The organism is Mycobacterium vicinigordonae (assembly GCF_013466425.1).
GTDB lineage: Bacteria > Actinomycetota > Actinomycetes > Mycobacteriales > Mycobacteriaceae > Mycobacterium > Mycobacterium vicinigordonae.
Window position 1 is genome coordinate 804686 of sequence record NZ_CP059165.1, and the last position, 230686, is coordinate 1035371.

The window sequence follows — 230686 nt, forward strand, 5'->3', positions numbered from 1 at the left end:
GCCAGGCTGGTGGCGGCTTTGACCAAGCCGGCTCGGCCGACGACGTCGTGGACGCGGAGGTGGTTGACGACGACCGGGAGTCCAAGTGACCGACGGGAATCAGCAACAGGAACCGGTAACGGTCACCGACAAGCGGCGGATCGACCCCGAGACTGGTGAAGTGCGGCACGACCTCCCCGGCGCTGGACCTGGTTCAGCGCTGGGCGGGCCGTCCGCCGGCGAATCGCCGGAAGAGGCAGGCAAGGCCGCTGAATTGCTCGGCGACCTGCAACGCGTGCAAGCCGACTTCGCCAACTACCGCAAGCGGGCGCTGCGCGACCAGCAGGTGGCGGCCGACCGGGCCAAGGCCAGCGTCGTCAGCCAATTGCTGGGCGTGCTCGACGATCTCGACCGCGCACGCAAGCACGGCGATCTGGAGTCGGGACCGATGAAATCGGTCGCGGACAAGCTGACGAACGTGCTGACCGGGCTCGGGCTGACGGCATTCGGCGTCGAGGGCGAGGATTTCGACCCCGCACTGCACGAAGCCGTGCAGCACGAAGGTGACGGTGGGCCGGGCTCCAAGCCCGTGATCGGCACCGTCATGCGGCAGGGCTACCAGCTCGGTGAGCAGGTCCTGCGGCACGCCATGGTCGGAGTGGTCGACACGGTAGCGGGCGAGGCGAACAAAACCGGTTCCCGCGACACGAGTGATAACGCCGACGACTCCGGTGACTAACACACACAATCAACGAGAGAGCTGAGGAGGTGACGCGAAATGGCCCAGCGTGAGTGGGTCGAGAAGGACTTCTACAAGGAGCTCGGCGTCTCCTCTGATGCCAGCGCCAAAGAGATCAAGACGGCCTACCGCAAGCTTGCCTCCGATCTGCACCCGGACAAGAACCCCGCCGGAGCCGACCGGTTCAAGGCGGTGTCCGAGGCGTACAGCGTCTTGTCCGATGAAGCCAAGCGCAAGGAGTACGACGAAACCCGCCGGCTGTTCGCCGGCGGTGGTTTCGGGGGTGGTCGCCGCTTCGACACGGGTGGCTTCGGTGGCTTCGCTGGTGGCGGCGACGGCGCCGAGTTCAACCTCAACGACTTGTTCGAGGCCGCAGGTCGATCCGGCGGCGCCAACATCGGCGACCTGTTCGGTGGCTTGTTCGGGCGCGGCGGCAGTCCGCGACCCAGCCGGCCCCGCCGCGGCAACGACCTGGAGACCGAGACAGAACTGGATTTCGTCGAGGCCGCCAAGGGCGTCGCGATGCCGCTGCGGCTGACCAGCCCGGCCCCGTGCACCAACTGTCATGGCAGCGGCGCACGTCCGGGCACCAGCCCCAAGGTGTGCCCCAACTGCAACGGCGCCGGCGTAATCAACCGCAACCAGGGCGCGTTCGGCTTCTCCGAACCCTGCACCGAGTGCCGCGGCAGCGGCTCGATCATCGAACATCCCTGCGAGGAGTGCAAAGGCACCGGCGTCACCACCCGCACCCGCACGATCAACGTGCGGATCCCGCCGGGTGTCGAGGACGGGCAGCGGATCAGGCTTGCCGGCCAAGGCGAAGCCGGGTTGCGGGGGGCGCCGTCGGGGGATTTGTACGTCACGGTTCATGTCCGGCCGGACAAGGTGTTCGGCCGTGACGGCGACGACCTGACCGTCACCGTGCCAGTCAGCTTCACCGAATTGGCTTTGGGCTCAACGCTTTCGGTGCCTACCTTGGACGGCAAGGTCGGTGTCCGGGTACCCAAGGGCACGGCCGATGGCCGCATCCTGCGGGTGCGTGGACGCGGGGTCCCCAAGCGCAGCGGCGGTGCCGGCGACCTGTTGGTGACCGTCAAGGTGGCCGTTCCGCCGAACGTGGAAGGCCCTGCGCAGGAGGCGCTCGAAGCCTATGCCGCGGCCGAGCGGTCCAGCGGGTTCGACCCGCGTGCAGGTTGGGCAGGTAACCGCTGATGGCTTCGAATAAAGAGGGATCGCGAACGTTTCTGATCTCGGTGGCCGCCGAGCTGGCCGGTATGCATGCGCAGACCCTGCGCACCTACGACCGGCTGGGCCTGGTCCGCCCGCAGCGCACCGCCGGTGGCGGGCGGCGGTACTCCGAGCATGACGTGGACCTGCTGCGCGAGGTGCAGCGCCTGTCGCAGGACGAAGGCGTGAATCTGGCTGGGATCAAACGGATTATCGAGCTGACCAATCACGTCGAAGCACTGCAGTCGCGGCTCAAGGAGTTGTCCGAAGAGCTGGCGACGTTGCGGGCCAGTCAGCGTCGGGAGCTTGCGGTGGTGCCGAAGAACACCGCCCTCGTCGTCTGGCAACCGCGCCGGTGAGCGGAGCCCGCGTAGCGGGCGAGCGAGCGGCGCCATGGGTGGAGGTCGGTGAGCGGAGCCCGCGTAGCGGGCGAGCGAGCGGCGCCATGGGTGGAGGTCGGTGAGCGGAGCCCGCGTAGCGGGCGAGCGAGCGGCGCCATGGGTGGAGGTCGGTGAGCGGAGCCCGCGTAGCGGGCGAGCGAGCGGCGCCATGGGTGGAGGTCGGTGAGCGGAGCCCGCGTAGCGGGTGAGCGAGCTAAATGATGTTGTTGAAGAATCCGGACAGGTCGCGGCCGAAGTTTAACCCACCGGATACGAACGCCTGGGTCATCATGTTGAGCATAGTCGTGTTGAAGAAGCCCGATATGAAGTTGCCCATGTTCGCCCAGCCGGATTCGAGCGTGCCGCTATTCTGCAAACCCGAAAGGTTCGGGCCCGCACCGTTGAACGCGCCGGAGATCTGTTTGAACGCGTTGCCAATGCCTGAGACTGCGCCGTTGGCAGAGTTGAAGAAGCCCGACGCGCCGCCCGCCCCGGAGTTGAAGAAGCCCGAAGACGGGTCGGTGCCGAAGTTGAAGAACCCGGGCGTTTGTTGCCAATCGAAGCCGAAGGTGAAGGGTCCCACTGTTCCGTTGTCGGCAAAGTTGATCGGGTACGAGATGTTGAAGCTCAACGGCGTCTCTGGGTTGATCACCGACGGATTGAGTGTAAAGGGACCCAAGGTCTCGGTACTGATGGGAATTGGGGGGGATGTCCCGGACAGCACACATCCCACGAACGGGATGTAGATGATGCAGACGGTGACTTCTAGGCTGATCGGGATCTGGAACTGCGAGATGGTGAACATGTCTTGGGTGACGGCGTTGATCGTTCCGGTGATCGGGATGTCGATGTCACCGACAATGCTGTAATCCCAGGGGATCGCCGGGATGGTGCTCTGGTACTGCAAATGTGCCAAGCCCTGGTAGTCGCCCCGCCAGAAGAACCCGTTGCTGTAGTTGCCGCCGTTGAACGCACCGGTGTTGAAATTGCCGTAGTTGGCGACGCCGGTGTTGGAGTTGCCTGAGTTGAGGTAGCCGGTGTTGTAACTGCCCGTGTTGAAGTCGCCGGAGTTGTAACTTCCAGGGTTGAAGCTGCCGGTGTTGGTGTTGCCGGAGTTGAACAATCCGGTGTTGTAGTTGCCCGCGTTGCCGATTCCGGTGTTGACCTGGCCGGTGTTGAAGAAGCCGGTGTTGACCAGGCCGGCGTTGCCGATGCCAGTGTTGAAGCTGCCGGAGTTACCGATGCCCCAGTTGCCGTCGCCGGAGTTGAAGAAGCCGACGTTGTTGGTGCCGGAGTTGAACAGTCCGATGTTGCCGCTGCCGGAGTTGAACCCGCCAAATCCGGTCTGCGCGTTGCCGACCAGTCCGATCCCGATGTTGCCGTCACCGGTGTTGCCGAAGCCGATGTTGCCATTACCGGTGTTGCCGAACCCGATGTTGAAGCTGCCGGTGTTGCCGATCCCGATGTTCTGCAGCGCCGCGGTGAGTGCCGGCCCGGAGTTGCCGAAGCCCCAGTTTCCGCTGCCGAAGTTGGCAGGGCCAAAGTTGTAGCTGCCGATGTTAGCGGCACCGAAGTTGTAGCTGCCGATGTTGCCGTTGCCGAAGTTGTAGTTGCCGATGTTGGCGTTGCCGATATTGAACGCGCCCAGGTTGGCGTTGCCGATATTCCAGAAGCCATTGTTGGCTAGACCCAAGCTGAACGTGGTCGCGTTCGGGCCGTTCTGGAACAGGCCGGCCAGGTTGGTACCGATGTTGTGGAAGCCCGACAAGTTGGCCGGTGTCGCACTGCCGGTGTTGAACAAACCAGAGATGGCGTCGCCGAGGTTGGAGAAGCCCGACTGCATCGACCCGTAGTTGAAGAACCCGGAGTTGCCGAGTGCCGCGGTCGCGTAGTTGAACAGGCCCGAGTTGCTGCCGAAGTTCTGGAAGCCCGACGACAGGCCGCTGCCGAAGTTGAAGAACCCCGACGACGGAGATGTGGTGAAATTGCCGATTCCTGGCCAGGGTTTGAGATCCAGTAGCGGGATATAGGCGGGACCGGCGCCGAACAGACCCTGAATGTGGATGTTCGTGGAGCCGTCGGGGTTACCGATGTTGAAGTTGATGGCGGGCTGATTGCCGAAACTGATGGTGATGGGTGTGTTCGATGGGGCGGACGCGCCGCCGCCGTGGATGTTGATCGGGCCGATCGGGGCCAACACCGTTCCGGCGAGGATGCCGATGTCGAGCGTTCCCCGGGCGGGGATTTGCGGAATAGTGATGGCCGGAATGCTGATGTCGGTGATGGTGCCGGTGATGGGGATGTTGATCGGCACATCGACGGTGAGCCAGCCGTTGATGCGTTCCACGACGATGGTGTAGTTGGCCGACAGCAGACCCTGGCCGTCGGCCCGCCAGAACCAGCCGTTGTTCATGCTGCCGGTCATGAACCCGCCGGTGTCGAAGTTGCCGGCGTTGGCAATTCCGGTGTTGTAGTTGCCGATGTTGTAGAAGCCCGTGTTTGTGTTGCCGGTGTTGCCGATGCCCGTGTTGAAGTTGCCGGGGTTGAATAGGCCGGTGTTGTAGTCGCCCGGGTTGGCGATGCCGGTGTTGAAGCTGCCGGTGTTGAACATGCCGGTGTTGAAGTTGCCCGCATTGCCGATGCCGGTGTTGTTGGTGCCGGTGTTGCCGATGCCCCAGTTCCCGGTGCCCGAGTTGCCGATGCCGACGTTGCCGGTACCGGAGTTGAACAGGCCGATGTTGAAGCTGCCGGAGTTCGTGCCGCCGATCCCGATCTGGTTGTCGCCGGACAGGCCAATACCTATCCCACCGTTGGCCATATTGCCGATGCCGAAATTGCCGGTGCCGGAATTGAAGAAGCCGGTGTTGCCGGTGCCGGAATTGAAGAAGCCGGTGTTTCCGGTGCCGGAATTGAAGAAGCCGGTATTGCCCGAACCGGACGACAGTGAGCCGAAACCGGTCTGGTTGTCGCCGGTGAGCCCAATGCCGATGTTGTTGTTGCCGGTATTGAACAAGCCGATGTTGTAGTTTCCGGTGTTGGCGATCCCCTGGTTGAAATTGCCGGCGTTGGAGAGGCCAAAGTTGTCGTTGCCCAGGTTGAACAGGCCCAAGTTGTTCATGCCGAAGTTGAGCGGTCCGAACCCGAATTGCCCGTTGCCGGTCAGGCCGATGCCGATGTTGTTGTTGCCGGTGTTGCCGAAACCGATGTTGCCGTCGCCGGTATTGCCAATGCCGAAGTTGTAGTTGCCGATGTTGCCGAAGCCCACGTTGTGCAGGGCGGCGGTCAGTCCGGGGCCCGCGTTGTCGAACCCGATGTTCCCGCTGCCGACGTTGCCGAAGCCGATGTTGAGGTCGCCGAGGTTGCCGAAGCCGAAGTTCTGGCTGCCGATATTGGCGCTGCCCAGGTTGAAATTTCCGATGTTCGCGTCGCCCAGGTTCAGTCGGCCGAGGTCGGCCAGGCCCGCGTTGAAGATGGTGCCGGCTTGATCGCGGAACAAGCCGGATAGGTTGGTGCCGATGTTGTTGAGGCCAGACAGGTGGGCCGGCGTGGCGAGGTCGACCGTGCTGGTGTTGTAGAAGCCGGAGACGGTGTTACCGAGGTTGGCCCAACCTGAGGTCAGCGAGCCGAGGTTTTGGAAGCCCGAGACCGAGGTGCTCGTGGCGTTCCACCAGCCGGAGACGTTGGCGCCCATGTTGCCGAACCCGGACACGCTGCCCGGGCCGCTGTTGAAGAAGCCCGACGACGGCGCGCTGGTGGTGTTCCCGAATCCGGGCGTCGCCGGAATGTCGAGGAAAACGACGTGGATCGGACCTAATGCACTGCGGATATGGATCGGGATCGAGCTTGAACCGTCGGGGTTGCCGATGTTGATGTCGATCTTCGGCAGGGTGCCGGAAATGCTCGGAATTGCGATGGGTCCGATGACGAAGTTCGTGATCCCGAGTGCGTTGATGACGATGGCCGGGAACGTGAAGCCGTTGACCAGCAGGTTGGAGAGGTCTGCGTTGATGGGAATATGGACCGGAATATTGATGTCCATGTTCAGCAGCGGGAATTCCGGGATGTCGAGCGCTAAATGCGCACCCAGCAGGCCCTGGTAATCGCCCCGCCAGAGGATGCCATTGTTGAAGCTGCCACCGTTGAAGAACCCGGTGTTGACGTTGCCGTAGTTGCCCAAGCCGGTGTTGTAGTTACCGCTGTTGAAATCACCGGTGTTGTAGCTGCCCGAGTTGTAGTTACCGGTGTTGAAGTTGCCGGTGTTGTCCATCCCGGTGTTGTAGTTGCCGGGGTTCGCGAAGCCGGTGTTGGTGGTACCGACGTTGAACAGGCCGGTGTTGTAGTCGCCCGCGTTCGCGATGCCGGTATTGCCGTTACCCGGATTCCACATGCCCCAGTTGCCGATACCGGCGTTCGCGATGCCCTGGTTGCCGATGCCCGAGTTGCCGATGCCCACGTTGCCGGTCCCGGAGTTGAAGAATCCGACATTGTTGGTGCCCGAGTTGAACAGCCCGATGTTGCCGGAGCCGGAGTTGAGGGCGCCGAACCCGACTTGGCCGTTGCCGGTGAGGCCGATGCCGATGTTGTTGTTGCCGGTATTGCCAAAGCCGATGTTGAAGCTGCCGTCGTTACCAAAGCCCCGGTTGTAGTTGCCTAGGTTGCCCAGGCCGAAGTTGTTGTTGCCCAGGTTTCCAGAGCCGACGTTGTAGCTGCCGAGGTTTCCGGAGAAGACGTTATTGTTCCCCACGTTGCCGAGGCCGAAGTTGTTGCTGCCGAGGTTGCCGAAGCCGAAGTTGTCGTTGCCGACATTGCCGTCGCCGATGTTGCCGAAACCGATGTTGGCCGCGCCGATGTTGGCGATCGGATTGTTGTTGAAGAAGCCGGCGATGTTGTTGCCGATGTTCTCGATGCCGGAAACGTTGCCGGGGTTGACCAGTCCCAGGGTGCTGGTGTTGACGAAGCCCGAGACTGTGTTGCCGAAGTTGGAAACGCCGGAGAGCAGGTCGCCGAAGTTCTTGAAGCCGGAGACACCCGTCATGCCTGACGTGAGGTTGAACAGGCCCGACACGTTGCCGCCGACGTTGAAGAAGCCCGATGAGGTGCCCGAACCGCTGTTGAAGAACCCCGACGACGGGGCGGTCGTGGTGTTCAGGAAGCCGGGCGTGGCAGGAATGTCGATGAAGGGAATTTTGATGGGCAGCAGGCTGCCGATGCCGGTGATATCGATCAGTGGCGGTCCTGGCGGCATGCTGCTGCCGCCCCCGATGTTGCCGCCGATTGCGGGAAGCCTGATCAAGATATTCGGGATGGAGAACGATTGAACGTTGATCACCCTGGCCGTGATGGAGCCGAAGAAGGTCGCGTCAACAACCAAGGACGGGATGGTGAAGCCCTGCACGGTAACGATGCCCAGGTTGGCGGTGATCGGGATGTTGAGGTAGATGGGTACGTGGAGCTTGACCGGGATAGCGGTATCGGGGATGGATTCGGTGAAGTTGAAGCCCCACAGCCCCTGATAATCGCCCCGCCAGAATATGCCGTTGTTGTAGTTGCCGGCGTTGAAGAAGCCCGTGTTGACATTGCCCGAGTTCCCGGCGCCGGTGTTGTAGTCGCCGACGTTGAACCAGCCGGTGTTGTAATTTCCCGGATTGAAGCTGAAAGTGTTGAAGTTACCGGCGTTGAAGTTGCCGGAGTTGTAGCTGCCGACGTTGCCGACGCCCGTGTTGACGTTGCCGGGGTTGAAGAAGCCGGTGTTGACGTTGCCGGCGTTGAAGAAGCCCGTGTTGGTGACGCCGGCATTGCCGATACCCCAGTTTCCGGCGCCGGAGTTGCCGATACCGACGTTGCCGGTACCTGAGTTGAACAGGCCCACATTGTTGGTTCCGGAGTTGAACAGCCCGCTGTTTCCGGTCCCGGAATTCCACCCGCCGAAGCCCTGTTGGTCGGTGCCGTCGAGACCGATGCCGACGTTGTGGTTGCCGGTGTTCGCCAGGCCCAGGCTGGTGTTGCCGGTGTTCGCGAAACCGATGTTGGAGTTGCCGGCGTTGCCGAAGCCGAAGTTGGAGTTGCCGAGGTTGCCCCAGCCGTTGTTGTGATCGCCCAGGTTGCCCAGGCCGATGTTGTGACTACCGAGGTTGCCAAAGCCGAGATTGGCCAGACCGTTGTTGGCGAAACCGATGTTGTTGTTGCCGACGTTGCCGAAACCGATGTTGTTGTCGCCGACGTTGCCGAAACCGATGTTGTTCGACCCGACGTTGCCCAGGCCTAGGTTGAACGTCGAGAAGCCCGGCGGGGGCACCTGGCTGTAGAACAGGCCCGCGAGGTTGGTGCCCACGTTCGAAATACCCGATACGTTGGCCGGTGTGGCCAGGCCCGTGTTGAACAGGCCCGAGATGCCGTCACCGAGGTTCGACATGCCCGAGAGCAACGAGCCGTAGTTCTTGTACCCAGACACACCTCCGAGAAGCGAGAAGTTCTGGATGCCGGAGATATTGGCGCCGGCGTTCAGGAGGCCCGAGACCGTTCCGGTGCCACTGTTGAAGAAGCCCGACGACGGCGCGGTGGTGGTATTAAAGATTCCCGGCGTCGCCGGGATGTTGAACAGTGTCCAGTCGGCCGGTCCGATGGAGGCTGTCGCCGGAATGAAGATGTGCGTTGAGCCGTCCAGGGCCCCGATATTGGCGTTGATTGCGGGGCCGATGACCGTGATGGGTGGGATGGTCAGAGACCTGATCACCCCCGAGGCCAGTGGGAGCGGCCCGATTGCGACGTCCAGCCCGAACGCCACATCCCTCATGGTTATTCCGCTGAACACCGTGTTGGTGAAGCCTGCGGTGATCGGGATGTTCACCGGAATGTCGACGGTGACGTGCGCTGGAATCTCAGGAATGTGGATTCGGTATCCAGCACCGAACAGGCCCTGCTGATTGCCGCGCCATAGGAAGCCGTTGTTCATGTCGCCGGTGCTGAATGCGCCGGTGTCGATGTTGCCGGTGTTAGCGAAACCCGTGTTGTAGTTGCCGCTGTTGGAACCGCCGGTGTTGTAGTTGCCCAGGTTGTCCGTGCCGGTGTTGAACGAGCCGATGTTGGCGACGCCGGTGTTGTAGTTGCCGCCGTTTGCGATACCGGTATTGAAGTTGCCGGTGTTGAAGAAACCGGTGTTGGTATTGCCGGCGTTGCCGATGCCGGTGTTGAAGCTGCCCGTATTGCCGATGCCCCAGTTGCCGTTGCCGGTGTTGCCGATGCCGACGTTGCCGGTGCCGGAGTTGCCGAAGCCGATGTTGTCGCTGCCGGAGTTGAACATGCCGGCGAAGTTGATGCCGATCTGATTGTTGCCGGTCAGGCCGATGCCGATGTTGCCGTTGCCGGTGTTGCCGAAGCCGACGTTGCCGTCGCCGGTGTTGCCGAAACCGAAGTTGTCGCTGCCGAGGTTGCCGAAGCCGATGTTGTGCAGCGCGGCGGTGAGCCCCGGGCCGGCGTTACCGAAACCGAAGTTTCCGTCGCCGACGTTACCGAAACCGAAGTTGTCGCTGCCGAGGTTGCCGAGGCCGAAGTTGCTGAAGCCTTGGTTCCCACTGCCGATGTTGAGGCCGCCGAGGTTTCCGTCGCCGATATTGAAGGCGCCGAGGTTGCCCAAGCCGAAATTGAAGGTGCTGCCGGACGCGGTGTTGAAGACTCCGGACAGATTGGCCCCGAGGTTGTCGATACCGGAGATGTTGGCCGCGGTGGCGAGGTTGAGAGTGCTGGTGTTGTAAAAGCCAGAGACGCTGTTGCCGAGGTTCGCCCAGCCCGAAACCAGCGAACCGACGTTCTGGAAGCCGGAGTTGCCGAGCGCGGTCGCGACGTTCAACATGCCCGACGTGCCTGCGCCCAGGTTCTGGAAACCGGATGATCCGCCGGTACCGCTGTTGAAAAAGCCTGAAGAAGGATTGGTGGTCGAATTCCCGAAACCGGGGGCGGCAGGGATATCCAGGAACGTGATCGTGCGACTCTCGACGGCGCCGGTGATGCTGATCGGCAATGTGATCGTCGGCCCGCCGATCGTTAGGGTGACGAGCGGAGCGGTGATGGTCGAGCCGCCGAGGATGATGGGACCGATGTAGAAGAGTCCCTGCGGGGCGATCAGCGGCACCGGTAGGAAATAGGTCTTGGGGAATACTTGCCCTTCCTGGGTCACTGGAATCACCATGCCGCCCAGCTGCCTCACCACGTTCACCGGGATGTTCATCGACATGTCTATCGGGACGTAAGGCGTGGTGTAGGAGAGGTTGATAGCGATCTGGCCCGCGTTGTTGCCCGATTCACCGAAGCCGTTGTTGAAATTGCCGCTGTTGAGGAATCCGGTGTTGACTCGGCCGGTGTTCAGGTAGCCGGTGTTGGTGTCCCCCGGGTTGACGCCGCCGGTGTTGACGTTGCCGACGTTGAAGTCGCCGGTATTGGTCCGGCCGACGTTGAAGGAACCGGTGTTGTAGAAGCCGACGTTGAAGAAGCCCGAGTTGAAGTTGCCGGCGTTGCCGATTCCGGTGTTCCAGTTGCCGGTGTTCCAAAAACCCGTGTTGCCGGTGCCGGGATTCTCCAAGCCCCAGTTGTTGATGCCGGCGTTGAGGAACCCGTGGTTGCCGGTGCCTGAGTTGCCAATGCCGACATTCCCGTCGCCCGAGTTGAACAGGCCGACGTTGTTGGTGCCGGAGTTGAACAGCCCGATATTGCCGGTGCCCGAGTTCGCAGCCCCGATTCCGAACCGGTCGTTGCCGCTGAGCCCGACGCCGATGTTGTTGTTGCCGGTGTTGGCGAGCCCGACGTTGTTGTTGCCGGTGTTGGCGATGCCCTGGTTGCTGTTGCCTGCGTTGCCGAGGCCGACGTTGTAATTACCCAGATTCGCGAAACCGTAGTTAAAGTTGCCGGAATTGCCGACACCGACGTTGTTCTGTCCAATATTTGCGTTACCGAAGTTCCCCGCGCCGACATTGCTGGCGCCGAAGTTTGAAGTACCGAGGTTGCCGAATCCGATGTTTCTGTCACCGGAATTGCCGAAGCCGATGTTGCCGCTTCCGGAGTTTCCGATTCCGATGTTGTCCTGGCCGACGTTTCCGAACCCGAGGTTGTCGGTGCCGACATTCGCCAAGCCCAGATCTAACGAGAAGTTTCGGAAGAAACCCGAAACGAAGCTGCCCTTGTTGGCAACACCGGAGGTGAATGCCGGCAGTGTGACGGCCAGACTGCTTGTGTTCAACAAACCCGAAACGGTGTTGCCGGAGTTCAAGTAGCCGGAAATGGAGGCGCCGCTGTTTCCGATGCCCGATGCACCGACGCCCAGGGCGTTCGCTGCCGTATTGAAAAAACCGGAGTTGTTGGCGCCGGTGTTGTAGACACCCGACGCGGCGCCCTGGCCTGTGTTGAAGAAACCTGACGAGGGGAGAGTGGTCGAGTTGAAGAAGCCCGCTCCGCCACCGAAGTACTGGCCGTGGTTGTCACCGCGCCACAGGATCCCGTTGTTAAAGTTGCCTGTGTTCAAGGCGCCGGTGTTGACGTTGCCCGGGTTGATAAGACCCGTGTTGTAGTTGCCGTAGTTCAGGAAGCCGGTGTTGTAATTGCCCACGTTAACGCCACCGGTGTTACTGTTGCCCGGATTCAGGAAGCCGGAGTTGTAGTTGCCCGTGTTGCCCCAGCCGGTGTTGGCGATCCCGCTGTTGAAGAAGCCGGTGTTGGCTTCGCCGGAGTTCCCGATGCCGGTGTTGAAGCTGTTGCCTGAGTTGCCGATGCCCCAGTTGCCATCACCAGAGTTGCCGATACCGACGTTATTGGTACCCGAGTTGAACAATCCGATGTTGCCGGTCCCGGAGTTGAAGCCGCCGAATCCGTTGAGGCCGCTTCCGCTGAGACCGATGCCAACGTTGCCGTTGCCGGTGTTGCCGAAGCCGATGTTGTTGTTGCCGGTGTTGCCGAAGCCAATGTTTCCGCTGCCGGTGTTTCCGAAACCGATGTTACTCACGGCGGCCGTCAGCCCCGGGCCGATGTTTCCGAAGCCGAAATTTCCGGTGCCGAAGTTGCCGAGGCCAAAGTTGAGGTCACCGACGTTGGCCGAACCGATGTTGAAGTTGCCAATGTTGGCGTTGCCGAAGTTGCCGTCACCGACATTGACCAAACCAACATTGATGGACGGTCTGGCAGCCACCGCTGCGAGCGCGTCCAGACTCGGGACGCTGGTTGGGGAAGAGACACCGAGCAGGCTCAGCAGACCCTCGGGGAACGGGACGAGCGCTGCTGCCGCCGACGCGGCGCCGGTGTAGTAATCGAACATCGCGACCACGTCCTGGGCCCACATCTGTTCGTAGCTGGCTTCGCTGGCGGCGATTGCCGGCGCGTTTTGGCCGAATATGTTCGACAGGACCAGCGACACGAACTGGGAGCGGTTGGCCGAGATGATCGCCGGGTGGACCGTGGCGGACACTGCGGCTTCGAAGGCCGCTGCCGCGACTCGAGCCTGTGCTCCGGCCTCTTCGGCCTGCGTCGCCGCCGTCGTCAACCAGCCCAGGTAGGGCGCCGCGGCGCTGGCCATGGCCGCCGCGGATGCGCCCTGCCAGGCGGAGCCCGCCAGGCCCGCGGTGACCGAGGAGAAGGAGGACGCCGCCAGGCCCAGCTCGGTGGCCAGCCCGTCCCAGGCCGCCGCCGCCCGCAACATCGGTTCCAAACCGGCGCCCAACAGCAGACGCGCCGAATTGACCTCCGGAGGAAGCATCGCGAAACTCATCAATTGTCCCTAACTGCTACCCAACGGTCGATCGGCAGATGAATATTCAACAACTGTCGGACGCAGACTCGCATTGATTCGCGGAAAAAGAGTGGGTATTTAGTGCAGAATCCGATTCTGGTGGAGCTGGTACCGGTTCAAATCCGGATGGAAAACGCCGCCACGGTCGGCTCGCCCGGACGTGCGCACCGGTATCCCGCTCTGCGCAACGCGTCCGTTGGTGCGGCCATCGGTTCGAAGCAGACCAGATCCTCACCGGGCGGCGCGAAGACCTGCGCCGCCGAATAGCCGTAGTCGAAACGCACCTCCAGTCGACGATCCCCGCCGCAGACCGCGAACACCGCCCCCTCGTCGACCTGATCGTAAGCGTCGTCAAAGGTGTTGGTGCCCAACTGCTGTGCACGTGCCGGCTGCTCGGAGGTGCGGCCAGTCGGCAGGCCGCGCTCGTCGAGCGACAGATGGCGCAGCGCCGGTGTCTCGATCACCCAGTCGGCGCGGTCGGTGCCCGGCAGTTGCAGGTACGGGTGGTAGCCGAAGCACAGCGGCACCGCCAGATCAGCTGTCGCGGTCACGGTGGTGCGCACGGTCAGCGTCCGCTCGGCCAGCCGGACGCTCACGGTGAGCAGGTGCGGGTACGGAAAGCTGGCCAGCAGACGCGGGTCGGCGCCGAAGTCCAATTCGGCGGCCAACTCGTGGGCCGATTCGGCCGTCACTCGCCAGTTCGGGTAAGCGGCCAGCACACCATGGATCGGCAGTCCGGCGGGATCGGCCCGAACACCGTTCACTCCGGGGGTCAGCGTCACGGTCGCACTCTGGGCAGTAAAAGTGTTGGCGCCCAAGCGATTTGCCCACGGATACAGAATCGGGATGCCCATCGTCTTTCCCGAAGTCAGGTAGGCGTCCAGGCCGCGGCGCTGGCCGAGGAGTTCTACCCCGGCGTCCCGCAGTGACGTGCCGATCATCCCCGCCTCCGGCACGAACTCCGCCGTCACCGAAAAGTCCTGCAGCGTGACGACGCGCACCGGGCCAGCTTAGCCTCAGCGGGACAGCGGATCGTGCTGAATACGCTCGGGTGGCGCCCCCTTGGCCACCAGAGCGGCCTTGGTGGCGCTGACCATCGCCGGACCGCCACAGATCAGGATCTGCCGATCGCCCCAGCTGCCGTATCTGGTCACGACATCGGGCAGCCTTCCCGTCTGGCGTACGTGCAGTCCGCGGGGCGGGGACACGTCGGGATAGTCGGCGGCCCAGGACGGATCGCTGTTGTACTCCGACACCGGCGACACCGACAGCCAGGGATTGTGCGCCGCGATCTGCCACAGGGTGCGCAGGTCGTAGAGCTCACACGGGTAGCGAGCGCCGAAGAACAGGTGGACCCGAGGATTCTCGGCGAAGCGGCAGAGGTCCATGATCAGCGCCCGCAGCGGCGCCAGGCCGGTGCTGCCCGCGACCATCAGCACGTCGTCGCCGTCGCGGTCGACGTGCAGGCCGCCATGCGGACTGGACAACCGCCACCGGTCACCGGGCCGCGTCTCGGTCACGACCGCGTTGCTGACCAGGCCGCCCGGTACCACCCGGACGTGGAACTCGACCCCGCCGCCGGGGTCGGCGGGAATCGCCGGGGACAGGTAGCGCCAGCGGCGCGGGCATTGCGGGACGTGCACGTTGACGTACTGTCCGGGGTGGTAATCCAGCGGACGATCCAGGCGCAGCCGAACGACCGCGAGATCCCTCGACACCCGGGTGTGCTCGACCACGGTGCCGTCCCACCAAGCAGGTGCGTCGTCGGAGTCGGCCGCGCCGCTCATCACCCCGGCGAACAGATTCAGTGACTGCTCGGCAGCCGCGGCGACGGCATCGGTCCACGCGTCGGCCAGATGGGTGCGCAACGTCGAGTGCAACGCGCGGCGCAGCGTTTCGTAGTGCGCCGGGCGCACACCGTACTTGCGGTGGTCCCGACCGAGCTGCGCCAGAAAGGCTACCGGCTGGTCGGCGCGCTGGTCGACCAGCTCGCCGTACAGCCAGTGCATCGCATGCGCGAAAGCGGTTCGCTGGCTGTGCATTTCGGGCGGAAATAAGTCACGCACCGACGTGTCGATGGCGAACCAGTGGGTGTAGAAGCGGCGCACGAGATCACTGGGCCGTCCCGGCTCCTGGGCGAAGGCGTCGCGCAGCACCTGCATTGCGTCACGATCCTCGAGGCCCACGGACGCCGATTTTAGGCGTCCGGCTCGGTCGCGCTTGTCGCGTCTTGCTGGCCGGTCCTGGGCACCGGTGCAATTTGCTCCACGGAGACGGACAACACCATCAGAGCTAGCGTCGCCGGATCGGCGGTCGGACGCGACGTCGGTGAGGCTATGCGGGTCCGCCCTTCCCACCCGCGCCGCCGACACCACCGGTGGCCCCGGATGGCCCGGACCCCATAACGCCGCCGCCGCCTTTGCCGCCGGTACCGTCGCCGCCGTCGCCGCCGTCGCCGCCCGTTCCGCCTGCGGTGTTGTAGAAAGTATTGCCTTCGCCGCCGGTACCACCCCTACCGCCGTCGCCGCCAGCACCGCTGGTGCCGCCGCCGGCACCACCCATGCCGCCGTTACCGCCGTCACCGCCATTGCTATCGGGACCGGGGAACCAGCCCTGGCCGCCGGCGCCGCCCTGCCCGCCAGCGCCATTGGAGGCGTTGCCGCCGTTGCCACCGTTGCCGCCGTTGCCGCCGGCTGACTGGCCGGGGACCGGCTGGCCACTAACGGGGTATGACGCGACACCCGCATAGCCGCCATAGCCGCCAGTGCCGCCCCGTCCGCCGGCGGTGATGCCGTCGCCGCCGTTGCCGCCGTTGCCGCCGTTGCCCCCGGCCGCGTGCGTGTAGCTCCGTCCGCCGCTGCCACCCTGGCCACCGGTACCACCGTTGCCGCCGACGACGCCGTAGCCGCCCTTCCCGCCGTCGCCGCCAGCACCCCCGGAGGCGTCGGTATTGCTGATGTTCGAGTTGATGATCGAATCGCCGCCGGACCCACCGGCGCCTCCGTTACCCCCGGCGACGGTCGCGCTGCCCAGTCCGCCAGCACCGCCGGTACCACCCTTACCGCCGGGCCCGTAGTTGCTTTCGCCGCCAGTACCGCCGGTCCCGCCGGTCCCGGCGCGTCCGGCACCGCCGGCCGCTCCCTGTTGTGTGCCGGAGCCGCCTGGTCCTGCGGTACCGGCCGCACCGCCGGTCCCGCCGGTCCCGCCGGTGCCCGGGCCCAACGTAGCTGTTGCCGCGGCACCCGTTCCGCCGGTACCGCCCGTACCGCCCGTACCGGCAGTGCCGCCGTTGCCTCCCTTAGCGCCGACGCCTCCGGCAGTACCTCCTTCGCCGCCTGTGCCGCCGGTCCCACCATTGCCGCCCAGTCCGCCCTGGCCGGCGGTGCCGCCGCCGGCCGGTGTGACGCCTTGCGCACCGGCCCCGCCGGTCCCCCCGGTGCCGCCGGTGCCGCCCTGGCCCCCTTGACCACCGTCGCCGTAGGTTGCGCCGACGCCGCCGGTACCACCCTTACCGCCCGTCCCGCCGACAAACCCATCGCCGCCGGTCGACCCGGCTGTGGCTCCGGCGGTGCCGGTGGCGCCCGTACCGCCCTGGCCGCCTTGGCCCCCGGTCCCACCGGCGCCTGCATTGCCCTGGGTGGATCCCATTCCTCCGGTACCGGTGCCGCCGCCGGTGCCGCCGGTACCGCCGATACCGGGGCCAAGCGTCGAAGTGGCGGCCGCGCCCTGGCCGCCCTGGCCGCCCGTCCCACCGGTGCCGGCGGTGCCGCCGATACCCGTCTTGCCTGCCGCGCCGAGTCCATTACCAGCGGCACCGCCGTCGCCGCCAGTTCCGCCGGTTCCGCCGTCGCCACCTTGACCACCCTGGCCGGCGGTGCCGCCGCCGGCGGGTATGACGCCTTGCGCGCCGCTGCCCCCGAAGCCGCCCATCCCGCCGGTGCCGCCCTGGCCCCCTTGGCCCCCGTCGCCGTTGGTTCCGCCGACGCCGGCAGTGCCACCGGTGCCGCCTTTGCCGCCGTGGCCGCCATCGGCTCCGGTTCCGCCAGTAGCCCCGGAATTAGGCCCACCGTACGTGCCCTGGGTGCCCTGGCCGCCCTGGCCGCCCTGACCCCCCGTACCTCCAGTGCCCGCGTTGCCCATGCTGGCGCCTGCTCCGCCGCTACCGGCATCGCCACCGGTGCCGCCCGTTCCGCCGATGCCGGCGACGGCGGTGTTGGTGCCCGTCGCGCCTTGGCCCCCGGTACCTCCCGTACCGCCGGTACCTGCTGTGCCGCCGTCACCGATGCTGCCCGCCGTGCCCACGCCGTTTCCGGCGGCGCCGCCGTCACCGCCGTCGCCGCCGTTCCCGCCGGTTCCGCCTTGACCACCCTGGCCGCTGCCGCCGCCACTGGGCGGTGTGACGCCTTGCATGCCGTTGCCACCGTGGCCGCCGGTGCCACCGGTTCCACCTTGGCCGCCCTCGCCGCCATTGCCGTTGGTTCCGCCGGCACCCGCGGCACCGCCGGCGCCGCCGTTGCCGCCGTGGCCGCCGTCGTAGCCGGTTCCGCCGGTGCCCGCAGCGGAGGCGGAGTTGATGCCGCTGGCGCCGGTGCCACCGGTGCCGCCGTCGCCGCCGGTTCCGCCGGTACCCGCCGCACCGTCGGTGCCCGCTGCTCCGGCCCCGGTGCCGGCGCTGCCGCCAGCACCTGCCGCACCGCCGTTGCCGCCCCGGCCGCCCGTGCCGCCGTTGCTATCGATGCCCGTGGTGCCGGTGCCGCCCGTGCCGCCAGTTCCGCCGTCGCCGCCGACCCCGCCGTTGCCGTTGGTGCCATGGACGCCAGCTGCGCCGCCTCGACCGCCTTGCCCTCCATTGCCGCCGGCGTAGCCGGTCGCATCGCTGCCGTCGGCCAGGGTTGCTTGCTGGCCGGCGGCTCCGTCGCCGCCTCTGCCGCCTTTGCCACCGGCTCCGCCGTCGCCGCCCTGGGTGCCGCCGTCACCACCCTGCCCGCCTTGGCCGCCGTCGGCGCCGATCCCGTTGACGCCGCCAGCGCCTTTGCCTCCGGCGCCGCCGGCCCCGCCGGTGCCGTAGTTGCCGCCGTTGCCGCCGGTGCCGCCGTTGCCGCCGGTTTGTCCGGGGGTGGTGGCATCCGCGCCGGCGCCGCCGGCGCCGCCGTTGCCGCTGATTGGAGTCGCGCCGGCCGCCCCATTTGCCCCGGTGCTGGAGCCCGCCCCACCGGCACCGCCGGCCCCACCGGTCCCGGAGTTGCCGCCATTTCCGCCGTGCCCGCCTTGGCCGGTGCCGCCGTTGGCGAAAGTACCCATGGCCCCGGCTCCACCGTCGCCGGCCACCCCGCCGGCCCCGCCGACCCCACCCTGGCCGCCGGCCCCCTGCACGCCGGACGCGCCGAATAGGCCGCCAGAACCGCCCGCCCCGCCGTGACCTCCCGTACCCCCGCTGCCGCCGTTGCCGCCGTCACCACCGGTCAGGCCGTCTGCGCCGACCGTCGCCCCGGTGACGCCGCTGCCCCCGGCGCCGCCGGTACCCCCGGTGCCGCCGATGCCGCCGGCCCCACCACTGCCGATCAGGAGCCCCCCCGCGCCGCCGGCACCACCGTTGCCGCCCAGTCCGCCGCCACCACCGATGTGGCCGGATTCACCGGCGGCCACCCCAGAAATACCGAGAGCACCCGTCGCGCCGGTACCACCCATGCCGCCGGCACCACCCGCACCGATCAGCCAGGCGCGCCCGCCGGCCCCGCCGATCCCGCCGGCGCCACCGCTCACCCCGATGCCACCGGCACCGCCTGCGCCGCCGTTGCCGAACAACCACCCACCGCTACCACCGTTGCCGCCGGCAGCTCCCGCGCCGCCGCGGCCGCCGGCGCCGCCGTTGCCGATCAGGCCGGCCGCTCCACCGGCCCCGCCGGTCAGGCCTGCGGTGGTCTGTGAATAACCGGCGCCACCGCTGCCCCAGAGCAGCCCGCCGTCGCCACCATTGGGGTTGGCGGCGGTGCCATTGGCGCCGTTGCCGATCAGTGGCCGGCCCAAGATTGCCTGGGCCGGGGCGTTGAAGATATTCGAAAGTTCCTGCAGGCATGCGGTATTCGCGGACTCAACGCGTGCGTATGCCTGTCCGGCGGCAGTCAGGGATTGAACGAATCGGTCGTGAAAGTTCGCCGCCGCCGCACTGAACAGCTGGTATTCGTTGCCGTGGCTACTGAACAAGGTCGCGATCGCCGCCGACACTTCATCGTCAGCAGCCGCCAGTAATTCGGTGGTACGCAGCGCGGCAGCTGCGTTGGCGGAATCGATCAGCGAACTCAACCGGGTGAGCTCCTGGGATGAACGAAGAACGACATCCGGCACCGCTACCAGCGACATGACGACCCCCTTGCGTGGTGGGCATCCACTACCTTCAACGAAGTGAATCTGTGACTAGAACGCGTATCACAGGGACGCCAGGCATGTGCCCGGAATCGTCTGATGCATAGAAACAGATTCCAAAAACTCTGTCCATGGAGCAAACGATCCACGTAGAGCGCAGGCGTGACGGGAACGGTACGGTGTACAAGCTCGCCCAAATTCTGTTGGTGAACGCACCACGGACACTCCAGGGCATTCCGGCCGTCGCAGCACTACGGACCCAGGCTTTGGTATTGGTGCTCGACCGCGCTGGTCGCCTCTTGTTGGCCGGGCTTGGGCGCGCTTCTGGCGGATGTCAGTGCCGCAGGCATCGGTTCCATGTGCGCCTAACGGCCCCGCGATGACGCCGCCATGAGGTACATGAGGTATCTGTCGCGCCGCAATTCTTTCGAGAATGAAATGACACCGTCAAGCGTGGCGAGAATGGATACCTAAGGCACATCCACTCGGGCCTTTTCAGAATGGCATTCCAACAATTCTTTCAGTGGAGCAAATAAAGTTCCTGTGAATTTCCCATTCGCACCCCGCTAGATAGCTGTGACGACAGGTAATGCGTCTGTGCGGCCCGCCCGGCCGCCATACGATCTGCGCGAAACGGTGCGGTTCCAGGGCCCGGCGTGCCAAGGTGTTCTCGTTAGTCTCCGAAGGGGTTAAGACATGTCATACGTGATCGCGGCACCGGAATTCGTGTCAATGGCCGCCGCCAATCTTTCCGGCATCGGCTCTGCGATCGGGGCCGCGAACGCTGCTGCCCTCGGACCCACCGCAGGTGTGTTGGCCGCCGGCGCCGACGAGGTGTCGGTGGCCATTACGGCGCTATTTGGCGCCCACGCTCAGGCATACCAGGTGCTCAGCGCCCAGGCCGAGGCGTTTCACGCCCAGTTCGTCCAACTGATGACGGCGGGTGCGGGCTCTTACGCCGCCAGTGAGGCGGCCAACGTCGCGCAAATCGTCGGCCAGGATTTGCTGGGTGCGGTGAATGCACCTAGCGAAGCGTTATTTTCACGACCGTTGATCGGTAACGGCGCCGACGGGCTAGCGGGCACAGGTGCTGCCGGCGGCGACGGCGGGTTGCTGATCGGCAACGGCGGCAACGGCGGATCGGGCGCGTCCGGTGGTCCCGGCGGTAACGGTGGTGCTGCGGGCTTGATCGGCAACGGTGGCAACGGCGGTGCCGGGGGGATCGGGGCGTCGAACGGTGGAGCCGGCGGGGCAGGCGGCACCGGTGGTTTGCTGTTCGGCTCCGGTGGTAGCGGCGGTGTCGGGGGCATATCTTCCGGAACCTTTGGTCTCGGGGGAGTCGGCGGGGCCGGTGGCAATGCGGTGCTATTCGGTAATGGCGGAAACGCTGGCTTGAACGGTCCCAACGGGCCCGGTGACATGGGCGCGGCCGCCGGCCGGGCCGGACTACTGATCGGCGACGGCGGCGCCGGTGGCAACGGACAGTCCGGCGCCAACGGTGGCTTTTTATACGGCAATGGTGGTGCCGGGGGCCCCGGCACGCTCGCCGGCGGAGGGCATGGGGGCAATGGTGGATTGATCGGCAACGGTGGTGCCGGTGGCGGCGCCACACCGTCTTTCGACGCCGCGGGCGGTGCCGGCGGCGACGGCGGGCTCCTGATCGGTAACGGCGGGGCCGGCGGAGCCGGCGGCACCGGGCCCCTTGCTGCGGCCGGGGCGGCCGGGGGCAACGGCGGCAATGCGATCGGTTTGTTCGGCAATGGGGGTGCCGGCGGAGCGGGAGGGCAAGGAAGCAGTGGATTTGCCGGAGGGACCGGCGGCACGGGCGGCACCGGCGGATGGCTGTTCGGCAACGGCGGACACGGTGGCGACGCGGGGGCCGGATCTGTACCGGCCGGCGGTGGTAACGGCGGGAGCGGGCGAGGGTTCGGCAACGGCGGTGACGGCGGAAACGGCAGTAGCGGCGGGTCCGGAGGCAACGGCGGCTCAGCAGGATGGTCCGGACGCGGCGGCAATGGCGGCAACGGCGGACCCGGCAACTCGGCCGGCGGCGCGGGTGGTGCCGGCGGGGCCGGCGGCAGCGGCGGAGCCATCTACGGCGACGGCGGCGACGGCGGGATGGGCGGTGCGGCGGCAACCGGGAGTATGGCCGGAGCCGGCGGCGCTGGCGGCAATGGCCGGTTAATCGGCAACGGCGGCCTTGGCGGCGTCGGTGGCTCGAATCGCGGCCTGCTCGGAGGTGCCGGTGGCGCGGGCGGTGACGGCGGCCTTCTGTACGGCAACGGGGGCGCCGGTGGGAACGGGACTTCCGGCGGAGTCGGAGGCGCGGGCGGCAATGCACAAACGTTCGGCAACGGCGGTGACGGGGGCCTGGGGAGCGTCGGCGGGGTGGCCGGCAGGGCCGGCAAGCTGATCGGCAATGGCGGCGCCGGAGGCACCGGCCAGGCCGGTGCCAACGCCGGCCTGTTCTTCGGTAACGGCGGTGCCGGCGGTGCCGGTGCGGCCACGGGCACGGCTGTGGCCGGCGGTAATGGAGGCAACGCGGGTCTGATCGGTGCCGGCGGGGCCGGTGGCGCCGGCGGGGCGGGAGTCGGTGGGAATGGTGGCACCGGCGGCATTCTGATCGGCAACGGCGGGGTCGGAGGCCAGGGAGGCGCGGTGCCCTCGGGTCATGGCTTCGCCGGTGGTGACGGTGGCGCGGGTGGCATATTAGGCAACGGCGGAGCGGGCGGCCGGGGAGGCAATGGCGCCGCCACGGGTCAAAGCGCCGGAGCGGGCGGCAACGGCGGCCGCGGCGGAGTGTTCGGTAATGGTGGTGACGGCGGCGACGCCGGGTCGAGTCGGGGCGGGGCTGTCGTCACGGGCGGCAACGGCGGCAATGCCCAGCTGATCGGCCGCGGTGGTAACGGTGGCAATCCGGCCGGTATCGCGGGCACCGGAGGTCTGTTGTTCGGCGCGAACGGGACGAACGGGTCGTGACTGTCGGACAGGTCGGGGTCGCCCCGGGTTCCACATCCTGCCGGTCGGTGAAATATCCCTGACGACCCAGTCGCAGCTCTTCCACACCTGGTCGGCAGGTGGCGCTGGTCGGTGGGCCGCCTCGAACGCGTGCCGTACAGCTGCGTTTTGGCTCTGTCATTCGGACAAGATCGTCGCTTCTTTTTGGGCAATTCGTGTGCAAATGGTGTGACACTTAGAGGTGCTGCGACGAGAGATCGGATCCAGCCATGTCCTATGTGACTGCTGCTCCCGGGGTGTTGTCGGCGGCGGCGTTGAAGGTGGCGGGTATCGGGTCGTCGGTGAGGGCGGCCGGGGCTGCGGCGGCGTCTTCGACGACCAGTGTGGTGGCGGCGGCCGGCGATGAAGTGTCGGCGGGGATCGCGGCGCTGTTTTCGGATTTCGGCGAACAGTTCGCCGTGGTGAGTGCGCAGACGTCGGCGTTTCAATCGCAGTTCGTGCAGATGTTGTCGGCTGCGGGGGAAGCGTATGCGGGTGCCGAGACGGCCAGTGTGTCGGCTTTGCAGACGTTTGCCGATGACGTGCTGGCGGTGATCAATGCGCCGACGAACGCGTTGTTGGGGCGGCCATTGATCGGGGATGGGCAGGCCGGGGCCAGTGGGGTGCAGGGTCAGGCGGGTCAGGCCGGGGGGATTTTGATCGGCAACGGTGGTGCTGGTGGGAGCAGCACTGGGACGGGGAATGCCGGGGGTGCCGGTGGTGCGGCGGGGTTGTTCGGTACCGGCGGGATGGGTGGTTCCGGGGGCCCAGGCAGTGCGACGGTGGCTGGTGGGGTGGGTGGTCCCGGTGGGACGGGCGGTTGGTTGTACGGCGCGGGTGGTGCTGGCGGTGCCGGCGGCGGCAATGCCTTCGCCAACAGCGTTGCGGGCGCCGGGGGCCCGGGTGGTGCGGCGGGGCTGATCGGCGCCGGCGGAGCCGGTGGACCCGGGGGTTCGGATACGGCGAACTGGGGTCGGGGCGGTGCCGGTGGGGGCGGGGGTCGCGGTGGGTTGTTGTGGGGTGCGGCTGGGGGTACCGGCGCCGCTGGTGTCAGCGGGCCCAACAACGCCGGCGATGTCTATGTCGCCAACTTCCTCGATAACACGGTGACGGTGATCAGCCCGACAGGGCAGGTGCTGACTACCATCCCCGTCGGCGCCTACCCGGAAGCGGTGGCCGTCAGCACCACCGGCGCCAGCATCGGCGACGTCTATGTCAGCAACGCGGGCAGCAACACGGTGTCGGTGATCAGCCCGGCCAACACCGTCGTGGCCACCATTCCCGTCGGCGCTGTGCCGCTGGGAATAGCGGTCAGCCCCGTCGGCGTCACCGCCGGCGAGGTCTACGTCGCCAACGGCGGCGGCACCGCGAACACGGTGTCGGTGATCAGTCCGACCACCAACTCTGTCGTGGCAACCATCCCGGTGGGCACCTATCCGCGCGGGGTGGCGATCAGCGCCGCCGGTGTCACGGCCGGCGACGTCTACGTCGCCAACGCGGACAGCAACACGGTGTCGGTGATCAGCCCCACCACCAACGCTGTCGTGGCCACCATCCCCGTCGGTATCGGACCGACCGGGGTGGCGGTCAGCCAAACCGGCGCCACCATCGGCGATGTCTACGTCACCAACTACGGCGACGTCTCCGGGACGGGCAACAGTACGGTGTCGGTGATCAGCCCCGTCAATACCGTCCTGACCACCATCCCTGTCGGCAACCATCCCTCGGGGCTGGCGATCAGCGCCACCGGCGCCACCGCCGGCGACGTCTACGTCACCAACGTCGGTAGTGGCACGGTTACGGTGATCGGCCCCGCCAACATCCCCGTCAACGAGTTCAGCGCCGGTGCGTACCCGTCCGCGGTGGCGATCAGTCCCGCGGGCAACACCACGGCGGGTGACATCTACGTCGCCAACACCGGCGCCGACACGGTGTCGGTATTCAGCCCCAGCTACGCGCTTCTTGCGACCATCCCGGTCGGCAGCGAACCGGACGGGGTGGTTGTGGCCTGAGCCGCAGTCATCAGCCGCGGCGCGGGGCGGCCTGTCATCCCCGGCGAACGGCGTGAGCCACCTAGCCGACCATCACGCGAGAGCGGTAGTGGATGGTGGAGGCGGGCTCCCGAAAAGTTGATTAGAGTTGAGCGGAATAGGCTCAACCTTGACGCGGTTGCACAACGCGACAAGATTTTTCAATAGCTACTAGAACGGAGGTGTCGTGGACTCTTTCAACCCGACGACCAAGACTCAGGCGGCTCTGACGTCGGCGCTGCAGGCGGCATCGGCCGCGGGCAATCCCGAGATCAGGCCCGCCCATCTGCTGATGGCGCTGCTGACGCAAAACGACGGTATCGCCGTGCCGCTGCTGGAAGCTGTCGGGGTAGAGCCCGCCACCATTCGCACCGAGACCCAGCGTCTGCTGGACCGGCTGCCCCAGATCAGCGGGTCCAGCTCGCAGCCCCAACTGTCCCGCGAGTCGCTGGCGGCCATCACCACCGCACAGCAGCTGGCCACCGAGATGGACGACGAGTTCGTCTCCACCGAGCACCTGATGGTCGGGTTGGCCACCGGTGACTCCGAGGTCGCCAAGCTGCTGACCGGCCACGGTGCATCGCCGCAAGCCCTGCGCGAGGCGTTCGTCAAGGTGCGCGGCTCGGCGCGTGTCACCAGCGCCGACCCCGAGGCCACCTACCAGGCGTTGGAGAAGTACTCCACCGACCTGACGGCCCGCGCCAAAGAAGGCAAGCTCGACCCGGTCATCGGGCGCGACAACGAGATTCGCCGCGTAGTGCAGGTGCTTTCTCGGCGCACCAAGAACAACCCGGTTCTCATCGGCGAGCCCGGCGTCGGCAAGACCGCGATCGTGGAGGGCCTGGCCCAGCGAATCGTGGCCGGCGACGTGCCGGAAAGCCTGCGCGACAAGACCGTCGTGGCCCTCGACTTGGGCTCGATGGTCGCCGGTGCCAAATATCGCGGCGAGTTCGAGGAACGGCTCAAGGCCGTCCTCGACGACATCAAGAACTCCGCCGGGCAGATCATCACGTTCATCGACGAGTTGCACACCATCGTCGGCGCCGGCGCGAGCGGCGAGGGTGCGATGGACGCCGGCAACATGATCAAGCCGATGCTGGCCCGCGGCGAGCTGCGCCTGGTCGGTGCTACCACGCTCGACGAATACCGCAAGTACATCGAGAAGGACGCCGCGCTCGAGCGCCGCTTCCAGCAGGTGTTCGTCGGCGAGCCGTCGGTGGAGGACACCGTCGGCATCCTGCGCGGTCTCAAGGACCGTTACGAGGTGCACCACGGTGTGCGCATCACCGACTCCGCGCTGGTGGCCGCGGCCACCCTGTCGGACCGCTACATCACCGCGCGTTTCCTGCCGGACAAGGCCATCGACCTGGTCGACGAGGCCGCTAGCCGGTTGAAGATGGAGATCGACTCGCGCCCGGTTGAGATCGACGAGGTCGAGCGCCTGGTGCGCCGGCTCGAGATCGAGGAGATGGCGCTTGCCAAAGAATCAGATGACGCATCACGAGACCGCCTCGAGAAGCTGCGCGGCGAACTGGCCGACCAGAAGGAGAAGCTGGCCGAGCTGACCACCAGGTGGCAGAACGAGAAGAACGCCATCGACGTCGTGCGGGAGCTCAAGGAGCAGCTGGAGGCGTTGCGCGGTGAGTCCGAGCGCGCCGAACGCGACGGCGATCTGGCCAAGGCCGCCGAGCTGCGTTACGGCCGCATCCCCGAAGTCGAAAAAAAGCTCGAGGCGGCGGTGCCGCAGGCCGAGGCCCGCGACAATGTGATGCTCAAGGAAGAGGTCGGTCCCGACGACATTGCCGACGTGGTGTCGGCTTGGACCGGCATCCCGGCCGGGCGGCTGCTGGAAGGCGAGACGGCCAAGTTACTGCGCATGGAGGACGAGCTGGGCAAGCGCGTCGTCGGACAGAAGAAGGCCGTGCAGGCCGTGTCCGATGCCGTGCGGCGTTCCAGGGCCGGTGTTGCCGACCCGAATCGGCCAACCGGCTCGTTCCTGTTCCTCGGCCCCACCGGCGTGGGCAAGACGGAGCTGGCAAAAGCGTTGGCGGACTTCTTGTTCGACGACGAACGCGCCATGGTTCGGATCGACATGAGCGAATACGGCGAGAAGCACTCGGTGGCCCGGCTGGTCGGGGCGCCTCCCGGCTACATCGGGTACGACCAGGGCGGTCAGCTGACCGAGGCGGTGCGCCGCCGGCCCTACACGGTGGTGCTGTTCGACGAGGTGGAAAAGGCCCACCCGGACGTGTTCGACGTGCTGCTGCAGGTGCTCGACGAGGGCCGGTTGACCGACGGTCAAGGCCGCACAGTCGACTTCCGCAACACCATCCTGATCCTGACCTCCAACCTGGGATCCGGCGGCACCGAGGAGATGGTGATGGCGGCGGTGCGCTCAGCGTTCAAGCCAGAGTTCATCAACCGCCTCGACGACGTGCTGATCTTCGACGGCCTCAACCCCGAGGAATTGGTGCAAATCGTCGACATCCAGCTGAATCAGCTGGCCAAGCGGCTTGCGCAGCGGCGGCTGCAGCTGGAGGTGTCGCTACCGGCCAAGCAGTGGCTGGCCCACCGTGGCTTCGACCCCGTCTACGGGGCGCGACCGCTGCGCCGGCTGGTGCAGCAGGCGATCGGGGACCAGCTGGCCAAGATGCTGCTGGCGGGCGACGTGCACGACGGAGATGTGGTGCCTGTCAACGTCAGCCCGGACGGCGACTCGCTGGTCCTGGGCTGACCGGGCCGGGACCGGCTTAGCCGGGGTCGCCGACCTCGAATTCCCGAGTCTGGGCGCCCGCGTCGATCACGGCCCGCAGCAGCTGGCGGGCCGCCGGCGTGGCGACTGTTTCGCGCAGCAGCTGGTCCTCGACGCGCAGCCCAGTCGGCAGGTCGGCGGCCGCGGCGTCCACCGCCCGTTTGGCCGCCGCGACGGCGGTCGCCGGGCTGGCCGCGATCCGGCGGGCCAGTCTGTCGACGAAGGGGCGCAGTTCTTCGGCCGGCAGCGCCCGGTTGAGGTAACCCCACTCCTGGGCGGTCTGGGCATCGACGTCCATGCCGCCCAGGATCACTTCGAGGGCCCGCGCCCGGCCCACCAATCGGGGGAGGTGCTGGGTACCGCCCCCACCGGGAATTATTCCTACCGACACCTCCGGATGGCCCAACACCGTCGTGCCCAGCGCGGCGAAGCGCATGTCGAAGCCCATCACAAATTCGCAACCACCGCCGCGGCACACCCCTTCGATGACGGCGATGGTGGCCTTGGGCAGGGTGCGGACCCGTTCGGTCAGGGAGTGGAAAAACGACAGCTCGTCGTGGCGCCCCAGATCGTCAGCCGGCAGTTCTTGGATCAACGCGACGTCGGCGTGGGCGACGAAGATCTGTGGGTCCGCCGAGTCCACGACCAGCACCCGGACCGCGTCGTGGGCGGCGACTTCGTCGACCAGCCTGCCGATTTCGGTGAGCAGCGGCACATCCAGGAGGTTGATCGGAGGGTTGTCGATGGTGGCTCGGCAAATTCCGTCGCCGCTCTTGACGCGTATCAGCCGGTAGCCGGCGTAGCTCATGACCGCGAACCCTACGCTGACGCGCACGGGTCTATTCCCTCCTGTGATTTGGTTGTGACCTGCTCGGATTCTGTGTTCGGTACTCAGAGCAGATAGGCTGTTCGGGATGGTCCCGCTCTGGTTCACGCTCTCCGCACTGTGTTTCGTCGGTGCGGCAGTGTTGCTGTACGTCGATATCGATCGACGTCGTGGCCGCAGCAGGCGCCGCAAGTCATGGGCGAGATCGCATGGCTTCGACTACGAACGCGAATCCACCGACATCCTGCACCGTTGGAAGCGTGGGGTGATTTCGTCGGTGGGTGACGTTCCAGCCCAAAACGTCGTGCTGGGTCAGATCCGCGGCGAAGCGGTCTACATCTTCGACATCGAGGAAGTCGCCACCGTGATCGCCCTGCATCGCAAGGTCGGCACCAACGTCGTCGTGGACCTGCGGCTCAAGGGGCTCAAGGAGCCACGCGAGAGCGACATTTGGCTGCTGGGAGCCATCGGCCCCCGGATGGTGTATTCCACCAACCTGGACGCCGCCCGCCGTGCCTGCGACCGGCGGATGGTCACGTTCGCCCACACCGCGCCGGACTGCGCAGAGATCATGTGGAACGAACAGCATTGGACGCTGGTCGCCATGCCGATCGCCAGCACGCGCGCTCAGTGGGACGAAGGCCTGCGGGCCGTCCGTCAATTCAACGACCTGCTGCGTGTGTTGCCACCACTTCCTGCTGAAGCACCCCAGGAGTCGGGCGAACCGGAGAGCCGCCGGGCTCCCGGCCGGCCGCTGGCCCAGGCTGCGCGCGCGGAGCTGCCGTCGCGGCGCACGCAGGCGGACGCGGCGGCTGGCTTGATCGCTGATTCCGCTCGCCGGGTGGCCGAGCCGGTTCGTCGCGAAGAGGGCCGCTCGGAAGGCGTTCGGCGTCCGCCGCGGACGGAACGCAACGGCCACCAGGCCAGCAACTACCAGCACTAAGCGCACATGCCCCGTCCTGTCGCGCTGATTACTGGGCCCACGTCCGGCATCGGCGGTGGTTACGCCCGCCGTTACGCCCGCGACGGCTACGACCTGGTCCTGGTTGCCCGGGACGTGGAACGGCTGAACGGGCTCGCCGAAGAACTGGAGTCAATGGCGGGCAGCATCGAGATATTGCCCGCCGACCTGGCCGTCGCTGACGACCGGGACAAGGTTGCTGCACGCTTGTCCCAAGGCGTGCGAGTGCTGGTGAACAACGCCGGCCTGGGGACATCCGGAGATTTTTGGACAGCTGAGCCCGCCTTGCTGCAGCGACAACTCGACGTCAACGTGACCGCCGTGATGCAGCTGACCCGGGCTGCGCTGCCGGCCATGCTGGACGCGGGCGCCGGCACCGTCGTCAACATCGCCAGTGTCGCCGGACTGCTACCCGGCAGGGGTTCGACATACTCGGCGTCCAAGGCCTGGGTGATCTCGTTCACCGAGGGACTTGCCAACGGATTGCAGGGCACCGGCGTCGGCGTGCACGTGGTGTGCCCGGGCTACGTGCGCACCGAGTTTCACACCCGCGCCGGCCTCGACATGGCTGAGGTGCCGTCATTCATGTGGCTCGAAGTGGACGACGTGGTACGGGAGAGTCTGGCCGACGTCGCGCACGGCAAGGTGATCAGCATTCCGGGCACGCAGTACAAGTACCTAGTCGCCACCGGGCGCGTCGTCCCGCGAAAGTTGTTGCGGGCCTTCACAAAAAGATATGGGAGCGGCAGTGGCCGGACCTGAGTTGCAATCCAGCGAACGTGCCGAGCTGGCCGACCTGGTGCGCCGTCTGTCGGTGGTGCACGGTCGTGTCACGCTGTCGTCGGGCAAGGAGGCCGACTATTACGTCGACCTGCGCCGTGCCACCCTGCACCACCGGGCGTCCGCGCTGATCGGTCGCCTGATGCGGGAATTGACCAACGATTGGGACTATGCGGTCGTGGGCGGTCTGACACTGGGGGCCGATCCGGTTGCGACGGCGATCATGCACGCTGCCGGTCGCCCGATCGACGCGTTCGTGGTTCGGAAGTCAGCGAAAGCCCATGGCCTGCAACGGCTTATCGAGGGATCCGAGGTGAGCGGCCGGCGGGTGCTGGTGGTCGAAGACACCGGCACCACCGGCAATTCGGCGCTGACGGCCGTACGTGCCGTCCAGGACGCCGGCGGCGAGGTCGTCGGCGTCGCAACCGTGGTCGATCGCGCAACCGGCGCCGCGCAGGCCATCGAAGCCGAGGGGCTGCCGTACCGCAGCGTGCTCGGCCTGGCCGACTTGGGGCTGGGCTAGGTCGCCGCCGTGCGCGTTCTCCTGGTGTTGGCCGTTGTCCTGGCCTGCCTGCTCGGATGCTCGAGCCCGGGTCATCGCGACGACGTCTACGGAGCGCCCAACGCGCATATCGGCGAATCGTTGGCGGTACTGGGCTGGAATGTGGCGGTGTCCAATCTGCGCTGGTCGGATGACTACGTGCTAGTCGATGTCGACGCCTCGCCCACCGACCTCAAGGCGCCGCACGCCAAGGCCGAGGACATCCGCTTCGGCCTGTACGGCGCACTGTCGCATCCGATGGAGGCGACGGGCCTGGGCAGCTGCGACGAGGCGATCACCACGGTGCACGACATCGGCTCGCCCTTGACGGCGCCGCCAAACCGGCTGACCGGCACCGTGTGCTTGGGCCCGCTCAAAGACCGCAGTGCGGTGCGGGGCGTCTACGCCTATTCGCCGCACGACCGCATCCCGGGCACCGTGGCCGCGTACCCGGCGGCGTTCCCGGTGGGGCTGCTGCCAACCCCGGAAGCCGACACCGGACTGGTGGTGCAGAGCACCAGCGTGTCGGCCTGGCGGGCGGACGGCACGCCGGTGACCAAGGCCCAGCTAGGTGACCCGGCGGCGTTCAACGGCAACGGCTACATGCTGCTGGGTCTGCAGGCCGGCGCGGTGGCGGGTCGCTACCACGACGACTCCGACAAGCGCGGCGGCCCCATGATGCTGGTCGCCACTCCGACCCTGCCCGGCAAGGGGCTCAGCCCGGCGTGCGCCACCTATGGCTCCACGGTGCTGGTGCTGCCCGATATGTCGCGGGACGCTGTGCAGGTCAACGCTTCGCTGTGCACCCAAGGCGAGATCAATCAGGCGCTGCTGTTCGCGACGGTGACGATCGTGGGCGTCCACGCCGCGGTGTGGACCGCCAAGTGACGCAGGCCGAACCCGGGCCCACCGAATGGGGCACGCCGCCGCCTGGTGTCGGCCCCTGGGTAGGGGATCCGCCCGACGATCCCCGCTACGACCCAGATCTGTTGCGCGACGGCGATTCTCGCAATGTCGTCGACGCCTACCGGTACTGGACCCGAGAGGCGATCATCGCCGACATCGACCGCCGGCGCCATAGGTTGCACATCGCGATCGAGAATTTCGGTCACGACGCCAACATCGGCTCGGTGGTGCGCACCGCAAACGCGTTTGCCGTGGACACCGTGCACATCGTGGGCAGGCGCCGGTGGAACCGCCGCGGTGCCATGGTGACCGACCGTTACCAGCGGTTGTGCCACCACGACAGCACCGCCGAATTGATGGAGTTCGCGACCGATGCGGGCCTGACGGTGGTCGCGGTGGACAACGTGCCCGGCGCGGCCCGGCTGGAAGAGACGGCGCTGCCGCGGGACTGTCTGCTGGTGTTCGGCCAGGAAGGACCCGGCATCAGCGATGACACCCGTGGGGGTGCGGCGATCACGGTGTCGATCGCGCAGTTCGGTTCGACTCGCAGCGTCAATGCCGGTGTGGCCGCGGGGATTGCGATGCACACCTGGATCCGGCAGCACGCCGACCTGACCCAGGCCTGGTGACGGCCTACCTGGCCATTGTGCGGTTAGGGCAGGATCGCAGGTATGGATCAGGTCTGGGCAAACCGGGCGGCTAGCTCCGAGGCCGCCGTCACGCAACGCAATCTCCGAAAGCTCTGGGGATTGCCCGGCACCCAGCTCGGCGTGGTGGCCTGGCCTTCGGAGCGCCGGGACCGGTTGTTCGCTGGGTGGCATTACTGGTGGCAGGCACATCTGCTGGATTGCTTGATCGACGCGCAGCTGCGCGACCCGCAACCGGAGCGGCGCACGCGAATCAAGCGCCAGATCCGGTCGCACCGGTTGCGCAACGTCATGCGCTGGACGAACAGTTACTACGACGACATGGCGTGGCTGGCGCTGGCTTTGGAGCGGGCCGCGATGTACGTCGGCATCGAGCGCCGCGGGGCGCTGGCCAAGCTCGCCGACGAATTCGTCGACGGCTGGGCACCGGACGCCGGCGGCGGCATCCCGTGGCGCAAGCAGGACCAGTTCTTCAACGCCCCGGCCAATGGTCCGGCGGGGATCTTTCTGGCCCGCTACCCGGGCCGATTGCGGCTGGCCCAGCAGGTCGCTGACTGGATCGACGAAACGCTGATCGACCCCGACAACCACCTGGTGTTCGACGGCATCCGAGATGGTTCGCTGGTCCGCCCGCAGTACACGTACTGCCAGGGTGTGGTGCTAGGGCTGGAAACTGAGCTGGCCAAGCGCACTCACGACGGCCGGCACGCACCCCGAGTGCATCGCCTGGTGGCTGCCGTCGACAAGGAGATGGCCCCGGGCGGGGTGCTCAAGAGCGGCGGCGGCGGCGACGGCGGGTTGTTCCCGGGAGTCACGGTGCGCTACTTGGCGCTGGTCGCCACGGACCTGCCGGGGGATTCCGCCGCGGACGTTGCGGCCCGGCAAACCGCCGCCAAGATCGTGCTGACGTCGGCTAAGTCGGCGTGGGAGAACCGCCAGACTGTGGACGGCCTACCGGTGTTTGGCGCGTTCTGGGATCGCGACGCTGAACTGCCCACCGCCGGCGGTCAGCAGGCGCAGTTCGTGGCTGGCGCGGTGAACAGCTCGGAGGTTCCCGAGCGGGATCTGTCGGTGCAGTTGTCGGGCTGGATGCTGATGGAGGCCGCGCACAACGTCGCGTCAGTCGGGCAGCGGTAGCGGGTCGGGCTCGGCTTTGGGTGCCCGTCGGCGTGACCGGTAGCCGCGCCACGCGGCGATGAACGCCGGGATCATCGACACGAACAAGATGCCCAGGATGATCTTTTCCAGGTTCTGGTGCACGAATGGCACGTTGCCCAGGAAATATCCGGCGACCGTCACGCCGCCGCCCCACAGCACACCGCCGACGATGTCGAAGGCCAAATACGTCGGATAGCGCATGTAGGAGACGCCCGCCACCACCGGGGTGAAGGTCCGGACGAACGGCATGAAGCGGGCCAGGATGATTGCCCACGGGCCGTACTTTTCGAAGAACGCGTGTGACTCGGTCACGTAGTGCTGTTTGAAGAACCGCGAATCTTCGCGCTTGAACAGCGCGGGCCCGATGCGCCGGCCGATGAAATAGCCGGTCTGGTCACCCAGGATGGCCACCAGCGCGACCGACGGCGCCAGCACCCAGATGTCTAGGGTGCCCTTGGCTGCGAGCAGCCCACCGGTGAATAACAGCGACTCGCCCGGCAGCAGCGGGAACAGCAGACCGGTCTCGACAAAAACGATAACCAGGATCGTCGGCAGCACCGCTGAGGCGAACAGACCCTCGGGGCCGATCCAAAACATCGGGTCGAGGATGCCCCCCGACGCCACCAGAGTGGTGCTCATGGTGCTTCAACATACCGGCGTTGCAATACTGAGTGGACCAGTCTTCGAGGAGGAACCCTTCATGCCCATCGCAACGCCCGAGATTTACGCCGAGATGCTGGGACGCGCCAAGGAGAACGCGTACGCGTTCCCGGCCATCAACTGCACGTCCTCGGAGACCATCAACGCGGCCGTCAAAGGCTTCGCCGACGCCGGCAGTGACGGCATCATTCAGTTCTCGACGGGTGGAGCGGAATTCGGTTCCGGACTGGGCGTCAAGGACATGGTGACGGGCGCGGTGGCACTGGCCGAGTTCACCCACATCGTCGCGGCCAAGTATCCGATCAACGTCGCACTGCACACCGACCACTGTCCGAAGGACAAGCTGGATACCTACGTGCGGCCGCTGCTGGCCATCTCCGCCGAGCGAGTCGGCAAGGGCCAGAACCCGCTGTTCCAGTCGCACATGTGGGACGGCTCGGCGGTGCCGATCGACGAGAACCTGGAGATCGCGCAGGAACTGCTCAAGCAGGCGGCGGCCGCCAAGATCATCCTCGAGATCGAGATCGGCGTCGTCGGCGGCGAGGAAGACGGCGTCGCCAACGAGATCAACGACAAGCTCTACACCACTCCCGAAGACTTCGAGAAGACCATTGAGGCGCTCGGGCACGGCGAGCACGGCCACTACCTGTTGGCTGCCACGTTCGGAAATGTGCACGGCGTGTACAAGCCGGGCAACGTCAAGCTGCGCCCGGACATCCTGGCCCAGGGTCAGAAGGTGGCCGCGGCCAAGCTGGGGTTGTCCGGTGACGCCAAGCCGTTCGACTTTGTCTTCCACGGTGGCTCGGGCTCGGAGAAGTCGGAGATCGAGGAGGCGCTGCGGTACGGCGTGGTGAAGATGAACGTGGACACCGACACCCAGTACGCGTTCACCCGCCCGATCGTGGGCCATATGTTCACCAACTACGACGGCGTGCTCAAGGTCGACGGCGACGTGGGGTCAAAGAAGGTCTACGACCCGCGTAGCTATCTCAAAAAGGCCGAGGCCGGGATGACCGAGCGGGTGATCGAAGCCTGCAACGACCTGCACTGCGCCGGCAAGTCGCTGGCCGGCTAGCTAGCGCGAGCAGACGTAAAAGCCCCCATTTCGGTACGAAATTGGGGGCTTTTACGTCTGCTCGCGCAACTTATCTGGACTGGCAGATTTTCCACTGATCGTCGCGGAACTGAAGGTCTAGGCTGCGCGTCGAGCGGACCTGCGGGTCGTAGGCCATGAACGTGGTGACGTTGGCTTCGGCGTGCTCGCCGTTGACGACAACCTGGTCGATGCTGGCGATCATCGGATACTGCTTGGCCGCCGAGACCCGGCGGTACGTCTCAGCCCAGGCTTTCTCGTCGTAATCCACATAGCCGTCACGAGTGGTGCCGCAGGTGATGCTGCGCAGTGCGGTCAGGTCACCCCGCTGAATTGCCACGTCGAAGCTCTGGATGGTCTGCCTGACCTGGTCTTCCTGTGACGCCTTCTCGTGCTTGCTGCGGGTCAGCAGCACGGTCCCGAAGATAGCGATGGCCGCCAGCGCCAGCACGATCACCACGATGGCCAGCACCCATCCCCAGTTGCGATTCTTCAACGACTGGGTTCGACTTCCTGCACCGCGCGCCGGAATCGACTGGGGCACAGCAGTTTTCGGAGGAAGCGGCGGGGGTGGCGGCACGGGCGGGGCGGTCGGCCCAGCGGTCGGCGCGCGACGCGTCTCGAAGATCTCAGTCGGCGCCTCGGTGGCGGTGGCGAACACCTGGGTCTCTTTTTCGTCGAAGCCCGGTGCGGTGAAACGGCGCTCGGGCTGCCCGTCGGGGACGGGAGCCTCCGAACTCTCCTCCGGTTGCCGCTTGGCGAGTGCGACGGTCTCTGTTTCGGCGTCGCCAGGGTTGCGCTGCGGGTCTGGTTTGCCGCTGGAACCTGTGCCGCCGCGATCTGGCTCGGGTGCGTTGGGCATGAAAGGAGCTTAGCGACCCAACCAGCGGATGGCGTGATCCACGAGGTAGCGGAGTTGGCACAATGTGTCCCATGACTCCGATGGGTGATCTTCTGGGACCTGATCCTGTCCTATTGCCTGGCGATAGCGAAGCCGAAGCGGAGCTGCTCGCCAAGGAAAAGCCGGGCATCGTCGCCGCCGCGCATCCGTCCGCTTCGGTGGCATGGGCCGCGCTGGCCGAGGAGGCACTGGCCGAGGACCGGGCCATCACGGCCTATGCCTATGCCCGCACCGGCTATCACCGTGGTTTGGACCAGCTGCGTCGCAACGGCTGGAAGGGCTTCGGGCCGGTGCCGTTCTCGCACGAGCCCAACCGCGGTTTTCTGCGCTGTGTGGCCGCGCTGGCACGGGCCGCCGACGCCATCGGTGAGACCGATGAGCAGCGCCGCTGCCTGGATCTGCTCGACGACTGCGACCCCGCTGCTCGTCCCGCGCTGGGCCTTTAGAACGTTTCCTCGCAATGCCCTTCCGGGCAGTCGACTTGGACCGTGGCGTGATCCAGTCCGCGGGCTGACAATACTGCGCGCGCTTCCTGCAAGACGCGGACCGAGTCGCTGCCGCTGGTCAGGTGAGCGGTGACCACGTCTTTGCCGGGGGACAGTGTCCACACGTGCAGGTCGTGCACATCGGTGACGCCGTCGACCGCACCCAGGGCCGCACGTAGCTCCTCGACGTCGATATGGGCCGGCGACGACTCGGACAGGATGCGCAGCGCCGCGCGGGCCAGCGCGATCGCCCGCGGCAGTACCCACAGCGCTACGAGCACCGCGACCACCACGTCGGCGTAGGGCCAGTGCGTGGTGACGGTGACGATGCCCGCGATCAGCACTCCGATGCTGCCGACGGTGTCGGCGACGACCTCCATGTAGGCGCCCTTGACGGCCAGACTGGCTTCCGAGTGTGCCCGCAGCAGCGTCGCCACCAGGAAGTTTGCGGCCACCCCGGACAGCGCGACCACGATCATCGGTACGCCGGGTACCGCCGGCGCTTCCTTGAGCCGGTCGATGGCCTCGTAGAGGATGAACAGCGCGACGCCGACCAGCAGCACGGCATTAGCCACTGCGGTGAATACTTCGGCTCGATGCCAGCCGTAGGTGCGATTAGGCGATGCGCTGCCCCGGCGGGCCAGCACGACAGCGGCTAGCCCCATGAACACGGCGACTACGTCGGTGAGCATGTGTCCGGCGTCGGCCAGCAGCGCGATTGAGTTGATCACCAGCGCGGTCGTCAGTTCGACGACGAAGAACGTCGCCAGGATGGCTGCGGCGCCGACCATCCGCGGGATCATCCGCGACGCGTCCGCCTCGGCGGGCGTGTGGCTGTGTCCGGCTCCCATGACCGATAATATATGCGCAGTTTCGCATATATCGCAATGGTCAGACCCAGGCACTCCAGAACCGGGTCAGCACGCCCCCGGCCATCGCAAGCCGCGGCGACACCCCCGAGAAGCCGAAAAGCCAGTACACGAACTGGAAGAACCACGCATTCAGCCCGGGGGCCAACAGCACGACCAGCAGGATGAACAGGCCGAACTGCTTGGCGGGTGCCACCGCCCGCTGCGTCTGCGGGCTCAGGTGCGGCTCCAGCGCGTCGTAGCCGTCCAGACCCGGCACCGGCAACAGGTTCAGCACCACCGCGGTGACCTGTAGGAACCCCAGGAATGCCAGACCGGCGGCCAGGACCCGGTGTGCTGGGTCATAGAACACCCGGGCCGCCCCCAGCAGCAGCACGGCCAGGCCCAGGTTCATCGCCGGGCCGGCCAAGCTGACCAGGGTGCGGCGCGTGGGAGTCATGAACGAGGTCTGCAAGTACACCGCGGCGCCCGGCAGCCCGATGCCGCCCAGCGCGATGAAGATCATCGGCAACACCAGCGACAGCCCCGGGCTGGCGTAGCGCCGTGGATCCAGGTCCAGGTAGCCACGGACGGCCACGTCGCGGTCGCCAAAGCGCCATGCGGTGTAGGCGTGGCCGAACTCGTGCAGGCATAGCGACACCAGCCAACCGGCGATGACGAAGATGAAAACGCCCGCGTAAGCCAACGGCCGCACGGACGATCCGGCGGTCCAGGCCAGCTCCGCGCCCACAGCCGTCGCGCCGATCAGGCCAACAAAAATCGGGCTTGGGCGCACCGGTCGAAACTACCGAACCAGCAGCCACCCTTCGACGTTGCGGTAGAACGTCGACCGGCGCACCGCCCGCGGCGCCGTCACTCCGTCGCGTTGCACGACCGCCCCGGTGGTGCCCAGCTGCGCGGCCCGGCCACCGACCCAGCGGCGCCACCACCCCTGATCCGCGAGCGCGGCCCGCAGCCCCGGCACCGCCAGGGTGGGCTCGACCCACAGCTCGGCGGCATCGCCGTCGAAAAGTACGGTGTCGTCGACCACCGCCTCGCCGCGGATCGCCGTAGCCCCCTCGACCGGCAACCAGCGGGTCCGACCCACCAGCACCGTTGCGGTCTCGTCGCGGATCAACGGCACCCTGCTCGCGCTGCCGCGAAGCGCCCGTCTTGCCGCGCGCCGCCCAGCAGGCAACCGGTAGGCGCGGGTGGCGCAAGTCCGCCGCCGGGGCGCGTAGGCCACTTCCATGTCGAGCCGATCGGTGCGCAGCAGCCGCGTCAACACCATGGCCAGGTCGGCATCAGACCCCACCACCACCAATCGCCGGAAGTCCCGCAGCAGCGGGTCGAGGTCGGCCGTCAAGTTGCGATGGACGGGCAAAGCGGCCAGCGCGCGCGGCACCCGCGCGTCGTCGAACAGCAGAACGGCCGCAACGGGCGGCTGATGGTTGGCTTTCACGCGTTTTGACGGCATTTTTGAGGTTCTCCGGGCACCGCAGGATAGGGTAGGTCACCGGCTGGACCACAATATGCGGGCACAACCCCGCCAGAGCAGGAGCAAGTCATGCCGGCAATCGTCCTCATCGGCGCCCAATGGGGTGACGAGGGCAAAGGTAAAGCGACGGATCTGCTCGGCGGACGCGTGCAGTGGGTAGTTCGCTATCAGGGTGGCAATAATGCCGGCCATACCGTGGTGTTGCCCACCGGCGAGAACTTCGCCCTGCACCTCATCCCGTCGGGCGTGCTGACGCCCGGGGTTACCAACGTGATCGGCAACGGCGTGGTGATCGACCCCGGCGTCCTGCTCGACGAGCTCAAAGGCCTCGAAGACCGCGATGTCGACACCTCCAAGCTGCTCATCTCCGCCGACGCGCACCTGCTGATGCCCTATCACGTGGCCATCGACAAGGTCACCGAGCGCTACATGGGCAGCAAGAAGATTGGCACCACCGGACGCGGCATCGGCCCCTGCTACCAGGACAAGATCGCCCGGATGGGGATCCGGGTCGCCGACGTGCTGGACCCCGATCAACTCGCGCACAAGGTTGAGGCGTCCCTGGAGTTCAAGAACCAGGTGCTGGTCAAAATCTATAACCGCAAGGCGCTCGAACCCGGCCAGGTGGTCGACGCGCTACTGGAGCAAGCCGCAGGTTTCCGGCACCGCATCGCCGACACCCGGCTGCTGCTCAATAACGCCTTGGACGCCGGCGAGACGGTGCTGCTGGAAGGCTCGCAGGGCACCCTGCTGGACGTCGACCACGGCACCTACCCGTACGTTACGTCGTCGAATCCCACCGCCGGCGGCGCGGCGGTGGGCTCCGGCATCGGCCCGACCCGGATCGGCACGGTGCTGGGGATCCTCAAGGCCTACACCACCCGGGTGGGCTCGGGACCGTTCCCCACCGAGCTGTTCGACGAGAACGGCGAATATCTGTCCAAGACCGGTGGGGAGTTCGGGGTGACGACTGGCCGGCGGCGCCGCTGCGGCTGGTTCGACGCCGTCATCGCGCGCTACGCCACCCGGGTCAACGGGATCACCGACTACTTCCTGACCAAGCTCGACGTGCTGTCCAGCCTGCAGACGGTGCCGGTCTGCGTTGGCTACGACGTCGACGGCAAACGCACCGACGAGATGCCGATGACCCAGCGCGACCTGTGCCACGCCAAGCCGGTGTATGAGGAACTGCCCGGCTGGTGGGAGGACATCTCCGACGCCCGCGAGTTCGACGACCTTCCGGCCAAGGCCCGCGACTATGTGCTACGGCTGGAAGAGCTTGCCGGAACGCATGTTTCGTGCATCGGTGTGGGACCGGGGCGGGACCAGACCATCGTGCGGCGCGATGTGCTGCGGGCTCGCCCGTGACCGACGTCCCGCAGAACCCCACCGATATAGACCCCGACTACGAGCACCACGGCGGCTTCCCGGAATTCGGCCCGGCCAGTCCGGGACCCGGGTTCGGCAAGTTCGTGGCGGCAATGCGCCGGTTGCAGGACCTGGCCGTGTCGTCCGACCCCGGCGACGACGTATGGGACGAGGCGGCCGAGCGCGCCACCGCCCTGGTTGAATTGCTGGCTCCGTCTCAAGCCGAAGAGGGCAAGTCACCCGCCGGACGGACTCCGGACCTACCCGGCATGGGCAGCCTGCTGATGCCGCCGTGGGACCTGACCCGCTACGGTGCCGACGGCGTCGAGATGACTGGCTATTTCAGCCGCTTCCACGTCGGCGGCAACATGGCGGTGCACGGCGGTGTGTTGCCGCTGCTGTTTGACCACATGTTCGGCATGATCTCGCATGCCGCCGGGCGGCCGATCAGCCGCACGGCTTTCCTGCACGTCGACTACCGCAAGATCACCCCGATCGACACGCCGCTACGGATCAGCGGCCGGGTGACCCGCGTCGAGGGCCGCAAAGCGTTCGTCGCCGCCGAACTGTGCGACGGCGACGGCGCCGTGCTGGCCGAAGGTAATGGCCTGATGGTGCGTCTGCTGCCCGGCCAGCCCTGAGTCACTGCTGCTGGTTCGGGTCCGGCGGCACCACGATGATGGTCGCTCCGGGAATAGCCGCCAGGGTCGCCGCGAGATTCGCCACCACTCCCGGCGGCAGGCCCTGCGGCAGGCCCGGGAACTGCGCCGCGGCCGCTGCCGCCGGTATTGCCGGTGCGTTGGCGGCCGGTCTGGCCGCGCCCGCAGCGCCAGCTGCCGCAGCGGCTTGGGTTGGAGTCGGCGTCGCAGGCGAGTTGGCACCCCGGGCCGCCAGCCCGGCCAGGCTGGCCCCGGCCACCCCCGCCGCCACCATCGAGTAACCGCCGTCCCCTGCGCCGGTCATGACCAGCGGCGTGGTGCCGGGGAACATCGCCGCTACCTGGCGCGCCGCCGGGGGCATGAACCAGCTCTGCGGGACAGTGAGGCCGCCGATACTGGTGGCACGGCCGGCCACGGCCGCGGCCCCCGCCGCGGCGGGGGCCGGCCGCAATTCGTCCGGGATTACCGGGTTCGGCTCCGCGATGCCCGGCGCGTCGCCCTGAATCTCTTTTTGTTCGAGCTCGTTTGCGTGCTCGAGTTCCTCTTCCTCGATCTCGTCGCTGCGAACTTCTTCGCCGAATTGCCCGAGCGCCACCACGAAGCTGGCGCCGGCCAGACCCAAGCTGGCGAGCACCAGTAGGTCGAGATCCTCGAATGGGCTTGGCAACGGAATCAGTGGCGCGGCCGGTGCGGCGGCGGCACTTGCGGCGGTCTCGCCGAGCAGGGCGGTGTCATTGGTGGTCGCCGGCGGCGGGACGAACGGCGTCAGTTGGGCGGCGGCCTGGGAATTGCCGGCATAGCCGTCCATCGCGACGATGTCTTGGGCCCACATCTCGCCATAGTCGGCCTCGCTGGTAGCGATCGCCGGTGTGTTTTGCCCGAAGACGTTGGTCTGGACCAGCGACATTGTCGTGCTGCGATTGGCCGCGATCTCCGCCGGCGGCACCGTGGCGGCGTACGCCGCCTCGTAGGCGTTCGCCGCGGCCAAAGCCTGGGCTCCGGCCTGCTCGGCCTGGGTGGCGGTGGCACGCATCCACGCCACGTACGGCGTTGCGGCGGCGGCCATCGACAACGACGAGGGGCCCAGCCACTCCTCGCTGGTGAGTCCGGCCAGCACTGCGTTGTACGAATCCGCCGTCGCGTGGAGTTCGCTGGCCAGCTGCGCCCAGCTTGCGGCGGCTTGCATCAGCGGCGCCGAGCCGGGGCCGGAGTAGATTCTGGCCGAGTTGATTTCGGGTGGGAGCGCGCCGAATTCCAGGCCGTAGGTGTTCACAAATGACATGCACACCTCCTCAGCAAAACGTTGCGGCACCTGTCGAAGCAGATTTGCACAAAATTCCGAAAAATGAGTCAAGACGCGGCGTTCTCGTACCCGCACCTATCCTTAGCGACGAGACCTTAGCGACGAGACAACTCACCGATTGAGGGGGTGACTGCTTGACCGAGCGGCAGGATACCGGCGAGCACGAACGCCCTGTGGCCGAGGGCGCCACGACGGTGTGGTCCATCGAGCAGCCGTCGGACGCACCGGCGGTTCCCGAACCGTTCGAGCCGGAGGTCGAAGCCCGGCCCAGGTTGCTGCTGCTCGGCTGCGACGACGCCGGCCAGGAGCTGACGGTGGCATTGCAGCGGCTCGGCGCCGAGGTGATCACCGCGGACGCCGATGCGCTCACCGGCGCCGACGAACTCGCCGCGGTGCTGAACAGCCTGCAACCGGACTTCGTGGTCACGCGCACCGACGAGGTTGCATTCGACGTCCTTGAAACGTTCGAGTCGACGCAGCGTCAGGACGTGGAGTTGGTGCCCAGTGCGCGCGCGGGCCGGCTGATGGCGGACCGCGAGGGCCTCCGCCGGCTGGCCGCCGATGAACTGGGCCTACCGACCGCGCCCTTCTGGTTCGTCGGCTCGCTGGCCGAACTCGAGGCTGTGGCCGCGCATGCCGGATACCCGCTGCTGGTTAAGCCGGTCGCCGGCCCGCACGGTCAGGGACGATCGGTGGTCAGCACCCCCGACGAGGTCGCACCGGCGTGGGAGCGGGCCACCGCGCGGCAGGACGGTCGGGTGTGGGCCGAGACGGTGGTCGACATCGAGTTTTTGGTCACGCTGATCGTTGTGCGAAGCGAGGGTCCGTCCGGGCCGGTGATTGAGTTCTGCAGCCCGATCGGACATCGCAGCGACGGCGCTGGGGGGCTGGAATGTTGGCAGCCCCAGCAAATGAGCACCGCCGCGCTGGACGCGGCCAAGTCGATCGCCGCGCGGATCGTCAAGTCCTTGGGCGGGCGCGGGGTGTTCAGCGTCGAACTGATGATCAACGGCGACGAGGTGTACTTCACCGAGGTCGCCCCGGGGCCCCGCGACAGCGCCTGGGTGACCCTGCGCAGCCAGCGGCTTTCGGCGTTCGAGTTGCAGGCGCGGGCGATTCTGGGGGTGGCCGTGGACACCATGATGGTGTCGCCGGGCGCCGCCCAGATGATCCCCCGCGGCCCGTCCGCACCGGGCACCGCGCCCAGTGGTGATGTACTCGCGGCGGCCCTCGCCGTCCCCGAGAGCGATCTGCGGGTCTTCGATCCGGCTGCCGTCGGTGAGTCCGATGCGGTGCCGCCCGGTTGGGGGTTGGCGCTTGCCACCGCGCCCGACGTGACCGTCGCCCGCGACCGCGCCCGGCAGGTTGCTGCCAGGCTGGATGTGCGAGACTCGCGCGCGTGAGTTACGCAGGAGATATCACCCCGCTCGAGGCCTGGAAGGTGTTGACCGAGAATCCTCAGGCCGTGTTGGTGGACGTGCGCACCGATGCCGAATGGAATTTCGTCGGTGTCCCGGATCTGTCGAGCCTCGGCCGTGACGTGGTGTTCGTCGAGTGGAACAAGACCAGCGGGCAGCACAACGAGGACTTCCTCGCCGAGCTCAAGGAGCAGATCCCGGACTCCGGCGAGGCCGAGCGGCCGCTGGTGTTCCTGTGCCGCTCGGGTAACCGGTCCATCGGCGCCGCCGAGGTCGCCACCGAGGCGGGCCTGACGCCGTCGTACAACGTGCTGGACGGCTTCGAAGGTCACCTGGATGCCCACGGGCATCGCGGCGGAACCGGTTGGCGCGCGGTCGGACTCCCCTGGAAGCAGGGCTGAGCGGGACTGATGAACCAGCTGCCAGACGATGTCGGTCAGGCCACTCTCGGGGTGCGCGGTGGCCTGATCCGCTCTGGGTTCGAAGAGACGGCCGAGGCGATGTTCCTGTCGTCGGGGTACGTGTATCCGTCGGCGGCTGTCGCCGAGCAGTCCTTCACCGGCGAGGTCGAACACTACGTCTATTCGCGCTACGGCAACCCGACCGTGAACATGTTCCAGGAACGCCTGCGGCTTATCGAGGGCGCCCCGGCAGCGTTCGCGACCGCCAGTGGGATGGCGGCGGTGTTCGTCTCGCTGGGCGCGTTGTTGGGCGCCGGTGATCGATTGGTGGCCGCGCGCAGCCTGTTCGGCTCGTGCTTCGTGGTGTGCAACGAGATCCTGCCGCGCTGGGGTGTGGAGACCGTCTTCGTCGACGGCGAGGACCTGTCCCAGTGGGAGCAGGCTCTCTCGGTGCCCACCCAGGCGGTGTTCTTCGAGACGCCGTCCAATCCGATGCAGTCGCTGGTCGACATCGCCGCGGTGACCGAATTGGCACACGCTGCCGGCGCAAAGGTTGTGTTGGACAACGTTTTTGCAACTCCGCTGCTGCAGCAGGGTTTCCCGCTCGGGGTGGACGTGGTGGTGTATTCGGGAACCAAGCACATCGATGGCCAGGGTCGGGTGCTGGGCGGTGCGATTCTGGGCGACAAGGAGTACATCGACGGACCGGTGCAGAAACTGATGCGGCACACCGGCCCGGCGATGAGCGCCTTCAACGCCTGGGTGATGCTCAAAGGCTTGGAGACGCTTGCGGTTCGGGTGCGCTACAGCAACGCGTCCGCGCAGCGTATCGCCGAGTTCCTGCAGGGCCATCCGGCGGTGAGCTGGGTGCGCTACCCGTTCCTGGCCTCACATCCGCAATACGATCTGGCCAAGCGCCAAATGTCCGGCGGTGGAACGGTTATCACGTTCGAGCTCAAGGCCGACGACGGCGCCCACAAGCAGCGCGCCTTCGAGGTGCTCGACAAGCTGCAGTTGATCGACATCTCCAATAACCTTGGCGACGCGAAATCGCTTGTGACGCATCCGGCTACCACCACACACCGGGCGATGGGCCCAGAGGGCCGAGCCGCTATCGGGCTCGGCGATGGCGTGGTGCGCATCTCGGTGGGTCTCGAAGGCACCGAGGACCTGATCGCCGACATCGACCGGGCGCTGAGTTAGCTATCCGGCCGCTTTGCGTTCGGCCTCGTCGGCTTGTTCGGCGGCGGCCAGCGCTCCTTGCTCGGCTTGCTCTTCCATCCAGTTGGTCACCACGCGTGCGTAGATCATTTGGCTGGTGATGGCCATCTGGCCGCGGGTGCGGCCCAGGAAGGAGATGCCCCAGGAAAACATCGCCGAGATGCGGTTGCGGTGACCGACCAGGTAGATCAGGTGCAGCAGCAGCCACGCCAGCCAGGCGAAGAACCCGGCGAACTCGATCTTGCCGATCTGGGCGACGGCACTGTACCGCGACACCAGGGCCATGCTGCCCTTGTCGTGGTATGTGAACGGTTCGCGGGTGGCTGGGTCGTCGTGGCCTTTGACCATGTGTTTGATCACGTTGGTGGCGTAGCGTGCGCCCTGGATGGCGCCCTGGGCCATGCCCGGCACGCCGGGTACTGATGTGAGGTCGCCGACGACGAAGACGTTCGGGTGTCCCTTCACGGTCAGGTCAGGCTCCACGATCACCCGTCCGGCGCGGTCGGTCTCGGTGCCGTCGGACTGTTCGGCGAGCATCTTGCCCAGGGGGCTGGCTTGCACTCCGGCCGCCCAGACCTTGCACGCGCATCCGATGCGCCGCTCGGTTCCGTCCTTGTCCTTGACGGTGATGCCCTGGTAGTCGACGGCGGTCACCATCGCGTTGAGCTGGACTTCGACGTCCATTTTCTCTAGGCGTCGTTGTGCCTTGAGGCCCAGCTTCTCGCCCATCGGCGGTAGTACCGCTGGTGCCGCGTCGAGCAGGATTACCCGGCAATCGGTGGGGGTGATGGTGCGGAAGGCCCCGGCCAGGGTGCGTTCCGCGAGCTGGACGATTTCGCCGGCCAGTTCGACGCCGGTGGGGCCGGCACCGACCACCACGAAGGTGAGCCGCCGTTCTCGTTCGGCGGGGTCGAGCGCGACCTCGGCGGCCTCGAACGAACTGAGGATGCGGCCACGCAGCTCCAGGGCGTCGTCGATGGTCTTCATGCCGGGGGCGTAGGTGGCGAACTGGTCGTTGCCGAAGTAGGACTGCTGCGCTCCGGACGCCACGATCAGGCTGTCGTAAGACGTTACGGTCCACATGCCCATCAGGTGCGACGTGACCGTCTTGGCCTTCAGGTCGACCTCGCTGACCTCGCCCCACAGAACTCGCACGTTTTTCTGCTTGCGCAGGATGAGCCGGGTGGTGGGCGCGATGTCACCTTCGGACAGAATGCCCGTCGCCACCTGGTACAGCAGCGGCTGGAACAGGTGGGTGGTGGTTTTGGAGATCAATGTGACCCTGACGTTGGCCCGCTTCAAGTTCCTGGCCGCATTTAAGCCGCCGAACCCGCTTCCGATGATGACGACGTGATGGCGCGTGTCGGTCGAGGGTTCGCTGGCTACGGGCGTCATGGTCCTCCTTGGAGTCGCATCGGTGACTGCGGCGCAGCTACACCGTACGACGCCGGGACAAGCGTCGTCAGCAGGCAGGCGCGCTCTCGGCGCTCAGAAGGCCCGCAGCAGCGCCGCCCGGCCCTTGACGTGCAACCGCTGCAAGGTCGAGCTGCGTAGCTGACGCATCCGTTCGGCCATCTCGCGACCGAGCCGGTCGAGTTCCTCGGGGCTCAGGTCCACCGGAGCGGGAGGCGGCACCAGGTCGCGTTCCTCTTCGTCGGCATGTGCCTCCAGCACGGTCAAGAACGAGTTCCATTCGGCTTCGTAGTCCGGCGATTTTGGCGAGGTGCGCAAGGCGACCGCCAGCTGGTCGTAGATCTGCCGGTGTTCTGCGTGGGCGATGGCGATCAGCTTGGTCGCGGCGGCCATCGCGGGGTAGTACAGATCGTCCTCGATGCGCATGTGGATGTCGAACTCGAGCAGCAGGTCGTCGAGGCACTGCTGACGTTCCATCGTGCCGACGGGCGCTTCGCGCAGCCGCCCGCCGAGTTTGCGCAACAGGTTGTGGTGGTCTTTGAGCACGTCATAGGCGTTCATTTGGTGAGCTCTCCCTCGCTACGAACCTCGATTTTTCCGTCGTGCAACCTGGCCTGATAGCAGGGCAGCGGCGCGGCGGCCGGGCCGCGGACAACGTGACCGTCTTGAACATCGAATTGTGACCCGTGCCAAGGGCATACGATCCGTCCTCGATCGAGCCAGCCGTCGGACATCGGTGCCGCCAAATGCGGACAGTGGGCACCGACGGCGGTCACGCCGTCATCGTCGTTGCGGCACACCACGATCCCGATGCCGTCCACCTCGACCCGCTGCAATTCGCCAGGGGGGAGAGAGGCTTCGGCGAGCACCGGAGTCCAGTCGGGCGCGTGCAGCCGCGGGCCGGACTGGTCGATACCGATCCCGGACCCGAACACCAGCGATCCGCCGAGATAGCCGCTGCCGGTGGCGATTCCGTAGCCGATCGCACTGACGGCCATGCCACGCAGATGGTGACCACGCCGCCGGTCCCGCCACGACGCGATGTACAGCGACGTGGCCACCAAGTTGAGCAGTCCGTGTACCAGTCCGACGCGACGGTCCTGCTCGTGGGTGTGTTGCCAGTCAGTGACGCCGGTGGCCGCCGAACCGAGGTTGGCCAAAATGCCGATCGCTAGGGCATTTTGCGCGAACCGTGCCGAGTCGATGCGTTCGACAGCAGGACGATGCGGCAACGCGTGCAGCACGTCGAGTGCGACGGTGGTTCCGATCGCGCCGCTGGCCAGCGACGCCAGCGGGGGATGGGCGGGATGGCCCAACCAAACCCCGTTGAGCAGGTTGGTTACCCGGTTGCGTGATTTGCCGAGCGCATTGAACGCGAAGCTCAGCACGTTTTCGAGCCGGTAGCTGGGTCGGTCGAGCCAGTCCTGGCGCCCGATGAAGGCGAGCGCTCTGGTGCCGATCTCGGGCGTAGCGCGGCGGGACCGTTTCAGTTGGTTGACCATCGTGGGGCTGTCCTCTCTGGCCTCTGCGGTTCAAACCAACGTAGCACCGTTTGTCATAGGACAAAAATGTCCAGGTTGGCGACGCGGCAGCGGCAGCGGCAGTACATTGACTGCCGTGTCGACTGCCATGGCGCCTGGCGTGCCGCCGATTTCCGGCCAGACTGCCAGCGCGATTGCCGACAGCGTCCGTGATCTGGTGTCGCGAGGTGACCTCGCGCCGGGGGCGATGTTGCCGCCGATTCGTTCGCTCGCGACCGAGCTGCGGGTCAACCGCAACACCGTCGCGGCGGCCTACCGGCAGCTGGTTTCCGCGGGAGTGGCACAGGCCGGGGGGCGGCGCGGCACCACGATCGCCGAAATTCCCGACCTCGGTGCCGAGCAACTCCCGGGGGCGGATCTTGTCGACCTCGCCAGCGGAAATCCCGATCCGTTGCTGCTGCCGGATCTACCCACGGCGCTGCGCCGTGCGCCCTATCGCCCGACGCTGTACGGGGCGCCCGCCGTCGAACCGCATCTGATGGCGGTTGCCGAGCGGTTGTTCGACGGCCACCTGGCGGCCGGTGAGGCCCAAATCGTAGTGACACACGGTGCTGTCGATGCGGTGGAACGGGTACTGAGCACCTGCCTGGCCCGCGGGGATGCCGTCGCCGTCGAGGATCCTTGCTTTCTGGCCAGCATCGGCACCGTCCGGCTCAACGGTTATCAGCGCATCGGCGTTCCGGTCGACGAGCACGGCATGACGGTGGCGGGATTGCACCACGCGATCGCCAACGGTGGGGCCCGGGCGGTGATCGTGACCCCGCGCTCACACAATCCGACCGGCGTGAGCATCGACGATCGCCGTGCAGCACAGCTGCGGTCGGTGTTGGCCGGCTACCCGGAAGTGCTGGTGATCGAAGACGACTACTTCTCGCTGGTGTCGTCGGCGCCGTACTGCCGGGTGACCCCGGAGTCCACGTTCAACTGGGCACTGGTCCGTTCGGTGGCCAAGTTCCTGGGACCGGACCTGCGGGTCGCGATGGTCGCCACCAACCCGCAGACCGGGCAGCTCATCGGGGCCCGGCTGCGGGCAGGCAAGACCTGGGTGAGCCACCTGTTGCAGGCCACCGCCGCGCACCTGCTGACCGATGCCGCGACGGTGGCGCAGCTTGGCCGGGCGCGGCGAACCTATGCTAAGCGTGGCCGGATCCTCACCGAAGCTCTTGTAAACAAAGGCATTTCACCGTTGGGTGCGCCCGACGGACTGAACCTCTGGATTGATCTACCAGACGCCGAGACGGTAGTGGCGACGGTCGCGCGGCTGTCCCAGGCCGGCTGGGCGGTACAGCCGGGAGACATCTTCGCCATCGACCCCTACCACCCACGGCATGGCATCCGAATCACGTCGGCGACCATGACCGGCCGGGCGGCGACGCGGTTCGCGGCGGACTTCGCCGACGCGGTAACTTAGGCGTGCCTAACGAAAGGTTGTGACACGTTGACCGCTGCGGAAGAGCCGCTGTATCGGCCGTTCGACCTGCCGGACGCAGCGGCCGACACCCAAGCGGAACTGCCGCCGGTGATCGCCGCTGTCGCGGCGCCGCGGGTGGGCCGGTTGTCCGCCGGCCCGCTCAGCGTGGTCGGGGCGCTGCGCGAAGATCCGCTCTGGCCCACCCGGCTGTCGGTACCCACCTTGCTCGGCGCCGCGCGGGGCTACGGCCGTCCATTGCCGCTGCCCCCGGGGCCAACCGGGCTGCCCATCGTCGGCTCCTTTTTCGAGCTGCGCCGCGACCCTTTCGGGTTGATCAGTCGCGGCGCGGCCAGCTACGGCGACATGTTCCGCATCCCGATGCCGTTGCTGGACATGGTCGCGGTGACTCACCCGGACCTGTTGCGTGAGTTCATGGACGACGCTGACGGCCGGTACAGCCGCTACGACCTGCTGGGTCCGCTGCTGAAGATCATCGGCGCCAACAGCATCATGCTGGAGGGCCCCAAGTTGCGGGAGCGTCGCAAGATGCTGATGCCGATGTTCACCCGCCGGCATCTGACGACCATGGCCGACGTGTTCTGCGGTGAGTTCGACGATCGCCTCGCCGGCTGGTCGTCGTTCGCCGGCACCGGTCAGCCGGTGGACCTGCAGTACGAGATCTCGCTGATGACGTTGAAGGTCTACCTGAAGACGTTGTTCTCCGCCTCGATCGGGGAGCGGGAGCTGCGGCGGCTGGACGCCGACATGCGGGCCATCACCGGTCTGCTCGGCCTGACGACGCTGATGGTGCCATTCCCGAATAGGCTTCCGCGCAAAGGCAGGTCGAGCCTGCTACCGGCGCTGGCGCGGATTTACCGGCTCGTCGGCCGGCTGATTAAGGACCGCAAGGATAACCCGGTAGCGGAGCCGGACTTCCTGGATACGTTGCTGGAGGCGCGCTACGAGGATGGGTCGCCGATCAACCGGGCCGACCTGGCGGCCGAGATCGTCGGTCTGCTCGGCGGCGCGTACGACCCTACCGGCGCCGCCCTGACCTGGACCGTCGCCCTGTTGCTGAAGAACCCGGAGAGCCTGGCCCGGCTGGATGGTGAGGTCGACGCGCTGGGTGGTGCGCTGCCCACCTTCGACGACGTATCGCGGTTGAGCTGGACCAAGGCGTGCTTCGACGAGGGACAGCGCATGCAGGGACATCCGTTCTTCCCGCGGTTCTGCATGGCCGACAACGAACTCGGCGGTTACCGGCTGCCGAAACTGACGCTGGTGGGTGCGTCGATGTCGGTGGTACACCGCGACCCGCGCTGGTGGCCGGAGCCGGATCGGTTCGACCCGATGCGCTTCCTAGATCCCGAGCAGGTGCGCGCGCGGCCTAGGCTGGCGTTCATGCCGTTCAGCTCGGGCCAGCATTTCTGCCTGGGCACCACAATGGCCTACATGGCGGCGCAGTTCTTCCTGAGCATGCTGTTTCAGCGGTACCGGCTCAGCGTGCCCGACGGCTGGCACCCTGAGCCGCACTTCACTTTCTCGGTGATGGTCAAGGGTGGGCTGCCGGCGATGATTTCGCGGGCGTAGCAAATTGGCCGGTCAGTCCGGATGTCGTGCCCAATGAGTCAGTAGGGGCGCGAGCAACTCGCCGGCGCGGTAGTCCGGGAAGTGCATTCTGGCGCCATCCAGTGTGACGACCTCGGTAATGCCCGGGATCAAGTCGCGAAGGCGGCGAGCCCACTTGAGTGGAAAGAACGCGTCGCCGGTTTCCAGGACGCAGGACTGCGTGTCCTGCGCGGACTCGGGCACAGCGATCGCAACTAGCCCGGCAGACCCTTCTCGTAGAGCTTGCCGCGTATGACCGCGCGGGTGACCTCACCGAACGTCCGGGCGCCTGGGCGCCCCTCTTTCGACCATGCCACGAAGAATCCGATCACCTGACGCCAGTGCTTCTTCCCGGCCTGGACCGGCGCATCGTTGAGCACGCACCGGGCGTCGATGAGGTAGGGCCGTGGGGCACTGATGGCCTCGCGGAACGCAGCCCGGAAATCGCACAGCGTGTCGACCCGCCGCGACTCGATCCCGACCGACGTCGCGTACTGCGCGAACTCGATGTCCGGGACCGCCGAGCCGCGGTCCGGCCAACCCATGATCTCGCTCTCGAACTTGATCGCGGCCAGCGCGAGATTGTTGACGACGACGAAGACAACCGGTTTGGCGACACCCGTCGAGGATTGAATCTGGTTGAGCGTCACCGATGTTCCACCGTCACCGGCCACCGCGACGGCGAGCTGCGTATCGGTATTCTTTGCCGCGGTGATCGCGGCGGGGACCGCGAAACCCATGGTCCCGAACGACGCCGACCAGATGCTGCGCGTCATCGACGTGATGTACCGGTACACCCAGAGGGTGTTCACTCCGACATCCGCGCACACCGTGCTGGTGCCATCGAACCTGGCCAGCTCCTCGTTGATCGCCTGGGTCAGCCGCGACGCCCGCAGCGGGGCACGTTCGGCCCATCGGCTGCGCCGACAGCGACGGGGCGACTGGCTCGTCTTTTCCGGACCGGGGGATGGGCGCAGCCTATCGACCATCGCCTCTAGCGTCGCCATCGCGTCACCCAGCACGGCGACGTCTCGATCCCTCAGGCGCAGCAGTGCATTCGGGTCGGTGTTGACCACGATACTTCGGCCGGCAGCGCCCAGATCGAACGCCGAGCCCCGGTTCGACACTCCTACTAACAGCAGCACGTCAGCCTTGGCGAGGGCGTGATACGCCCGCAGATCACCCGAGCCGCCGACCCTGCCGTACGCGCGCAAGCCCGGGTCGTCGATCACCGAATCGCCGCCCATCGTCAGATGCACCTTGCAGTCCAGCACGGCGGACAGGCTGGTGAGCAACTCCGAGCAGCCCGCGGCGCCGCGGCCCGCGACAATGGCAACCCGTTCGGCGTCGCGTAGCGCGGCGATTGCCTCGGTGATCGCGGATTCGTCCGGCGCCGGCGTTCTCATATAGACGAATTGCGTTGCAGCGCACTGGCTGTCGGGCCACTGCGAATTCAGCGCTTCGCCGCGCACCCGCAGGTGTACCACGCCCGAACTTGGGGCGGTTGTGGCCGCACAAGCCTGCCGCACTGTGGCTGCGGCGGTCGCGGGGTCGTCGACGACGTAGCTCGCCGAACACACTTCGTCGAGCAGCCGGCCGGCATCGAGCTGCCAGTCTGGTGCTTCGACAGTGACCACCAGGATCGGGGCATGATCGAGCGCCGCGTCGTAGATCCCGTTTAGCTGCAATAGCAGTGCGGCTCCGGTCGCCACCAGGGTGCCGGCCGAGGGGCAGCCCGCCTTGCGCAACGCGGCAGCGCTCATCGACGGTGCCTGTGCGTTGGCGCTGCGCTGGGCCGTGCTCAATCCGGGTAGTCGCGACGCGCAGAATTCGCTGATCTGCACCGGCGCCGCCAGATTGTTCTCCAGGTGCTGGGCTAGCGACCGCTCGCCGGGCCGTGGATCGCGACGGGTAGACGGTGTCTGCCGCGGCACCGCGATGATGCCATGCTGCAATCCGAACGCAGATTCGAGTTGCTTTGTGCTGCTGAACTTTTCAGTGCCTTTCAGACAGCGGATCTGAACGTCGGCGTTCGTGCTGACCAGCGTGGACAGTTCGGCGACGAACTGACCCAGCTGAGCACCGTCGGTGACAACCGTACTACGTGCGTTGCCGGCCAGTGCGGCACCGAGGGCTAACGGCAGCGCCGCGCCCGGGATGCCCGCCATGCTGTAAATCCCGTCGACGTCGTCGAGGTCGGTGAACACGGTGTCCGTCACAACCTTTTCGGGTTCCGGTTGGGAGTCGAGGATTTTGTGCAGGGTGGCTTCGACGTCACAGACGACTTGTCTGATGTACGGCAGCCGCCCGCCGGCGAATCGGCGGTCGGTGAGCTCAAACAGATTCGCATGACCCGCCACCCGCTGTTTGAGTAGCGGACTGACGCGTCCCACCACCAGCACGTCGCCGGCCGAGAGCACGCCGGGGACGCGGACATCGGTGAGCGAACAGCAAAGCCGGCGCGAAAGTGCTTCAGCGAGTTGGGCTTGGGCGCCGTCGGCGCAGGATAGCATGATAGCCAGATCACCGGATTCCAGGAACTCGGCGACCGAGCTGAACTCCTCCTTGCTCGGCAGCCCCGGCTCGGGCAGCTTCGGGACATTCCAGCCGGTGTGCGCAGCGGCGATCGGGGCGTAGAGCACGTCGCCGGGAATGGCCACATGGCAGGCGGTGGATTCGTGCAGGGCCAGCACCGCCGAACGGGCAAGGCGCTCAAACTGACTCGTTGCCTGGATCTGCACGGACGAGGAGGTGCAGGGCTTGAACAAGGCTTCGGAATCGATCTCTTGGAACGCTTCGCGGCCAATGCTGGCCACCGGGACCTGACCGCTGATGGCCAGCAACGGTACTCGTCCGAGGTACGCCTCGTAGGCACCGGCAACCAGGTTGGTGGCGCCCGGCCCGGCGGTGCCGAAGCACACCCCTAGTCGCCCGGACGCCTTGGCGTACCCCACCGCCATCAGGGCCGCCGCCGTCTCGTGCCGGGTGGTGACGACCCGAATCTCGCTGCGCTGGCTGGCGGCGTGAACCAACGAATTCACCGACTCGGCCGGCATACCGAAGATGTACTCGACACCGAGCGCGATCAGGTAGTCCACCAGTTCGTCGGCGAATCGCTGGCGACCGAGCGCGTTGGAGAACAAGTGCCGGTTATGCATCGACGCGACAGTGTGTTGTCAAGGAATGGATGACCGCATCTACCGACGCGTCGGATTGGACGGTGATCCGTACGCCCAGTCCTGGGTACTCTCGCACCAGGATGCCGTCGGCGCGGGCTTGCATGGACACGGTGTGCGAATCCGTGGTGGGCACCCACACAAAGTTTCCCTGCGATACGACGCCGCTGAACAGGCCGTGGTGAAGTAGGAATTCTTCCAACCGTTTCCGGTTAACGATCACCTGAGCCACTCGCTCACGCAGCTGTCGCTGATGCCGCAACGACTCTGCGGCCGCGGTGATGCCAAGCGAGTTCACCGAGTACGTCGGGACGGCGGCGCGGACCCGGGCGGCCAGCACCGCACTGCTGAACACCCCGTAGCCGATCCGCAGTCCGGCGAGCCCGTACGCCTTGGAGAAACTCCGCAGTACCACTGCGCTGTCCATCTCGGTCACCAGGCGGAGCACGGCGTCGCCCGGCAACGTCTCGTCAAACTCCGCGTAGGCCTGGTCCACAACGAGCAGAACCGGTTTCGGTAACGCCCGCCGGAAATCGAGCAGCTCATTCAGACCCACCGCGGCGCCGCTCGGGTTGTGCGGCGTGGCGATGATCACCTGCCGTGTCGAATCGTCGACCCGAGCCAGAATGCTGTCGAGTGATTGTTTCCCCGGCGGGTCACTGACGGTCGCGACCGGGACACCCCCGGCGCGCGCGATGAGAATCGCGTACTCGTCGAACGCGGGGGTTGCGAAGACTGTGGCGCCCTTCGGTTCTGCATGCAGCAACGCGTCCAGCACGCCGACGCTGCCGGGCCCGACGACAACCCTGTCCCGCGGAACCCCGAGCAGCTCACCGATCTGCGCCGTCAGCTGATTGACGCACTGGTCCTCGGGATAGCGGCTGATCTTGTCCGCGCTGGACTCGAGGATGCGGCGCACCTCCGGGAGCGGGTCGAATGGCAATTCATTGCGTGACAGGTCGAAATCAACTCTCATGGCATTTCGAAGTCTTCGGTTCTTCTGGTGTCCAGCCGCAACCGGTCGGTGATCAACATGATCGCGACGCCGGCCACCACCACGGTCACCGACACGACCGAGATCCGCTCGATCAGGATGAGTGTCGACAGGTAGCCGACCGAGACAAACATGTCGTCGCGCAGCATGTCGTTCGACGATTTCTGGTCGACGGTGTGCACCAGTCGCCAGGCCTGAAAACAGGCCACCGGCAACCAGATTAGTGCCAGCAAGTATTTCGGGGCGAGAAAGCCGAACGTCACTGGCAGCACGACGGCGCCGTACACCACGATTGTCGCCACCGCCGCGATCATCGCCGCGCGCCGCCTGGTGGCGCTCAACGTCGCCGACGTCGTCACCTTGACGCGTTTGTCGCCTTGGTAATCGGGCACGTTCTTGGTCAGGCCTTTGGCGCAGAACCAGACGAACAGATAGAGCGCCAGCGCGCAGTACCGGCGATCGGTCAGCGCCTCCAGCTTGAAATCGGAAGCCAGCACCGCACTCACATAGGGATAGGCCACCGCATTGGCGAAGTACAGGATCCCGATCCGGGCCCGGGCCTTCATCCGCAACGGACGGAACGAATACTGTTGGCACCCCACTAAAGCCAGGAAGGTAAGACCGGCGAACCAGGGATTGACCAGCAGCGAGAGCAGGAAGTTGAAGGCGGCCAGCAGATGGGTGTGCCGAAGCAGGCGGTCGCGGCCGTAGCGGCTGAGTTCGTATACCCGTGTGGGGATGTTCTCGTTGTCCTCGCTGATGTCGGTGTAGATGTTGTACAGATTGGCGATCGCGGCGATGTGGTACGAAACCACCATTCCCACGATGAGCGCCAGCGGTGAGACGCCGCCGGCGACCACACTGGCCAGGTAGAAGCCCAACATTCCCGGGATGCACGTCCGGGGGCGCGAGAACGCCACGAATTGCGCAAGCCGCCCAGCGGGCGGTACGGCGATGCCGGGGGATGCCTGCACCCACGCCAGCCGCTGTTCGCTGCTCATCCGCAGGAAACCGGCCAGCGAGTTCGGTTGTGCCGGTTGGATCCCGGCGGCAGACAAGAGTTGGCTCTTCTCCATAGGTCACTCCACTTCCAACGCGTCCACGATCGTCGACGTCGCGGCACGAGACGCGGGTAGCAATGCCCCGCTCCAGCAAAGGATCACCGCCACCGCGACGGTGAGCAGGTCCAGCGGGGAGAACGAATACCGCACGGTGATGGCGGTTACCGAACTCATGATCAGCGTGCCCAGCTGGTGCACCACCACGCTGGTGAGCATGCCGAGGACACCGCCCAGAAGTGCGATGCTGGTGGCCTCCACCAGAATCGACTTCGTGATGTAGCGTCGCGAGGCCCCCATGGCGCGCAGCACGCCGATCTCCCGCGTGCGTTCGATCACCGAGATCATGAATGCGTTGAACAGGGCCATCGCCGCCAGCAACGCGACGATCCACTGCACGAAGACGGCCAGGGATCCGATCTGAGCGATCGCACCCTTGCCGGAGTCCACTGCGTCTCGACCGCTGAATGCGTACAATCCTTTTGCGGCAGAGATCTTTTCAAGTTTATCCAGAATCACGGGCGCGTTCTTAGGGTTGTCGACGTGGACTTCTAGGTAGGTTGCGCCGTCGCGTTGGAACCACGCCTTCATATGATCCAGCGACATCGCGATCATGCCGCGCTCGGTGGTGAGATAGTCGACGACGCCGAGGATCTGCACTACCTGCTCGCCGGACGGGGTGCTCAGCGTCAGCATGTCGCCGACCCCGCGGTGTAGGTTCCGGGAGAGCTGGCGGGAGATCACCACACCGTCACCGGCTTCGACCTCGGCCCGCACCGACTTCTCCATTGCGGCGAAAGCGGGAGTCACGGTGCCGGGGGCAGATCCGACCACCAACACCCGGTCGCTGCCGACGTTGACGTAGGCGTACTGGACAGGTTTCACGGCGACGACACCAGGGATGGCCCGCACTTGCGCGTCAGTGCCGTTGGGAATCAGTGGGCTGATCGGCACGACTTCCTTGGACGCGGCGGACAAATACATGTCCGCGCCCGCCAGGGAGGAGAAGAATCCGCCGGCGGAGTCGACCACGTCGGTCAGCACACCGCTGGTCACGCTGCCCAACGCGACGGCGATCGTGACGATCATGAGGTTCGCCCAGGTCCGTTTGGCGGACGCGGTCATGGTCGACCTGCTGACCTGACCGCTGGGCCCCATCAGCGCGGCGATCCGACTACCGAGCGCCACCAGCGTGGGCCCCAGCGCCCAGCACAGCGTCAGGATGCCGGCGAGCACGAAAATTCCTCCGGCGAAAGTCTTTTCGTCGTGCAGCTGGGTTGCGGTGAAGAACGCCAGTACCGTGAGACCGACGCCGACCAGCACTCCCACCCAGTGCGGTTTGGTCCTGTCGTCGCCCAGGCCTTCGAGCTCCACCGGCCGCATCGCGGCGATGGGCGAGGCTTTGAAGACGACCATCGCCGGCCAGGCAGCGCCCAGCACGCAGGCCACGATTCCCAGGGCGACCACTACGGCGATCGCGCTGCCCGGGAAGAAGTAATCGGGTTTGACGTCCACCGACTGCAGCATCAACGGCGGCAACCGCTTGATCGCCAGGTAGCTCATCGCGGCGCCGAGCGGTGCACCCAGCAGTCCGCCGAGCAAGCCCAGTAAGGTCACCTCAGCCAGTAGGTCACGGGCGAGGTCACCGCGTCGGGCACCGAGCGCCCGCAGCGTGGCGATCATCGGGCGCCGTTGCACCACAGCCATATTCATCGTGTTGAAGACGATGAACATCGCGACGACGAGTGCGATCGAACCGACCAGCAGCAACGTGTCGCGGGTCAGGGCGACCGAATTGTCGGTCTGGGACACCCGGAACTGCGGTTCGGCCACCACCGCCCGGTGGTCGACCACCCGTACCAGCTCGGCGCTCAACGCCTTGAGGTCGGTGCCCGGTTTGGCCACGACGAACACCGACGTCACCCGGCCTGGTTGGTGTAGGAGGTGCTGTGCCACCTGAAGCGGGACGATGAGGTAGTCACCCGCGTTGTACTTCTCGGCGAGGTCGCCCTTGGGCACGAACACCACGTTGACGCGGGAGCCATTGATCTCCACCTGGCCGCCGGGCGCCGTTCCGATGCCGGGCCCGGCGATCGCCCCATTAGCCAGCGAGCCGTGCGACTTGTCCTGGTCGGCCTGCTGCACCAGCTCGTTGCCTACCCGATTGTCCAGCACCCGGATATCGGGGCCGACCCCTAAGAGCGTTGTGCCGGACCGTGGAGTGTTCACGGTGGCTTTCACGATCGGTTCGGCGGCGGTCACCCCGTCGACGGTGCGCAACTGTGCGATCAGGGAGTCGGGCATGCCGCTGTCGGCCGCGCCGGTCACCTCGAAAGCCGCTTTGCCGTAGAGGTCTTCGGACATGGTGGCGACCGACTTGGTCAGCGAGCTATAGATGCCGGCGATGGCCACCAGCAGCGCGGTGGCGATCATTACCGCCGCCACGCAGCTCAGTGATCGCTTCCAGTGCGCAACCGCGTATCGCAGGTTGAGCAGTTTGAAGCGGACGGCCGCCGAGGGGATCATGCGTGTTCGACGACCTTGCCGTCGCGCATCACGATCTCGCGGTCGGCGGCGGCTGCGATGTTCGGGTCGTGCGTGACCATGATGACCGAGCACGCGCCGTCGTCGGCGATCTTGCGCAGCAGCGCCAGAATGTTCTTGCCGGATTCGGAGTCCAGGTTTCCGGTGGGCTCGTCGGCCAGAACGACCCCCGGTTTCATGATCAGCGAGCGCGCTATCGCGACGCGTTGCATCTGACCGCCGGACAGCTGGGATGGCTTGTGGTCGATCCGATCACCCAGCCCGACCATGCCCAGTAGTTCGCACGCGTCGGTGCGGGCCTGCTTGATCGAGGATCCGTCCAGAACGCGGGGCATCGCCACGTTCTCCCAGGCGGTCAAGGTGGGCAGCAGGTTGAAGAACTGAAAGATGAACGAGACCCTGCGGCGGCGGTATTCGGACTGCTCGTCGTCGCTCTTTTCGGAGAGTTCCTCGCCGTCGACCTTGATGGAGCCCGCGTCGGGCCGATCGATGCCGCCGATCAGGTGCAGCAGCGTGCTCTTGCCCGAGCCCGACTGCCCGGTGATCGCGACCAATTTCTCGTTGCCCAGCGTCAGGGTGACGTCATCGACCGCCTTGACCAGTTCCTGGCCTCGCTGGTAGGTCCTGCTCACCGCCGCGATCTCGATAAGCATGCAACAGCCCCTGGTGTTTAGTGATGAGGGAAAAGCCGTTCCTGATGGCAGGACAGGCTAACCTAACACACCTGTATTACTTGCCGGGGCGAAATTGCCACTCCTGTAAACGAGCGGTTCGGCGGCTAAAGATCCAGTTAGGTACCAGCGTCAAGCCCGCCTCCCGGCACCCCACCAGCACCGGGTTGTTCCACTGACCGGCGATGCCGATGCTGTGCGATTCGCGTGCGATGCGCTGGGTTCGGGGCCGGCGCAACCGGTCGTAGCGTTGCAGCGCCCCGTCCAGGTCCGCGCGGTCCTGCAGCGGGGCCACCAATGCACAGAGGGTTGCCGCGTCTTCGAGCGCCTGGTTGGCACCCTGGCCGAGGTTGGGTGACATCGCGTGCGCCGCGTCGCCGATCAGCGCGATGTGGCCGTGCACGTAGGACGCGAGCGGGCCGTCAAGTTCCTCGCTGTGGGTGTAGTGCACCGCTTCGGGCTCGGTGGCATCGATCAACTCGGCGATCGGCTCGTGCCAGGCGCCGAACAGGGACCGGATCTCGTCGAGTGCCTCGGCACCCGTTTCGTTTTGCGCGCTGGTCACGACCGCGAACCAGTACACCCGGCCACCCTTGAGGGGGACCAGTCCGAACCGTTGACCACGACCCCAGGTCTCCCCGCCGACGCCGACGGGCACGGGCCGCGAGGTGATGGCACGCCACACGCCGTAGCCGCTGCGCCGGGTCGGACGGTCCTGCGGCAGGCTGGCGCGGACGCGGCTGCGGATCCCGTCGGCACCGATGATCAGGTCGGCGTCGGCGTGGTGTCCGTCGTCGGTGTGCACAGCCTGCGTCGTCGCTTCGGCCACCCGCCGTCCCCACTGCACGGTGCCTTGAGGCAGGGTGGCCAGCATCGTCGCGTGCAATTCGGTGCGGTCGACGGCGCGAAGGTTCTCATAGGTTGCCGGGGCGAGCGTGACCAGAAAGCTGCCGTTCGGCTTGCGAATGCCCGACTTGGAGAACGGGGGCTCCTCGGCGCTGATCGCCCGCACGGCTGGGCCGAGGCCGAGGGCGTCCAAAGCGCGAAATCCGTTGCCGAATATGGATAATCCGGCTCGGGCAGGTTGTGCGTCTGCCGATCGCTCCAGCACCGAGACGTCCCACCCGGCACGCTGCAGCCCGCTGGCCGCTGCGAGTCCGGCGACGCCGGCACCGACTACAACAGCTTTCATGCGCCGACACTGTAGTCAGCAGTTCCACCGCACCCGGGTCGGGACCTGGCTAAGTAGGCCAGGAACTCGCGGTGGTTCGGAGGTTCGCGTTCGGAGCGCTGCAGAAGTCCGAGTTGGTTCCGGCCAGCAGGACGTAGTAGCCCTCGCCCTTGCGACCGCTGAACGGTGGATAGGTCCACCCGCTGTTGCACATCGAGGTGGGCGTGCCAACGGAGGCCTTACGCCAACTGGATTTGGCGCAGGCGTTGAGGGCGTCGACGTCGGAGACCGCACTCTTGGCGATCACCAACATCCCGCCGCCCCACTGCCCGTCGTTGCGGCGGTAGGCACGCGCCCCGAACCCGGCCCCGTTTACCTGGCAGCCCAGCATTCGCTGCAGCGGCTGGAAGGGTGCCGCAAGATCGCGGTTGGTGACACCTGTTGCAGCACCGAAGAATTGGGCCGCGTCCGAACCATCGACCTCTTGGATGTTGGGATCGTGGAAGGTGAACAACTGCTGGGCTATGGAGCCGCCGGCTCCTGCGCCGCCGATCACCGGACCGCTGCCGGTGGAATTCATCGCAGGCAGCACAGGGGCGGGGTCGGCGGCCGCAGCGGGGGCCACGGCCACCAGCAGCGCGGCGGCAACCCCAACCTGCCCAACCTGGAGAAGTCTTCTCATGTCTGCTTTCTACCGGAACGCCGACAGCCCGGTAAATGCCTGGCCGAGGACCAGTTGGTGCATCTCCGGGGTGCCCTCATAGGTGAGTACCGACTCGAGGTTCACCATGTGCCGAATCACCGGATACTCCAACGATATGCCGTTGCCGCCCAATATTGTTCGAGCGGTCCGGCAAATCTCGAGTGCCTCCCGGGTGTTGTTCAGCTTGCCGAAGCTGACCTGCTCGGGCCGCAACCCCACGCTGTCCTTCAATCGGCCCAGCTGCAGCGAGAGCAACTGACCCTTGTGCAATTCGACCGCCATGTCGACTAATTTGGCCTGGGTCAGCTGAAATCCCGCGATCGGACGATCGAACTGGGTCCGCTGGGCGGAGTAGTCCAGCGCGGCCTGCCACGCCGAGCGGGCCGCGCCCATCGCACCCCAAATGATCCCGTACCGCGCCTCGGACAGACACGACAGTGGTCCCTTCAAACCGGCCGCCCCGGGTAGCAACGACTCCGCGGGCAGACGCACGTCGTCCAGCACCAGTTCACTGGTGATCGACGCCCGCAACGACAGCTTGTGATGGATGGTGTTCGCGGAAAACCCCGTGGTGTCGGTCGGAACAATGAAGCCGCGGATCCCTTCGTCCGTGGCGGCCCACACCACAGCGACGTCTGCGATCGAACCATTGGTGATCCACATCTTGCGACCGTTGAGCACCCAGTCAGATCCGTCGCGCCGGGCCCGGGTTTTCATCGCGGCCGGATCGGAGCCGGCGTCGGGCTCGGTCAACCCGAAGCAGCCCACCAACTCGCCGGCAGCCATCCCGGGCAACCATTGCTGCTTCTGCTCCTCACAGCCGTTGTTCCAGATCGCGAACATCGCCAGCGACCCCTGGACCGACACCAGCGACCGGATGCCGGAATCTGCGGCCTCCAACTCCAGACACGCCAGGCCGTAGTGCACCGCAGAGGCTCCGCCGCACCCGTAGCCCTCCAGATGCATGCCCAGCAGGCCCAGCTCGCCGAACTGCTTGGCCAACTCGCGGGCCACCGGTAGGTCGCCATCCTCAAACCACTCGGCCACGTGTGGAGTCACGTGCTCGTCGCAGAATGCCCGCACGGTGTCACGTACGGCGACCTCGTCGCTGGACAGCGATGCGTCCAGGCCCAGCGGGTCGTGGGGATCGAATGACGGCGGCGGTGTGCTCATCACTCAATCCTGCCCGGTGCCGGTACTCTCGCTGCATGCAACCGCGGCGATCCCCGGCCTGGCTCGGGGTGGATGTGGTGGCCGTGCTGATTTTCTGCGCCCTCGGGCGCCGCAGCCACGATGAAGGCGTCAACGTCTCTGGCCTGGTGACTACCGCCTGGCCATTTCTGAGCGGAACGCTGGTTGGGTGGTTGCTGGCCCGCGCCTGGCGGCGGCCCGCCGAGGTGGCGCCGACCGGCGTCGTCGTCTGGGTGTCGACCGTGGTGGTCGGCATGTTGGCGCGCAAGGCGACGTCGGCCAGCGTGGCGGGGGCTTTCGTGATTGTCGCCTCGACCGTGACCGCCGTATTGCTGCTCGGGTGGCGCGCGACCGCAACGCTTCTCAGACAGCGCCGCACGGATCGCTGAGCGGCAGGGCCAGATGGTACGCACCGACGGCGATACCTGGGATCTGACCACCGGCGTCGGGATAACCGCGACCTTCAGCGCGGCCGCGCGGGCGGTAGCCACCGTAAAAGGCCTGATCAACGACCCGTTTGCCGAGTCGCTGGTCCGCGCCACCGGCGTGGAGTACTTCGTTCGGTTGATCGAGGACCAGAAGTATTCGGCCGACGGCGGCAGCGATCCGGTGACGACCGGAATGATCAACGTGCTGGCCGTGCACGGCCGGTTCCTGGACGGGTTCCTGACCGAAGCCGCGCGGACCGGTATTCGTCAGGTGGTGAACCTGGGCGCGGGACTGGACACCCGCGCGTATCGGCTGTGGTGGCCACTAGGTACCACGCTGTACGAGCTGGACCTGCCTGCCGTGACCGACTTCAAGGTCCGGGTGATGCGCGATCTGGGTGCAAAGCTGTCGGTGAATCGCTGCGCTGTGGGCGTGGACCTGCGTGATGACTGGTTGACCGCGCTGCTGCGCAGCGGCTTCGACCCAGTGCAACCGACCGTGTGGATCGCCGAGAACCTGCTGGTCGGCTACCTGCCACTGGATGCGCAGGATCGGTTGCTGCGCGACCTCACCGGCGCGAGCGCCGCCGGCAGCCAGTTCGCCGCTGAACACCTGACCTGGACACAGTTGCAGCTACAAGAGGGACATGCCTTCATCGACCAGTGGCGCCGGCAAGGCTTGGATGTCGACCTGGCCAAACTTACCTACACAGCCGAATTCCCTTCTGTTCCAGATGATCTAGCCGGTCGACGCTGGCAAGTGTCGGACCGCGACATCGTTGAGTTGCTGGCGGCGCTGGGGTTGGCGGGACGCCTGCGGATGCGCCCACGCGATGTCGCGGCCAGCCCGCGTTACGTCACCGGAATGTTGCCCGGCGACACGCGTTAGACAGTTACGTGATGTCTTCACCGTCTTCGCCCGCGCCCGACTCCGGGGGCCTGCAGTTCGTGTCCGTGACGCTTGACGATCCACGGGCGCAGCCGCTGCTCGAGGCGCTGGCCGACGAATACGCGGACCGCTACGGCGGTGACCGCCGGCTCTATCGGGAATGGATCGTCGGCGGCCCGGATGGCCAGTTCGCGGCCCCGCACGGCGGGATGCTGATCGGCGTGCTGGATGGGGATCCGGTGACCGGCGGTGCGTTCTGCCGATACGACACGCAGACCGCCGAACTCAAACGGGTCTGGACGCACCGCGACCACCGCCGCCGGGGATACGCGAGGGCGCTGCTGGCGACGCTCGAGTCTGAGATTGCGATCTGCGGTTACAAAAGGGTGTACCTCATCACCGGTGACCGCCAACCTGAGGCCGTGGAACTGTACTCCTCCACCGGCTACATCCGGTTGGCTGAACCGCTGCCCGCCCGCGGCCCGGTGTTTCCGATCGCGTTCCTGAAAGCGCTGGCATGACGTTTCACTTAGGCGTCGCACTGGACGGTTATGGCTGGCACACGCAGGCCTGGGAGTTGTGCGACGAGTTGCCCTCGGTGCTCAGCGGACGCTATTGGACCGACCTGGCGGCCACCGCCGAGCAGGGGCTGCTGGACTTTCTCACCATCGACGACACGCTGATGCCGCAGCCTGGGCGACGGGAGCGGATCGACCCGAAGCGGCTGGCCGGACGCGGCGACGCGGTGCTCCTCGCTGCCCGAATCGCGCCGGCCACCCGTCACATCGGGCTGATCCCGGTGGCCACGGTCACCCACACCGAACCGTTTCACATCTCCAAATCGATTGCCACCCTTGACTTTGTGTCACACGGGCGGGCGGGATGGCAGCCGCGGGTCAGCGTCACCAGTCACGAGGCGGCGCTTTTTGGTCGCCGCACCATCGATCCCGCCGAGTTGTTCGACGAAGCCCGTGACTACGTCGAGGTGGTGCGCAGGCTCTGGCACAGCTGGGAGGACGACGCGGTGATCCGCGACGTCTCCGCTGGGCGCTACCTCGACGTCGACAAGGTGCATTACATCGACTTCACCGGAAAGTTCTTCTCGGTCAAGGGGCCATCGATCACGCCACGCCCGCCGCAGGGTCAGCCGATTGTCGCCGTGCTGGCCCACGCCTTGCCGGTGTACGAATTCGCCTCCGAAACCGCCGATCTCGTGTTCGTCACGCCGACGGACGCCTCGATAGGCGAGATCCTGAACCAAGTGCGGGGCGTCTCGGAAAGCCTGAAGATCTTCGCCGACATTGTGGTTACGTTCCACGGGCAGGACGACTTTCGCTCCGACACGTGGGTGTGGTCGGGTAATGCTGCGGAGTTGGTCGACCTGCTGCTGGGCTGGCAACGCCTGGGAATCGCGGGAGCGCGGCTGCGTCCCGCTGTACACGCCATTGACCTCCCGGTGATAGTCGACGAGGTGGTGCCGCTGCTGCAGCGCGCCGGGGATTTCCGCGACAGCTACCGGGATGGCGAGACGTTGCGGGAAAGGCTCGGTATCACAGCATGATTCCGCTGTCGATCCTGGATCTCGCACCGGTCAGCGCCGGCAGCGACCCGGCCACCGCGCTGCGCAACACCATCGAGCTGGCCCAGCACGCCGAACGCTGGGGCTATCGCCGGTACTGGGTCGCCGAACATCACTTCGTCGCGGTCGCCAGCGCGGCGCCGGCGGTGCTGATCGGACAGATTGCGGCCAGTACCAAGCGGATTCAGGTGGGTGCCGCGGCGGTCCAGTTGGGGTACACGACGGCCGTCGCGGTGGTCGAGAGCTTCGGCATGCTGGATGCGTTCTACCCCGGCCGGATCGATCTGGGGATAGGCCGGTCCGGGCAGCGGCGTTCCGAGCAGTCTAAACCGAAGCCGCCCCGCGAGCCCAGGCCACCACGGCAGTGGCACGAAGTCGACGGGGTGGTCGTCCCGACACCGTTCGATGTGCGGGGACTGCTCGACCTCGAGCGGCTGCAGGCCACCATGAAGATCCTGCAGCAGCCGGAAGCGGTATCGCCGGACTTCGCCGAGCAGGTCGGCGACATCATCGCATTGCTCGAAGGTAACTACCGGGTAGGCGAATTCGACGTGCATGCGGTACCCGGCGAAGGATCCGGCATGCGGCCATGGATCTTCGGCAGCACCCGGGGACAGAGCGCGCGGGTAGCCGGTGCGCTGGGCTTGCCGTTTGTGGCGAGCTACCACATCACACCGGCCACCGCCCTGGAAGCAATCGAGGCCTACCGCGACACGTTCCAGCCGTCGGCGGCCCTGGCCGAGCCCTACGTGGTGGTCTCGGCCGACATTGTGGTAGCCGAGGACACCGCTACCGCCCAGCACCTGGCCGCCGGCTATGGCCAATGGGTGTACTCGATCCGCACCGGTGTCGGAGCGATGCCCTACCCGGCCCCCGACGACTTCCCGCCGCTGGCCGAGGAGCAGTACGAGCTGGTAAAGGACCGTCTGGCAACACAATTCGTCGGCAACCCGGACGAGGTCGCCGACCGGCTCACCGCGCTGGCGCGCGTTTCGGGGGCCGACGAACTTGTGGTCACCTCGGTCACCCACCGCCACCAGGACCGGCTGCGCTCACATGAACTCATTGCCCGCCGGTGGGGGCTGAATTTATGAGCCGCAAACCAATTCACCTGGCCGCGCATTTTCCCGGCGTCAACAACACCACCGTGTGGACCGACCCGACGTCCGGCAGCCAGATCGAGTTCGAGTCCTTCGTGCACCTGGCGCAGACCGCCGAGCGTGGCTTATTCGACTTCTTCTTCCTGGCCGAGGGACTCCGGCTGCGCGAGCACCGCGGACGCATCTACGACCTGGACGTGGTGGGCCGCCCGGACACCTTCACCGTGCTGGCCGCGCTGGCCGCCGTCACCGACCGGATCGGACTGACCGGCACCATCAACACCACCTTCAACGAACCCTTCGAGGTTGCAAGGCAATTCGCCACCCTGGACCACCTGTCCGAGGGCCGGGCCGGGTGGAACATCGTCACCTCTTCGGATGCCTTCACCGGGGCAAACTTTCGTCGCGGCGGTTTCCTGGCCCACGCCGATCGGTACGCTCGGGCCGAAGAATTCGTCGAGGTGGCGCGCAGGTTCTGGGACAGCTGGGCCCCGGACGCCGTGGTGCGCGAGAATGGCGTCTATGTCGACCCCGCCGGAATCGGCAGGGTCGAGTACACCGGTACTCATTTCAAGGTTGACGGTTTCGCGACACTGCCGGCCGGCCCGCAGGGTCATCCGGTGCTTTTGCAAGCCGGCGATTCCGACGAAGGCCGCAACTTCGGTGCCCGGCATGCCGACGCATTGTTCACCCTGCACGGCTCGCTGGAAGACGGGCAGCGGTATTACGCCGACGTGAAGGCGCGGGCCCGGCGGTTGGGCCGAGACCCCAACCAGCTCAAGGTTTTTCCGGCGGCGACGTTCGTCCTCGGAGACACCGCCGACGAGGCTCGCGACAAGGCGCGCCACGTTCGGCGTCAGCAGGTGAGCGGTCCCACCGCAATCGCCATGCTGGAGCAGATTTGGGGCCGCGAACTCTCCGATTACGACCCGGATGGTCCGTTGCCGGACTTCGATCCGGTCGTCGACAGCGACATCACCCAGGGCCGGGTCCGGCATGGCGACCCCGTCGCGGTGGCGCGACGCTTCCGGGAACGTGCCGAAGCGCAGAATTTGTCTATCCGGGAAGTGGTCATCGCGATGACCAGCCGGGAGCAATTCGTCGGCACCGCAACGCATGTCGCCGACGAGATTGACCGCTATGTGCAGGCCGACGCGTGCGACGGGTTTATCCTGGTGCCGCACCTCACCCCGCATGGACTTGACGAGTTCGTCGACAAGGTGGTGCCGCTGTTGCAGGAGCGTGGCGTCTACCGCACCGAGTACCCCGGGCGCATGCTGAGGGAGAATCTGGGTCTGGCCGGTTAGATCGCCCCCGCTTTGCGCAGCGCGGTGTCGGTGGCCTCGCGGATCGGGCCGCGCCACAACGGTCCGTGGCCGGGTGCCAGGATCTCGGATTCCACCTGCGCCAGCACCGACAGGGTCCGGATGCACTCTTGCTGGCTGTAGCTGAAGATCGCGGGCAGCAGCTGCGGCCCGTCGCGGACGATCAACGGATGTCCGGTGATCAGGGCGTCTCCGCTGACGAGCACGCCATCGACGAGGTACGAGCAGTGGCCGTTGGTATGACCGGGGCTGAACACCGGCTTCGGGCGGCCGGGCAGCCCCGCGGCGACGTCGTCGGTCAGCGGTTGCGCGGTCGGGATGCCGGTGCGGTTCAGGCCGCCGCTGCGCACCACGTGCAGGGTCCACAGCGCCCAGCGCGGACGCCACAGCCGCAGCGCCAATGCGGGGATCGAGACTTGCTCGAGGTAGTCACGTTTGACGTGGCCGACCTCGTCGGCGTGGCTGTACACGGGTGTGCCGTACTCGGCGGCGAACCAGATTGCGGTGCCCAGGTGGTCGATATGGGCATGGGTGAGCAGGATGGCGCGCACGTCGCCGGGGCCGTAACCCAGCTTGCTTAGTGAGGTCAGCACCTCATCGCGGTCACCGGGATAGCCGGCGTCGATCAACATCACGCCGGTGTCGTCGTGCACGAGCGTCCAGTTGACCGCGGGGCCTTGCGCGAGATGAACCTTGTCGGTGATTTGCACCAGCTCGGTCTGCTCAGTCATGAGCAATAGCGTAGGAGTAGAAAAGACACGTGGCTGAACTGAAACTCGGATACAAGGCGTCCGCCGAACAATTCGCACCTCGTGAACTCGTCGAACTCGCAGTCCTCGCCGAAGCGCACGGTATGAACAGCGCTACCGTCAGCGACCACTTTCAGCCATGGCGGCACGAGGGCGGCCACGCCCCGTTCTCGCTGGCCTGGATGACCGCGGTGGGCGAGCGCACCAAGCGGCTGCAGTTGGGCACCTCGGTGCTCACCCCCACGTTCCGGTACAACCCGGCCGTCATCGCGCAGGCTTTCGCCACTATGGGCTGTCTGTACCCCGGCCGCGTATTCCTGGGAGTTGGCACCGGAGAGGCGCTCAACGAGATCGCCACCGGTTACCAGGGCTCTTGGCCGGAGTTCAAGGAGCGGTTTGCCCGGCTACGCGAGTCGGTGCGGCTGATGCGTGAGCTCTGGCGTGGCGACCGCGTCGACTTCGACGGCGAGTACTACCGGCTCAAGGGTGCCTCGATTTACGACGTACCAGAGGGCGGTGTGCCGATCTACATCGCCGCCGGCGGTCCCGCGGTGGCCAAGTACGCCGGTCGCGCCGGCGACGGCTTCATCTGCACCTCGGGCAAGGGCGAGGAGCTTTACACCGACAAGCTGATGCCGGCCGTGCGGGAGGGCGCCGCTGCCAATGACCGCAATATCGACGACATCGACAAGATGATCGAGATCAAGATCTCCTACGACACCGACCCTGATCTGGCACTAGAGAACACCCGATTCTGGGCGCCGCTGTCGCTGAGTGCCGAACAGAAGCACAGCATCGACGACCCGATCGAGATGGAGAAAGCCGCCGACGCGCTGCCTATCGAGCAGATCGCCAAGCGCTGGATCGTGGCCTCCGACCCCGACGAAGCCGTCGAAAAAGTGGGCCAGTACGTGCAGTGGGGCCTAAACCACCTGGTGTTCCATGCACCCGGACACGACCAGCGACGGTTCCTGGAACTGTTCGAGAGGGACCTCGAGCCCAGGTTGCGCAAACTTGGTTGACGCCGGGTTGCTCGCGAAAGCGATCTACATCGCCGCTCCCGAGGCCGAGACCGGCAAGTCGACGATCGCGCTGGGCTTGCTGCACCGGCTGGCGGCAACGGTCGCCAAAGTCGGTGTATTCCGGCCGATTACGCGTCTGGGGGAGACGCACGACTACATTCTGGAGCTGCTGCTTCACCATGCCACCGCGGGCCTGCCCTACGAGCAGTGCGTCGGTGTGACCTATCAGCAGGTGCACGACGACGTCGAAGCCGCGATCGCTAGCATTGCCGACGCCTACCACGCGATGGCCGAGCAATGCGACGCGGTGGTGATCGTCGGCAGTGACTTCACCGATATCGGCGGGGCAACGAGCCCGGCCGGGTTCGCGACGAACGCCCGGATCGCGGTCAACCTGGGTGCGCCGGTATTGCTGATGGTGCGTGGCTGGAACCGCACCCCACAGGAGGTCGCCGACGTCGTGGAGGCATGCCTGGCCGAGCTTTCGGCGGTGCGTGCGCACGCCGCAGCCGTGGTGGTCAATCGTTGTGAGCCCGATGAGCTGGACGCAGTGCGCGACGCGCTGCGGAAGTTCACCCCGCGCGGCTACGTGCTGCCCGAGGCGCCGCTGCTGGCCGCGCCCACGGTCGCCGAACTCAAAGACGCAGTAGGGGGGACTCCGGTCAGCGGGGACATTTCGCTGCGCGACCGTGAGGTGATGGGCGTCATGGTCGCCGGGATGACGGCCGATCACGTGTTGGAGCGGCTCCGCGACGGCATGGCGGTGATCACCCCCGGCGACCGCTCGGATGTGGTGCTGGCGGTGGCGAGTGCACATGCGGCCGAAGGGTTTCCGTCGCTGTCATGCCTCATCCTCAACGGCGGCCTGGAGTTGCATCCGTCGATCGCGGCGCTGGTCGCGGGTCTGCACCTGCGGCTGCCCATCATCGCCACCACCCTGGGCACCTACGACACCGCTAGCGCGGCGGCATCCTCCCGCGGCCGGGTCACCGCGAGGTCCCAGCGCAAGATTGACACCGCCCTGCAGCTGATGGACCGCAACGTCGACATCGACGATCTGCTGGCGCAGCTTGCCATCCCGATACCGACGGTCACCACGCCGCAGATGTTCACGCGCCAGCTACAGCAGCAGGCGCGGCGCAACCGCAAACGCATCGTGCTGCCCGAAGGCGACGACGACCGCATCCTGCGTTCCGCCGGCCGGCTGCTGCAACGCTCGGTCGCCGAACTGACCATCCTCGGCGAGGAGTCTCAAGTTCGTTCCCGCGCAGCCGAACTCGGCGTCAGCCTGGAGGGCTCCGCAGTGATCGACCCGCGCTGCAGCGAGCTGCACGAGCAGTTCGCCGGCAAGTACGCTGAACTGCGCGCGGCCAAGGGCGTCACCCTCGAGCACGCGCGCGAAATCATGAATGATGCAACATATTTCGGAACTATGATGGTGTACACCGGAATGGTCGACGGAATGGTGTCCGGTGCGGTGCACACCACAGCGCACACCGTGCGCCCGGCGCTAGAGATCATCCGCACGGTGCCCGACGTGTCCACCGTGTCGAGCATCTTCTTGATGTGCCTGCCCGACAAGGTGTTGGCCTATGGCGACTGCGCGATCGTGCCCAACCCGACGCCCGAGCAGCTCGCCGACATCGCGATCAGCTCGGCGCGCACCGCGGCGCAGTTCGGCATCGACCCCCGGGTGGCCATGCTGTCCTACTCCACCGGCGACTCCGGCTCCGGGGCGGATGTTGACAAGGTCAGGACAGCAACGGAATTGGTGCGGTCCCGGGAGCCGGAGCTGGCTGTCGAAGGACCGATTCAATACGACGCCGCGGTAGACCCATCGGTGGCCGCAACCAAGATGCGCGACTCGCCGGTCGCCGGGCGTGCAACCGTGCTGATCTTCCCCGACCTCAACACCGGCAACAACACCTACAAGGCGGTCCAGCGCTCGGCGGGCGCCATCGCGATCGGCCCGGTGCTACAGGGGTTGCGTAAGCCGGTCAACGACCTGTCCCGGGGCGCGACGGTCGAGGACATCGTCAATACCGTTGCCATCACCGCAATTCAGGCACAGGGTGGCCATGACTGAACGTCTGGTGCTGGTGATCAACTCCGGTTCGTCATCGCTGAAGTTTCAACTCGTCGACCCCGACTCCGGGGTGTCGCGGGCCAGCGGTGTGGTGGAGCAGATCGGCGAAGCTTCGTCGCCGGTGGCCGATCACGACGCGGCGCTGCGGCGGGCCTTCGAGCTGCTGGCCGACGACGGTATGGACCTGGCCGATTGTGGGCTGGTGGCGGTCGGTCACCGGGTGGTTCACGGCGGGAATCGTTTCTACCGTCCGACGAGGCTGGACGACGACGTGATCGAGCAGCTTACCCAGCTGTCACCGTTAGCGCCGCTGCACAATCCGCCCGCGCTGCAAGGCATCGAGGTGGCGCGCAAGCTGCTGCCAGATATTCCGCACATCGCCGTGTTCGACACGGCGTTCTTTCACCACCTGCCCGCGGCCGCCGCGACCTATGCAATCGAACGCGAGCTGGCCGAGGCCTGGCAGATTCGCCGGTACGGCTTCCACGGCACATCGCACGAATACGTCAGCGGACAGGCCGCGCTGTTTCTCGGCCGAACGTTGGCCAGCGTGAATCAGATTGTGCTGCATCTGGGTAACGGTGCGTCGGCCTCAGCGGTGGCGGGCGGGCGGCCAGTGGAGACGTCGATGGGCCTGACTCCGCTGGAAGGCCTGGTAATGGGCACCCGCAGTGGCGATATCGACCCGGGCGTGTTCAGCTACCTGTGGCGCACCGCGAAGATGGGCGTCGACGACATCGAGTCGATGCTGAACCGGCGGTCCGGGGTGCAGGGGCTGGCCGGCGAGCGCGACTTCCGCCGGCTCCGGACCATGATCGAATCCGGCGATGCGGCAGCGAAATTGGCCTATGACGTGTTCATTCATCGGCTACGTAAATACATCGGCGCCTACCTGGCCGTGCTGGGTCACACCGACGTACTGAGTTTTACCGCCGGAATCGGTGAGCACGATTCGGCGGTGCGCCGCGACGCGTTGGCCGGGATGGAAGAATTGGGCATCGAATTGGACTTGGAGCGCAACAGCGCCGGATCCGGTTCGCGGCGGATCTCTTCGGACGGTTCGCGGATCACGGTGCTGGTGATCCCGACCAACGAGGAACTCGCGATCGCCCGCGACTGCCTGAGCGTTCTAGGCCGTTAGGAAGCCCAACGCCTTCCGGCCGGGCCCCACCGAGGGTGTGGGATCGGTCCCGACTGTGCGCGCCAGCACTTCGTAGTAGACGTCGCGAAAGTCGGTCGTGTACTTCAGGTCTCCGTTGTCGAGGTTGGTGAGGCTGGGCTCGTCGCCGTAAAATCCACCTTTAACGGGAGTGCCCGCGATGAACATCGGGCCCGCCGTGCCGTGATCGGTGCCTTGGGAGGCGTTGGCCCGGACCCGGCGCCCAAACTCGGAGTAGGCCATTAGCACCACGTTGGCGCCCGCGACCCGCTGCAGAAACTGAGTGACGGCCTGGTCGAAGGTTCCCAGCAACCGCTGCTGGGTCTCGCGTTCTCCGGCGTGAGTGTCGAACCCGCCGAGTTGCACGATGTACGCGCGGGTGGGAACCCGGGCTTCGACCGCCGCGGCTACCATGTTCAGTTGTCTTGCCAGCGAATTGTGTTCCTCGGTCGGCGGTTTGACCGCCTTGAAGGTGTCGTCGGTGGTGCGCGCGGCGCGGTAGGCTTTGGCCACGGCCGCCATGGCTGGTGTGTCGCCGGGGTCGTCGCGACCCAGTGCCGCCATGATCGAGGCGAACTCGTCGGCTTCGCGTGCGCCACCGGGATTCGTGGAAAGCGCTGCTGCCGTGTACTTCTGGCCCACCGCGAGTGGTGGTAGCACCGGCCCGATGTTTACCGCCCGTAGCGGGTCGTCGCCGGTTGCGTCGAGCCAGCGGCCGATCCAACCGGTCGAAACCGGTTCGGCCGGTGACGCGGTCTGCCAGATATCCATGGAGCGGAAGTGGCTGTGGTCGGGCTTGGGATAGCCGACACCGCGCACGATCGCAAGCTTTTTCTGGTTCCACAGCTGGGCCAGACCCTTCATCGCCGGGTTGAGCCCCAACTGCTGGTCGAGATGCAGCACATCGCCGGGAGCATAGGCGAGCTCCGGCCGGGCAGCATGATATGCGTTGTCCGCGTAGGGAATCAGGGTGTTGATGCCGTCGTTGCCGCCGTAGAGCGAGACGATAACCAGAACGCCCGCATTGGCGGGCAGTGGTCGATCCTGCGCTGCCCGCAACAGGTCTTGCCAACTGGCCGCCGCCGCGCCGGACAGCAGACCGGCGGCGCTGATCCCGGCACTGGCGATCAGGAATCTGCGGCGATTCAACTCGGGCATAGGCATTCTCGCTAAGACGTCAGGTATTCGGGTGTATTGACGGCGACGGCCACCAACTGCGGCGGCCTGGCCACCAGGGACGCGAGCACCGCCGCGCTTCGGTCAGACCACGCACCGACACCGATCAGGTAACCGACCGCATCGACGCGATCACGAACGGCAGTGCGCTCGATGCTGGAGAGGTCACCGGTACGGGCCAGCTGGGTTGCCGCACGCAACCGGGTGCCCGCGCTGGCGGTGGACAGCCACACCTGGCCGCTGGGCCAACCGCCGACGCTGGGCGGATAGAACGGACGTTGCCCGAGCGCCCGCATGGTCGCCTCGGCCAGCTTCAGGTGCTTCGCGTCGGTCATCGGCACCTGCAGGGTCCGGATCACGCCGACGAGCCACTCCACCGGGGTGTTCACCCTGCCGCTCGGACTGTCGACGAACTCAGGATCGGTCAGAATCGCCATGGTCAGGGCGCGCAGGTCGCGACCCGGACCGTAAGCCGCGACGATGCGGGCCAGCGCCTGGGGGGACGGCGGATCGTCGGAAGCCAACTGCTGCCACAGTCGACCCGCGACGTACTGCGACGACTTGGGCTGCGCCAGCACGGTGTCGCAAAACCCGGCGGCATCAAAGTTGCGGGTCAGGTCGAACAGCGTCTTGGTGCCCGCATCATGGCGCTTGGCGGCCAGCGAGGTCTGGCCATTGCGGTCGACCACCCAGCCGGTAAGTGCCCGGGCGCCGTTGCGCACGTCTTCCTCGGTGTAGCCGTTGCCGTGTCCCAGCGCGAACAACTCCATGAATTCGCGGGCCAGGTTCTCGTTGGGCGCTTTGGCGGTGTTGCTCTGGCCGTCCAGCCAGTGCAGCATGGCCGCGTCGGTCAGCATCGCGTAGGCCAGCGAGCGAAAGTCACCCGTCGCCATGGTGCGCAATTTGTGGTTTTGCGCGGCCATCTGCGCCGCAGTCCGCACTTTCGTCGCTGAGGTGGCAAAGTGGTTGTGCCACAACAATGTCAGCTTTTCGTGCAGCGGCTGGCGGACGGCGACCATCCGTTGCAGCCACCACCGCGACAGCGTGTCCAACTGCTCGGACAGCTGCCGGTTGTACTGCTTGCGCGATGCCGGGGTCGCCTTCTTCCCGGGCGGCGCAGGGGACGTGAACGTCGGCATCGCCGTCGCGACCGCGCCGGGGTCGGTGTTGGGATTGCTCGCTAGGGCGCCGCCGACATAAGCGCCCCAGTCCTGGGCGGCCACGGCGTCGACCTGGGCGCCGGTCGCTCCGAACCCGGCGCGGCGCAGGGCGCGGGCGGTGGTGATCCACTGCGCGGACTGTCCGGCCATGGATTTGAGTGTCCACACGAACCTTTGAATCAGCTATGACCCAGGCCGCGCATGCCTGCGGGTTGCCTGTGGATGGAAAAAGTGGTGGTGCGCTCGGCCGTAAGTCAGAACGTGCTGGTGGGCCGCACATTGTTGGCCATATCCACCAGCGTGTACCGATGCCGCTGGGTGGGTGCCACGCGGGCCAGGCTGCGCAGCGACGCCTCCACGCCCAGCCGTAAACCGTGGTCGGTGAATGGAAACCCGAGAATGTGGTTGGTGCTGGGCTGCTTGTCAGCCGGGTTGTCCTGCAGCCAATCCATAGCGCCCCCGAGCACCAGGGCCCGGATCTGCAGGACCCGAGGTTCGGTGGCCGGCAACGCTTCCACCCGTCGCGCGGCGTCGCGGATCTGTTCCTCGGTGATCTCACTCTGTGAGCGGCCGGACAACAGGGTCACTGCACTTGTCAGCCGTGCGGTGGTGAAATGCCTTGAGGTGGGCGGTACGTCGTCAAGCACTCGCACCGCCCCGTCGCGATCGCCGGCTGCAGAAAGGGATCTGGCCAACCCGAAGGCGGCCGAGATCACGCCGTCGTTGGTTCCCCACACCGTCCGGTAGAACTTCTGTTCGTCGGGTTTGCCGGCCAGCTCAGCGGTGGCGGCCAGCGCCAGCTTGGGCGCCAGTTCGCCGGGGAAGGTGTCCAGCACATCGGTGAAATCCCCGATGGCCGCGTCGTAATCGTCGGTGAGCAATTCGGCCACCGCCCGGTACCACACCAACCGCCACTGCCAGCCCACCCGCGCCGCGAGGTCGTCGAGTTTGCGGGTCGCCTTGCTGACGTCGCCGAGGTCCAGCAACGCCCGCACCTCCATCAGCGGCAGCTCCACCGACTCGGAGACGTCGGCCCCGTCGGCGTCTAGCGCGCCGTGCCGTGCCGCCCGCAACGAATCCAGGGTTTGCACCGGTTGCGAGAGCACGGTGGCTTGCAGCACCGGAGCGGCCACGTCGGCCGGGTCTACCAGCGGCACCGACAGCGCGGTGACGATCTCCTTGGCGGTCAGCTTCTCCGAGTGCACCTGGCCGTCCAGGTACACGTCGGTGTGCGCGACCAGCAGGTCCACCCCGAACGTGGACCGACTCGGGCTGAACACCGTCGACAGCCCGGGCCGCGGCACCCCGGTGTCCTGGGCGACGACTTCGCGCAGCACGCCCATCAACTGTCCGGACATCTCGTCGGCGCTGGCGAACCGCCGCCTCGGGTCGGAATCGATGGCGCGCCGCAACAGCCGCCCGAACGAGTCGTATTGGGTCAGCACCGGCTCGTCGTCGGGCAGGCCGTCCACGTACCGGCCGTTGCGGGTGCGCAGGTTCAGGGTCAGCGCGGCCAGGGTGCGTCCTACCGTGTAGATGTCGGTGGCGACGGTGGGACCGGTCCGAACGATCTCGGGGGCCTGGTATCCGGGCGTGCCGTACAGGTAGCCGAATGAGTTGATCCGCGACACCGCACCCAGGTCGATCAGCTTGAGCTGCTCCTCGGTGAGCATGATGTTCTCCGGCTTTAGGTCGTTGTAGACCAGGCCAATGGAATGCAGATAGCTCAGTGCGGGCAAGATCTCCAGGATGTAGGCGATCGCCTCGGCGACCGGCAGCTTCTCGGTTTTGCCGTTCTTGCGGCTGCGTTTGAGCGACTGCCCGCCGATGTACTCCATGACGATGTAGCCGACCGGGTCGCCGTGCTTGTCGTTGTGCTCGACGAAGTTAAAGATCTGCACGATCGAGGGGTGTACAACCTCGGCCAGGAACTGTCGCTCCGCCATCGCGATGGCCTGCGCCTCGGCGTCACCGGAGTGCACCAGGCCTTTGAGCACCACCGGCCGGTCATTGACGTTGTGGTCCACCGCCAAGTAGACCCAGCCCAGACCGCCGTGTGCGATGCAGCCCTTGACCTCATACTGACCGGCCACAATATCGCCCGGATTTAACTGCGGCACAAAGGAATACGGGCTCCCGCAGTAGGGGCACCAGCCTTCGGAGGCGCCCTTCTCCTCGGGGCCGGACCGGCCCACCGGCCGACCGCAGTTCCAGCAGAACCGCTTGGTTTCGGGCACCACGGGGTTCTTCATCAGGGCCGTGAGCGGGTCGATGTCGGGAACCCGCGCGATCTCCACCAACCCACCGGCGAGCTGCCGGATCGACGGCAGCGCGCGCGTCGCACCCGCAATCCGGTCCTGCGGCTGCGTGTCTATCGACCCCAGGGAGAACGCGAACTCGTCGTCGTCATCGTCGTCGTCGTCGAAATCGGGCCGAAACAGCGCCTGGGTGGCCTGTGGCCGGCCCGTTCTCGCGGTCGCACCGGTCTGCGCTTCCTCCGCCGGTGAGGCCGGCTGGCTACCGGGTGACTCTTCCTCCTGAAGCGTCGCCTCGCCGATTTCGTCCTCTCGCACCGGCTTGCCCATCAGTCCACGTACTTCGGTTGCGGTGGCAGCGGCGCGGGACCCAGAACCGTCAACCACTTGCGGTACAACGTGTTCCAGGTGCCGTCGCCCCGGATGCGTTCAAGTGTTCCGTTCACGAACCGGACCAGGCCGGTGTTGTCCAGATTGATCCCGATGCCGTAGGGCTGGGTCGCCATGTTCGGACCCACGATGTGCAGGTAAGGGTCTTCCTCCACCAGCCCCGCCAGGATCGAGTCGTCGGTGGATACGGCGTCGATCTGCCGTTGCTGCATCGCAACCAGGCAGTCGGCCCAGTTCACCACCGACACGATCACCGGCGGCGGCGTGATCTCCCGGATACGTCGCAGCGAGGTGGTCCCACGAGCCACGCAGACCCGCTTGCCGGACAGGTCGGAAACCTTCGCGATCGACGAGTCGCGCGGGGCAAGGATGCGCTGGTTGGCATCGAGGTAAACGGTGGAGAAGTTGACCAGCTTGCGCCGCTCGCAGGTGATCGTCATGGTCTTGACGACGATGTCGACCTGCGACTTCTGCAGGGCGGTAATGCGCTCGTCGGCGGACAGGATCCGGTACTCGACGTGGTTTGGGCCGCCGAAGATATCGCGTGCCACCTCGCCCGCGATGTCGACGTCGAAGCCGGTGATCTCTCCGGTGATGGGGTCCCGGAAGCTGAACAGGTTGCTGCCAATGTCGAGCCCGACGATCAGCCGGCCGCGGGTGCGGATGGATTCCACCGCGGCGTCGGCGTCGGCCTTGTTGGGAAACGGTCGCAGGCTGGCGGTGGGATTGCAGCCCTGGCTGTTGGAGTCGGGCGGCAGCGGGGCCTCCATCTGCAGTTCTTGCATCCCCACCGGCGTCGGCAGCGGCAGCGTCGGCGCCACCTCGACCTTCAGCGACTCGGAGTGACCGCAGCCGGCCAGCAACAAGGCCGTCAGCAGGACACACACGCTGCGGCGCATCACCGGTACTCTTTCAGCCGCGGCCAGAGCCCCAGCGCGACCGCGACGGCGGCGCCCAGGCTCAGCACCACCGCACCGACCTGCGCCCCGGCCAGGCCTCGCTTGGCGTTGAGGACGTCGTTGCGCAGGTGATTGCGGCTTTGCGTCATGGCCTTGTTGAGCGCCTCGTCGAGCTTGTCGAAGGCGGGCGTGGAGTCGTCCTCGCCCTTGCCGAGCGCCACTTGGGTGGCGGCCCGGTAGTTGCCGACCGAGATGTAGGCGTTGATCCGGTCGTTGGCCTGCTGCCAGCGCACCAGCAGTTGGTCGGCGCCCTGCAGGTCCGGCTTGTCGACCGCGTCGTGGCGGGCCATGTAGGAGTCGAGTTGGTGGTGCATGGCGTCGATGCGCTGGTAGAACGCCTGCTTGCGCACCTCTTCGTCGCCGCGGCGGATCAGCGACAGCGTTTCGTCGGCGCGGGCCTGCTGGGCAGTGATGGCGAGATTGGTCACCGTCTTGAGCGACTCGGCGGCAGTGTCTTTCGCACTACGACTAGCAGTAGTGGAGATAGCCAATGCGGTCCCGACCCATACCACCATGACGAGGATACCGAGACCGCCGACGACCAGGCCGGGATTGATTCGCCGCCGGGTGCGCCGGGCCAGCCAGCGGTGCGAGAACGCACCGAACATCACCGTGGTGGCCACCACCAGGATCACCGGCGCCGGGATCTGGGTGGACGCGGTGGTTTCGCTGTCCACCCGGGCCGACGTTGCCTGGTAGAGCCGTTGGGCGTCCGGCAGGATCCGGGACTGCATCAGCCCGGACGCCTCCGACAGGTAGGACGAACCGACCGGGTTACCGGCCCGGTTGTTCGTGCGCGCGATTTCGATCAGACCGGTATAGACCGCCAGCTCGGCATTGATCCGGCCCAGCAGCTGCACCAGCGACTCATCGGTGAGCCCGCTGGATGCACGGGTCACCGCGCTCGCGGCGTCGGTGATGGCCTGCTCGTAACGCACCCGAACGCTGCGCGGTTCGGCCTGAGCGATGAACGCGGTGGCCGCTGCGGCGTCGGCCACCGACAGCGTGGTGTACAGCCGTCCGGCTGCGAAGGACAGTGGCTCGGTGTGGTCGAGCACCGTGGTCAGCACCTGCTGACGGTGGTTGATGGTGGTGGAGGTGGCGAACGCGCTGGAGACGCCGAGGGCGGCGAGCACGATGCCGATGGTCAGGATGCGGCCGGGGGTGGTGGATATGAACCACCAACGGGGGTGGGCCGGTTCGGCGGGCGAGCGCGAGCCCAGTGGCTCGGTAGACGGGTGCGCCAGCTCAACCGTCACGTCTGTTCCGACCTCATCTTTCGGCCATGTCACGAACCTCTATAAGCGAAGTCTAAGAGCATTGCACGGAGGATGGGGGGAGGCGGGCACAAATCACGGCGTGCATATCCTGAATCGGTGCAGGGAGACGGCGACGGATGGGTGATATCCGAGCGCGGCATCCACTACTGGGGCAGGTTCGGCGCGGCCGGTCTGCTGCTCCGGGCGCCACGGCCCGACGGCACCCCCGCGGTACTGCTGCAACACCGAGCGGTGTGGAGCCATCAGGGCGGCACCTGGGGCCTGCCGGGGGGCGCCCGCGACAGCCATGAGACCCCTGAGCAGACCGCAGTGCGGGAAGCGCGTGAGGAGGCAGGCCTGGACGCCGAGCGGCTGACCGTGCGGGCGACATTGGTCACCGCCGAGATCGCCGGGATGCGCGGTACGCAGTGGAGCTACACCACCGTCGTCGCCGACGCCGCCGAACTGTTGGAAACCGTGGCAAACCGGGAAAGCGCGGAGTTGCGCTGGGTCGGTGAGGACAAGGTGTCCGAGCTGCCGTTGCACCCGGGGTTTGCGGCCAGCTGGGAACAGCTGCGCACCGTCTTGGCCGGGCTGCCGCTGCGCGCGTGAAATCAGCGGAGGGCGCTCAGCGCCGCGGCGAGTTCCGCGGCGGCCGCCTGGGGGTCGTCGGCGCCGCTGATGGCGCGCACCACCACGATCCGCCGGGCGCCGGCCTCGACCACCTCGGATAGCCGCTGCGCGTCGATGCCGCCGATGGCGAACCAGGGCTTGTCGGTGTCCAGGCCGGCGACGGCGCGGACCAGGTCTAGTCCCGGTGCTGGGCGGCCCGGTTTGGTGGGGGTGGGCCAGCACGGGCCGACGCAGAAGTAGTCGGCGGGTCCGGCCGCTGCGGCGGCAGCTTCGCCAAGGGTGTGGCTGGACTGGCCGAGGAGCGGGTCCGGGCCGACAATGTCGCGCGCCACCTCCAGGGGCAGGTCGCGTTGACCCAGGTGCAGGACGTCGGCACCGGCCGCGCGGGCGATGTCGGCGCGGTCATTGACCGCGAACAGAGCGCCATGCCGGTGGGCCGCGTCGGCCAGGATCTCGCACGCGGCAAGCTCGTCGAGCGCCTCCAACGGACCGAACCGCTGTTCACCGGGCGAACCCTTGTCGCGCAGCTGGATGATGTCCACGCCGCCGGCCAGCGCGGCGTTAGCGAATTCGGCCAGGTCGCCGCGCTCGCGGCGGGCGTCGGTGCACAGGTACAACCGGGCTTCGTCGAGGCGGGGTGCGAGACAGGGGTGATGCACACCGCGACGTTAGCGCGCTAGCGTAGAGGCCGAACAACACACGGGAGTCCCGGGTACCAGCGGGGCTGAGAGTGGGCTAACCCTTTTCGCAGACCGGTCTGCGACTCGGACCTGCCCTTACCGTCACACCTGATCCGGGTCATGCCGGCGAAGGGAGCCAAGGATGTCAAGCACGCCCGCCGGATCGGTCGCCGTGATCGGCGGCGGCGTCATCGGGCTGTCGGTGGCGCGCCGCGCGGCGCAGGCCGGGTTCTCGGTGGTGGTGCACCGCGGTGAGCATCCCGGTGCCTCCTGGGTGGCCGGCGGGATGCTGGCCCCGCACAGCGAAGGCTGGCCCGGCGAGGAACGGTTGCTGCGGCTGGGCCTGGAGTCCCTGCGGCTGTGGCGCGAGGGCGGCTTTTTGGCGGGGCTCGGTCCGAATGTGGTGACCGCGCGCGAGTCACTAGTGGTAGCTGTGGACCGGGCCGACGTAGCCGACCTGCGGACCGTGGCGGACTGGCTGTCGGCCCAAGGCCACCCGGTGATATGGGAGTCGGCCTCGCGCGACGTCGAACCGCAGCTGGCCCAAGGTATTAGGCACGGCTTCCGGGCGCCGACCGAGCTGGCGGTGGACAACCGCGCGGTGATCGAGGCGCTGATCGGCGACTGCGGGCGACTCGGGGTTCGGTGGGCTGGCCCGGTGACCGACCTGGGCGCGGCGGCCGGCGATTCGGTGGTGATCGCCAACGGCATCGACGCACCGGCCTTGTGCCCCGGACTCCCGGTGCGTCCGGTGAAAGGCGAGGTGCTGCGGCTGCGCTGGCGGAAGGGCTGCACACCGCTGCCGCGCCGGGTTATTCGGGCCCGGGTGCACGGCCGGCAGGTGTACCTGGTGCCGCGCGGAGACGGGGTGGTGGTCGGCGCGACCCAGTACGAACACGGCCGCGACACCGCGCCGGTGGTCTCCGGTGTGCGTGACCTGCTCGACGATGCGTGCGCGGTGATACCGGCGCTGGGCGAGTACGAACTGGCCGAGTGCGCTGCCGGCCTGCGGCCGATGACCCCGGACAACCTGCCGATCGTGCGGCGGTTGGACGAGCGGATCCTGGTGGCCACCGGCCACGGCCGGTCCGGATTCCTGTTGGCGCCGTGGACAGCTGAACAGATTGTGTCCCAACTCATTCCAATCGGAGTGCACTGATGATCGTTGTAGTCAACGAACAGCAGCTCGAGGTCGACGAGCAGACGACCGTGGCCGCGCTGCTGGACTCGATGGGGTTTCCCGACCGCGGTGTCGCAGTGGCGGTGGACTCGTCCGTATTGCCCCGATCGGCCTGGGCGTCAAGGCTTGCCGAGTTCTCGGGGTTGAACGGGCGCCTGCGCCTCGAGGTGGTCTCGGCGGTGCAGGGTGGTTAGGCGCGACGACGGCACGGGCAAGCTGACGATCGCGGACCGCAGTTTCGTCTCACGCCTGATCATGGGCACCGGAGGGGCGACCAGCCTGGCAGTGCTCGAAGAGGCGTTGGCCGCCTCGGGAACCGAACTGACCACCGTCGCGATCCGCCGCGTGGACGCCGAGGGCGGCACCGGGCTGCTCGAGCTGCTCAACCGGCTCGGCATCACGCCGCTGCCCAACACCGCCGGGTGCCGCAGCGCGGCCGAGGCGGTGCTCACCGCACAACTTGCCCGGGAGGCGCTGGACACCAACTGGGTCAAGCTGGAGGTGATCGCCGACGAGCGTACACTGCTGCCCGACGCGATCGAATTGGTCAGGGCGGCAGAGCAATTGGTGGACGACGGGTTCGTGGTGCTGCCCTACACCAACGACGACCCGGCGCTGGCGCGACGCCTGGAGGACACCGGATGCGCGGCGGTGATGCCCCTTGGTTCGCCGATCGGCACCGGGCTGGGCATCACCAACCCACACAACATCGAGATGATCGTTGCTCGGGCGGGTGTACCGGTGGTGCTGGACGCGGGGATCGGCACGGCGAGCGACGCGGCGCTGGCTATGGAACTGGGTTGCGACGCGGTGCTGTTGGCCACCGCTGTCACCCGCGCCGCCGATCCGCCGACGATGGCCGCGGCGATGGCCGCGGCGGTGACCGCCGGCTACCTGGCCAGGCGCGGCGGCCGAATTCCGAAACGCTTCTGGGCCCAAGCGTCGAGTCCCGCGCCATGACCGATACCGGAATGAAACGCTATGTAGCACTAGGAAGTTCGATGGCCGCCGGTCCAGGAATCCGGCCGCGGGCGGCGGGGGCGCCGTGGCGGGCCGGACGCTCGGCCCGTAACTACCCGCATCTGGTCGCAAGCCAAGCCGGCCTGGATCTGATCGATGTCACCTACTCCGGTGCCACCACCGCGCATGTGCTATCGGAGCGGCAGAACGGCGCGGCACCGCAGCTCACCGCGCTGAACGGTACCGAGGCGGTGGTGACGGTGACCATCGGTGGCAACGACGTGGGCTACGTCCCGATGTTGCTGGCCGCCTCGGTGCCGTCGCTGCTGCGGTATTTGCCGCTGCTGGGTGGGCGGCTGAACGAACTGCTGGATCGGCAGGCCCGCGATCGCGCCCTGTGGGGGCTGTTGGATTCACTGTGCGAAGTTGGCCGCAGTGTGCGCCGGCACGCTCCGCGGGCGCGGATCTTCTTCGTCGACTACCTGACGATCCTGCCGCCCGCGGATGAATCGGCGTGGCCGCTCTCCGACGAACACGCCGAACTAGGCCGGCACGTCGCTCAAACGCTTGAGCGGCTGACGGCCGAGGCCGCCGCGGCGACCGACTGCGAGGTGGTTTCCGCGGCGGCGGCCAGCCGCAATCATCACGCGTGGTCGCAGCGGCCCTGGACTACTATGCCGTCCAAAACCGTTGTGCCACTACCAGGTCGGCCCGCACCACTGCACCCGAATGAGGCAGGGATGCGGGCCGTCGCCGATCTTGTGTTACAGGAGTTGTAGCGGGACAGACTCAGCCGTTAGCCTGCCACCACTTGTAGAGCGCGGCGGTGTCGCCATTGGATGCGCGCACGAACGCCAGCACATTCTTGGCGTCGACAGTCCAGATGACCTCAGCCTTGCCGTCATCGGTACCGCAGGCGACCTGCCCAGCCGAGTCGTTGGAGCTGCCTTGGTGCCAAGTGGTGGGAGACTTAGCGTCCCCGCAATTCGTAAGCGTATCGCCGCCAACGAGTTTGGTGAATGCGCTGGACATGTCCGAGCTGTTGGGGAACAAGAAGTACTTTGCACCGGACGGCCCACTGCTGTCTGAATTTTGCCCACACAGAAGGATGGACTGCACCGTCGGGAATACGGACTGCACCTCCGAAACCGCTTGGGCGGAGCAGTTGCTCGAGTTGTACCCTTTGGACAGCACGCCGGCAAATGCATCGGTGGGGTCCGCCGAAGCGCTGGCAGCACCGAAGCAGCCGAAGCCGCTTACCAGCGCCGCAGCGCTGAAACCGCGCAGTGCGATCGCGCGATGAGTCATTGATAGCTCCCTTTTAGTCGTCGAAGAGATCGTCGCTGGACGCGATATGCGCTTTAACAGCGACGGTTTAGCCCAGATGGAAATGGTCAGCCGTTGGCGCGCCACCACTGGTAGAGCGCGGCCGTGTCGGTGTTGGAGGCGCGGATGAAGCTCAGCACGTTCTTGGCGTCGGTGGTCCAGATGACCTCCGCCTGACCCTGGTAGGTGCCGCAGGCCACCTGCCCGGCGGAGGTGGTGGCATTGCCCTGGTGCCAGGTGGTGGGCGAGTCGGCGTCCCCGCACTTGGTCAAGGTGTCGTCTTTGATACTGGCGGTGAAGGCGCTGGCCAGGTCGGTCGAGTTGCCGAACAGCATGTACTTTGCGACGACAGGCCCACCCTCTAGCGAATTCTGTCCGCATTCCATGACCGCGACCATGCCGCTGGACGGGTCCTTGGCGCTGCAGTTGCTAGTCGTGTAGCCCTTCGACAGCAGGCTGACGAGCGTTTCGTTTGGATCGGCGTTCGCCGGGGCCATGCCCGCGTAACTGACACTGCCCAGCAGCGCCGCCGCGGAGGCGGCCCGCAGCAAGTTCGAGAGAGGGGACATCGAAGGACTCCTTGGTTCAATTTGGGATCGGCAGTGCACTGTGCCGATATCGGGGAAGTGTATTTGCGCAGCACGTCTTTAAACAGGGTTTCGTCAAAAGGCATCGTAGGGCTATGCCGCGGCGGCGCAACACATTCTGTTGAAAACTATCTTGCTCGGCATCTGTTTCCCATAAATCCGGGCACGGTGGGAGAATGTCGAAAGAACAATTCGCTCAACAATTTTCATCCGGATCCAGTGACCGGACGGCAATTGGGGATTAGCGGAAGGGCATCGAGATTCGCGAACACATGACGACCGCGATGATCCGGTGAGGGGAGAGTGACGGGAAGTAGAGACCGACCATCCCGTTATGACGCGCTGCAGCGCGGAGCCAGTCCGGCGGGTCGCACGTCATTTCGGTATCCGGATGGGCGGTGCTGGTGTGCTCCGGGATCCTGCCGGGCGACCCGACGGTGCCCGTCGGGCCGCTCACGTTCGTGTGATGGGCCCCGACCGACCGAAGCTGGTCTAGTCTGGGCGCGATGGCGAACAAATCAAAGACGATTGCTACTGCCCTGGCCGTATGGGTCGTTGTGGCCCTGGTCGCTCTCCTCGCGGGTTGCGGGCGCTGTTCGAACGAAGCGCGGCCCGCCGCCAACAGCACCGCCGCGACAGAGTTCGCCACCATGATTCGCGGCAAGGTCACCACCGACGCGATGATGGCGCACCTGACTAAATTGCAGGAGATCGCCAACGCCAACAATGGCACCCGCGCGGTGGGCACTCCCGGTTACGACGCCAGTGTGGACTATGTGGTGGAAACGCTGCACAAGAACGGCTTTGATGTGCAAACGCCCGAATTTTCGGCACGGGTGTTCCACGCCGAGAAGGGTTCGTTGACCGTCGGCGACCTGACCACCGAGGCGCGCGCGCTGGAGTACAGTCGCAGCGCTCCCGACGGCGTAACTGGGCCGTTGCTGTTCGCGCCCGAGGGAGACAGCCCCGGCTGCACGCCTGGCGACTATGACCGGCTGCCGGTACAGGGCGCGGTGGTGGTGGTCGGCCGCGGAGCCTGCCAGTTTGCGCAGAAGGAGGACGCCGCTGCCCAGCGCGGCGCGGTCGCTCTGATCGTCGTCGACAATGTCGACGAGCAGTCGATGGGCGGCACGCTGGGGGCCAACACCGACGTTAAGATCCCGGTGGTCAGTGTCACCAGATCGGTCGGCTATCAATTGCGTTCCAAGTCCGGTCCGGCGACGGTCAAGCTGAACGCGGAGACCAAGAGTTTCAAGGCCCGCAACGTGATTGCCCAGACCAAGACGGGATCGGCGAGTGATGTCGTGATGGCCGGAGCGCACCTGGACAGCGTCCCGGAGGGACCGGGCATCAACGATAACGGTTCCGGGGTTGCGGCAGTATTGGAAACCGCTGTGCAGCTTGGAAATTCACCTCAGGTCCACAATGCGGTGCGGTTCGCGTTCTGGGGCGCAGAGGAACTGGGGCTGATCGGCTCCCGCAACTACGTCGAGTCGCTGGATCTGGAGGGGCTCAAGAACATCGCGCTGTACCTGAACTTCGACATGCTGGCTTCGCCCAACCCTGGTTACTTCACCTACGACGGCGACCAATCGCTGCCACTGGACCAACGTGGCCAGCCGGTGGTGCCCGAGGGCTCGGCCGGTATCGAGCGGATGCTGGTCAACTATCTGAAGCTGTCCGGTAAGACCGCGCAGGACACTTCGTTCGACGGCCGTTCCGACTACGACGGGTTCACCCTGGCCGGTATCCCGTCGGGCGGGCTGTTCGCTGGCGCGGAGGCCAAGAAATCCGACGAGCAGGCCAAGCTGTGGGGTGGAACGGCCAACGAGCCATTCGACCCCAACTATCACCAGAAGGGTGACACCCTCGAACACATCGACCGCACCGCGCTGGGCATCCAGGGCGGCGGCGTCGCCTACGCCGTGGCGCTGTACGCGCAGGACATCGGCGGACGAAATGGGGTTCCGGCCATGGCAGACCGAACCCGTCACGTACTCGTGAAACCATGATCGGGCGCCTGGCCGCCCTGTTTGCAACCTGCTTACTCGCGGCGTGCTCGGCCCCGCACCCATCGCCGTCGGCGGCCACCCCGGCCACCGCCCCGGATCCGGCGCGCGCACTGGCGGCCAAGGTGACCGTCGACGGGATGCTCGCCCACCTTCATGCGCTGCAGAACATCGCCAACGCCAACAAAGGCAACCGCACATCGGGCACGTCGGGCTACGACGCCAGCGTCGATTACGTGGCGAACACACTGCGCGGCAAAGGGTTCGAGGTATCCACACCGCAGTTCGAACGCTTGCGCCACACCGCTCAAGGCAAGCCAACGCTGACGATCGCCGGCCGCAGCTTCCCCGTCGACCAAGCTTCACTGCTAGTCAAGACACCCTCGGGAGGCCTGAACGGGCAATTGGTGCGCCCCCTGCAGCCGGCCGGCTGTGCTGCCGCCGACTACCCGACCGCCCTACCCAAGGGCGCCATCGCCGTGGCCGACGACACCAACTGCTCGGTGGTGGACAAGCAGAATGCGGCGGTGGCCAAGGGTGCGGCGGCGCTTATCGTGACCAGCCAGCCCGGCGGCCACGGCGCACCGCCCACGCTGCTAAACGCCGGCTACTACAACCAACTGACCGTTCCGGTCGCCATCGTCGGCGCCGACGGAACCGCCGCCCTGGGGCGGACCACCGGGCCGGTGCGCCTGGTACTGGATGGCGAGAACGTCAAAGTGACGTCGCGAAACGTGCTGGCGCAGACCAGGACCGGGACAGGCAAAGAGGTGGTGATGGTCGGCACTCACCTGGACAGCCCGCCGGGCAGCCCAGGCATCAACAACGCGGGGACCGGGGTGGCGGCGGTGCTGGAAACCGCGCTGCAGCTGGGCCCGCTGCCGGCAGTGACCAACGCCGTGCGGTTTGCGTTCTGGGGAGCCGAGGAAAACGGGACCAACGGGTCGATGGATTACGTGTTCGGACTGGACAACGACGCCCTCAACGACATTGCGCTGTACCTGAACTTCGACATGCTGGGTTCGGCGAACCCGGGCTTCTTCACCGATGACGGCGATCAGTCAGGCCCTCCCGAAAACGGTATGGCGTCCACCGGTGTGCCGGAAGGCTCGGCCGGTATTGAACGCACCCTGGCCGGATATCTGAACCTGGCCGGCAAGCGGCCGCAGGACATGCCGTTGAACACCCGCACCGACTACCATCCGTTCCTAGTCGCGGGCGTACCGGTGGGTGGCATGAACACCGGGGCGGCGCAGCTGAAAACCACTGTGCAGGAGCGACTCTGGGGTGGCCAGTCCGGCGTCGCATTCGACCCGAACTACCAGAGTCCCCGAGACACCGTGGACGCCGTCAACCGGGAAGCATTGGCGGTGATGGGGTCTGGCGTGGCATACGCGGTGGGCAACTACGCCGCCTCCATCTCCGGCGTCAACGGCGTTCCGCCCCGCGACAAGCGCCACCGCACCAGGATCTCCTGACGGATAGAGCGGTTGAGCCGCAGGCATTTAAGCCGGCAGGGACGGCGTGCCCGGCCCGACCCGTTACACCCAGTGACCTGCGCTGCACTGTCTAGAATAAAGTTCCTCGCATGCAGGCCGGTCGGGACGGGGTTGGTCAAATGAAGATGCGCTCACGCAGAGTGCTCGCGGCGATACGGATCGTGACGGTCTACCTGGGGGCGGTCCTGATGGTGGCCGGTTGCTCGCCGACCGTGGTTGCGGGTCGTGCGGTGTCGATCCTCAACGATCCCTTCCGGGTGGGCGGCCTGCCGGCGACCAACGGCCCCAGTGGGATCCGGCCGAACGCGCCGGCACCCACCGGCACGGTGGTAAACACCGACAAAGGAGCGATCGACAAACTGGCGTTGTTGTCGATCAACGACATCGAGGCCTTCTGGAGGGCCAACTACAAGGCGCCGCTGAAGGGATCGTTCAAGCCTGTCGACAAGTTTGTGTCGTACAACTCGGAGGACCGCAACGGTGGGACCGTCTGCCGTGTCGATACCTACCAGAACGTCAACGCGTTCTTCACCTCCCGCTGCAACCTGATCGCTTGGGACCGCGGCGTGTTCATGGCCACAGCGCAGAAGTACTTCGGCGACATGGCCGTCAACGGTGTGTTAGCACACGAGTTCGGCCATGCCCTGCAGTCGATGGCCAAACTCGTCACCCGAAAAGACCCGACCATCGTCTACGAGCAGCAGGCGGACTGCTTCGCCGGTGTCTACCTCTATTACGTCGCCGAGGGGAAGTCGCCGCGCTTCACCCTCAGCACGGGGGACGGGCTCGACCACGTGCTGGCCGGGATCATCACCACCCGCGACCCGGTGATGGACTCTGACGACTCCAACGATGACGAGCACGGTTCGGCCCTGGACCGCGTCAGCGCCTTCCAGATGGGCTTCGTCACGGGAACCCCGGCGTGCGCGACCATCAACAAAGCCGAGATCGAGCAGCGCCGCGGCGACCTGCCGACAGCGCTGCGAACCGACAACGGCGAGACCGGTGAGGTGGAGATCAACGAAGACACGCTGAAGACCCTGATGGAGTTGATGGGCAAAATCTTCGCGCCGAAGAATCCGCCCACACTGTCGCTCAAGCAGGGCGACTGCTCCGACGCCAAGCCCAGCCCGCCGGCGTCCTACTGCCCAGCCACCAACACCATCGCCGTCGACCTACCCTCTTTGGCGGCCATGGGCAAGGTTGCCGGTGAAAAGCAACACAGCCTGCCGCAGGGCGACGACACCGCTCTGTCGATCGTGATGTCGCGATACGCACTCGCGGTACAGCACGAGCGCGGTCTGCCGATGCAGAGTCCTTGGACCGCGTTGCGCACCGCCTGTCTGACCGGCATCGCGCACCGCAAGATGGCCGAGAACATCGAATTGCCTTCGGGAAACTCACTGGTGCTCACGGCCGGTGACCTCGATGAAGCGGTCGCTGGTCTGCTCACCAACCACATGGTCGCCAGCGACGCCGATGGCACCAGCGTGCCCGCCGGATTCACCCGGATCGCCGCGTTCCGATCCGGTGTGGTCGGCGAGATGGACGGTTGTTACTCGCGCTATCCCGGGTAGAGTTTGCGCCTGTGACCGAGCAGCCACCGGGCTATCCGCCGCCACCGCCAGGCGGTTACGGGTACCAGCCGCCGCCGTCAGGCGGGTACGGGTACACGCCGCCCCCGCCGATGTACGGATACCCGCCGCCGATGGGCGGCTACCCCGTTGCGCAGGGCACGAACGGCATGGCTATTGCCTCGCTGGTGTGTTCGCTTGCGGGGCCGTTTTTCTGCGGAGTCTCCACCATCCTGGGAGTGATCTTCGGGTTCATCGGGCTCAACCAGATCAAGTCGAGCGGACAACAGGGTCGCGGCCTGGCGATAGCCGGGATCGTCATCAGTGCGGTAACCATCGTGGCCGGTGTGATCATCCTGATCGCGGTGATCGTGGTGGGGCGGGCCGACTCACACCGCCACCACCATCGCAATGATGACTATTACAACAGCGCACCCGCCGCGGCCGTCGCTTTCGAAGCGCAGCTAGCCGCCTAGTCGACCCGTTGCGGTCAGGCGATCTCGGGGTGGGGCACCTTGTGCTCGGGCTCATCGCTGAGCTGCCGGCCGTCGTGTACCCACATGATGGCGACCCAGGTGAGCAGCAACCAGCCGAGCGCGACCGTAGGGATCGCCCAGGCCCGGCGGATCAGCAGCGCCTTGCCGCATCCGGCGGTCGGGGCGTTCACGTCGTGGGAGATGTGGGCGAGTTGAAAGCCGATGCCATTGCCGCAACTGATCTTGATACCGTAGGCGTCGTATTGGTCCAGATAGACCGGAAACCACAGCGCGGCCAGGCCGATGGCACCGAGCAGCAGGCCGACGATTGCGATGTATATCTGCCGATGAGTCACAGCTTCTCCAGGTTGAAGTTAATTGTCGATTCGCTGGGCGATGTTCAGGTCATGCATACGTTGGAGAACAACAGGACAGGCCACGAGACGATGGACCCGAGAAACGACACCGCCAGGTCGGCGCCCTGCATTTGATGTAGGTGTTCGGTGTGCGTCGCCGACCATATCGCTCCCACCAGTAGGTATGGCGTCCCGGTAATGATTCCGATAGCGATCAGCTGACCTACGCTGAGCTGAAAACTCAGCACCCGGCGAATTCTTTCCAACACCCTGCCCCGCCAACCATCGGACTACCCTCGAATGCCGATTATGTTAATAGACATTCCCGAGCATGTGGAAGTTCAGCGGCGATTTCCCGGGCCGGTCGGCCTCCTCCTAGATCCCATCTGGAGCAGACAGCAGCCCAAGTGCCGCAGTCACCGCCAGAGCGGGAACATCGAGCGTCTTCGACGCCAGGTCATGGCGCCCACCAGGGATCTCGACGATCTCGGTCGGCGCGGGGATCAGCAGCGCCGCGGCCCGCAACTCGGCGATGGTGCCAAACGGGTCCGAACTGCCGTGGACGAAGACCGTAGGCGAAGTGATGTTCGGCAGATGCTCGGTGCGGGCGCGTTCGGGCTTGCCCGGCGGATGCAGGGGGTAGGACGACAACGCGAGCAGATCGACGGTCGCGTCCCCGTCGGCGACCACCATCGACGTCTGCCTGCCGCCGTAGGAATGGCCACCGGCCACCAGCGGCCCGGCGGCAAGTCCTCGGCACAGCTCGATCGCCTCGACGATCCCGGCACGGTCGGCTGCAGCCGACCCCGACGGAGGGCCCTTGGGGCGGCGCCGCCGGTAAGGCAGGTTGTAGCGCACCGCCAGCCAGCCTTGTCTCGCCCATTCTTCGCAATATTGTTGCAGCAGTTTGGAATCGCGATTGCCGCCGGCGCCGTGGGTCAGCAAGGCCACCCCGGTTGGCGTGCCCAGCGGTTCGTGCGCGATACCGGCGATGGGTTCGAGATTCATAGTCCGAGCCGGAACAACGGCGAGACAGGCCCGTGGCCGCCGCCCAACGGATAAGCCGCACGCAGGCATTCGGTCACCCACCCCTTCCCGAACCGGACCGCATCGGGCACGGAGTACCCGTGCGCCAGCGCACACGCAATCGCGCTGGCCAGCGTGTCTCCGCCGCCGTGGTCGCAGTCGGTGGGCAGGCGTTCGGCGTCGAACTCGTAAAAATCGTTGCCGTCATAAAGCAGGTCGCAACTGAACTGCGAGGTCCGCAGGTGCCCGCCCTTGACCAGCGCCCAGCGCGGACCCATGGCGTGCAGAGCCTTGGCGGCCGCGCGCTGGCCTTCGGTGTCAATGACCTCGATGCCGGTGATCAAACGCACCTCGTCCAGGTTAGGGGTCACCAGCGTGGCCAACGGAAACAGTTCAGTGCGAAGCGAATCCAGCGCCGAGGTGGCTAACAGTGGATCGCCGTGCATCGATGCGCACACCGGGTCGACCACCAGCGGCACCGTCAGGCCCAGGCGGCGCCAGGTGGCGGCAACCACCTCGATAATCGACGACGACGCCAGCATCCCGGTTTTGGCGGCCTGGATGCCGATGTCGGTGACCACGGCCTCGATCTGGCCGGCCACCACTTCGTCAGGAACTTCATGAAAGCTCTTGACGCCCAATGTGTTCTGCACCGTGACGGCGGTGACGGCCACGCAGGCATGGACGCCGAGCAGCGCCATCGTGCGCATATCCGCCTGAATGCCGGCACCGCCGCCAGAGTCGGATCCGGCGATCGTCAGGACCCGCAGCGGAGTCGCTCCCGGCGCCGGCAGCGGCAAGGGGGGATGCAGCAATGTCACTGGGTCAGTGGGAGATACACCCGATTGCCGTGATCGGCGAACTCGCGTGACTTCGCCTCCATGCCCGCCGCCAGCATGGCGTCGACATCTTCCTCGGTTTCTAGCCCGTGCTTGGCGGCGAAGTCGCGCACATCCTGGGTGATGCGCATCGAGCAGAACTTCGGCCCGCACATCGAGCAGAAGTGCGCGGTCTTGGCGGGCTCGGCCGGCAGCGTCTCGTCGTGGTATTCCCGCGCGGTGTCGGGATCCAGGGACAGTGCGAACTGGTCGTTCCACCGGAACTCGAAACGCGCCGTGCTCAACGCATTATCGCGGTCCTGAGCGTGCGGGTGCCCCTTGGCCAGGTCACCCGCGTGTGCGGCGATCTTGTACGCGATCACGCCGTCCTTGACGTCTTTGCGGTCCGGCAGACCCAGGTGCTCCTTGGGGGTGACATAGCACAGCATCGCAGTGCCGGCCTGGGCGATGATAGCCGCCCCGATCGCCGAGGTGATGTGGTCGTAGGCGGGCGCGATGTCGGTGGCCAGCGGCCCCAGCGTGTAGAACGGGGCCTCCTCGCACAACTCCTCTTCCAGCTTTACGTTCTCGACGATCTTATGCATTGGCACGTGGCCCGGGCCCTCGATCATCACTTGCACGCCATGGGATTTCGCGATCTTGGTGAGCTCACCAAGGGTGCGCAGCTCGGCGAACTGAGCGGCGTCGTTGGCGTCGGCGATCGAGCCCGGTCGCAGCCCGTCGCCCAGGGAGAAGGTGACGTCGTAGCGGGCCAGGATCTCGCAGAGTTCCTCGAAGTTGGTGTACAGGAACGACTCTTGGTGGTGCGCCAAACACCAGGCCGCCATGATGGACCCGCCGCGGCTGACGATGCCGGTCACGCGCTTGGCGGTCAGCGGCACATACCGCAACAGCACACCGGCGTGCACGGTCATGTAGTCCACGCCCTGCTCGCACTGCTCGATTACGGTGTCGCGGTAGAGCTCCCAGGTAAGTTCGGTCGGGTCGCCCTTGACCTTCTCCAGCGCCTGGTAGATCGGCACCGTTCCGACCGGGACAGGGGAGTTGCGCATGATCCACTCGCGCGTCTCGTGAATGTTCTTGCCGGTGGACAGGTCCATGATGGTGTCCGCGCCCCAGCGGGTGGCCCACACCATCTTGTCCACCTCCTCGGCGATCGAGGACGTGACGGCCGAATTGCCGATGTTGGCATTGACCTTCACCGCGAACGCCTTGCCGATGATCATCGGCTCGCTCTCGGGGTGGTTGTGGTTGGCCGGGATGATTGCGCGGCCCCGGGCCACCTCGTCTCTGACGAGTTCGGCGGGCATGCCCTCGCGCACGGCGATGTAAGCCATTTCGGCGGTGACCTCACCGGCGCGGGCGCGTTGCAGTTGGGTGCCGCGGTCGCGGACCACCCCCGGCCGCGCCGGCAGGCCAGCGTTCAGGTCGATCACCGCGTCGTCGTCGGTGTAGGGCCCGGAGGTGTCGTAGAGGTCGAAGTGATCCCCAGTGGATAGGTGCACCCGGCGGAACGGCACCCGGGCCCCCGGGACGCCCTCGACCTCACGATAGGTCTTACTGCTGCCAGCAATGGGTCCGGTGGTCACCGCGGCCCCCGCCATCTCCGGGGACTTCGAAATCAGATCGGTCATCGGTGCATCTCCCTACGCCGGCATTACCCGGTCAGGTTCGTACGGTCGACGGCCCCGAGCCGTCCTCTCAGCGCACCGGGCGTGCGCTCCCGTGTGATTTTCGGTTGGGCGTCTTCCACGCTAGCGCAGCGCCGCACGGGAATGCAGGGTCGGCGGTTAGTCGGCCTCCTCCAGGGCTTCGCCGATCTCCTCGAGGATCTGGTTGCGGTGGTTGCTGGCCAGCAGATGTCCGGTAGCGATGACCAGGGCGACCGGCCAGTCGATTAGTTCGAAGGCGGTCAGCGCAGCGATACCCGCGTAGTAGGCCAGCTGTTCTGGGTGCGGAACCTGCAGTTTGCCCAGCACCGGCAGGTTGATCGCAAACGTCTGCCCAGCCCGGATCTGTTGCACAGCTTCACGTTGTGTGGTGCCGCTGGGAGCCTTCTTTTCGGCCATCATTTGCCTTTCAGTAACGAAGGGTTTGCCGCCACGCCGGGTGGTGCGGTCACCGTCGGGAATATGACGACGACAGATGCTCGGCTCGACCCGCTCGCCGCGTCGTTAGCTGTGTTGCTGAAGCGGCCCCTGACCGAACTCTATGCGTTGTTGTGGCGTGCCGGCGTGCTCGAGGTCGGCACCCGCGCGTACCGGGATGAGCTGTCCGATCGGTCCACACCCGTATATCAGCGCCGCTTGTCTAGTTAGTGCTGCGCAGATCGCTGGCGCCGGCGCGCCGGCCGGCGGTCTTTTTGGCGGGGGCTTTGCGGGCCGCCTTCTTGGGCGCTTCCTCGGCGGCCTGCTCGGTGGGAACGGACGTGAGCTTGGCCGCCGTCGGAGCGGCCGATTGCTCGGGCTTCTTGCTCATCCGGCGCAGCAACAGTGCTCCGCCGCCGACCGCCAGCAGGATGGGCCATTCGACCAACCCGGCCGCGCCGATTGCCCCGAGGGTCAGTGCCGCCGCCGGAGTCGACTTACTGCCGGTGCTGATTCCGTGCTGGATCCCCTCGGCGGCACCCTTGACCCCACCGACGATGCCGTCAACCGCTGCCCCGCCGACCGCTCCGGCGGCCGCCGTGGTAGCTGAGGCGGCGCGGCTGACCGTGCGACCCACCGCGCGAAACGTTCCGTCGACGACACCCATGTTGACTCCCTGACCTCGGTTTCTCCTGCTTGTATACCCCGCACTCGGGGACTTCACCAGAAATAAAAATGGTTCACAGAAATTTGGGAGCATTAAGTGGTACGCAGGTCGACCAGTACCGGGGCGTGATCGCTGGGCGCTTTGCCCTTGCGTTCGTCCCGGACGATCTCCGCGTGCATCACTTTGTCGGCCAGCGTGGGGGAGCCCAAGATGAAGTCGATGCGCATGCCCTGCTTCTTCGGGAACCGCAACTGGGTGTAGTCCCAATAGGTGTAGACGCCCGGTCCAGGAGTGAAAGGCCTTACCACATCGGTGAATTGGGCTTTGACGATCGCATCGAATGCCTTGCGTTCCGGTTCCGAGACATGCGTGGCGCCTTCAAAGAACTCGGTGCTCCAGACGTCGTCGTCGGTGGGCGCGATGTTCCAGTCCCCGACCAGCGCGATCGCAGACGACGGGTCCTCACGTAGCCACGATTCAGCGGCATCACGAAGCGCGGCAAGCCAATTCAACTTGTAGACGTAGTGCGGGTCGTCCAGGGTGCGGCCGTTGGGCACATAGAGGCTCCATACCCGCACGCCCGCAGAGGTCGCGCCAATGGCGCGGGCCTCGGCGGCCGCGGCCACGTCGGGCTTGCTGCTCCAGCTCGGCTGACCGTCGAAGCCCACCGCAACGTCGTCTAGGCCCACGCGGGAGGCTATCGCCACACCGTTCCACTGATTGAAGCCGACGTGGGCGACCTCGTAACCCAGTTCGTAGAACGGGAGCGCGGGAAACTGTGTGTCCGAGCACTTGGTCTCCTGCATGGCCAGCACGTCGACCTCGGCGCGCTCCAGCCAGCTCAGGACGCGGTCCAGTCGAGAGCGGATCGAGTTGACGTTCCAGGTGGCCAGCCGCAGCGTGTCTCGGGGCATGGCTCCTCCTATCTACTTGGGGTCAGCTTGCCGGCGGGCTTGCGGGTGGACAGAAGTATCGACGGCGATGATGCAGCCAATATCCGTGCGGCGCGGCGGGCGGCGTGGCATCGTCCGGCACGACCAGAAAATCACCAGATGCCATGTCGCGCAGCAGGACTCGTTCGGTGTGCTCAAGCGCCCAACTCGGTGGCGGATCCAGCAGCCGGTCGGGGAGCGCAAGGTGCGGCGTCAGCCTACGCCTGCCATACCAGTCGACGATCGCGGGCACGGCGTTAATTTGTGCCGAAATATCCAGTGGCACAGCGGAATTAGTCGCGAGATCGACGCCATCGGCGGCGCGCAGGAGCCAGCCGTCCAGCCAGGTCTCCTCGCCGCCCGGCCGCGCCGCGGCGGCGAGGCGCTCAAGCGTGCGGATGTCGGCGTTGCGCACTGGCACGTCGGTCAGCACACGCAACGACACCACGTCGGCGGGCGAGACCTCGACAATCGTGCCCGTCTTCGTCTGCAGCCGCAGCGTCGGGTCGACCGCCAACAGATGCCCGATCGCGTCGGTCAGCGGCGGAACCGATCCGGGCGAGCGGCGGTAGCGAAGGGCGACGCGGGACCCCAGTTCCGGCCACGACGTCATCAGTGGCCAAACGGGTCGGGCCCCTCGCCCGGCAGCCACGACAACCCGGGCACACCCCAACCGTGTGACTTGATCGCGCGCTTGGCGGCGCGGGCATGCCGGCCGATCAGGCAGTCCACATAGAGGAATCCGTCGAGGTGTCCCGTTTCATGCTGCAGCATGCGGGCGAACAGCCCGGTGCCCTCGATGTTGACCGGTTTGCCCTCGCCGTCTAGACCGGTGACCCGGGCCCAGTCCGCCCGGCCGGTCGGGAATGACTCGCCCGGCACCGAGAGGCAGCCTTCGTCATCGTCGTGGCCGGCCGACGGCATGGTCTCGGGGATCTCGGAGGTTTCCAGCACCGGGTTGACCACCACCCCACGGCGGTGGCTGGTAAGTCCCCGGTCGTCGGCGCAGTCGTAGACGAACAGCCGAAGGCTATGGCCGATCTGGTTGGCGGCCAGGCCGACACCGTGGGCAGCGTCCATAGTCTCGAACATCGTCTTGATCAAATCGGGCAACTCTGCAGGCAGCGACCCGTCGGCTCCGACCGGCACCGGCGTCGTCGGAGCGTGCAAAACGGGATCGCCCACGATGCGAATGGGTACGACTGCCATGGTCGGCTAGCTTAAAGCGTGGCCACCCTCCGACCCGGAACGGGCCGCAGCAGTGTCACCTTCGTCACGCCGCGTGACCAGCGCCGAGGCCGGGCAATTCGACGACACGTTGGCCGACGCGCGGTCTGCTTTCCGGCGCAACACATTGCGGCGTGGTTCAATATTCGCGCACGACAATGCCCATATGTAGGTCAAGTCATTCGAGTATCGAGCATTCGCCGGAAGGGTCCAGGGGAAGCAATATGGACAGCGCCATGGCGCGGGCAGAGCGAGCGGGGGACGACTCGGAAATCGCCGACGGGTTGACCCGTCGCGAGCACGACATTCTGGCTTTCGAACGGCAGTGGTGGAAGTTCGCCGGGGTCAAGGAAGACGCCATCAGAGAGTTGTTCTCGATGTCTGCGACGCGCTACTACCAGGTGTTGAACGCGCTCGTCGACCGGCCCGAAGCGCTGGCCGCCGACCCGATGCTGGTGAAGCGATTGCGGCGGCTGCGCGCCGGCCGCCAGAAGGCGCGCGCCGCGCGGCGCCTCGGCTTCGAGGTGACCTGACGGCTTACGCGGCTTTGCAGGTTCTGGCCCTCCGCTGGTTACAGTGGCTCCGATGAACGAGCGCGTACCCGACTCTTCGGGGCTTCCTCTGCGGGCCATGGTGATGGTGCTGCTGTTTCTCGGCGTCATTTTCCTGCTGCTGGGCTGGCAGGCCCTGGGCTCGTCGGGAAAGTCCGACGACGAGTCCTCGCCGGCCACTACCGCCTCCAGCACCGCCGCGCCCACTTCGACCAGTTCCAAGGCTCCCGCGGCGGACGCCGAGGTGCGGGTGTACAACATCTCGTCGAAAGAGGGCATCGCCAAGTCCACCGCCGACGAACTGAAGGCAGCCGGGTTCAAGGTGACGGACGTGACCAACCTCTCGATCTCGGACGTCGCGGCCACCACGGTCTACTACGGCGAAGAGAGCGAGAAGTCGACGGCGGACGCGGTCGGCAAGAAGCTGGGCGCTCCGGTCGAGAAGCGCATCCCCGCCCTCGCCGACCAGCCGCCGGGCGTCATCGTGTTGGTAACGGGCTGAATCAGCAACCCCTTCCCGCGCGGCCGCTTGGCTGACTCCTCAGCGGGTCGTTTCGACCCGCATCGTCGTCACGCTTGGTCGATTGTCTGACTCCTCAGCGGGTCGTTTCGACCCGCATCGTCGTCACGCTAGGCTCTCCGCTATGCCTAAGCTCGCCGGTCCCAAAGTTGCAGCCGTCACCGCCGTCCTGTCCGCGGCCGCCAGCGTCGCGCTGGTTAGCGCGTGTTCGTCGCCCCAGCAAGCGGCGACGACGACCGGTACCAACCCGTCGGTCTGGACCGGATCCCCAGCCCCGTCCACCTCCGGTCACGCCGAGGCGGCGCCCGGCACTCAGGAGGCACCTCCGGCGGGACAGACGCTGACCACCGTGCTCAAGGGCCCGGGCGGCAACGAGGTTGCGACGGCGAAGTTCGAATTCGCCAACGGCTACGCCACCGTGACCGTCACGGCCAACAGCGGCAGCGGGCTCGCTCCCGGTTTCCACGGCATGCACATCCACAAGGTCGGCAAGTGTGAACCGAACTCGGTGGCTCCCACCGGCGGCCCCACTGGTGACTTCCTGTCGGCCGGCGGGCACTTCCAGGCGCCCGGCTCGGGTGGCCACTCCAGCGGGGACCTGACCTCGCTGCAGGTGCGCAAGAACGGCGCCGCAACGCTGGTCACCACCACGGACAGTTTCACCATGGACGACCTGATCTCGGGCGCAAAGACCGCGATCATCATCCACGAGGGCCCGGACAACTTCATGAACATCCCGGACCGCTACCAGGTCAACGGCGTGCCCGGCCCGGACGAGACCACGATGACAACCGGTGACGCCGGCAAGCGGGTGGCCTGCGGTGTCATTGGGTCCGGGTAACGGTCCGGCCAGCCTGCCAGCGAGCCGGGCCGCCAGCCGCATCGACTTCGCCCGCTCGCCGCGCCCCACCGTGGGTGTGGAATGGGAATTTGCACTGGTCGACGGGCAGACCCGCGACCTCAGCAACGAGGCCACCGCAGTGATCGCCGAAATCGGTGAAAACCCGCGCGTGCATAAGGAATTGCTGCGCAACACCGTCGAGATCGTCAGCGGGATCTGCGTCAATGCCGCTGAGGCGATGCAGGATCTGCGCGACACCCTGGCCCCGGCCCGGCGGATTGTTCGCGACCGTGGAATGGAACTGTTCTGCGCCGGCACCCACCCGTTCGCGCAGTGGTCGAGCCAGAAACTCACCGATGCGCCGCGCTACGCCGAGCTGATCAAGCGCACCCAGTGGTGGGGCCGGCAGATGCTGATCTGGGGTGTGCATGTGCACGTCGGGATCTCCTCACCCAACAAGGTGATGCCGATCGTGACGTCGTTGCTCAACCAATATCCGCACCTGCTGGCGCTGTCGGCGTCGTCGCCCTGGTGGGCCGGCGTGGACACCGGCTACGCGAGCAACCGGGCCATGATGTTTCAGCAGTTACCCACCGCCGGACTGCCGTTTCACTTCCAAAAATGGTCGCAATTCGAAGGTTTCGTGTACGACCAGAAGAAGACCGGCATCATCGACCACGTCGACGAAGTCCGTTGGGACATCCGGCCTTCGCCGCATCTGGGCACCATCGAGGTACGCATCTGCGACGGCGTGTCCAACCTGCGCGAACTGGGCGCCCTGGTCGCGCTGACGCATTGCCTGATCGTCGACCTGGACCGCCGGCTGGAAGCCGACGAGCCGTTGCCGACCATGCCTCCATGGCACGTCCAGGAGAACAAGTGGCGCGCAGCGCGCTACGGGTTGGACGCGGTGATCATCCTGGATGCCGACAGCAATGAGCGGTTGGTCACCGAGGATCTCGATGATGTGCTGAACCGGCTCGAACCGGTTGCGCGGTTGTTGGACTGCGCCGACGAGCTGGCCGCCGTCGCCGACATTCCGCGCCTGGGTGCCTCCTACCAGCGACAGCGCCGGGTGGCCGAAGAGCACGACGGGGATCTGCGCGCGGTAGTCGACGCGCTGGTCGCCGAACTCGAGGTCTGAGGGCACCCGGCCCTGACCAGCCGCCGGATTCAGCAGTCCTGCGCGGCTATGCTGGCACAGGGGTGAGATGGCCAATGGATCGCGAACCGGTTGAAATGCCGATGTTTCCGCTCGAGTCGGTGTTACTCCCGAACGAGACGCTGCCGCTGCGCATCTTCGAGCCCCGGTATACCGCGCTGGTGCGCCACTGCATGGAATGCGAGCGGCCCCGTTTCGGTGTGGTGCTGATCTCGCGCGGCCGCGAAGTCGGCGGCGGCGACGAGCGCAGCGACGTCGGAACGCTAGCCACCATCACCGAATACGTGGACGGCGGTTCAGGCAGGTACGCGCTGCGCTGCCGGATAGGCGAGCGGATCCGGGTGCGCCAGTGGCTGCCCGACGACCCGTTTCCGCGGGCCCGCATACAGTCCTGGCCCGACGAGCCGGGGCTGCCCGTGACCGCCGCGCAACTCCACGACGTCGAGGACCGTGTGCTGGCGCTGTTCGAGCGGATCGCCGCGGTGCGTGGGGTCGAGCTACCGGACCGCGACGTGCTGTTCGACTACCCACGCGATTCCGGCGATAGGTCAAATACGTTGTACGCGTTGGCTGCTCGTGTTCCGATGGGTCCTGCGGACCGCTATGCTGTGCTGGCAGCGCCGTCGGCCGCGGACCGGTTGGCCGCGCTGCTGGAAGCCGTGGACTCGGTGACCGCGATGGTCGAGTTCCAGCTGTCTGATTAGCCGCGCGAGTCTTTGGCGAAGGCGCGCAACGATTCTAGCTGCATCGGATCCAGCGAGGGACGTACTTTTTCGCGGGCCGCGGCCAAGTCGGCCGCGGTGACGTCGGAGGCATCGATGGAGCGGCGCATCGCGCTCAGCGCCGCTTCGCGCAGCAGGGCCACACAATCTGCGGCGCTGTATCCGTCCAGTCCGGCGGCCACCTGCTCCAGATTCACGTCAGCGCTTAGCGGAATGGATTTACCTGCGGTGCGCAGGATTTCGCGACGTGCGTCAGTATCGGGCGGTTCGACGAACACCAGTCGCTCCAGCCGGCCCGGACGCAGCAGAGCCGGATCGATCAGGTCGGGACGGTTGGTCGCGCCTAGCACGACGACATCGCGCAACGGGTCGATGCCGTCCAACTCGGTCAGCAGTGCGGCCACCACCCGGTCGGTCACACCCGAGTCGAAGCTCTGGCCGCGCCGCGGCGCCAGCGCGTCCACCTCGTCGAGAAACACCAGCGACGGTGCCGAATCGCGTGCGCGCCGGAACAATTCGCGGACGGCCTTCTCCGAGGAACCCACCCACTTGTCCATCAGCTCGGAGCCCTTGACGGCATGCACACTCAACTGCCCGGTGCTGGCCAAGGCCCGGACCACGAACGTCTTGCCGCAGCCGGGCGGGCCGTAGAGCAACACCCCGCGCGGCGGGTCTACACCCAACCGGGCGAAGGTGTCGGGGTGCTGCAGCGGCCACAGCACCGACTCGGTGAGGGCCTGCTTGGCCTCGGCCATGTCACCGACGTCGGCGAGGGTGACACTGCCCACGCTGATCTCTTCGCTGCCCGAGCGCGACAGCGGCCGGATCACCGAGAGCGCACCGACCAGGTCTTCCTGGTTCAGCGTGGGGGGCTGGCCGTCGGTGCTGGCCCGCGACGCGGCCCGCAGCGCCGCCTCGCGCATCAGCGCGGCCAGATCGGCGACCACGAAACCCGGTGTTCGGGAAGCGATCTCGTCGAGGTCGAGGTCGCCGGTGGGCACGTTCTTCAGCAGCGCCTCCAGCAGCGACTTGCGGGTCGCCGCGTCGGGCAACGGCAGGCCCAGCTCGCGATCGCACAATTCCGGCGAGCGCAGCCGGGTATCGATCTGGTCGGGGCGGGCCGTGGTGGCGATCAGTGCCACGCCGGCACTGGCTACCGCGGCGCGCAGTTCGGCGAGAATCAGCGCGGCCACCGGCTCGGCGGTCTCGGGTAACAGCGCGTCGACATCGGTGATCAGCAGCACGCCACCGCCCTGCGCGCCGGCGCCACGTACCTTAGCCACGGCTGCGGTCACCGCCTTGAGGCGGTCCTCGGCGGCCAGCGCACCGATTGCCGGGCCGTCCAGTTCCACCAACCTGCGCCCGGCGCACACCGCTCGCACCAGGGTCACCTTGCCGACACCGGCCGGTCCCGACACCAGCACACCGAGGTTGGTGCCGGCACCCAGGCGCGTGAGCAGATGCGGCTCGTCGAGGGCGAGCTTGAGCCATTCGGTGAGTTTGCCGGCCTGCGGCTGAGCGCCTTTGAGCTCCTCGACCTGCATCTCCGGGGTGGCGACGTCGACGGGCGGGATGACGCGCACCGCGTCCGGAAGACCCTGGCCCCAGCTGACCAGAGTGTTGGGCTGCACACTGACCGGCCCGTCCGGGTCTACGCCGGTCACGGTCAGCAGCTCGGAGGTCCAGCTGATTCCGACCGAGGAGGCCAGCGCGCGGGTGGCGTCCGACGTCGAGGTGCCCGGCCCCAGGTCACGCGGCAGCAGGGACACCGCGTCGCCGACCGTCATCACCTTGCCCAGCAGCGCCTGGCGCAGTGTGGCGGGCGACAGCGACCGGGTGGCCAGCGTCGAGCCGCTCAACAACACCGTCCGGGCGCCATACACGGTGACCGCACTGACAATCACCTCGGTGCCTTCCCGTAGGCCGGCGTTGGACAGCGTGACGTCGTCGAGTAACACCGTCAGCACCGGGATGTCCCCGGCGGCCATCCCGGCCACCGCCGCAGTGGTCCGGGACCCGATGAGCGACACCGCATCCCATTCCCGAATGCCCAACGCGGCGATAACGCTGGGATGCAGGCGCACCACGCCGCGGCGCGAGTCGACCGCCGAGGTATTCAGTCGCGCGGTGAGGGTGAGGTGCTGAGCCAACTCACGGCCGCCCGCCAGGCTTGCGCAGGCCGAGCCGTGCCACCGATCGTCGGTTCGGCTGTGCCCGCCGGGTCGCGCGCCGGGCGGCACGTCGTTGTTTGTTGTTGTCGTCCCACGCTTCGGGATGCTTGGCCAGCCAGCGTTTGCTGCGCATCGCAAACGGGATGTGGCAGACGTAGGAGATGATGATCACCCAGATCAGGATGTAGGGGTAGACGACCGCGGCCGCCGCGGCGAGCGCGAGGACAGCCAGTAGCGGCGCGGCCCAGTTCGGCGGCACCGCCAAGGTATGGAATTTCTTCATCGGCAGCGCGCTGACCATCAGCAGCGAGGTCCCGGCGATCCACAGCGACAGCGCCCAGACCGACGTCCACCAGCCCTCGCCGAACTGCAATTTGAGGCCGATGGTGCCGATCATGGATACCGCTCCGGCTGGCGCCGGCATGCCGACGAAGTATTCCTTGGCGTACGGCGGCATGGTTCCGTCGTCCAACTGCGCGTTGTAGCGCGCCAGTCGCAGGACTACGCAGACCGCGTAGAGCAGCACCACCGGCCAGCCGACAGGAAACTTCGACAACAGCGTCACGTAGACCACCAGCGCCGGTGCGACGCCGAAGTTCACCGCGTCGGCCAGCGAATCGATCTCAGCACCCATGCGCGACTGGGCGTCCAGGATGCGGGCCACCCGCCCGTCCAGGGCGTCGAGGATCGCGGCGACCGCGATCAGCGCCATCGCGGGTATCGGCTTGTGGTCGAGGGCGAGCTTGATCGAGGTCAGGCCCGCGCAGATGGACAGCACGGTCATGGCGCTGGGCAGCAGATGCAGATCGACGGTGCGCCGGCGCGGCGGCTTGTTGATCATGGCAGCTGGGCCAGTACGGTCTCGCCGCCAACCGCGCGCTGACCCATTTCGACCAGCGGTTGCGTGCCCGGCGGTAAGTAGGTGTCCAGCCGGGAGCCGAACCGGATCAGGCCGTAGGTGTCGCCGAGGGCAAGTTTGTCGCCGACGTGCGCGTTGCACACGATCCGGCGTGCCACCAGCCCGGCGATCTGGACGGCGACGACGTCGGATCCGGTGGCGGTGCGGATTCGTACGCTGGTGCGCTCGTTGGCCTCGCTGGCCTCGGGCAGGTCGGCGGACAGGAAGGCGCCGGGGCGGTGCTGGACGGCGATCACCTCACCGGCGACCGGTGCGCGTTGTACGTGGACGTCGAAGATCGACAAGAAGATGCTGATCCGGGGTAGTGGGGTCGTGCCCATGCTCAGCTCGGCCGGCGGGACCGCGGTGTCGATCACGCAGATCGTGCCGTCTGCGGGTGCGACGACCGCCCCCTCCGTGCAGGGTGGCACTCGCGACGGGTGGCGGAAGAATCCCGCGCAGGCACCCGCCGCCAGCAGCCCCGTCCGGCGCACCCAGCGGCGCCGGTATCCGGCCGCCGCCACCGCCAGGCCAGCCGCGACGAACGGCAACCCGGCCGGGTGCAGCGGGGGCACAGTGGAGCGCACCAATTCGAACAGGTGCGCTGGGCCTTCGGAGGAGCCAGGGCGTTTTGCCACGCGGGTCATCTTACGGAAGGCGATAGGCTCCCCGGAGGGGTCCGATCTGAAATCCACACCACATTCACGCTCGCCGGAGCTTCGCCGCGCCAAGATGGCCGTCACCGCAGTGTTCGTCGCCCACGCTGTGGTGTTTTCGTCGTGGGCCGCGCACATTCCGCAGGTGAAGGGCAACCTGGGGTTGGACGACGGAGAGCTGGGGACCGCACTGTTCGGTGCGCCGCTGGGTTCGGTCGTGGCCACGATGTGCTGCCACTGGGCGTTGCCGCGCTGGGGCAGCCGCAGACTGGTGCCGGTGCTGGTCGCCGGGTATGCGCTGGCGGGTATGACGGTCGGCTTGGCCACCTCGGGACTGTGGTTGTTCGCGACGCTGGCGCTGTGGGGCGCGTTCCAGGGTGGTCTTGATGTCGCGATGAACACCGCGGCCGGCACGGTCGAGCGCCTAACCGGTGCCCCGATCATGGCTCGCTTCCACGGTATGTGGAGTGTGGGCGCGTTGCTTGGTGCACTGATCGGCGCCGCATCCGTAACGGCGCGCATCCACCTCGAACCGCAGTTGGTGGTGCTGGGGATGGTGGTCCTGATCGTCGTGGAACCACTCACCGGGCACCTGGTCGCGGAGGAGGCCGTCGGCGCGTCGGCCCAGTCGCATGGACGCGCCCGGATCACCCCGACCGTCGCGATCCTGGCCGCGGTAGCCTTCGCGTCCTTCCTATGTGAGGGCGCGGCCACCGACTGGTCGGCTAACTACGTGCATGACGTCATCGGCGCCGGGGCGGGTGTGTCGGCGCTGAGCTATGCGGCCTACACCCTGGCCATGGTCGCGGTCCGATTCGGCGCGCTGCGGCTGCACGCGCGGGTGTCGGCCCGCCGGCTACTGCCCGCTCTGGCGTTCATCGCCATCATCGGCATGGGCGTGACGCTCGCTACGGCCGACCCGGTGATCGGCGTGGTCGGCTTCGCAGGGTTGGGCGTGGGCGTGGCGCTGTTGGTGCCGACAGCGTTCAGCGCCGCCTACGCGGCCGGCGGCGGGGGATCGGCGATCGCGATAGTCGCCGCGACCGGATGGATCGGCTATCTGCTAGGCCCGCCTCTAATCGGACACCTTGCCCAGCGGGTTGGACTAGCGGCGGCGCTGGTTGTCATCCCGGTGGTCCTCGCCGTCACCGCAGTCGCGATCCGCGCCAGCAGGGCGTTCGACGCTGCCGACGAATTCCACCGGCCTTAGCTCAGATCCCACACCTGCAGCTCGGTGCCGGCCGGTACTTCCACAACGTCCTCGGGGATGTCGAGCAGCGCGTTGGCTGACGCCAGCCAGCGCAGATGGTGCGAGGCCGGGGGGCCGTAGCTGGTGACTCGCCCGCCGTCCAGAACCGCGCGCCGGAATTGCCGCTTGCCACGCGGAGAGGTGACCGCCTCGGTGAGCACCGCTGTGCGGTGTGGTCGGTGCGGGTGCGGCAGCCCCATCCCCGCGCGCAGCGCCGGGCGGATGAACACCTCGAAGGACACCAGCGCGCTCACCGGATTGCCGGGCAGCGTGATGATCGTGGTGCCGGCCACCCGGCCGACCCCCTGCGGCATGCCCGGCTGCATCGCCACCTTGACGAAGTGGACACCCTGGTCACCGTCTCGCCCGAAGGCGTCCTTCACCACCTCGTAGGCGCCGGCGCTGACACCCCCGCTGGTGATGATCAAGTCGGCGTCGGCGGCATATCGGTCCAGTACCGCGCTGAACTGGGCGATGTCGTCGCCGGCGGTCTGGGTTGAGAGCACGTCGGCGCCGGCCTCGCGCAGCGCGGCCGCGAGCATGACGGCGTTGGACTCATAGATCTGCCCGGGTTGCAGTTGGGTGCCCGGCGCCACCAGCTCCGACCCGGTCGAGATCACCAGCACCCGCTGCCGCGGAATCACCGTCAGCTGCGTCAGGCCCAGCGCCGCCACCAATCCGAGCGCGGCCGGCGTCACCACGGTGCCCGCCTTGAGCACGGTGGTGCCGGCCGCGACGTCCTCCCCGGCGCGCCGGATATGCCGGCCGGCGGTGGCGGGCTCGCGGATCGCCACCGAGTCGACACCGCCGTCGGTGGCCTCAACCGGGACGATTCCCGTCGCGTCGGTCGGCAAGGGTGCCCCGGTCATGATGCGGTGCGCGGTGCCAGGTCGCAGTGTCAACGAATCGGTGCGTCCCGCCGGGATGTCTTCGGTTACCGGCAGGACCACCGGCTGCTCGGGGGTGGCGCCGCTGGTGTCCTCGGCGTGCACTGCGTAGCCGTCCATCGCGGAGTTGTCGAAGACCGGTAGCGACAGGGGAGCAACGACGTCGGCGGCCAGGACCAGGCCCAGCGTTTCGGCGAGCTGGACGGCGGTGCCGGGTCGCGGCCGGATCAGGTCGGCGACGATGCGCTGATGTTCGGCGACAGAGCGCATCTCAGATTCCGAACCTGACCCCGGTGAGCTCTTCGGAAACCGCCCACAACCGTTGCTGCAGGTCCTGGTCGTGCGACTGCGCGCTGGACTGGACCAGCTTCGGGTGGCCGCGCTGCTCACCGAACCCGTCGGGCCCGTAGTACTGCCCGCCCTGCACGCTGGGGTCGGTGGCGGCCCGCAGCGTCGGCAGCGCGCCCATCTCGGCGCTCTGGAACAGCAGCGGCCCGAGCGCGTTGAGCGGGCGCAGCAGGCGCGGGATGTTACGGGCCAGCTCGGTGCTGGATCCGCCGGGGTGCGCGGCGACGGCGATGGTGGGCGCGGCGGCGGCCTGCAGCCGGCGCTGGAGTTCGTAGGTGAACAGCAGGTTGGCCAGCTTGGACTGCCCGTAGGCGCCGATCCGGCTGTAGTTGCGCTCCCACTGCAGGTCGTCGAAGTGGATCGCGGCACGTAGCCGATGCCCGAGGCTGCTAACCGTCACTACGCGGGACCCGCGCACCGCAGTGAGGTGGTCGAGCAGGAGGCCGGTGAGCGCGAAGTGGCCCAGATGGTTGGTGCCGAATTGCAGTTCGAAGCCGTCGGCGGTGAGCGCCTTGGGCGTCCACATCACGCCGGCGTTGTTGATCAGCAGATCGATCCGCGGGTAGTTGCTGCGCAGCGCGTCGGCGGCCCGGCGCACCGAGTCCAGCGAGCTGAGATCGAGCTCTTGCAGCGTGACGTCGGGTTTACCTGGCACTGCGGCGTTGATACGGGCCAGAGCGGCGTTGCCCTTCTCCAGGTTCCGCACCGCCAGCACCACCTGCGCGCCGCGGGCGGCCAGGGCCGCGGCGGTGTGGAAGCCCAGACCGGTGTTGGCGCCGGTGATGATGACGGTGCGTCCGCTCTGATCAGGGATGTCGGCGGCAGACCACGTGTGGTTGTCGTTGGAAACCATAGCCCGAACATACTCAAGCCGAGCGACTACATATATTCGGCTGACCTGAACGATCGTTAGCCATTAAATGGCGTCCTCTTAGTTCAGCGTTGCCCGAAAAAAGCAAAATCCGCGCGGACTTCTGCGCTGAATCCTGCACTCATATCGGTGACAGTGAAGTAAATTGCATACGCCGTTATCGCGTCCGTGGCCACCAGTGTGTGTGGAAGGACGGTGCATGTGATCGAAATAGCCAATCCCGTGATTCGCCGTGCGGATCCGACGATTGTTGAAGCCGCACTGACCGATGCCCGGGCTCTTATCGAACCAACGCAGCGCGCCGCCCTCGATGCGCTGCCTGCCGACGTCCGCCACGTGGCCGGCCTTCATCTGGGTTGGTGGGATGCTGCCGGTCAGGAACGCCAGACGGGGCGCGGTAAGGCAATACGGCCGGCGCTGACGATTGCGTGTGCGCGTGCCGCCGGGGGTGACGAAGCGGGCGAAGCCGCGATTCGATCCGCCGTGGCGGTGGAACTGGTGCATGACTTCTCACTGCTGCACGACGACATCATGGACAGCGATCTGGTGCGCCGGCATCAGCCCACCGCGTGGTCGGCCTTCGGGGTTTCTTGATGGGCAACAACGCAATCACAATGACTGTCAGAGTGCGTCCCGGGATCGTGCTTGCGGTCATGTGCTTGAGCAATTTCGTCGCCAGCATTGATCTGACCATCGTCAATGTCGCGTTGCCGACGTTGTCGCGCGACTTGCTGGCCGACACCGCCGAACTGCAATGGATCGTAGACGCTTACTTCTTGGCGGCCGCCAGCCTGCTGCTACCGGCCGGCAACCTTGGCGATCGCTACGGCAGGCGTGGCTGGCTCAACATCGGCCTGCTGACATTCGCCGTAACGTCCGCGGCTGCCGCGAGTGCCGATTCCCCGGAGACGCTGATCGCTTCGCGTGCGGCGATGGGCGTCGGCGCCGCCATCATTTTTCCGACAACCTTGGCGCTGATCACCAACATCTTCACCGAATCCGCTCAGCGCGCCAAGGCAATTGGGTTGTGGTCGGCGATGAATGGTCTGGGCGTGGTGGTTGGACCGATCACCGGGGGATGGCTGCTGAAACACTTCGCGGTGGGTTCCATCTTCTGGATCAACGTGCCCATTGCCTTGGTAGCCGCCATCGGCTCGATACTGTTCGTGCCGACCTCACGCGACCCCGCCCGGCCGCCGATCGATCTTGTGGGGTTGCTGCTGTCGGTAGTCGGCATTTCGGTGCTGATCTACACAATCATCGAAGCACCCAACGCCGGGTGGTGCAGCGTTCGGACACCTGTTGGTTTCGCCGTTGCGTTGATCGCCCTTGCTGCCTTCCAATGGCACGAACTGCGGACGCCGCACCCGATGCTGGATCTGACGTTGTTCGCCGACCGCCGATTTTCCGGCGGCAACATCGCCGGGGCTGCCGCGTACCTGGCGCTGTGCGGATTCGTCTTCGTCATGACCCAGTACTTGCAATTCGTCACCGTTTATACGCCGTACCAAACCGGCATTCGCTTGTTGCCGCTCGCATTTTCGGTCGCCGCCGCCAGTGTCATCGCCCCGCGGCTTGCCGAGCGGTTCGGCACCACGCCGGTAGTCGCGGGGGGATTGGTGATCTTCGCCGGCGCTATCGCCTGGTCCGGCTTCTTCGCGACCGACACCTCGTACTGGGAGATCGGAGCCGCAATGACGATGCTCGGCGCCGGCGTCGGACTCACCATGGCCCCGGCGACCGAGTCGATCATGGCCTCCTTGCGCATCCACACCGCCGGTGTGGGATCGGCGGTCGCCGGCGTTACCCGCCAACTTGGCGCCACCTTCGGCGTCGCGATAGCGGGCAGCGTTTTCGCGTCGGTGTATCAGAGCCGACTGGACGAAGATTCCGCGCTGGCCGTTGTGAGTCCCGAAACGCGTGTGGCGATGCGTCAATCGATGGCAGCCGCGCAGCACGTGCTCGGTCAGCTGCCCACGAGCCAAGCGCAGTCCGTCCGCCCCTTCGTCGAGTCGGCCTTTCTCAACGGTGTGACAGCGAGCTGCCTGGTTTGCGCCGGCGTCGCGTTGGCTGCGGCGGCGGCGGTCGCCGTGATACTTCCGCGCCGTCGCCCCCCGGATGAGCAACCCGGCTCAGCGTCTCCGCCGATGGAGGAGGTGCCCGCGAATCTCCTACCGCCGCAGCAGAAGTAGCGCCAACCAGCAATCTTCGATGGAAAGCCGGAACCTGATGCCACACATTGCACGATCAGAGGGTTAGCCGCCATGCACCCCATCAATGACGCCTCGTCCCCCGCGGGGTGTCTGCCGCGGACCGTGGCACTAATTCCGGACGGGAACGCGCGTTGGGCAGCGGCGCGCGGACTGACCACCGAACAAGGTCACATGACCGCCGCCGCGGTGGCGATCATGCGCGCGCGGGACGCCTGCGAGCTCGGTATCGAGCAACTCTCGCTGTACAGCTTCTCGACTGAGAATTGGTCGCGGTCCGCCATCGAAGTGGACAGCCTGATGGGAGTGTTCGCCCGCCATTTCGGCCGGGCGGCCGAGGCGCTGGAACCGTGCGGCATCCGGATCCGAATGCTCGGCCTGCGTACCGGCCTGCCGAAGGATGTGCTCGAAGCGGTGGATTATGCCGAGGCGGCGACCGCGCACAACTCCAAGATGACGCTGTTCGTCGCGCTCAACTACGGCGGACGTCAGGAACTGCTCGATGCGGCCCAGCGCTATACCGGCGGTGGCGAGCAGGCGTTTCGACGACTGCTATATGCCCCTGAGATGCAGGATCCGGACCTGATCATCCGAACCGGCGGGGAGCGGCGCCTGTCCAACGGATTCGTATGGCACTCGTCTTTTTCGGAGCTGCACTTTGTCGATGAGCTGTGGCCTGACTTTACCCGTGAACACTTCGAGGCTGCGCTCGCAGACTTCGGTACCCGCGTGCGAACCCGCGGTGCCCAACACGCCGCCGACATGGCCGGTTGACGAAACAAAGCCGGTTGACGAACAAAGGAGCAAGAACACGATGAGCACGCGCACTGACGACGACGTCTGGGATGTCAGTTCGGGTCCCGGCCTCACTGCGGTGATGGTGGCCTTCGCTCGCGCCAACGAGACCGATAGCGACGACCCGTTGATCCGCGATCCGTACGCCCGGCTCTTGGTGGACAACGCCGACGTTGGTGCGTGGGCGGCCATGCTCGACCCGGGCATGGTCGCCAAGATGAAGGCCACGAGCGCGCAGACGGCGGCGATCATCGACCATCTGAGCAATTACCAGGTCGTCCGGACGCACTTTTTCGATCGTTGCACCATCGACGCAATGGCCGACGGCATCCGGCAGGTGGTGATACTCGCGGCGGGCCTCGATTCCCGTGCCTACCGGCTCGATTGGCCGGCGGGCGCCGTCGTCTACGAGGTCGATCAGCCCGGCGTGCTCGCGTACAAGTCCTCGACGCTGGCAGCGAACGGCGTTTCGCCGTTGGCCAATCGCCGGGAAGTAGCCGCGGACCTGCGTCATGACTGGCCGACAGCACTGCGGGACAAGGGGTTTGACCCTACTGCGGCCACAATCTGGTTAGCCGAGGGGCTGCTCGCATACCTGACGGCCGATGCTCAGGACCAGTTGCTGGGGCACATCGATGCGTTGAGTGCTCCCGGCAGCTGGATCGGGGTCGAGACCGCTGCCAAACACGACCGAAATCGGCGGGAAGACATGTGGGGCCCGTCCAAGGCGATGTTCGGTCAGCTCGGGTTCGAGCCGACAGAGGATCTATCGGCATTGGTGTACGCCGGGCATGAGCGGGCGGTCGTCACCGAATGGCTCGACGAGCACGGCTGGCAGGCGACGGCGCAGCACTCGCCGGACGTCATGCGCCGGCACGGTCGCTGGGTTGACGATGTGCCGCTGGCCGACGACAGGGACGCGTTCGCCGATTTCGTGATCGCACACCGTCAGCTGTCCGCCTGACCGCCGCCCAGGATCGGCAGCAACAGTCGCGACGACGACCGGATCGTGTTGAGGCTGCTGGTCCCGACGGTGGCATGACGAAACTCCATGATTGCCGGCATCTGCGGGTTCGAGTCGTCGCTGGACAGCGTCAATCGGATCCGGTGTCCGCGCCGGAACCGACGGGCGTTGGGGACCAGGGGGATTCGGTACAGCACGTCTTCGCCGATCGGGATCCCGACGGCGGTCCGGCAGGGCAGGACCGGGGCGCCGGGCCGGCTCGCCTTCTCGTCGACCTCGCGCAGGCTGGCCCGCAACAGTCCACAGCTGAGGTGTTCGACGAGCGAATCGTCTTCGGCGATGTCGGAGACAACGGCGATCCATGCGGTGTCCAGCGCCGTCGCTGATGCGACGAGTCGCAGCTCGATGTCGCCGACCACGTCCAGGTCCTCGTCCAGCGGCGCGCTGGTCCACGTCAATATCGACGGCGGGTCGATCTCGCTGGGCTTGGGCCGGTTGAGTCCCGATCCCAAGGTTAGGTACGTGCGGCTGCCGGGTTCGCCTTCGTCGGCGTCGAGGACCCCGTCGGCGCGTAGGGCGTACTCGCGGTGTGCGCTCTGCGGCGGCGGCCAGGACTGCACCGCGTGCCAGTCGTCGGCTTCGGGCAGTAGGTACCGGATCGCGGGACCATCGAGAATGCCGGTGTCGTGTCCTTTGAGCCAATGGTCGTACCAGGCCAGCGCCTCGAGATGCATGCTCTCCCACGGCCAGGTCAGGCCGAACTTGCCGAGCATCGCGACCCGCACGCACGGGCTGTTGGTCAGTCCGGTTAGCGCCGCGAAGGTCGACGGCAGGTGCAGCGGCGCGTTCTCCCAGTCGCAGCCCAGGTAGACGGGGATGTCGACGTTCTCGAGCCGCGGTGTCAGATCGCGGTCATCCCACCATTCGTCGCGGACCGGGTGTCTGACGACGATTTCCAGCCACAGCTCGTCCCAGGGACGCGCGCGGTGGGGCAGCCTCATCAGCAGGTCGAGTATTCCCTTGGCCGATTCGCCATTGAGGGTGGCGAACTTCCTGTGCACCCGCGGCAGGTTCAGGACGCGGCGGGCTATCGCGAACGGCGCGCTGCGGAAGAATCGATCACTTTTCGGGGCCGTCAGGCCGAGCATCACCAGGAACGAACTGATGAAGGCCGCGCTGACCAGCCCGTGGTGCGACGCCGCCTCGTACAGATCAGCGGTGACGGCGAACGGGAAGATGGCCCGCAGGTGCGGAGGACGTTCGACCGCGGCCTCGAGCTGGGTCATTGCGAAGTAGCTGATGCCGATCATCCCCACATTGCCGTCGCACCACGGCTGCTCGGCGACCCACTCGATCAGGTCGTACATGTCGCGGCGCTCTTGGCTGTCGAAGAACCCGAACTCGCCACCGGAGCCGCCGGTTCCGCGCAGGTTGACGATGACGTGGACGTAGCCCCGCGGCACCCAGAAGTCGGTGGCCCCGGCCTCGATGAACCCGGCCGGTATACCAACGTCCTGTAGTTGCCGTGCGTACGGGGATGCGGCCACGAGCGCGGGGAAGGTGCCGTCGGCATCCGGGCGGTACACGTCGGCGACCAGCTCGATGCCGTCGCGCACCGGGACCCGGACATTGATTTGGCGGCGGGTGCCGTAGCGGGGCTCGCTCAGGTTGCGGTACTCGCGGCCCGATGTCTGCGGTCCGTTGAGGCGGCGCTGGCCTGGCTCGATCCCGGCGACGCGCTGCGAGGTGGCGGCCATACCGACTCCCAAGAGTTTCATGCTTTGTTGAGACAAGTCTCACGTTACGGTGAAACTATTTCCATCGCAATGGGAAATTCACGCTACGATGAAATTCGTGGCAAGAAAGCCTGCGACTCCTGGACCGCGGGACGAGCGCGGGGTCTTGTCCGCACGGATCCTGGCCGCTGCGCGCGAAGAGTTTGCCCAGCACGGCTGGGCGGGCACCACCATCCGGGCCATCGCGCGAGCGGCCGATGTCGACCCGGCGCTGGTCTACCACTACTTCGGGTCCAAGGAGGGCGTGCTCGACGCTGCTACCAACCCGCCGCAGAGGTGGTTGGACAACGTCGCCCAGGTCTGGACCGAGCCCGTCGAGGAACTCGGCACCGCCCTCCTGGAACTACTGCTGGCCAGCTGGTCCGACGACGAGATCGGCCCCACTCTGCGAGCCATCCTGCAGACCGCCGCGCACGACCCCACCACGCTCGAGAAACTGCGGCGGGTGGTGGAGGGCAGCCTGATGGGCGTCTCGCACCTGGGCAGCGACGGGCGGGACAGGATGGTCCGCAGCGGGCTGATCTCGTCGCAGATGATGGGTTTCGCGCTGATGCGCTACGTCTGGAAGATCGAGCCGCTGGCGTCCATGACCGAGGACGAAGTCATCGCCGCCGTCGCGCCCAACTTGCAGCGCTACGTTGATGGCGACCTCAGCCCTGGGCGAACGCCGCCGAGCGATCTTGCACTCGGCATAGGCGAGTGCTAAGAATGACGTTGGCACTCGCGACCGGCGAGTGCTAGGTCGGGACGGTGAGGTCCAGCGCAAGCTGCATGGGTCGTCCGTCGCGGGCACTGCGCCCGGCCAGCGTAAGTAACGGGGTTGTCGTTACCCGGTGACCCCAACTCATTCCCAATCCGGAGGAATCACTTCGCAATGGCCAAGACAATTGCGTACGACGAAGAGGCCCGTCGCGGCCTCGAGCGGGGCCTCAACGCCCTCGCCGACGCGGTAAAGGTGACGCTGGGCCCCAAGGGGCGCAACGTCGTACTGGAGAAGAAGTGGGGCGCTCCCACGATCACCAACGATGGTGTGTCCATCGCCAAGGAGATCGAGCTGGAGGACCCCTACGAGAAGATCGGCGCCGAGCTGGTCAAGGAAGTCGCCAAGAAGACTGACGACGTCGCCGGTGACGGCACCACCACGGCCACCGTGTTGGCGCAGGCACTGGTCAAGGAGGGCCTGCGCAACGTTGCCGCCGGCGCCAACCCGCTGGGCCTCAAGCGCGGCATCGAGAAGGCCGTCGAGAAGGTCACCCAGACCCTGCTCAGCTCGGCCAAGGACGTCGAGACCAAGGAGCAGATCGCGGCCACCGCGGGCATCTCCGCGGGCGACCAGTCCATCGGCGACCTGATCGCCGAGGCGATGGACAAGGTCGGCAACGAGGGCGTCATCACCGTCGAGGAGTCCAACACCTTCGGCCTGCAGCTCGAGCTCACCGAGGGCATGCGGTTCGACAAGGGCTACATCTCGGGTTACTTCGTCACCGACGCTGAGCGTCAGGAAGCGGTCCTGGAAGACCCCTACATCCTGCTGGTCTCCTCCAAGGTGTCGACCGTCAAGGACCTGCTCCCGCTGCTGGAGAAGGTCATCCAGGGCGGCAAGCCGTTGCTGATCATCGCCGAGGACGTCGAGGGCGAGGCGCTGTCCACCCTGGTCGTCAACAAGATCCGCGGCACCTTCAAGTCCGTCGCCGTCAAGGCCCCGGGCTTCGGTGACCGCCGCAAGGCGATGCTGCAGGACATGGCGATCCTCACCGGTGGCCAGGTCATCAGCGAGGAGGTCGGTCTCTCGCTGGAGAACGCCGACATCTCGCTGCTCGGCAAGGCCCGCAAGGTCGTCATCACCAAGGACGAGACCACCATCGTCGAGGGCGCCGGTGACTCCGACGCCATCGCCGGACGGGTGGCCCAGATCCGTGCCGAGATCGAGAACAGCGACTCCGACTACGACCGTGAGAAGCTGCAGGAGCGCCTCGCCAAGCTGGCCGGCGGTGTTGCGGTGATCAAGGCCGGCGCTGCCACCGAGGTGGAGCTCAAGGAGCGCAAGCACCGTATCGAGGACGCCGTCCGCAACGCCAAGGCCGCAGTCGAGGAGGGCATCGTCGCCGGTGGTGGCGTGGCCCTGCTGCAGTCGGTTCCGGCGCTCGAGGACCTCGGTCTCAAGGGCGACGAAGCCACCGGTGCCAACATCGTGCGCGTCGCGCTCGAGGCCCCGCTGAAGCAGATCGCCTTCAACTCCGGGCTCGAGCCCGGCGTGGTGGCCGAGAAGGTTCGCAACTCGCCCGCCGGGACCGGCCTTAATGCCGCCACCGGTGAGTACGAGGACCTGCTCAAGGCCGGCGTTGCTGACCCGGTCAAGGTGACCCGCTCGGCCCTGCAGAACGCGGCGTCCATCGCGGGCCTGTTCCTGACGACCGAGGCCGTCGTCGCAGACAAGCCGGAGAAGGCCGCCGCTCCTGTCGGCGACCCGACCGGCGGCATGGGCGGCATGGACTTCTAGATCAAGTCCGCCGTAGCGAAAAAGCCCGGCCCCTCACAAGGGGGCCGGGCTTTTCCGTGCTGCAACGGTTCCGGGTGGTTGAATGCGGTTTACGCGACCGGAAGGCTGAACACCACGCAGTCGTGCAGGCAGCCCTTGGCCGCGGACGGGTTGTCGGCGTTGCGGTGCAACAGGGCGCGGGTCGGCGTGATCTCGCAACGCACAGTGTCGATGCCGGCCTCGCTGAGCTGGGCGCAGCCGTCGACGATCAAGGAATATCCGCCGGGCTCAGTCGGCGGCCAGAGCAACGTTGCGTCGCTGCGGCGGGCCAGGTTGGTGCGAGTGCCGCCGCCGATCAGTCCGACGTCGAGGACGGTGTGGTCGCGCAGCACGGGTTCGACCGCCACCGTGTGTGCCCGATAGTCGTCGTCGACAGTGATCAGGTAGGCGAACGGGAAGTCCTCGAGCGCGGCGGCCAGTCGGTCGAAGTCAACTTTCTTCGCGGTCTTAGGGGCCATGAACCCTTATTACTCCGATCGCACCGGGAACTTGATGACCCGGCTCTGATCGGCAGTGCCGCGGTCGACCTCCGGGTAGAAGCCCGACTTGGGAATGTTCGGGCTGCCGGCCCGCGCGTTTGGGTCACTGTGCGGGCTATAGAAGCCCGTCACGTTGTTGGTGCTGGTTCGCAAGCCCGAATTGGCGGCCGGGCTGCTCGTCGCGTTTGCGGAGATAGGGCTGGGACCGGCGGGGTCAATGGAGGCAGCGGAACCGGCGGCACCGACGGCCGGTGCCGCACCAGCTCCGGAACTCAGCGCCCCTGCCAGGCCGAGATGCAAGCCGCCGGTGCTGGCCAGCGCAGAATTGAGCAGGCCGGTACCCAACGTGCTCAGACCACCCGTGGCGTAATGCGCGGTACTGGTCAATACGGCTTCCGATCCGGTGCTCAGGCCGTTGTACGTTCCCGATGCCCAGGGGCCGAAGCCGGCGCCGAAGCTGGTGTTGCCGCTTCCTGAGTTGCCGAAGCCGGCGTTCAGCATGCCCGAGTTGCCGACGCCGGAGTTGTTGGTCCCGGAGTTGAAGAAACCGGTGTTTCCGGTGCCGGAGTTGCCGAACCCGACGTTTCCGCTGCCCGAGTTGAACCCGCCGAAGCCCGCCTCATGGTCACCGGTGAGCCCGAAACCCAGGTTTGCGCTGCCGGTGTTGGCGAAGCCGAAGTTGTTGTTGCCGAAGTTGCCGAAGCCCAGGTTGTTGTTACCGGTGTTGCCGATGCCGACGTTGTTGTTGCCGGTGTTGCCGATGCCGATATTGCCGATGCCGCTGTTTCCCAGCCCCACGTTCATATTGCCGGCGTTGTTGTTGCCGATGTTGCCGAAGCCGGTGTTGCCGAAGCCAAAGTTGACGCCGCCGGCACCGACGTCGATGCCGAGATTGCGCAGCACCTGCTGCCAAGGTGCCAGCAGCGCCAAGGCGGCCGACGCATCGAAGTGATAGTTAGCCATCGCTGCCACGTCGAGGGCCCACATCTGCTCGTATGCGGCCTCGGTGTCCATGATCGCCGGCCAGTTCATGCCGAAGAAGTTGGTGGTCGCCAGCATCTGGATCAGACCACGGTTTGCTGCGACCACCGCCGGCTGCACCATGGCCGCCACTGCCGACTCGAACGCCGCGACTGTCGCCGCGGCTTGCGCCGCCGCCAGGTCCGCCTGGACTGCCGCCGCGCTGAGCCACGCCGTGTACTGGGTCGCCACGGTCATCATTGCCGCTGCCGACGGCCCCAGCCAGGAAGAGGTGGTCAGCTCCTGTATGACAGCGGTGAACGACGCCACCGATGACGCCAGATCCTCGGCCAATCCGCTCCACGCTGAGGCAGCAGCCAGCAACGGTCCCGCACCGGGACCGGCGAACATTAGTGCCGAGTTGATCTCAGGCGGCAACCACGCAAAATGCGGGCTTGTCACCACCCAAACTTACCCGCCATGTAGTTTTGCCGTGGCCATATCGGGCAACCCGCGGACCCAATTCTCAGCCGTTTAGCAGCATCACGTCAGGCGGGGATCGGCGCCGTCTGTCGGCCGCGTACCAGTTTGCCGGGGCGGGCCGATGTGGGCGTGCCGTTCTCGGCGATCACCTCACCGGAGACCACCGTAGCGATATAGCCAGAGGCCGTCTGGTCCAGTCGGCGCCCACCAGCGGGCAGGTCGTAGGTAATGATCGGTTTGTGTAGCCGCAGCCCCGCGTGGTCGATCACGTTCAGGTCGGCCTTGTAGCCGACGGCGATACGACCGCGATCCGCCAGCCCGGCGATGCGCGCCGGCACCGCGGTCAGTTCGCGGACTGCCTCGGGGATGGTGAATCGGCCCGTTGCGCGGTCGCGCGCCCAGTGCGCCAGGAAGTACGTCGAGTAGCTGGCGTCGCAGATCATGCCGTAGTGGGCGCCGCCATCGCCGAGACCCAGCACCACGTCCTCGCGGTGCAGCAACTCACCGACGGTGTCCAGCGAGTTGTTCTGCAGGTTGCTGGTTGCGACCAGCAGCATGGCTTGACCGTCCTCGTCGAGCATGCGGTCGTAGGCCTCTTCGATCGGCTCTACGCCGCGGGCCCGCGCCCGGGCCGCGATGCTTGTCGACATGTCCGGCTCGTAGCTGGGATTGTCATCCAACGGGAAGATCCAGTCCCACATCTGGGTGGCATACAGGATCGGGTGGCCGGCACCCGGCTTGTCGGCCAAGATGCGGGCGCGCACCTCCGGCTTGCGCATTTCGGCGACCCGCTCGGCCAGCGGCAGGTGTGCGATCTCGCGGTAGCTCGGGTAAAGCACGAACGGGTTGGCGGACAGCTGCAGACCGATGATCAACCCGATCGGACGCGGTAGCAACTGCGCGCTAACCCGGACTTCACCCGCGGCGCTGTTGGCCTTCTCGATCATCGTGATCGCTTCTGGCCAGGTCGGTTCGCCGCTGCTGGCGACCACCAGGGTGAAGGTGAGTGGCAATCCGACGTCCTCGGCGACATCGAAAACCGTCTGCAATACGTGCTGATAGCCCCCGGTCGGGATGTCGGGCACGAACTGCAGCAGGCCGCCGCCGCCGTCGACGACGCCGCGGGCAATCGCCTCGATCTCCTCGCGTCCGGCTTCGTAACTCGGTATCGGAGCACCGCTCTCGGTCTTATGGATCATCAGCCGCGACGATGCGAAACCCAACGCTCCGGCCTCCATTGCCTCCTTGGCCAGCGCGCGCATCCGCGCCAGGTCTTCGTCGGTGGCGGGCTCGCGGTCGGCGCCGCGCTGTCCCATCACGTACACCCGCAGCGGAGAGTGTGGCAGGTAGGCGGCGACGTCGATGTCGCGCTGTCGCGACTCGAGGGCGTCCAGATATTCGGGGAAAGTCTCCCAGGTCCACGGCAGCCCGTCGGTCATTACCACTCCGGGGATGTCCTCGACGCCGGCCATCACGTCGACCAGCACCTCGTGGTCCTCCTGGCGGCACGGCGCAAAGCCGACCCCGCAGTTCCCCATCACCACTGTGGTGACCCCGTGCGCCGAGGATGGTGTCAGCCGGTCCGACCAGATGGCCTGACCGTCGTAATGAGTGTGCAAGTCTACGAAGCCCGGGGTGACCAGCAGCCCGGTCGCGTCGATCTCCCGGGCCGCCGTGGCTCCGTCAAGCGCGCCCACGGCCGCGATGATGCCGTCCCGGACCGCGACATCGCCGACGAACGGCTCACCTCCCAACCCGTCCACAATGGTGCCGTTCCGGATGAGAAGGTCGTAGGTCATCTAAACAATCTACGACCCGTCGGGGGGTCGTGCCAGGATCGCATTCGTGATCGATCACCTCGGAATCAACTGTGCCAACTACCCCAAATCTCAGCAGTTTTACGACGCACTGTTGGGAGTGCTCGGCTTTACCCGACAGATGGACGTCGGCGTCGCGATCGGCTACGGCCGCGACGGTAAGCCGGACTTCTGGATTGCCGACGGCTCCGTCATGGGGCCCAACCGGGAAGTCCACGTCGCGTTCCAGGCTGCCGATGAGGCCGCTGTGCGCGCCTTTTACGAGACCGCGGTCGGTCTGGGCGCGGAGTCGCTGCACGCACCGCGGCTGTGGCCGGAGTACCACCCCGGCTACTTCGGTGCCTTCGTGCGCGACCCGGACGGCAACAACGTCGAAGCCGTCTGGCACGGCGCGTAGGGTCGCGGGATATGTCCGGTCACACAGAAGATGCAGTAGCCGCCCGGGAACTGCTCCGGGATGCGTTCACCCGGCTGATCGAACACGTCGCCGAGCTCACCGAGGGCCTGACCGATGAGGTTGCCGACTTCCGGCCGACACCCGAAGCGAACAGCATCGCGTGGCTGATCTGGCACAGCGCCCGGGTGCAGGACATCCAGCTGGCGCACATCGCCGGCATCAACCAGGCGTGGGACGAATGGGTGGACCGATTCGCTCTAGACCTGCCGCGCAACGACACCGGATACGGGCACAGCGCCGAGCAGGTCGCCAAGGTGCACGCTCCGGCCGGACTGCTGGCCGGTTACTACCGCGCCGTGCACCACCTCACTCTCGAGTACGTGGCGACGGTGACCGCCGACGAACTAGCCCGTGTCGTCGACACCAACTGGGATCCGCCGGTGACCGCCAGCGCACGCCTGATCAGCATCATCGACGACTGTGCGCAACACCTGGGCCAGGCCGCCTACCTGCGGGGTATGCGGGCGTAGGGGCGGCCGTGCGATTCCTGGCCGGGATCTTGCGGGCGTTGTGCTGGCTGCTGGCCACAGCGGCGCTCGCGGTTGCGGTGCCCGCGGCGTGGTTGCAGACCAACATCGTCGATGAGGATGGCTACTCAGCGCTGGCCGAGCGGGCGGCCGGCGACCCGGCGCTGCAGACTGCGATGGCGTCCGAGCTCACCACGCGGGCGACGGCGCTGATCAACCGGCACAGCTACCAGGTGGACAGTGCGACGGTGCACGGCGTCGCCGCCGCATTCACGGCCGGCGCGTCGTTTCCCCCGTTGTTCGCCCACACGAACCGGGCCGCGCATGCCTGGTTGTTCACCGCGCCGAAGTCCGGCGCAGAACAATGGATGGTTGACGTCGCCCCGATGCTGCGGGAAACGTCGATCCAGCAGCTACTGAACTCCTACCACGTGCAGGTGCCCGACACGCTGCCGGTGCCAGTGACCGTCTCGGGGTCCGTGCACCAGGGCGAGTTGCATCGCGCCGCGGTGTGGGGTCCATGGGTCAGCATCGGCGCAACGGCCGGCTGCGTGGTGTTCGCACTGCTCGCCCTCGCGGTCGCGCGCAGCCGGGGCCGTGCGCTCACCGGACTCGGAGTATCGGCGCTGCTCGTCGGAGCGGCGGGATGGGCCGGCATCGAGGTCGGTCGCCGTTACCTGAACGAGCAGCTCAACCGGACGACGGGCGATATCCGCCGGATTGCCGATGTGATGGTCGGCCACGCTGAAGACAGCCTGCACTGGTGGCTGAACGTGACCCTGGCCGCCGGCGTCGCGTTGGTGGTGTTGGGTTTCGTCGTCGCGATGGTCGGCGGCCTGGTCGGGAAATCCAGACCGGCAAGCTGATCAGCCCAGCGGCAGCTTCGCAAGCATCTTGCCCGTCGGCTCCGCAGATCCGCTGCCCGGCTCGATGGTGAACGCCAGCGCCGTCGCACCACCCAAGTCGTCCAGCGTGGTCTTGGTGGACGGTGACATCGTTTCGGCCCCCATCGTCCCCGCCGAAGTCGATCCGTTGGAGCCCATCAGCCACATTTGATAGACGGTGTCCGGCGCCGGCGGCGGCACGTTGTTCATCATTAGCACCGCCGCGTTGCGGTCGCGGGAGAACATCACGGTAGCCGTTCCGGTGGCCAGTGGGCCCGACACGGTGCGCATGTCGGGCGCGGCCATGACCTGCTCGGCAACAGTCGGCGTGTACGCCGGCCTGGTCAGCACACCGAGGCCGAACGCGCCCAGTCCCACTACGATCGCCGCAGCAGCGGCGAAAACCACGTTGCGCCAACGTGTTCGGTGCTTGGTGGCAGCCGGTACAGCCAGGGCCAGCACCGCTGTGCGTAGCTGATCCGGCGGTTCGACGGCGCTCGCCGACGACAGTGCCGCCATGGTCTCGCGGACGGCGCGCACTTCGCCTTCGAAGGCGGCGGCAACCGGCGGCGGCGCGGCCGCCACCCGGGTCTCGATCTGGACTCGTTCGGCGTCGGAGACGGCGTTGAGTGCGTACACGGCCGCCAGCTCGAGCAGTTCGAAGTCGTCCGGGGTGGTCATGACATGTCCAGGCAGCTACGCAGACCGCGCAACGCGTCCCGCATGCGTGACTTGATCGTGGACAGGTTCGCGGCCAATAGCTGCGACACTTCGGCATAGGTGTGCCCGTCGTAGTAGGCCATCTCGATGCACTGGCGCTGAGCGTCGGTCAACGCGTCGAGACAGCGGACCAGCCGGCGGCGTTCGTCGCCCGCAATCGCCGAATCGGCCACAACATCGACGGCAGGTTCGAGATTGGTTGCTCCGTAACGGGATTCGCGTTGAGCGCTGGCTTGTTCGCTGCGCACCCTGTCGATAGCGCGCCGGTGTGTCATCGTCATCAGCCAGGCCAGCGCGGAACCCTTGGTGGAATCGAAAGCCGCAGCCGTCCGCCACACCTCGAGATAGATTTCCTGGGTGGTTTCCTCGCTGTAGCCGGCGTCGCGCAGCACCCTGGTCGCCAGTCCGTAGACCCGGCTTTTGGTTTGGTCGTAGAAGGCGGCGAATGCGGCCTGGTCGCCGCGGGCGATCCGGCCCAGCAGTGCGTCCAGGTCGCGCGGGTGCTGCAGTGCGGTCATCGCTGGGTAGCCTAACGCCAGACAGCGCGCGGTCGGGTGAGCCGGTCATGGCCGGGATGCCGGTGTCGGCGGGTGTGGAACGAAATATGATGTGCGACTTTGATATTCGGCAAAGCCTGGTCGACCCCGCATGTACTTCTCGGTCAGCCGGGCGCCGCTGACGTCAACCAGGAAGTAGGTCATCACCAACGGTGAGACCACAGTGGTCAGGGGTACCCAGCCGGTGACGGTGATCAGCCACACCCCCCACCACACGCAGGCGTCTCCGAAATAGTTCGGGTGCCGCGTCCAGGCCCATAGGCCGTGATCCAGGATCGTGCCCTTGTTCGCCGGGTCGGACTTGAACGCTTTCAACTGCCGATCGCCCACCGCCTCGAAACAGAAGCCGATCGACCAGACCACAACGCCGAATGCGCAGACGGGAAGCAACGGCTTGGGAGTTGGGCCCCTAACCGCGGACAGCTGCAGTGGAAAGGAGATGAACACGATCAGGAACCACTGCAGCAGAAAGACTCTGGTGATCACCGTCGCTGTCGAAGCGCTGCGCAGCAGGTCAGCGTAGCGGCGATCCTCGCCGCGGCCGAGCGTCTTGCGATGGATGTGCCAGCTGAGCCGCAAGCCCCAAATGGACACCAGCGCCAGCAACGTCCAGCGTCTGATCGGGTCGCCGTGTCCAAGCAGCGCCGCCACGGCAGCGACCAGGACAAAGCCCAGGCCCCAGGCGACGTCGACGACGTTGTAGCGGCCGACCCGGCGGGCTATCACAAAGGTGATCGAATGCAGAATGGCCACCGCCAGCGCCGCGGCCGCGGTGACGGGCAGGATGTCGAAGTCGCTCACCGTACACCTCCACGCTGCACCGGACCGCTGACGACCGCGCCGAATCCTAGGCGTGGGTCAATTGGTGCACACCGGGAATTCGGAGTGCCCGGCCATCCGGATTGGCCGGCGGCCCGGACTGCCGGCTCAGCGTTCGCCGCTGAGCGCAAACGACCTGGTCTGCTGGTCCTCGCGCGGAAGCGCGGGGGTGCGCGCCGGCCGCGACCGCACTCGCAGCGGCCACCAGAACCAACGGCCCAGCAGGGCGGCGATCGACGGGGTCATGAACGCCCGCACGATCAGAGTGTCGAACAGCAGACCCAGCCCGATAGTGGTGCCCACCTGGCCGATCATCCGAGCGTCGCCAATGATCATCGAGGCCATAGTGAACGCGAAGACGAGGCCGGCGTTGGTCACGACCTTGCCGGTGCCGCCCATCGACCGGATGATGCCGGTGTTCAGGCCGGCGTGTATCTCCTGTTTGAAACGGGACACCAACAGCAGGTTGTAGTCCGATCCCACCGCCAATAGCACGATGACCGACATCGCGATGACCAGCCAGTGCAGCGGGATGCCCAGGATGTGCTGCCAAACCAGTACCGACAGGCCGAAGGAGGCGCCCAGCGACAGCGCCACCGTGCCAACGATCACCGATGCGGCGACGAAGGCACGGGTGATGATCAGCATGATGATGAAGATCAGGCAGAGCGAGGAGACGCCGGCGATTACCAGGTCCCATTTGGCGCCATCGGAGATGTCCTTGAAGACGGCGCCCGTTCCGGCCAGGTAAATTTTGGCGTCCTCCAGCGGCGTGCCCTTGAGCGATTCCTCGGCGGCCGTCCGGATCTTGTCGATACTGGCGATGCCTTCGTCCGAGGCGGGGTCGCCGCGGTGCAGGATGATGAACCTGGCCGAGTGCCCATCGGCGGACAGGAAGTTCTTCATGGCGCGCTTGAAGTCGGCGTTTTTGAACACCTCGGGCGGCAGGTAGAACGAGTCGTCGTTCTTGGCGGCGTCGAACGCGTGGCCCATCGCGGTAGCGTTCTCGCTCATCTCGTCCATCTGGTCGAAGATTCCCGACATGGTGCTGTGCATCGTCAGCATCATGGTCCGCATGCTGACCATCGTGTCGATCATCGGCGGGAAGGTGGCGATCATCTGGGGCATCAGGGTGTCCAGCTGCTTGATGTCGCCAACCAGTACGTCCAGCTTTTCGGTCAGCTGGTCGATACCGTCCAGCGCGTCGAAGATTGACCGCAGTGTGAAGCAGACCGGAATGTCGAAACAGTGCTTCTCCCAATAGAAATACGCCCGGATCGGCCGGAAGAAGTCGTCGAAGTTGGCGATCTTGTCGCGTAGGTCGTTGGTGATCTGCTGCATTTCCTCGGTGTCACCCACCATCTTGTGGGTGACACCGACGAGCTTGGTCATCAGCCCGTACATCTGTTGCATCAGGCCGATCGTCTTGGTCATCTCGTCAGCCTGTTTGAGCATGTCGTTCATCCGGTCGCGCTGGTACTTCATGGTCTGTACCTGGCCGGCGTTCTGCATGCTCATCTGGAATGGGATGGACGTGTGATCCATCGTTGTGCCGTCGGGCCTGGTGATCGCCTGGACACGGGAGATGCCCGGTACTCGGAAGATGCCCTTCGCCAGCTTGTCGAGTACCAGGAAGTCCGCCGGATTACGCATGTCGTGATCCGACTCGATCATCAGGATTTCCGGCTTCATGCGGGCCTGGGAGAAGTGGCGATCGGCGACGGCGAATCCCTGGTTGGCCGGGATGAAGGTGGGTAGGTAGGCGCGGTCGTCGTAACTGGGCTTGTACCCCGGCAGGGTGATCAGGCCGACGATGGCGATCGCCATGGTGACGGCCAGAATCGGCAGCGGCCAGCGCACCACCGCCGTGCCTATTCGACGCCAGCCGCGTACCGACAGCACCCGTTTGGGGTCGAACACTCCGAACTTGCCGGCGACCACCAGCACCGCCGGGCCCAGGGTCAGCGCGACGATGACCGCGACCAGCATGCCGACCGCACAGGGGATGCCCAGCGTCTGGAAATAGGGCATTCGGGCAAAGTGCAGGCAGAGCGTGGCACCGGCGATCGTCAGCCCTGACCCCAGAATGACGTGCGCGGTGCCGTGCCACATGGTGTAGAAGGCTGTCTCGCGGTCCTCGCCCGCTTGGCGGGCTTCCTGATATCGGCCGATGATGAAGATGCCGTAGTCGGTCCCGGCGGCGATTGCCAGCGATGTGAGCAGGCTGACGGCAAACGTGGATAGTCCGATCAGCCCGCTGTGCCCGAGAAGGGCCACCGCCCCGCGCGCGATGCTCAACTCGATGCCGACCGTGAGGAGCAGCAGGACCACGGTGAGGATGGAACGGTAGATGAAGATCAGCATCGTGAAGATCACCACGACGGTGGTGATGGTGATCTTCGCCATGGATCTGTCGCCGCTTTCGTGCAGGTCTGCTGCCAGCGCCGATGCCCCGGTGACGTAGGCCTTGAGCCCGGGCGGCGCCTTGATGCCGTCCACGATCTTGCGTACGGCCAGAACGGATTCGTTGGCCAGCGGTTCACCCTGGTTGCCGGTGAGAATGACCTGGACGGTCACTGCCTTGGCGTCGTTGCTCTGCGCGCCGGCGGCTGTCAGCGGATCACCCCAGAAGTCCTGGATGCTCAGGACGTGCTTCTTGTCCTCCCGCAGCTTGCGGACCATCTCGTCGTAGTATCGGTGCGCCTCGTCGCCCAGCGGCTTGTCGCTTTCCAGCACGATCATTGCGTAGCTGTCGGTATCGCCCTCGTTGAACGCATTGCCGATGTGGCGCATCGCAACGAACGACGGTGCGTCCTTGGGACTCAGCGACACCGACCGCTCTTGCCCGACGACTTCCAGTGACGGAACGAACACGCTCAGCAGCACCACCACCGCAGCCCAGAACAAGATGATCGGCACGGCCAGCGTGTGGATGGTGCGGGGGATGAACGGCCGATGGGGGGCCGCGTGGGCGACGGTCGGGTCGACGGGGTCGCCGTGGTAGGTCGTGCTCACGCGGACTTCACCAGGCAGAAGGTGAAGGCGTTGACGGAATTGGAGATCCGCTCGGCCTTGACCACGTCGTCGACCAGGATCCGGCAGCCGATGCTATTGCTATCGCCTTGTGCCACAAGATTGCTCACCATCGCTGCCTTGGTGGTGCTGATGTGTAGCGACCATGGCAAGCGCGCGCCGTCGACGCGTTGCGGGTCGGAGTTGACGTCGAAGTAACTGATGTCCGCGACCGTACCCGGCGGTCCGAAGACCTCATAGGTGATGCGTTTGGGATTGAACGGCTCGGGGTTTTTCAAGTTGCTGTCCGCGTATGACGGCCGCTTCTCCGATCCGAAGTAGCCGTGCACGCGGTACACGATGAACGCGCCGATGGCGACCACTACCACCACGACCAGGGGGATCCACAGGCGCGACAACTGCTTGAAAATCGCAAATCCCCTTTTCCGGTCGGAATTCCACATCGTGGGCGGCCTGCGACCGATGCGCTCGGTCGCTCTGGTGCCGGGTTCGTCGGTGATTCGACGGCACGCCCTGGCCGAAACAACCAAGGCTTGCCTAAGTAAAACACGTCGCCGTCGTGGCGCGAGCATCGTCGCCCGCCAACCGATCGGCCGGATCCGAGCCCCCTATCGCTAACTCCTTCCCCTCGCGCAGTGGATTGTAACGCATATCACGTGCGTAACGGATGGGGTCGGACCGACCCCACCTGCACAAATCACGCTATGTGCGTTATGCAAATCACATTGTGTGCGTTATCCTCTGCCGGTGGCGCAACTCGCATTTCGCCGCGCCCGCACCGAGGAGAACAAGCGTCAGCGTGCGGCCGCACTCGTGGAAGCCGCGCGCTCGTTGGCCCTCGAAACCGGCGTCGCATCCGTCACGCTGACCGCCGTCGCCAGTCGCGCCGGAATCCACTACTCCGCAGTGCGTCGGTACTTCACCTCACATAAGGAGGTGCTGCTCCAACTGGCCGTCGAAGGCTGGGCGCGGTGGTCGGCAACGGTGTGCGAGAAGCTGGCCGAGCCCGGTGCGATGACGCCGGCGCGCGTCGCCGAGACGTTGGCCAACGGTTTGGCCGTTGACCCACTGTTCTGCGACCTGCTGGCCAACCTGCACCTGCACCTAGAGCACGAGGTTCAGATCGAGCGCGTCGTCGAGAACAGGCGGGCCATCTCTGCCGCCGCGATCGCCCTGGCCGACGCCATCGGGCAGGCATTGCCAGCGCTCGGTCGGCCGGGGGCCTTCGATATCCTGATCGCCGCCTACTCGCTGGCCGCCGCATTTTGGCAGATTGCCAACCCCCCGGCCAGGATCTCCGACGTCTACGAGGAGGAGCCCGAGGTCCTGCCGCCCGAATGGAATATCGACTTCGCATCCGCGCTCACCCGGGTGCTCACCGCCACGTGCATCGGTTCGCTAGCGGAGTCGCGATGACCCGCGTTCCGATGCGAAGCGGCGTCATCCGCAGTCGCTCAGTGGGGCTGAACTCATCCGCTCCCAGGCGAGAGGGCCCGATGACGTCGTCCGCATTGTTGGCGAAGTCCTTGATACACAAGGTCATCGACAAGATCTTCGGGCGCTACGCCGAGATATTTAACTGGTTATGGATTAGATTAGAGGGGCTAAGTTGATGCACAGGCTAATTAGTTGGCGGCTCCGTCACTGGTTAGGACAGCGCCCATGACGACGACCGAGCCAAGGACCGACCTGTCGATGACCCCCGAATCTGCTGGCAGCCAGGGCAATTCGAAGACTCGTCAGCCGGTCAAGCGCCGCGGTTTGCGTGGCTTCGTCTCCAGGTTCTGGCTCGTCCTCACCATTCTGGCCGTCGTCGCGCTGTCGGGATTCGTCGTCCACCGACTGCACGGCGTCTTCGGCGTTCACAGCGGTTCGTTCGGTGGCGGCACCTCGGGCGAGGTCCTGGACCAGTTCAACGCCAAGACCATCACGCTCGAGGTCTGGGGTTCGCCGGGCAGCACGGCGACCATCAACTACCTCGACGAAAACTCCCATCCTCAGCAGGCTCTCAATGTGCCCCTACCGTGGAAGACCGAATTGAAGTCAACGAAGCCCGGGATTCCGGCCAACCTGGTGGCGCAAGGAAACGGCAGCTGGATCGCCTGCCGATTCGTCGTGAACAACCACGACGGGAGTGGTGACGTCATCAAGGGCGCGAATCAGTCGCCCCCCAACGAAACGGTGAATGCCTTCGTCTACTGCCTGGACAAGTCCGCATGAGCGAGCGCAGCGGGACCACCCAGACCACAGCGGCACCGCCTCGCGTCGACCAGCCGCTGATCCCGCCGTTCCTGCCGCGGATGATCCACCGGTTGGCGCTGCCGATCGTGCTCATCTGGCTGGGCATCGTCTTCGTCACCAACACCGTGGCCCCCCAGTTGGAGGTCGTCGCCAAGACCCACTCGGTGTCGATGAGTCCGACTGACGCGGCATCGTTTCAGTCGATGATGCGCGTCGGACATACCTTCAAAGAATTCGATTCCGACAACTCGGCCATGATCTTGATCGAGGGCGACAAACCACTCGGGGCCGAGGCGCACCGCTACTACGACGAGATCGTCAGGCGCATCGAGCAAGACAAGAAGCACGTCCAGCACGTCCAGGATTTCTGGAGTGATCCGCTCACCGCGGCGGGCTCGCAGAGCCACGATCAAAAGGCCGCATACGTTCAGGTCTACCTGGCCGGCAACATGGGCAGCGGGCAGGCGAACGAGTCTTCCGATGCCCTGCGCAAGATGGTGGACGCGGTGCCCGCGCCGCCGGGAATCAAGGCCTACGTCACCGGTGCGGGTCCGCTGTTTGCCGACCAGTCCCATTCGGGGGAGAAGGGCGTCATGGTGGTCACGATGATCACCTTCGTGGTGATCATCGTGATGCTGCTGTGGGTCTACCGGTCGATCGTCACCGTTCTGATCATGCTGGCCATGGTCTTCATCGAGTTGGCCGCGGCCCGAGGTGTCGTCGCGACACTGGGCAACTACGGGATCATGGGGCTATCGACCTTCGCCAACAACATGCTGGTGCTGTTGGCGATCGCCGCCGGAACCGACTATGCGATCTTCGTGGTCGGCCGCTATCACGAGGCCCGTGGTCTGGGAGAAACGCGAGAAGAAGCCTTCTACACGATGTTCCACAGCACCGCGCACGTCGTGCTGGGGTCGGGCCTGACCATCGCCGGCGCGATGTACTGCCTGAGCTTCTGCCGGTTGCCGTACTTCCAGTCACTCGGCGTGCCCTGTGCGGTCGGCATGTTGGTTGCGGTCCTTGCGGCGTTGACGCTGGGCCCGGCAATTCTGACGGTGGCCTCGTTTTTCAAGCTGATGGATCCCAAGCGCACGCTGCAAACCCGGAGCTGGCGTCGTACCGGCACCGCGATCGTCCGCTGGCCCGCACCGGTTTTCGCGGTGACCATCGCGGTTGCACTGGTTGGTCTGCTCGCTCTGCCCGGCTATAAGACGGACTACGACAACCGCCACTACCTACCGGCGGACACCCCGGCCAACGTCGGTTATGCGGCGGCCGACCGGCACTTCGACCAGGCTCGGCTCAATCCTGAGCTGCTGATGATCGAGACCGATCATGACCTGCGCAACCCGGCCGACTTCCTCGTCCTGGACAAGGTCGCCAAGGCGGTCTTCCATATCCCCGGCATCGGCCGGGTACAGACCATCACCCGACCGTTGGGCACCCCGCTGGACCACAGCACCCTCGGTTTTCAGATGGGTGCACAAGCCGCAGCGCGGCTTCAGACGCAGCACTACCAGGACGAGCAGGCGAAGAACTTACTGAGCCAGGCCGACGAGCTGCGCAAGACGATGGCGACGCTGCACGAGCAGATGCAGGTCACCCAGGACCTCAGCAACACGACGCACGAAACCACCAGGCTCACTAAAGAAACCGTGGCGATCACCGCGAAATTGCGCGACGACATCGCCAACTTCGACGACTTCTTCCGGCCGATACGCGCCTACTTTTACTGGGAGAAGCACTGCTTCGACATACCGATTTGCTGGACACTACGGTCCATCTTCAACGCACTTGACGGCATCGATCAGGTGGCTGAGAACATCACGAAACTCAGCGCGAATCTGGACAGGCTGGACCAGATTCAGCCCCAGCTGGTGGCACTAATACCTCCGCAGATCGAGAGCCAGCAGCGCAACCTCGACACCATCATGTCGAACTATGCGACCACCCAGGGTCTCAACGCACAGGCGCGGGCGCAGGCCGACAACGCCACCGCGCAGGGAGATGCATTCGACAGGGCGCACAACGACGACACGTTCTACCTACCGCCGGAGGCGTTCCAGAGCCCGGATTTCGCGCGCGGCCTCAAACAGTTCATCTCGCCGGACGGCCACGCGGTCCGGTTGATCATCTCCCATGAGGGCGACCCGGCGACTCCTGAAGGCATCAACCACATCGGACCGATCAAGCAGGCTGTGCACGAAGCGATGAAGGGTACTCCCTGGGAAGGCGCCAAGGTTTACCTCGGCGGTACCGCCGCGACCTACAAGGACATGCACGACGGCTCCAACATCGACCTACTGATCGCCGCAATCGCTGCGGCCACACTGATTTTCATCATCATGCTGGTGATCACCCGAAGCGTCGTGGCGGCCTTCGTGATCGTCGGCACGGTGTTGCTGTCGCTGGGCGCGTCGTTCGGACTCTCCGTGCTCTTGTGGCAGTACATCCTGGGCGTCAAGTTGCACTGGATGGTGCTGGCGATGGCCGTGATCCTGCTGCTGGCCGTCGGCTCAGACTACAACCTGTTGCTGATATCGCGGTTGAAGGAGGAGGTCCACGCCGGGCTCAAGACGGGCACGATTCGCGCCATGGCGGGTTCGGGTTCGGTGGTGACCTCCGCAGGTCTGGTGTTCGCCGCCACCATGGCCACGTTTGCGTTCAGTCCCCTGAAGGTGATGGCCCAGGTGGGTACGACGATCGCGCTGGGTCTGTTGTTCGACACCTTGATCGTGCGGTCGTTCATGACGCCGTCACTGGCGACCTTGCTCGGTCGCTGGTTCTGGTGGCCGCAGCACGTGCGCCCACGGCCGGCCAGCACCATGTTGCGGCCGTTCGGACCTCGTCCTGCGGTGCGCGCGCTGCTGGAGCCCAAAGACGAGCCCGACTCGCCGAACACGGATCGGTTCCCGGCGGCCCAGCCGCACTACTGACAATTCCAGGCGGCGGCCGCTCCTGTGACGACGTGGGGATGGCCGGACGGTGGACAGTCTGGGCAGTGACTGGCTTACTGTCGAAGATGCTGGCTATAAGGCAGTGATGTCGCGCATGATGTCGCGCAATTCGGACACCGGCGCTCCGCAGGTCAGACAATAGGTGCCGGAAGTTCGTCGCAGCTGGCTCAGCTGAACCACTACCTCGGACTCGGCGCGCCACAGGCAGGCGATGCACAGAATTTCGACGATATTGCCAAATGGGTCCAGGCGCGGGTGGTTGCACTCATCTACCGCATGGCGATGAACGATGTGCGTGGCCCGGTTGGTACACCCGGCGTGCGACTGGCAGGTGATTGTTTGCCAGTCCAGTGCCGCGATCGCGCTAGGGATCTCGTTACCAGTTGTTTGGCTCATGCGTGACCTCCAGCTTCCGGAACACAATGACATCCGTTCTTGCGGTCCTGCGGATGCCTGGCTGGCCGGACGGTCCATTATGGATACCTTTTACCCGCCGCGGCAAGAGTCGGGCGGATGCATTCAACCGCAATCCGGGAGCTACGGCACCCTAAGAAAACCGTACTTAGTGTGTCGCATGCCAGTATTCCCCTGGTCGACGGTCTGAAACATCCCCCGAAAGGCCACGCAATGGATGATTTTCTTGTCAACCGATCGGAGGATAAAACCAGGCCGCGGCTTGCTAGCTCACGCGAGCGAATGGTCGGGGTTAGTCGACCCAGTCCCACACCGACATGTCACCGGCCGGGTAGCCGTTGCAGACATCCGTCGCCTTGGCGACAACGCCCTTGTTGTTGAAGAAGATCTTTGCCCAGTTGCCCCAGCGTTGGGCCATGGGCTCGCCGTAGATATTGGTCGCGATTTCCTCGGAGTAAGCGCGACGGTCGGCGGGCGACAGCGAATAGAACCAGTGGATGCGGTCGACCGCGCCCTGCTGGACGTCGGCCGGCCTGTTGTGCTTGTCGATCATGTACCGCTGGTAGTAGACGGGACTGGTGTCCCGGGCGGCGGCCAGGTATTGCTCGGCGTCGCAGGTGGTTGCTATCTGTCGCCGGGGAATCGGGAAGTCTTCGGTGGAGTCGGCCGATGCGGTCTTCGGAAAGCCGGTGGCGAACAGGCCGAACGCGACGAGAAACGCGAAGAAGACGGCACCGGCACGCAGAATGTTATGAAGCCGAGACATATGAATACCGTAGCACTTTCAAGGTTGCGACATATGGTGGACAGCTGTTCGATAGTTCATCTTACTACCTGTTGTCATCAGGAACTATGACGTGTGACGGGTCCGGCCGCAGCTCCGGCGGAGCCTGGCTGTAATCGCCGAACGGGCCATCGCGGCGCTGCACTGCGGCGCGTACGCCCTGCGCTTCGGCGGTGCGGATGAACTCCAGCGCGTCCGGCGTGTTGCGCATCAACCCGTCGAGGATGCCGCCCAGCAATTGGGTGGACGCCAGTCCCATGTTCTCGTAGGCCTGGTTGACAATCAGTTTCTGCGCCCTTAGTTGCGACAGCGGGATCTGCGCCAGCTCCGCGGCAATCTCGGCGACCCGAGCCTCAAGGCGCTCGAATGGCACCGCCTCGTTGATCAGCTCGATCTCCGCGGCCTGCACACCCGTCAGCGGCCGGCCGGTCAACGAATGCCACTTCACCTTGGCCAGGCTCAACCGGTACAGCCACATACCGGTGAGGTAAGCGCCCCACATCCGGCTGTACGGCGTACCAATCACCGCGTCCTCGCTGGCGATCACGAGATCGGCGCACAGCGCGTAATCGCTGGCGCCGCCGACGCACCAGCCATGCACCTGGGCGATCACCGGCTTCGAGGCGCGCCAGATGGACATGAACTTCTGGGTCGGCCCGGTCTCGCGAGCACTGACCATGGCGAAGTCTTTCCCCGGATCCCATTGACCATCGGTCATCATCGACTCGCCCCAGTGCTGGAATCCGCCGCCGAAGTCGTAACCGCCGGAAAAGGCGCGTCCGGCGCCGCGCAGCACAATCACCTTGATGCCGTGGTCGCGTTCAGCCAGGCCGATCGCGAACTCGATCTCATCAGGCATGGGCGGCACGATGGTGTTGAGCTGTTCGGGGCGGTTCAGCGTGATCGTGGCCACCGGGCCGGCCGTCGTGTAGAGCAAGGTTTCGAAGTCGGGCGTTGCGCTGCTTTCGGGTGCGGGCATAGCCGAAGCGAAGCTGCTGCCCGACGCGGGTGTCAAGCGTGGGCGGCACGGCGTTTGAGCGCCCACCCGGTGAGCCCGGCGATGGCGACCACCGGGATGGCTCCCAGCAGGTACGCCTGGTAGCGGTGGAATCCGCTGTACAGGGTCGCGATGTGGTCGCCGGCCAGGTAGCCGACGAACACCCAAACTGCGACCCACACGGCCGAGCCCAGGGCGTTGTAGGTGAGATAGCGGCGCCAGCCCATCCGCGCCAGCCCGGCCGCAATGCCGCTGGCCTGCCGCAGACCGTCCACGAACCGTCCCAGCGGCACCACGAGCCGGCCGCGCCGCTCGAAGAAACGCTCGGTCTTGGCCAAGCGGTCCCGGGTGAGGAATACGTAGCGGCCGAAGCGCAGCACCAACTCCCGCCCGCCGTAGCGGCCTATCGCGTAACCGGCGTTGTCGCCGCCGACCGCCGCCACCAGGCCGGCCAGCAGCACCAGCCCCAGGTGCAGGTTGCCGGCTCCCGCGTAGACGCCCGCTGTGATCAGCACGATCTGACCGGGCAGCGGAATCCCCACGCCTTCCAGCCCGACCAGCACGATCACCGCCGCATACCCATACCTGTCGAGGGTGGGGGCAAGCGACTGAAGGGTTGCGGGGAGCTGGGAAGACATCGGCTACTGAATGCCCAAAGAGTGCGGCCGGTAGACGTATCGGACGTCACAGGGGTGCAGTGACGATCAGCCCAGACTCATGCCGGACCCAGCATGCGCCACAGGAACGAATAGGTCAGCGCCGATTTGAATGCAAGTTGCTCGTTGTCGGCCGCACCGCCGTGACCGCCCTCGATGTTCTCGTAATACCAGACGCGGTGGCCGGCGGCCTCCAGTGCGGCGGTCATCTTGCGGGCATGGCCGGGATGAACCCGGTCGTCGCGGGTGGAGGTGGTTAACAGGATCGGCGGATAGCTGCGGTCTGCCGCGATGTTCTGATACGGCGAGTATTCGGAGATAAATGCCCAGTCCTCGGGGTTGTCGGGATCACCGTATTCGGCCACCCACGAAGCGCCGGCCAGCAGCAAGTGATAGCGCTTCATGTCCAGCAGCGGCACACTACAGACCAGCGCACCGAACTTTTCCGGATATTTGGTCAACATGATCCCCATCAGGAGGCCGCCGTTGCTGCCGCCCTGTGCGCCGAGTTGACCAACGCTGGTGATGCCGCGGGTCACCAAATCGCCGGCGACGGCCACAAAGTCTTCGGCCACCTTGTGCCGTTCCTCGCGCATCGCCTGGGTGTGCCAGCTCGGTCCGTACTCGCCGCCGCCGCGGATGTTGGCCAACACGTAGGTGCCGCCGCGAGCCAGCCACAATCGGCCCAGCACACCGCTGTAGCTGGGGGTATTGGACGCCTCGAATCCACCGTAGCCGTACAGCAGGGTGGGGCCGGGGGTGGTGCGGCCAGCGGGGCGCACCAGGAAGTAGGGTATCGGCGTCCCGTCCGCTGATATCACGAAATGCTGTGTGACGGAGATATTTTCGGCATCGAAAAACGCCGGCGCGGACTTGATCGGCTCAAGCTCGCCGGCTCCGGTGCCGCGCAGCAGCCGAGACGGTTCGGTGAACCCGCTGGAGTCCAGGAAGAATTCGTCGCCGGTCTCGTCGGCGGCGACGATCATTGTGTTGGTCGACGGCGGCAGGCCCGAGACGGGTTCGCGGACCCAGCTGCCCCGCGCGGATCGCAAGCGCGGCGAAGCCGGGTGCAGCGGATCGTCACGCGAGGGCAGGGTGACCACCTCGACCCGGCTGGCCACGTCGACCAGCGAGACGATCAGCAGCCGATCGCGCGTCCACGCGTAGTGGTGCAGGCAGGTGTGTTCGTCTGGCTCGAAGACCGCAGTCAAATTCCTTGTACCGGAGAGGAATTCGTCGTAGTTGGCGGCTAAGAGGGATCCGGCGCGGTAGGTGGTTTCCCCGACCGTCCAGTCGGTGCGCAACTCGATCAACAGCCACTCGCGGTGCACCGACATGCTGCTCGCATCCGCGGGCACCTCGATCGGGATCAGCTCCAACCCGCGCAGCTCATAGCGCTGCCGGTTCCAGAAGTCCAGGGAGCGGGCCACAAAGGTGCGCTCGAAGCCGGGGGTGCGGTCGGTGGAGCCGCCGGCGCTGACGTCGGTGCGCTCGCCCTCGAACACTGTGTCGGCCGCCGCTAGGGGGGTGCCCCGGCGCCACCGCTTGACGATGCGCGGATAACCCGATTCGGTCATCGAGTCGGTTCCGAAGTCGGTGCCCACCAGGACGGTGTCCGGGTCCTCCCAGCCGATCTGCGACTTGGCCTCCGGCAACTCAAACCCGTCGGAGACGAATTCCCTTGCCAGCATGTCGAATTCGCGAACCACCACCGCGTCCGATCCGCCAGGGGAGAGGCTGACCAGCGCGCGGGTGAACTCCGGCTCGATCACGTCAGCGCCTGCCCACACCCAGTTCCGGCCGTCGGCCCTGCCAAGCGCATCGACGTCGATCAGCACATCCCATTCCGGCGAGTCGGTGCGGTAGCTCTCCAGCGTGGTGCGCCGCCACAGTCCCCGTGGATTGTTCGCGTCGCGCCAAAAGTTGTATAGATGCTCCCCGCGTCGGCGCACGTAGGGGATGCGGGCGTCCGTATCGAGCACCTCGAGCGCCTCGGTGCGCATTTGGTCGAAGTCGTCCCCGCAGAACTCGGCTTTAGTGGGCTCGTTGCGGGCCCGCACCCAATCCAGTGCCTCGTCGCCGGTGACGTCTTCGAGCCAGAGATAAGGGTCAGCAGCCATGGAGCCCATTCTGGCCCCAGCGGTAGTGTGAGCTGAGTTACATGAACTAGCGAGGAGCCGAAGCGAATGCCTGTCTTTGCACGCCCGGGATCGCCGGATGCGTTGATGTCGTACGAATCGCGGTACGGGAACTTCATCGGCGGCGACTGGGTGGCGCCGACTGCGGGCAGATATTTCGAGAACCCGACGCCGGTGACGGGCCAGTCGTTCTGCGAGATCGCTCGGTCCGATGAGACCGATGTCGAGAGGGCGCTCGAGGCGGCGCATGGCGCCGCCCCGGCGTGGGGCAAGACGGCTCCGGCCGAACGGGCGGCGATCCTGAACAAAATCGCTGACCGCATTGACGAGCACACGCCCGCGCTGGCCGTCGCCGAGGTGTGGGACAACGGGAAACCGATCCGGGAGGCCATTGCCGCCGATATCCCGTTGGCCGCCGATCACTTCCGGTATTTCGCCGCTGCGATCCGTGCCCAGGAGGGTTCCCTGTCGCAGATCGACGAGGACACTGTGGCCTATCACTTCCACGAACCGCTCGGGGTGGTGGGCCAGATCATCCCGTGGAATTTCCCGATCCTGATGGGTGCCTGGAAGCTGGCTCCGGCGCTGGCGGCCGGAAACGCGGTGGTGCTCAAGCCGGCCGAGCAGACTCCGGCCTCGATTCTGTACCTGATGTCGCTGATTGGTGATCTGTTGCCGCCCGGGGTGGTCAACATCGTCAACGGTTTTGGCGCCGAGGCGGGCAAGCCGCTGGCGTCGAGCAACCGCATCGCCAAGGTCGCCTTTACCGGCGAGACCACCACCGGTCGGCTGATCATGCAGTACGCGTCGCAGAACCTGATTCCGGTGACCCTCGAACTCGGCGGCAAGAGCCCCAATATTTTCTTTTCCGACGTGCTGGCCGCTGGCGACGACTTCCAGGACAAGGCGCTAGAAGGGTTCACCATGTTCGCCCTCAACCAGGGCGAGGTTTGCACCTGTCCGTCCCGGGCGCTGATTCAGTCCGACATCTACGACGAGTTCCTGGAACTGGCGGCCATTCGCACCAAAGCTATCCGGCAGGGCGACCCGCTGGATTCGCAGACCATGCTGGGTTCGCAGGCCTCCAACGATCAGCTGGAAAAGATCTTGTCCTACATCGAGATCGGCAGGGGCGAGGGCGCCAAGGTGATTACTGGCGGTGAGCGCGCCGAGTTGGGTGGCGACCTGTCCGGCGGTTTCTACATGCAGCCGACCATCTTCGCCGGCAACAACACGATGCGGGTCTTCCAAGAAGAGATCTTTGGCCCCGTCGTTGCGGTCACCCCGTTCGACACTTATGACCAGGCCATGGACATCGCCAACGACACGCTCTACGGGTTGGGCGCGGGAGTGTGGAGCCGCGACGGCAACACCGCCTACCGCGCCGGTCGGGAAATCAAAGCCGGACGGGTGTGGACCAACTGCTACCACGTGTATCCGCCGCACTCGGCGTTCGGTGGGTACAAGCAGTCCGGTTTCGGCCGCGAAGGCCACAAGATGGCGCTCGAGCATTACCAGCAGACCAAGAATCTGCTGGTGTCGTACTCCGACCAGGCGCTCGGGTTCTTCTGATGGACGCGCCGATGAGCGCGCCGCCGGGGGCGCTCATCACCGGCGCAGCCGCTGCGTTGCTGGAACGGTTGCAAGCCCGCCATGGTCCGGTGATGTTCCACCAGTCCGGCGGCTGCTGCGACGGGTCCTCGCCGATGTGTTACGCACTCGGCGACTTCCTCGTGGGTGACCGCGACGTGTTGCTGGGCGTGCTCGATGTCGGCGACGACGGGGTGCCGGTCTGGATCTCCGGCCCGCAATACGAGACCTGGCGGCACACCCAGCTGATCATCGATGTGGTGCCTGGGCGGGGCAGTGGGTTCAGCCTGGAAGCACCGGAGGGCATGCGGTTCCTCAGCCGGGGCCGGGTGTATTCCGATGCGGAAAGCGCACTGCTGCAAGGCGAGCCGGTAATCACCGGTGCGGCGTACGAGCGTGGCGAGCGGCCGTCGACCCGTGGTCATGTTGTGACCTTGAAAGACGAAGGGCGCGCCGGGAAAGTACCCGAGCCCGACGGGGTCAATCGCTAAGGTCGTACACCGTGATTCCCCTTCCGCGCGCATGGCTGCTTGCCGGTGGCATGCTGGTCGGCAGCGCGGTCGGCCAGATCCTCGCGGTCGCGTTCAGCGTGCTGAGCCACGCCCGGATACGCCCGGACGTGGCGATCGCATTAGTCATCAGCGTGCCCAGCGTGATCGGGCTGGCGTTGGTCTTGTTCTCCGGACGCCGGTGGGTCACCGCGCTCGGCGCGGGGATCCTGGCGCTGGGGCCCGGTTGGTTCGGCATGCTCGCTGCTCTGCGGGTGGTCGCCGGTGGCTGAGCGCAAGGGCGACGGTGACCGCGAGTCGAATCCGGGGACTGCACCATTCGTCCCGGATTTCGACACCGGTGAGGTGAAGCCGCAGTACGACGCGGGCGAGCCGTCCGTGGCGTTCGTGCCGAATTTCGACGACACCGACTCCCAGCCGTTCCTGCCGTTGGCGGGTCTGACGGCCGAGCAGATGAGGCCGGACGCACCGGAGCAGCCCGAACAGCAGCCGAAGGTAGAGGAGTCCGTGGCGGCCGTCGTCGCGCCCCAGGATGCGGCGGCGGAGCCACCGGGGCCGGTCACCGTGCCGGGCCGATATGTCTACCTGAAGTGGTGGAAGCTGCTGTTGGTGCTGCTGGGTGTGTGGGCTTTCGCTGCGGTCTTCGGGCTCAGCCTCTTCTACTGGTGGTATCACGACCTGGACAAGACGCCGTCGGTGTTCGTGGTGTTCGGCTACGTCACCGTGTGTACCGTGGCCGGGCTGATTCTGGCGATGGTGGAGTCCAAGCCGCTGATCGCGGCCCTGGCGATCGCGGTGATGTCGGCGCCGTTTGCCTCGGTATGGGCCGCGGCGCCGCTGTACGGGTCGTACTACTGCGATCGGGTGACCACCCCGTGTTTGTTCGGCGTGCTTCCTTATTAGCGAATCGAGTCTTATCAGCTGCTTGAGTCGCGAGGGCCGCCCGGCATTAGGGTAGGGTCCGTGACCCACTATGACGTCGTCGTTCTCGGAGCAGGTCCCGGCGGATATGTCGCAGCCATTCGCGCCGCGCAGCTCGGGTTGAACACCGCCATCATCGAACCGAAATACTGGGGTGGCGTCTGCCTCAACGTCGGATGCATCCCGTCAAAAGCGTTGTTGCGCAACGCCGAGCTTTCGCACATCTTCACTAAGGAAGCCAAGGTTTTCGGCATCAGCGGTGAGGTCACCTTCGACTACGGGGCCGCCTTCGACCGCAGCCGCAAAGTGGCCGAGGGCCGGGTGGCCGGCGTGCACTACCTGATGAAGAAGAACAAGATCACCGAGATCCACGGGTACGGCCGGTTCACCGACTCCCACACGATCTCGGTGGAACTCAACGACGACGGCGGGACGCAGGAAGTCACGTTCGACAACGCCATCATCGCCACCGGCGCCAGCACCCGCCTGGTGCCCGGCACGTCGCTGTCGGAGAACGTGGTGACCTACGAAAAGTTGATCCTCACCCGCGATCTGCCCAAGTCGATTGTCATCGCCGGAGCCGGTGCCATCGGCATGGAGTTCGGCTACGTGCTGAAGAACTACGGCGTGGACGTGACCATTGTGGAGTTCTTGCCCCGCGCGCTGCCCAACGAAGACGCGGACGCGTCCAAGGAAATCGAGAAGCAGTTCAAGAAACTGGGCGTCAGGATTCTCACCGGGACCAAGGTCGAGTCCATCACCGACGACGGCTCCCAGGTGCGGATCAGTGTCAGCAAAGACGGCAAATCCGACGAACTCAAAGCCGAAAAAGTGTTGCAGGCCATCGGTTTTGCGCCCAACGTCGAGGGTTACGGCCTGGACAAGGCTGGCGTCGAACTCACCGACCGCAAGGCGATCGGCATCACCGACTACATGCAGACTTCGGTGCCGCACATCTACGCGATCGGCGACGTGACCGGCAAGCTGCAGCTGGCCCACGTGGCCGAGGCGCAGGGCGTGGTAGCGTCCGAAACCATCGGCGGCGCAGAAACTTTGCCGCTCGGCGACTACCGCATGATGCCGCGGGCGACGTTCTGCCAGCCGAATGTGGCCAGTTTCGGGCTCACCGAGGAGCAGGCTCGCGACGAAGGCTACGACGTGGTGGTGGCCAAGTTCCCGTTCACCGCCAACGCCAAGGCGCACGGCGTCGGTGACCCGAGCGGGTTCGTCAAGCTGATCGCCGACGCCAAGTACGGCGAACTGATCGGTGGACATCTGGTTGGCCACGACGTGTCCGAGCTGCTGCCCGAGCTCACGCTGGCCCAAAAGTGGGATCTCACCGCCACCGAACTCGCCCGCAATGTGCACACGCACCCGACCATGTCCGAGGCGCTGCAGGAATGCTTCCACGGGCTGATCGGGCACATGATCAACTTCTGAGCCAGGCGGCCCGGCGCAGTGGGCGCGGACGTTTGGCGGAGCTGAGGGGCCGTATGCCCGTCGCCTACGATGGCCGGGTGGCGAAATCCCGGTCCGCAGGCCTTTCTGCGCAGGCGCGCCGTCCCAGGGAGTTGGTGGTAGGCGGGCTCGGGGGGCTGATCGCCGGCTACGTGTTCTGGCTGATCGCGATCACCGTCGGCGACGACATCACCACGGTGAGCAAGTGGAGCCTGGCGGTGCTGATCTTGTCGGCCGCACTGGCTGTCGGCACGGTCATCGGTGGCGTGCTGATGCGCTGGCGTCGCAAGCATGGCTGGGCGGCGTTCGCGTTCGCGGTCCCCGTTGTTCCGGTGGTGTTGACGCTGGCGCTGCTGGCCAACGTCTATCTGTGATCGCCCGGGTTGTCCAGCGGAATTCTCAGCGCCGTGATGGTCGCGGCCAAACCGTCGTATTGTGTTGCGAGAAGACAGAATTCGATAAGTCGAGGCCGGTCGAGGTGGGTGGCCAGCTGCCGCCAGGTCTCGTCGCTGATGGTGCGGTCGTTGACCAGCTCGTCGGTGGCATTCAGCAGCGTCTGCTGGCGCGCGCTGAGCACCCGACGGGGCCCCTCGCCGTCCGGGGCGTCGGGCCAGGCGAATATCGCAGCCTGCGCCTGAGCGTCCAGACCGGCCTTGCGGCCCATCCCGCGATGGTGCTGTAGCTCGTATTCGCAGGACCGCAGGTGACCCACCCGCAGGATTATCAACTCGGCGTCGATGGTGGGGAGCCGGCCGCGCATGAGCCGGCCGGAATACACGGCCCAAGTCCAGAACAGCGCCTGCCGCGACCCAAGGGTGGTGAACAGGTGCATCTCCGGTGCCCGCACCTGCCGCGCGGCCAGCTTGGCGATCACCCAGTTGACCGGGCCCAGCTCGCGGAGACGACCCGGTGGGATGCGCGCGACCTCCCCGCCGGTCATGCCTGCCGCACCAGATAGGGCGACACCGTGCTGCGGTGCTCGTTGAGGTCCAGTGCGCGGCCGAGGGCCGGGAAGGCCCGCTGCGGGCAATCGTCGCGTTCGCAGACCCGACAACCCGTGCCGATCGGTGTGGTGACGTTGCCCGACAAGTCGAGTCCTTCCGAGTAGACGAGTCGATGCGCATGGCGAAGTTCGCAGCCGAGCCCGATCGCGAAGGTTTTTCCGGGCTGACCATACCGGGCCGCTCGCCTTTCGACGGTGCGGGCCACCCACATGTAGTTTCGGCCGTCGGGCATTTGCGCGATCTGCACGAGTATCTTGCCGGGGTTGGCGAAGGTCTCGTAGACGTTCCACAGCGGGCAGGTGCCGCCGGTGGAAGAGAAGTGAAAGCCGGTGGCCGACTGGCGTTTCGACATGTTGCCGGCACGGTCCACCCGGACGAACGAGAGTGGGACACCCCGCATCGAGGGCCGCTGCAGCGTGGAGAGCCGGTGTGCGATGGTCTCGTAGCTGACTGAGTAGAAAGCCGACAGCCGCTCAACGTCGTAGCGGAAGTTCTCTGCGACGTCGTGGAACTGGCGGTAGGGCAGCACGGTAGCCGCAGCGAAGTAGTTGGCCAGGCCGAGCCGGGCCAGGGTGCGCGACTCGTCGCTGGTGAACTTGCCCTGCTCGACCATGCTGTCGATCAGCTCACCGAACTCGAGGTAGGCCAGCTCGGCGGCCATCTTGAACACCTGCTGCCCGGACGCCAGGTGGTTGCTCATCTCCAGCGTCTTGGTGGTCGGGTCGTAGCGGTGCAGCACGTTCTCACCCAGGTCGATGCGCCGGGTGATGTGCACGCCGTGGACCTCGGTGAGCCGAAGGGTCAATTCTCGGGCCAGGTCGCCGTGGTGCATGCGCATCTTGACGGTCAGGTCTTCGGCGGCGGTGTCGAGTTCGTGCAGATAGTTTTGCCGCTGGTAGAAGTAGTCGCGCACCTCTTCGTGCGGCATGGTGATCGAACCGCTGCCACTGCTGCCGTCGAAATTGCGCTCCTCGGTGGCCGCGGCCAACTGAGCGGTGGTGTTCCGGAAGCGGCGGTGCAGGTTCACCACCGCGCGAGCCAGGCTTGGGTGGGAGTTGACGATTTCGGCGATCTCGGTGTGGTCGACGTCGAGGTCCAGGTCGCGGTCCATAGTGACCTCGCGCAGCTCGGCGACCAGCCGGGTGTCGTCCTGGGAGGCGAAGAACGTGGCGTCGACCCCGAACACCTCGGTAATCCGTAGCAGCACGGCCACCGTGAGCGGCCGGACGTCGTGCTCGATCTGGTTGAGATAGCTCGGCGAAATGCCCAGCATCTGGGCCAGCGCGGCCTGGCTGAATCCACGTTCGCCGCGGAGCTGGCGGACGCGTGCGCCGACGAACGTCTTGGACACCTAAGGAAGCCTAGAGGACCGGTGGATAGTTTGCGAAGGCATGCTTCGCAGGGTTTGCAGTTGGTGTTTGGGCCCCGCTGTTTGGCATGATTCGCATCGGCCTTCCTGGGTAAACCCGGGGAGCGCTTACTAGGAGGGGACAGGGGCCACCGTAATGAGCCTGGACAAACAGTTGATGCCGGTGCCCGACGGTCACCCCGACGTCTTCGACCGACAATGGCCGCTGCGCGTCGGCGACATCGACCGGACGGGGCGGTTACGACTGGATGCCGCCTGCCGGCACATCCAGGACATCGGCCAGGACCAGTTGCGGGAGATGGGTTTCGAGGAAACTCATCCGTTGTGGATCGTCCGGCGCACCATGGTCGACCTAATCAGGCCGATCGAGTTCCAGGACATGCTGCGGTGTCGGCGCTGGTGTTCGGGGACCTCGAACCGGTGGTGTGAGATGCGGGTTCGCCTCGATGGCCGCAAGGGTGGCCTGATCGAGTCTGAGGCGTTCTGGATCCACGTCAACAAGGAGACCGAGATGCCGGCCCGCATCGCGGACGACTTTCTGGCCGGCCTGCACAAGACCACCTCGGTGGATCGGTTGCGGTGGAAGGGCTATTTGAAGCCGGGCAGCCGGGATGACGCCGCCGAGATCCACGAGTTCGGAGTCCGGGTCTGCGACATCGACCTGTTCGACCACATGAACAACTCCGTCTATTGGAGCGTGGTCGAGGACTACCTGTACACCCACCCCGAGCTGTTGAACGGACCCCTTCGGGTGACCATCGAGCACGAGGCGCCGGTCGCGCTGGGCGACAAGTTGGAGATCATCTCCCACGTCCACCCGGCCGGTTCCACCGACAAGTTCGGTCCCGGCCTCGTCGATCGCACTGTTACAACGCTCACATATGCCGTCGGCGACGAGACGAAAGCGGTCGCCGCGCTGTTCGCTCTCTAACAGTACGAGCGTCCCGTTAAACCGTTCACTGACCTGCGGGTTTGTGGTTACTGATGGGTAGCTTCTGAACCGGTTCAGTTAGTTGCCGCCTTCGCAAGATTCACAAAATGACCGCGAGTCATAGCCGAAATTCGCAAGTGAAATGGGTAGACCAGCAGGAATGCGCTATGCCAAGGTCGTGTTAGCACACGAGTGAAGTCGAGGTCGGCAGGCCGTCGGGCAGCAGACACCGCCTCATGGTTTTCAAGAAATCGGCAAGGTAAAAACCGGTAAGGAGCCGTCCAATGTCTGTCGTTGGAACCCCCAAGAGCGCTGAGCAAATCCAGCACGACTGGGACCACAACCCCCGCTGGAAGGGTGTCACCCGCACCTACACCCCCCAGGACGTCGTCGCGCTGCAGGGCCACGTCGTCGAGGAGCACACCCTCGCCCGCCGCGGCGCGGAGGTGCTCTGGGAGCAGCTGCACGAGATGGACTTCGTCAACGCGCTCGGCGCGCTGACCGGCAACATGGCCGTCCAGCAGGTCCGCGCCGGCCTCAAGGCCATCTACCTGTCCGGTTGGCAGGTCGCCGGTGACGCGAACCTGTCCGGCCACACCTACCCCGACCAGAGCCTCTACCCGGCCAACTCGGTCCCGCAGGTGGTTCGGCGGATCAACAACGCGCTGCTGCGCGCCGACGAGATCGCCAAGGTCGAGAACGACCGCTCGGTGGACAACTGGCTGGCTCCCATCGTCGCCGACGGTGAGGCGGGCTTCGGTGGCGCGCTCAACGTCTACGAGCTGCAGAAGGCGATGATCGCAGCCGGTGTCGCCGGCTCCCACTGGGAGGACCAGCTGGCCTCGGAGAAGAAGTGTGGCCACCTGGGCGGCAAGGTGCTGATCCCGACCCAGCAGCACATCCGCACCCTGACCTCGGCCCGGTTGGCGGCCGACGTGGCCGGTGTCCCCACCGTCGTCATCGCGCGGACCGACGCCGAGGCTGCCACGCTGATCACCTCCGACGTTGACGAGCGGGACCGTCCGTTCATCACCGGTGAGCGCACCAGCGAAGGCTTCTACCGGGTCCGCAACGGCCTCGAGCCCTGCATCGCCCGTGCCAAGGCCTACGCGCCGTACGCCGACCTGATCTGGATGGAGACCGGTACTCCGGACCTGGAGCTGGCCCGCAAGTTCGCCGAGGGCGTCAAGAGCGAGTTCCCCGACCAACTGTTGGCCTACAACTGCTCGCCGTCGTTCAACTGGCGCAAGCACCTCGACGACGACACCATCGCGAAGTTCCAGAAGGAGCTGGGTGCGATGGGCTTCAAGTTCCAGTTCATCACGCTGGCCGGCTTCCACGCGCTGAACTACTCGATGTTCGATCTGGCCCACGGTTACGCCCGCAAGCAGATGAGCGCCTACGTCGAGTTGCAGGAGCGCGAGTTCGCAGCCGAGGAGCGCGGCTACACCGCAACCAAGCACCAGCGCGAGGTCGGTGCGGGGTACTTCGACCGCATCGCCACGACCGTGGACCCCAATTCGTCGACGACGGCGCTGGCCGGCTCGACCGAAGAGGGCCAGTTCCACTAAGGATCTAGTCCGCCGAGCTGTGGGCACCTCCCGCTTGCGGGGGAACGCAGAGTCGCGCTTTCGCAGCCCGATTGCTGCGACTCTGCGTCTGCCCGCGGCTGAGACCAGCGCCGAGCCGAGCGACCCCCGGTTCGCGCTGAAGTAGCATAGGCCCCGCCCGGCCACCCTGGGCGGGGCCTATTGCGGTGCAGGACAATTCGGGCGACGTGTGGAGATGACAGTGAGTGATGCAGCAATCCAGCGGGTAGGTGTGGTCGGGGCGGGGCAGATGGGCTCCGGCATCGCCGAAGTGTCGGTGCGGGCCGGCGTCGAAGTGACGGTGTTCGAGACCACCGACGCGTTGATCACCGCGGGCCGCAACCGCATCGTCAAGTCGCTGGAGCGGGGCGTCAGCGCGGGCAAGGTGACCGAGCGCGAACGCGACCGGGCCCTGGGCCTGCTGACATTCACCACCGACCTCAGCGACCTGGCCGATCGGCAACTGGTCATTGAGGCCATTATCGAAGACGAGTCAGTGAAGGCCGGCGTCTTCGCCGAGCTGGACCGGGTGGTCACCGACCCCGATGCGGTGCTGGCCTCCAACACATCCAGCATTCCGATCATGAAGATCGCGGCGGCCACCAAGAACCCGAAGCGGGTGCTGGGCCTGCACTTCTTCAACCCAGTCCCGGTGTTGCCGCTGGTCGAGTTGGTCAGCACCCTGGTCACCGACGAAGGTGCCCTGTCCCGCACCGAAGAGTTCGCCAGCGGGGTGCTGGGCAAGCAGGTGGTGCGCTGTTCGGACCGCTCCGGATTCGTGGTGAACGCCCTGTTGGTGCCCTACCTGCTGTCCGCGATCCGGATGGTGGAGGCGGGCTTCGCCACCGTCGAGGACGTGGACAAGGCCGTCGTCGCGGGGCTGTCTCATCCGATGGGCCCGCTGCGGCTCTCCGACCTGGTCGGCCTGGACACCCTCAAGCTCATCGCGGACAAGCTGTACGAGGAATTCAAAGAGCCGCACTATGGGCCGCCGCCGCTATTGCTTCGGATGGTGGAGGCGGGAATGTTGGGTAAGAAATCCGGCCAGGGTTTCTACAGCTATTGACGTTGTTGACCCGTCCCCGCGGATGCAGCTCGTCGTGTGACAGCCGCTGAGCGAATCGGGTACTATTCCCGCGATCGTCAAGGAGAGGCGCCAGACAAGCATGACCAACTTGAGGCCGTTTTACGAAGAGTCGCAATCCATTTACGACGTTTCGGACGAATTTTTTGCCTTGTTTTTAGACCCGACGATGGCGTACACCTGCGCTTACTTCGAGCGCGAGGACATGACGCTCGAGGAGGCGTCCAACGCCAAGTTCGACCTGGCGCTGGGCAAGCTGAACCTCGAGCCCGGCATGACACTGCTCGACATCGGCTGCGGCTGGGGAGGCGCGCTGCAGCGGGCGATCGAGAAGTTCGATGTGAACGTGATTGGGATTACTCTCAGCCGCAACCAATTTGAATACAGCAAGAAACGGTTGGCGAAGATCCCCACCGAGCGCACCGTCGAGGTGCGCATGCAAGGGTGGGAAGAGTTCGAGGACAAGGTCGACCGGATCGTCAGCATCGGTGCCTTCGAGGCGTTCAAGCTGGAGCGCTACGGCACCTTCTTCGAACGGACCTACAGCATTCTTCCCGATGACGGCCGGATGCTTCTGCACACAATTTTGGCGTACACCCAGAAGCAGCAGTTCGAGCGCGGTGTCTCCGTCACGATGAGCGATCTGCGATTCATGAGATTTATCGGAACGGATATCTTCCCGGGCGGTCAGTTGCCGGCGCAGGAGGACATTCCGAAATTTGCCGGTGCCGCCGGATTCACCCTCGAACGGGTCCAATTGCTACAAGAGCACTATGCCCGCACACTGCAGATCTGGGCGGAGAACCTCGAGGCGAGTAAGGATAGGGCCATCGAGATTCAGTCGCAGGATATCTACGACAAATACATGCACTACCTGACTGGCTGCGAGAACTTCTTCCGCAAGGGAATCTGCAACGTGGGGCAGTTCACCTTGGTCAAGTAAGTCGGCCTCGGACGAGCCCGGAACATGTTTCCGGGCTCGCTTCTGTTTTGGGCTTACTTCTGCAACGTGAACTGGTCGACGTCGGTGTAGCCCTCGCGGAACAGCTTGGCGCATCCGGTCAGGTACTTCATGTAGCGCCGGTAGACCTTCTCGGACTGGATCGCGATCGCCTTCTCCTGCTCTGCCTCCAGCGCGGCTGCCCAGATCTCCAGCGTGCGCGCGTAGTGCAGCTGCAACGACTGAATGCGCTGCATCGTGAACCCTGCTGCCTCGGTGTGTTCCTCGATCGTCGGAACCGTCGGCAGGTCACCACCCGGGAAAATCTCGGCCAGGATGAACTGGCTGAAGTGCACTATCTCGTGGGTCAACGGCAAGCCCTTGGCTCGGGCTTCGCGCATGGTCGGACGGACGATGGTGTGCAGCAGCATGACGCCGTCGCTGGGCAGCACGTCGTGCGCCATCTTGAAAAACCGCTTATAGCGCTGGCGGCCGAAGTGCTCGAACGCGCCGATCGAGACGATGCGGTCTACGGGTTCGTGGAACTTCTCCCAGCCCTCTAGCAGCACCTGCCTGCTCCGGGGACTGTCCAGCTCGTCGAACTTCTGCTGGACATGGGCGGCCTGGTTGGCCGACAACGTCAGACCCACGACGTTCACGTCATACTTCTCCACGGCACGCCGCATGGTGGCGCCCCAACCGCAGCCGATGTCGAGCAGTGTCATGCCGGGCTCGAGGCCGAGCTTGCCCAGTGCCAGGTCGATCTTGGCGATCTGTGCTTCCTCCAGCGACATGTCATCGCGCTCGAAGTAGGCGCAGCTATAAGTCTGGGTGGGATCCAAGAAGAGTCGGAAGAATTCATCCGACAGGTCGTAGTGCGCTTGCACGTTGCCGAAATGCGGCGTGAGCTGCACGGCCATCGGATTATCTGCCTTCCGTCAATTGTTCGGCGACGCTGAGTTTTCTGGCAGCATCGCACGCACCTCCCCCGACGCACCACATGCATGCTAGCCGTTTGGGCCGGGTCTGGTTATCGACGCCAATCCGGGGTGATGGTCGGCCGGGCGGGCCGGGGCCTCGTGACTATTGCTCGGTTGGGTTCTGGTCCAGCTGTTTCCAGGCCGGAACAATCGGCGAAGGATGCGGCTCTGCCCGGAACTTCTCCAGCGATCCGCCGGCCTCGACGATCCCGCACAGCGCACTCCAGCTCAGCATCGTCAGGTAGTCAATGAGTTCGTCGCTGCTCATCCGCGGGTCCGACATCCACGAGTGAGTGGCCAATTGCACACCGCCGACGATCAGGTACGCCCATGGCTCGACGCCGCCGGTGTCCATCCCGACTTCGAGCATGCGCCGCCGCAGCATCACTGCGATCATGCGGGCGATGATCCGCTCCGAGTCGGCGATCACCTTGCTCTTGCTGCCCGAGCTGTTGGCCATCACGAATCCGTACGGTTCGGGTTCGGCCGCCATGGTTTCCACGTAGACGCGGATGACCTCGCGGGTCAACTCGTAGCCGTCCAAGTTCGAGGACAGCGCCGCAGCCATGTTGGGAATCAGGGTGGTCTGCGCGAACCGCATCATCACGGCGGTTGTCAGGTCGTTCTTGTCCACGAAGTAGCGGTAGAGGACGGTCTTGGACACCCCGATCTCGGCGGCAATCTCGTCCATGCTCAGAAATCGGCTCTGCCGGCGGATCGCCTCGATCGTGCCGTCTACTAACTCATTGCGCCGATCCACCTTGTGCTGGTGCCAGCGCCGTTTGCGACCGTCGGTCTTGGGGATGCGAGCCGGAATGAGCTGAGCCACTTTCGCCGATTTCCATTCGTCCAGACGCATCGATAATACGGGGTGGGGCAGCCTGATAAGCGGATGCGCCAAACCGGCGTGAGGCCTCCGACCAGTGTGGGTAACACTTACCGGTGGTGGGGATGGCGGATGATGATGTGGTGGCACAGGATCGGGCGGTGGGATGACGCACAGGGTTGACGGTTCCGGTTCGCCGTCCGAGCGGGGCGCGAACGCGCGCTCGGCCGCGAGTCCACCGACCGGCACATCGTTCGCGGAGTCGTTCGCCGGCGCCGACTCGGCGGCCGACGCCGAGCGCCGCACGGCGCTGCGTCGGATGAAAGTGGTGGCGCTGGGCTTCCTGGTCGGTGCGACCTTCGCCTTCCTCGCCTGCCGGTGGGCGAATATCCACGGCGCCGCGCCGGCCTGGGTCGGGTACGTCGGCGCGGCCGCCGAGGCGGGGATGGTGGGTGCGCTGGCCGACTGGTTCGCGGTGACGGCACTGTTCAAGCACCCGCTCGGCATCCCGATCCCGCACACGGCGATCATCAAGCGCAAGAAAGACCAGCTCGGCGAGGGCTTGGGCACCTTCGTGCGCGAGAACTTCCTGTCGGCGGAGGTCGTGGAGACCAAGCTGCGCGACGCGCAGGTGCCGAGCCGGCTGGGTAAGTGGCTCGCCGAGCCCGCGCACGCCCAGCGGGTGGCGGCCGAGACGGCGACGGTGCTGCGGGTGCTGGTGGAGTTGCTGCGCGACGAGGATGTGCAGCACGTGATCGACCGGATGATCGTGCGGCGCATCGCCGAACCGCAGTGGGGTCCGCCGGTCGGCCGGGTGCTGCAGACGCTGCTGGCCGAGAATCGGCAGGAGGCCCTGATCCAGTTGCTGGCCGACCGGGCGTTCCAGTGGTCGCTGAACGCCGGCGTGGTCATCCAGCGGGTGGTGGAGCGCGACTCACCGACGTGGTCGCCGCGATTCGTCGATCACCTCGTCGGGGACCGGATTCATCGCGAGCTGATGGATTTCACCGACAAGGTTCGCCGCAACCCCGATCATGAGCTCCGCCGTTCGGCGACGCGCTTTCTGTTCGAGTTCGCCGATGACCTGCAGAACGATCCGGACACGATCGCCCGCGCCGATGCGGTCAAAGAGCAGTTGATGGCGCGCGAAGAGGTGGCCAACGCGGCCAAGACGGCCTGGTCGACGCTCAAGCGCCTGGTGCTCGAGGGCGTGGACGACCCGTCTAGCGCGTTGCGGACCCGAGTCGCCGACGCCGTGATTCGCATCGGGGAATCGCTGCGCGACGACGCGGAGCTACGCGACAAGGTGGATGGCTGGATGGTTCGTGCCGCTCAGCATCTGGTCTCGCAATATGGGGTAGAGATCACAGCGATCATTACCGAGACGATCGAGCGCTGGGATGCTGCGGAGGCCAGCCGCCGGATTGAGCTCCATGTGGGCCGTGACCTGCAATTTATCCGGATCAACGGGACCGTTGTCGGCTCACTTGCCGGTTTGGTGATCTATACGGTGGCGCAACTGCTGTTCTGAGGGGGCGGTCACAACCGCTTGCAAAAGCAAGCACGTCTTCGTACCCTGGTGGGCGTAAGCAAACAGTCGACGCAGGGAGCAGCAACCGATGTCGCCGGAGGAAAACTTGGGCGCCAAAGTGTCCACAAAAGCCTCTGACGTGGCCTCCGACATCGGCAGCTTCATCAGGGCTCAGCGGGAACTGGCCCAGGTATCGATGCGGCAGCTTGCTGAACGGTCAGGTGTCAGCAACCCCTATCTGAGCCAGGTCGAGCGCGGACTGCGCAAGCCATCCGCGGACGTGCTGGCGCAGATCGCCAAGGCTTTACGGGTATCCGCGCAAATCTTGTACGTGCGTGCGGGGATGCTCGAGCCCAGTGAGACCAGCCAGGTACGGGACGCGATCGTCACCGATACGGCCATCACCGAGCGGCAGAAGCAGGTCCTGCTGGACACCTATGCGTCCTTCGTCGAGCAGAACGAAGCCGACCGTGAGGAGTGTTCGAGCGAACCCGGCAGAGAAGGCAAAGAAGACTGATCCGCCCGTAGTGCCGACGCCGGGCCTGCCGCCTCCCACCCGGACGCCGACTGAGCCAGGTTTCACCGCTGGTCCGGCCACCCGATCGGCCGCCCGCCGAAGAGAGAAAATCCCACACCGCACAGACCACCACCCGACCCGACCAACCAGGAGGTTTCCGGCAAACCGCGCGCCGAGGAAGCAACGTCACCGCGGGTCTTGACCGACCTTCACCCCTCCTGGCCAAGGAGCCGCCGCTTGCATCAATTTCCAACACCGAAGGTAATAGTCCCTATATCGAAAACCAGGAAAGGAAACACCAATGGCTGACAACAACAACATCGAGGACCTCAAGGCTCCGCTGCTCGCCGCCCTGGGCGCCGCCGACCTCGCCCTGGCCACCGTCAACGACTTGATCGCCAACCTGCGCGACCGCGCCGAGGAGACCCGCACCAACCTGCGTGAGCGTGCCGAGGAAACCCGCACCGACACCCGCAGCCGGGTCGAGGAGAGCCGCGCTCGCCTGAGCAAGCTGCAGGAGGACCTGCCCGAGCAGCTGACCGAGCTGCGTGAGCGCTTCACCTCCGACGAGCTGCGTAAGGCCGCCGAGGGCTACCTCGAAGCCGCCACCAGCCGCTACAACGAACTGGTCGAGCGCGGCGAGGCCGCCCTGGAGCGGCTGCGCAGCCAGTCCGCGTTCGAGGACGCGTCGGCGCGGGCCGAGGGCTACGTCGACCAGGCCGTCGAGCTGACACAGGAGGCGCTGGGCACCGTCGCGTCGCAGACCCGCGCGGTCGGCGAGCGCGCCGCCAAGTTGGTCGGCATCGAGCTGCCCAAGAAGGCCGAGGAGACCGCCAAGAAGGCGCAGAAGACCGTCGCCAAGAAGGCCGCTCCGGCCAAGAAGGCCGCTCCGGCCAAAAAGGCCCCGGCCAAGAAGGCTCCGGCCAAGAAGGTCACCCAGAAGTAAGCGCGCTTCTCACCGCATTGTCACGACTCGACTCCGGGTCGCCCCTGGACACCCCAGTGGGCGGCTCGGAGTCGACGTTTCTGCGCAGCCCCGCTTAGTCTTGTGGGCGTGCCCGTAGTGAACACCGTCATGATCGTCCTGCAAATCGCCCTCACCCTGATGACGGTGTACGCCTTCGTGCACGCGGCCATGCAACGGGCCGACGCCTACACCGCCGCCGACAAGCTGACCAAGCCGGCCTGGTTGCTGATCCTCGGCGGTGCGGTGGCACTGACCTCGGTGCTGGCATTCCTCTTCCAGATCATGGGACTGGCGGTGGCCGCGGTGGCGGCGGGCGTCTACCTGGTCGATGTACGGCCAAAGCTCCTCGAAGTACAGGGCAAGTCCCGCTGACGGATGAAATTCCTGGTGTGCGCGCCGGTTGCGGCGCTGGTTGCGCTGCTGGGCGCGGCGCCGGTGCTGGCCGATCCAGGAACGGCCGAGTCGGGTAGCGCGTCGGGTCAGCCGCCGTTCGTCGACCACACCGAATGGGTGCATTGGGGTCGGCTGTCCAGCCTGCGCGTCTATCCCACACCGGCGGGGCGCGCCGTGTCGCGGAACGCCGGAACTGCTGGCGACGGCAACGCCGCCGACGAGGCCTGGGCGGAGGTGTTGGCGCGGTCTCCCGACGCCGAAACCCCCGGGATGCGGGAGCAGTTTCTGTGCCACTGGCGCTTCGCCGAATTGGCCCAACCCGGCAAGACCAGCTGGAATCTGGAGCCCTGGCGGCCCGTGGTCGACGATGCCCAGATGGTCGCAGCCTCATGCAATCCGGGCGGCGCGGAGGAGGCGTTCTAGTGCCCCGCCACGTGACCCGCAGCCAGCTGGCCGCCATGGTCGACCACACCCTGCTCAAACCCGAAGCCACCCCCGCCGAAGTGGTGGCGCTGGTCGCTGAAGCCGCCGAACTAGGCGTCTTTTCGGTCTGCGTCTCGCCATCGATGGTGCCGGTCGCGGCGGCCGCCGGTGAGATGCGAGTCGCCGCGGTGGCCGGCTTTCCGTCGGGGAAACACTTGCCCGAGATCAAGTCGCAGGAGGCGGCCGCGGCGGTCGCCGCGGGCGCCAGCGAGATCGACATGGTCATCGACGTCGGGGCCGCGCTGGCCGGCGACGTCGCCGCCGTGCGGGCCGACATCGCGGCGGTCCGGGCTGCGACCGGCGGCGCAGTGCTGAAGGTGATCGTCGAGTCGGCGGTGCTGTTGGGTCACGGCGACGAGCACACGCTCACCGCGGTGTGCCGGGCCGCCGAGGACGCCGGCGCCGACTTCGTCAAAACCTCGACCGGCTTTCACCCTGCTGGCGGGGCCACCGTGCGCGCCGTCGAACTGATGAGCGCGGCGGTCGGCCGCCGGCTGGGGGTCAAGGCCAGCGGCGGTATTCGCACCGCCGCCGACGCGATCATCATGCTCGACGCGGGCGCCACCCGCCTGGGGCTGTCCGGCACCCGAGCCGTGCTGGACGGCCTGGACGTTAGCTGATCGCGGTCAGCTCACAGATCGGCGAAGCAGGGATCGGTCTGGCCGGCCGGGATGGTGGCGTTGTGGGACGAGAAGTGCGCGACCACGCCGCTGTCGGTGACTTCGACGCGGTCCGCCTGGATACCCAATGGCAATTTCTTGTTGAGGCTCGTCGTGTAGTCGTCGAGTGAGGACTGGATCAACTCCCGGGGCAGCTTCCCGAAAAGCGTGTTGAACGTGACGATCTGCAGTTTCAGGGCGCCGTTGACCACCGACGGTTTGGCGACGATGTCGTTGACCATGCCCTTCAACTCCACCGTGTTGTCCTTGGGGTGGGTGGTCACACTCGAGGTCACGAAGTCACCGACGACCGGGATCGAATTCTGCACGGTTTGACGGATCCCGTCGGTGGTCCAGGTGACCGTCGCATCGATCGAGCCGATGGTGCCCTTCGAGTCGGCTGTGTTGTCAAGTCTGATGTCGGAGATGTTGAGCTGCAGCTTCATCCCCTTGGCATCGCGCAGGTTGTTACCCGCCGTCTCGATGCTGATGTTGGTGTAGTGATCGGTGATCACCTGCCAGGTCACCAACGGCGTCACCCCGAACCTCGCGGTGGCTTGATCCTGGGCGACGCAGGCCGTGGCCGCCGCGATCTTGTTGGTCGCCTTGTTGCGGATGTAGAGCTCGACACCGATCGCCGCGGACACCAGCAGCGCAAGCACGATGACGAGGATCAACACCACGTAGGACGCCGCAAAGCCGAAGATGACGCGCCGCTTGCGCTTCTCGCCCTCGTCCTTAGGTGTGGTCAGCGGCGTGGTGGCAGCGCTGGCCTGTTTGGGCGGTATTGGGTCGGGGCTTCGCTGCCCGTAGGCGCTGGCCGCGGTCGCTGGCTGGCCGGGCTGCGACTGCTCGCCTGGCGGCGGCTGCCCCGGTGGCGGTTGCTGCGGGCGGCCAGGCCCGGGGCGCAGCTGTTCGGTGGGATTGTCACCGGGTGCCGGAGGCCGGCCAAGTGGACTTTGGTTGCCGGGACCGGGACGCCCCCACCGGGGGTCATTCGGTGGGCCTTGCGGGGTGGTCACTCCCGAGATTCTGCCTTATCACGTCGGAGAAAGCTCGAACGGTTGCGCAGCACCGCGATGTTGTCCCGGGCTGCGGCCACCTTGTCCAGGTCGACGTCTGCGATCAGCAGCTGAGGCCGCGCGCCCGCCGACGCCACCACTTCGCCGAACGGAGATGCCACGAGGCTGCCCCCGACGCCGGTGGGGGCCCCGGAGTTGCCGATCTCGCTGCCCGGGTCCGCCTGACCGGCCGCGGCGATGTAAGAAGTGCAATCCACCGCCCGGGCGCGGGCCAGTAGCGTCCACTGCTCGAGTTTTCCCGGTCCCGAACCCCAGGACGCGCATACTGCGATCAGCTGGGCGCCACGGTCGGCGAGTTCGGTGTAGAGCTCCGGGAACCGAATGTCGTAGCAGGTCGTCAAACCCACCCCGACACCGTCGACTGTGACAAGCACCGGTTCGCGACCAGCTGCGACGGTGCGTGATTCGGTGAAGCCGAACGCGTCGTAGAGGTGGATCTTGTCGTAGCGGGTGAGCGGCTGATCACCTGCGCCGGCCGCGATCAGCGTATTGGTCACCCGTCCGTCTCCGGACGGGGCGAACATGCCGGCGATTACGGTGACGCCGGCGTCGCCGGCGATCCGCCGGACGCCGTTGGCCCAGGGCCCGTCGACCGGCTCAGCCACCGGGCCCAGCGGGACGCCGAAGCGGCACATGGTCGCCTCGGGGAACACCACCAGCTTCGCTCCGGCGTCGGCGGCCTGCTCGGCGTATTCGCGCACCAACTGCAGGTTTGCGGATGGATCGGTGCCGCTGAGAATTTGGGCCAGCGCGATACGCAAGGTAGCGGGGCGATCTTCAGCCATTTCTTGCCATCCACTGGGACGTGTAGCGCTGTTCCACGCTAACCAATTCGGGCAGCTGGGACCCGATGAGATGCTCCAGCTTTCCGCCGATCAACGGTACGCGCACCTGGACTGTGATGTTCGCGGCCAGCCGGGACCCGCCGGACTGGACATCGGGGGCCAGGACCGCCGTTCCCCAGATGCTCACCGGCGCGTCCAGAAGCGATCCCCGGATGGACGCCGTCGCGATCCCGTCGTTGAGTGGGCTCCAGTACTCCTCCCGGCGCACACACAGATCACCGCGCAGCAACTGGGTGACCAGGGCCGGAAGATTGTCACGGTACACGCGCTGGACGGTCACGACCTCGACAGCGGCTTCGTCGCCGGCCTCTTCGCCGACCCGCAATTCCTCGATTGTCGCGACGTCGGTGGGCACCTCCGCCAGCCTGCCCAGCCAGTACTGCTCTTCATGGAAAGCCTGGTGGATCTCCTCGACGCTGCCCTCGTAGACGGCCGACATGTCGAATGAACGCGGCATGATTGGCACGCTACCGTTACGGGCCAGGAATCAGAGCTTATGAAACAGGGGCAGGTCGGATCGTTGTTCGCCGGTGCACGCGTCGAAGAGGCGGTGCCGTTGGCCCCACTGACCACCCTGCGGGTAGGCCCGGTCGCGCGGCGCGTAATCACCTGCGCCACTACCGATCAGGTCATCGACGTGGTGCGCGGGCTCGACACGCAGGGCCCCGGCAACAGCGGCCCGGTGCTGATTCTGGCCGGCGGCTCCAATGTGGTGATTGGCAGTGAGCTGCCGGACCTGACCGTGGTTCGGTTGGCCAACGACGCTGTAGTGGTCGACGGTAACTTGGTGCGCGCGGAAGCGGGTGCGGTGTGGGACGACGTGGTGGAGACGTCCATCGAGCACGGCCTAGGAGGGCTGGAATGCCTGTCCGGCATCCCGGGATCGGTAGGGGCGACCCCGGTGCAGAACGTCGGTGCCTACGGGGTGGAGGTTTCCAACGCCATCACCCGGGTGCGGCTGCTGGATCGAAGCAGCGGCGAGGTGCGCTGGACGCCGGCCGAGGAGTTGCGGTTCGGGTATCGCAGCAGCGTGCTGAAACGGGCAGACGGGCTGCGCCTGCCGGCGGTTGCGGTGGAGGTGGAGTTCGCGCTCGACCCGTCGGGGCGCAGCGCCCCATTGCGTTACGGCGAGCTGACAGCGGCGCTCGGGGCGGCCACCGGCGAGCGCGGCGATCCGCGTGCTGTGCGGGAGGCCGTGCTGGCGTTGCGGACCCGCAAGGGCATGGTCCTGGACGCGGCCGACCACGACACCTGGAGCGTGGGGTCGTTCTTCACCAATCCGGTGGTATCCCCGCAGCAGTACGAGCGGCTGGCCGTCGCCACCGAAGGCCCGGTGCCCCACTACCCGGCTCCGGATGGCGTCAAGCTGGCCGCGGGCTGGCTGGTGGAGCGGGCCGGGTTCGGTAAGGGATATCCCGGTCAGCATGCGCCGTGCCGGCTCTCCACAAAGCATGCGCTGGCCTTGACTAATCGCGGCGGGGCGACTGCGGAGGACGTGATGGTACTGGCCCGAGCTGTCAGAGCTGGTGTTCGTGATGTGTTTGGTATCACACTGGAACCTGAACCTGTCCTGGTCGGGTGCGCCCTGTAGCTGCTAGTTTTGGGTCGAAATGCCCCTGGCGCGTGTGTTTGCGGTGGGGCATAGGGTGTTTGGCCCGGTATCTTTGGTTGTCGTGACCCCTCCCAGCACCCCCCAGAGGTCAGGGCCGATCAATCGGCGCATGGCTTTGACGGCGCTTGGGCTCGGCGTGTTCGCGCCCGGGGTGCTCGCTGCGTGTGGCGGCAAGATCACCCCGCAGGCGGAGAAGAAGGCGCCGCCGGCAGCGAAGCTGACTTACCAGCCCGCGGACGCGACCCAGGACGTGGTGCCGATCGCGCCGATCAGCGTCACGGTCACCGACGGCTGGTTCCAGCGGGTGGCCCTGACCAACTCGGCGGGAAAGCCGGTGGCAGGCACCTTCAACCAGGATCGCACCGTCTTCATGACCACCGAGCCGCTCGGCTACGACGCCACCTACACCTGGAGCGGGTCGGCTGTCGGCCACGACGGCAAGGCCATTCCGGTCACGGGCAAGCTCACCACCGTGACGCCGAAGAAGAAGATCGACGGCGGGTTCCAGCTGGCCGACGGGCAGACCGTGGGTGTGGCGGCGCCGATCATCATCCAATTCGATGCACCGATCAGCGACAAGGCCGCGGTCGAGCGGGCGCTGACCGTACGAACCAATCCGCCCGTCGAGGGAAGCTGGGCGTGGCTGCCTGATGAGGCTAAAGGCGCCCGCGTGCACTACCGCCCGCGCGAGTACTACCCGGCCGGAACCACCGTGAGCGTCGACGCCAAGCTATACGGCCTGCCGTTCGGCGACGGTGCGTACGGCGCGCAGGATTTCTCGCTGAACATCCAGATCGGGCGTCGGCAGGTGGTCAAGGCCGAGGTGTCCTCGCATCGCATCCAGGTCATCACCGACGCTGGGGTCATCATGGACTTCCCGTGCAGCTACGGCGAGGCCGACAAGGCGCGCAACGTCACCCGCAACGGAATCCACGTCGTCACCGAGAAGTACTCCGACTTCTACATGTCCAACCCCGCGGCGGGCTACAGCAACGTGCACGAGCGTTGGGCGGTGCGGATCTCCAACAACGGCGAGTTCATCCACGCCAACCCGTCCAGCGCCGGCGCGCAGGGCAACAGCAACGTCACCAATGGCTGCATCAACCTGTCCACCTCCGATGCCGCCGAGTACTACCAGACGGCGATCTACGGCGACCCGGTCGAGGTGACCGGCAGCTCGATCCAGCTGTCGTACTCCGACGGTGATATCTGGGACTGGGCCGTGGACTGGGACACTTGGGTGGGCATGTCGGCGCTGCCGCCGCCGGCCGCGCACCCGCCTGGCACGCAGATCCCGGTCACCGCGCCGGCCACGCCGTCCACGGCGCCCACCCTGTCTGGCACACCGACGACCACGACGTCGCCGACGACCACTTCCTCGACGCCGCCGTCGACTAGTTCTGGGCCAGGTGGTTGAACCGCCGGGTCGCTGAGGCTTGGTCGCGGGGCCGGATGATGATCTGGTCCAGGTTTACGTGGGACGGCCGCGAGGCCACGAATCCGATCACCTCGGCGATGTCGGCGGCAACCAGCGGGGTCATGCCGGCGTACACGGCGTCCGCGCGCTGCTGATCGCCGTCGAACCGCACCAACGAGAACTCCGTCTCGACCGCGCCGGGGGCGATCTCGGTCAACCGCACCGGCTTGCCCAGTAGTTCGCCGCGTAGCGTGCGGTGCAGCGCGCCCTGGGCGTGCTTGGCCGCCGTATAGCCCGCACCACCGTCGTAAATCTCAAGGGCGGCAATGGAAGTCACCGTGACTATCAAACCGTCGCCGGATTCGATCAGCTTGGGCAGCAGTGCCCGGGTGACCCGTAACGTGCCCAGCACGTTGGTCTCCCACATCCATCGCCAGTGCTCCATGTCGGCGTCGGCCACCGCTGCCAGGCCTTTTGCCCCGCCGGCGTTGTTGACCAGCACGTCTACCCGGTGAAGTTGGGCGGCCAGTGCCGCCACGTCCTCGTCCTTTGTGATGTCAGCCACAATCGCTGTGCCGCCGATCTCGGCTGCCAGCGCCTGCACGCGGTCCGAACGACGTGCCACCGGGACAACGTGAAAACCTTGGGCTGCAAGCGTTTTGGCAGTTGCTGCGCCAATTCCGGAGCTGGCGCCGGTAACCACCGCAACTCGGGTTGGCGCATCGGGAGAACTCACCGGGACAACTGTAGTGAACAGTGCTAAATTTTCGGTGTGTACTGCAGCGCCTTGTTCGGCACCACGACCGCGTGTCTCTACGCGGGCGCGTGTTGTTGTCGCGCACGTTGCCGCGCCTGAGCTGACGCAAGTCGCGGGTGTGGCCAGGGACCAGGCCAAAAAGACTCCGACAAGGACTGCCAGTGCACTCGACTACTTTCACCCACCATTCACATAGCCGCGTACCCGGCTCGAACGCAGCGCTACGTTCGTACCGTCAGGTGGTGCCGCCGGCACTGCACCTGTCCGACTCCGCGGCCGCATCGGTGTTCCGGGCGGTACGGCTGCGGGGACCGGTCGGCCGAGACGTCATCGCCAATGTCACCTCACTGAGCATTGCCACGGTGAACCGCCAGGTCATCGCGCTGCTCGACGCCGGCCTGCTGCGTGAGCGCGCCGACCTGGCGGTGTCCGGGGCGATCGGACGCCCTCGGGTGCCGGTGGAGGTCAACCACGAACCATTCGTGACGCTGGGCATTCACATCGGTGCGCGCACCACCAGCATCGTCGCCACCGACCTGTTCGGTCGCACGCTGGACACGGTCGAGACCCCGACGCCGCTCAGCGCACCGAACACCGCGCTGACGTCGCTGGCCCACAGTGCCAGCCGCTACCTGCGGCGTTGGCATCGGCGCCGGGCGTTGTGGGTCGGCGTGGCGATCGGCGGAACCGTCGACAACGCCAGCGGCTTAGTGGACCACCCCCGGTTGGGCTGGCGGCAGGCTCCCGTCGGGCCGGTGTTGGCCGATGCGCTGGGCCTGCCGATCTCGGTGGCTTCCCACGTCGACGCGATGGCCGGAGCCGAACTGCTGCTCGGGATGCGACGGTTCGGACCGAACTCGTCGACCAGCCTGTACGTGTATGCGCGCGAAACGGTGGGCTACGCGTTGGTGATCGGCGGCCGCGTGCACTGCCCGTCGAGCGGCCCGGGCACCATCGCACCGCTGCCGGTGCAGTCCGAGCTGCTCGGCGGTTCGGGGCAGCTCGAGTCCACCGTCAGCGACGAAGGCGTGCTGGCGGCTGCGCGCCGGCTTCGCATCCTTCCGGGAGTCGCCGCGGCCAATCACACCGGCGCGTCGACCGCCGCAATGGGCGACCTGCTGCGGGTCGCGCGTGCAGGTAACCAACAGGCCAAGGACTTGCTGGCCGAGCGGGCCAAGGTGCTCGGCGGCGCTGTCGCACTGCTGCGCGACATGCTCAACCCCGACGAGGTGGTGGTCGGCGGGCAGGCGTTCACCGAGTTCCCCGAGGGAATGGAACAGGTGAAGGCCGCGTTCGCCGAGCGTTCGGTGCTGGGACCACGCGAAATCCGAGTCACCGCCTTCGGCAACCGGGTGCAGGAGGCCGGTGCCGGTGTCGTCTCGCTGGACGGCCTCTACGCCGACCCGCTGGGAGCGATGCGCAGGTCCGGGGCGTTGGCGCCACGGCTGCCCGACGCCGAGCCCGCTGCCCTGGCCAAGTAGGCGCGCGCCACGCAACCCGGCCACCCGCAGGCGTGCTGTAAAGATGAAAGGGTGCGGTTCCCCGTCGTTCGCGAAGACGAGCCCCTGCTGACTCGAGGCGCCCGTGGCGGAGACGGCCCGCGCCGGGTCGCCCTGCTGGCGGTGCACACCTCGCCGCTGGCCCAGCCCGGGAGCGGGGACGCCGGCGGGATGAACGTCTACGTGCTGCAGACCGCGCTGCACCTGGCCCGGCGGGGTATCGAGGTGGAAATCTTCACGCGGGCCACCTCATCGGCCGACCCGCCGTTGGTGCGGGTCGAACCCGGGGTGCTGGTGCGCAACGTGGTCGCTGGGCCGTTCGAGGGTCTGGACAAGTACGACCTGCCCACCCAGCTGTGCGCATTCGCCGCCGGAGTGTTGCGCGCCGAGGCCGCCCATGAGCCCGGCTACTACGACATTGTGCACTCGCACTACTGGCTGTCCGGGCAGGTCGGCTGGCTGGCGCGGGACCGCTGGGCGGTGCCGTTGGTGCACACCGCGCACACCCTCGCCGCGGTCAAGAATGCCGCCTTGGCCGACGGGGACACCGCGGAGCCGCCGCTGCGGACGGTGGGCGAACAACAGGTGGTCGAGGAGGCCGACCGGCTTATCGTCAACACCGATGACGAGGCACGGCAATTGATCTCCTTGCACCAGGCCGATCCGGCACGGATCGACGTGGTGCATCCCGGCGTCGATCTGGACGTGTTCCGGCCCGGTAACCGGTATGCGGCGCGAACCGCGCTCGGGTTCGCGCATGACGAACCGGTGGTGGCGTTCGTCGGGCGCATCCAACCGCTGAAAGCCCCCGACATCGTGTTGCGCGCGGCGGCGCGAGTTCCGGGCGTGCGGATCGTGGTGGCTGGAGGGCCGTCAGGCAGCGGCCTGGGTTCACCGGACGGCCTGGCACGGCTGGCCGACGACCTGGGCATCGCGCAGCGGGTGACGTTTCTGCCCCCACAGTCCCGATCGGAGCTGGCCAGGTTGTTCCACGCGGCGGATCTGGTTGCGGTGCCCAGCTATTCGGAATCTTTCGGCCTGGTCGCGGTCGAGGCGCAGGCTTGCGGCACCCCGGTGGTGGCGGCCGCGGTCGGCGGGCTGCCGGTTGCGGTGCGTGACGGTATCACCGGCACGTTAGTGGCCGGCCACGAAGTTCAGCGGTGGGCGGTGGCCATCGACGAGCTGCTGCAAGTCATCGCCGGGCCTCAGGGGCGGGCGATGAGCCGCGCGGCGGCCGCGCATGCGGCCACGTTCTCATGGGAGAACACCACCGACGCGTTGCTGGCCAGCTACCGGCGCGCGATCGGCGATTTCCGGGCCGAGCCTCACCGCCGAACACCCGACCTCGTCGCCAAACGCCGGCCCCGGCGCTGGACGGCACGCCGCGGAGTCGGCGCATGACATCGGCGGTGCAGCGGGTGATCGAGGATGCGCTACGGGCCAGCGACCTGGAGTACTCCGCACACGAAGGGGCGCACGGCGGACTGCCCGGCTTGATCGTGGCGCTGCCCGGTGAGCGCCGCCTGAAGACCAACACGATCCTGAGCATCGGCGAACATTCGTTGCGCGTCGAGGCGTTCGTGTGCCGCAAGCCCGACGAGAACCACGAGGGCGTCTACCGCTTCCTGCTCAAGCGCAATCGTCGGCTCTACGGGGTCGCCTACACGCTGGACAACGTCGGCGACATCTACCTGGTCGGCCGGATGTCGCTGGCGTCGGTGGATGACGAGGAGATCGACCGGGTGCTCGGCCAGGTGCTCGAGGCGGTGGATGCGGACTTCAATACGTTGCTGGAGCTGGGTTTTCGGTCGTCGATCCAGAAAGAGTGGGAGTGGCGGGTGTCCCGCGGCGAGTCGCTGAAGAATCTGGCGGCGTTCGAGCACCTGATCGACGAAGACGACTGATATTTGCGCGAGCCCGGCGTCACGGTGAAACGTCCCCGGCGGTTTCGCAGTGCGGTCACGCTCACCGTCACTCGGGGAGCCCGTGAGAGACTGGCCGGCATGGGTGACACGGGCACGCTGGTACTGCTCCGCCACGGCGAGAGCGAATGGAATGCGCTGAACCTTTTCACCGGTTGGGTGGATGTCGGGCTGACGGACAAGGGCCGCACCGAGGCGGTGCGCGCCGGGGAGTTGCTGGCCGAGCAGAACTTGTTGCCCGATGTGCTGTATACCTCGTTGCTGCGGCGGGCCATCAGCTCCGCGAATCTGGCTCTGGACGCTGCTGACCGGCTGTGGATCCCGGTGCATCGCAGCTGGCGGCTCAACGAACGCCACTACGGCGCACTGCAGGGACTGGATAAGGCCAAGACGAAGGAACGCTACGGCGAAGAGCAGTTCATGGCCTGGCGGCGCAGCTACGACACCCCGCCGCCGGAGATCGAGAAGGGCAGCGAGTTCAGTCAGGACACCGACCCCCGCTACGCGAACATCGGCGGCGGCCCGCTGACCGAATGCCTGTCCGACGTGGTAATTCGCTTCCTGCCGTACTTCACCGATGTCATCGTCCCGGACCTGCGCCTCGGCAAGACGGTGCTGATCGCCGCGCACGGCAACTCGCTGCGCGCGCTGGTCAAGTATCTGGATCAGATGTCCGACGACGACGTCGTTGGACTGAATATCCCCACCGGTATCCCATTGCGCTACGACTTGGATGCCGAGTTGCGCCCGGTGGTGGCCGGGGGCACCTACCTGGACCCCCAGGCGGCGGCCGCCGGCGCAGCCGCAGTGGCCAGCCAGGGTGCGGCGAAAGCCTGATTTCGACCCGGGGAGGGCCGGTTGCTGAACAGCGCGTTAACGCGAGCGGAACACCTATGCCCAAGACTGTGACTTGTCCGATTTCGGCCTCGTCCCGCTAGGGTGGCGTTCACCCGATTTGTAGGATTCGGCATGTGACTGTGTTCTCGGCGCTGTTGCTGGCCGGGGTATCGTCCGCGCTGGCGCTGATCGTCGGAGTTGCGGCCGGAATGCGGCTGTCGCGGCGAGTCGGGCAGCAGCATCAACAGCGCAGCGAGTGGACGGGCATCACCGTCGCGCAGATGCTGCAGCGAATCGTGGCCCTGATGCCAATGGGCGCGGCGGTGGTCGATACCCACCGCGACGTCGTCTTCCTCAACGATCGCGCCAAGGAGCTCGGTCTGGTACGTGACCGCCAGCTCGATGACGACGCCTGGAAGGCCGCCAAGCAGGCGCTGAGCGGTGTGGACGTCGAGTTCGACCTGTCGCCCGGCAAGCGTTCGACCTCCCGGTCCGGGTTGTGCGTGCACGGGCACGCCCGGCTGCTTAGCGAGGAGGACCGCCGCTTCGCGGTGGTGTTCGTGCTCGACCAGTCCGACTACGCCCGGATGGAGGCGACCAGGCGTGATTTCGTGGCCAACGTCAGCCACGAGCTCAAGACGCCCGTCGGCGCCATGGCGCTGCTGGCCGAGGCACTGCTGGCGTCCGCGGATGACACCGAGACGGTTCGCCGGTTCGCCGAGAAGGTGCTGATCGAGGCCAACCGGCTGGGTGACATGGTCGCCGAACTGATCGAACTGTCGCGGCTGCAGGGGGCCGAGCGACTGTCCAACGTTACCGATGTCGAGATCGATAACGTTGTGGCCGAGGCGATTTCACGTCACAAGGTCGCCGCGGAAAACGCCCAGATCGAGGTTCGTACCGATGCCGCCAGCGGACTGAAGGTGCTGGGCGACCAGACGCTGTTGGTGACCGCGCTGGCCAACCTGGTGTCCAACGCAATCGCGTACTCACCGCGCGGGTCGTCGGTGTCGATCAGTCGGCGCAGGCGAGGCGACAGCGTGGAGATCGCGGTCACCGACCGGGGCATCGGGATCGCGCTGGAAGACCAGGAGCGGGTTTTCGAGCGGTTCTTCCGCGGCGATAAGGCGCGGTCGCGCGCGACAGGTGGCAGCGGGCTGGGGCTGGCCATCGTCAAGCACGTGGCCGCCAACCACGGCGGCAGCATCGGGGTGTGGAGCAAGCCGGGGACCGGGTCGACTTTCACCCTGTCCATCCCGGCGTCCGGCGTGGCGGGTGCCGAGCAGGACAACGCGCAAACCGAGCAGAGTCTGAGCCGCGAATTCAGGCCCGGGTTGCCGCAACGAGAGGAAGAGCTGAGTCGATGACACGCGCTGACGACGATGCAGAGCGCGACAAGAAGGAGTGGGGCAAATGACAAGCGTACTGATCGTGGAGGACGAGGAGTCGCTGGCCGACCCGCTAGCGTTTCTGCTGCGTAAGGAGGGCTTCGAGGCCACCGTGGTGACCGACGGCCCCTCGGCGTTGGCGGAGTTCGACCGGACCGGTGCCGACATCGTGCTGTTGGACCTGATGCTGCCCGGGATGTCGGGCACCGATGTGTGCAAGCAGCTGCGGGCGCGCTCCGGCGTTCCGGTGATCATGGTGACCGCCCGCGACAGCGAGATCGACAAGGTCGTCGGCCTGGAGCTCGGGGCCGACGACTATGTCACCAAGCCCTATTCGGCGCGGGAGCTGATCGCGCGGATTCGCGCTGTGCTGCGCCGTGGCGGCGACGACGACTCCGAGATCAGCGACGGCGTGTTGGAGTCGGGGCCGGTGCGGATGGACGTCGAACGGCATGTCGTCTCGGTCAATGGCGACGCGATCACGTTGCCGCTCAAGGAATTCGACCTTCTCGAGTATCTGATGCGCAACAGCGGGCGGGTGTTGACCCGGGGCCAGCTGATCGACCGGGTGTGGGGCGCGGACTACGTCGGAGACACCAAGACGCTGGACGTTCACGTCAAGCGGCTGCGATCCAAGATCGAGGCCGATCCCGCCAACCCGGTGCACCTGGTGACGGTGCGCGGGCTGGGCTACAAGCTCGAGGGCTGACCCGACGGCCGGTACCGGCCGTGTTCGGTGACGACGGCGGTGATCAGCGCGGCCGGGGTGACGTCGAAAGCCGGGTTGAACACATCGGCGTCCGCCGGGGTGATCGCGGTGCCGCTGAACATCCTGAGTTCCTCGGGCGCACGCTCCTCGATTGCGATGTCGGTGCCGGTGGCGACCGAGGTGTCGACCGTGGACGACGGCGCGACCACCACCAACGGCACGCCGTGATGACGGGCCGCGATGGCTAGGCCGTAGGTGCCGATCTTGTTGGCGACGTCGCCGTTGGCGGCGATGCGATCTGCACCGACCAGGACGCAGTCGACGAGGCCACGGGCCATCGCCGCGGCAGCGGCGCCGTCTGCCTGCACCCGGTAAGGCACGCCGGCCTGCGCCAGCTCCCACGCGGTGAGCCGGGCGCCCTGCAGCAGCGGGCGTGTCTCGTCGACCAGTACCGACTCGACCAGCCCGCGTTCGTGTAGGTGCCAGACGACGCCGAGCGCGCTGCCCCACGCCACGGTGGCGAGATGACCGGCGTTGCAGTGGCTGAGCAGCCGCAGGGGGCGGCGATCGCACGCGGCGAGGACGATCTCGGCGGCGTGTGACGACGCGATGCGGTTCAGGTGTTCGTCTTCGTTGAGGATTTCCAGGGCTTCGGCCAGCACGGCTTCAGCGCCTTGGTCGAGTTTCTCCAGAGCGCGGGCGACTCCCCAGCCGAGGTTGACCGCGGTCGGTCGCGCCTTGGCGACCCGCTCGGCGGCGGCCACCGGGTCGCCTCCCTCACGGATCGCGAGCACTACGCCGAGCGCCCCGGCCGCACCGAGTGCCGGGGCGCCGCGCACGGCCAGCCGGCGGATAGCGTCGATCAGCGTGTCGACGCTGCGCAGCCGTAGCACGCGATAGTCGGCGGGCAGCGCCGTCTGGTCGATGATCGTGACCGCGTCACCGTCCCAGTCAATGGTTCTGCGCACCAGCCGACCCTAGCTGCGGCCGGTACGGGGAGACCTCGGGACTTCCGGTCAGCGCGGCGACGACCTGCTCGGCCACCGCGAGCGCCATCGCCATGATCGACAGCTGCGGGTTGACCTCTGGGCAGCTGGGCAGGATCGATGCGTCGGCCACCCACACGCCGTCTACGCCGCGCAGCCGTCCGACCGGATCGACCGGGCAGACCTGTTCGTCGGAGCCGGCGGCGGCGGTCCCGGTCGGGTGGAAAGCGGAAAGATGCAGACTGCGGGGATCGCTGCGGGACAACACATCCTGCAATTCCGCCACCGACTTCACCGGGCTCGCTCCGGGCAACCCGGTGAGTACTTCGACGGCACCCGCGGCGAACAGCAGTCGACCGATCGCCTGGAGCGCGAGCCGCAATTTGGCGACGTCGGCTCCGGCGATGTCGTAGCGCACCACCGTTTCGCCGCGCACCGAATGCACGGAGCCGACGCCGCGGTCGGCCACCATCGCACCGAACGTCGCGATCTGCGGTGCCCGCGCCAGCCAATGCAGCAACTCGGTCCCGAAGCCGGGGAACACGATTGACCCCATGCCCGGTGGAGTGGAGGTGGCCTCGATCAACACGCCGTCGGACTCGTGGAATTCGTGCACGGCGGCGCTCTGCAGCACCCCACGCCAGGCGTACACGTCGTCGTCGAACCGTCCGGCCAGCAGCGTCGCGGGATGCAGCGCAAGGTTGCTGCCTAGGCGGGGGTGCCCACCGATACCGCTGCGCTGCAACAACATTGGCGTCTCGGTAGCGCCAGCGGCGACCACCACAGTTTCGGCCAGCACGTCGATGGCGGTGCCGTCCGGGCGTCGTGCGCGCACGCCGCGGGCGCGTCCGTTCGTGACAAGCACCCGTTCGACGCAAGCCTGTGAGACGATCCGCGCCCCCGCGGCGCACGCCTGCGGCAGGGCGTTGAGGTGCACGCCGAATTTCGCGTTGTGCGGGCAGCCGATTGCGCACTGGCAACAGCCTTCGCAGCCCGGGGCGTTGCGGGGGATGGGTGCGGCCTGCCAGCCCAGCGAACGGGCGGCGTCCAGTAGCAGATTTCCGTTGCGGCCCATAACGTTTCGTGATGTGGGTGCCACCTGCAGGGTGCGCTCGACTTCGTCGAGGTAGGTGGCCAGGCGCTCGGGGTCGGCCAGTTCGAGGCCGAACTCGCGCTGCCAGCGCCGCTGCACCGCGACCGGTGGCCGGTAGCAGGTGCCGGAGTTGACCACGGTGGTGCCGCCCACGGCGCGGCCCATCGGCAAGACCACCGACGGGCGGCCCAGCGCGATGGTTGCCCCGGCGCCACGGTAGAGGCCGGCGTAGCGGTCGATCGGGTGCGTGGTGCGGAACTCCTCGACCGTCCAGCGCCGCCCCTCTTCTAGGACGACGACATTCAGTCCGGCCTGGGCCAGCGTGCGGGCCGCCATCGCGCCGCCGGCTCCGGATCCGACCACTACCGCGTCGGCGGTCAGGACGGAGGCGCTCTCGTCGGACGGTGTCACGTTCAGCTCCGCGTCTGGGCGGACCGCGACGTCGCGCTGGGCCCGTGAGAGCAATTCGGCGGCGTACGTGTCGGCGCCGTTGGCCAGCAGCATGACCACCTTGAGACCTTCCACCGCCGCCCCGGCGTCCGGGTGCAACGCGGCGATGCGATGCAGCACCTCTACTCGCCGCTGCGGGCTCAGCCGCGCCAGCGAGCGGCCGGTGGTCAGATAGCTTGCCGCCGTCACTGACACCAGCCCGGCCTGGATAGCCAGCCGCGAGGTGGCCGGCATCGCAGTGAGGTAGCGGTCGAGCCGCTCCGCGAGTAGCGCCGCGGCCGGACCGCCGTGCTCCTCGGGCAGTAGCGCCGTGCCGAACGCGGCGGCGGCGCGGTCTGCGAGGCGGTTCACCCGCGTTGCCCGAGTGCGCGTCCGAGCTTGAGGAAGAGCGGGTAGGTCGCGAAAATGGCCCCGGCGGCGGCGTGTGCCGGCCAGTCCAAGTCGTCAGTGTCCAGGCTGAAAGCGCCGCTGTTCCACATGAAGTCGCGGCCGTTGCGGGCGCGGAATGGGCGCCACAGGAAGCCCAACCCGGGCACGTTGTTGTACAAACCGAACGAGCCGGCGAAGAACACGCCGAGGACGGCGGCCTCGACGAGGTCGCGGCGCTGCGGGGGCAGTGCTCGCTCGAGAAGTACGCCGGAGGCGAACAGCAGTGGCGGGTCCAGGGCGAAGCTCATCACGGAGTCCTTTCGTTGACGGGAGGCGCCTGCTCTCCGCGCAGGCCCACTTCGGCGTGGCCGGTGCCCAGCACCGACCACTGGCGGTCGTTGATCTCGACGTAGACGTCGGCCTGCTCGGTGTTGGTGCACACGCAGGTGCCGCCGTCGGGGTCGGTGTATTGCAGGCTCACGCATCGCTGCGGCGGCTGGTCGACGCGGATCAGTACCTCACGGCCATCGATGCGCCCCTGCAGCTGCCAATGCCGCAGGCCCAGGGTGGTCCGCATCCGTAGCGCCGGTCCTTGACCCAAAGGCCCTGCGGGCCAATCCGTTCCGTCGATACGGAAGCGGATGAACGCCAGCGGCGGCAGCCGGCGCAGCCCGGGTTTGGGTGACTGCGCGGTGACCGCTTCGAGCACGTTGCCGTTGCCGAAGTCGGCGTGCACCCAGCCCCAGCGTTTGGCGTTGCCGTGGCCGTAGATGTGTGCGACGTTGCCGCGCCAGCCGTCGATGCATCTGGTGCTGTCGTCGATGGTGAGGGTGCCTGCGAAGTCCGCCGTCGGAGCCAGTACCACCTGGGCGCCGGGCAGCAGCTCGCGTTCCCACGCGACGCGCGGAAACGTCCACAGCGGCGCAGCACTGTCCTTCCAGGACAGGTCCCAGGCCAGTGATCCCGCAGCGCCGGTCAATCCCTGCGGACCCACCGCGGCGCCCGCAGCTTCGAACCAGGTGGGGCCGGTCGCTGGCGCGACGGGCTCGGGGCCGAACCGTTCGGTACGCGGTGGGCCCTCGGCGGGAAACCAGGTGACCCAGCCGTGGGCGTAGGGAGCCCCGTCAGTGGGCGCCACCGTCTCGCAGTGCACCCATAACCCGGCACGCGTCACGGGATCGGACAGCGTGCAATACCAGACCTCGAGGCGTCCTTTGGCGCCGCGCCAGCGGGGGTGTGCCGCTAGAACGTGGTCGACTGGCTCATCCACTTGTATGCCTCCTCGGCCGGACGGGACCGACACGCCGGTTCGGGTTCGCCGGGTAGCGCCCGATCCAACTATATTGGTTGAGCCAATGAGCCAGTCAACCCCGATACCTCCGCCCGACCGACAGCGCGTCGACGAACAGATCGCCGCGTCGATCGCCGACGCTATCCTCGACGGCGTCTTCCCACCCGGTTCGACCCTGCCACCCGAACGTGAACTCGCTGATCAGCTGGGCGTCAACCGCACCTCGCTGCGGCAGGGACTGGCCCGCCTGCAGCAGATGGGCCTGATCGACGTGCGGCACGGCAGCGGCAGCGTGGTGCGCGACCCCGAAGGCCTCACCCACCCCGCAGTGGTGGAGGCGCTGGTGCGCAAACTTGGCCCGGAATTCCTGGTCGAGTTGCTGGAGATCCGCGGCGCACTGGGACCGCTGATCGGAAGGCTGGCAGCGCAACGCAGCACTCCGGCCGACGCGGATGCGCTGTGCGCCGCGCTGACCGCGGTCGAGGACTCGGCCACCGCCGTGGCCCGGCAGAGCGCCGACCTCGCCTACTTCCACGTGTTGATCCACAGCACCCGCAATCGCGCGCTGGGGTTGTTGTATCGGTGGGTCGAACAAGCCTTCGGCGGCCGTGAACACGAACTCACCGGAGCTTACGAAGACCCTGAGCCAGTGGTGGCCGACCTACGGGCGATCACCGACGCGGTCTGTGCGCGCGACGAGGCGGCCGCCGCGGCTACCGTCGAGGCGTATCTGAACGCCAGCGCGCTGCGGATGGTGCTGGCCTATACCGGCACCCGCGCCCCGAGCGCGCCGGCTACTGGGCCGCCCGCGTCGCCGGATGCACCGCGATAAGCCCTAATTGACTGCGCCGCTTGCACATTGCGGCCAGCTCGGCGTACGCCTTCTCGCCGAGCAGCTCGGTGAGCTCGTCGGCGAGGCTCTGCCATACCGGGGTGGCGCCGACATGCGCGGCTGGATCACCGGTGCAATACCAGTGCAGGTCGGCGCCGCCGGATCCCCAGCCGCGCCGGTCGTATTCGGTGACGAACGTCTTGAGGATCTCCGTGCCGTCCGGCCGCGTCACCCACTCCTGGCTGCGCCGGATCGGCAGCTGCCAGCACACGTCGGGCTTCATAGTTAGCGGCGGCACCCCCAGCTTGAGGGCCTTGCTGTGTAACGCGCAGCCCACGCCGCCGGCGAACCCGGGCCGGTTCAAGAAGATGCAGGCGTTCTTGTGTTTACGGGTGCGGTACTGCGGCTCACCCTCGTATTCGTCCATCTCCAGGTAGCCCTTGCGGCCCAAGCCCTTATCGCGGAACTGCCAGTCGTCGGCGGTCAGCTTCTTGACCGCGTCGTCCAGCCGGGCGCGGTCGTCGTCGTCGGACAGAAACGCGCCGTGCGAGCAACATCCGTCGTCCGGCCGGCCGGCCACGGTGCCCTGGCAGGCCGGCGTGCCGAACACGCACGTCCATCGCGACAGCAGCCAAGTGAGATCGGCAGCGATCAGGTGCTCGGAATTGTCGGGGTCGTAGAACTCCACCCATTCACGGGCGAAATCGGGTTCGACCTCTGTTCCGGGCAGCGAGTTGGCCACGGGTGCAACGTTAGTCCACGATTCGGCCCGCTACCGGCTGAGACGCTTGGGTAGGCGTCGACGTCGGCGCCCGCAAGCCAAGCGCGGGTCGCGAGACGGGCCCACCGCCAACCCGGCTAGTTTGATTCCGTGCGATTGGGCGTGCTGGACGTGGGTAGCAACACCGTCCATCTGTTGGTGGTCGATGCGCACCGTGGTGGGCATCCGACGCCGATGAGCTCGACCAAGGCCACCCTGCGCCTGGCCGAGGCCACCGACAGCTCGGGCAAGATCACCAAGCGCGGTGCCGACAAGCTGGTTTCCACCATCGACGAGTTCGCCAAGATCGCGGTCAGCTCCGGCTGTTCGGAATTGATGGCCTTCGCCACCTCCGCCGTCCGCGACGCAGAGAACTCCGACGACGTACTGGCCAGGGTGCGCAAAGAGGCCGATGTCGAGCTGCAGGTGCTGCGCGGGGTGGACGAGTCGCGGCTGACCTTCCTGGCGGTGCGGCGCTGGTTCGGCTGGAGCGCGGGACGGATCATCAACCTCGACATAGGTGGCGGCTCGCTGGAGATGTCCAGCGGCGTGGACGAGGAGCCCGACGTCGCGTTGTCGCTGCCACTGGGTGCCGGCCGCCTGACCCGCGAATGGTTGCCGGACGATCCGCCCGGCCGGCGGCGGGTGGCAATGCTGCGCGACTGGCTCGACGCTGAGGTTGCCGAAGCCAGCGCGACCGTCCTTGATGCCGGCGCACCCGACCTCGCGGTCGCGACCTCCAAAACGTTCCGTTCGTTGGCGCGCCTGACCGGCGCGGCGCCCTCGGCCGCCGGGCCACGGGTGAAGCGCACGCTCACGGCGAACGGCCTCAGACAACTCATATCTTTCATCTCTAGGATGACGACCGCTGACCGGGCAGAACTGGAAGGAGTCAGCGCCGAGCGGGCGCCACAGATCGTGGCAGGCGCTCTGGTGGCGGAGGCGAGCATGAGGGCGCTGTCGATAGAAACGGTGGACATCTGCCCGTGGGCGCTACGGGAGGGGCTCATCTTGCGCAAACTCGACAGCGAGGCCGATGGAACGGCCTTCATGGAAACCTCGACCGTGCAGACGTCGGTGCGGGATGCTGGAGGTCAGTCGGTTGATCGGCACGCGCGGTCGAGAGGCAGCAAAACATGACTGACACCGAGGACACCAAACAGATTTCGGTGGCCGAACTGCTGGCCCGGAACGGGAACATCGGCGCGCCGGCGAGTACCCGTCGGCGTCGGCGCCGCAGGGGTGACGACTCCGTCAGCGTCGCCGAACTGACCGGCGAGATCCCCGTCGTTCGTGACGATCGTCACGGCCAGGAGCCGCCGGCACCGAAAGCCGCGGGCCCCAGCGTCGCGGACCCGGTTTGGCCGTCCGCCGAAGTCCGTGTCGCCGAACCGACGCCCACGGCCGAGCCACCTGCCAAAGCCCCCGCCAAGGCCCCCGAGCCCGCCCGGTTCGAGTCCGAAGGCAAGGCCACCTACTGGGCGGAGCCCGAGCCCCGCTGGCCCAAGTCAGAGTCGGCCGCGCGGCGCACACCGGGCCCGCAGCGCAGCGAGTACCCGCGGCCGTTGCGGCAAGCCAGCGCCGCCGACGACGTTTCGCAGTCCGGTGCCGAGCACATGAGCCCGGATCCGGTGGGCCACTACACCGACTCGTCGGTAGACGTGATGGACAGCGAGGTCCGCGAACCCGAATCAGTCGTCGAAGACTCCGCCTACGTGCGCTCCTACCTGCACGGGCCCGACGACTCGACCGCGGACGGGACCCTGTTCGGGGGACAGTCCATCGCCGACGAGGTGGCCCGCCGCGGTCGGGAACCCGTCTCGGCGGAATCCTCCGACGACGACGAGCATGAGGACGAGGACGACGAGGACCGGCCCAGCAAGTTGACGGCCGTGGGTCGCGGCCTGCTGGTCGCGCTGCAGTCGATCCTGGCCGTGGTGTTCGGTGCCGGGCTCTTCGTCGCGTTCGAGGAGCTTTGGCGGTGGGATGCCATCGTGGCCCTGGTCCTCTCGGTGCTGGTGATCCTGGGCCTGGTCGTCGCCGTCCGGGTGGTTCGCAAGACCGAGGACATCGCCAGCACGTTGATCGCGGTCGCCGTGGGTGCGCTAATCACCCTGGGCCCGATGGCCCTGCTGCAAACGAGCTAGGCGCCCGCAGAGGAGACCGTGCGCCCAGCAATCAAAGTCGGCTTGTCGACGGCCTCGGTATACCCGCTGCGGGCCGAGGCCGCATTCGAGTATGCGGCCAGGCTCGGCTACGACGGGGTCGAGCTGATGGTCTGGAGCGAGGCGGTCAGCCAGGACATCGACGCCGTGGCCAAGCTATCCCGGCGCTACCGGGTGCCGGTGCTGTCCGTGCACGCCCCCTGTCTGCTGATCTCGCAACGCGTCTGGGGCGCCAACCCGATCGCCAAACTGGACCGCAGTGTGCGTGCCGCCGAACAGCTGGGCGCGCAGACGGTAGTCGTGCACCCGCCGTTCCGGTGGCAGCGCCGCTACGCCGAGGGATTCGGCGAGCAGGTGGTCGCCCTGGAAGAATCCAGCGACGTGATGGTTGCGGTGGAGAACATGTTCCCCTTCCGTGCTGACCGCTTCTTCGGCACGGACCAAACCCGGGAGCGGATGCGCCGGCGCGGCGGTGGTCCGGGGCCGGCGATCTCGGCGTTCGCGCCGTCCTACGACCCGCTGGACGGCGACCACGCGCACTACACGCTGGATCTCTCGCACACCTCGACCGCCGGAACCGATTCGCTGGAGATGGCCCGCCGGATGGGCGCCGGACTGGTGCATCTGCACCTATGCGACGGCAGCGGACTGCCCGCCGACGAGCATCTGGTGCCCGGCCGGGGCACCCAGCCCACCGCGGAGGTGTGCCAGCTGCTGGCGGCCGGCGGGTTCTCCGGTCACGTAGTGCTAGAAGTGTCCACCTCCGGTGCTCGATCGGCTACCGAGCGTGAAGCCATGCTCGTCGAGTCGCTCCAGTTCGCCCGAACCCACCTGCTGCGCTGACATGGCGTCTTTGTTTGGCGCCGCGATGGCGCTGCGGCAGATCGAGTCCGGTCCGAGTGGGCCGGTGTTCGAGGGCGAGCTCAACGAGCACTGGACAATCGGACCCAAGGTGCACGGCGGAGCCATGATCGCACTGAGCGCGAATGCGGCGCGGACGGCGTTCGCCAGCCCCGGGCAGCAGCCCGTCGCAGCATCGGTGAATTTCCTGTCGGCGCCCGATCCGGGGCCGATGCGGCTGGAGACCTCGATCCGCAAGCGCGGCCGCCGTATTACGGTCGCCGACGTCGAACTGATGCAGGGCGACCGCACCGCGGTGCACTGCGTGATCACCCTGGGTGAGCCCGAGCATCACCTTCCCGGCGAAAGCCAGCCACTGTTGTCGGCCAATCCGGTGCTGGAGTTGATGGCACCGGAGCCCCCCGCGGACCTGGCACCGATCGGGCCGGGGCACCCGCTGGCTGGCCTAGTGCATCTGGGGGCGGGCTGCGACATCCGTCCGGTGCTCTCGTCGATGGCGGCCCGCGAGGGTCGGCCGCCGGTGATCCAGATGTGGGCCCGGCCCCGCGACGTCGCCCCTGACGCACTGTTCGCGCTGATGTGTGGGGATCTGTCGGCCCCGGTGACGTTCTCGGTGGGCCGCACCGGCTGGGCGCCCACCGTTCAGCTCACCGCGCTGCTGCGGTCGCTGCCCGCCGACGGCTGGCTGCGCATAATCGCCACCTGTGTCGAGATCGGGCATGACTGGTTCGACGAGGACCATATTGTCGTCGACCAATTGGGCCGCCTGGTGGTGCAGGCTCGGCAGTTGGCGATGGTGCCGCCTGCGCGGTAGGGGAGCCGCGCTGTCTGGAATGCTTTCGGCATGGCACGAATCGCGATCATCGGCGGTGGGAGCATCGGCGAGGCACTGCTGTCCGGCCTGTTGCGGGCTGGCCGGCAGGTCAAGGACCTGGTGGTGGCCGAGCGGATGCCGGATCGGGCCAAGTATCTGTCCTCCGCGTACGGGGTGCTGGTGGTGACGTCGATCCGCGATGCGGCGGAGAATGCGTCGTTCGTCGTCGTCGCCGTGAAGCCGCTCGATGTCGAGGCGGTGGTGGAAGAACTCGCCAATGCGGTCGCCGACGCCGACAGCGACAGCGTCGAGCAGGTGTTCGTGACCGTGGCCGCCGGCATCACCCTCACCTTGTTCGAGTCCAAGTTGCCGGCCGGGACACCGGTGGTGCGGGCCATGCCGAATGCCGCGGCGCTGGTCGGCGCGGGTGTCACCGCGCTGGCTAAGGGCCGGTTCGTCACGCCGGAGCAGTTGACGGAGGTGTCCGCACTGTTCGACGCGGTCGGTGGGGTGCTCACTGTCCCCGAAGAGCAGCTGGACGCCGTCACGGCGGTGTCGGGGTCCGGGCCGGCGTACTTCTTCCTGCTGGTCGAAGCGCTGGTCGATGCGGGCGTGGGGGTGGGGCTGAGCCGTCAGGTGGCCACCGATCTTGCTGCGCAGACGATGGCCGGGTCGGCGGCGATGCTGTTGGAGCGGATGGACGGGGAGCGCAAGCCGGTCGACGGCGAGCCGATCGGGCTGCGGGTCGACGCCTCGGCGGCGCAGCTGCGGGCCTCGGTCACCTCGCCCGGAGGAACCACCGCCGCCGCGTTGCGTGCGCTGGAACAGGGTGGATTCCGGGCGACTGTCGACGCCGCCGTTCAGGCCGCAAAAAACCGTTCTGAGCAGCTGAGAATTACATCAGAATAATTCGAGAATTTTGAACCGATTGTCTCTCACCAGTACCAGTAACCCCACTAGTCCCGCTATTCTCCTCTTTGTATGCACGTGTGGGTGCCAGCGGAGGGGAAGCCGCTGGCATTGCGCGGGCCTGACACGATTGGGTTGCGATGACGTCAACGAACGGGCCGTCGGCACGGGACTCCGCAGGTAAGGGCGCACGGGACGGCGGCTCCGAAGCCGGACAGTCCCGGACGCAATTTCTCACCGTCGCCGAGGTTGCGGCACTGATGCGGGTGTCCAAGATGACGGTGTATCGGCTGGTCCACAACGGCGAGCTGCCGGCGGTTCGAGTCGGGCGGTCCTTCCGGGTACACGCCAAGGCTGTGCACGACATGCTGGAGACCTCCTACTTCGACGCCGGCTAGGCGTAATTCCGGCTGAGTCTTTCCGCCCCGGCACTTTGCGCGAGCAGACGCGAAAGCACGCGACACGCCTGGGCTGGGCGTGCTTTTGCGTCTGCTCGCCGGTGATTTGGTGTTGCCTGCCCACGGTTGGGTAAGGTGACGGGGTCATTTTGAGTTCAAGCCAACAAGCTGGTCCGGGTCAGATAGCGGAGTTCATGGGTTCAGTAATCAAGAAGCGGCGCAAGCGTATGTCGAAGAAGAAGCACCGCAAGCTGCTACGTCGCACCCGGGTGCAGCGCAGAAAACTCGGTAAGTAGGCCCTGGCCGCCGACGGTGTCACCGGTCTTTAACGCCGTTGCCTCGTCCCGTCGCTAGGCTGTCTGGGTGGATACGTCGGACGACAAAGATGGTGGAGACGCCAGCGGCGACACCGTGCACTATCCCAAGGTCGTGCTGGTCACCGGTGCATGCCGATTTCTCGGCGGTTACCTGACCGCGCGGCTGGTGCAGAACCCCCTGGTGAACCGCGTGATAGCGGTGGACGCGATAGCGCCGAGCAAGGACATGCTGCGCCGGATGGGGCGCGCCGAGTTCGTTCGCGCCGACATCCGTAACCCGTTTATCGCCAAGGTGATCCGAAACGGCGACGTCGACACGGTGGTGCATGCCGCCGCCGCCTCGTATGCACCGCGCTCTGGTGGCAGCGCAGCGTTGAAGGAGCTCAACGTGATGGGCGCGATGCAATTGTTCGCCGCCTGTCAGAAGGCGCCCTCGGTCCGCCGGGTGGTGCTGAAGTCGACCTCGGAGGTCTACGGGTCGAGCCAGCGCGATCCGGTGATGTTCACCGAGGACAGCAGTAGCCGTCGGCCGTTCCGCGAGGGTTTCGCCAAGGACAGCCTCGACATCGAGGGGTATGTGCGCGGCCTGGGCCGACGCCGGCCAGACATCGCGGTGACCATTCTGCGGTTAGCCAACATGATCGGTCCGGCGATGGACACCACGTTGTCTCGTTATCTGGCAGGGCCTTTGGTGCCCACAATGTTCGGCCGCGACGCGCGGCTGCAGTTGCTGCACGAGCAGGATGCGCTGGGTGCCCTGGAGCGCGCGGCCATGGCGGGCCGGGCTGGCACGTTCAACATCGGCGCGGACGGAATCATCATGTTGTCCCAAGCGATTCGCCGCGCTGGCCGAATCCCGTTGCCAGTGCCCAGCTTTGGCGTGTGGATCCTCGATTCGCTACGGCGTGCCAATCGCTACACCGAGATCAATCGCGAGCAATTCGCCTACCTCAGTTACGGCCGTGTGATGGACACCACCAGGATGCGCACCGAACTCGGCTACCAGCCCAAGTGGTCGACCGCCGAGGCCTTCGACGACTACCTCCGCGGCCGCAGCTTGGCTCCCATAATCGACCCGGATCGGGTACGCTCCTGGGAGGGTCGTGCCGTAGCTGTGGCGCAGCGCTGGGGGGGCCGAAATCCCATCCCCTGGGTCGGGGTTAGATAGGTTTGGATAGAAGAACGTGGCGGGCGAGACCAGAGCGAATGTTATTCCACTGCACAGCAATCGGGGGCGTGTAGCGGCGCGTCGCCGCGCCGGTAACCCGCGTTCGGATTCGTCCGGTCAGCACCCGTCAACGCTTGCCGATTCCAACGGCCGCGCGACGGCCGAGGAACTCGCCTCCGTCGTCCGCGAGATTGACGAGCACCGCCGCGCTGCCGGTGGTTCGCCAAACGGCGAGGCGCCACTCAACGATGTCGCTCAGCGTGTCGCCGCCGTGGCCGGATTTCTGCGGCAGCGACTGACCGGCGACTACACCGTCGACGAATTCGGCTTCGATCCGCACTTCAACGATGCCATCGTCCGGCCGTTGCTGAGGTTCTTCTTCAATTCGTGGTTCCGGGTCGAGGTCAGTGGTGTCGAGAACATCCCCAGTGAGGGTGCGGCGCTGGTGGTCGCCAATCACGCCGGGGTGTTGCCCTTCGACGGTCTGATGCTGTCGGTCGCCGTGCACGACGAGCACCCTGCCGAGCGCGACCTGCGACTGCTGGCCGCCGACATGGTGTTCGACCTACCGGTGATCGGGTCGACCGCCCGCAAAGCCGGTCACACCATGGCCTGCACCAGCGATGCGCACCGGCTGCTGGCCTCCGGTGAGCTGACGGCAGTGTTCCCCGAGGGATACAAGGGGCTGGGTAAGCGCTTCGAGGACCGCTACCGATTGCAGCGGTTCGGCCGTGGCGGCTTCGTGTCCGCGGCGCTGCGCACTAAGGCCCCGATCGTGCCGTGCTCGATCGTCGGATCCGAAGAGATCTACCCGATGCTCAGCGATGTGAAGCTGCTGGCGCGGCTGTTCGGCTTGCCGTACTTCCCGGTGACCCCGCTTTTCCCATTGGCCGGGCCCGCGGGGCTGGTGCCGCTGCCGTCGAAGTGGCGCATCGCATTCGGCGAGCCGATCGTCACCGCTGGCTACTCGGCCAGCGACGCCGACGACCCGATGGTCACCTTCGAGCTGACCGATCAGGTACGCGAGACCATCCAGCAGACGCTTTACCGGCTGCTGGCCGGGCGTCGCAACATCTTCTTCGGCTAGGCCGTCTGCCGTTGTGGCAAGAGAAAACCGCCGCCGCAGGAGAGCGCGGCGGCGGTTTACCGTCTTCGGTGACTACTTGACCAGGGTGAACTGGCAGACGTTGGTGTAGCCATCCCGGAACAGGTCCGAGCAGCCGGTCAGGTAGCGCTGCCAGATGTCGTACATCTCCTGGCCCTTGAGTTCGATGGCCTTTTCCTTGTGCTCTTCCAGTTTCTCGGCCCAAGCGTTCAATGTGGGAACGTAATTCTTGCCGATGAAGTGATGACGCTCGATCTTGAAGCCGGCCTCGGTGGAGTAGCGGTCGACCTGCTCGACCTGCGGCAACTTACCGCCCGGGTAGATCTCTTTCAAGATGAAGCTAATGAAGCGCAGCAGGCTCATCGTGGTCTTCAGACCCATCTTTTTGCCCTCTTCGGCGGTGGGCACCACGATGGAGTGCAGCAAAAAACGACCGTCGTCGGGCAGTAGGCTGTAGTACTTCTTGAAGAAGGTGGCGTAGCGCTGGTATCCGGCGTCACCGGCACCGTCGGCGAAGTGCTCGAACGCGCCGAGCGACACGATCCGATCCACCGGCTCGTCGAACTCTTCCCAGCCCTGCAGGCGCACCTCTTTATGGCGGGGGCTGTCCATCTCGGCAAATTTCTGCTCGCAGTGAGCGACCTGGTTCTCGCTCAGCGTCAAACCGATGACGTTGACGTCGTAGTGCTCGACGGCGTGCCGCATGGTCGAACCCCAGCCGCTGCCGATGTCGAGCAACGTCATGCCCGGCTCGAGGTTGAGCTTGTCCAGCGCCAGCTTGCGCTTGGCGAACTGCGCCTCCTCGAGCGTCTTGGTCTGCGGCTGATCGATGTTCGGGTTCTCATCGAAATAGGCGCAGCTGTAGGTCATCGATGGATCCAGCCACAGCTTGAAAAACTCGTTCGACCGGTCGTAGTGCGACTGCACCGCCTCTACCGGTGGCTTCAGTCCGGTGGCACCGGTGTTGCTCTGTGATGTCATTAAACCGACGCTACCTGCCCCAATCAGATGGATGCAATTGCGGCAACGGTCGCTTCGGCCTCCGCGTCGTGGCGCGCTGCCTCTCCCAACATGGTGACGATACTGGTGACCACAGGGTTGCCTTCGGCGTCTGTCACTTCGCTTCGGATTTCGGCCAGCACTGTCCCGTGCGACTGGATCACCGAGTCCAAATAGGTGTCGAAGTGCAGCTTGTCACCGACCATGATCGGCCGGTGAAACAGGAACTTCTGATCCCGATGCATCACCCGGGCGATGTTGATCGGGATGCTGAACTTCGTGAAGATCTCCAGCTGCACGCGACGCCCGGCGATGGCCAGGAAGGTTAGTGGCGCGACGACGGCGGGATAACCGGCGTCAGCTGTGGCCTGCTCGTCGTAGTGGAGTGGGTTGTCGTCTTGGACGGACTGCGCGAACTCGCGGATCTTCTCCCGTCCGACCAGGAAGTAATCCTCCTGCCGGTAGTGCTTGCCGATGATGCCTTCAGCGCCCTCAGGAACCGTCATGCCCGCTGCTTTCCGCTCGAATCATTGCTAGCGGCGCAGCTTATCAGCGTGATTGGCGCCGGGAGGCCAGCGCCGCCAGCGCGCCGCCCGCGGCGCCCAGCGCCAACGCCGACGGGACGCCGATACGGGCGGCTTTGCGGGCGGTGCGGAAATCGCGGATCTCCCAACCGCGCTCGCGGGCCAGGCTGCGCAGGCGAGCGTCGGGATTGATCGCGACCGCGGTGCCAACCAGCGACAACATCGGGATGTCGTTGTAGCTGTCGGAGTACGCGGTGCATCGCTTCAGGTTCAGGCCTTCTCGGATGGCCAGGGAGCGTACCGCGTGCGCCTTGCCGGGACCGTGCAGAATGTCGCCCACCAATCGGCCGGTGAAGACCCCGTCGACCGATTCGGCGACCGAGCCCAGGGCGCCTGTCAGACCCAGCCGGCGGGCGATCGTCGCCGCCAATTCATAGGGCGTCGCGGTGATCAACCACACCTGTTGGCCGGCGTCGAGGTGCATCTGGGTGAGTTCGCGGGTGCCCGGCCAGATCTTGTCGGCGATGATCTCGTCGTAGATCTCCTCACCCAGCCGTACCAGCTCGTCGACCGAGCGTCCTTCGATGAAGGCCAGCGCCTTGCGTCGGCCCGCGGCCACATCGTCGGAGTTCTCCTTGCCCAAGACCTGAAACTTGGCCTGGGCGTAGATGAATCCGAGCACGTCGCGATAGGTGAAGTAGTCGCGGGCGGCCAGCCCGCGGCCGAAGTGCACCGCCGAGGAACCCTGAACCAGGGTGTTGTCTACGTCGAAGAACGCCGCGGCGGTCAGGTCGACGGGAGGCGGCGGACGGTCCTCGGTCGCGCTGGCGGCACGCAAGTCGTCGAGTGCGCGTTCGGCGCTGGCGTTGGCGGCCAATGTTTCCAGGTCGAACTGACCGGTGTGGTCCACAGGGTCGGAGGAAGTCATCGCCAAACCTCCCAATTCGCTGTGTAGCCCGGCTCCCGGTCCCGCGCCTGGCATCAACCCTATCCGGCCAGCCCGCCAACGGGATTCGGCATCGCCATCCAGCGGTGCCGTCGACCCGAAATGCCACACTGGTGGCCATGACTCGAACCTCACCGCGGCCGCGGGTGGAGCTGCTGACTCGCGCCGGGTGCGCGATCTGCCAGCGGATTCACGCTCAGCTGGCCGAGTTGGCCGGCGAACTGGATTTCGACCTGGCCAGCACCGACGTCGACGTCGCCGCGCTGGCGGGAAATCCCGGGCTGCGCGCCGAATACGGGGATCGACTGCCGGTGGTGCTGCTCGACGGCCGTGAGCACAGCTACTGGGAGGTTGACGAACCGCGGCTGCGAGCGGATCTGGCCGCACGGTGACGGCCCGGGTCGCCGGCGTCGCAATATTTGGTAGCCCACCTCGGAACCGACTACCGTGGACACAGTTCACTTTCCGACGCTGTAAGGGAGCGGGCCAGGTGATGCTGCCGTGAGCATCCTGCTCTTCGGGGTTTCGCACCGCAGTGCGCCGGTCCCTGTCCTGGAACAACTCAGCATCGACGAGTCCGATCAGGTCAAGATCGTCGACCGGGTGCTGCAGTCCCCGCTGGTGACCGAAGCCATGGTGCTCTCGACGTGCAACCGCGTCGAGGTGTACGCGGTGGTGGACGCCTTCCACGGCGGCCTGTCGGTGATTGGCCAGGCGCTCGCGGAGTTCTCCGGCATGTCGATGGGGGATCTGACCAAGCACGCCTACGTCCGCTACAGCGAGGCCGCCGTCGAGCACCTGTTCGCGGTGGCCAGCGGGCTGGATTCGGCGGTGGTCGGTGAGCAGCAGGTGCTCGGCCAGGTCCGTCGCGCCTACGCCGCCGCCGAGGCCAACAGCACCGTCGGCCGGGTGCTGCATGAGCTCGCCCAGCGGGCGCTGTCGGTGGGCAAGCGGGTGCACGCCGAAACCGCGATCGACGCCGCCGGCGCCTCGGTGGTGTCGGTGGCGCTGGGTATCGCCGAACGCAAGCTCGGCACCTTGCGGGGCAAGACCGCCGTCGTGGTGGGAGCCGGCGCCATGGGTGCGCTTGCCGCGGCGAGTCTGACCCGGGCCGGCATCGGCCGGGTCCATGTACTGAACCGATCGCTGGTCCGGGCGCAGCGACTGGCCGACCGGATCGCCGAATCGGGGGTGCCAGCGACCGCGTCGAGCTTGGACGGCCTGCCCGTGGCGCTCTCTGACGCCGACGTGGTGGTGAGCAGCACCGGAGCGGTGAGCCCGGTGGTGTCGCTGGCCGATGTGCACCATGCGCTGACCGCCGCGCGCCGCGACGAGGCCGTCAACCCCCTAGTCATTTGCGATCTCGGGATGCCCCGCGACGTCGACCCCGCGGTGGCGGGCCTGCCCGGAGTCCTGGTCGTGGACGTCGACCGGGTGCAACACGAACCGTCGGCGCACGCCGCCGCGGCCGACGTGGACGCCGCCCGCCGCATTGTGGCCGCCGAGGTGGCGGCCTACCTGGTGGGGCAGCGGATGGCCGAGGTGACCCCCACAGTCACCGCGTTGCGCCAGCGGGCCGCCGACGTGGTGGAGGCGGAGCTGCTGCGCCTGGACAACCGGTTGCCCGGGCTGGATAGCTCCGAACGCGACGAAGTGGCCCGCACGGTACGACGGGTGGTCGACAAGCTGCTGCACGCGCCCACGGTGCGCATCAAGCAGCTCGCCAGCGCACCCGGGGGCGACAGCTACGCCGAAGCGCTGCGCGAACTCTTCGAACTCGACCAAACGGCTGTTGACGCCGTCGCTGCCGGCGAATTACCCGTCATACCAAGTGGTTTTACCGACCCCGAGCAGTCCGCCGAGTAACTGATTGGCCCATGTGATCCGGATAGGCACTCGTGGCAGCCTGCTGGCCACCACCCAGGCTGCGACCGTCAGAGACGCGTTGATCGCCAACGGCCACCCCGCGGAGCTGGTGACGATCAGCACAGTGGGTGATCGGTCGTCGGCACCGATTGAAACGCTCGGAGTCGGGGTGTTCACCACCGCGCTGCGCGAGGCCATGGACGACGGGCGCGTCGATGTGGCTGTGCACTCGCACAAGGATTTGCCGACCGCCGACGATCCACGGTTCACCGTGGCAGCGATACCGCGGCGCAACGACCCGCGGGACGCGCTGGTGGCCCGCGACGGCTTGGTGCTGGGGGAGTTGCCAGCGGGTTCGCTGGTAGGGACCTCGTCGCCGCGGCGGGCGGCACAGCTTAGAGCATTGGGTCTCGGTTTGGAAATCCGCCCCCTAAGAGGCAACCTAGATACCAGGTTGAACAGGGTAAGCAGTGGTGATCTTGACGCCGTCGTGGTGGCCCGGGCCGGTCTGGCCCGGATAGGCCGTCTCGACGACGTCACCGAGACGTTGGAGCCGGTGCAGATGTTGCCAGCGCCTGCTCAGGGCGCGCTCGCCGTTGAATGCCGCGCGGGCGACAGCCGGCTGGTTGCGGTGTTGGCGGAGTTGGACGACGCCGACACGCGCGCGGCGGTCACCGCGGAGCGAACTCTGCTCGCCGAACTGGAGGCGGGTTGCTCCGCGCCGGTGGGTGCGATCGCCGAAGTGGTCGAGTCCATCGACGAGGAGGGGCGCGTCTTCGAGGAGTTGTCGCTGCGTGGCTGTGTGGCGGCACTGGATGGATCGGACGTGATCCGTGCGTCGGGTATCGGCTCCTCCGATCGGGCACGGGAGCTGGGGCTCTCGGTTGCGGCGGAGTTGTTCGAGCTGGGCGCCAGAGAGCTGATGAGGGGAACGCGGGAAGACCCCGTGCAACGAAATTGAGTGGAATTTGATAGGACACGTGGGAGCGACAACGATGACGCGAGGGCGTAAGCCAAGGCCAGGCCGCATCACATTCGTGGGTTCTGGCCCGGGCGACCCCGGTCTTTTGACAACCCGAGCCGCCGCGGTGCTGGGCAATGCCGCGCTGGTCTTCACCGACCCCGACGTGCCGGAGCCGGTTCTGGCGTTGATCGGCAAAGACCTGCCGCCGGTGTCCGGCCCAGCGCCGGCCGAATCGGCCCCGGCCGGCTCGGACGCGGCATCCGCGAGCACCGACACCGCGCCGGCAATCGTGGCCAGCGGCCCGGACGTTCGGCCCGCGCTCGGCGACCCGTCCGAGGTGGCCAAGACGCTGACGCACGAGGCGCGTCTGGGTGTTGACGTGGTGCGGCTAGTGGCCGGCGACCCGCTGGCGGTCGACGCGGTGATCACCGAGGTGAACGCCGTCGCACGCACCCATCTGCACGTCGAGATCGTGCCGGGCCTGGCCCCCAGCAGCGCGGTGCCGACCTACGCCGGGCTGCCGCTGGGCTCTTCGCACACCGTGGCTGATGTGCGCGGTGATGTGGACTGGGAGGCGCTGGCAGCCGCCCCGGGACCGCTGATTCTGCAGGCGACCGCGTCGCATCTGGCCGACGCCGCGCGCACCCTGATCGACCACGAACTGGCCGATTCGACGCCGTGTGTGGTGACCGCGCAGGGCACCACCTGCCAGCAGCGGTCGGTGGAGACCACGCTGCAGGGACTGACCGATCCGGCCGTGCTGGGCGGCGGCACCGACCCGGCTGGTCCGCTGACCGGGCCGCTGGTGGTGACCATCGGCAAGACGGTGACCAGCCGAGCCAAGCTGAACTGGTGGGAGAGCCGCGCGCTGTACGGCTGGACCGTGCTGGTGCCGCGCACCAAGGACCAGGCCGGCGAGATGAGCGACCGGTTGACGTCCTACGGCGCACTGCCCATCGAGGTGCCGACCATCGCCGTCGAGCCGCCGCGCAGCCCCGCGCAGATGGAACGCGCCGTTAAGGGTCTTGTCGACGGCCGGTTCCAGTGGGTGGTGTTCACCTCCACGAATGCGGTGCGCGCGGTGTGGGAGAAGTTCGGCGAGTTCGGTCTGGACGCGCGCGCGTTCTCCGGCGTGAAGATCGCCTGCGTCGGCGAGTCGACGGCAGACCGGGTCCGTGCGTTCGGCATCAGCCCCGAGCTGGTGCCTTCCGGCGAGCAGTCGTCCATGGGGTTGCTGGACGAATTCCCGCCGTACGACAGCATTTTCGACCCGGTGAACCGGGTGCTGCTGCCGCGCGCCGACATTGCTACCGAGACGCTGGCCGAGGGTCTGCGTGAGCGCGGCTGGGAGATCGAAGACGTCACCGCCTACCGGACCGTGCGTGCCGCACCGCCGCCGGCGTCCACTCGCGAGATGATCAAGACCGGCGGGTTCGACGCGGTGTGCTTCACCTCCAGCTCGACCGTACGCAACTTGGTCGGCATCGCCGGCAAACCGCACGCGCGGACCATCATCGCCTGCATCGGCCCCAAGACGGCCGAGACTGCCGCCGAATTCGGCTTGCGGGTTGATGTCCAGCCGGAGACTGCGGCCGTGGGTCCGCTGGTCGATGCGCTCGCCGAACACGCCGCGCGGTTGCGCGCCGAGGGTGCGCTGCCGCCACCGCGCAAGAAGAGCCGCAGGCGCTAGTGACGACCGCAAGCGCGGCCTTGGCGGTCGCAAGCGCGGCGGAGCCGGGCGCAGCGGGTCGCCACTACACGGCGGAGCCGGGCGCAGCGGGTCGCCACTACACGGCGGAGCCAGGCGCAGCGGGTCGCCACGGGAGGGTCTAGTGGCGTACCCCCGGCAGCGCCCGCGCCGGCTCCGCTCCACCCCGGCTATACGCCGCCTGGTGGCGCAAACCTCTTTGGAGCCAAGGCATTTGGTGTTGCCGATGTTCGTCGCCGACGGCATCGACGAGCCGCGGCCGATCGCCTCCATGCCGGGGGTGGTGCAGCACACCCGCGATTCGCTGCGCAGTGCTGCCGCCGACGCCGTTGCCGCCGGAGTTGGCGGGCTAATGATCTTCGGCGTGCCCCGCGAACAAGACAAGGACCCGCACGGTTCGGCCGGCATCCACGCCGACGGCATCCTCAACGTTGCTCTGCGGGATCTGGCCAAGGATCTTGGCGATGCCACCGTGTTGATGGCAGACACTTGCCTCGACGAGTTCACCGATCATGGTCATTGCGGCGTCTTGGACGGGCGGGGCCGGGTCGACAATGACGCAACCGTGGACCAGTACGTGAAACTGGCTGTGGCACAAGCGGAATCGGGTACTCACGTGGTGGGGCCGAGCGGCATGATGGACGGCCAGGTGGCCGCGATCCGGGACGGCCTGGATGCGGCCGGCTACACCGACGTGGCCGTACTGGCGTACGCCGCGAAATTCGCTTCGGCGTTTTATGGGCCGTTCCGCGACGCGGTCGCCTCCAGCCTGGCCGGCGACCGGCGGACCTATCAGCAGGAGCCCGGCAATGCCCGCGAGGCGCTGCGTGAGATCGAGCTCGACCTTGCCGAAGGCGCCGACATGGTGATGGTCAAACCCGCGATGGGCTACCTCGACGTGGTAGCGGCGGCGGCAAGTGTCAGTCCAGTTCCGGTGGCCGCGTATCAAGTGTCCGGGGAGTACGCGATGATTTGTGCGGCGGCGGCCAATGGTTGGATCGACGGACGTGCCGCGGCGCTGGAATCACTGACCAGCATCCGGCGCGCCGGAGCTGACATCGTGCTCACGTATTGGGCCGCCAAGGCAGCGAGGTGGCTGGCGTGACGGAGGCTGATATGAACGCAGCGGGGAACCCTAACGAACTCCCTCTAGCGACGGAAAAGGCGCCGCTGTTCTACGAACCGGGCGCCAGCTGGTACTGGGTGCTGGCGGGCCCACTGTCGGCGGCCTCACTGATCTACATCCAGTGGACCAACCATGTCGCGATCTCCTATCTGGTGCCGGTGGTCTTCCTGATTCTGGTGTCGGCGTTCGTGGCGCTGCAGGTCAAGGCGGCACGCATCCACACCTCGGTGGAGCTGACCGAGGATGCGCTGCGGCAGGGCACCGAGACGATCCTGGTGCGCGAAATCGTCAAGGTGTTCCCTGAACCCGAGAACTCGGTGGCGTCCGGGAAACCGCTGGCCAGGTGGCAGTCCGCGCGGGCGCTCGGTGAACTGGTCGGCGTGCCGCGCGGTCGACGGGGCATCGGTCTCAAGCTCACCGGGAGCCGCACCGCGCAGGCCTGGGCGCGCCGCCACCGTCATCTTCGTGACGCGCTGACTCCGCTGGTCGAAGAACGGATGGGCCCCTACGTCGCCGAGGTCGCCGACGAGGTCGACGTCACAGACGACGAGTCGCAGCTGTGAGCGCACGGACAGTCGTCGAGTTTGTTCTCGCGGCCCTGGCAGCGGTGGCCACCGGCATCAGTTGGATGCACACACGGTCCACCGTCGCGGTCGCCCCGGTGGCCGACGGACAGCCGTCGACCCTGTCGGTGGTCTACGACCCGCAGCAACTCGTGCTGACGATGATGCTGGCGACGGTCGCCGGAATTTTGGCGGTCGTCGGTCTGGCCAGGTGGCGGCGAAACGGGAGCGCCCGGGGCTGACGGGTTCAGAACGCCCGGTGGCCGGGTGGAGTCGCGTCTTCGCCGATTCCGACCCGGCGGGTGTCCAGGCGCGGATGGCGCAGCAGGCTGTCGATGAGAGGGGCCGGTCCGCCGACACAGGTCCAGTCGTCGTCCCACAGGGTGGAGACCAGCCAGGAGCGATCCGAGGGAAACATCAGGTCCGGCAGCACCATGTCCCATCGGGTGTTTCCGGAATGGTCGGAGCGGCGCCAATCGGTGGCCTGCTCGGGGCCGGCTTGCACCAGGACGTAGGGCCAGCCCGCATATAGGGTGACCTTTGGCGCATCGGGAAACACGATGTCGGCGCATCCGGTGTCCAGGTAGCCGAGCCACCATGGTTGCCCCGCGGACTGCCGGACGAGCAATTCGATCAGCGCCTGCTCGTGCCGCTGCAGGGCTGCGCCGAAATCGGGCAGAACGACAGTGGCATAACTGTCGTACAGCGGTGGGATAGCCGAGGTGATCGTGCGGCCGATCGTCGTGGCGGTGGTGATCCAGTCGACGTCGGAGGCGGTGCCGAGCAACCAACTACCGCCGTGCCCGAGCACGCGACTCACGAACGCCGCGAGGCAGGGATCAGGCGGACTTCTTGACCAGGGACAGCACCGACTGACGCCGCCAGGAGATGGCGTCGGCCAGACTGCGCAGCGCCTGGTGTACCGAACGGGAAACGGGGAACGGTGATTCGCCTGCGTCGTTTCCGAGCAACGCGGCACAGGTGGGGTTGGTAACGACGGTCCATTCCACGTCGGCGGCCCGGCACTCCTCGTCGAGGGCGCAGAGCAGCGAGATCCCGGCCGTGGAGAAATGGGTGAGCTCGCTCAGGTCGAGCACCAGCGGATTGGTGCCGTCGACGAACCGTCGGACATGCCTACTGACCTGGTCGACGTTGACGGCGTCGACCTCGCCGCGAAGGGTGACTACGGTCGCCAGGTGGCGACAATGCGCCCGGATGAAGGCGCCGCTGCACTCGACGGTTCCGTTCCCCCGAACCGGTGGCGTGATTGCGGTGGTCATTCGCACCCCATTCCCCGTGGTGTTCGGCGTCCAGACAAACGCCGAGCAAAACCTGTCTCCAAGGTGCCCGCCAAACCTAAAGGTACTGGTAGCCGGGTCTAATTCTTTGGTAAGAAGCTCCTGACTGCGAGTGTGGGCGGCAGTAGTGCTGCGACGACGGCTCGCATGACGCTCCTATCGCCGCTCGTCGGCGGTGCGGGCACCGCTTGTTAGGCTGCTCTGGCTGCCGGTCAGCCGGGTTGGTAGTCGAACAGGCAGCGCAAGTCCAGCGGAAAGAATCTCGTGCAAAGCGGCGAACTCAAGGGTCAGATAAAGGGCGAGATCAAGGCCCTCACGGGACTCCGCATCGTGGCCTCACTATGGGTGGTGCTGTTTCACTTCCGGCCGATGGTGGCCGACCTGTCGCCCGACTTGCGGGAGAACCTGGCGCCGGTGCTGAATTGCGGAGCACAGGGCGTCGACCTTTTCTTCATCCTCAGCGGCTTCGTGCTGACCTGGAACTATCTCGACCGCATGGGTCAGTCGTGGTCGCTGCGCGCCACGGTGCACTTCCTGTGGCTGCGGCTGGCGCGGGTTTGGCCGGTGTATCTGGTGACGATGCACCTAGCCGCGGCCTGGTTCATCCTCACCCTCCATATAGGCCATACCCCAATGCCCGACGTGGGCCGGCTCACCGCGATCAGCTACGTGCGGCAGGTGCTACTGATTCAGCTGTGGTACCAGCCGTACTTCGACCTTTCCAGCTGGGACGGGCCGGCCTGGTCGATCAGCGCCGAGTGGCTGGCTTATCTGTTGTTCGGCGTGCTGGTGCTGATCATCTTCCGGATCCAGCACGCCACCCGGGCCCGCGGCCTGATGCTGATGGCATTCGCGGCGTCGTTGCCGCCGGTGCTGTTGCTACTGGCCAGCGGCGTGTTCTACACGCCGTGGAGCTGGCTGCCGCGGATTGTTACGCAGTTCGCTGCGGGAGCCATCGCGTGTGCCGCGGTGCGCCGGTTGCGGCTCAGCGAACGTGGTCGGCGCATTGCCGGATACATCTCGGTGCTGCTGGTCGCCGCGATAGTCGGCATCCTGTACCTGCTGCGGGATTACCCGATCACGGGGGTGTATGACAGCGGCGGCGTGGTGGACTTGCTGTTCGTTCCGCTGGTGATCACGCTGGCGGTCGGGTTGGGCAGTCTGCCGTGGCTGTTGTCGACCCGCTGGCTGGTGTACGGCGGGGAGATCTCGTTCTGCCTGTACATGGTGCACGAGCTGGTGCACACCAGCTGGACGTGGGCGGTGGTGAACTTCGGGCTGCGACCGTGGGAGCAGGACAATCCGTGGCGCTGGAATATCTTCGGGCTGCTGGCGATCGCGGTGGTGCTGTCGATCCTGCTGTATCACTACGTGGAGGAGCCGGCCCGTCGGTGGATGCGCCGGATGGTCGATGCGCCACCCATTCCGGCGGGCCACGACCCCGAGCAGTCGCCAGATATGGGTGCCCCGCCCATCGATGTTGCGCGCAAAGAGGTTTCGCCCCGCGTGGCGGCCACCTGACTTGTCCCGGACGCGCCGCGCGTTGACCTGTGTCGATGGCGGTATCCGCTTACCATTTATTTGAGTCGCAGAAGGTGTGTGAGCTGCGCCGATCAGCTAATTTCAGAGAGCGTCTTTGGTGGAGGGGTCGGAGGGACTGTGGTGGGTCGGCTGGCGACGCTGATCGTTGGTCTGATGGTTCCGGTTGCTGTCCTGGCGCAGACGCCGCTGCCATCGGCAAACGGATCGGTTTATCGCCCAATGAGTTTCGACTTCCGGGTGAACCACGTTGCGGTGATCGGTGACTCGTACACCACCGGAACCGACGAGGGTGGGTTGGGATCCAACGCGTGGACCGCCCGCGCGTGGCAACAGCTGGCCCAGCGCGGCACCCGCGTCAGCGCGGACGTGGCCGCCGAGGGCAGAGCCGGCTACGGCGCTGTCGGTGACCACGGCCACATCTTCTTTGATCTGACCGCCCGGGCGGTCAGGCCCGAGGACGTGCTGGTGATGTTCTTCGGCTCGCGAAACGATCAGGACGTCGATCCGGGTCTGCTGACCGACCGGGTGCGCGACACCCTGAACAGGGCGCGCGATCTGGCGCCGGCCGCGCGACTGCTGGTGATCGGACCGCCTTGGCCATCGGCCGATGTGCCGCAGGCTATTTTGCGGATTCGCGACATCCTGCACGCGGCGGCGCGGACAATGGGTGCAGCTTTCGTCGATCCGCTGGACCGGCGCTGGTTCGTCGACCGGCCGGACCTGATCGGCGCTGACGGCGTGCACCCCACCGACACCGGACATGCGTACATGGCGCGCCAGATCGCTCCCCTGATACGGACGCAGTTGTCCCGGTGATTGCCGAATGACCGTCGGAAAGCGTTGCGCGCGTGCGCCGCTGCATCCGCAGCAGGGTCCCGAGAATTTCACCCGAAGGCGGAAATGGTTGCCGTCGAGGATTTTTGGCGTCTCAGTCTTCTGCGTGCCGCTCGTAGTCCCATCGTTCGAGTCGAGCTTGCAATTGCACGAGGCCGAGTCCGGCGATAGGGGTGGCTGCGGTAAGCAGTACCAACAGCAGCGGACTCATCTCGAACCTCCAAAACTCTTTCATTAGTACCACGTTCGCTGCCGCGGGGCGGTTCATTAGGCAACAAAGCCGCTACAAAATTGACTCGATTTCACCCGTTCGCGAGAGCACGGTCGGCCAGTGCGCCGAGGACCGGTGCCAGCAGCTGTGAATACTCGGTCGTGATGTGATTGTCGTCGCGGAATACCAGGGTGTTGCCCACGATCATTGGGCAGCGCTGCGCGGTGCAGAACAGATCGGTGAGGTCCGCGTAGTGCCCTCCGGCGGCGGTGGTCACTCGCTCCTCGGCGGCGATTCCGTCCCCGTTGACTGCGACCGCTCGCGGCGGCGCGCAGGCCCCGGCGTCGTCGAGGTGAGCCGAGAGGCAGGTCGGCGCGGATGCCTGCGGGTCGGCGGCGGGACCCAGCACCAGCACGTTGGAACCCATGCCGCGCAGCGTCGTCACCACCAGGGCCAGGCTGTCGACCCACGCTCGGTCGTAGGAGGCGAAGCTGAAATCGGCGTGGTAGCGCCGACTCATGCCCAGCACGACCAGTCGCGGCCGCTCGGCAGCCACCCGTCCCATCACCTCGCCGCGCCACTGCTCGCACTCGGTGTACTTGCGCCCGAGGTAGGGGCTGACGATCGGTAGGTCCAGGAACGGGCAGGTGACTTTGGCCATCGTCTCGAGCCGCCAGTGCCGCTGCTGGGCGACCTGCTGCAGCGCCGGATCCCACATGGCGGCGTGGGAGTCGCCGATCAGGGTCACGGTGGTGGGTGAGGCGGTATCGGCGGTCGCACACTCACTCTGGCCCACGTCGCGCCAGGAACGCATGCAACCGTTGACGAACACCGGCGCCTTGTCGCCCGGCGCTGCCGACAGCGACGGGTTCAGGTTCGAAGGCACCGGACCTAGCCCGATCGACGCCGCCAGCAGGTCGCGGGCCTGCGCGAAAGCCTGTCGAACGGCCGCATCCTGCGGGCTGAGCTGCGGATCCGGGGCCGGCGGCAGCGCCAGGATTTTGGCCTGGGGGGCGGCCGCGCCGTGGCCCACCGGCGCCGGCACGGCCGTCAGCAACACCGCGCACGCGCAGGCGGCCACGGCACTCGCGGCACCGGCTACCGCCAGGCTGGCCGTTGCGGAGCGGCGCAGCGCGGCGGCGAATCGGCCCGGGTTCTCCACCGCGTGCATGGTGATCACTGCCAGCCCGGCCGACACCGTCGTCGCCGCCAGCCGGCCGGGCAGGCCGCCCGGATCACCCAGCAGCGGCGGCAACAACAGCAGCACCGGCCAGTGCCACAGGTACCACGAGTAAGACACCCGCCCGATCGACCGCATCACCGGTGGGCATAGCACCCGTCCGACCCCCAGACCACCGGTGACGCAGCCGGCGCCGATCACCAGCGCGGTGCCCAGCACCGGTAGCAGTGCCGAGGTGCCCGGGTAGGGCGTGTGCGGGCCCAGCTGGGTGCAGGTCAGCAGGATCAGCGCCAGCCCGCCCCATCCGGCGACGGTTGCAGGTAGCAACGGCAACCGCTTCCACTGGTTGATTGTCAGCGCCACCAGCCCGCCCGCGGCCAGCTCCCAGGCCCGGGTGGGCAGCGAGAAGAACGCCCAGGGCGGCGACACCCGGGTCCAGATCACTGCCGCCGCCAAAGATGTGACCCCGACGGAGGCCAGCAGCACCGCGTACGGCGTCGCACTGGACACCGCGTCGCGCCGGAATCGGCCAACCAGCCACGCCGTCCCGATGATCAGCGCCGGCCACACCAGATAGAACTGTTCCTCCACCCCCAGCGACCAGTAGTGCTGAAACGGTGACGGCGCCGCCGACCCCATGTAGTCGGTGCCCTGCACGGCGAACCGGTAGTTGCCGACGTAGAGCATGCTGGCGATCCCGTCGACGAACACCCTCCTGGCCTGCAGCGGCGGCAAAACGATGGCCGCGACGATCGCGGTGACTACCCCGACGGTTGCCGCGGCCGGCAGCAGACGCCGGGCACGGGCCGCGTAGAAGCCGCCCAGCGCAACGGTTTTGGTCGCCACGACTTCGCGCCACAGCAGCCCGGTGATGAGAAAGCCGGAGATCACGAAGAAGACGTCGACGCCGATGTAGCCGCCGGCGATGCCGGGAATGCCCGCGTGGTAGAAGACGACCGCGATCACCGCGATGGCGCGCAAGCCCTCGATGTCGGGACGAAACGGGGTGCGGGGACTGCTGGCCGAACTGGGTTGGCTGGCGGCGGTAGGCATCTGGACTACTCCGATGCCGGCGACCCGCCGGGCCCGGCTAACGCCGCGCTTGCGATCGCCACTACGTTGCCATCCAGGCAAGCTCCGCGGGCAGCTGGGCACGCCAGTAGTCGACGTCGTGCCCGCCGGGGGAGAAGCTGCCGGCCGGCTTCTTCTTCAACTGGCCGGCGAACTGGCTGGAGGCGAAGAAGAAACGGTCGCCGATGCCGCAGTCGATCCGGATGGGGATCGAGTTGAGCACCGGCAGGCCGAATACGGTGTTGCGGTTCCAGTCGTCGAGGCTGTCGAATGCACCGGGCGCGCTGCCGATGTAGGACATGTACAGGGCCGGGCTGACGGCGCAGATCCCGGCGGTGCGGGCCGGGCCCAGTCGGGCGCCCAGCAGCAAGGCGCCGTACCCGCCCATGGACCAGCCCAGGAAGCCGACCTTGGAGGTGTCCATGCCCATCGAGGTCAGCATCGGCAGCAATTCTTCAAGCACCATGGTGCCCGAGTCCTGGCCGTTGGCGCGGCGATGCCAGTAGCAGTCGGGGCCGCCGTCGACGCCCACCACCGCGAACGGCGGCTTGCCTTCGGCGACCAGCTGCGCCAGCGCGTCCTCTACGCCGCAGTCCAGCATCATGTTGGCGTCGCCGTCCTTGCCGTGCAGGGCGATGACCGGCCGCAACATTTTCGTCTGGCCGGGTGGCATGGCGATGACCCAATTCGTCCTGATGCCGCCGCGCGCGGCCGAGACGAACGAGCCGGTGAGCTTGGTCGGCAGCGTCTTGCCCGCGGTCGGGGGATCGAAGGGGGCAGGTGCGGTCGGCGCGGCCAGGGTGCGGGGCGAATCGACCAGTGCGCTGAGCGCAAGTACACCGGCAGCACCAGCGCTCATGCGCAGCACCGAGCGGCGGGTCAAGTCGGCCACGGTCGTCAATAATGCCGCGCTCCAACGGTTTGACACCCTTGCCACGCCGGATTGGAAGGTACTCGTGACGGCGGCGTGATGATCGCGGCCCGCCCGGATGCGCACCAGGGTTCCATTCGCCTGTATCGCACCGGATCGGCGCTGGGGTTCCATATAGCGATCCCATTAGCGATCGGGCCCCGGATGTGCTGTCGTTAGCCATGCCCAGCACCCCGCAGCTGCAACAAGGACTGTCGCAGCGGCAGCTGAACATGATCGCCATCGGCGGGGTGATCGGTGCCGGGTTGTTTGTCGGCTCGGGAGTGGTGATTCACCGGACCGGGCCGGCGGCATTTCTCACGTATGCGGTCTGCGGGCTGCTGATCATCCTGGTGATGCGGATGCTCGGTGAGATGGCCGCGGCCAATCCGTCCACCGGATCGTTCGCAGACTACGCGAGCGCAGCGCTGGGCGGGTGGGCGGGCTTCTCGGTGGGCTGGCTGTACTGGTACTTCTGGGTTATCGTGGTCGGCTTCGAGGCGGTCGCCGGCGGCAAAGTACTGAATTACTGGTTTCCGGCTCCGTTATGGCTGTCGTCGTTATGCCTGATGCTGGTGATGACGGCGACGAATTTGTTCTCGGTCTCTTCGTTCGGCGAGTTCGAATTCTGGTTCGCCGGAATCAAAGTCGCTACCATCGTGATCTTCCTGTGCCTGGGGACGGCGTACGCGTTCGGGTGGTTGCCGGGCGGGCACGGAGGACTGGCCAACCTGACGGCACACGGCGGCTTCTTTCCGCACGGCGTCACGGCCGTCTTCGCTGCGATCGTGGTGGTGATCTTCTCCATGGTGGGTGCGGAGGTGGTCACCATCGCCGCTGCGGAAAGCCGGGATCCGGCGCGCGCGGTGGCGCGAGCGACCAACTCGGTGGTCGCGCGGATCGCGGTGTTCTTCGTTGGTTCGGTCTTCCTGCTCGTCGTCGTATTACCTTGGGATTCAACCGAACTGGGTGCGTCACCCTATGTTGCCGCGCTCAAGCAGATGGGCATTCCCGGCGCCGACCAGGTGATGAACGCGGTAGTGCTCACCGCGGTGCTGTCCTGCCTGAATTCGGGCCTGTACACCGCATCGCGGATGCTGTTCGTGCTCGCCGGACGGGGGGAGGCGCCGGCGCAGCTGGTTCGGGTCAGCGGGCGGGGCGTGCCGCACCTGGCGATCATCGGTTCGTCGGTGGTGGGTTTCGTGTGCGTGTTGATGGCGTGGCTGGCGCCCAACACCTTGTTCCTATTTCTGCTGAATTCTTCGGGCGCCATCATCTTGTTCGTGTATCTGCTGATCGCACTGTCGCAGATCGTGCTGCGCCGGCGCACGCCGGCTGAGAAGTTGCGGGTGAAGATGTGGTTGTTTCCGGTCTTGTCGGCGCTTACCCTGGCCGGAATCGTCGCGGTGCTGGTGCAGATGGCGTTCGACCACGACGCCCGCTCGCAGCTGTGGCTGAGCCTGTTGTCCTGGGCGGCGGTGCTCGGTGTGTACTTCGCGTTGCCGAGCAGACGAAACGAGCAGGCTAAGCCCAAGCCTGCTCGATGGTCTTGACCAGTGCGGTCAGCGTCGCGTTGACCGGCGCGTCGATACCCACCCGCGCGCCCTGACGCGGGACCGCCCCGTTGATGACGTCGATCTCGCTGACCCGACGTGCCTCGTGGTCCAGTAATGCCGATGGCTTCGCGTCGGGCATCCCGGCGCCGAAGTTGCGAACGTGCGCAACGGGATCCGTGACGTCGACGGCGATGCCGGAGGCGCGGGCCACCGTCCACGCCTCGGTCGCCGCGGCCCTGCTGACCGGGCCCATCTGCGCGTCGTCCATCACCTGGCCTACGGTCAAGCCGGTCAGGGCGCACGGGGCACTGTAGGCGACATTGCAGATCAGCTTCTCCCACTGCATCGCGGCGATGTCGATGACTGCGGTGGCGTCGAAACCGGCGTCGGTCCACACCTGCGCGACCCCCGCGACTCGCTCGTAGGGCAGCACCGAGTAGGCACCGAAACGCATGGCGCGCATGGCATTGTGGTGCACGTGCCCGGGCGCCAGCCGGGCCGCTCCGAAGCCACTGGCGATCCCGACGGCCACCCGCTGCCCGCCGACGATCCCAGCGACGGTGTCGGCCGAACCCAGTCCGTTCTGGATGGTCAACACCGGAGTGTGCTCGCCCAGCATCGGAAGAGCGTGCCGCGCACCATCTTTCACATCGGCTGCTTTGACGGCCAGCACCACCAGGTCCATCTCCTCGACGGGTGCGACGGTGCCCGCACGCAGCCGCACCGTCTCGTCGTATCCCGGGCCGCTGACCCGCAGCCCGTGCTCGGTGATCGCGTCGATGCCGGCCTGATAACGGTCCACCACCACTACGTCATGGCCGGCTAGTGCGAGTTTGGCCGCATACACCGAACCCATTGCGCCACAACCGATTATCCCGATCCTCACCAGAGTGTGCCCCTAACTCGTCAGCTCGGCTATTGTCGCGGCCAGGCGCGGTTTTTGTTCCAGCCCGAAGCCCGGTGCATCCGTCGGCGCGATCCAGCCGTCGCGCGCTTCGCAACCCGGTGAGTAGCCGCCGAACGGTTGGAACACGCCGGGATACGACTCGCACCCGCCCAGGCTCAGCCCGGCCGCGATGTGCAGGTTGATCAGGTGCCCGCCGTGCGGAAACGCGCAGCGGCGATCAAAGCCGTGCCCCTCGAGCACCTCGAGCATTCGGGCGTACTCGCCCAGCCCGTAGCTCAGACCGGCGTCCATCTGGAAGATGTCGCGCCCCGGCCGCATGCCGCCGTAGCGCACCAGATTGACCACGTCGGGAACCGAGAACAGGTTCTCCCCGGTGGCCACCGCACCGTCGTAGCAATCAGTCACGGCGTGATTCAGCTCGAAATCCAGCGGATCGCCGGGCTCCTCGAACCAGCGCAGCCGATACGGCGCCAGCGCGGCCGCCCACCGCATCGCCTCCGCGCGGGGGAACCTACCGTTGGCGTCGACGGCGACCCGTCCGGCGTCGCCGACCACATCGATGACGGCCTCGACCCGGGCCAGATCGTCGGCCAGCGGCGCCCCGCCGACCTTCATCTTCACCGAGTCATAACCCATGTCGAGATAGGCACGCATCTCCCTGCGCAGCCCGGCCAGGCCGGCATCGGAATGGTAGTAGCCGCCTGCGGCATAGACCGGTACCGAACCGGCCGGCTCGATACCGAAATGGCGGGCGATGGTTACGTAGGCGGGCTCGTCCTCGAGCTTGGCCAGCAGGTCCCAGCAGGCCAGTTCCAGCGCGGCCGCCGCGGCGGCCCGGTCGCCGTGGCCACCGGGCTTCTCGTTGCGCAGGGCACACGCCAGCACGGCGGCGGGGTCGATCACCCCGGAATGGTCCAGCAGCGAATCTGGCGGAGCGGCCAGCACCCGCGGGATCATCCGGTCGCGCAGGATTCCGCTCTGCGCGAACCGGCCTATCGAGTCGAACGCGACACCCACCGCCGGTCGGCCATCCCGGACCGCGATGAGCGCGACGAGCGAAACCGTGTGACCGGAGAAGTCGACGACCGCGTTCGCGGCGCTGCCCTGCAGCCCCACCGCCCGCTCTCGGATGGCGGTGAGTCGCATCACCCGCCGATGGTCAGCAGGACCGCTTGCTCAAACGGGATCCGGGAGAAGGCCCGCTGCCCATTGGTGACGTACGCGGCCGCCTCGGCCCGGGAAACCACCCGCGGGTCGGTGACGCGGAAGTTTCGTCCTTTGCGCGTCATCCGCCCACCGCCGGCAGCGGTGAGGTTTTTAAGCCAGTCGCGATCCGGACCGTAGCTCAGCAGGATCGCGAGGCCGGGCTTGCCGTCGACCACGGTGTCGAAGGCGTTCACCGGCGTCCGGTAGGGCTTTCCGGAGCGCCGTCCGACGTGCTCGATGATCGCGTAACCGGGGGCCCGGCCGGCCCACAGCCGTTGGATCGGGTTGGTGACGTGCCGGTTGAAGCGGGCTAGCCATTGAGGGAGTTGCATAGATCACGTTCTACACCCTGTAGTTGATCGGGGCGCGCGGGCTGGGACACTGGTCGGCATGGGTAGCACTACCGCCCGGGTAGGGGCGTCGGCGAAGCTGTTTGCGGACGCCTGCGCCGTCATCCCCGGCGGCGTGAACTCCCCGGTGCGGGCATTCACCGCGGTGGGCGGCACCCCGCGATTCATCACCGGGGCCCACGGCTGCCGCCTCACCGACGCCGACGGCAACAGCTACGTCGACCTGGTCTGCTCGTGGGGCCCGATGATCCTGGGCCACGCGTATCCCACTGTCGTCGACGCCGTGATCAAGGCCGCCGCCGACGGCCTGTCCTTCGGTGCCCCCACGCCGGCCGAAACCGAATTGGCCACCGAGATCATCGACCGGGTCGCTGCCGTGCAGCGGCTGCGGTTCGTCAACTCCGGCACCGAGGCCACCATGAGCGCGATACGCCTGGCCCGCGGGTTTACCGGACGGCCCAAGATCGTCAAGTTCTCCGGTTGCTACCACGGGCACGCTGACGCGTTGCTCGCCGACGCGGGCTCGGGCGTGGCAACCCTGGGTCTGCCGTCGTCGCCGGGGGTGACCGGCGCCGCTGCGGCCGACACAATAGTGTTGCCGTACAACGACATCGATGTGGTCCGGCAAATCTTCGCCGACCACGGCGAGCAGATCGCCGCGGTGATCACTGAGGCCAGCCCCGGCAACATGGGCGTTGTCCCGCCGGCGCCGGGCTTCAACGCCGCCCTGCGCGGGGTCACCGCCGAACATGGTGCGCTGCTGATCGTCGACGAGGTGATGACCGGCTTCCGGGTTAGCCGTAGTGGTTGGTACGGAATCGATCCCGTGGTCGCCGACCTGTTCACTTTCGGCAAGGTGATGAGCGGCGGACTGCCGGCCGCGGCCTTCGGCGGACGGGTCGAGGTGATGGAACGGCTGGCACCGCTGGGGCCGGTGTATCAGGCTGGCACGCTGTCGGGCAATCCGGTGGCGATGGCCGCCGGGCTAGCCACCCTGCGTGCCGCCGACGACGCCGTGTACACCGCGCTGGACGCCAACGCTGACCGGCTGGCCACGCTACTCTCTGAGGCCCTCACCGAAGCTGGCGTCCCACATCAGATTCCGCGGGCCGGAAACATGTTGAGCGTGTTCTTCACCGACGCGCCGGTGACAAACTTCGCCACTGCGAAGGCCAGCCAGACCTGGCGCTACGCCCCGTTCTTTCATGCCCTGCTCGACGCGGGCATCTACCCGCCGTGCAGCGCCTTCGAGGCCTGGTTCGTCTCGGCGGCACTCGACGACACCGCGTTCGGTCAGATCGCCGACGCGCTACCGGCCGCGGCTAAGGCGGCGGCCGGGGCACAGGAGGACACACCCTGATGGCCGAGACGACCCGGGTCCACGTGGTGCGCCACGGCGAGGTGCACAACCCCACCGGAATCCTGTACGGCCGGATACCCGGCTTCCGCCTGTCGGACAACGGCGTTGCCCAGGCCGCCGCGGTCGCCGATTTTCTGGCTGACCGTGACATCGTCGCGGTGATTGCTTCACCGCTGCAGCGCGCCCAGGAAACCGCCGCGCCCATCGCCGCCCGGCACAACCTGGCCGTGGACACCGACCCCGACCTCATCGAATCGGCCAATTTCTTCGAGGGCCGCAAGGTCGGTCCGGGTGACGGCGCCTGGCGGGACCCGCGCGTCTGGTGGCAGTTACGCAACCCGCTGCGGCCGTCCTGGGGCGAACCGTACGCCGAGATCGCCGCCCGGATGGCCACCGCGGCAGACAAGGCGCGCGCGCTCGCCGCCGGTCACGAGGCGGTGTGCGTCAGCCACCAGCTGCCGGTGTGGACGCTGCGCATGCATGTTAGCGGCAACAAGCTCTGGCACGACCCGCGCCGCCGGCAATGCGCCCTCGCGTCGGTGACGACGCTGGTGTACGAGGGTGATCGGCTGGCGGGCGTGGAATACGCCGAGCCGGCCGCCAGGTGATCATGCGGCGCGTGCTGGTCGCCGCAACGCTCCTGGCGGCTTTGCTCACCGGATGTTCCGCCGGGCGCGATGCCGTCGCCCAAGGCGGAACCTTCGAGTTCGTGTCCCCCGGCGGCAAGACCGACATCCGCTACGACCCGCCGGAGAGCCGCGGCCGGCCCGGCCCGCTATCCGGACCCAGCCTCACCGACCCCAACCGCACGATCTCGCTCGACGACTTCAAGGGCAGGGTCGTCGTGATTAACATCTGGGGTCAGTGGTGCGGACCGTGCCGGGCCGAAATCGCGGAATTACAAAGGGTTTACGACGCCACACGTGACTCCGGCGTCTCCTTTTTGGGCATCGACGTCCGGGACAACAACCGCGAGGCGGCCCAGGACTTCGTCAACGACCGGCATGTGACATTCCCGTCCATCTACGACCCGCCGATGCGCACCCTGATCGCGCTCGGCGGCAAATACCCGACCACGGTGATTCCGTCCACGCTGGTGCTGGACCGCCAGCACCGGGTCGCCGCGGTATACCTGCGCGAGCTGATTGCCTCGGATCTGCAGCCGGTGGTGCAAGGGCTGGCCGCCGAGAGCAGCGGCGCACCGGGGCCGCAGTGACCGGCTTCGCACACCTCGCCGCCGCCGGGCCCCTGCTGGTGGCGCTCGGTCTGTGCATGCTGGCCGGGCTGGTGTCGTTCGCGTCGCCGTGTGTGGTGCCGCTGGTGCCGGGTTACCTCTCCTACCTGGCGGCGGTGGTAGGCGTCGACGACGAGCAGCCCGGCACGGTCCAAGCGGGACCAGCGGTCAAAGCCCCACCCGCGGTCCGCTGGCGGGTCGGCGGCTCGGCGCTGCTATTCGTCGCCGGCTTCACCACGGTGTTCGTGCTGGGCACCGTCGTGGTGCTGGGCATGACCACCGCGCTAATCGACAACCAGCTGTTGCTGCAGCGGGTCGGCGGCGTGCTCACCATCGTGATGGGTCTGGTGTTCGTAGGTCTGATCCCCGCGCTGCAGCGCCAGGCCCGGTTCAGCCCGCGCCAGGTGACGACAGTGGCCGGCGCCCCGCTGCTGGGTGCGGTGTTCGCGCTGGGGTGGACCCCGTGTCTGGGTCCGACGCTGACCGGGGTGATAACGGTGGCTTCGGCCACCGACGGCGCCAGCGTGGCCCGCGGGATCGCGCTGGTGATCGCCTATTGCCTGGGTTTGGGGATCCCGTTCGTGCTGCTGGCGTTCGGATCGGCCACCGCGGTGTCCGGGCTGGGGTGGCTGCGCCGGCACAGCCGGGCGATCCAGGTTTTCGGTGGCGTGCTGCTCATCGCGGTGGGCGTGGCCCTGGTCACCGGGGTGTGGAACGACTTCGTGTCCTGGCTGCGCGACGCGTTCGTGTCCGACGTGCGGCTGCCGATATGACCGCACGAGCTGCCGACATGACGCTCCGCAAGGTGGCGCGACTGCTCGTGCAGAAAGCCCGCAACACCTGGCGGTCGCTGACCTCCATGGGCACCGCGCTGGTGCTGCTCTTCCTGCTGGCGTTGGCCGCGATTCCGGGGGCGTTGCTGCCGCAGCGCAGCCTCAACGCCGGCAAGGTCGAGGAATACCTGCATACCCACCCGATGATCGGGCCGTGGCTCAACGAGCTGCAGGCCTTCGACGTGTTCTCCAGCTTCTGGTTCACCGCGATCTACGTGCTGCTGTTCGTGTCGCTGGTGGGTTGCCTGACTCCGCGCATAGTCGAGCACGCCCGCAGTTTGCGCGCGCAGCCGGTGGCCGCACCGCGCAACCTGGCCCGGCTGCCCAAGTACACCGAAGCCGAGGTCCACGGCACTACCCCAGACGAGCTGGCCGCCACGGTGGCCGGGCGGCTGCGTGGCTGGCGCTCCACCATCCGGCACCGCGACCACTCCGTCGAAGTCTCGGCCGAGAAGGGCTACCTGCGCGAGTTCGGCAACTTGGTGTTCCACTTCTCGCTGCTGGGTCTGCTGGTCGCGGTCGCCGTCGGCAAGCTCTTCGGTTACGAGGGCAACGTGATCGTCATCGCCGACGGCGGCCCGGGATTCTGCTCGGCGTCGCCGGCCGCGTTTGACTCCTTCCGCGCCGGCAACACCGTCGACGGAACCTCGCTGCACCCGATCTGTGTGCGGGTCAACAACTTTGAGGCGAACTACCTGGCGTCGGGGCAGGCCACCTCGTTCGCCGCAGACATCGCCTATCAGTCCGGCGGCGATCTGGCGGCGAACACCTGGCGGCCGTACCGCCTCGAGGTCAACCACCCGCTGCGCGTCGGCGGCGACCGTGTCTACCTCCAGGGGCACGGCTACGCGCCCACGTTCACGGTGACTTTTCCGAACGGCCAGACCCGCAGCTCGACGGTGCAGTGGCGACCGGACAACCCGCAGACGCTCCTCTCGTCGGGAGTGGCGCGCATCGACCCGCCGGCCGGCGCCTATCCAACCGCCGCGGAGCGGCGTAGTCACCAGATCGCGATCCAGGGCCTGCTCGCGCCGACCGAGCAGCTCAACGGAACCCTGCTTTCCTCGCGGTTCCCGGCGCTCAACGACCCAGCGGTGGCCGTCGACATCTACCGAGGCGACACCGGCCTGGACACCGGGCGGCCCCAGTCGCTGTTCACCCTGGATCCACGGCTGATAGAACAGGGCCGGCTGACCAAGGAGAAACGGGTCAACCTGCGGGTCGGGGAGCAGGTCCGCATCGACCAAGGGCCCGGCGCGGGTACCACGGTCCGGTTCGACGGGGCGGTGCCGTTCGTCAACCTGCAGGTCTCGCACGATCCCGGCCAGTCCTGGGTGCTGGTGTTCGCGATCACGATGATGGCCGGGTTGGTGGTGTCCCTGCTGGTCCGTCGTCGCCGCGTATGGGTTCGGTGTGCGCCGCAGCGCGGCACGCCGGGTACGGTCAGCATCGAACTGGGTGGCTTGGCGCGAACCGACAACTCCGGTTGGGGTGACGAGTTCGAGCGGCTAACCGAACGGTTGCTGGCCGGGTGCGACGTGGTGGCCGAGAACAAGATCGGGGAACGCGGCACCCCAAAAGTGGATGTCAAGTGAAGGTGGACCTCTGATGAACACCCAGCACATCAACATCGGCCTGGCCCGATACTCCGACTGGGCGTTCACCTCGGCGGTGGTGGCGCTGGTGGTGGCACTGCTGCTGCTGGCCTGCGAGCTGGCCTTTGTGCGCACCCGCAAGCCCGAACCCGCCTACGCGGGCGCAGTGAGCAGCGACAGTGCCACTCCGGGGGTCGTGGTGGGCGCCGAGGCGCGGCCGTTCGACGAACGGGTGGGCAGCGCCGGCTTGGCGGTCCTGTACCTGGGCATCGGGCTGCTGCTGGCCTGCATCGTGCTACGCGGTTTGGCCACGATGCGGGTGCCCTGGGGCAACATGTACGAGTTCATCAATCTGACCTGCATGTCCGGTCTAATCGCCGGGGCGGTGGTGCTGCGCCGCCCGCGTTATCGACCGCTGTGGGTGTTCCTGCTGCTGCCGATTTTGATCTTGCTGACCGTCTCTGGCCGGTGGCTGTATGCCAACGCCGCGCCGGTGATGCCGGCGCTGCAGTCCTACTGGCTGCCAATCCATGTCTCCGTGGTGAGTCTGGGCTCTGGGGTATTCATGGTCGCCGGCATCGCCAGCATCCTGTTTCTGCTGCGGACGTCGCACCTCGGGGAGCCCGATGCCGAAGGGACCCTGGCCCGGCTGGTGCACAAGCTCCCCGACGCGCAGACACTGGACCGGATCGCCTATCGAACCACCATCTTCGCCTTCCCGGTGTTCGGATTCGGGGTCATTTTCGGCGCGATCTGGGCGGAGGAGGCCTGGGGCCGCTACTGGGGCTGGGACCCCAAGGAGACCGTGTCGTTCATCGCATGGGTGGTCTACGCCGCCTACTTACATGCCAGGTCAACGGCGGGTTGGCGGGATCGCAGAGCGGCCTGGATCAACGTTGCGGGGTTCGTCGCGATGGTCTTCAATCTGTTCTTCGTTAACCTGGTCACCGTTGGCCTGCACTCGTACGCGGGAGTGGGCTGAGCAAAACTACGGGCCGAAACAGGGGGATTGACAACAGTGTCAGAGCATCCGACGCCGGGCGTGGGGGCGCCGCTGGTTCATCGGGGCAGCGGAGACGCCAGCCCAGACCAGCCGACCATGCAGATACCGACCGTTCCGCACGCCGAACCACCCGCGACGCCCACCGCGGAGGCGCCAACCCGGGCGTTCGCCGGATTCCGCACCGAGCGGCGGGTGCCTGCGGCCACCGACAGTTCCGTGGGTTCCGCCAGCATGGTGCCGCCACCCCAGCCGGTCGAGGTTTCCGCCGAGCAGTCCCAGTGGGACGCCGGACCCAGCACGGGGCCGGTGTCCACGGCCACGCGGGTGGATCCGACCGCCTACGGTGCGTACTACCCGGGACCGGCTGACGAGGCCGCCCAGCAGCCACCGGAACGGCCGCAGTTCCGTCCGGAGCCGTTGCCGCAGACGCCGTACCCGGAGCTGTCCAGCACGGTTCTGCTGCGGCCGGTTAAGCCGCCACCGTCGGAGGGCTGGCGCCGCGCTTTGTACGTCTTGTCGGGGCAGCTGATCAACCTGGGCGAGAGTCCGCGCGCGACGCGGCATAACAACCTGGTCGCACAGATCAATCGGCCGCTGCGCGGCAGCTACCGGATCGCGGTCCTTTCGCTGAAGGGCGGTGTCGGCAAGACCACCATTACCGCGACGCTGGGATCGATGTTCGCGTCGGTTCGCGGTGATCGGGTGGTCGCGGTGGACGCGAACCCTGACCGCGGGACGCTGAGTCAGAAGATTCCGCTCGAGACTCCGGCGACCGTGCGCCACCTGCTGCGCGACGCCGACAAGATCGCGCGTTACAGCGATGTCCGCGGCTATACCTCGCAGAACGAGAGCGGGCTGGAAGTGGTGTCCTCGGAAAGCGATCCGACGGTGTCGGAGCCGTTCAGCGGCGACGACTACACGCGCACCCTGGAGATTCTGGACCGCTTCTACGGCCTGGTGCTCACCGACTGCGGTACCGGACTGCTGCATTCGACCATGGCTGCGGTGCTGGACAAGGCAGACGTACTGATCGTGGTCGCCTCGGGATCCATCGACGGCGCCCGCAGCGCTTCGGCGACGCTGGACTGGCTAGACGCGCATGGGCATGAAGACCTGGTGCGCAACTCGATCGCGGTCATCAACGGGATCCGGTCGCGCTCCGGCAAGGTGGACATGCAGAAGGTCGTGGACCATTTCGCCCGGCGTTGCCGAGCGGTGCGAGTGGTGCCGTTTGATCCTCATTTGGAAGAGGGCGCCGAGATCAGCCTCGATCGGTTGAAGCGGGATACCCGCGAAGCGCTCGCCGAACTGGCGGCGGCGGTGGCGGACGGTTTCCCGGGCGACGTGCGGCGCTCGAACCCTAACTTCGTTTAACGGGCCTCAACTTCGTCTAACGGGGCCAACTTCGTCTAACGGGGCCAACTTCGTCTAACGGGGCCAACTTCGTCTAACGGGGCCAACTGCGTCTAACGGGGTTTGTTGTCGCCCAATCGGCGCAGAAACTCCGGGTCGTCGTCGGGTCCGATGACGCGAGTCTTCGGCCGACTGGACTGAGCCCGCGCCGCGCGCAAGCCGAGAAAGATCAGCGTCCCCACAATCAGGACGACGAGCAGGAAAAGCACTCGACACCTCCTCGATCGAATATACCCGCGTCGTAGGCTCGGGTTGTGTCAGAAGCGCCCAACGACAAGCCCACCGACGCCGCCGTAGCCGTCGTCATCTACGCGATGGCCAGGTTGGCGTTGGCGGCTGCGGTCAGCGGCGCGATCTACGGCGTGGCCCGGTTGATCGGAGTGGCCGACTTCCCATTCACCCTCGCCCTGCTGCTCGGTCTAATTGTCGCGATGCCGCTGGGCATGTGGGTGTTCGGACCGTTGCGACGACGCGCCACCGCCGCTCTCGAGGTCACCGGAGAGCGCCGTCGCAAGGAACGCGACCAGCTGCGGGCCCGATTGCGTGGCGACGCGGTCGCCGAGCCTGGTTCCGACGAGGCGTGACTCAGTTCGCGGGCATCCGCACGACCTGCGCGGCATAGCTCAGACCCGCGCCGTAGCCGATCAGCAGGGCTAGGTCACCGGGCCGGGACGCGCCGGTCGCCAGCAGCTCGTGCATCGCCAACGGTATCGACGCCGCCGAGGTGTTTCCGGTGTGCTCGATGTCGTTGGCCACGATCGTGTCAGGGCGCAGTTGCAGGTTCTTGGCCAGCAGCTCGTTGATCCTGCTGTTGGCCTGGTGCGGAATGAATACGTCGATCTCGTCTGGGCGTACTCCGGCGGCGTCCATGGCCTCCCGGCCGACCTTGCCCATCTCAAACGCCGCCCAACGGAACACGGCGGTACCTTCCATCCGCAGGAACGGGCGCGGGCCGGTCGGATTCAAGGTGTAGTCGATCCAGTTGATGTCCTGGCGGATGGCATTGGCCTGTTCGCCGTCGCTGCCCCAGACGGTCGGACCGATGCCCTGTTCGGGTGTCTCACCGATCACCACGGCGGCGGCGCCGTCGGCGAAGATGAAGCAGTTGCTGCGATCTGACATGTCCACCGTGGGGGACAGTTTCTCGGTGCCGATCACGAGCATCTTCCGTGCGCTGCCGCCGCGCAACATATCGGCGCCGACGCCCAGCGCGTAGCCGAAGCCTGCGCACCCGACCGAGAGGTCGAAGCCCGGCACTCCCTTGGCGCCCAGTGCCGTGGCGACGGCGGGTGCGGCGGCCGGGGTCTGCAGGAAGTGGGTGTTGGTGGCCAGGATGATGCCGTCGATCTCGGTAGCGTCAAGCGCGGCCCTGGTGAGCGCCTCTCGGCTCGCCTCGATCGCCATGGATGTTGCGGTCTCGTCGTGAGCGGCGAAGCGTCGTGTCTTGATTCCGGTCCTGGAGAAGATCCACTCATCGGAGGAGTCGATGTTCTCGCAGATCTCTTCGTTGGTCACTACACGCGCGGGGCGGTAGGCCCCGACGCTGAGCAAACCGATTCTGGTGGGGCCGCTGGTCGAGACAATCTTTGACATGCTCGTCCTTCCGCGTCATCTCGGACCCCCCAAGTTTGATCGACTCTAGGCGGGGCGGTGGCGAGCTCGCGCAGTCGGGTCGCCTACCGCAGCTTGGACAGGCAAAGGACGATCGGCGGCGAATACGCCGTCGTGCGGACCCATTGCCCGCTGCAGTTGGAGGGGTCGGAGGTGCGCTTGGTGACTCGGTCGGTGGCAGAACTTGATCCGCAGGTGGCGGTCGACACCGTTACGTCGGACGTGCCATCGCGGCGGCGGGCGCCCGTCACTCGCCTGATGCAGTCGCCGACCTGGGCGTTCTTGATCGCCTTGTCGGTCGAACCCGGCGTGCCGATCGGGGATGGCGATGTCGTGACGCGGGTGGGTGACGCGGATCGGTGGGAGGCCGCTCCCAGGCTGGCCATGACGACCAGGAAGAAGACGAGCCCGATGACCGTCAGCGATGTTGCCACGTAGCCGATCACCAGGCCCGCTATTGCCAGCCCGCGGCCCTCCTCCCCGGTGCGCTTGATCTGCGAGAGCGAGATGTGCCCGAAGATGATGCCCAGCGGAGCCAGGACGAACGACGTCACCAGTGCCACGATCGCCATCGAGTTGGTCGGCCGACCAACTCGGTATGGCGGGTAGAGACCCGCGGAAGGAATCGGCGGGGGATAGGCCGCGGGTGACGGGTTTGGCGGCGAGTGCTGGTCGAAGGAGCCGGCCGGCACCCAGGCAGCTTGAGTGGGTTCGGCAGCGCCGGTCGGAATCTGTTCGGTGGGTGGCTGCGTCGAGGCTGCGGTGGCGGCCATCGTTGTGTCGTCGTCGGGACACCCCGGCGGCGTGCTCGCGCCCCAGGGATTTGCCGTCTGGTCAGTGCGTCCGTCGTTCATCCAACCCCCGTCACTTGGCAACATTTCCAGCCCAGGCCAGCGCGGCTGCTACCGCGACGGCCCACACCACCATGGTCAGCCCGGTGTCGCGCAGCACCGGAATCAACTCCGGTCCACTGCGCCCAGATCGCACCGGTCGGTCGGCGCGCAGCGCCAGCGGCGTGGCCACCAGACCTGCCCCACACCACGGCGTCGCGATCATCAGGACCAGTGTCAGCAGGCCAGTGGTGGCCAACAGCGCGTGGTAGAGCACCCGGGTCCGGCGGTCGCCCAGCCGAACCGCCAGCGTGATCTTGCCCGACACCGTGTCGGTGGGGATGTCGCGCAGGTTGTTGGCGACCAGCACCGACGACGACAGCGCCCCGATAGCCACGGCCAGCACCACGCCGACCCAGTCGATCCGCAACGCCTGAACATACTGCGTGCCCAATACGGCGGTCAGACCGAAGAACACGAATACCGCCGCTTCGCCGTATCCGGAGTAGCCGTAGGGCTTGGAGCCGCCGGTGTAGAGCCAGGCCCCGAGCACACAGGCGATGCCGACCCCAATCAGCCACGGCCCGCTGACCAGCGCCAGTACCAGCCCGGACACGCAGCCGACGAAGAGGCTCACGAGCGCCGCGGTGAGCACTGCCCGCGGCGTGGCCGCCCGCGACCCCACCAGGCGCATCGGGCCGGCCCGCTCGTCGTCGGTACCGCGGATGCCGTCGGAGTAGTCGTTGGCGTAGTTGACGCCGACGATGAACGGGAGCGCGACACCGAGCGCCAACAACGCCTTCCACCACACCGCGGCGTGCAGCCAGGCCGCGGCCCCGGTGCCGGCGATGACGGGCGCCACCGCGTTCGGCAGGGTCCGCGGGCGAGCACCGGACACCCACTGCGCAAAACTGGCCACCAGGGCATCCTGCCCTATGCACCACAATGGGCGGATGCTCGGAGTGATCGGCGGCAGTGGCTTCTACACATTTTTCGACTCGGACACCCGGACCGTTATCCCGGACACCCCGTACGGCCAGCCCAGCGCGCCCATCACGATCGGCGCAATCGGTGAGCACGAAGTCGCCTTCCTGCCCCGGCATGGCGCAAACCACGAGTACACGGCGCACACCGTGCCGTATCGGGCCAATATGTGGGCGCTGCGCATGGTGGGCGTCCGACGGGTGTTGGCGCCGTGCGCGGTCGGCAGTCTGGACCCCGAGGTCGGTCCCGGTTCGGTGGTGGTGCCGGATCAGTTGGTCGACCGGACCAGCGGCCGTGCAGACACCTACTTCGATGTCGGCGGGGTGCACACCAGCTTTGCCGACCCGTACTGCCCGACGCTACGCGCCGCCGTCACCGGTCTGCCCGACGTGCGGGACGGTGGGACCATGGTGGTCATTCAGGGTCCCCGATTCTCCACCCGCGCGGAGAGCCAATGGTTCGCCGCCGCCGGGTTCAGCTTGATCAACATGACCGGCTACCCGGAGGCCATACTCGCCCGAGAGCTTGAATTATGTTATGCCGCAATTGCTTTGGTAACCGACGTGGACGCCGGAGTTGCGGTCGGCGAGGGAGTCAAGGGTGTCGAGGTGTTCGCCCAGTTCGGGAAGCACATCGACAAGCTCAAGCAACTGGTGCGCACCGCGCTCGGACAGGTGGCCACCGAGCGCACCTGCTCGCACTGCCTGCAACATGCCGGAGTGGCGTTGCCGTTCGAACTGCCCTGAGCTTGGTTCAGGACGGGTCGGCCGGCGGCCGGTAGATCTTTGGCCGCGGCCCAGCTGCGCCCGGCTGCGCGGGGTGCGGCGGATGGCCCTGTCCGGACAGAACACTGGTGGGTGCGTCGTATCCCGCGGCCCCGAACTGTGTTGTCCTGGCTTCTGACGGAGGCGGCGGTCCGCTCGGACGGGTTGGCAGCGGCACCCGGGGCCTGCCCGGACCAGATGCCCGGGGGGCGGGCCGCTGGACGGGGCCGCGGCGGCGCGGCCGACGCGGCTTGCGGATGCGTCCGGCCACGATGATCGCAACCAGGACGCACAGGGCGAGCCCGCACAGTGTCACGTCGAACGTGCTGTCGATCTGCTGTGCCAGATCGTTTCCGTACACCGGGCCCACGGAGGCCTGCGCGAAGCGCGGTGCCAGCAGGACGCCGAGGATCACCCGGGAAATCATCAGGGCGAGCACCAGGCCGCTCAGCCAGACCAGCAGCCGCGACCGCAGCGCCCCGCTGGCCAGCTTGGCCCGCAGCCACCATGCCAGCACCGCTGTGGTGATGTCGAAGACGGCCAGCATCGAGATGTCGTAGCGCGAGTACGGGTAGTTCATCAACACTGCGACTGCAAGGTCGGTCACGCGCATGAGCGCCGATCCCAGGCACCAGACGATGATCAACGCCAGGCCTTTCCGGATGGCCGCGCGCCAAGTCTCCCGGTCTCTGCGCGTCTCGCGGGAACTGAACAACGCCAGCGGCGCGAATATCGCAGCCGCACCGGCCCACGCCACATAGCCCTCGTACCCGACCCCGGCCGTCGACGTGTTCTGGGCAATGCCGTGGAACGCGTCGATTTCACGGCCCGCGGGCAGAGCCCACACGATGATTCCAGCCAGCAGCGTCGAACCGCCCAGCCACAGCGTCGCCAGCCTGGAGCCGTTGGCGTAGCGCAGGACCCACCGCGAGGCGACCAGCACGGCGGCCAGCGCTACCACGCCGTAGACCACCGCGGTCATGATCACCACGATGTTGCGGGTGCCGAAGGACGTCGAACCGTCGCTGCCCACCAATGCGTAGCGCAACCGCCAGCAGAGGTTGAAGCCGGCACTGAGCGATGCCCCGAACATCGATGCGTAGCCGATGATGCGGGCGAGGCGCAGCCAGCGGTGGTACTGCTCTTCGTCGATGACGGGCCTGCCGAATACCGGCTGTGCGCTCAACAGGGCACCGGCGAAGCCCAACCAGCCGCCCGGACCGACGCCGCCGGGCACGTTGACCTTGCCGCCAAATTTGATGGATTCCCATACGTCGAACACGACGAAAGCGACTACCAGCAGCAGATAGGGGATGTTCAGGAGCAGGCGCGGCCGGTTTGCCGACACACGGCCGCGCCCCAGCGCCAGCGCCAGCATGGAAAGCAGCGTCACCCCCCCGAGTAGCCCCCACAGCACTGCGCTGCTGTCCGGGATACCAAGTCCGAAGTACAGGTTCCACGGGAACAGCGGAGCGAGCAGCAACAACAGGAGGGCGACTAGGTCGCGGACGCCGTTAAGACGTTTCGTCAGGTGCCCGGGAGCTTCCGGACCGGGGTGCGCGGGCAACCGTGGATCACCCGGGGGCGGTCCAGGAGGCGCCTGGCGGAGACCCGCGATGGGGCCGGTTGGCGTGTCGTCGCTGCTCAGGCTCACGGTGTCCCCCAGGGATCGAGGTCGGGTACTGCCGGTGCAGGTGTCCGAAGGCAAGGGAACCCCTTGCCGGGGCCGCTGCGTTGCTCTGTTGCGAACATAATCTCCATTCGGACGCAGTGGCTGTGAGCAGGTTATGAACAACGGCTGGATCGCAAGTGACCGTCCCCGTCGGTCGGGAATGCGGTTACGCTGCGCTCATAGGGAAACCTCGTACGGAGAAACCTTGTCGCCCGAATGACGAATATTGCCGAACGTATCGCAGTGTAATTATGCCGGGAGATTGCTGGTCGTGGGGTAACCAGCCGAAGGAGAGCCAGAAATGGACGTGGTGTTGGGGGTCGCGGTCACGGGCCGGGTCGCGCGCCTGGCTCTGGTCGACGCGGTAGCCCGTGACGGCGAGGTGATCGACCAGTACTCGGTCGATCTGGCTGGTGACCCGATCGCGGACTTGTCCGAAACGGTGGTAGGCACCCACCGGCTGTTGGCCGACGAGGGTCACCGGTTACTGGCCACCGAGTTGTGCTGGCCCGACCGGTACGGCACCGAGCGGCTATCTGAGGCGCTGAGCTATGCCGGCGTGCCGAATGTTCGGATGGTGCCTCCGTCGGAGGCGGCGAGGCGGCCGGTGGGACCGGGACGTGCGGCCGCGCTGGCTTTGCTGTTCGGCAATCAGATGGCGAGTCCCGCCGCATCCGGTGACCCGGACGCGCCGCCGACGATGATGGCCTCCGCACCGTCGGACAGCGGCGTCGGTGGGGCGCCGGACGCAACGATGGCGTCTCCGGTGGTGTCTTCCGACGCGACGATGGCGGCCCCGGCGTTGGGCGGCGAGGCTGGCGGCTTTGCGCCGGCCGGCGGTGGTTGGCCGTCGGGCTCGGGCGTGGATCAATCAGTGCCGCCCGCCGATGGGGGCGATTTCGGGTCCGCGGGCGCGACCATGGCGCAGCCGGTGTTGCCCGGCGATGGTGGGTCGGGCTCGGCCGCAGGTTCTGCGCCGTCGGGTTCGGGTTTTGATCAGTCGCCGCTGGCAGGCGACGGCGGTGCGTCTGGATCGGCCGGTGGTTTCGGCCCGTCGGACTCGGGTTTGGACAAATCCGCGCTGCCCAGCGACGGCGGATCCGGATCGGCCGGTGGCGGCGGGTATGGCTCGCCGATCGAGAATCCGCACCTGCCCCCCGATCACGGCGGGTTCACCCCAGCTGGCTCGACGGTCGCCCAACCGGCACTGCCAGCGGATGCGACGATGGCTGCGCCCTCACTTGGTGATGCGACGATGGCGGCACCCATCTCCGGCGACGGAGGCGGCGCGAACTTCCATTCGGGTGTCTCCTCGGGGGATCACAGTCTCGCCGGTGACCCGCATGCGCACGCGTACTTCCATTCGGGTGTGGCCTCTGGTGACCCGGGGGCTCCTGGTGACGCGACCGCTTTCATGCCGCCCGCCGACTCTGGGCCGTCGGCGTCGGGGGACGAACAGCTCGCGTATTCGCAGGCCAGCGAGTACGACATCCTGCCGGTGGACACCGATGGTTACGCCGAATACGGCGACGAGTACGCCGACGGCTACGAGGACGAGTTCGACGACGGCTTCGACGAGGACGACCCGGACGCCGCCGGCGGCAGTCCGCATAACCTGAAACGGCTGCTGATCAGCAATGCCGTCGTCGGCTTTGCCATCATGGGGTTCGCTTCACTGGCCGTCGCGGTGGCGGTCACTGTGCGGCCGGCCGCGGCGTCGATCCCGGTCGAGGGTCATCAGAACGCTCAGCCGGGCAAGTTCATGCCGCTGTTGCCGACCGAGCAGCAGGCGCCGGTGCCCCCGCCCGCGCCGGAGGCCCCCACCGTCGGGTTCCAGGGTGGCTCGATTCCGCCGGTGCAGAACATTCCTACGCAGGCTCCGGTGCCGGCCGCTCCGGCTCCGGCTCCCGCTCCGGTGCCAAATGCTCCGGCTCCCGTCCCGGTGCCTGTTCCGGTGCCGATCCCCCTCCCCTTCCCGGGCTGGGTGCCGGGCATGCCGACGTGGCCGACCTATACGCCGCCGAGTTACACGACGCCGACGACTCCGCCGACGACGTACACGACGCCGCCGACCACGCCTTCCACCACGCCGCCGACGACCACCGCGCCGACGACGCCTTCTACCACCGCGCCGACGACGGCACCGACCACGGCACCGACCACTGCGCCGACGACGGCACCGACCACGGCGGCCCCGACCACCCCGCCGACCACTGCGCCGAGGGTGACGACGCCACCCACCACGGTGGCGCCCGCACCCACGACCGCTGCACCGGTTCCGACGACGGTGGCGCCGCAGCCCACCCGGGCTCCGCAGCCGACCCAGGCTCCGCAGCCCACCTACGCCCCGCAGCCCACTTACGCCCCGCAGCCCACCCAGGCGCCGGTGCCGCGCACCCAGGCACCCCAGGTGCCGACGGTTGCGCCCAAGGTGCCGACGCAGCAGGTTCCGAAGGCCCCGACCGGACCACGCTGATCCGAACGCTGAACCCGCGCGGGGATTACCAGTTCGTGAAGATGATGCTGTTCAGCAGGAGCGCCCCGGCGGCGTTAACGGCCAGCCATGCCCGGTGTGACCGCGCCGGGAGCAGCGCGGGGGCGGCGGTGAGCCAAACGGTGAACGGCAGCCAGATCCGCTCGGTCTCGGCCTTGCTCAGCATGCTCAAATCCGCGAACACGATGGCGGCTAAGGCCGCCAGCAGCAGCAAATGCAAGCCCGACCGACGCCGGATGGCGGTGCCTGTCAGTCTGGCGTCAAACAGCTGGCTCAGGCCGGCTACACCGCCCAAACCGACCGCGCAGACCGTGCATGCCAGATTGGCCCAGCTCCAGTACTGAAACGGCCGGTCCTTCGCAATGCCCTGCCAATATCGTTGCTGCACAAGCTCGTAACCGTCGAACCAGTAGAAGCCGGACACCGCGAATGTCACTGCGACCGCCACCGCGGCCAATGTCGCGGGACCCAGGGTGCGCAGTGCGGTTCTCCAGTCTGCCGCCGAGATCAGCACCGCCAGCACCGGCAACCCCATCAAGACCAGGCCATAGCTTAGGAAAATCCCCCAGCCCAGTAGCAGCCCCGCGGTTGCGGCGAGCAGCACCGGGAGTCGGGTTTTGCCGTGTGCTGCCAGCGTCAGTAACGCGATGCCCCAGGCCGCCACACCGGCGAAGTAGCCGTCGGCCGATACCGCGACCCAAATCGCGGTCGGCGCCACCGCCACGAACGGGGCTGCCCGCCGGGCGGTCGTTTCGTCGGCCAGCGCACGCACCGCGATCACCACAGCCGCGGCCGCGCTGGACCCGACCAACAGGCACAGCAGTCCCGCCCAGGCGCCGCCGTGCAGGCCGATGCGGTCGAGCCACACGAAGGTCAACAGCGCGCCCGGTGGATGCCCCGAGACGTGGGTGGTCCACGAATGTGGCTGGAAGTCGACGATCCGGGCGGCGAATCCGCGCACCGTTGCGGGAATGTCGGTAACACCGGGGACCTCGTGCAGGTATTCGTCCCGGGTGGTCAGCCGGCCTGCGAAACCGCGTTGCCAGCCGTCGATCATCGCCAGCGCGAACGCCCATGCGCATGCCGTCGCCCAGGTTAGCAGCGTCAGTGAACGCCACGAAGTACGTTGCGCGACAACTGGTCCCCAGCATACGACGGCCACCGCGATCAGCACCGCGGGTACCGTTCCCCAGCCGATGTGAATGTCCCAGTAGCCGAAGATTGGCGCGGCACCGGCGTGCCGGGCGAACCGCTCCAGGCCGGTATCGCGGCGCGGGTTGACGCCCAGGTGCAGCCGCGGCAATACGAAAGCAGCAACCACCAGCGCGATCGCGACGAACACCGCGAAAGTTTCCCGGCGCGCGATCCTCACAACCGGCCAGCTTACGACCCGAATTGGCGTATCAATGCCGTCCGGTCCAGCTTGCCGATACCGCGGTGCGGGAGTTCCTCGACCACATGGAGCTCACGCGGGGCGGCAGTGCTGTCCAGGCTGGCTGCGACGTGGGCCCGCAACTCGTCCAGCGTCGGTGTTTTCGATCCCGGCGCGACAACGATCGCGGCGGCCACCCGCTGCCCCAATCGGTTGTCGGGAACGCCGAAGATTGCGCAGTCAGCCACCGCCGGGTGGGTGCCCAGTGCCGCCTCCACCGGGCCTGGCAGCACGGTCAATCCGCCGCTGCTGATCGCGTCGTCAACCCGGCCCAGCACCGTCAGCAAACCCGAATCATCAAGAGCGCCAACATCGTCGGTGACAAACCAGCCCGGCTCGGCGAAGGGGTCGGGTTCGACCGGGTTGCGATAACCGACTGCTAGCGTGGCGCCTCCCAGCACGATGCGGCCGTCGGGACGCACTCGCAACTCCACCCCGTCCAGCGGGACACCGTCGTACACGCATCCCCCGGCCGTTTCGCTCATCCCGTAGGTGCGTATCACGGTGATGCCTGCGGTTGAGGCCTCCTCGAGTACCGGCCGCGGCGCCGGCCCACCACCCAGCAGGACGGCATCCAGTTCAGCCAGCGCGGCGGTGGCAGCGGGGTTGGTCAGCGCCTTGGCCAGCTGGGCAGCGACCAACGAGGTGTATCGCCTTCCGGATCCCAATTCGGCTACGGCGCTGGGCAACTGATCGATGTCGAAACCGCCCGACACGTCAAGCTCGACCGGCACGGTGTCGGCGGTCACGCTGCGGACCAATACCTGCAGGCCGGCGATGTGATACGGCGGAACGGCGAGCAGCCAGCGGCCGGGACCGCCGATGCGCCGGTAGGTGGCCGATGCGCTAGCCGTCAGCGCGGCGGCGGTCAGCAGCGCGCCCTTGGGCGCACCGGTTGTTCCCGAGGTCGTTACGACCAGGGCGACATCGTCGTCGATCCGCTCGCCGACCCGCAGACCGCGCAGCGCCGGGTCGTCTGGGTCGGGCGTTGCGACCAGGGCCGGGTCCTGCCCGGCGAGCACGCGTTGCAGTGCGGGCATTAGCAGTGCGCTAGCCGATCCCGGTGGGACGTGCAGCGCCCGCAGGACGGCTATGCGCGCTCCCCGTTGTCGCGGGCGTCGTCGAGCGGCCAGCCTTGGGCGGCCAATCGGGTTCGCACGCGTTCGACGTCTTCGGGAGATGGGAGCTCGTCGGTGAGCTGGGTGATGGCGACACCGATGTCGATGTGGTCGGCGTCGAACACGCCGCGCCGCATCAGTTCGTTTGCGACCGTGACGATTTCGTCGTTGGTCAAGCGGCGTGCGAGCAGCGCGAGCACGGCGAAGGAGTCGGTCGGCGGTATGCCGTCCGGGTAACCCGCTCGCAGCCACGAGACGATCGAACTGAGAAATCGGTTCATTGTGCGATCAACTTACCCGGCCGACCGTCCCGAAAAACCTAGGTTGGCCACGATTGGGGCTTCACGGCTTGGCCCCTAGGAATGGATAGTGAGTGTGGTGGGCGATGAAGTCGCGCGCGATGTAGAGAACCCCGAGGAGCACCACCGCCACGACCAGCGCGTAGATCGCCCATGCGATCGCAGTCAGCAGCGGCCGCGAGTTGCCGGCGGCACCGCCGGCGCCGGGGTTGCCGGCGGCCTGCATCCGGATACCCACGGCGAATAGCCCGGGCAAGGCCGCCCCTGCGAGCAGGCTGAACACCAGAATCTTGAGTGTTGCTTCGTAGTTGAACCAAGCGTTCATGCCACGTTCCCTGAGGTCAGCGAGTCATCGGAGCCTAACTGAGGTGCGTTGGCACCGGAGCGGGGCCCTTGGCCCGTCGGTGGTTGTTGATCCGCACTGTCCAGACCCGCAGTCAGGTCGCCCTTCCAGTCGGCGTTGACGTTGCGGTGGTCGACCGTGACCTTGCGCGATTGCCGGTAAATCGCGCCGGATACCGCCAGCAGCAAGGTGAAGCCGATGATCGCTCCCGGGTATCCGCCGATCAGGTGGACTATCCAGTAGGTGACCGCTCCGACTAACCCGGCCAACGGCAGGGTGACCAGCCACGCGGTCGCCATTCGGCCGGCCACTCCCCAGCGGACCTCGCCGCCGGGCTTGCCCAATCCGCTGCCCATGACCGAACCGGTGCAGACCTGGGTGGTCGACAGCGCGTAGCCGAAGTGCGCGGAGAGCAGGATGACCGCGGCCGAGGACGACTCGGCGGCCATGCCCTGTGGCGACTTGATCTCGACCAGGCCCTTGCCCAGCGTGCGGATGATGCGCCAGCCGCCGAGGTAGGTGCCGGTGGCCATGGCCACCGCGCAGGCGACGATGACCCACAGCGGCGGCACCGAGGCCGATTTTGGGATCGCCCCGTACGACATGAGCGCCAGGAAGATGATGCCCATCGTTTTCTGTGCGTCGTTGGTGCCGTGTGCCAGCGAGACCAGCGACGCCGAACCGATCTGGCCGCGCCGGAACCCGGCCTCGGTGCGTTGGGTCGGGAGACCACGGGTGATTCGGTAGACCAGCCAGGTGGCCAGCGCACCTACCAGGATGGCCAAGACGGCGGAGACGACGGCCGGAATGATCGCCTTGGACATGACGCCCCGCCAGATCACCCCGTGCCCGCCGACGGCGGCGATTGTGGCGCCGACGATGCCGCCGATGAGTGCGTGCGAGGAGCTCGAGGGGATGCCGAGCAGCCAGGTGAGCAGGTTCCAGATCACGCCGCCGACCAAGCCCGCGAATACCAGTTCCAGGGTCACGATGTGCGAATCGATCAGGCCCTTGGCAATGGTGGCCGCTACCGCGGTCGACAGGAAGGCGCCCACCAGGTTCAGCACCGCTGACAGGGCTACCGCCACCTTGGGTGCCAGGGCGCCACTGGCGATAGACGTCGCCATTGCGTTGCCGGTGTCGTGAAAACCGTTCGTGAAGTCGAACGCGAGGGCGGTCACCACGACGATGATCAAGAGGAACAATTGGATGTTCACAGGGCCTGATTCTGGTAGTCGGAGTATTCCGTTGTCGAACGGTTGATTAGGTGAAATGCAGGAATATCGCCAGTCGTCGCCAGATGTTACCTAGTAGTTCACCCTTGGTTCGCTCACGCTCACTGCCGGATGTCTGCGCGCAGCGGATGACCTCGGGGAACCTCGATGAAGATGAGCGTGACGCCGTCGGGATCCGTCACGTGCATCTCGTGCAGACCCCAGGGTTCGCGCCGTGCTTCGCGCGCAATGGGCACGCCCCGGCCGCGCAGCTCGGTCTGGGTCGCGTCCAGGTCGCGCACCTGCAGCCACAGCGCGCCGGGGAAGGGGCCTCGGGAATGGTCCGGGTCCCCGAAGCCGGCCAGTTCCAGCAGCGATTGGCCGGCGAAAAATACTGTGCCCGCGCCGTATTCACGGGCGATCGCAAGCCCGATCTCGTCCCGGTAAAAGCTCAGCGAGCGTTCGTAGTCGGCCGGCCGAAGCAGCATACGGCTCGCGAGTATCTCCATCACTCGTGTCTATCACGCGCGGGCGAGTCGGAGCCTCTACCAGGCGCGGGTCAGTCGGAACCGTTACGGCGCTGCATCAACGTGTTGACCCAGCGCGGGCCCACGGTGTTCAACGCCTTGGCCGCGATGGCCATTCGGGGTGCGATCTGCACCGGCCGGGTGCGGGCGGCGGTGATCATCCATTCGCCGGCCTCGGCTGAGGTCAGAGCGGGCAGCCCGGCGTAAGCCTTGGTCGGGGCGATCATGGGGGTGGCGACTAACGGGTAGTACAGCGCCGTGGAATGCACACCTTTGGGGCCCCACTCGGTTTCGGCGATTCGGGTCACCGCGGTCAGCGCGGCCTTGGACGCGTTGTACACCGAGAACAGCGGTGCTGCCTCGTTGAGCACACCCCAGGTGGAAACGTTGATGATATGGCCGTCGCCGCGCTCGATCATGCCCGGGGCCAGCCCGCGGATCAGCCGCAGCGGCGCGTAGTAGTTCAGCGTCATGGTCCGCTCGACGTCATGCCAGCGTTCCAGCGATTCGGCCAGCGGGCGGCGGATGGACCGGCCGGCATTGTTGATCAGGATGTCGACCCCGCCGATGCTCTTGTTGACGTCGGCGACCAGCGCGTCGACGGCGTCCATGTCCGAAACGTCGCACGGGAGCGACATTGCCGTGCCGCCGCTTGCGGTGATCCGGTCGGCCAGTTCGTCGAGCAGGTCTTGACGGCGGGCAACCGCCACGACCGTGGCGCCGCGCTCGGCGAACTGTTCGGCGGCGGCCGCACCGATGCCCGATGAGGCGCCGGTAAGTAGCACGCGCTTGCCGTCGAGATCGACGGGCTTGATCACCGGTCGGTTGAGCAGCACTTGTGGCGCCGCGGGTGGGCGCATGCTGGCCAATACGAGTTGGTCGGTCAGGCGGCGCAGCGGACTCTTACTCACGAAGGAAGTCTAGGGGGTCTGCTGTCGCGGGTGTTGCTGAGTCGGTTTCGGTGGCGGCACTTGGCCGAATTTCTCGGCTGCCTGCTGGAAAGGGTTGTACTGCCCGCAATTTCAGGCCCGGGAGCTTTAGGTCACGCTGAGCAATAGACCCATGCGACACGTATGAAGTAAACCGGCACAGCGGATTTCGCGCACACTTAGACAAGTGGCGGAGGGCTTGTCGGTGCCTGTTCCTACGATTGGGGGCATGGCCGCGGGTTCGTTGGAGGAGATCGACCGGGTCCTCGACGGGCTGGATGTGTATGCGGATCGCTTGTGTGAGTTGAGTTTTGAGACGCAGTCCACGGTGCAGTTGCTGCATGCTCAGGAGGCCCTGCAGCGGGTGGTGCGTAAGTTGCGGGTGCCCGGGCACGCCATGATCAATCAGCTTGCCGTGCAGGCTGCGGCTCAGGAGTTGGGCGGCACCCTGGGTCAAGCGCACCTCGACTACCAACAACCACGCACCAGCTGTATGCACCACCGGCGAACGACCACTCAACCCCGACGATGATGGCGAACGACCACTCAACCCGGACGATGATGGCGAACCGTAGTACTCCCGCGATGTCGGTTCAACGCGTTCGCCACCCGCGACGCGCGCTTCAGAAGTACCGGGGGAACGGGCTCCAGTCGGGTGGGCGCTTCTGCAGGAAGGCGTCGCGGCCCTCGACGGCCTCGTCGGTCATGTACGCGAGCCGGGTGGCCTCCCCGGCGAACAGCTGCTGGCCCACCAGTCCGTCGTCGAGCAAGTTGAACGCAAACTTCAACATCCGTTGTGCCTGAGGCGATTTCGCGTTAATTTCGGCTGCCCACTGCACACCGACGGCCTCCAGATCGGCGTGGTCGACGACATCGTTCACCGCGCCCATGTGATGCATCTGCTCGGCGGTGTACGGCCGGCCCAGGAAAAAGATCTCGCGGGCGAACTTCTGGCCCACCTGCCGGGCCAGATATGCGCTGCCGTAGCCGCCGTCGAAACTTCCGACGTCGGCGTCGGTTTGTTTGAACCGCGCGTGTTCGCGGCTGGCCAGGGTGAGGTCGCAGACCACGTGCAGACTGTGCCCGCCGCCGGCCGCCCACCCGTTGACCAGGCAGATCACCACTTTGGGCATGAATCGGATCAGCCGCTGCACCTCGAGAATGTGCAGCCGCCCGGCCCGTGCCGCATCCACCGTCTCCGCGGTATCCCCGCTGGCGTACTGGTAGCCGCTGCGTCCGCGGATGCGCTGATCGCCACCGGAGCAGAATGCCCATCCGCCGTCCTTGGGCGAAGGCCCGTTGCCGGTCAGCAGCACAACGCCGACGTCGGGCGACATCCGCGCATGGTCGAGTACCCGGTACAACTCGTCGACGGTGTGCGGGCGGAACGCATTGCGCACTTCCGGGCGGTCGAACGCCACCCGCACAGTCGCGTCGGCCACATGACGGTGGTAAGTGATATCGGTCAGATCGTCGAATCCGTCGACGGTTCTCCAGATAGCGGCGTCAAAGGGGTTGGCAGTCAAGGCTGTTGAACTCCATCCTGGTCGATGGTGAGGTTGCCGCAGCTGATCGTATGCGCGGATGTCACCTCGGGGTCCTGGGGCGAGGCGGCCGTCAGCGTATCGGAGCGCCCGGTGGTGGCGCGGGTTCCGTCCAGGTTGATTTCGGTGCGCCGCACGGTCCACTGGACGCCGTCATCGAGCGCCTGCAGTGCGACGAGGCGACGGCCGTCGCCGAGGTCGCTGCAGCCGATGCCGGTGCCGGTGTCGCGCAGGTTCTGCAAGTCGAACACGAACGGCTTGCCGTAGTGGTTGTCCACCACCGCTTGCAGCTCGCACTGTGCGAATGCGTAGAGGTACGCGCCCCGCCCATCGCTGACCAGGATCTGGTGATCACCGTTCTGCTGTGCATCGATAGCCAAGGCGCGCAAGGGAATCGGGCTCGCAGATATGACAGGTACGGCGATCCTGGCGCCGCTGGCGGTACTAACTCCCAGCAAACGAGTTGTGGCGCCGTTCTCGCCTTGCGCTAACCCGATCCACAGCGCGTCGGGCAAGCCGTCGCCATCGAGGTCGCCCACCTGCCGTTGCACGCTGCCGGGCGGCAGGGCGGCGCCGCCGGGCGGGCACCCGGGCGAGGCATGCGTTGCCGGTGCGAGGCTAAGCCAGCCGGCCGCAGCCACCACTGCAGCGGCCAACGCGCGCAACATCAGATCTTGTCGAATCGGAAGACGGCGCACCGTCCCGCCAGGGCCTCGAACTCCTCGGGGCGGCCGTCCTTGACCAGTCCAGAGCGTTTCATGAACCCGACGCCGGTGGGGACCTCGGTCGGAAACGCCCGCAACACCGGCCGGGCGTCGTCCGGGGACAGTTCCACCATCCGGACGCGCTCGCTAGTGCGGCCCCGGGTCAGCGTGGCTTCACTTGCGGCTCGCACGTTTTTCACCCAGTCGGCGCCAGGAAAGCCCGCCACGAGGTAGCGCTGGCCGCCCAGGGTCATCGGGGTCACCGGGGTGGAACGCGGAGCGCCGGACTTGCGGCCCGGCACGGTCAGCACGACCGGACTTTCGCCTCCGAAACTCAACCCCAACTTCGACAAACGAATGAAAATCTTGTTCATGGGCTTCAGCCACCACGGCGGCTTGACGGATTTGCCACTGGCCATAGCAGCGACGTTACCGTCCTGGCGGCCGGAGGAATCTCCCTCCTCGACGCACCGAGTCTCGCACCAGTCTGAGGTTGGCCAGGGAGGGGCAGGTGGCTAGCCCACCGCGCGCCCGGCGCCCTCCCAGAACTGTGCGCGGACCGCCTTCTTGTCCGGCTTGCCCAGTCCGGTGAGCGGCAGCGCGTCGACCACGACCACTCGCTTGGGTGACTGCACCGATCCCTTGCGGTCCTTGACCGACGCCTGAATCTCATTCGTCATCGCTTCGATCGACGCCTCGTCGCGGGCGGCGTCGGCCCGGAGCACCACAACCGCTGTCACCGCTTCGCCCCACTTTTCGTCGGGTGTGCCGACCACGCACACCTGCGCGACCGCGGCGTGCTCGGCGATGACGTCCTCGACCTCACGCGGGAACACGTTGAAGCCGCCGGTGACGATCATGTCCTTGACCCGGTCGACGATGAAGTAGAAGCCGTCTTCATCCTCACGGGCCATGTCTCCGGTGTGCAGCCAGCCGTCCTTGAAGGCCTCGGCGGTCGCCTCCGGCTTGTTCCAATAGCCAGCGGCCAAAAGTGGTCCGCTGACACAGATTTCGCCCGGCACGCCTTGCGGTACCGGCTTGCCGTCCTCGCCCAGCAGTGCAACCCGGGCGAACAGCGTCGGACGCCCGCACGAGGTGAGTCGCTTTTCGTCGTGATCGCCCTTGGCCAGGTAGGTGATTACCATCGGCGCCTCGGACTGGCCGTAGTACTGAGCGAAGATCGGGCCGAACCGCTCGATCGCCTCGGCCAGGCGCACCGGGTTGATTGCGGAGGCGCCGTAGTAGACTGTCTCCAGCGACGAGAGGTCGCGGGTGCGCGAGTCCGGGTGGTCCATCAGCGCGTACAGCATTGACGGAACCAGCATGGTAGCTGTGATGCGTTGTTCCTCAATAACTTTAAGGACTTCGGCCGGGTCGAACTTGGCTAGCACCACCATCTGGCCGCCCTTGACCACAGTCGGGGTGAAGAATGCCGCGCCGGCATGCGACAGCGGCGTGCACATCAGGAACCGTGGGTGCTCGGGCCATTCCCACTCGGCGAGCTGGATCTGCGTCATGGCGGCGATGTTTCCGGTGGTGCCGATCACGCCTTTGGGTTTGCCGGTGGTGCCCCCGGTGTAGGCCATGCCGCCGATGTTGTCCGGCGGCAGGTCGGCGACCTCCAGTGGCTTCGGCTCGAACTTGGCTGCCTCGGCATTCAGGTCCACCGCCACACCGGCCAACGCCTCGGGCACCGGCCCGATGGTCAGGATCCGCTCCAGGGAGGGAACCTTTTCCAGCAAGCCCAGGGCACGCTCGACGAACATTGGGTTGGGGTCGATGATCAACGCGCTGGCGCCGGCGTCGGAGAGCACGTAGGCGTGGTCGTCCAGCGAACCAAGCGGATGCAGTGCGGTGCGCCGATAGCCCTGCGTCTGGCTGGCGCCGAGGATCATCAGTACCTCGGGGCGATTCAGCGCCAGCAGGCCGACCATGACACCGGAGCCGGCGCCCAGCGATTCGAACGCCTGGACGTACTGGCTGATCCGCTCGGCCAGCTGACCGCCGGTCAGCGTGGTGTCGCCGAGAAACAGCACCGGACGGTTCTTGTGGCGCTTAAGAGCGCCCGCCAGCAGGTGGCCGTTATGGGTGGGATTGCGCAACAGATCGACACTCATGAACCAAGACTAGAACGTGTTGCAATTCTGCTTGGCTCCACCCTTGGCGACTAGTGTTTCTGCATATGAGCGCCGCTGAGGTCGTCTTCACCGGAACGGTATTGACCGTCGACGAAAAGCAGCCCACAGCGGGGGCGCTAGCCATCGCGGAGGGCCGGATCATCGCCGTCGGGGACAGGTCCGACATCGCGCCGCTCGTCGGTCCCGATACCCAGACCATCGACATCGGCGACGGCTGCATCATGCCGGGATTCGTTGAGGCGCATGGCCATCCGCTAATGGAGGCCGTCGCGCTGTCGGACCGCATCGTCGACATCCGTCCCGTCACCATCCGGGATCCGGACGACGTCGTCGCCGCCGTACGCGGTGAAGTCGCCCGCCGTGAGCCGCACGGCGCCTACCTGAACGGCTGGGACTCGCTGCTGCAACCCGGCCTGCCCGAACCCACGCTGAGCTGGCTGAACGGCATCGCGCCGGACAGCCCGCTGGTGATCATCCACAACTCCGGCCATAAGGCCTACTTCAACTCGCGGGCCGCGCAACTCAACGGCTTGACCCGCGACACCCCCGACCCCAAGGGCGCCAAGTACGGTCGCGACTCCGCCGGTGAACTCGACGGCACCGCCGAGGAGATCGGCGCGGTGTTCCCGTTGCTGGGCGGGGCCATCGCGGCCGACGGCTATCCCGACATGCTGCGCGCCGAGTGCGCCCGACTGAACCGGGCCGGGCTGACCACGTGCTCGGAGATGGCGTTCGACCCGAAGTTCGGTCCGTTGGTGCAGCAGCTGCACAGTGAGCTGACGGTGCGACTGCGCACCTACGAGGTCTCAAACGCCCAGCTGCACACCGATGCGACGCCCGGCCAAGGCGACGACATGCTGCGGCAGATCGGTATCAAGATTTGGGTGGATGGCTCGCCCTGGATCGGCAATATCGCCTTGTCGTTTCCCTACCTGGACACCCCGGCCACGCGATCGGCCGGCATCACGCCGGGATCCTGCGGCTGCGCCAACTACACCCGCGAGCAGCTGGACGAGATCGTCAACGCCTACCTACCGCGTGGTTGGCAGATGGCCTGCCACGTCCAGGGCGACGCCGGCGTGGACACCATCTTGGATGTCTATGAGCAAGCGCTGCAACGTAATCCGCGGCCCGATCACCGGCTGCGTCTGGAGCACGTTGGTGCCATCCGGCCCGAGCAACTGCAGCGTGCGGCCGCGCTCGGCGTCACCTGCAGCATCTTCGTCGACCAGATTCACTACTGGGGCGACGTCATCGTCGACGGGTTGTTCGGGCCAGAGCGCGGGTCCTGCTGGATGCCGGCCGGGTCGGCGGTGGCCACCGGCATGCGCATCTCGCTGCACAACGACCCGCCGGTCACGCCGGAGGAGCCACTGCGCAACATCAGCGTCGCCGCGACCCGGGTGGCGCCCAGCGGGCGCGTGCTGGGCCCGCAGGAGCGGCTCACCGTCGAGCAGGCGATCCGGGCGCAGACCATTGACGCCGCCTGGCAGTTGTTCTGCGACGACGTGATCGGTTCGGTCGAGATCGGCAAGTACGCCGACCTGGTGGTGTTGTCTGACGACCCGCGGAGGGTGCCGCCCGAGCAAATCGCCGACCTGCAGGTCCGTGCGACGTATCTGGCCGGCCGGCGGGTCTATTGATGGTTCCGGCGCGTCTGTCGATGGTCGACGTCCCGGCACTATCCGACCTGCTGGATCGGCTGCACGTCGTGACGTTGCCCATGCGGGTGCGGTTCCGCGGCATCACCAGCCGGGAACTTGCCCTCATCGAGGGTCCCGCCGGATGGGGGGAGTTCGGCGCATTCGTCGAATATCGGCCGCCCGAGGCCGCCCACTGGCTCGCCTCGGCCGTCGAGGCCTCCTACGGCCAGCCGCCGCCGGCGCGGCGCGACCAGGTCCCAATCAACGCGACCGTCCCGGCGGTCAGCGCCGCCGAGGTGCCCAACGTGCTGGCGCGATTTCCCGGTATCGCTACCGCCAAGGTCAAGGTCGCCGAGCCTGGGCAGTCCCTGGCCGACGACATCGACCGGGTGAACGCGGTCCGGGACCTGGTCCCCATAGTGCGCGTCGACGCCAACGGCGGCTGGACGGTCCCGCAGGCCGCGCGGGCCGCCGCTGCGCTGACGGCCGACGGGCCGCTGGAGTACCTCGAGCAACCCTGCCCGACGGTTCCCGAGCTCGCCGAACTGCGCCACCTGGTTGACGTGCCGATCGCCGCTGACGAAAGCATCCGCAAGGCCGACGACCCCCTGGCGGTGGTGCGCGCGGGCGCCGCCGATATTGCGGTGCTCAAAGTTGCTCCGCTGGGCGGGATTTCGGTGATGCTGTCGATTGCCGCGCAAATCGACATTCCGATCGTGGTTTCCAGTGCGCTCGATTCGGCGGTCGGTATCGGCTACGGCCTGACGGCCGCCGCGGCGTTGCCGGAGCTGCACCATGCCTGCGGACTGGGCACCGGGAGGTTATTCGTCGATGACGTCGTCGAGGTTGCCGACCCCGTCGAGGGCTGCCTGCCTGCTGGGCCTGTGACGCCAGACCCAGCGCGGCTGCGGACGCTGGCCGCACCGGCGGAGCGGCGGCAGTGGTGGATCGACCGGGTCCGGGCCTGCTACCCGTTGCTTGTACCGTCGGTCGAGTGATCAACCTGGCTTACGACGACAAGGGGACCGGTGAGCCGGTTGTCTTCATCTCCGGTCGCGGCGGTGCTGGCCGCACCTGGCATCTGCACCAAGTACCAGCATTTACGGCTGCCGGATATCGCTGCGTCACGTTCGACAACCGAGGCATCGGCGCCACCGAGAACGCCAGTGGCTTCGTCACGCAGACCATGGTCGCCGACACCGCGGCCCTGATCGAATCGCTGGACCTCGGACCCGCCCGGATCGTCGGGGTCTCGATGGGCTCTTTCATTGCCCAGGAACTTATGGTGGTTCGCTCCGAGCTGGTCAGTTCGGCGGTGCTGATGGCGACCCGCGGCCGGCTGGACCGCACCCGTCAGTTCTTCCACCAGGCCGAAGTCGACCTGGACGCGTCCGGTGCCCAGCTACCGGCCACGGTCGACGCCAAGAATCGCCTGCTGGAAAACTTTTCCCGGAAGACCCTCAACGATGATGCCGCCGTCGAAGACTGGATCGCGATGTTCAGCATGTGGCCGACCAAGGTCACGCCGGGCTATCGCTGTCAGCTCGATATCGCGCCGCAGACCAATCGATTGCCCGCCTACCGCAACATTGCCGCGCCGGTCCTGGTGATCGGTTTCTCCGACGACGTGATAACGCCGGCGTATTTGGGACGCGAGGTCGCCGAGGCGCTGCCCAACGGTCGCTACCTGCAGATCCCCGACACCGGCCACCTGGGGTTTTTGGAGCGGCCGGAGGCGGTCAATGCCGCGATGCTGAAGTTCTTCGCGGGGGTTAGGGCTTAGCTCAGACCGGGTCGAAGCTGTTGATCAGCCAGCTCCCGTGCACCTTTACCAGGCCCTCGCGCACCCCGCTGGTGGTTTCTTTCGGCTCGCT

Annotated in this window: 216 protein-coding genes, 3 pseudogenes and 1 riboswitch (2 of these 220 cut by a window edge); of the genes and pseudogenes, 117 read left to right on the plus strand and 102 right to left on the minus strand. The window is 66.6% G+C overall.

What is annotated here, in order from left to right; translation table 11 throughout:
* The 4 genes in view from dnaK to H0P51_RS03415 are tightly spaced (at most 39 nt apart) and all read left to right on the plus strand, a layout consistent with a single transcriptional unit that may run on beyond the window.
* Positions 1-89: the 3' portion of a molecular chaperone DnaK gene (gene dnaK, locus H0P51_RS03400; protein WP_180916644.1), read on the plus strand. It extends 1780 nt beyond the left edge of the window; only the last 89 of its 1869 coding nucleotides appear in the window; its start codon lies off the left edge, out of view; the stop codon is at positions 87-89.
* Complete coding sequence (gene grpE, locus H0P51_RS03405) at positions 86-718, plus strand: nucleotide exchange factor GrpE (RefSeq protein ID WP_180916645.1); 633 nt, start codon at positions 86-88, stop codon at positions 716-718. Before dnaK ends, grpE begins: the two co-directional genes overlap by 4 nt.
* A gap of 39 nt (positions 719-757) precedes the next feature.
* Complete coding sequence (gene dnaJ / locus H0P51_RS03410; RefSeq protein ID WP_180916646.1) at positions 758-1930, plus strand: molecular chaperone DnaJ; 1173 nt, start codon at positions 758-760, stop codon at positions 1928-1930.
* Positions 1930-2304: a heat shock protein transcriptional repressor HspR gene (locus tag H0P51_RS03415; RefSeq protein ID WP_180916647.1), complete on the plus strand. Its 375-nt coding sequence runs from the start codon at positions 1930-1932 to the stop codon at positions 2302-2304. Before dnaJ ends, H0P51_RS03415 begins: the two co-directional genes overlap by 1 nt.
* A 235-nt stretch (positions 2305-2539) precedes the next feature.
* Here the strand turns inward: H0P51_RS03415 and H0P51_RS03420 are convergent, their stop codons facing one another.
* The 4 genes from H0P51_RS03420 to H0P51_RS28835 all read right to left on the minus strand — a co-directional run bounded on the left by H0P51_RS03420 (position 2540) and on the right by H0P51_RS28835 (position 19453).
* Positions 2540-13072, minus strand: coding sequence for a PPE family protein (locus H0P51_RS03420; RefSeq protein ID WP_180916648.1), 10533 nt, complete (start codon positions 13070-13072; stop codon positions 2540-2542).
* 137 nt (positions 13073-13209) lie between these two features.
* On the minus strand, positions 13210-14094 hold the full coding sequence (locus tag H0P51_RS03425; RefSeq protein ID WP_180916649.1) for an aldose 1-epimerase: 885 nt from the start codon (positions 14092-14094) through the stop codon (positions 13210-13212).
* A gap of 15 nt (positions 14095-14109) precedes the next feature.
* Positions 14110-15279 (minus strand): FAD-binding oxidoreductase, encoded by a 1170-nt coding sequence (locus H0P51_RS03430; RefSeq protein WP_180916650.1) that lies wholly within the window; start codon positions 15277-15279, stop codon positions 14110-14112.
* Between the two features lie 148 nt (positions 15280-15427).
* On the minus strand, positions 15428-19453 hold the full coding sequence (locus H0P51_RS28835) for a PE family protein (RefSeq protein WP_180916651.1): 4026 nt from the start codon (positions 19451-19453) through the stop codon (positions 15428-15430).
* A gap of 699 nt (positions 19454-20152) precedes the next feature.
* Here H0P51_RS28835 and H0P51_RS03440 point away from each other — a divergent pair.
* The 3 genes from H0P51_RS03440 to clpB all read left to right on the plus strand — a co-directional run bounded on the left by H0P51_RS03440 (position 20153) and on the right by clpB (position 27217).
* Positions 20153-22435, plus strand: a complete 2283-nt coding sequence (locus tag H0P51_RS03440) for a PE family protein (protein ID WP_180916652.1) — start codon at positions 20153-20155, stop codon at positions 22433-22435.
* A gap of 248 nt (positions 22436-22683) precedes the next feature.
* The gene (locus tag H0P51_RS03445) at positions 22684-24465 is read left to right on the plus strand and encodes a PE domain-containing protein (protein ID WP_180916653.1); all 1782 of its coding nucleotides are present in this window, start codon (positions 22684-22686) and stop codon (positions 24463-24465) included.
* Between the two features lie 205 nt (positions 24466-24670).
* Positions 24671-27217, plus strand: coding sequence for an ATP-dependent chaperone ClpB (clpB, locus tag H0P51_RS03450; protein WP_180916654.1), 2547 nt, complete (start codon positions 24671-24673; stop codon positions 27215-27217).
* Between the two features lie 16 nt (positions 27218-27233).
* On the opposite strand, the gene H0P51_RS03455 is transcribed toward clpB, so the two are convergent.
* A complete protein-coding gene (locus tag H0P51_RS03455) occupies positions 27234-28070 on the minus strand; it encodes an enoyl-CoA hydratase/isomerase family protein (RefSeq protein ID WP_246398373.1) in 837 nt (278 codons plus the stop codon).
* Positions 28071-28149: 79 nt separating this feature from the next.
* On the opposite strand from H0P51_RS03455, the gene ttfA reads away from it, so the two are divergent.
* Genes ttfA through H0P51_RS03485 form a run of 6 tightly spaced genes read left to right on the plus strand, consistent with a single transcriptional unit; the run spans position 28150 to position 33033 of the window.
* Positions 28150-29004 (plus strand): trehalose monomycolate transport factor TtfA, encoded by an 855-nt coding sequence (gene ttfA, locus H0P51_RS03460; RefSeq protein WP_180916655.1) that lies wholly within the window; start codon positions 28150-28152, stop codon positions 29002-29004.
* 6 nt (positions 29005-29010) lie between these two features.
* Positions 29011-29784, plus strand: coding sequence for an SDR family NAD(P)-dependent oxidoreductase (locus tag H0P51_RS03465; protein WP_180916656.1), 774 nt, complete (start codon positions 29011-29013; stop codon positions 29782-29784).
* Positions 29759-30325: an orotate phosphoribosyltransferase gene (gene pyrE / locus H0P51_RS03470; protein ID WP_180916657.1), complete on the plus strand. Its 567-nt coding sequence runs from the start codon at positions 29759-29761 to the stop codon at positions 30323-30325. The genes H0P51_RS03465 and pyrE overlap by 26 nt, the downstream gene beginning before the upstream one ends.
* A gap of 9 nt (positions 30326-30334) precedes the next feature.
* The gene (locus tag H0P51_RS03475) at positions 30335-31231 is read left to right on the plus strand and encodes a hypothetical protein (RefSeq protein WP_180916658.1); all 897 of its coding nucleotides are present in this window, start codon (positions 30335-30337) and stop codon (positions 31229-31231) included.
* A complete protein-coding gene (locus H0P51_RS03480; protein WP_180916659.1) occupies positions 31228-31878 on the plus strand; it encodes a TrmH family RNA methyltransferase in 651 nt (216 codons plus the stop codon). Before H0P51_RS03475 ends, H0P51_RS03480 begins: the two co-directional genes overlap by 4 nt.
* 42 nt (positions 31879-31920) lie before the next feature.
* Entirely contained in the window at positions 31921-33033 is a 1113-nt protein-coding gene (locus H0P51_RS03485; protein WP_180916660.1) for a glycoside hydrolase family 76 protein, read from the plus strand.
* On the opposite strand, the gene H0P51_RS03490 is transcribed toward H0P51_RS03485, so the two are convergent.
* Positions 33016-33693 (minus strand): DedA family protein, encoded by a 678-nt coding sequence (locus tag H0P51_RS03490; RefSeq protein ID WP_180916661.1) that lies wholly within the window; start codon positions 33691-33693, stop codon positions 33016-33018. The genes H0P51_RS03485 and H0P51_RS03490 overlap by 18 nt on opposite strands.
* A gap of 61 nt (positions 33694-33754) precedes the next feature.
* Between H0P51_RS03490 and fbaA the strand changes: the two genes are divergently transcribed.
* A complete protein-coding gene (gene fbaA, locus H0P51_RS03495) occupies positions 33755-34789 on the plus strand; it encodes a class II fructose-bisphosphate aldolase (protein WP_180916662.1) in 1035 nt (344 codons plus the stop codon).
* A gap of 70 nt (positions 34790-34859) precedes the next feature.
* Here fbaA and H0P51_RS03500 read toward each other — a convergent pair whose 3' ends face one another.
* A complete protein-coding gene (locus tag H0P51_RS03500) occupies positions 34860-35669 on the minus strand; it encodes an Rv0361 family membrane protein (protein WP_180916663.1) in 810 nt (269 codons plus the stop codon).
* A gap of 71 nt (positions 35670-35740) precedes the next feature.
* Between H0P51_RS03500 and H0P51_RS03505 the strand changes: the two genes are divergently transcribed.
* Complete coding sequence (locus H0P51_RS03505; RefSeq protein ID WP_180916664.1) at positions 35741-36154, plus strand: DUF3151 domain-containing protein; 414 nt, start codon at positions 35741-35743, stop codon at positions 36152-36154.
* On the opposite strand, the gene H0P51_RS03510 is transcribed toward H0P51_RS03505, so the two are convergent.
* Genes H0P51_RS03510 through H0P51_RS03520 form a run of 3 tightly spaced genes read right to left on the minus strand, consistent with a single transcriptional unit; the run spans position 36151 to position 38518 of the window.
* Positions 36151-37044 carry a cation diffusion facilitator family transporter gene (locus H0P51_RS03510; protein ID WP_180916665.1) on the minus strand — a complete coding sequence of 298 codons (894 nt, stop codon included), beginning with the start codon at positions 37042-37044 and terminating at the stop codon, positions 36151-36153. The two genes, H0P51_RS03505 and H0P51_RS03510, sit on opposite strands and share 4 nt — an antisense overlap.
* 40 nt (positions 37045-37084) lie before the next feature.
* Positions 37085-37837 (minus strand): site-2 protease family protein, encoded by a 753-nt coding sequence (locus tag H0P51_RS03515; protein WP_180916666.1) that lies wholly within the window; start codon positions 37835-37837, stop codon positions 37085-37087.
* A gap of 9 nt (positions 37838-37846) precedes the next feature.
* Positions 37847-38518: a peptidase M50 gene (locus H0P51_RS03520; protein WP_180916667.1), complete on the minus strand. Its 672-nt coding sequence runs from the start codon at positions 38516-38518 to the stop codon at positions 37847-37849.
* Positions 38519-38608: 90 nt separating this feature from the next.
* Between H0P51_RS03520 and H0P51_RS03525 the strand changes: the two genes are divergently transcribed.
* Positions 38609-39907 carry an adenylosuccinate synthase gene (locus H0P51_RS03525; RefSeq protein ID WP_180916668.1) on the plus strand — a complete coding sequence of 433 codons (1299 nt, stop codon included), beginning with the start codon at positions 38609-38611 and terminating at the stop codon, positions 39905-39907.
* Positions 39904-40548 carry a PaaI family thioesterase gene (locus tag H0P51_RS03530; RefSeq protein WP_180916669.1) on the plus strand — a complete coding sequence of 215 codons (645 nt, stop codon included), beginning with the start codon at positions 39904-39906 and terminating at the stop codon, positions 40546-40548. Before H0P51_RS03525 ends, H0P51_RS03530 begins: the two co-directional genes overlap by 4 nt.
* A 1-nt stretch (position 40549) precedes the next feature.
* Here the strand turns inward: H0P51_RS03530 and H0P51_RS03535 are convergent, their stop codons facing one another.
* Positions 40550-41824: a PPE family protein gene (locus H0P51_RS03535; RefSeq protein WP_180918710.1), complete on the minus strand. Its 1275-nt coding sequence runs from the start codon at positions 41822-41824 to the stop codon at positions 40550-40552.
* 218 nt (positions 41825-42042) lie between these two features.
* Here H0P51_RS03535 and purT point away from each other — a divergent pair, with 218 nt between their 5' ends.
* From purT to H0P51_RS03550, 3 genes are read left to right on the plus strand one after another with little or no spacing between them, the layout of a single operon-like run.
* On the plus strand, positions 42043-43272 hold the full coding sequence (gene purT, locus H0P51_RS03540; RefSeq protein ID WP_425489008.1) for a formate-dependent phosphoribosylglycinamide formyltransferase: 1230 nt from the start codon (positions 42043-42045) through the stop codon (positions 43270-43272).
* Positions 43269-43688: a rhodanese-like domain-containing protein gene (locus H0P51_RS03545; RefSeq protein WP_180916670.1), complete on the plus strand. Its 420-nt coding sequence runs from the start codon at positions 43269-43271 to the stop codon at positions 43686-43688. The genes purT and H0P51_RS03545 overlap by 4 nt, the downstream gene beginning before the upstream one ends.
* A gap of 9 nt (positions 43689-43697) precedes the next feature.
* Positions 43698-44891: an O-succinylhomoserine sulfhydrylase gene (locus H0P51_RS03550; RefSeq protein WP_180916671.1), complete on the plus strand. Its 1194-nt coding sequence runs from the start codon at positions 43698-43700 to the stop codon at positions 44889-44891.
* Here the strand turns inward: H0P51_RS03550 and H0P51_RS03555 are convergent, their stop codons facing one another.
* The 3 genes from H0P51_RS03555 to H0P51_RS03565 form a co-directional block, all read right to left on the minus strand.
* Complete coding sequence (locus H0P51_RS03555; protein ID WP_180916672.1) at positions 44892-46304, minus strand: NAD(P)/FAD-dependent oxidoreductase; 1413 nt, start codon at positions 46302-46304, stop codon at positions 44892-44894. It lies immediately after the preceding gene.
* A 93-nt stretch (positions 46305-46397) separates the two neighbouring features.
* Positions 46398-46883: a hemerythrin domain-containing protein gene (locus H0P51_RS03560; protein ID WP_180916673.1), complete on the minus strand. Its 486-nt coding sequence runs from the start codon at positions 46881-46883 to the stop codon at positions 46398-46400.
* The gene (locus tag H0P51_RS03565; RefSeq protein ID WP_180916674.1) at positions 46880-47824 is read right to left on the minus strand and encodes a Rieske (2Fe-2S) protein; all 945 of its coding nucleotides are present in this window, start codon (positions 47822-47824) and stop codon (positions 46880-46882) included. The genes H0P51_RS03560 and H0P51_RS03565 overlap by 4 nt, the downstream gene beginning before the upstream one ends.
* 115 nt (positions 47825-47939) lie before the next feature.
* Between H0P51_RS03565 and H0P51_RS03570 the strand changes: the two genes are divergently transcribed.
* Positions 47940-49274 (plus strand): aminotransferase class I/II-fold pyridoxal phosphate-dependent enzyme, encoded by a 1335-nt coding sequence (locus H0P51_RS03570; RefSeq protein ID WP_246398375.1) that lies wholly within the window; start codon positions 47940-47942, stop codon positions 49272-49274.
* A 27-nt stretch (positions 49275-49301) separates the two neighbouring features.
* Positions 49302-50864, plus strand: a complete 1563-nt coding sequence (locus tag H0P51_RS03575) for a cytochrome P450 (protein WP_246398377.1) — start codon at positions 49302-49304, stop codon at positions 50862-50864.
* Between the two features lie 12 nt (positions 50865-50876).
* Here the strand turns inward: H0P51_RS03575 and H0P51_RS03580 are convergent, their stop codons facing one another.
* The 9 genes from H0P51_RS03580 to H0P51_RS03620 all read right to left on the minus strand — a co-directional run bounded on the left by H0P51_RS03580 (position 50877) and on the right by H0P51_RS03620 (position 62372).
* Positions 50877-51086: an alpha/beta fold hydrolase family protein gene (locus H0P51_RS03580; protein WP_180916675.1), complete on the minus strand. Its 210-nt coding sequence runs from the start codon at positions 51084-51086 to the stop codon at positions 50877-50879.
* Between the two features lie 11 nt (positions 51087-51097).
* A complete protein-coding gene (locus tag H0P51_RS03585) occupies positions 51098-54040 on the minus strand; it encodes a thiamine pyrophosphate-binding protein (RefSeq protein ID WP_180916676.1) in 2943 nt (980 codons plus the stop codon).
* Positions 54033-55034, minus strand: a complete 1002-nt coding sequence (locus tag H0P51_RS03590) for a pyridoxal phosphate-dependent aminotransferase (RefSeq protein ID WP_180916677.1) — start codon at positions 55032-55034, stop codon at positions 54033-54035. The genes H0P51_RS03585 and H0P51_RS03590 overlap by 8 nt, the downstream gene beginning before the upstream one ends.
* Complete coding sequence (locus tag H0P51_RS03595; RefSeq protein ID WP_180916678.1) at positions 55031-56128, minus strand: UbiA family prenyltransferase; 1098 nt, start codon at positions 56126-56128, stop codon at positions 55031-55033. The genes H0P51_RS03590 and H0P51_RS03595 overlap by 4 nt, the downstream gene beginning before the upstream one ends.
* 3 nt (positions 56129-56131) lie before the next feature.
* The gene (locus H0P51_RS03600) at positions 56132-58636 is read right to left on the minus strand and encodes an ABC transporter permease (protein ID WP_180916679.1); all 2505 of its coding nucleotides are present in this window, start codon (positions 58634-58636) and stop codon (positions 56132-56134) included.
* A complete protein-coding gene (locus H0P51_RS03605) occupies positions 58633-59307 on the minus strand; it encodes an ABC transporter ATP-binding protein (protein ID WP_180916680.1) in 675 nt (224 codons plus the stop codon). Before H0P51_RS03605 ends, H0P51_RS03600 begins: the two co-directional genes overlap by 4 nt.
* Before the next feature lie 76 nt (positions 59308-59383).
* Positions 59384-60517, minus strand: a complete 1134-nt coding sequence (locus tag H0P51_RS03610) for an FAD-dependent monooxygenase (RefSeq protein WP_180916681.1) — start codon at positions 60515-60517, stop codon at positions 59384-59386.
* 49 nt (positions 60518-60566) lie between these two features.
* Entirely contained in the window at positions 60567-61178 is a 612-nt protein-coding gene (locus H0P51_RS03615) for a hypothetical protein (RefSeq protein WP_180916682.1), read from the minus strand.
* A gap of 9 nt (positions 61179-61187) precedes the next feature.
* Positions 61188-62372: an acyl-CoA dehydrogenase gene (locus H0P51_RS03620; RefSeq protein WP_180916683.1), complete on the minus strand. Its 1185-nt coding sequence runs from the start codon at positions 62370-62372 to the stop codon at positions 61188-61190.
* 35 nt (positions 62373-62407) lie between these two features.
* On the opposite strand from H0P51_RS03620, the gene H0P51_RS03625 reads away from it, so the two are divergent.
* Genes H0P51_RS03625 through H0P51_RS03650 form a run of 6 tightly spaced genes read left to right on the plus strand, consistent with a single transcriptional unit; the run spans position 62408 to position 67693 of the window.
* A complete protein-coding gene (locus H0P51_RS03625; protein WP_180916684.1) occupies positions 62408-62779 on the plus strand; it encodes a DUF3054 domain-containing protein in 372 nt (123 codons plus the stop codon).
* Between the two features lie 13 nt (positions 62780-62792).
* Complete coding sequence (locus tag H0P51_RS03630) at positions 62793-63707, plus strand: SAM-dependent methyltransferase (protein WP_180916685.1); 915 nt, start codon at positions 62793-62795, stop codon at positions 63705-63707.
* Positions 63708-63718: 11 nt separating this feature from the next.
* On the plus strand, positions 63719-64228 hold the full coding sequence (locus tag H0P51_RS03635; RefSeq protein WP_180916686.1) for a GNAT family N-acetyltransferase: 510 nt from the start codon (positions 63719-63721) through the stop codon (positions 64226-64228).
* The gene (locus H0P51_RS03640; protein WP_180916687.1) at positions 64225-65268 is read left to right on the plus strand and encodes an LLM class flavin-dependent oxidoreductase; all 1044 of its coding nucleotides are present in this window, start codon (positions 64225-64227) and stop codon (positions 65266-65268) included. Before H0P51_RS03635 ends, H0P51_RS03640 begins: the two co-directional genes overlap by 4 nt.
* Positions 65265-66380: an LLM class flavin-dependent oxidoreductase gene (locus H0P51_RS03645; RefSeq protein ID WP_180916688.1), complete on the plus strand. Its 1116-nt coding sequence runs from the start codon at positions 65265-65267 to the stop codon at positions 66378-66380. The genes H0P51_RS03640 and H0P51_RS03645 overlap by 4 nt, the downstream gene beginning before the upstream one ends.
* On the plus strand, positions 66377-67693 hold the full coding sequence (locus H0P51_RS03650; protein ID WP_180916689.1) for an NtaA/DmoA family FMN-dependent monooxygenase: 1317 nt from the start codon (positions 66377-66379) through the stop codon (positions 67691-67693). Before H0P51_RS03645 ends, H0P51_RS03650 begins: the two co-directional genes overlap by 4 nt.
* Here H0P51_RS03650 and H0P51_RS03655 read toward each other — a convergent pair.
* Positions 67690-68442, minus strand: a complete 753-nt coding sequence (locus H0P51_RS03655) for an MBL fold metallo-hydrolase (RefSeq protein WP_180916690.1) — start codon at positions 68440-68442, stop codon at positions 67690-67692. The two genes, H0P51_RS03650 and H0P51_RS03655, sit on opposite strands and share 4 nt — an antisense overlap.
* Before the next feature lie 29 nt (positions 68443-68471).
* Here H0P51_RS03655 and fgd point away from each other — a divergent pair, with 29 nt between their 5' ends.
* From fgd to H0P51_RS03670, 3 genes are read left to right on the plus strand one after another with little or no spacing between them, the layout of a single operon-like run.
* On the plus strand, positions 68472-69482 hold the full coding sequence (gene fgd, locus H0P51_RS03660) for a glucose-6-phosphate dehydrogenase (coenzyme-F420) (protein WP_180916691.1): 1011 nt from the start codon (positions 68472-68474) through the stop codon (positions 69480-69482).
* Positions 69483-69489: 7 nt separating this feature from the next.
* Entirely contained in the window at positions 69490-71568 is a 2079-nt protein-coding gene (gene pta / locus H0P51_RS03665) for a phosphate acetyltransferase (protein WP_246398698.1), read from the plus strand.
* Positions 71561-72709, plus strand: a complete 1149-nt coding sequence (locus tag H0P51_RS03670; protein ID WP_180916693.1) for an acetate kinase — start codon at positions 71561-71563, stop codon at positions 72707-72709. Before pta ends, H0P51_RS03670 begins: the two co-directional genes overlap by 8 nt.
* Here H0P51_RS03670 and H0P51_RS03675 read toward each other — a convergent pair.
* The 5 genes from H0P51_RS03675 to glnX form a co-directional block, all read right to left on the minus strand.
* Complete coding sequence (locus H0P51_RS03675) at positions 72698-73885, minus strand: DUF1501 domain-containing protein (RefSeq protein ID WP_180916694.1); 1188 nt, start codon at positions 73883-73885, stop codon at positions 72698-72700. The genes H0P51_RS03670 and H0P51_RS03675 overlap by 12 nt on opposite strands.
* A gap of 11 nt (positions 73886-73896) precedes the next feature.
* Complete coding sequence (locus H0P51_RS03680) at positions 73897-75213, minus strand: DUF1800 domain-containing protein (RefSeq protein WP_180916695.1); 1317 nt, start codon at positions 75211-75213, stop codon at positions 73897-73899.
* A 104-nt stretch (positions 75214-75317) separates the two neighbouring features.
* Positions 75318-77648, minus strand: a complete 2331-nt coding sequence (locus H0P51_RS03685) for a serine/threonine-protein kinase PknG (RefSeq protein ID WP_180916696.1) — start codon at positions 77646-77648, stop codon at positions 75318-75320.
* Positions 77648-78607, minus strand: a complete 960-nt coding sequence (locus H0P51_RS03690; protein ID WP_180916697.1) for a glutamate ABC transporter substrate-binding protein — start codon at positions 78605-78607, stop codon at positions 77648-77650. The genes H0P51_RS03685 and H0P51_RS03690 overlap by 1 nt, the downstream gene beginning before the upstream one ends.
* Complete coding sequence (gene glnX / locus H0P51_RS03695) at positions 78607-79926, minus strand: protein kinase G-activating protein GlnX (RefSeq protein WP_180916698.1); 1320 nt, start codon at positions 79924-79926, stop codon at positions 78607-78609. Before glnX ends, H0P51_RS03690 begins: the two co-directional genes overlap by 1 nt.
* A 117-nt stretch (positions 79927-80043) precedes the next feature.
* On the opposite strand from glnX, the pseudogene H0P51_RS03700 reads away from it, so the two are divergent.
* Positions 80044-80529, plus strand: a pseudogene (locus tag H0P51_RS03700) (NUDIX hydrolase); the annotation flags it as partial.
* A gap of 11 nt (positions 80530-80540) precedes the next feature.
* On the opposite strand, the gene thiE reads toward H0P51_RS03700, so the two are convergent.
* Positions 80541-81218, minus strand: a complete 678-nt coding sequence (gene thiE, locus H0P51_RS03705; RefSeq protein ID WP_180916700.1) for a thiamine phosphate synthase — start codon at positions 81216-81218, stop codon at positions 80541-80543.
* 163 nt (positions 81219-81381) lie between these two features.
* On the opposite strand from thiE, the gene thiO reads away from it, so the two are divergent.
* From thiO to H0P51_RS03725, 4 genes are all read left to right on the plus strand, one after another.
* Positions 81382-82398, plus strand: coding sequence for a glycine oxidase ThiO (gene thiO, locus H0P51_RS03710; protein ID WP_180916701.1), 1017 nt, complete (start codon positions 81382-81384; stop codon positions 82396-82398).
* Entirely contained in the window at positions 82398-82613 is a 216-nt protein-coding gene (thiS, locus tag H0P51_RS03715; RefSeq protein WP_180916702.1) for a sulfur carrier protein ThiS, read from the plus strand. Before thiO ends, thiS begins: the two co-directional genes overlap by 1 nt.
* A gap of 61 nt (positions 82614-82674) precedes the next feature.
* A complete protein-coding gene (gene thiG / locus H0P51_RS03720; RefSeq protein ID WP_180918714.1) occupies positions 82675-83379 on the plus strand; it encodes a thiazole synthase in 705 nt (234 codons plus the stop codon).
* Positions 83380-83390: 11 nt separating this feature from the next.
* A complete protein-coding gene (locus tag H0P51_RS03725; protein WP_180918715.1) occupies positions 83391-84158 on the plus strand; it encodes an SGNH/GDSL hydrolase family protein in 768 nt (255 codons plus the stop codon).
* 10 nt (positions 84159-84168) lie between these two features.
* Here H0P51_RS03725 and H0P51_RS03730 read toward each other — a convergent pair whose 3' ends face one another.
* Entirely contained in the window at positions 84169-84687 is a 519-nt protein-coding gene (locus H0P51_RS03730; RefSeq protein WP_180916703.1) for a serine/threonine protein kinase, read from the minus strand.
* Between the two features lie 86 nt (positions 84688-84773).
* The gene (locus H0P51_RS03735; protein ID WP_180916704.1) at positions 84774-85274 is read right to left on the minus strand and encodes a serine/threonine protein kinase; all 501 of its coding nucleotides are present in this window, start codon (positions 85272-85274) and stop codon (positions 84774-84776) included.
* Between the two features lie 524 nt (positions 85275-85798).
* Here H0P51_RS03735 and H0P51_RS03740 point away from each other — a divergent pair.
* From H0P51_RS03740 to H0P51_RS03755, 4 genes are all read left to right on the plus strand, one after another.
* Positions 85799-87304, plus strand: a complete 1506-nt coding sequence (locus H0P51_RS03740) for a M28 family metallopeptidase (protein ID WP_180916705.1) — start codon at positions 85799-85801, stop codon at positions 87302-87304.
* Positions 87301-88779 carry a M28 family peptidase gene (locus H0P51_RS03745; RefSeq protein WP_180916706.1) on the plus strand — a complete coding sequence of 493 codons (1479 nt, stop codon included), beginning with the start codon at positions 87301-87303 and terminating at the stop codon, positions 88777-88779. The genes H0P51_RS03740 and H0P51_RS03745 overlap by 4 nt, the downstream gene beginning before the upstream one ends.
* Before the next feature lie 140 nt (positions 88780-88919).
* On the plus strand, positions 88920-90377 hold the full coding sequence (locus H0P51_RS03750; protein ID WP_281373878.1) for a neutral zinc metallopeptidase: 1458 nt from the start codon (positions 88920-88922) through the stop codon (positions 90375-90377).
* An 11-nt stretch (positions 90378-90388) separates the two neighbouring features.
* Entirely contained in the window at positions 90389-90850 is a 462-nt protein-coding gene (locus H0P51_RS03755) for a DUF4190 domain-containing protein (protein ID WP_246398379.1), read from the plus strand.
* Between the two features lie 14 nt (positions 90851-90864).
* Here the strand turns inward: H0P51_RS03755 and H0P51_RS03760 are convergent, their stop codons facing one another.
* From H0P51_RS03760 to H0P51_RS03785, 6 genes are all read right to left on the minus strand, one after another.
* Complete coding sequence (locus H0P51_RS03760) at positions 90865-91206, minus strand: hypothetical protein (RefSeq protein WP_180916708.1); 342 nt, start codon at positions 91204-91206, stop codon at positions 90865-90867.
* Positions 91207-91250: 44 nt separating this feature from the next.
* The gene (locus H0P51_RS03765) at positions 91251-91475 is read right to left on the minus strand and encodes a hypothetical protein (protein WP_180916709.1); all 225 of its coding nucleotides are present in this window, start codon (positions 91473-91475) and stop codon (positions 91251-91253) included.
* A gap of 106 nt (positions 91476-91581) precedes the next feature.
* On the minus strand, positions 91582-92214 hold the full coding sequence (locus H0P51_RS03770) for an alpha/beta hydrolase family protein (RefSeq protein ID WP_180916710.1): 633 nt from the start codon (positions 92212-92214) through the stop codon (positions 91582-91584).
* Entirely contained in the window at positions 92211-93044 is an 834-nt protein-coding gene (thiD, locus tag H0P51_RS03775) for a bifunctional hydroxymethylpyrimidine kinase/phosphomethylpyrimidine kinase (RefSeq protein ID WP_246398702.1), read from the minus strand. Before thiD ends, H0P51_RS03770 begins: the two co-directional genes overlap by 4 nt.
* 5 nt (positions 93045-93049) lie before the next feature.
* Complete coding sequence (gene thiC / locus H0P51_RS03780) at positions 93050-94675, minus strand: phosphomethylpyrimidine synthase ThiC (protein ID WP_425489009.1); 1626 nt, start codon at positions 94673-94675, stop codon at positions 93050-93052.
* A gap of 24 nt (positions 94676-94699) precedes the next feature.
* Positions 94700-94808, minus strand: a riboswitch (TPP riboswitch).
* Positions 94809-94861: 53 nt separating this feature from the next.
* Positions 94862-95143: a hypothetical protein gene (locus tag H0P51_RS03785; RefSeq protein WP_246398381.1), complete on the minus strand. Its 282-nt coding sequence runs from the start codon at positions 95141-95143 to the stop codon at positions 94862-94864.
* Positions 95144-95203: 60 nt separating this feature from the next.
* On the opposite strand from H0P51_RS03785, the gene H0P51_RS03790 reads away from it, so the two are divergent.
* Entirely contained in the window at positions 95204-95389 is a 186-nt protein-coding gene (locus tag H0P51_RS03790) for an Rv1535 domain-containing protein (RefSeq protein ID WP_180916712.1), read from the plus strand.
* On the opposite strand, the gene H0P51_RS03795 is transcribed toward H0P51_RS03790, so the two are convergent.
* The 4 genes and pseudogenes from H0P51_RS03795 to H0P51_RS03810 all read right to left on the minus strand — a co-directional run bounded on the left by H0P51_RS03795 (position 95382) and on the right by H0P51_RS03810 (position 97966).
* Entirely contained in the window at positions 95382-95825 is a 444-nt protein-coding gene (locus H0P51_RS03795) for a hypothetical protein (protein ID WP_180916713.1), read from the minus strand. The two genes, H0P51_RS03790 and H0P51_RS03795, sit on opposite strands and share 8 nt — an antisense overlap.
* 92 nt (positions 95826-95917) lie before the next feature.
* Positions 95918-96724 carry an exodeoxyribonuclease III gene (locus H0P51_RS03800; protein WP_180918719.1) on the minus strand — a complete coding sequence of 269 codons (807 nt, stop codon included), beginning with the start codon at positions 96722-96724 and terminating at the stop codon, positions 95918-95920.
* A gap of 76 nt (positions 96725-96800) precedes the next feature.
* Positions 96801-97370 (minus strand): annotated as a pseudogene (locus tag H0P51_RS03805) (GNAT family N-acetyltransferase, cg3035/Rv0428c family); the annotation flags it as partial.
* Positions 97370-97966, minus strand: coding sequence for a peptide deformylase (locus tag H0P51_RS03810; RefSeq protein WP_180916715.1), 597 nt, complete (start codon positions 97964-97966; stop codon positions 97370-97372). The pseudogene H0P51_RS03805 and the gene H0P51_RS03810, both read right to left, overlap by 1 nt.
* Before the next feature lie 242 nt (positions 97967-98208).
* Between H0P51_RS03810 and napA the strand changes: the two genes are divergently transcribed.
* The 5 genes from napA to H0P51_RS03835 all read left to right on the plus strand — a co-directional run bounded on the left by napA (position 98209) and on the right by H0P51_RS03835 (position 101762).
* Positions 98209-98517: a nucleoid-associated protein NapA gene (napA, locus tag H0P51_RS03815; protein WP_180916716.1), complete on the plus strand. Its 309-nt coding sequence runs from the start codon at positions 98209-98211 to the stop codon at positions 98515-98517.
* Between the two features lie 52 nt (positions 98518-98569).
* Positions 98570-99037, plus strand: a complete 468-nt coding sequence (locus tag H0P51_RS03820) for a LytR C-terminal domain-containing protein (protein ID WP_180916717.1) — start codon at positions 98570-98572, stop codon at positions 99035-99037.
* A 142-nt stretch (positions 99038-99179) separates the two neighbouring features.
* Positions 99180-99896, plus strand: coding sequence for a superoxide dismutase[Cu-Zn] (gene sodC / locus H0P51_RS03825; RefSeq protein ID WP_180916718.1), 717 nt, complete (start codon positions 99180-99182; stop codon positions 99894-99896).
* 13 nt (positions 99897-99909) lie between these two features.
* A complete protein-coding gene (locus H0P51_RS03830) occupies positions 99910-101040 on the plus strand; it encodes a glutamate--cysteine ligase (protein WP_180918720.1) in 1131 nt (376 codons plus the stop codon).
* A gap of 74 nt (positions 101041-101114) precedes the next feature.
* Positions 101115-101762: an LON peptidase substrate-binding domain-containing protein gene (locus H0P51_RS03835; protein ID WP_180916719.1), complete on the plus strand. Its 648-nt coding sequence runs from the start codon at positions 101115-101117 to the stop codon at positions 101760-101762.
* Here H0P51_RS03835 and H0P51_RS03840 read toward each other — a convergent pair.
* The 3 genes from H0P51_RS03840 to H0P51_RS03850 are packed head-to-tail and all read right to left on the minus strand — an operon-like array spanning position 101759 to position 105496.
* Positions 101759-103930, minus strand: a complete 2172-nt coding sequence (locus H0P51_RS03840; RefSeq protein WP_180918721.1) for an AAA family ATPase — start codon at positions 103928-103930, stop codon at positions 101759-101761. The genes H0P51_RS03835 and H0P51_RS03840 overlap by 4 nt on opposite strands.
* Position 103931: 1 nt before the next feature.
* The gene (gene pssA / locus H0P51_RS03845; RefSeq protein ID WP_180916720.1) at positions 103932-104792 is read right to left on the minus strand and encodes a CDP-diacylglycerol--serine O-phosphatidyltransferase; all 861 of its coding nucleotides are present in this window, start codon (positions 104790-104792) and stop codon (positions 103932-103934) included.
* Positions 104789-105496, minus strand: coding sequence for a phosphatidylserine decarboxylase (locus H0P51_RS03850; protein ID WP_425488956.1), 708 nt, complete (start codon positions 105494-105496; stop codon positions 104789-104791). The genes pssA and H0P51_RS03850 overlap by 4 nt, the downstream gene beginning before the upstream one ends.
* 85 nt (positions 105497-105581) lie before the next feature.
* Here H0P51_RS03850 and H0P51_RS03855 point away from each other — a divergent pair, with 85 nt between their 5' ends.
* Positions 105582-106715: an MFS transporter gene (locus H0P51_RS03855; RefSeq protein WP_180916722.1), complete on the plus strand. Its 1134-nt coding sequence runs from the start codon at positions 105582-105584 to the stop codon at positions 106713-106715.
* Here H0P51_RS03855 and moeA read toward each other — a convergent pair.
* Complete coding sequence (gene moeA, locus H0P51_RS03860; RefSeq protein ID WP_180916723.1) at positions 106712-107911, minus strand: molybdopterin molybdotransferase MoeA; 1200 nt, start codon at positions 107909-107911, stop codon at positions 106712-106714. The two genes, H0P51_RS03855 and moeA, sit on opposite strands and share 4 nt — an antisense overlap.
* Before the next feature lies 1 nt (position 107912).
* Positions 107913-108842 carry an SDR family NAD(P)-dependent oxidoreductase gene (locus H0P51_RS03865; protein ID WP_180916724.1) on the minus strand — a complete coding sequence of 310 codons (930 nt, stop codon included), beginning with the start codon at positions 108840-108842 and terminating at the stop codon, positions 107913-107915.
* Between the two features lie 219 nt (positions 108843-109061).
* Between H0P51_RS03865 and H0P51_RS03870 the strand changes: the two genes are divergently transcribed.
* The 4 genes from H0P51_RS03870 (at position 109062) to H0P51_RS03885 (ending at position 112829) form a co-directional block, all read left to right on the plus strand.
* A complete protein-coding gene (locus H0P51_RS03870; RefSeq protein WP_281373880.1) occupies positions 109062-109454 on the plus strand; it encodes a polyprenyl synthetase family protein in 393 nt (130 codons plus the stop codon).
* Between the two features lie 20 nt (positions 109455-109474).
* Entirely contained in the window at positions 109475-111052 is a 1578-nt protein-coding gene (locus H0P51_RS03875; RefSeq protein ID WP_180916726.1) for an MFS transporter, read from the plus strand.
* A 72-nt stretch (positions 111053-111124) separates the two neighbouring features.
* On the plus strand, positions 111125-111844 hold the full coding sequence (gene uppS / locus H0P51_RS03880) for a polyprenyl diphosphate synthase (RefSeq protein ID WP_180916727.1): 720 nt from the start codon (positions 111125-111127) through the stop codon (positions 111842-111844).
* 40 nt (positions 111845-111884) lie between these two features.
* The gene (locus tag H0P51_RS03885; protein ID WP_180916728.1) at positions 111885-112829 is read left to right on the plus strand and encodes a class I SAM-dependent methyltransferase; all 945 of its coding nucleotides are present in this window, start codon (positions 111885-111887) and stop codon (positions 112827-112829) included.
* Here H0P51_RS03885 and H0P51_RS03890 read toward each other — a convergent pair.
* The gene (locus H0P51_RS03890) at positions 112814-114586 is read right to left on the minus strand and encodes a CocE/NonD family hydrolase (protein WP_180918722.1); all 1773 of its coding nucleotides are present in this window, start codon (positions 114584-114586) and stop codon (positions 112814-112816) included. The genes H0P51_RS03885 and H0P51_RS03890 overlap by 16 nt on opposite strands.
* A gap of 88 nt (positions 114587-114674) precedes the next feature.
* Between H0P51_RS03890 and H0P51_RS03895 the strand changes: the two genes are divergently transcribed.
* Both H0P51_RS03895 and groL read left to right on the plus strand, forming a co-directional pair.
* Entirely contained in the window at positions 114675-115331 is a 657-nt protein-coding gene (locus H0P51_RS03895; protein ID WP_180916729.1) for a TetR/AcrR family transcriptional regulator, read from the plus strand.
* Between the two features lie 168 nt (positions 115332-115499).
* Positions 115500-117125 (plus strand): chaperonin GroEL, encoded by a 1626-nt coding sequence (gene groL, locus H0P51_RS03900; protein WP_180916730.1) that lies wholly within the window; start codon positions 115500-115502, stop codon positions 117123-117125.
* 89 nt (positions 117126-117214) lie between these two features.
* Here the strand turns inward: groL and H0P51_RS03905 are convergent, their stop codons facing one another.
* The 3 genes from H0P51_RS03905 to H0P51_RS03915 form a co-directional block, all read right to left on the minus strand.
* On the minus strand, positions 117215-117622 hold the full coding sequence (locus H0P51_RS03905; RefSeq protein WP_180916731.1) for a pyridoxamine 5'-phosphate oxidase family protein: 408 nt from the start codon (positions 117620-117622) through the stop codon (positions 117215-117217).
* Positions 117623-117631: 9 nt separating this feature from the next.
* A complete protein-coding gene (locus H0P51_RS03910; protein ID WP_180916732.1) occupies positions 117632-119065 on the minus strand; it encodes a PPE family protein in 1434 nt (477 codons plus the stop codon).
* Positions 119066-119151: 86 nt separating this feature from the next.
* Positions 119152-120885 carry an N-acyl-D-amino-acid deacylase family protein gene (locus H0P51_RS03915; protein WP_180916733.1) on the minus strand — a complete coding sequence of 578 codons (1734 nt, stop codon included), beginning with the start codon at positions 120883-120885 and terminating at the stop codon, positions 119152-119154.
* Positions 120886-120931: 46 nt separating this feature from the next.
* Between H0P51_RS03915 and H0P51_RS03920 the strand changes: the two genes are divergently transcribed.
* The 3 genes from H0P51_RS03920 to H0P51_RS03930 are packed head-to-tail and all read left to right on the plus strand — an operon-like array spanning position 120932 to position 122693.
* Entirely contained in the window at positions 120932-121300 is a 369-nt protein-coding gene (locus H0P51_RS03920; protein ID WP_180916734.1) for a VOC family protein, read from the plus strand.
* Positions 121301-121311: 11 nt separating this feature from the next.
* Positions 121312-121830 carry a mycothiol transferase gene (locus tag H0P51_RS03925; protein ID WP_180916735.1) on the plus strand — a complete coding sequence of 173 codons (519 nt, stop codon included), beginning with the start codon at positions 121312-121314 and terminating at the stop codon, positions 121828-121830.
* A gap of 8 nt (positions 121831-121838) precedes the next feature.
* The gene (locus H0P51_RS03930; protein WP_180916736.1) at positions 121839-122693 is read left to right on the plus strand and encodes a hypothetical protein; all 855 of its coding nucleotides are present in this window, start codon (positions 121839-121841) and stop codon (positions 122691-122693) included.
* Here H0P51_RS03930 and H0P51_RS03935 read toward each other — a convergent pair whose 3' ends face one another.
* The 5 genes from H0P51_RS03935 to H0P51_RS03955 form a co-directional block, all read right to left on the minus strand.
* A complete protein-coding gene (locus tag H0P51_RS03935; protein ID WP_180916737.1) occupies positions 122694-123392 on the minus strand; it encodes an anti-sigma factor in 699 nt (232 codons plus the stop codon).
* Entirely contained in the window at positions 123389-123949 is a 561-nt protein-coding gene (locus H0P51_RS03940) for a sigma-70 family RNA polymerase sigma factor (protein ID WP_180916738.1), read from the minus strand. The genes H0P51_RS03935 and H0P51_RS03940 overlap by 4 nt, the downstream gene beginning before the upstream one ends.
* A 45-nt stretch (positions 123950-123994) precedes the next feature.
* Positions 123995-124789 carry a DUF1295 domain-containing protein gene (locus H0P51_RS03945; protein ID WP_180916739.1) on the minus strand — a complete coding sequence of 265 codons (795 nt, stop codon included), beginning with the start codon at positions 124787-124789 and terminating at the stop codon, positions 123995-123997.
* Between the two features lie 126 nt (positions 124790-124915).
* Entirely contained in the window at positions 124916-127822 is a 2907-nt protein-coding gene (locus tag H0P51_RS03950; protein WP_180916740.1) for an MMPL/RND family transporter, read from the minus strand.
* Positions 127819-128283, minus strand: coding sequence for an MmpS family transport accessory protein (locus H0P51_RS03955; RefSeq protein WP_180916741.1), 465 nt, complete (start codon positions 128281-128283; stop codon positions 127819-127821). The genes H0P51_RS03950 and H0P51_RS03955 overlap by 4 nt, the downstream gene beginning before the upstream one ends.
* Before the next feature lie 286 nt (positions 128284-128569).
* Here H0P51_RS03955 and H0P51_RS03960 point away from each other — a divergent pair, with 286 nt between their 5' ends.
* The 3 genes from H0P51_RS03960 to H0P51_RS03970 all read left to right on the plus strand — a co-directional run bounded on the left by H0P51_RS03960 (position 128570) and on the right by H0P51_RS03970 (position 133020).
* Positions 128570-129256, plus strand: coding sequence for a TetR/AcrR family transcriptional regulator (locus H0P51_RS03960; protein WP_180916742.1), 687 nt, complete (start codon positions 128570-128572; stop codon positions 129254-129256).
* 246 nt (positions 129257-129502) lie between these two features.
* A complete protein-coding gene (locus H0P51_RS03965) occupies positions 129503-130060 on the plus strand; it encodes an MmpS family transport accessory protein (protein ID WP_180916743.1) in 558 nt (185 codons plus the stop codon).
* Entirely contained in the window at positions 130057-133020 is a 2964-nt protein-coding gene (locus tag H0P51_RS03970) for an MMPL/RND family transporter (RefSeq protein WP_281373882.1), read from the plus strand. Before H0P51_RS03965 ends, H0P51_RS03970 begins: the two co-directional genes overlap by 4 nt.
* Before the next feature lie 93 nt (positions 133021-133113).
* Here H0P51_RS03970 and H0P51_RS03975 read toward each other — a convergent pair whose 3' ends face one another.
* From H0P51_RS03975 to H0P51_RS03995, 5 genes are all read right to left on the minus strand, one after another.
* Complete coding sequence (locus H0P51_RS03975) at positions 133114-133437, minus strand: hypothetical protein (protein ID WP_180918724.1); 324 nt, start codon at positions 133435-133437, stop codon at positions 133114-133116.
* A 310-nt stretch (positions 133438-133747) separates the two neighbouring features.
* On the minus strand, positions 133748-134221 hold the full coding sequence (locus H0P51_RS03980; protein ID WP_180916744.1) for a DUF5078 domain-containing protein: 474 nt from the start codon (positions 134219-134221) through the stop codon (positions 133748-133750).
* A gap of 64 nt (positions 134222-134285) precedes the next feature.
* The gene (locus H0P51_RS03985) at positions 134286-135218 is read right to left on the minus strand and encodes a crotonase/enoyl-CoA hydratase family protein (RefSeq protein ID WP_180916745.1); all 933 of its coding nucleotides are present in this window, start codon (positions 135216-135218) and stop codon (positions 134286-134288) included.
* Between the two features lie 32 nt (positions 135219-135250).
* A complete protein-coding gene (locus H0P51_RS03990; RefSeq protein ID WP_180916746.1) occupies positions 135251-135874 on the minus strand; it encodes a DedA family protein in 624 nt (207 codons plus the stop codon).
* Positions 135875-135951: 77 nt separating this feature from the next.
* Positions 135952-138021: a prolyl oligopeptidase family serine peptidase gene (locus H0P51_RS03995; RefSeq protein WP_180916747.1), complete on the minus strand. Its 2070-nt coding sequence runs from the start codon at positions 138019-138021 to the stop codon at positions 135952-135954.
* 57 nt (positions 138022-138078) lie between these two features.
* On the opposite strand from H0P51_RS03995, the gene exaC reads away from it, so the two are divergent.
* The 6 genes from exaC (at position 138079) to H0P51_RS04025 (ending at position 142882) form a co-directional block, all read left to right on the plus strand.
* Positions 138079-139602, plus strand: a complete 1524-nt coding sequence (exaC, locus tag H0P51_RS04000; RefSeq protein WP_180916748.1) for an acetaldehyde dehydrogenase ExaC — start codon at positions 138079-138081, stop codon at positions 139600-139602.
* An 11-nt stretch (positions 139603-139613) separates the two neighbouring features.
* Entirely contained in the window at positions 139614-140111 is a 498-nt protein-coding gene (locus H0P51_RS04005) for a DUF779 domain-containing protein (RefSeq protein WP_180916749.1), read from the plus strand.
* A gap of 11 nt (positions 140112-140122) precedes the next feature.
* Positions 140123-140401, plus strand: a complete 279-nt coding sequence (locus H0P51_RS04010; RefSeq protein ID WP_180916750.1) for a putative holin — start codon at positions 140123-140125, stop codon at positions 140399-140401.
* Positions 140402-140474: 73 nt separating this feature from the next.
* Positions 140475-141032, plus strand: a complete 558-nt coding sequence (locus H0P51_RS04015) for a hypothetical protein (protein ID WP_425489010.1) — start codon at positions 140475-140477, stop codon at positions 141030-141032.
* A 60-nt stretch (positions 141033-141092) separates the two neighbouring features.
* Positions 141093-142490 carry a dihydrolipoyl dehydrogenase gene (gene lpdA / locus H0P51_RS04020; RefSeq protein WP_180916752.1) on the plus strand — a complete coding sequence of 466 codons (1398 nt, stop codon included), beginning with the start codon at positions 141093-141095 and terminating at the stop codon, positions 142488-142490.
* A gap of 77 nt (positions 142491-142567) precedes the next feature.
* Positions 142568-142882, plus strand: a complete 315-nt coding sequence (locus H0P51_RS04025) for a hypothetical protein (RefSeq protein ID WP_425488957.1) — start codon at positions 142568-142570, stop codon at positions 142880-142882.
* Here H0P51_RS04025 and H0P51_RS04030 read toward each other — a convergent pair.
* Together H0P51_RS04030 and ramB are read right to left on the minus strand one after the other, a co-directional pair.
* Complete coding sequence (locus H0P51_RS04030) at positions 142873-143448, minus strand: carboxymuconolactone decarboxylase family protein (RefSeq protein WP_180916753.1); 576 nt, start codon at positions 143446-143448, stop codon at positions 142873-142875. The genes H0P51_RS04025 and H0P51_RS04030 overlap by 10 nt on opposite strands.
* Positions 143445-144863, minus strand: a complete 1419-nt coding sequence (gene ramB, locus H0P51_RS04035; RefSeq protein WP_180916754.1) for an acetate metabolism transcriptional regulator RamB — start codon at positions 144861-144863, stop codon at positions 143445-143447. Before ramB ends, H0P51_RS04030 begins: the two co-directional genes overlap by 4 nt.
* Positions 144864-145017: 154 nt before the next feature.
* On the opposite strand from ramB, the gene H0P51_RS04040 reads away from it, so the two are divergent.
* The 4 genes from H0P51_RS04040 (at position 145018) to H0P51_RS04055 (ending at position 149428) form a co-directional block, all read left to right on the plus strand.
* Entirely contained in the window at positions 145018-145812 is a 795-nt protein-coding gene (locus H0P51_RS04040; protein WP_180916755.1) for an acyl-[acyl-carrier-protein] thioesterase, read from the plus strand.
* Positions 145813-146096: 284 nt separating this feature from the next.
* Positions 146097-147383 (plus strand): isocitrate lyase, encoded by a 1287-nt coding sequence (gene aceA / locus H0P51_RS04045; protein ID WP_180916756.1) that lies wholly within the window; start codon positions 146097-146099, stop codon positions 147381-147383.
* A 220-nt stretch (positions 147384-147603) separates the two neighbouring features.
* On the plus strand, positions 147604-148467 hold the full coding sequence (locus H0P51_RS04050; protein ID WP_180916757.1) for a 3-hydroxybutyryl-CoA dehydrogenase: 864 nt from the start codon (positions 147604-147606) through the stop codon (positions 148465-148467).
* 100 nt (positions 148468-148567) lie between these two features.
* Positions 148568-149428 (plus strand): cyclopropane mycolic acid synthase family methyltransferase, encoded by an 861-nt coding sequence (locus H0P51_RS04055; protein WP_180916758.1) that lies wholly within the window; start codon positions 148568-148570, stop codon positions 149426-149428.
* Between the two features lie 53 nt (positions 149429-149481).
* On the opposite strand, the gene H0P51_RS04060 is transcribed toward H0P51_RS04055, so the two are convergent.
* Both H0P51_RS04060 and H0P51_RS04065 read right to left on the minus strand, forming a co-directional pair.
* Positions 149482-150345, minus strand: a complete 864-nt coding sequence (locus tag H0P51_RS04060; RefSeq protein WP_180916759.1) for a cyclopropane mycolic acid synthase family methyltransferase — start codon at positions 150343-150345, stop codon at positions 149482-149484.
* Positions 150346-150508: 163 nt separating this feature from the next.
* Complete coding sequence (locus H0P51_RS04065; RefSeq protein ID WP_180918726.1) at positions 150509-151234, minus strand: TetR/AcrR family transcriptional regulator; 726 nt, start codon at positions 151232-151234, stop codon at positions 150509-150511.
* Between the two features lie 163 nt (positions 151235-151397).
* Between H0P51_RS04065 and H0P51_RS04070 the strand changes: the two genes are divergently transcribed.
* The 6 genes from H0P51_RS04070 (at position 151398) to deoC (ending at position 155742) form a co-directional block, all read left to right on the plus strand.
* Positions 151398-152762, plus strand: a complete 1365-nt coding sequence (locus tag H0P51_RS04070) for a DUF445 domain-containing protein (protein WP_180916760.1) — start codon at positions 151398-151400, stop codon at positions 152760-152762.
* 88 nt (positions 152763-152850) lie between these two features.
* Positions 152851-153279 carry a helix-turn-helix domain-containing protein gene (locus H0P51_RS04075; protein WP_180916761.1) on the plus strand — a complete coding sequence of 143 codons (429 nt, stop codon included), beginning with the start codon at positions 152851-152853 and terminating at the stop codon, positions 153277-153279.
* Between the two features lie 301 nt (positions 153280-153580).
* Entirely contained in the window at positions 153581-154225 is a 645-nt protein-coding gene (locus H0P51_RS04080; RefSeq protein WP_180916762.1) for a heparin-binding hemagglutinin, read from the plus strand.
* Positions 154226-154354: 129 nt separating this feature from the next.
* On the plus strand, positions 154355-154618 hold the full coding sequence (locus tag H0P51_RS04085) for a DUF2516 family protein (RefSeq protein ID WP_180918727.1): 264 nt from the start codon (positions 154355-154357) through the stop codon (positions 154616-154618).
* A gap of 3 nt (positions 154619-154621) precedes the next feature.
* A complete protein-coding gene (locus tag H0P51_RS04090) occupies positions 154622-155062 on the plus strand; it encodes a DUF2599 domain-containing protein (protein WP_180916763.1) in 441 nt (146 codons plus the stop codon).
* Positions 155063-155097: 35 nt separating this feature from the next.
* The gene (gene deoC, locus H0P51_RS04095; RefSeq protein ID WP_425489011.1) at positions 155098-155742 is read left to right on the plus strand and encodes a deoxyribose-phosphate aldolase; all 645 of its coding nucleotides are present in this window, start codon (positions 155098-155100) and stop codon (positions 155740-155742) included.
* Between the two features lie 11 nt (positions 155743-155753).
* Here the strand turns inward: deoC and H0P51_RS04100 are convergent, their stop codons facing one another.
* From H0P51_RS04100 to H0P51_RS04110, 3 genes are read right to left on the minus strand one after another with little or no spacing between them, the layout of a single operon-like run.
* A complete protein-coding gene (locus H0P51_RS04100; protein WP_180916765.1) occupies positions 155754-156803 on the minus strand; it encodes an LmeA family phospholipid-binding protein in 1050 nt (349 codons plus the stop codon).
* Complete coding sequence (locus H0P51_RS04105; protein ID WP_180918728.1) at positions 156800-157624, minus strand: carbon-nitrogen hydrolase family protein; 825 nt, start codon at positions 157622-157624, stop codon at positions 156800-156802. The genes H0P51_RS04100 and H0P51_RS04105 overlap by 4 nt, the downstream gene beginning before the upstream one ends.
* A 16-nt stretch (positions 157625-157640) precedes the next feature.
* The gene (locus tag H0P51_RS04110; protein WP_180916766.1) at positions 157641-158165 is read right to left on the minus strand and encodes a DUF2505 domain-containing protein; all 525 of its coding nucleotides are present in this window, start codon (positions 158163-158165) and stop codon (positions 157641-157643) included.
* 39 nt (positions 158166-158204) lie between these two features.
* Between H0P51_RS04110 and H0P51_RS04115 the strand changes: the two genes are divergently transcribed.
* Positions 158205-159299 carry a UDP-N-acetylmuramate dehydrogenase gene (locus H0P51_RS04115; protein ID WP_180916767.1) on the plus strand — a complete coding sequence of 365 codons (1095 nt, stop codon included), beginning with the start codon at positions 158205-158207 and terminating at the stop codon, positions 159297-159299.
* Positions 159300-159318: 19 nt separating this feature from the next.
* Complete coding sequence (locus H0P51_RS04120; RefSeq protein ID WP_180916768.1) at positions 159319-160737, plus strand: L,D-transpeptidase; 1419 nt, start codon at positions 159319-159321, stop codon at positions 160735-160737.
* On the opposite strand, the gene H0P51_RS04125 is transcribed toward H0P51_RS04120, so the two are convergent.
* Complete coding sequence (locus H0P51_RS04125; RefSeq protein WP_180916769.1) at positions 160715-161473, minus strand: SDR family oxidoreductase; 759 nt, start codon at positions 161471-161473, stop codon at positions 160715-160717. The genes H0P51_RS04120 and H0P51_RS04125 overlap by 23 nt on opposite strands.
* Before the next feature lie 182 nt (positions 161474-161655).
* Here H0P51_RS04125 and H0P51_RS04130 point away from each other — a divergent pair, with 182 nt between their 5' ends.
* From H0P51_RS04130 to regX, 6 genes are all read left to right on the plus strand, one after another.
* Positions 161656-162975, plus strand: a complete 1320-nt coding sequence (locus H0P51_RS04130) for an ROK family transcriptional regulator (RefSeq protein WP_180916770.1) — start codon at positions 161656-161658, stop codon at positions 162973-162975.
* Between the two features lie 51 nt (positions 162976-163026).
* The gene (gene mshA, locus H0P51_RS04135; protein WP_180916771.1) at positions 163027-164394 is read left to right on the plus strand and encodes a D-inositol-3-phosphate glycosyltransferase; all 1368 of its coding nucleotides are present in this window, start codon (positions 163027-163029) and stop codon (positions 164392-164394) included.
* Entirely contained in the window at positions 164391-164897 is a 507-nt protein-coding gene (locus tag H0P51_RS04140) for a type III secretion system chaperone family protein (protein WP_180916772.1), read from the plus strand. Before mshA ends, H0P51_RS04140 begins: the two co-directional genes overlap by 4 nt.
* A 99-nt stretch (positions 164898-164996) precedes the next feature.
* Positions 164997-165752: a phosphoglyceromutase gene (locus H0P51_RS04145; RefSeq protein ID WP_180916773.1), complete on the plus strand. Its 756-nt coding sequence runs from the start codon at positions 164997-164999 to the stop codon at positions 165750-165752.
* Between the two features lie 134 nt (positions 165753-165886).
* On the plus strand, positions 165887-167119 hold the full coding sequence (locus tag H0P51_RS04150) for a sensor histidine kinase (protein ID WP_180916774.1): 1233 nt from the start codon (positions 165887-165889) through the stop codon (positions 167117-167119).
* 46 nt (positions 167120-167165) lie between these two features.
* The gene (gene regX, locus H0P51_RS04155) at positions 167166-167849 is read left to right on the plus strand and encodes a two-component sensory transduction protein RegX (RefSeq protein WP_180916775.1); all 684 of its coding nucleotides are present in this window, start codon (positions 167166-167168) and stop codon (positions 167847-167849) included.
* On the opposite strand, the gene mtnA is transcribed toward regX, so the two are convergent.
* Genes mtnA through H0P51_RS04175 form a run of 4 tightly spaced genes read right to left on the minus strand, consistent with a single transcriptional unit; the run spans position 167831 to position 172017 of the window.
* Positions 167831-168817 (minus strand): S-methyl-5-thioribose-1-phosphate isomerase, encoded by a 987-nt coding sequence (mtnA, locus tag H0P51_RS04160; protein WP_180916776.1) that lies wholly within the window; start codon positions 168815-168817, stop codon positions 167831-167833. The genes regX and mtnA overlap by 19 nt on opposite strands.
* On the minus strand, positions 168801-170729 hold the full coding sequence (locus H0P51_RS04165; RefSeq protein ID WP_180916777.1) for a GMC family oxidoreductase: 1929 nt from the start codon (positions 170727-170729) through the stop codon (positions 168801-168803). The genes mtnA and H0P51_RS04165 overlap by 17 nt, the downstream gene beginning before the upstream one ends.
* Positions 170726-171055, minus strand: coding sequence for a hypothetical protein (locus H0P51_RS04170; protein ID WP_180916778.1), 330 nt, complete (start codon positions 171053-171055; stop codon positions 170726-170728). The genes H0P51_RS04165 and H0P51_RS04170 overlap by 4 nt, the downstream gene beginning before the upstream one ends.
* Entirely contained in the window at positions 171055-172017 is a 963-nt protein-coding gene (locus H0P51_RS04175; RefSeq protein ID WP_180916779.1) for a hypothetical protein, read from the minus strand. The genes H0P51_RS04170 and H0P51_RS04175 overlap by 1 nt, the downstream gene beginning before the upstream one ends.
* Before the next feature lie 85 nt (positions 172018-172102).
* Here H0P51_RS04175 and H0P51_RS04180 point away from each other — a divergent pair, with 85 nt between their 5' ends.
* Positions 172103-172870 (plus strand): FadR/GntR family transcriptional regulator, encoded by a 768-nt coding sequence (locus H0P51_RS04180; RefSeq protein WP_180916780.1) that lies wholly within the window; start codon positions 172103-172105, stop codon positions 172868-172870.
* On the opposite strand, the gene H0P51_RS04185 is transcribed toward H0P51_RS04180, so the two are convergent.
* On the minus strand, positions 172833-173612 hold the full coding sequence (locus tag H0P51_RS04185) for a DUF3109 family protein (RefSeq protein WP_180916781.1): 780 nt from the start codon (positions 173610-173612) through the stop codon (positions 172833-172835). The genes H0P51_RS04180 and H0P51_RS04185 overlap by 38 nt on opposite strands.
* Before the next feature lie 129 nt (positions 173613-173741).
* Here H0P51_RS04185 and H0P51_RS04190 point away from each other — a divergent pair, with 129 nt between their 5' ends.
* The 9 genes from H0P51_RS04190 to H0P51_RS04230 all read left to right on the plus strand — a co-directional run bounded on the left by H0P51_RS04190 (position 173742) and on the right by H0P51_RS04230 (position 181349).
* A complete protein-coding gene (locus H0P51_RS04190; protein WP_180916782.1) occupies positions 173742-174770 on the plus strand; it encodes a Ppx/GppA family phosphatase in 1029 nt (342 codons plus the stop codon).
* A complete protein-coding gene (locus H0P51_RS04195) occupies positions 174767-175777 on the plus strand; it encodes a hypothetical protein (protein ID WP_180916783.1) in 1011 nt (336 codons plus the stop codon). The genes H0P51_RS04190 and H0P51_RS04195 overlap by 4 nt, the downstream gene beginning before the upstream one ends.
* An 18-nt stretch (positions 175778-175795) precedes the next feature.
* Positions 175796-176638: a sugar phosphate isomerase/epimerase family protein gene (locus tag H0P51_RS04200; protein WP_180916784.1), complete on the plus strand. Its 843-nt coding sequence runs from the start codon at positions 175796-175798 to the stop codon at positions 176636-176638.
* 1 nt (position 176639) lies between these two features.
* Positions 176640-177470: a thioesterase family protein gene (locus tag H0P51_RS04205; RefSeq protein ID WP_180916785.1), complete on the plus strand. Its 831-nt coding sequence runs from the start codon at positions 176640-176642 to the stop codon at positions 177468-177470.
* A 30-nt stretch (positions 177471-177500) separates the two neighbouring features.
* Complete coding sequence (gene proC, locus H0P51_RS04210; RefSeq protein WP_180916786.1) at positions 177501-178379, plus strand: pyrroline-5-carboxylate reductase; 879 nt, start codon at positions 177501-177503, stop codon at positions 178377-178379.
* A 140-nt stretch (positions 178380-178519) separates the two neighbouring features.
* Positions 178520-178777, plus strand: coding sequence for a cell division/environmental response transcriptional regulator (locus tag H0P51_RS04215; protein ID WP_180916787.1), 258 nt, complete (start codon positions 178520-178522; stop codon positions 178775-178777).
* A 194-nt stretch (positions 178778-178971) separates the two neighbouring features.
* Positions 178972-179073: a 30S ribosomal protein bS22 gene (locus tag H0P51_RS04220; RefSeq protein WP_003402602.1), complete on the plus strand. Its 102-nt coding sequence runs from the start codon at positions 178972-178974 to the stop codon at positions 179071-179073.
* 67 nt (positions 179074-179140) lie between these two features.
* On the plus strand, positions 179141-180262 hold the full coding sequence (locus H0P51_RS04225) for an SDR family oxidoreductase (protein WP_180916788.1): 1122 nt from the start codon (positions 179141-179143) through the stop codon (positions 180260-180262).
* Positions 180263-180278: 16 nt separating this feature from the next.
* The gene (locus H0P51_RS04230) at positions 180279-181349 is read left to right on the plus strand and encodes a lysophospholipid acyltransferase family protein (protein WP_180916789.1); all 1071 of its coding nucleotides are present in this window, start codon (positions 180279-180281) and stop codon (positions 181347-181349) included.
* A gap of 72 nt (positions 181350-181421) precedes the next feature.
* Here H0P51_RS04230 and H0P51_RS04235 read toward each other — a convergent pair whose 3' ends face one another.
* From H0P51_RS04235 to H0P51_RS04245, 3 genes are read right to left on the minus strand one after another with little or no spacing between them, the layout of a single operon-like run.
* The gene (locus H0P51_RS04235) at positions 181422-182348 is read right to left on the minus strand and encodes a cyclopropane mycolic acid synthase family methyltransferase (protein ID WP_180916790.1); all 927 of its coding nucleotides are present in this window, start codon (positions 182346-182348) and stop codon (positions 181422-181424) included.
* Between the two features lie 23 nt (positions 182349-182371).
* Positions 182372-182872: an FAS1-like dehydratase domain-containing protein gene (locus tag H0P51_RS04240; protein WP_180916791.1), complete on the minus strand. Its 501-nt coding sequence runs from the start codon at positions 182870-182872 to the stop codon at positions 182372-182374.
* Positions 182873-182915: 43 nt separating this feature from the next.
* Positions 182916-183818, minus strand: a complete 903-nt coding sequence (locus H0P51_RS04245; protein WP_180916792.1) for an HAD family hydrolase — start codon at positions 183816-183818, stop codon at positions 182916-182918.
* 137 nt (positions 183819-183955) lie between these two features.
* Here H0P51_RS04245 and H0P51_RS04250 point away from each other — a divergent pair.
* The 7 genes and pseudogenes from H0P51_RS04250 (at position 183956) to H0P51_RS04280 (ending at position 190305) form a co-directional block, all read left to right on the plus strand.
* Positions 183956-184341, plus strand: a pseudogene (locus tag H0P51_RS04250) (glutaredoxin family protein).
* Entirely contained in the window at positions 184338-185702 is a 1365-nt protein-coding gene (locus tag H0P51_RS04255; RefSeq protein ID WP_180916794.1) for a glutamyl-tRNA reductase, read from the plus strand. Before H0P51_RS04250 ends, H0P51_RS04255 begins: the two are co-directional and overlap by 4 nt.
* A 13-nt stretch (positions 185703-185715) precedes the next feature.
* Positions 185716-186663, plus strand: a complete 948-nt coding sequence (gene hemC / locus H0P51_RS04260; protein WP_180918729.1) for a hydroxymethylbilane synthase — start codon at positions 185716-185718, stop codon at positions 186661-186663.
* 34 nt (positions 186664-186697) lie between these two features.
* Complete coding sequence (locus H0P51_RS04265; RefSeq protein WP_180916795.1) at positions 186698-188356, plus strand: bifunctional uroporphyrinogen-III C-methyltransferase/uroporphyrinogen-III synthase; 1659 nt, start codon at positions 186698-186700, stop codon at positions 188354-188356.
* 142 nt (positions 188357-188498) lie between these two features.
* Positions 188499-189479 (plus strand): porphobilinogen synthase, encoded by a 981-nt coding sequence (hemB, locus tag H0P51_RS04270; RefSeq protein WP_180916796.1) that lies wholly within the window; start codon positions 188499-188501, stop codon positions 189477-189479.
* 11 nt (positions 189480-189490) lie between these two features.
* Complete coding sequence (locus tag H0P51_RS04275; RefSeq protein ID WP_180918730.1) at positions 189491-190063, plus strand: DUF3093 domain-containing protein; 573 nt, start codon at positions 189491-189493, stop codon at positions 190061-190063.
* Between the two features lie 35 nt (positions 190064-190098).
* A complete protein-coding gene (locus H0P51_RS04280) occupies positions 190099-190305 on the plus strand; it encodes a hypothetical protein (protein ID WP_246398708.1) in 207 nt (68 codons plus the stop codon).
* 5 nt (positions 190306-190310) lie between these two features.
* Here H0P51_RS04280 and H0P51_RS04285 read toward each other — a convergent pair whose 3' ends face one another.
* The gene (locus H0P51_RS04285; protein ID WP_213016723.1) at positions 190311-190883 is read right to left on the minus strand and encodes a hypothetical protein; all 573 of its coding nucleotides are present in this window, start codon (positions 190881-190883) and stop codon (positions 190311-190313) included.
* Positions 190884-190902: 19 nt separating this feature from the next.
* Entirely contained in the window at positions 190903-191343 is a 441-nt protein-coding gene (locus tag H0P51_RS04290) for an STAS domain-containing protein (protein ID WP_180916798.1), read from the minus strand.
* A gap of 282 nt (positions 191344-191625) precedes the next feature.
* On the opposite strand from H0P51_RS04290, the gene H0P51_RS04295 reads away from it, so the two are divergent.
* Entirely contained in the window at positions 191626-192882 is a 1257-nt protein-coding gene (locus tag H0P51_RS04295; protein ID WP_180916799.1) for an acyltransferase family protein, read from the plus strand.
* Positions 192883-193023: 141 nt separating this feature from the next.
* Entirely contained in the window at positions 193024-193719 is a 696-nt protein-coding gene (locus H0P51_RS04300) for an Rv0518 family GDSL lipase (protein WP_343061795.1), read from the plus strand.
* 112 nt (positions 193720-193831) lie between these two features.
* Here H0P51_RS04300 and H0P51_RS04305 read toward each other — a convergent pair whose 3' ends face one another.
* From H0P51_RS04305 to H0P51_RS04315, 3 genes are all read right to left on the minus strand, one after another.
* The gene (locus tag H0P51_RS04305; RefSeq protein ID WP_180919294.1) at positions 193832-193972 is read right to left on the minus strand and encodes a hypothetical protein; all 141 of its coding nucleotides are present in this window, start codon (positions 193970-193972) and stop codon (positions 193832-193834) included.
* 67 nt (positions 193973-194039) lie between these two features.
* A complete protein-coding gene (locus H0P51_RS04310; protein WP_180916800.1) occupies positions 194040-196181 on the minus strand; it encodes an acyltransferase family protein in 2142 nt (713 codons plus the stop codon).
* Between the two features lie 61 nt (positions 196182-196242).
* Positions 196243-197100: an alpha/beta hydrolase gene (locus H0P51_RS04315; protein ID WP_180916801.1), complete on the minus strand. Its 858-nt coding sequence runs from the start codon at positions 197098-197100 to the stop codon at positions 196243-196245.
* Between the two features lie 191 nt (positions 197101-197291).
* Between H0P51_RS04315 and H0P51_RS04320 the strand changes: the two genes are divergently transcribed.
* Complete coding sequence (locus H0P51_RS04320) at positions 197292-198662, plus strand: amino acid permease (RefSeq protein ID WP_180916802.1); 1371 nt, start codon at positions 197292-197294, stop codon at positions 198660-198662.
* On the opposite strand, the gene H0P51_RS04325 is transcribed toward H0P51_RS04320, so the two are convergent.
* The 3 genes from H0P51_RS04325 to H0P51_RS04335 are packed head-to-tail and all read right to left on the minus strand — an operon-like array spanning position 198634 to position 201110.
* Positions 198634-199551, minus strand: a complete 918-nt coding sequence (locus tag H0P51_RS04325) for a ketopantoate reductase family protein (RefSeq protein ID WP_180916803.1) — start codon at positions 199549-199551, stop codon at positions 198634-198636. The genes H0P51_RS04320 and H0P51_RS04325 overlap by 29 nt on opposite strands.
* Positions 199552-199563: 12 nt before the next feature.
* Positions 199564-200718: an enolase C-terminal domain-like protein gene (locus tag H0P51_RS04330; protein WP_180918733.1), complete on the minus strand. Its 1155-nt coding sequence runs from the start codon at positions 200716-200718 to the stop codon at positions 199564-199566.
* Entirely contained in the window at positions 200718-201110 is a 393-nt protein-coding gene (locus H0P51_RS04335; protein ID WP_180916804.1) for a nitroreductase family deazaflavin-dependent oxidoreductase, read from the minus strand. The genes H0P51_RS04330 and H0P51_RS04335 overlap by 1 nt, the downstream gene beginning before the upstream one ends.
* Before the next feature lie 58 nt (positions 201111-201168).
* Here H0P51_RS04335 and hemL point away from each other — a divergent pair, with 58 nt between their 5' ends.
* From hemL to H0P51_RS04370, 7 genes are read left to right on the plus strand one after another with little or no spacing between them, the layout of a single operon-like run.
* A complete protein-coding gene (gene hemL, locus H0P51_RS04340) occupies positions 201169-202488 on the plus strand; it encodes a glutamate-1-semialdehyde 2,1-aminomutase (protein ID WP_180916805.1) in 1320 nt (439 codons plus the stop codon).
* Positions 202488-203096 (plus strand): histidine phosphatase family protein, encoded by a 609-nt coding sequence (locus H0P51_RS04345; protein WP_180916806.1) that lies wholly within the window; start codon positions 202488-202490, stop codon positions 203094-203096. The genes hemL and H0P51_RS04345 overlap by 1 nt, the downstream gene beginning before the upstream one ends.
* 2 nt (positions 203097-203098) lie before the next feature.
* Entirely contained in the window at positions 203099-203704 is a 606-nt protein-coding gene (locus H0P51_RS04350) for a TlpA disulfide reductase family protein (protein ID WP_180916807.1), read from the plus strand.
* Complete coding sequence (locus tag H0P51_RS04355; protein ID WP_180916808.1) at positions 203701-204495, plus strand: cytochrome c biogenesis CcdA family protein; 795 nt, start codon at positions 203701-203703, stop codon at positions 204493-204495. The genes H0P51_RS04350 and H0P51_RS04355 overlap by 4 nt, the downstream gene beginning before the upstream one ends.
* A gap of 17 nt (positions 204496-204512) precedes the next feature.
* Positions 204513-206150, plus strand: coding sequence for a cytochrome c biogenesis protein ResB (gene resB / locus H0P51_RS04360; protein WP_246398386.1), 1638 nt, complete (start codon positions 204513-204515; stop codon positions 206148-206150).
* A 13-nt stretch (positions 206151-206163) separates the two neighbouring features.
* Entirely contained in the window at positions 206164-207132 is a 969-nt protein-coding gene (gene ccsB, locus H0P51_RS04365; protein WP_180916810.1) for a c-type cytochrome biogenesis protein CcsB, read from the plus strand.
* A gap of 36 nt (positions 207133-207168) precedes the next feature.
* The gene (locus tag H0P51_RS04370; RefSeq protein WP_425488958.1) at positions 207169-208527 is read left to right on the plus strand and encodes a MinD/ParA family ATP-binding protein; all 1359 of its coding nucleotides are present in this window, start codon (positions 207169-207171) and stop codon (positions 208525-208527) included.
* 92 nt (positions 208528-208619) lie between these two features.
* Here H0P51_RS04370 and H0P51_RS04375 read toward each other — a convergent pair whose 3' ends face one another.
* On the minus strand, positions 208620-208775 hold the full coding sequence (locus tag H0P51_RS04375) for a hypothetical protein (RefSeq protein ID WP_180916811.1): 156 nt from the start codon (positions 208773-208775) through the stop codon (positions 208620-208622).
* A gap of 45 nt (positions 208776-208820) precedes the next feature.
* Here H0P51_RS04375 and H0P51_RS04380 point away from each other — a divergent pair, with 45 nt between their 5' ends.
* Complete coding sequence (locus tag H0P51_RS04380) at positions 208821-209150, plus strand: DUF4229 domain-containing protein (protein WP_246398388.1); 330 nt, start codon at positions 208821-208823, stop codon at positions 209148-209150.
* Between the two features lies 1 nt (position 209151).
* On the opposite strand, the gene H0P51_RS04385 is transcribed toward H0P51_RS04380, so the two are convergent.
* The 3 genes from H0P51_RS04385 to H0P51_RS04395 form a co-directional block, all read right to left on the minus strand.
* A complete protein-coding gene (locus H0P51_RS04385) occupies positions 209152-210159 on the minus strand; it encodes a beta-ketoacyl-ACP synthase III (protein ID WP_180916812.1) in 1008 nt (335 codons plus the stop codon).
* Between the two features lie 83 nt (positions 210160-210242).
* Positions 210243-211031 carry a DUF4190 domain-containing protein gene (locus tag H0P51_RS29175; RefSeq protein ID WP_425488959.1) on the minus strand — a complete coding sequence of 263 codons (789 nt, stop codon included), beginning with the start codon at positions 211029-211031 and terminating at the stop codon, positions 210243-210245.
* 10 nt (positions 211032-211041) lie between these two features.
* A complete protein-coding gene (locus H0P51_RS04395; protein WP_180916813.1) occupies positions 211042-211926 on the minus strand; it encodes a 1,4-dihydroxy-2-naphthoate polyprenyltransferase in 885 nt (294 codons plus the stop codon).
* 34 nt (positions 211927-211960) lie between these two features.
* Here H0P51_RS04395 and H0P51_RS04400 point away from each other — a divergent pair, with 34 nt between their 5' ends.
* Positions 211961-212737, plus strand: coding sequence for an S-methyl-5'-thioadenosine phosphorylase (locus H0P51_RS04400; RefSeq protein ID WP_246398390.1), 777 nt, complete (start codon positions 211961-211963; stop codon positions 212735-212737).
* 7 nt (positions 212738-212744) lie between these two features.
* On the opposite strand, the gene H0P51_RS04405 is transcribed toward H0P51_RS04400, so the two are convergent.
* Positions 212745-214286, minus strand: coding sequence for a DUF7937 domain-containing protein (locus H0P51_RS04405; protein ID WP_246398711.1), 1542 nt, complete (start codon positions 214284-214286; stop codon positions 212745-212747).
* A 442-nt stretch (positions 214287-214728) separates the two neighbouring features.
* Between H0P51_RS04405 and H0P51_RS04410 the strand changes: the two genes are divergently transcribed.
* Positions 214729-216903 (plus strand): DUF7159 family protein, encoded by a 2175-nt coding sequence (locus H0P51_RS04410; protein WP_180916816.1) that lies wholly within the window; start codon positions 214729-214731, stop codon positions 216901-216903.
* A 25-nt stretch (positions 216904-216928) separates the two neighbouring features.
* Here the strand turns inward: H0P51_RS04410 and H0P51_RS04415 are convergent, their stop codons facing one another.
* From H0P51_RS04415 to H0P51_RS04445, 7 genes are all read right to left on the minus strand, one after another.
* Positions 216929-218293 carry a hypothetical protein gene (locus H0P51_RS04415; RefSeq protein ID WP_180916817.1) on the minus strand — a complete coding sequence of 455 codons (1365 nt, stop codon included), beginning with the start codon at positions 218291-218293 and terminating at the stop codon, positions 216929-216931.
* Between the two features lie 11 nt (positions 218294-218304).
* A complete protein-coding gene (gene menE, locus H0P51_RS04420) occupies positions 218305-219375 on the minus strand; it encodes an o-succinylbenzoate--CoA ligase (protein ID WP_246398713.1) in 1071 nt (356 codons plus the stop codon).
* Positions 219376-219443: 68 nt separating this feature from the next.
* Positions 219444-219752, minus strand: a complete 309-nt coding sequence (locus H0P51_RS04425; protein ID WP_180916818.1) for a DUF3349 domain-containing protein — start codon at positions 219750-219752, stop codon at positions 219444-219446.
* A gap of 61 nt (positions 219753-219813) precedes the next feature.
* Complete coding sequence (locus tag H0P51_RS04430) at positions 219814-220095, minus strand: hypothetical protein (protein ID WP_180916819.1); 282 nt, start codon at positions 220093-220095, stop codon at positions 219814-219816.
* Entirely contained in the window at positions 220092-221330 is a 1239-nt protein-coding gene (locus H0P51_RS04435; protein WP_180916820.1) for an inorganic phosphate transporter, read from the minus strand. Before H0P51_RS04435 ends, H0P51_RS04430 begins: the two co-directional genes overlap by 4 nt.
* A 119-nt stretch (positions 221331-221449) precedes the next feature.
* On the minus strand, positions 221450-221836 hold the full coding sequence (locus tag H0P51_RS04440; RefSeq protein WP_180916821.1) for a VOC family protein: 387 nt from the start codon (positions 221834-221836) through the stop codon (positions 221450-221452).
* A 50-nt stretch (positions 221837-221886) separates the two neighbouring features.
* Entirely contained in the window at positions 221887-222765 is an 879-nt protein-coding gene (locus H0P51_RS04445) for an SDR family oxidoreductase (protein ID WP_180916822.1), read from the minus strand.
* A gap of 247 nt (positions 222766-223012) precedes the next feature.
* Between H0P51_RS04445 and H0P51_RS04450 the strand changes: the two genes are divergently transcribed.
* Positions 223013-223315, plus strand: a complete 303-nt coding sequence (locus H0P51_RS04450) for a hypothetical protein (protein ID WP_180916823.1) — start codon at positions 223013-223015, stop codon at positions 223313-223315.
* Positions 223316-223406: 91 nt separating this feature from the next.
* Here the strand turns inward: H0P51_RS04450 and H0P51_RS04455 are convergent, their stop codons facing one another.
* The 4 genes from H0P51_RS04455 to fadD8 all read right to left on the minus strand — a co-directional run bounded on the left by H0P51_RS04455 (position 223407) and on the right by fadD8 (position 227148).
* Positions 223407-224309, minus strand: a complete 903-nt coding sequence (locus H0P51_RS04455) for a 1,4-dihydroxy-2-naphthoyl-CoA synthase (RefSeq protein WP_180916824.1) — start codon at positions 224307-224309, stop codon at positions 223407-223409.
* A complete protein-coding gene (locus H0P51_RS04460) occupies positions 224306-224995 on the minus strand; it encodes a hypothetical protein (RefSeq protein WP_180916825.1) in 690 nt (229 codons plus the stop codon). Before H0P51_RS04460 ends, H0P51_RS04455 begins: the two co-directional genes overlap by 4 nt.
* Positions 224995-225450, minus strand: a complete 456-nt coding sequence (locus tag H0P51_RS04465; RefSeq protein ID WP_180916826.1) for a nitroreductase family deazaflavin-dependent oxidoreductase — start codon at positions 225448-225450, stop codon at positions 224995-224997. The genes H0P51_RS04460 and H0P51_RS04465 overlap by 1 nt, the downstream gene beginning before the upstream one ends.
* Before the next feature lie 96 nt (positions 225451-225546).
* Positions 225547-227148 carry a fatty-acid--CoA ligase FadD8 gene (gene fadD8, locus H0P51_RS04470; protein ID WP_180916827.1) on the minus strand — a complete coding sequence of 534 codons (1602 nt, stop codon included), beginning with the start codon at positions 227146-227148 and terminating at the stop codon, positions 225547-225549.
* Between the two features lie 65 nt (positions 227149-227213).
* Here fadD8 and H0P51_RS04475 point away from each other — a divergent pair, with 65 nt between their 5' ends.
* From H0P51_RS04475 to H0P51_RS04485, 3 genes are read left to right on the plus strand one after another with little or no spacing between them, the layout of a single operon-like run.
* Positions 227214-228812, plus strand: coding sequence for an amidohydrolase (locus H0P51_RS04475; RefSeq protein ID WP_180916828.1), 1599 nt, complete (start codon positions 227214-227216; stop codon positions 228810-228812).
* A 20-nt stretch (positions 228813-228832) separates the two neighbouring features.
* Positions 228833-229810 carry an o-succinylbenzoate synthase gene (locus tag H0P51_RS04480; RefSeq protein WP_180918738.1) on the plus strand — a complete coding sequence of 326 codons (978 nt, stop codon included), beginning with the start codon at positions 228833-228835 and terminating at the stop codon, positions 229808-229810.
* On the plus strand, positions 229807-230595 hold the full coding sequence (locus H0P51_RS04485; RefSeq protein ID WP_180916829.1) for an alpha/beta fold hydrolase: 789 nt from the start codon (positions 229807-229809) through the stop codon (positions 230593-230595). Before H0P51_RS04480 ends, H0P51_RS04485 begins: the two co-directional genes overlap by 4 nt.
* Position 230596: 1 nt before the next feature.
* Here H0P51_RS04485 and H0P51_RS04490 read toward each other — a convergent pair whose 3' ends face one another.
* On the minus strand, positions 230597-230686 hold the end of the coding sequence (locus H0P51_RS04490; protein WP_180916830.1) for a hypothetical protein. The gene runs 408 nt beyond the window's last position; 90 of the gene's 498 nt are visible here — the last part of the coding sequence; its start codon lies off the right edge, out of view; it ends in the stop codon at positions 230597-230599.

Bases quoted from the DNA above. Each gene is read 5' to 3' on its own strand.
- dnaJ (WP_180916646.1), top strand. From the start codon at position 758: ATGGCCCAGCGTGAGTGGGTCGAGAAGGACTTCTACAAGGAGCTCGGC.
- H0P51_RS03415 (WP_180916647.1), top strand. From the start codon at position 1,930: ATGGCTTCGAATAAAGAGGGATCGCGAACGTTTCTGATCTCGGTGGCC.
- H0P51_RS03420 (WP_180916648.1), bottom strand. From the start codon at position 13,072: ATGAGTTTCGCGATGCTTCCTCCGGAGGTCAATTCGGCGCGTCTGCTG.
- H0P51_RS28835 (WP_180916651.1), bottom strand. From the start codon at position 19,453: ATGTCGCTGGTAGCGGTGCCGGATGTCGTTCTTCGTTCATCCCAGGAG.
- H0P51_RS03440 (WP_180916652.1), top strand. From the start codon at position 20,153: ATGTCATACGTGATCGCGGCACCGGAATTCGTGTCAATGGCCGCCGCC.
- H0P51_RS03445 (WP_180916653.1), top strand. From the start codon at position 22,684: ATGTCCTATGTGACTGCTGCTCCCGGGGTGTTGTCGGCGGCGGCGTTG.
- ttfA (WP_180916655.1), top strand. From the start codon at position 28,150: ATGGTCCCGCTCTGGTTCACGCTCTCCGCACTGTGTTTCGTCGGTGCG.
- H0P51_RS03465 (WP_180916656.1), top strand. From the start codon at position 29,011: ATGCCCCGTCCTGTCGCGCTGATTACTGGGCCCACGTCCGGCATCGGC.
- pyrE (WP_180916657.1), top strand. From the start codon at position 29,759: ATGGGAGCGGCAGTGGCCGGACCTGAGTTGCAATCCAGCGAACGTGCC.
- H0P51_RS03485 (WP_180916660.1), top strand. From the start codon at position 31,921: ATGGATCAGGTCTGGGCAAACCGGGCGGCTAGCTCCGAGGCCGCCGTC.
- H0P51_RS03490 (WP_180916661.1), bottom strand. From the start codon at position 33,693: ATGAGCACCACTCTGGTGGCGTCGGGGGGCATCCTCGACCCGATGTTT.
- fbaA (WP_180916662.1), top strand. From the start codon at position 33,755: ATGCCCATCGCAACGCCCGAGATTTACGCCGAGATGCTGGGACGCGCC.
- H0P51_RS03500 (WP_180916663.1), bottom strand. From the start codon at position 35,669: ATGCCCAACGCACCCGAGCCAGATCGCGGCGGCACAGGTTCCAGCGGC.
- H0P51_RS03505 (WP_180916664.1), top strand. From the start codon at position 35,741: ATGACTCCGATGGGTGATCTTCTGGGACCTGATCCTGTCCTATTGCCT.
- H0P51_RS03510 (WP_180916665.1), bottom strand. From the start codon at position 37,044: ATGGGAGCCGGACACAGCCACACGCCCGCCGAGGCGGACGCGTCGCGG.
- H0P51_RS03520 (WP_180916667.1), bottom strand. From the start codon at position 38,518: ATGCCGTCAAAACGCGTGAAAGCCAACCATCAGCCGCCCGTTGCGGCC.
- H0P51_RS03525 (WP_180916668.1), top strand. From the start codon at position 38,609: ATGCCGGCAATCGTCCTCATCGGCGCCCAATGGGGTGACGAGGGCAAA.
- H0P51_RS03550 (WP_180916671.1), top strand. From the start codon at position 43,698: ATGAACCAGCTGCCAGACGATGTCGGTCAGGCCACTCTCGGGGTGCGC.
- H0P51_RS03555 (WP_180916672.1), bottom strand. From the start codon at position 46,304: ATGACGCCCGTAGCCAGCGAACCCTCGACCGACACGCGCCATCACGTC.
- H0P51_RS03560 (WP_180916673.1), bottom strand. From the start codon at position 46,883: ATGAACGCCTATGACGTGCTCAAAGACCACCACAACCTGTTGCGCAAA.
- H0P51_RS03565 (WP_180916674.1), bottom strand. From the start codon at position 47,824: ATGGTCAACCAACTGAAACGGTCCCGCCGCGCTACGCCCGAGATCGGC.
- H0P51_RS03585 (WP_180916676.1), bottom strand. From the start codon at position 54,040: ATGCATAACCGGCACTTGTTCTCCAACGCGCTCGGTCGCCAGCGATTC.
- H0P51_RS03590 (WP_180916677.1), bottom strand. From the start codon at position 55,034: ATGAGAGTTGATTTCGACCTGTCACGCAATGAATTGCCATTCGACCCG.
- H0P51_RS03595 (WP_180916678.1), bottom strand. From the start codon at position 56,128: ATGGAGAAGAGCCAACTCTTGTCTGCCGCCGGGATCCAACCGGCACAA.
- H0P51_RS03600 (WP_180916679.1), bottom strand. From the start codon at position 58,636: ATGATCCCCTCGGCGGCCGTCCGCTTCAAACTGCTCAACCTGCGATAC.
- H0P51_RS03605 (WP_180916680.1), bottom strand. From the start codon at position 59,307: ATGCTTATCGAGATCGCGGCGGTGAGCAGGACCTACCAGCGAGGCCAG.
- H0P51_RS03610 (WP_180916681.1), bottom strand. From the start codon at position 60,517: ATGAAAGCTGTTGTAGTCGGTGCCGGCGTCGCCGGACTCGCAGCGGCC.
- H0P51_RS03615 (WP_180916682.1), bottom strand. From the start codon at position 61,178: ATGAGAAGACTTCTCCAGGTTGGGCAGGTTGGGGTTGCCGCCGCGCTG.
- H0P51_RS03620 (WP_180916683.1), bottom strand. From the start codon at position 62,372: ATGAGCACACCGCCGCCGTCATTCGATCCCCACGACCCGCTGGGCCTG.
- H0P51_RS03625 (WP_180916684.1), top strand. From the start codon at position 62,408: ATGCAACCGCGGCGATCCCCGGCCTGGCTCGGGGTGGATGTGGTGGCC.
- H0P51_RS03630 (WP_180916685.1), top strand. From the start codon at position 62,793: ATGGTACGCACCGACGGCGATACCTGGGATCTGACCACCGGCGTCGGG.
- H0P51_RS03635 (WP_180916686.1), top strand. From the start codon at position 63,719: ATGTCTTCACCGTCTTCGCCCGCGCCCGACTCCGGGGGCCTGCAGTTC.
- H0P51_RS03640 (WP_180916687.1), top strand. From the start codon at position 64,225: ATGACGTTTCACTTAGGCGTCGCACTGGACGGTTATGGCTGGCACACG.
- H0P51_RS03645 (WP_180916688.1), top strand. From the start codon at position 65,265: ATGATTCCGCTGTCGATCCTGGATCTCGCACCGGTCAGCGCCGGCAGC.
- H0P51_RS03650 (WP_180916689.1), top strand. From the start codon at position 66,377: ATGAGCCGCAAACCAATTCACCTGGCCGCGCATTTTCCCGGCGTCAAC.
- H0P51_RS03655 (WP_180916690.1), bottom strand. From the start codon at position 68,442: ATGACTGAGCAGACCGAGCTGGTGCAAATCACCGACAAGGTTCATCTC.
- H0P51_RS03670 (WP_180916693.1), top strand. From the start codon at position 71,561: ATGACTGAACGTCTGGTGCTGGTGATCAACTCCGGTTCGTCATCGCTG.
- H0P51_RS03675 (WP_180916694.1), bottom strand. From the start codon at position 73,885: ATGCCCGAGTTGAATCGCCGCAGATTCCTGATCGCCAGTGCCGGGATC.
- H0P51_RS03680 (WP_180916695.1), bottom strand. From the start codon at position 75,213: ATGGCCGGACAGTCCGCGCAGTGGATCACCACCGCCCGCGCCCTGCGC.
- H0P51_RS03685 (WP_180916696.1), bottom strand. From the start codon at position 77,648: ATGGGCAAGCCGGTGCGAGAGGACGAAATCGGCGAGGCGACGCTTCAG.
- H0P51_RS03690 (WP_180916697.1), bottom strand. From the start codon at position 78,607: ATGCGCCGCAGCGTGTGTGTCCTGCTGACGGCCTTGTTGCTGGCCGGC.
- thiO (WP_180916701.1), top strand. From the start codon at position 81,382: ATGTCAAGCACGCCCGCCGGATCGGTCGCCGTGATCGGCGGCGGCGTC.
- thiS (WP_180916702.1), top strand. From the start codon at position 82,398: ATGATCGTTGTAGTCAACGAACAGCAGCTCGAGGTCGACGAGCAGACG.
- thiG (WP_180918714.1), top strand. From the start codon at position 82,675: ATGGGCACCGGAGGGGCGACCAGCCTGGCAGTGCTCGAAGAGGCGTTG.
- H0P51_RS03725 (WP_180918715.1), top strand. From the start codon at position 83,391: ATGAAACGCTATGTAGCACTAGGAAGTTCGATGGCCGCCGGTCCAGGA.
- H0P51_RS03730 (WP_180916703.1), bottom strand. From the start codon at position 84,687: ATGACTCATCGCGCGATCGCACTGCGCGGTTTCAGCGCTGCGGCGCTG.
- H0P51_RS03735 (WP_180916704.1), bottom strand. From the start codon at position 85,274: ATGTCCCCTCTCTCGAACTTGCTGCGGGCCGCCTCCGCGGCGGCGCTG.
- H0P51_RS03740 (WP_180916705.1), top strand. From the start codon at position 85,799: ATGGCGAACAAATCAAAGACGATTGCTACTGCCCTGGCCGTATGGGTC.
- H0P51_RS03745 (WP_180916706.1), top strand. From the start codon at position 87,301: ATGATCGGGCGCCTGGCCGCCCTGTTTGCAACCTGCTTACTCGCGGCG.
- H0P51_RS03750 (WP_281373878.1), top strand. From the start codon at position 88,920: ATGAAGATGCGCTCACGCAGAGTGCTCGCGGCGATACGGATCGTGACG.
- H0P51_RS03770 (WP_180916710.1), bottom strand. From the start codon at position 92,214: ATGAATCTCGAACCCATCGCCGGTATCGCGCACGAACCGCTGGGCACG.
- thiC (WP_425489009.1), bottom strand. From the start codon at position 94,675: ATGGCGGGGGCCGCGGTGACCACCGGACCCATTGCTGGCAGCAGTAAG.
- H0P51_RS03785 (WP_246398381.1), bottom strand. From the start codon at position 95,143: ATGATGGCCGAAAAGAAGGCTCCCAGCGGCACCACACAACGTGAAGCT.
- H0P51_RS03790 (WP_180916712.1), top strand. From the start codon at position 95,204: ATGACGACGACAGATGCTCGGCTCGACCCGCTCGCCGCGTCGTTAGCT.
- H0P51_RS03795 (WP_180916713.1), bottom strand. From the start codon at position 95,825: ATGGGTGTCGTCGACGGAACGTTTCGCGCGGTGGGTCGCACGGTCAGC.
- H0P51_RS03810 (WP_180916715.1), bottom strand. From the start codon at position 97,966: ATGGCAGTCGTACCCATTCGCATCGTGGGCGATCCCGTTTTGCACGCT.
- napA (WP_180916716.1), top strand. From the start codon at position 98,209: ATGGACAGCGCCATGGCGCGGGCAGAGCGAGCGGGGGACGACTCGGAA.
- H0P51_RS03820 (WP_180916717.1), top strand. From the start codon at position 98,570: ATGAACGAGCGCGTACCCGACTCTTCGGGGCTTCCTCTGCGGGCCATG.
- sodC (WP_180916718.1), top strand. From the start codon at position 99,180: ATGCCTAAGCTCGCCGGTCCCAAAGTTGCAGCCGTCACCGCCGTCCTG.
- H0P51_RS03835 (WP_180916719.1), top strand. From the start codon at position 101,115: ATGGATCGCGAACCGGTTGAAATGCCGATGTTTCCGCTCGAGTCGGTG.
- pssA (WP_180916720.1), bottom strand. From the start codon at position 104,792: ATGATCAACAAGCCGCCGCGCCGGCGCACCGTCGATCTGCATCTGCTG.
- H0P51_RS03850 (WP_425488956.1), bottom strand. From the start codon at position 105,496: ATGACCCGCGTGGCAAAACGCCCTGGCTCCTCCGAAGGCCCAGCGCAC.
- H0P51_RS03855 (WP_180916722.1), top strand. From the start codon at position 105,582: ATGGCCGTCACCGCAGTGTTCGTCGCCCACGCTGTGGTGTTTTCGTCG.
- moeA (WP_180916723.1), bottom strand. From the start codon at position 107,911: ATGCGCTCTGTCGCCGAACATCAGCGCATCGTCGCCGACCTGATCCGG.
- H0P51_RS03865 (WP_180916724.1), bottom strand. From the start codon at position 108,842: ATGGTTTCCAACGACAACCACACGTGGTCTGCCGCCGACATCCCTGAT.
- H0P51_RS03875 (WP_180916726.1), top strand. From the start codon at position 109,475: ATGACTGTCAGAGTGCGTCCCGGGATCGTGCTTGCGGTCATGTGCTTG.
- uppS (WP_180916727.1), top strand. From the start codon at position 111,125: ATGCACCCCATCAATGACGCCTCGTCCCCCGCGGGGTGTCTGCCGCGG.
- H0P51_RS03885 (WP_180916728.1), top strand. From the start codon at position 111,885: ATGAGCACGCGCACTGACGACGACGTCTGGGATGTCAGTTCGGGTCCC.
- H0P51_RS03890 (WP_180918722.1), bottom strand. From the start codon at position 114,586: ATGGCCGCCACCTCGCAGCGCGTCGCCGGGATCGAGCCAGGCCAGCGC.
- H0P51_RS03895 (WP_180916729.1), top strand. From the start codon at position 114,675: ATGAAATTCGTGGCAAGAAAGCCTGCGACTCCTGGACCGCGGGACGAG.
- groL (WP_180916730.1), top strand. From the start codon at position 115,500: ATGGCCAAGACAATTGCGTACGACGAAGAGGCCCGTCGCGGCCTCGAG.
- H0P51_RS03905 (WP_180916731.1), bottom strand. From the start codon at position 117,622: ATGGCCCCTAAGACCGCGAAGAAAGTTGACTTCGACCGACTGGCCGCC.
- H0P51_RS03915 (WP_180916733.1), bottom strand. From the start codon at position 120,885: ATGACCTACGACCTTCTCATCCGGAACGGCACCATTGTGGACGGGTTG.
- H0P51_RS03925 (WP_180916735.1), top strand. From the start codon at position 121,312: ATGTCCGGTCACACAGAAGATGCAGTAGCCGCCCGGGAACTGCTCCGG.
- H0P51_RS03935 (WP_180916737.1), bottom strand. From the start codon at position 123,392: ATGACCACCCCGGACGACTTCGAACTGCTCGAGCTGGCGGCCGTGTAC.
- H0P51_RS03940 (WP_180916738.1), bottom strand. From the start codon at position 123,949: ATGACCGCACTGCAGCACCCGCGCGACCTGGACGCACTGCTGGGCCGG.
- H0P51_RS03955 (WP_180916741.1), bottom strand. From the start codon at position 128,283: ATGTGGAATTCCGACCGGAAAAGGGGATTTGCGATTTTCAAGCAGTTG.
- H0P51_RS03965 (WP_180916743.1), top strand. From the start codon at position 129,503: ATGACGACGACCGAGCCAAGGACCGACCTGTCGATGACCCCCGAATCT.
- H0P51_RS03970 (WP_281373882.1), top strand. From the start codon at position 130,057: ATGAGCGAGCGCAGCGGGACCACCCAGACCACAGCGGCACCGCCTCGC.
- H0P51_RS03975 (WP_180918724.1), bottom strand. From the start codon at position 133,437: ATGAGCCAAACAACTGGTAACGAGATCCCTAGCGCGATCGCGGCACTG.
- H0P51_RS03980 (WP_180916744.1), bottom strand. From the start codon at position 134,221: ATGTCTCGGCTTCATAACATTCTGCGTGCCGGTGCCGTCTTCTTCGCG.
- H0P51_RS03985 (WP_180916745.1), bottom strand. From the start codon at position 135,218: ATGCCCGCACCCGAAAGCAGCGCAACGCCCGACTTCGAAACCTTGCTC.
- H0P51_RS03990 (WP_180916746.1), bottom strand. From the start codon at position 135,874: ATGTCTTCCCAGCTCCCCGCAACCCTTCAGTCGCTTGCCCCCACCCTC.
- H0P51_RS03995 (WP_180916747.1), bottom strand. From the start codon at position 138,021: ATGGGCTCCATGGCTGCTGACCCTTATCTCTGGCTCGAAGACGTCACC.
- exaC (WP_180916748.1), top strand. From the start codon at position 138,079: ATGCCTGTCTTTGCACGCCCGGGATCGCCGGATGCGTTGATGTCGTAC.
- H0P51_RS04005 (WP_180916749.1), top strand. From the start codon at position 139,614: ATGAGCGCGCCGCCGGGGGCGCTCATCACCGGCGCAGCCGCTGCGTTG.
- H0P51_RS04030 (WP_180916753.1), bottom strand. From the start codon at position 143,448: ATGACCGGCGGGGAGGTCGCGCGCATCCCACCGGGTCGTCTCCGCGAG.
- H0P51_RS04040 (WP_180916755.1), top strand. From the start codon at position 145,018: ATGAGCCTGGACAAACAGTTGATGCCGGTGCCCGACGGTCACCCCGAC.
- aceA (WP_180916756.1), top strand. From the start codon at position 146,097: ATGTCTGTCGTTGGAACCCCCAAGAGCGCTGAGCAAATCCAGCACGAC.
- H0P51_RS04055 (WP_180916758.1), top strand. From the start codon at position 148,568: ATGACCAACTTGAGGCCGTTTTACGAAGAGTCGCAATCCATTTACGAC.
- H0P51_RS04060 (WP_180916759.1), bottom strand. From the start codon at position 150,345: ATGGCCGTGCAGCTCACGCCGCATTTCGGCAACGTGCAAGCGCACTAC.
- H0P51_RS04070 (WP_180916760.1), top strand. From the start codon at position 151,398: ATGACGCACAGGGTTGACGGTTCCGGTTCGCCGTCCGAGCGGGGCGCG.
- H0P51_RS04075 (WP_180916761.1), top strand. From the start codon at position 152,851: ATGTCGCCGGAGGAAAACTTGGGCGCCAAAGTGTCCACAAAAGCCTCT.
- H0P51_RS04080 (WP_180916762.1), top strand. From the start codon at position 153,581: ATGGCTGACAACAACAACATCGAGGACCTCAAGGCTCCGCTGCTCGCC.
- H0P51_RS04085 (WP_180918727.1), top strand. From the start codon at position 154,355: ATGATCGTCCTGCAAATCGCCCTCACCCTGATGACGGTGTACGCCTTC.
- H0P51_RS04090 (WP_180916763.1), top strand. From the start codon at position 154,622: ATGAAATTCCTGGTGTGCGCGCCGGTTGCGGCGCTGGTTGCGCTGCTG.
- deoC (WP_425489011.1), top strand. From the start codon at position 155,098: ATGGTCGACCACACCCTGCTCAAACCCGAAGCCACCCCCGCCGAAGTG.
- H0P51_RS04110 (WP_180916766.1), bottom strand. From the start codon at position 158,165: ATGCCGCGTTCATTCGACATGTCGGCCGTCTACGAGGGCAGCGTCGAG.
- H0P51_RS04115 (WP_180916767.1), top strand. From the start codon at position 158,205: ATGAAACAGGGGCAGGTCGGATCGTTGTTCGCCGGTGCACGCGTCGAA.
- H0P51_RS04120 (WP_180916768.1), top strand. From the start codon at position 159,319: ATGCCCCTGGCGCGTGTGTTTGCGGTGGGGCATAGGGTGTTTGGCCCG.
- H0P51_RS04140 (WP_180916772.1), top strand. From the start codon at position 164,391: ATGACATCGGCGGTGCAGCGGGTGATCGAGGATGCGCTACGGGCCAGC.
- H0P51_RS04145 (WP_180916773.1), top strand. From the start codon at position 164,997: ATGGGTGACACGGGCACGCTGGTACTGCTCCGCCACGGCGAGAGCGAA.
- regX (WP_180916775.1), top strand. From the start codon at position 167,166: ATGACAAGCGTACTGATCGTGGAGGACGAGGAGTCGCTGGCCGACCCG.
- H0P51_RS04170 (WP_180916778.1), bottom strand. From the start codon at position 171,055: ATGAGCTTCGCCCTGGACCCGCCACTGCTGTTCGCCTCCGGCGTACTT.
- H0P51_RS04180 (WP_180916780.1), top strand. From the start codon at position 172,103: ATGAGCCAGTCAACCCCGATACCTCCGCCCGACCGACAGCGCGTCGAC.
- H0P51_RS04195 (WP_180916783.1), top strand. From the start codon at position 174,767: ATGACTGACACCGAGGACACCAAACAGATTTCGGTGGCCGAACTGCTG.
- H0P51_RS04205 (WP_180916785.1), top strand. From the start codon at position 176,640: ATGGCGTCTTTGTTTGGCGCCGCGATGGCGCTGCGGCAGATCGAGTCC.
- proC (WP_180916786.1), top strand. From the start codon at position 177,501: ATGGCACGAATCGCGATCATCGGCGGTGGGAGCATCGGCGAGGCACTG.
- H0P51_RS04215 (WP_180916787.1), top strand. From the start codon at position 178,520: ATGACGTCAACGAACGGGCCGTCGGCACGGGACTCCGCAGGTAAGGGC.
- H0P51_RS04220 (WP_003402602.1), top strand. From the start codon at position 178,972: ATGGGTTCAGTAATCAAGAAGCGGCGCAAGCGTATGTCGAAGAAGAAG.
- H0P51_RS04235 (WP_180916790.1), bottom strand. From the start codon at position 182,348: ATGACATCACAGAGCAACACCGGTGCCACCGGACTGAAGCCACCGGTA.
- H0P51_RS04240 (WP_180916791.1), bottom strand. From the start codon at position 182,872: ATGACGGTTCCTGAGGGCGCTGAAGGCATCATCGGCAAGCACTACCGG.
- H0P51_RS04245 (WP_180916792.1), bottom strand. From the start codon at position 183,818: ATGACTTCCTCCGACCCTGTGGACCACACCGGTCAGTTCGACCTGGAA.
- H0P51_RS04265 (WP_180916795.1), top strand. From the start codon at position 186,698: ATGACGCGAGGGCGTAAGCCAAGGCCAGGCCGCATCACATTCGTGGGT.
- H0P51_RS04275 (WP_180918730.1), top strand. From the start codon at position 189,491: ATGAACGCAGCGGGGAACCCTAACGAACTCCCTCTAGCGACGGAAAAG.
- H0P51_RS04290 (WP_180916798.1), bottom strand. From the start codon at position 191,343: ATGACCACCGCAATCACGCCACCGGTTCGGGGGAACGGAACCGTCGAG.
- H0P51_RS04305 (WP_180919294.1), bottom strand. From the start codon at position 193,972: ATGAAAGAGTTTTGGAGGTTCGAGATGAGTCCGCTGCTGTTGGTACTG.
- H0P51_RS04310 (WP_180916800.1), bottom strand. From the start codon at position 196,181: ATGCCTACCGCCGCCAGCCAACCCAGTTCGGCCAGCAGTCCCCGCACC.
- H0P51_RS04320 (WP_180916802.1), top strand. From the start codon at position 197,292: ATGCCCAGCACCCCGCAGCTGCAACAAGGACTGTCGCAGCGGCAGCTG.
- H0P51_RS04330 (WP_180918733.1), bottom strand. From the start codon at position 200,718: ATGCGACTCACCGCCATCCGAGAGCGGGCGGTGGGGCTGCAGGGCAGC.
- H0P51_RS04335 (WP_180916804.1), bottom strand. From the start codon at position 201,110: ATGCAACTCCCTCAATGGCTAGCCCGCTTCAACCGGCACGTCACCAAC.
- hemL (WP_180916805.1), top strand. From the start codon at position 201,169: ATGGGTAGCACTACCGCCCGGGTAGGGGCGTCGGCGAAGCTGTTTGCG.
- H0P51_RS04345 (WP_180916806.1), top strand. From the start codon at position 202,488: ATGGCCGAGACGACCCGGGTCCACGTGGTGCGCCACGGCGAGGTGCAC.
- H0P51_RS04350 (WP_180916807.1), top strand. From the start codon at position 203,099: ATGCGGCGCGTGCTGGTCGCCGCAACGCTCCTGGCGGCTTTGCTCACC.
- resB (WP_246398386.1), top strand. From the start codon at position 204,513: ATGACGCTCCGCAAGGTGGCGCGACTGCTCGTGCAGAAAGCCCGCAAC.
- ccsB (WP_180916810.1), top strand. From the start codon at position 206,164: ATGAACACCCAGCACATCAACATCGGCCTGGCCCGATACTCCGACTGG.
- H0P51_RS04385 (WP_180916812.1), bottom strand. From the start codon at position 210,159: ATGTCAAAGATTGTCTCGACCAGCGGCCCCACCAGAATCGGTTTGCTC.
- H0P51_RS29175 (WP_425488959.1), bottom strand. From the start codon at position 211,031: ATGAACGACGGACGCACTGACCAGACGGCAAATCCCTGGGGCGCGAGC.
- H0P51_RS04400 (WP_246398390.1), top strand. From the start codon at position 211,961: ATGCTCGGAGTGATCGGCGGCAGTGGCTTCTACACATTTTTCGACTCG.
- H0P51_RS04410 (WP_180916816.1), top strand. From the start codon at position 214,729: ATGGACGTGGTGTTGGGGGTCGCGGTCACGGGCCGGGTCGCGCGCCTG.
- H0P51_RS04425 (WP_180916818.1), bottom strand. From the start codon at position 219,752: ATGAACCGATTTCTCAGTTCGATCGTCTCGTGGCTGCGAGCGGGTTAC.
- H0P51_RS04430 (WP_180916819.1), bottom strand. From the start codon at position 220,095: ATGAACGCTTGGTTCAACTACGAAGCAACACTCAAGATTCTGGTGTTC.
- H0P51_RS04440 (WP_180916821.1), bottom strand. From the start codon at position 221,836: ATGGAGATACTCGCGAGCCGTATGCTGCTTCGGCCGGCCGACTACGAA.
- H0P51_RS04450 (WP_180916823.1), top strand. From the start codon at position 223,013: ATGGCCGCGGGTTCGTTGGAGGAGATCGACCGGGTCCTCGACGGGCTG.
- H0P51_RS04460 (WP_180916825.1), bottom strand. From the start codon at position 224,995: ATGTTGCGCGCGTTGGCCGCTGCAGTGGTGGCTGCGGCCGGCTGGCTT.
- H0P51_RS04465 (WP_180916826.1), bottom strand. From the start codon at position 225,450: ATGGCCAGTGGCAAATCCGTCAAGCCGCCGTGGTGGCTGAAGCCCATG.
- fadD8 (WP_180916827.1), bottom strand. From the start codon at position 227,148: ATGAGTGTCGATCTGTTGCGCAATCCCACCCATAACGGCCACCTGCTG.
- H0P51_RS04475 (WP_180916828.1), top strand. From the start codon at position 227,214: ATGAGCGCCGCTGAGGTCGTCTTCACCGGAACGGTATTGACCGTCGAC.
- H0P51_RS04480 (WP_180918738.1), top strand. From the start codon at position 228,833: ATGGTCGACGTCCCGGCACTATCCGACCTGCTGGATCGGCTGCACGTC.